The 207,890-nt window shown below is 64.1% G+C and carries 159 protein-coding genes (1 of these 159 cut by a window edge); 88 read left to right on the top strand and 71 right to left on the bottom strand.

The window, feature by feature from the left end; all coding sequences use genetic code 11:
• Positions 1 to 288: 288 nt before the first annotated feature.
• The 4 genes from ACT6Q8_RS17085 to ACT6Q8_RS17070 all read left to right on the top strand — a co-directional run bounded on the left by ACT6Q8_RS17085 (position 289) and on the right by ACT6Q8_RS17070 (position 3,347).
• Positions 289 to 2,262 carry a bluetail domain-containing putative surface protein gene (locus ACT6Q8_RS17085; protein ID WP_444739408.1) on the top strand — a complete coding sequence of 658 codons (1,974 nt, stop codon included), beginning with the start codon at positions 289 to 291 and terminating at the stop codon, positions 2,260 to 2,262.
• 78 nt (positions 2,263 to 2,340) lie between these two features.
• Entirely contained in the window at positions 2,341 to 2,580 is a 240-nt protein-coding gene (locus tag ACT6Q8_RS17080; protein WP_444733121.1) for a hypothetical protein, read from the top strand.
• A gap of 39 nt (positions 2,581 to 2,619) precedes the next feature.
• Positions 2,620 to 2,793, top strand: a complete 174-nt coding sequence (locus ACT6Q8_RS17075; protein ID WP_156344821.1) for a hypothetical protein — start codon at positions 2,620 to 2,622, stop codon at positions 2,791 to 2,793.
• A gap of 149 nt (positions 2,794 to 2,942) precedes the next feature.
• A complete protein-coding gene (locus ACT6Q8_RS17070) occupies positions 2,943 to 3,347 on the top strand; it encodes a MarR family winged helix-turn-helix transcriptional regulator (protein WP_245924303.1) in 405 nt (134 codons plus the stop codon).
• Positions 3,348 to 3,422: 75 nt separating this feature from the next.
• Here the strand turns inward: ACT6Q8_RS17070 and ACT6Q8_RS17065 are convergent, their stop codons facing one another.
• Genes ACT6Q8_RS17065 through ACT6Q8_RS17055 form a run of 3 tightly spaced genes read right to left on the bottom strand, consistent with a single transcriptional unit; the run spans position 3,423 to position 6,775 of the window.
• Complete coding sequence (locus tag ACT6Q8_RS17065) at positions 3,423 to 4,070, bottom strand: TetR/AcrR family transcriptional regulator (RefSeq protein WP_444733120.1); 648 nt, start codon at positions 4,068 to 4,070, stop codon at positions 3,423 to 3,425.
• Between the two features lie 15 nt (positions 4,071 to 4,085).
• Positions 4,086 to 5,687 (bottom strand): DHA2 family efflux MFS transporter permease subunit, encoded by a 1,602-nt coding sequence (locus ACT6Q8_RS17060; protein ID WP_444733119.1) that lies wholly within the window; start codon positions 5,685 to 5,687, stop codon positions 4,086 to 4,088.
• The gene (locus ACT6Q8_RS17055; RefSeq protein ID WP_444733118.1) at positions 5,684 to 6,775 is read right to left on the bottom strand and encodes an HlyD family secretion protein; all 1,092 of its coding nucleotides are present in this window, start codon (positions 6,773 to 6,775) and stop codon (positions 5,684 to 5,686) included. Before ACT6Q8_RS17055 ends, ACT6Q8_RS17060 begins: the two co-directional genes overlap by 4 nt.
• 246 nt (positions 6,776 to 7,021) lie before the next feature.
• Here ACT6Q8_RS17055 and ACT6Q8_RS17050 point away from each other — a divergent pair, with 246 nt between their 5' ends.
• A complete protein-coding gene (locus ACT6Q8_RS17050) occupies positions 7,022 to 7,435 on the top strand; it encodes a hypothetical protein (RefSeq protein ID WP_444733117.1) in 414 nt (137 codons plus the stop codon).
• On the opposite strand, the gene mutS is transcribed toward ACT6Q8_RS17050, so the two are convergent.
• The 3 genes from mutS to ACT6Q8_RS17035 all read right to left on the bottom strand — a co-directional run bounded on the left by mutS (position 7,436) and on the right by ACT6Q8_RS17035 (position 12,025).
• Positions 7,436 to 10,156: a DNA mismatch repair protein MutS gene (gene mutS, locus ACT6Q8_RS17045; RefSeq protein WP_444733116.1), complete on the bottom strand. Its 2,721-nt coding sequence runs from the start codon at positions 10,154 to 10,156 to the stop codon at positions 7,436 to 7,438.
• Positions 10,157 to 10,203: 47 nt separating this feature from the next.
• Positions 10,204 to 10,767, bottom strand: coding sequence for a PAS domain-containing protein (locus tag ACT6Q8_RS17040; protein WP_444733115.1), 564 nt, complete (start codon positions 10,765 to 10,767; stop codon positions 10,204 to 10,206).
• A gap of 73 nt (positions 10,768 to 10,840) precedes the next feature.
• A complete protein-coding gene (locus tag ACT6Q8_RS17035) occupies positions 10,841 to 12,025 on the bottom strand; it encodes an acyltransferase family protein (RefSeq protein WP_444733114.1) in 1,185 nt (394 codons plus the stop codon).
• On the opposite strand from ACT6Q8_RS17035, the gene ACT6Q8_RS17030 reads away from it, so the two are divergent.
• Positions 12,013 to 13,014, top strand: a complete 1,002-nt coding sequence (locus tag ACT6Q8_RS17030; protein ID WP_444733113.1) for a LytTR family DNA-binding domain-containing protein — start codon at positions 12,013 to 12,015, stop codon at positions 13,012 to 13,014. The two genes, ACT6Q8_RS17035 and ACT6Q8_RS17030, sit on opposite strands and share 13 nt — an antisense overlap.
• Here ACT6Q8_RS17030 and ACT6Q8_RS17025 read toward each other — a convergent pair.
• On the bottom strand, positions 13,004 to 13,465 hold the full coding sequence (locus ACT6Q8_RS17025) for a low molecular weight protein-tyrosine-phosphatase (protein WP_444733112.1): 462 nt from the start codon (positions 13,463 to 13,465) through the stop codon (positions 13,004 to 13,006). The two genes, ACT6Q8_RS17030 and ACT6Q8_RS17025, sit on opposite strands and share 11 nt — an antisense overlap.
• A 119-nt stretch (positions 13,466 to 13,584) precedes the next feature.
• On the opposite strand from ACT6Q8_RS17025, the gene ACT6Q8_RS17020 reads away from it, so the two are divergent.
• From ACT6Q8_RS17020 to ACT6Q8_RS17010, 3 genes are all read left to right on the top strand, one after another.
• Positions 13,585 to 14,331: a Sir2 family NAD-dependent protein deacetylase gene (locus tag ACT6Q8_RS17020; protein WP_444733111.1), complete on the top strand. Its 747-nt coding sequence runs from the start codon at positions 13,585 to 13,587 to the stop codon at positions 14,329 to 14,331.
• Positions 14,328 to 14,789 (top strand): GNAT family N-acetyltransferase, encoded by a 462-nt coding sequence (locus tag ACT6Q8_RS17015; protein WP_444733110.1) that lies wholly within the window; start codon positions 14,328 to 14,330, stop codon positions 14,787 to 14,789. The genes ACT6Q8_RS17020 and ACT6Q8_RS17015 overlap by 4 nt, the downstream gene beginning before the upstream one ends.
• An 80-nt stretch (positions 14,790 to 14,869) precedes the next feature.
• On the top strand, positions 14,870 to 15,808 hold the full coding sequence (locus tag ACT6Q8_RS17010; RefSeq protein WP_444733109.1) for a 3-keto-disaccharide hydrolase: 939 nt from the start codon (positions 14,870 to 14,872) through the stop codon (positions 15,806 to 15,808).
• Positions 15,809 to 15,849: 41 nt separating this feature from the next.
• On the opposite strand, the gene ACT6Q8_RS17005 is transcribed toward ACT6Q8_RS17010, so the two are convergent.
• Both ACT6Q8_RS17005 and ACT6Q8_RS17000 read right to left on the bottom strand, forming a co-directional pair.
• On the bottom strand, positions 15,850 to 16,284 hold the full coding sequence (locus ACT6Q8_RS17005) for a hypothetical protein (protein WP_444733108.1): 435 nt from the start codon (positions 16,282 to 16,284) through the stop codon (positions 15,850 to 15,852).
• An 18-nt stretch (positions 16,285 to 16,302) separates the two neighbouring features.
• Positions 16,303 to 17,505 carry an HlyD family type I secretion periplasmic adaptor subunit gene (locus tag ACT6Q8_RS17000; protein WP_444739407.1) on the bottom strand — a complete coding sequence of 401 codons (1,203 nt, stop codon included), beginning with the start codon at positions 17,503 to 17,505 and terminating at the stop codon, positions 16,303 to 16,305.
• Between ACT6Q8_RS17000 and ACT6Q8_RS16995 the strand changes: the two genes are divergently transcribed.
• Entirely contained in the window at positions 17,504 to 17,725 is a 222-nt protein-coding gene (locus ACT6Q8_RS16995; RefSeq protein ID WP_444739406.1) for a hypothetical protein, read from the top strand. The genes ACT6Q8_RS17000 and ACT6Q8_RS16995 overlap by 2 nt on opposite strands.
• Here the strand turns inward: ACT6Q8_RS16995 and ACT6Q8_RS16990 are convergent.
• The 5 genes from ACT6Q8_RS16990 to ACT6Q8_RS16970 all read right to left on the bottom strand — a co-directional run bounded on the left by ACT6Q8_RS16990 (position 17,692) and on the right by ACT6Q8_RS16970 (position 26,855).
• Positions 17,692 to 19,449: a type I secretion system permease/ATPase gene (locus tag ACT6Q8_RS16990; protein ID WP_444733106.1), complete on the bottom strand. Its 1,758-nt coding sequence runs from the start codon at positions 19,447 to 19,449 to the stop codon at positions 17,692 to 17,694. The genes ACT6Q8_RS16995 and ACT6Q8_RS16990 overlap by 34 nt on opposite strands.
• A 172-nt stretch (positions 19,450 to 19,621) precedes the next feature.
• Positions 19,622 to 20,185, bottom strand: a complete 564-nt coding sequence (locus ACT6Q8_RS16985; RefSeq protein ID WP_444733105.1) for a hypothetical protein — start codon at positions 20,183 to 20,185, stop codon at positions 19,622 to 19,624.
• Positions 20,185 to 21,708: a class I SAM-dependent methyltransferase gene (locus ACT6Q8_RS16980; RefSeq protein WP_444733104.1), complete on the bottom strand. Its 1,524-nt coding sequence runs from the start codon at positions 21,706 to 21,708 to the stop codon at positions 20,185 to 20,187. The genes ACT6Q8_RS16985 and ACT6Q8_RS16980 overlap by 1 nt, the downstream gene beginning before the upstream one ends.
• A gap of 79 nt (positions 21,709 to 21,787) precedes the next feature.
• Complete coding sequence (locus ACT6Q8_RS16975) at positions 21,788 to 23,008, bottom strand: glycosyltransferase family 4 protein (protein WP_444733103.1); 1,221 nt, start codon at positions 23,006 to 23,008, stop codon at positions 21,788 to 21,790.
• Between the two features lie 286 nt (positions 23,009 to 23,294).
• Positions 23,295 to 26,855, bottom strand: a complete 3,561-nt coding sequence (locus ACT6Q8_RS16970; RefSeq protein WP_444733102.1) for a beta strand repeat-containing protein — start codon at positions 26,853 to 26,855, stop codon at positions 23,295 to 23,297.
• A 615-nt stretch (positions 26,856 to 27,470) separates the two neighbouring features.
• Between ACT6Q8_RS16970 and ACT6Q8_RS16965 the strand changes: the two genes are divergently transcribed.
• The 3 genes from ACT6Q8_RS16965 to ACT6Q8_RS16955 all read left to right on the top strand — a co-directional run bounded on the left by ACT6Q8_RS16965 (position 27,471) and on the right by ACT6Q8_RS16955 (position 31,035).
• The gene (locus tag ACT6Q8_RS16965; protein ID WP_444733101.1) at positions 27,471 to 28,445 is read left to right on the top strand and encodes a glycosyltransferase family 2 protein; all 975 of its coding nucleotides are present in this window, start codon (positions 27,471 to 27,473) and stop codon (positions 28,443 to 28,445) included.
• Between the two features lie 162 nt (positions 28,446 to 28,607).
• Positions 28,608 to 30,059: a flippase gene (locus ACT6Q8_RS16960; RefSeq protein ID WP_444733100.1), complete on the top strand. Its 1,452-nt coding sequence runs from the start codon at positions 28,608 to 28,610 to the stop codon at positions 30,057 to 30,059.
• Between the two features lie 25 nt (positions 30,060 to 30,084).
• Entirely contained in the window at positions 30,085 to 31,035 is a 951-nt protein-coding gene (locus ACT6Q8_RS16955; RefSeq protein ID WP_444733099.1) for a glycosyltransferase family 2 protein, read from the top strand.
• Positions 31,036 to 31,039: 4 nt separating this feature from the next.
• On the opposite strand, the gene ACT6Q8_RS16950 is transcribed toward ACT6Q8_RS16955, so the two are convergent.
• From ACT6Q8_RS16950 to ACT6Q8_RS16930, 5 genes are read right to left on the bottom strand one after another with little or no spacing between them, the layout of a single operon-like run.
• Positions 31,040 to 32,377, bottom strand: a complete 1,338-nt coding sequence (locus ACT6Q8_RS16950) for a hypothetical protein (protein WP_444733098.1) — start codon at positions 32,375 to 32,377, stop codon at positions 31,040 to 31,042.
• Positions 32,374 to 33,288 carry a hypothetical protein gene (locus ACT6Q8_RS16945; protein ID WP_444733097.1) on the bottom strand — a complete coding sequence of 305 codons (915 nt, stop codon included), beginning with the start codon at positions 33,286 to 33,288 and terminating at the stop codon, positions 32,374 to 32,376. Before ACT6Q8_RS16945 ends, ACT6Q8_RS16950 begins: the two co-directional genes overlap by 4 nt.
• On the bottom strand, positions 33,285 to 34,184 hold the full coding sequence (locus ACT6Q8_RS16940) for a hypothetical protein (RefSeq protein WP_444733096.1): 900 nt from the start codon (positions 34,182 to 34,184) through the stop codon (positions 33,285 to 33,287). Before ACT6Q8_RS16940 ends, ACT6Q8_RS16945 begins: the two co-directional genes overlap by 4 nt.
• Positions 34,185 to 34,222: 38 nt before the next feature.
• Positions 34,223 to 36,742 (bottom strand): YjbH domain-containing protein, encoded by a 2,520-nt coding sequence (locus ACT6Q8_RS16935; RefSeq protein WP_444733123.1) that lies wholly within the window; start codon positions 36,740 to 36,742, stop codon positions 34,223 to 34,225.
• An 18-nt stretch (positions 36,743 to 36,760) separates the two neighbouring features.
• Positions 36,761 to 39,709 carry an SLBB domain-containing protein gene (locus tag ACT6Q8_RS16930; protein ID WP_444733095.1) on the bottom strand — a complete coding sequence of 983 codons (2,949 nt, stop codon included), beginning with the start codon at positions 39,707 to 39,709 and terminating at the stop codon, positions 36,761 to 36,763.
• Here ACT6Q8_RS16930 and ACT6Q8_RS16925 point away from each other — a divergent pair.
• Positions 39,693 to 40,427 carry a YjbF family lipoprotein gene (locus tag ACT6Q8_RS16925; protein ID WP_444733094.1) on the top strand — a complete coding sequence of 245 codons (735 nt, stop codon included), beginning with the start codon at positions 39,693 to 39,695 and terminating at the stop codon, positions 40,425 to 40,427. The two genes, ACT6Q8_RS16930 and ACT6Q8_RS16925, sit on opposite strands and share 17 nt — an antisense overlap.
• A gap of 142 nt (positions 40,428 to 40,569) precedes the next feature.
• On the opposite strand, the gene ACT6Q8_RS16920 is transcribed toward ACT6Q8_RS16925, so the two are convergent.
• Positions 40,570 to 40,899 (bottom strand): hypothetical protein, encoded by a 330-nt coding sequence (locus ACT6Q8_RS16920; protein WP_444733093.1) that lies wholly within the window; start codon positions 40,897 to 40,899, stop codon positions 40,570 to 40,572.
• Positions 40,900 to 41,268: 369 nt separating this feature from the next.
• Between ACT6Q8_RS16920 and ACT6Q8_RS16915 the strand changes: the two genes are divergently transcribed.
• From ACT6Q8_RS16915 to ACT6Q8_RS16875, 9 genes are all read left to right on the top strand, one after another.
• Positions 41,269 to 41,829 carry a hypothetical protein gene (locus ACT6Q8_RS16915; protein ID WP_444733092.1) on the top strand — a complete coding sequence of 187 codons (561 nt, stop codon included), beginning with the start codon at positions 41,269 to 41,271 and terminating at the stop codon, positions 41,827 to 41,829.
• A 97-nt stretch (positions 41,830 to 41,926) separates the two neighbouring features.
• Positions 41,927 to 42,118: a hypothetical protein gene (locus tag ACT6Q8_RS16910; protein ID WP_054169837.1), complete on the top strand. Its 192-nt coding sequence runs from the start codon at positions 41,927 to 41,929 to the stop codon at positions 42,116 to 42,118.
• A 168-nt stretch (positions 42,119 to 42,286) separates the two neighbouring features.
• Positions 42,287 to 45,826, top strand: a complete 3,540-nt coding sequence (locus tag ACT6Q8_RS16905) for a PAS domain S-box protein (protein WP_444733091.1) — start codon at positions 42,287 to 42,289, stop codon at positions 45,824 to 45,826.
• The gene (locus ACT6Q8_RS16900; RefSeq protein WP_054169835.1) at positions 45,810 to 46,205 is read left to right on the top strand and encodes a response regulator; all 396 of its coding nucleotides are present in this window, start codon (positions 45,810 to 45,812) and stop codon (positions 46,203 to 46,205) included. The genes ACT6Q8_RS16905 and ACT6Q8_RS16900 overlap by 17 nt, the downstream gene beginning before the upstream one ends.
• Before the next feature lie 108 nt (positions 46,206 to 46,313).
• On the top strand, positions 46,314 to 46,811 hold the full coding sequence (locus ACT6Q8_RS16895) for an arsenate reductase/protein-tyrosine-phosphatase family protein (protein ID WP_054169834.1): 498 nt from the start codon (positions 46,314 to 46,316) through the stop codon (positions 46,809 to 46,811).
• Positions 46,812 to 46,882: 71 nt separating this feature from the next.
• Positions 46,883 to 47,461, top strand: a complete 579-nt coding sequence (greB, locus tag ACT6Q8_RS16890) for a transcription elongation factor GreB (RefSeq protein WP_054169833.1) — start codon at positions 46,883 to 46,885, stop codon at positions 47,459 to 47,461.
• Positions 47,462 to 47,556: 95 nt separating this feature from the next.
• Positions 47,557 to 50,478: an ATP-binding protein gene (locus ACT6Q8_RS16885; protein WP_054169832.1), complete on the top strand. Its 2,922-nt coding sequence runs from the start codon at positions 47,557 to 47,559 to the stop codon at positions 50,476 to 50,478.
• A gap of 81 nt (positions 50,479 to 50,559) precedes the next feature.
• On the top strand, positions 50,560 to 51,012 hold the full coding sequence (locus tag ACT6Q8_RS16880) for an RrF2 family transcriptional regulator (protein ID WP_054169831.1): 453 nt from the start codon (positions 50,560 to 50,562) through the stop codon (positions 51,010 to 51,012).
• 116 nt (positions 51,013 to 51,128) lie between these two features.
• Positions 51,129 to 52,514 carry an FAD/NAD(P)-binding protein gene (locus tag ACT6Q8_RS16875; RefSeq protein ID WP_444733089.1) on the top strand — a complete coding sequence of 462 codons (1,386 nt, stop codon included), beginning with the start codon at positions 51,129 to 51,131 and terminating at the stop codon, positions 52,512 to 52,514.
• Positions 52,515 to 52,522: 8 nt separating this feature from the next.
• Here the strand turns inward: ACT6Q8_RS16875 and ACT6Q8_RS16870 are convergent, their stop codons facing one another.
• Positions 52,523 to 53,443: a class I SAM-dependent methyltransferase gene (locus tag ACT6Q8_RS16870; RefSeq protein WP_444733088.1), complete on the bottom strand. Its 921-nt coding sequence runs from the start codon at positions 53,441 to 53,443 to the stop codon at positions 52,523 to 52,525.
• Positions 53,444 to 53,568: 125 nt separating this feature from the next.
• On the bottom strand, positions 53,569 to 55,821 hold the full coding sequence (locus ACT6Q8_RS16865) for a helicase-related protein (RefSeq protein WP_444733087.1): 2,253 nt from the start codon (positions 55,819 to 55,821) through the stop codon (positions 53,569 to 53,571).
• Between the two features lie 203 nt (positions 55,822 to 56,024).
• On the opposite strand from ACT6Q8_RS16865, the gene ACT6Q8_RS16860 reads away from it, so the two are divergent.
• The 4 genes from ACT6Q8_RS16860 to ACT6Q8_RS16845 all read left to right on the top strand — a co-directional run bounded on the left by ACT6Q8_RS16860 (position 56,025) and on the right by ACT6Q8_RS16845 (position 58,494).
• The gene (locus ACT6Q8_RS16860) at positions 56,025 to 56,267 is read left to right on the top strand and encodes a DUF4160 domain-containing protein (RefSeq protein WP_082372596.1); all 243 of its coding nucleotides are present in this window, start codon (positions 56,025 to 56,027) and stop codon (positions 56,265 to 56,267) included.
• Positions 56,251 to 56,505: a DUF2442 domain-containing protein gene (locus ACT6Q8_RS16855; RefSeq protein WP_298332644.1), complete on the top strand. Its 255-nt coding sequence runs from the start codon at positions 56,251 to 56,253 to the stop codon at positions 56,503 to 56,505. The genes ACT6Q8_RS16860 and ACT6Q8_RS16855 overlap by 17 nt, the downstream gene beginning before the upstream one ends.
• A gap of 107 nt (positions 56,506 to 56,612) precedes the next feature.
• On the top strand, positions 56,613 to 57,854 hold the full coding sequence (locus ACT6Q8_RS16850) for a hypothetical protein (protein WP_444733086.1): 1,242 nt from the start codon (positions 56,613 to 56,615) through the stop codon (positions 57,852 to 57,854).
• A gap of 4 nt (positions 57,855 to 57,858) precedes the next feature.
• On the top strand, positions 57,859 to 58,494 hold the full coding sequence (locus ACT6Q8_RS16845; RefSeq protein WP_444733085.1) for a hydrolase: 636 nt from the start codon (positions 57,859 to 57,861) through the stop codon (positions 58,492 to 58,494).
• 88 nt (positions 58,495 to 58,582) lie between these two features.
• Here ACT6Q8_RS16845 and ACT6Q8_RS16840 read toward each other — a convergent pair whose 3' ends face one another.
• A complete protein-coding gene (locus tag ACT6Q8_RS16840; protein ID WP_102114575.1) occupies positions 58,583 to 58,816 on the bottom strand; it encodes a hypothetical protein in 234 nt (77 codons plus the stop codon).
• A 318-nt stretch (positions 58,817 to 59,134) separates the two neighbouring features.
• Here ACT6Q8_RS16840 and ACT6Q8_RS16835 point away from each other — a divergent pair, with 318 nt between their 5' ends.
• A complete protein-coding gene (locus tag ACT6Q8_RS16835; RefSeq protein ID WP_444733084.1) occupies positions 59,135 to 59,743 on the top strand; it encodes a DedA family protein in 609 nt (202 codons plus the stop codon).
• Between the two features lie 39 nt (positions 59,744 to 59,782).
• On the opposite strand, the gene ACT6Q8_RS16830 is transcribed toward ACT6Q8_RS16835, so the two are convergent.
• Positions 59,783 to 59,992, bottom strand: a complete 210-nt coding sequence (locus ACT6Q8_RS16830) for a hypothetical protein (RefSeq protein ID WP_156344811.1) — start codon at positions 59,990 to 59,992, stop codon at positions 59,783 to 59,785.
• A gap of 145 nt (positions 59,993 to 60,137) precedes the next feature.
• Positions 60,138 to 60,611 carry a MaoC family dehydratase gene (locus ACT6Q8_RS16825; protein ID WP_054169821.1) on the bottom strand — a complete coding sequence of 158 codons (474 nt, stop codon included), beginning with the start codon at positions 60,609 to 60,611 and terminating at the stop codon, positions 60,138 to 60,140.
• Positions 60,612 to 60,776: 165 nt separating this feature from the next.
• On the opposite strand from ACT6Q8_RS16825, the gene bfr reads away from it, so the two are divergent.
• Both bfr and ACT6Q8_RS16815 read left to right on the top strand, forming a co-directional pair.
• Entirely contained in the window at positions 60,777 to 61,253 is a 477-nt protein-coding gene (gene bfr / locus ACT6Q8_RS16820) for a bacterioferritin (RefSeq protein ID WP_054169820.1), read from the top strand.
• A 137-nt stretch (positions 61,254 to 61,390) separates the two neighbouring features.
• Positions 61,391 to 61,849 (top strand): hypothetical protein, encoded by a 459-nt coding sequence (locus tag ACT6Q8_RS16815; RefSeq protein ID WP_444733083.1) that lies wholly within the window; start codon positions 61,391 to 61,393, stop codon positions 61,847 to 61,849.
• Between the two features lie 12 nt (positions 61,850 to 61,861).
• Here ACT6Q8_RS16815 and ACT6Q8_RS16810 read toward each other — a convergent pair whose 3' ends face one another.
• From ACT6Q8_RS16810 to ACT6Q8_RS16800, 3 genes are all read right to left on the bottom strand, one after another.
• Positions 61,862 to 62,659, bottom strand: a complete 798-nt coding sequence (locus tag ACT6Q8_RS16810; RefSeq protein ID WP_444733082.1) for a siderophore-interacting protein — start codon at positions 62,657 to 62,659, stop codon at positions 61,862 to 61,864.
• A gap of 2 nt (positions 62,660 to 62,661) precedes the next feature.
• Positions 62,662 to 63,243, bottom strand: coding sequence for a PadR family transcriptional regulator (locus ACT6Q8_RS16805; protein ID WP_054169817.1), 582 nt, complete (start codon positions 63,241 to 63,243; stop codon positions 62,662 to 62,664).
• A 198-nt stretch (positions 63,244 to 63,441) separates the two neighbouring features.
• On the bottom strand, positions 63,442 to 64,740 hold the full coding sequence (locus ACT6Q8_RS16800; RefSeq protein WP_054169880.1) for a cation:proton antiporter: 1,299 nt from the start codon (positions 64,738 to 64,740) through the stop codon (positions 63,442 to 63,444).
• A gap of 491 nt (positions 64,741 to 65,231) precedes the next feature.
• Between ACT6Q8_RS16800 and ACT6Q8_RS16795 the strand changes: the two genes are divergently transcribed.
• Positions 65,232 to 67,466, top strand: coding sequence for a TonB-dependent receptor (locus tag ACT6Q8_RS16795; protein ID WP_444733081.1), 2,235 nt, complete (start codon positions 65,232 to 65,234; stop codon positions 67,464 to 67,466).
• A 58-nt stretch (positions 67,467 to 67,524) separates the two neighbouring features.
• On the opposite strand, the gene ACT6Q8_RS16790 is transcribed toward ACT6Q8_RS16795, so the two are convergent.
• Positions 67,525 to 69,120: an ABC transporter substrate-binding protein gene (locus ACT6Q8_RS16790; protein ID WP_444733080.1), complete on the bottom strand. Its 1,596-nt coding sequence runs from the start codon at positions 69,118 to 69,120 to the stop codon at positions 67,525 to 67,527.
• Between the two features lie 206 nt (positions 69,121 to 69,326).
• Between ACT6Q8_RS16790 and rfbC the strand changes: the two genes are divergently transcribed.
• The 6 genes from rfbC to ACT6Q8_RS16760 all read left to right on the top strand — a co-directional run bounded on the left by rfbC (position 69,327) and on the right by ACT6Q8_RS16760 (position 74,711).
• Positions 69,327 to 69,881, top strand: coding sequence for a dTDP-4-dehydrorhamnose 3,5-epimerase (gene rfbC, locus ACT6Q8_RS16785; protein WP_054169814.1), 555 nt, complete (start codon positions 69,327 to 69,329; stop codon positions 69,879 to 69,881).
• Between the two features lie 29 nt (positions 69,882 to 69,910).
• Positions 69,911 to 70,969, top strand: coding sequence for a dTDP-glucose 4,6-dehydratase (gene rfbB / locus ACT6Q8_RS16780; RefSeq protein ID WP_054169879.1), 1,059 nt, complete (start codon positions 69,911 to 69,913; stop codon positions 70,967 to 70,969).
• Positions 70,969 to 71,853 carry a glucose-1-phosphate thymidylyltransferase RfbA gene (rfbA, locus tag ACT6Q8_RS16775; protein ID WP_054169813.1) on the top strand — a complete coding sequence of 295 codons (885 nt, stop codon included), beginning with the start codon at positions 70,969 to 70,971 and terminating at the stop codon, positions 71,851 to 71,853. Before rfbB ends, rfbA begins: the two co-directional genes overlap by 1 nt.
• A gap of 5 nt (positions 71,854 to 71,858) precedes the next feature.
• Positions 71,859 to 72,737 carry a dTDP-4-dehydrorhamnose reductase gene (gene rfbD, locus ACT6Q8_RS16770; RefSeq protein WP_444733079.1) on the top strand — a complete coding sequence of 293 codons (879 nt, stop codon included), beginning with the start codon at positions 71,859 to 71,861 and terminating at the stop codon, positions 72,735 to 72,737.
• Between the two features lie 199 nt (positions 72,738 to 72,936).
• A complete protein-coding gene (locus ACT6Q8_RS16765; protein ID WP_054169812.1) occupies positions 72,937 to 73,335 on the top strand; it encodes a DUF983 domain-containing protein in 399 nt (132 codons plus the stop codon).
• Positions 73,335 to 74,711, top strand: coding sequence for an aminotransferase-like domain-containing protein (locus tag ACT6Q8_RS16760; RefSeq protein WP_444733078.1), 1,377 nt, complete (start codon positions 73,335 to 73,337; stop codon positions 74,709 to 74,711). Before ACT6Q8_RS16765 ends, ACT6Q8_RS16760 begins: the two co-directional genes overlap by 1 nt.
• A gap of 3 nt (positions 74,712 to 74,714) precedes the next feature.
• On the opposite strand, the gene ACT6Q8_RS16755 is transcribed toward ACT6Q8_RS16760, so the two are convergent.
• From ACT6Q8_RS16755 to ACT6Q8_RS16730, 6 genes are all read right to left on the bottom strand, one after another.
• Positions 74,715 to 75,035 (bottom strand): BrnA antitoxin family protein, encoded by a 321-nt coding sequence (locus ACT6Q8_RS16755; protein ID WP_444733077.1) that lies wholly within the window; start codon positions 75,033 to 75,035, stop codon positions 74,715 to 74,717.
• Positions 74,980 to 75,273: a BrnT family toxin gene (locus tag ACT6Q8_RS16750; protein ID WP_444733076.1), complete on the bottom strand. Its 294-nt coding sequence runs from the start codon at positions 75,271 to 75,273 to the stop codon at positions 74,980 to 74,982. Before ACT6Q8_RS16750 ends, ACT6Q8_RS16755 begins: the two co-directional genes overlap by 56 nt.
• A 110-nt stretch (positions 75,274 to 75,383) precedes the next feature.
• Positions 75,384 to 77,195: an alpha-amylase family glycosyl hydrolase gene (locus ACT6Q8_RS16745; protein ID WP_444733075.1), complete on the bottom strand. Its 1,812-nt coding sequence runs from the start codon at positions 77,193 to 77,195 to the stop codon at positions 75,384 to 75,386.
• 311 nt (positions 77,196 to 77,506) lie between these two features.
• Positions 77,507 to 79,012 carry a tryptophan halogenase family protein gene (locus ACT6Q8_RS16740; protein WP_444733074.1) on the bottom strand — a complete coding sequence of 502 codons (1,506 nt, stop codon included), beginning with the start codon at positions 79,010 to 79,012 and terminating at the stop codon, positions 77,507 to 77,509.
• Positions 79,013 to 79,090: 78 nt separating this feature from the next.
• Positions 79,091 to 80,134 carry an EAL domain-containing protein gene (locus ACT6Q8_RS16735; protein WP_054169806.1) on the bottom strand — a complete coding sequence of 348 codons (1,044 nt, stop codon included), beginning with the start codon at positions 80,132 to 80,134 and terminating at the stop codon, positions 79,091 to 79,093.
• A 138-nt stretch (positions 80,135 to 80,272) separates the two neighbouring features.
• Positions 80,273 to 83,122 (bottom strand): TonB-dependent receptor, encoded by a 2,850-nt coding sequence (locus ACT6Q8_RS16730; protein WP_444739405.1) that lies wholly within the window; start codon positions 83,120 to 83,122, stop codon positions 80,273 to 80,275.
• Between the two features lie 681 nt (positions 83,123 to 83,803).
• Here ACT6Q8_RS16730 and ACT6Q8_RS16725 point away from each other — a divergent pair.
• Positions 83,804 to 85,201, top strand: a complete 1,398-nt coding sequence (locus ACT6Q8_RS16725) for an META domain-containing protein (protein ID WP_444733072.1) — start codon at positions 83,804 to 83,806, stop codon at positions 85,199 to 85,201.
• Positions 85,202 to 85,208: 7 nt separating this feature from the next.
• On the opposite strand, the gene ACT6Q8_RS16720 is transcribed toward ACT6Q8_RS16725, so the two are convergent.
• The 6 genes from ACT6Q8_RS16720 to rocD form a co-directional block, all read right to left on the bottom strand.
• Complete coding sequence (locus tag ACT6Q8_RS16720) at positions 85,209 to 87,032, bottom strand: hypothetical protein (protein WP_444733071.1); 1,824 nt, start codon at positions 87,030 to 87,032, stop codon at positions 85,209 to 85,211.
• A 10-nt stretch (positions 87,033 to 87,042) separates the two neighbouring features.
• On the bottom strand, positions 87,043 to 88,755 hold the full coding sequence (locus tag ACT6Q8_RS16715; RefSeq protein ID WP_444733070.1) for a hypothetical protein: 1,713 nt from the start codon (positions 88,753 to 88,755) through the stop codon (positions 87,043 to 87,045).
• 99 nt (positions 88,756 to 88,854) lie between these two features.
• Positions 88,855 to 89,538: a TorF family putative porin gene (locus ACT6Q8_RS16710; RefSeq protein ID WP_444733069.1), complete on the bottom strand. Its 684-nt coding sequence runs from the start codon at positions 89,536 to 89,538 to the stop codon at positions 88,855 to 88,857.
• Between the two features lie 156 nt (positions 89,539 to 89,694).
• On the bottom strand, positions 89,695 to 90,183 hold the full coding sequence (locus tag ACT6Q8_RS16705; RefSeq protein ID WP_054169800.1) for an Lrp/AsnC family transcriptional regulator: 489 nt from the start codon (positions 90,181 to 90,183) through the stop codon (positions 89,695 to 89,697).
• 165 nt (positions 90,184 to 90,348) lie between these two features.
• Positions 90,349 to 91,263: an arginase gene (locus ACT6Q8_RS16700; protein ID WP_444733068.1), complete on the bottom strand. Its 915-nt coding sequence runs from the start codon at positions 91,261 to 91,263 to the stop codon at positions 90,349 to 90,351.
• A gap of 39 nt (positions 91,264 to 91,302) precedes the next feature.
• Positions 91,303 to 92,526, bottom strand: a complete 1,224-nt coding sequence (gene rocD / locus ACT6Q8_RS16695; RefSeq protein WP_444733067.1) for an ornithine--oxo-acid transaminase — start codon at positions 92,524 to 92,526, stop codon at positions 91,303 to 91,305.
• A gap of 331 nt (positions 92,527 to 92,857) precedes the next feature.
• On the opposite strand from rocD, the gene ACT6Q8_RS16690 reads away from it, so the two are divergent.
• Positions 92,858 to 93,808, top strand: coding sequence for an AAA family ATPase (locus ACT6Q8_RS16690; RefSeq protein WP_444733066.1), 951 nt, complete (start codon positions 92,858 to 92,860; stop codon positions 93,806 to 93,808).
• Positions 93,801 to 94,739, top strand: a complete 939-nt coding sequence (locus ACT6Q8_RS16685) for a ParB/RepB/Spo0J family partition protein (protein ID WP_444733065.1) — start codon at positions 93,801 to 93,803, stop codon at positions 94,737 to 94,739. Before ACT6Q8_RS16690 ends, ACT6Q8_RS16685 begins: the two co-directional genes overlap by 8 nt.
• A gap of 116 nt (positions 94,740 to 94,855) precedes the next feature.
• On the opposite strand, the gene ACT6Q8_RS16680 is transcribed toward ACT6Q8_RS16685, so the two are convergent.
• The gene (locus ACT6Q8_RS16680; RefSeq protein ID WP_444733064.1) at positions 94,856 to 96,196 is read right to left on the bottom strand and encodes a replication initiation protein; all 1,341 of its coding nucleotides are present in this window, start codon (positions 96,194 to 96,196) and stop codon (positions 94,856 to 94,858) included.
• Between the two features lie 897 nt (positions 96,197 to 97,093).
• Entirely contained in the window at positions 97,094 to 99,319 is a 2,226-nt protein-coding gene (locus ACT6Q8_RS16675) for a DPP IV N-terminal domain-containing protein (protein ID WP_444733063.1), read from the bottom strand.
• A 168-nt stretch (positions 99,320 to 99,487) separates the two neighbouring features.
• Here ACT6Q8_RS16675 and ACT6Q8_RS16670 point away from each other — a divergent pair, with 168 nt between their 5' ends.
• The 6 genes from ACT6Q8_RS16670 to cheB are packed head-to-tail and all read left to right on the top strand — an operon-like array spanning position 99,488 to position 107,000.
• Positions 99,488 to 99,988, top strand: coding sequence for a chemotaxis protein CheW (locus ACT6Q8_RS16670; RefSeq protein WP_444733062.1), 501 nt, complete (start codon positions 99,488 to 99,490; stop codon positions 99,986 to 99,988).
• Positions 99,985 to 101,451, top strand: coding sequence for a CheR family methyltransferase (locus tag ACT6Q8_RS16665; protein ID WP_444733061.1), 1,467 nt, complete (start codon positions 99,985 to 99,987; stop codon positions 101,449 to 101,451). Before ACT6Q8_RS16670 ends, ACT6Q8_RS16665 begins: the two co-directional genes overlap by 4 nt.
• Positions 101,448 to 102,080, top strand: coding sequence for a chemotaxis protein CheW (locus tag ACT6Q8_RS16660; RefSeq protein WP_054169793.1), 633 nt, complete (start codon positions 101,448 to 101,450; stop codon positions 102,078 to 102,080). The genes ACT6Q8_RS16665 and ACT6Q8_RS16660 overlap by 4 nt, the downstream gene beginning before the upstream one ends.
• A complete protein-coding gene (locus ACT6Q8_RS16655; protein WP_054169792.1) occupies positions 102,081 to 103,691 on the top strand; it encodes a methyl-accepting chemotaxis protein in 1,611 nt (536 codons plus the stop codon).
• 19 nt (positions 103,692 to 103,710) lie between these two features.
• Complete coding sequence (locus ACT6Q8_RS16650; protein ID WP_444733060.1) at positions 103,711 to 105,945, top strand: hybrid sensor histidine kinase/response regulator; 2,235 nt, start codon at positions 103,711 to 103,713, stop codon at positions 105,943 to 105,945.
• A gap of 11 nt (positions 105,946 to 105,956) precedes the next feature.
• Positions 105,957 to 107,000, top strand: coding sequence for a chemotaxis-specific protein-glutamate methyltransferase CheB (gene cheB / locus ACT6Q8_RS16645; RefSeq protein ID WP_444733059.1), 1,044 nt, complete (start codon positions 105,957 to 105,959; stop codon positions 106,998 to 107,000).
• Here cheB and ACT6Q8_RS16640 read toward each other — a convergent pair.
• Positions 106,997 to 107,707, bottom strand: a complete 711-nt coding sequence (locus ACT6Q8_RS16640; RefSeq protein ID WP_444733058.1) for a hypothetical protein — start codon at positions 107,705 to 107,707, stop codon at positions 106,997 to 106,999. The genes cheB and ACT6Q8_RS16640 overlap by 4 nt on opposite strands.
• Positions 107,708 to 108,081: 374 nt before the next feature.
• On the opposite strand from ACT6Q8_RS16640, the gene ACT6Q8_RS16635 reads away from it, so the two are divergent.
• Positions 108,082 to 108,378, top strand: a complete 297-nt coding sequence (locus tag ACT6Q8_RS16635) for a GIY-YIG nuclease family protein (RefSeq protein ID WP_444733057.1) — start codon at positions 108,082 to 108,084, stop codon at positions 108,376 to 108,378.
• A gap of 184 nt (positions 108,379 to 108,562) precedes the next feature.
• Here ACT6Q8_RS16635 and ACT6Q8_RS16630 read toward each other — a convergent pair whose 3' ends face one another.
• On the bottom strand, positions 108,563 to 109,606 hold the full coding sequence (locus ACT6Q8_RS16630; protein ID WP_444733056.1) for a LacI family DNA-binding transcriptional regulator: 1,044 nt from the start codon (positions 109,604 to 109,606) through the stop codon (positions 108,563 to 108,565).
• A 199-nt stretch (positions 109,607 to 109,805) separates the two neighbouring features.
• On the opposite strand from ACT6Q8_RS16630, the gene ACT6Q8_RS16625 reads away from it, so the two are divergent.
• From ACT6Q8_RS16625 to ACT6Q8_RS16610, 4 genes are all read left to right on the top strand, one after another.
• Entirely contained in the window at positions 109,806 to 110,549 is a 744-nt protein-coding gene (locus ACT6Q8_RS16625; protein ID WP_444733055.1) for a polysaccharide deacetylase family protein, read from the top strand.
• A 212-nt stretch (positions 110,550 to 110,761) separates the two neighbouring features.
• Complete coding sequence (locus tag ACT6Q8_RS16620) at positions 110,762 to 111,943, top strand: hypothetical protein (protein ID WP_054169787.1); 1,182 nt, start codon at positions 110,762 to 110,764, stop codon at positions 111,941 to 111,943.
• Positions 111,944 to 111,966: 23 nt separating this feature from the next.
• On the top strand, positions 111,967 to 113,019 hold the full coding sequence (locus ACT6Q8_RS16615) for a hypothetical protein (protein WP_054169786.1): 1,053 nt from the start codon (positions 111,967 to 111,969) through the stop codon (positions 113,017 to 113,019).
• Between the two features lie 26 nt (positions 113,020 to 113,045).
• A complete protein-coding gene (locus tag ACT6Q8_RS16610) occupies positions 113,046 to 114,518 on the top strand; it encodes a hypothetical protein (RefSeq protein ID WP_444733054.1) in 1,473 nt (490 codons plus the stop codon).
• Positions 114,519 to 114,534: 16 nt separating this feature from the next.
• Here the strand turns inward: ACT6Q8_RS16610 and ACT6Q8_RS16605 are convergent, their stop codons facing one another.
• Positions 114,535 to 115,335 (bottom strand): DUF2189 domain-containing protein, encoded by an 801-nt coding sequence (locus ACT6Q8_RS16605; RefSeq protein WP_054169874.1) that lies wholly within the window; start codon positions 115,333 to 115,335, stop codon positions 114,535 to 114,537.
• Positions 115,336 to 115,676: 341 nt separating this feature from the next.
• On the opposite strand from ACT6Q8_RS16605, the gene ccoN reads away from it, so the two are divergent.
• The 4 genes from ccoN to ccoP are packed head-to-tail and all read left to right on the top strand — an operon-like array spanning position 115,677 to position 118,955.
• Positions 115,677 to 117,161, top strand: a complete 1,485-nt coding sequence (ccoN, locus tag ACT6Q8_RS16600; RefSeq protein ID WP_444733053.1) for a cytochrome-c oxidase, cbb3-type subunit I — start codon at positions 115,677 to 115,679, stop codon at positions 117,159 to 117,161.
• A gap of 13 nt (positions 117,162 to 117,174) precedes the next feature.
• Positions 117,175 to 117,903 (top strand): cytochrome-c oxidase, cbb3-type subunit II, encoded by a 729-nt coding sequence (ccoO, locus tag ACT6Q8_RS16595; RefSeq protein WP_054169783.1) that lies wholly within the window; start codon positions 117,175 to 117,177, stop codon positions 117,901 to 117,903.
• A gap of 10 nt (positions 117,904 to 117,913) precedes the next feature.
• Positions 117,914 to 118,081, top strand: a complete 168-nt coding sequence (locus ACT6Q8_RS16590) for a cbb3-type cytochrome oxidase subunit 3 (RefSeq protein WP_082372590.1) — start codon at positions 117,914 to 117,916, stop codon at positions 118,079 to 118,081.
• A gap of 4 nt (positions 118,082 to 118,085) precedes the next feature.
• Complete coding sequence (gene ccoP, locus ACT6Q8_RS16585) at positions 118,086 to 118,955, top strand: cytochrome-c oxidase, cbb3-type subunit III (RefSeq protein ID WP_444733052.1); 870 nt, start codon at positions 118,086 to 118,088, stop codon at positions 118,953 to 118,955.
• A gap of 70 nt (positions 118,956 to 119,025) precedes the next feature.
• Here the strand turns inward: ccoP and ACT6Q8_RS16580 are convergent, their stop codons facing one another.
• On the bottom strand, positions 119,026 to 119,229 hold the full coding sequence (locus tag ACT6Q8_RS16580; RefSeq protein ID WP_444733051.1) for a hypothetical protein: 204 nt from the start codon (positions 119,227 to 119,229) through the stop codon (positions 119,026 to 119,028).
• Positions 119,229 to 119,498 carry a hypothetical protein gene (locus tag ACT6Q8_RS16575; protein WP_444733050.1) on the bottom strand — a complete coding sequence of 90 codons (270 nt, stop codon included), beginning with the start codon at positions 119,496 to 119,498 and terminating at the stop codon, positions 119,229 to 119,231. Before ACT6Q8_RS16575 ends, ACT6Q8_RS16580 begins: the two co-directional genes overlap by 1 nt.
• 225 nt (positions 119,499 to 119,723) lie before the next feature.
• Between ACT6Q8_RS16575 and ccoG the strand changes: the two genes are divergently transcribed.
• From ccoG to ACT6Q8_RS16525, 10 genes are all read left to right on the top strand, one after another.
• The gene (gene ccoG, locus ACT6Q8_RS16570; RefSeq protein WP_444733049.1) at positions 119,724 to 121,274 is read left to right on the top strand and encodes a cytochrome c oxidase accessory protein CcoG; all 1,551 of its coding nucleotides are present in this window, start codon (positions 119,724 to 119,726) and stop codon (positions 121,272 to 121,274) included.
• Between the two features lie 3 nt (positions 121,275 to 121,277).
• Positions 121,278 to 121,757 carry a FixH family protein gene (locus ACT6Q8_RS16565; RefSeq protein WP_054169779.1) on the top strand — a complete coding sequence of 160 codons (480 nt, stop codon included), beginning with the start codon at positions 121,278 to 121,280 and terminating at the stop codon, positions 121,755 to 121,757.
• The gene (locus ACT6Q8_RS16560) at positions 121,754 to 124,255 is read left to right on the top strand and encodes a heavy metal translocating P-type ATPase (RefSeq protein WP_444733048.1); all 2,502 of its coding nucleotides are present in this window, start codon (positions 121,754 to 121,756) and stop codon (positions 124,253 to 124,255) included. Before ACT6Q8_RS16565 ends, ACT6Q8_RS16560 begins: the two co-directional genes overlap by 4 nt.
• Positions 124,252 to 124,434, top strand: a complete 183-nt coding sequence (ccoS, locus tag ACT6Q8_RS16555; protein WP_054169778.1) for a cbb3-type cytochrome oxidase assembly protein CcoS — start codon at positions 124,252 to 124,254, stop codon at positions 124,432 to 124,434. Before ACT6Q8_RS16560 ends, ccoS begins: the two co-directional genes overlap by 4 nt.
• Before the next feature lie 73 nt (positions 124,435 to 124,507).
• Positions 124,508 to 124,690: a hypothetical protein gene (locus ACT6Q8_RS16550; RefSeq protein WP_054169777.1), complete on the top strand. Its 183-nt coding sequence runs from the start codon at positions 124,508 to 124,510 to the stop codon at positions 124,688 to 124,690.
• A 160-nt stretch (positions 124,691 to 124,850) separates the two neighbouring features.
• Positions 124,851 to 125,489 carry a helix-turn-helix domain-containing protein gene (locus ACT6Q8_RS16545; RefSeq protein WP_156344807.1) on the top strand — a complete coding sequence of 213 codons (639 nt, stop codon included), beginning with the start codon at positions 124,851 to 124,853 and terminating at the stop codon, positions 125,487 to 125,489.
• Between the two features lie 51 nt (positions 125,490 to 125,540).
• Entirely contained in the window at positions 125,541 to 126,347 is an 807-nt protein-coding gene (locus ACT6Q8_RS16540) for a ParB/RepB/Spo0J family partition protein (protein WP_444733047.1), read from the top strand.
• Between the two features lie 76 nt (positions 126,348 to 126,423).
• Positions 126,424 to 126,933, top strand: coding sequence for a GAF domain-containing protein (locus ACT6Q8_RS16535; RefSeq protein WP_054169774.1), 510 nt, complete (start codon positions 126,424 to 126,426; stop codon positions 126,931 to 126,933).
• Between the two features lie 343 nt (positions 126,934 to 127,276).
• Positions 127,277 to 128,989: an MFS transporter gene (locus tag ACT6Q8_RS16530; RefSeq protein ID WP_054169773.1), complete on the top strand. Its 1,713-nt coding sequence runs from the start codon at positions 127,277 to 127,279 to the stop codon at positions 128,987 to 128,989.
• Positions 128,990 to 129,164: 175 nt separating this feature from the next.
• A complete protein-coding gene (locus ACT6Q8_RS16525; protein ID WP_444733046.1) occupies positions 129,165 to 129,833 on the top strand; it encodes a response regulator in 669 nt (222 codons plus the stop codon).
• Between the two features lie 552 nt (positions 129,834 to 130,385).
• On the opposite strand, the gene ACT6Q8_RS16520 is transcribed toward ACT6Q8_RS16525, so the two are convergent.
• From ACT6Q8_RS16520 to ACT6Q8_RS16505, 4 genes are read right to left on the bottom strand one after another with little or no spacing between them, the layout of a single operon-like run.
• A complete protein-coding gene (locus ACT6Q8_RS16520; RefSeq protein ID WP_444733045.1) occupies positions 130,386 to 131,357 on the bottom strand; it encodes an ABC transporter permease in 972 nt (323 codons plus the stop codon).
• Positions 131,358 to 131,361: 4 nt separating this feature from the next.
• Complete coding sequence (locus tag ACT6Q8_RS16515; protein WP_444733044.1) at positions 131,362 to 132,492, bottom strand: ABC transporter permease; 1,131 nt, start codon at positions 132,490 to 132,492, stop codon at positions 131,362 to 131,364.
• Positions 132,489 to 134,060, bottom strand: coding sequence for an ABC transporter ATP-binding protein (locus tag ACT6Q8_RS16510; RefSeq protein ID WP_444733043.1), 1,572 nt, complete (start codon positions 134,058 to 134,060; stop codon positions 132,489 to 132,491). Before ACT6Q8_RS16510 ends, ACT6Q8_RS16515 begins: the two co-directional genes overlap by 4 nt.
• A 36-nt stretch (positions 134,061 to 134,096) precedes the next feature.
• Entirely contained in the window at positions 134,097 to 135,104 is a 1,008-nt protein-coding gene (locus tag ACT6Q8_RS16505) for a BMP family lipoprotein (protein WP_054169769.1), read from the bottom strand.
• A 274-nt stretch (positions 135,105 to 135,378) separates the two neighbouring features.
• Here ACT6Q8_RS16505 and ACT6Q8_RS16500 point away from each other — a divergent pair, with 274 nt between their 5' ends.
• Entirely contained in the window at positions 135,379 to 137,412 is a 2,034-nt protein-coding gene (locus ACT6Q8_RS16500) for a PhoX family protein (RefSeq protein WP_444733042.1), read from the top strand.
• A 198-nt stretch (positions 137,413 to 137,610) separates the two neighbouring features.
• Positions 137,611 to 139,212: an alkaline phosphatase D family protein gene (locus ACT6Q8_RS16495; RefSeq protein WP_444733041.1), complete on the top strand. Its 1,602-nt coding sequence runs from the start codon at positions 137,611 to 137,613 to the stop codon at positions 139,210 to 139,212.
• 26 nt (positions 139,213 to 139,238) lie between these two features.
• Here ACT6Q8_RS16495 and ACT6Q8_RS16490 read toward each other — a convergent pair whose 3' ends face one another.
• Positions 139,239 to 139,859 carry a hypothetical protein gene (locus ACT6Q8_RS16490; RefSeq protein ID WP_054169766.1) on the bottom strand — a complete coding sequence of 207 codons (621 nt, stop codon included), beginning with the start codon at positions 139,857 to 139,859 and terminating at the stop codon, positions 139,239 to 139,241.
• A 145-nt stretch (positions 139,860 to 140,004) separates the two neighbouring features.
• On the opposite strand from ACT6Q8_RS16490, the gene ACT6Q8_RS16485 reads away from it, so the two are divergent.
• Positions 140,005 to 143,505, top strand: a complete 3,501-nt coding sequence (locus ACT6Q8_RS16485) for a hybrid sensor histidine kinase/response regulator (RefSeq protein WP_054169765.1) — start codon at positions 140,005 to 140,007, stop codon at positions 143,503 to 143,505.
• Positions 143,506 to 143,540: 35 nt separating this feature from the next.
• Here the strand turns inward: ACT6Q8_RS16485 and ACT6Q8_RS16480 are convergent, their stop codons facing one another.
• Together ACT6Q8_RS16480 and ACT6Q8_RS16475 are read right to left on the bottom strand one after the other, a co-directional pair.
• Positions 143,541 to 144,062 (bottom strand): nucleoside 2-deoxyribosyltransferase, encoded by a 522-nt coding sequence (locus ACT6Q8_RS16480; protein ID WP_444733040.1) that lies wholly within the window; start codon positions 144,060 to 144,062, stop codon positions 143,541 to 143,543.
• A complete protein-coding gene (locus ACT6Q8_RS16475; protein ID WP_444733039.1) occupies positions 144,059 to 146,029 on the bottom strand; it encodes a bifunctional 2',3'-cyclic-nucleotide 2'-phosphodiesterase/3'-nucleotidase in 1,971 nt (656 codons plus the stop codon). The genes ACT6Q8_RS16480 and ACT6Q8_RS16475 overlap by 4 nt, the downstream gene beginning before the upstream one ends.
• Positions 146,030 to 146,310: 281 nt before the next feature.
• On the opposite strand from ACT6Q8_RS16475, the gene ACT6Q8_RS16470 reads away from it, so the two are divergent.
• The 3 genes from ACT6Q8_RS16470 (at position 146,311) to ACT6Q8_RS16460 (ending at position 151,438) form a co-directional block, all read left to right on the top strand.
• Positions 146,311 to 149,562 (top strand): TonB-dependent receptor, encoded by a 3,252-nt coding sequence (locus ACT6Q8_RS16470; protein ID WP_054169762.1) that lies wholly within the window; start codon positions 146,311 to 146,313, stop codon positions 149,560 to 149,562.
• A 163-nt stretch (positions 149,563 to 149,725) separates the two neighbouring features.
• Entirely contained in the window at positions 149,726 to 150,055 is a 330-nt protein-coding gene (locus ACT6Q8_RS16465; protein WP_158660122.1) for a PilZ domain-containing protein, read from the top strand.
• Between the two features lie 126 nt (positions 150,056 to 150,181).
• The gene (locus ACT6Q8_RS16460) at positions 150,182 to 151,438 is read left to right on the top strand and encodes an MgtC/SapB family protein (protein ID WP_444733038.1); all 1,257 of its coding nucleotides are present in this window, start codon (positions 150,182 to 150,184) and stop codon (positions 151,436 to 151,438) included.
• A 7-nt stretch (positions 151,439 to 151,445) separates the two neighbouring features.
• Here ACT6Q8_RS16460 and ACT6Q8_RS16455 read toward each other — a convergent pair whose 3' ends face one another.
• The 6 genes from ACT6Q8_RS16455 to ACT6Q8_RS16430 all read right to left on the bottom strand — a co-directional run bounded on the left by ACT6Q8_RS16455 (position 151,446) and on the right by ACT6Q8_RS16430 (position 158,195).
• A complete protein-coding gene (locus ACT6Q8_RS16455) occupies positions 151,446 to 152,477 on the bottom strand; it encodes an adenylate/guanylate cyclase domain-containing protein (protein WP_054169760.1) in 1,032 nt (343 codons plus the stop codon).
• A gap of 99 nt (positions 152,478 to 152,576) precedes the next feature.
• Positions 152,577 to 154,247 (bottom strand): urocanate hydratase, encoded by a 1,671-nt coding sequence (gene hutU / locus ACT6Q8_RS16450; protein WP_444733037.1) that lies wholly within the window; start codon positions 154,245 to 154,247, stop codon positions 152,577 to 152,579.
• 8 nt (positions 154,248 to 154,255) lie between these two features.
• Positions 154,256 to 155,080, bottom strand: coding sequence for an N-formylglutamate deformylase (hutG, locus tag ACT6Q8_RS16445; RefSeq protein ID WP_444733036.1), 825 nt, complete (start codon positions 155,078 to 155,080; stop codon positions 154,256 to 154,258).
• Positions 155,081 to 155,282: 202 nt separating this feature from the next.
• On the bottom strand, positions 155,283 to 156,827 hold the full coding sequence (gene hutH / locus ACT6Q8_RS16440; protein WP_444733035.1) for a histidine ammonia-lyase: 1,545 nt from the start codon (positions 156,825 to 156,827) through the stop codon (positions 155,283 to 155,285).
• A complete protein-coding gene (gene hutI, locus ACT6Q8_RS16435) occupies positions 156,827 to 158,032 on the bottom strand; it encodes an imidazolonepropionase (RefSeq protein ID WP_054169901.1) in 1,206 nt (401 codons plus the stop codon). The genes hutH and hutI overlap by 1 nt, the downstream gene beginning before the upstream one ends.
• Positions 158,022 to 158,195 carry a hypothetical protein gene (locus ACT6Q8_RS16430; protein WP_156344828.1) on the bottom strand — a complete coding sequence of 58 codons (174 nt, stop codon included), beginning with the start codon at positions 158,193 to 158,195 and terminating at the stop codon, positions 158,022 to 158,024. The genes hutI and ACT6Q8_RS16430 overlap by 11 nt, the downstream gene beginning before the upstream one ends.
• Before the next feature lie 162 nt (positions 158,196 to 158,357).
• On the opposite strand from ACT6Q8_RS16430, the gene ACT6Q8_RS16425 reads away from it, so the two are divergent.
• From ACT6Q8_RS16425 to ACT6Q8_RS16415, 3 genes are read left to right on the top strand one after another with little or no spacing between them, the layout of a single operon-like run.
• Positions 158,358 to 159,713 (top strand): formimidoylglutamate deiminase, encoded by a 1,356-nt coding sequence (locus tag ACT6Q8_RS16425; protein WP_444733034.1) that lies wholly within the window; start codon positions 158,358 to 158,360, stop codon positions 159,711 to 159,713.
• Complete coding sequence (gene hutC, locus ACT6Q8_RS16420; protein WP_054169898.1) at positions 159,710 to 160,441, top strand: histidine utilization repressor; 732 nt, start codon at positions 159,710 to 159,712, stop codon at positions 160,439 to 160,441. The genes ACT6Q8_RS16425 and hutC overlap by 4 nt, the downstream gene beginning before the upstream one ends.
• Positions 160,438 to 160,968: a HutD/Ves family protein gene (locus tag ACT6Q8_RS16415; protein ID WP_444733033.1), complete on the top strand. Its 531-nt coding sequence runs from the start codon at positions 160,438 to 160,440 to the stop codon at positions 160,966 to 160,968. The genes hutC and ACT6Q8_RS16415 overlap by 4 nt, the downstream gene beginning before the upstream one ends.
• Positions 160,969 to 161,108: 140 nt before the next feature.
• On the opposite strand, the gene ACT6Q8_RS16410 is transcribed toward ACT6Q8_RS16415, so the two are convergent.
• From ACT6Q8_RS16410 to pgmB, 4 genes are all read right to left on the bottom strand, one after another.
• Positions 161,109 to 162,329: an MFS transporter gene (locus ACT6Q8_RS16410; RefSeq protein ID WP_444733032.1), complete on the bottom strand. Its 1,221-nt coding sequence runs from the start codon at positions 162,327 to 162,329 to the stop codon at positions 161,109 to 161,111.
• A gap of 47 nt (positions 162,330 to 162,376) precedes the next feature.
• Positions 162,377 to 164,359: a hypothetical protein gene (locus tag ACT6Q8_RS16405; RefSeq protein ID WP_444733031.1), complete on the bottom strand. Its 1,983-nt coding sequence runs from the start codon at positions 164,357 to 164,359 to the stop codon at positions 162,377 to 162,379.
• Between the two features lie 197 nt (positions 164,360 to 164,556).
• Positions 164,557 to 167,001 carry a TonB-dependent receptor gene (locus ACT6Q8_RS16400; protein WP_444733030.1) on the bottom strand — a complete coding sequence of 815 codons (2,445 nt, stop codon included), beginning with the start codon at positions 166,999 to 167,001 and terminating at the stop codon, positions 164,557 to 164,559.
• A 105-nt stretch (positions 167,002 to 167,106) separates the two neighbouring features.
• A complete protein-coding gene (gene pgmB, locus ACT6Q8_RS16395) occupies positions 167,107 to 170,064 on the bottom strand; it encodes a beta-phosphoglucomutase (protein ID WP_444733029.1) in 2,958 nt (985 codons plus the stop codon).
• Between the two features lie 169 nt (positions 170,065 to 170,233).
• Here pgmB and ACT6Q8_RS16390 point away from each other — a divergent pair, with 169 nt between their 5' ends.
• Both ACT6Q8_RS16390 and ACT6Q8_RS16385 read left to right on the top strand, forming a co-directional pair.
• Positions 170,234 to 171,352, top strand: a complete 1,119-nt coding sequence (locus ACT6Q8_RS16390) for a substrate-binding domain-containing protein (protein WP_444733028.1) — start codon at positions 170,234 to 170,236, stop codon at positions 171,350 to 171,352.
• A gap of 191 nt (positions 171,353 to 171,543) precedes the next feature.
• A complete protein-coding gene (locus ACT6Q8_RS16385) occupies positions 171,544 to 174,453 on the top strand; it encodes a hypothetical protein (protein WP_444733027.1) in 2,910 nt (969 codons plus the stop codon).
• Positions 174,454 to 174,458: 5 nt separating this feature from the next.
• Here the strand turns inward: ACT6Q8_RS16385 and ACT6Q8_RS16380 are convergent, their stop codons facing one another.
• Together ACT6Q8_RS16380 and ACT6Q8_RS16375 are read right to left on the bottom strand one after the other, a co-directional pair.
• Complete coding sequence (locus tag ACT6Q8_RS16380) at positions 174,459 to 175,658, bottom strand: GGDEF domain-containing protein (protein WP_156344826.1); 1,200 nt, start codon at positions 175,656 to 175,658, stop codon at positions 174,459 to 174,461.
• 120 nt (positions 175,659 to 175,778) lie between these two features.
• Positions 175,779 to 176,510, bottom strand: coding sequence for a cyclic nucleotide-binding domain-containing protein (locus ACT6Q8_RS16375; protein WP_054169890.1), 732 nt, complete (start codon positions 176,508 to 176,510; stop codon positions 175,779 to 175,781).
• A 196-nt stretch (positions 176,511 to 176,706) separates the two neighbouring features.
• Here ACT6Q8_RS16375 and ACT6Q8_RS16370 point away from each other — a divergent pair, with 196 nt between their 5' ends.
• The 7 genes from ACT6Q8_RS16370 to ACT6Q8_RS16340 all read left to right on the top strand — a co-directional run bounded on the left by ACT6Q8_RS16370 (position 176,707) and on the right by ACT6Q8_RS16340 (position 194,614).
• Complete coding sequence (locus ACT6Q8_RS16370) at positions 176,707 to 177,558, top strand: MBL fold metallo-hydrolase (RefSeq protein ID WP_054169966.1); 852 nt, start codon at positions 176,707 to 176,709, stop codon at positions 177,556 to 177,558.
• Positions 177,559 to 177,789: 231 nt separating this feature from the next.
• Complete coding sequence (locus ACT6Q8_RS16365; RefSeq protein WP_444733026.1) at positions 177,790 to 179,433, top strand: ShlB/FhaC/HecB family hemolysin secretion/activation protein; 1,644 nt, start codon at positions 177,790 to 177,792, stop codon at positions 179,431 to 179,433.
• Between the two features lie 10 nt (positions 179,434 to 179,443).
• On the top strand, positions 179,444 to 188,335 hold the full coding sequence (locus ACT6Q8_RS16360) for an MBG domain-containing protein (RefSeq protein WP_444739404.1): 8,892 nt from the start codon (positions 179,444 to 179,446) through the stop codon (positions 188,333 to 188,335).
• Positions 188,335 to 191,313 carry a CHAT domain-containing protein gene (locus ACT6Q8_RS16355; protein ID WP_444733024.1) on the top strand — a complete coding sequence of 993 codons (2,979 nt, stop codon included), beginning with the start codon at positions 188,335 to 188,337 and terminating at the stop codon, positions 191,311 to 191,313. The genes ACT6Q8_RS16360 and ACT6Q8_RS16355 overlap by 1 nt, the downstream gene beginning before the upstream one ends.
• A gap of 3 nt (positions 191,314 to 191,316) precedes the next feature.
• A complete protein-coding gene (locus ACT6Q8_RS16350) occupies positions 191,317 to 191,997 on the top strand; it encodes a hypothetical protein (protein ID WP_054169886.1) in 681 nt (226 codons plus the stop codon).
• Positions 191,998 to 192,160: 163 nt separating this feature from the next.
• Complete coding sequence (locus tag ACT6Q8_RS16345) at positions 192,161 to 194,104, top strand: CHASE2 domain-containing protein (RefSeq protein WP_444733023.1); 1,944 nt, start codon at positions 192,161 to 192,163, stop codon at positions 194,102 to 194,104.
• Positions 194,105 to 194,167: 63 nt separating this feature from the next.
• Positions 194,168 to 194,614 carry a Crp/Fnr family transcriptional regulator gene (locus ACT6Q8_RS16340; RefSeq protein ID WP_054169963.1) on the top strand — a complete coding sequence of 149 codons (447 nt, stop codon included), beginning with the start codon at positions 194,168 to 194,170 and terminating at the stop codon, positions 194,612 to 194,614.
• 109 nt (positions 194,615 to 194,723) lie between these two features.
• On the opposite strand, the gene ACT6Q8_RS16335 is transcribed toward ACT6Q8_RS16340, so the two are convergent.
• Entirely contained in the window at positions 194,724 to 195,755 is a 1,032-nt protein-coding gene (locus ACT6Q8_RS16335) for a LacI family DNA-binding transcriptional regulator (RefSeq protein ID WP_444733022.1), read from the bottom strand.
• A gap of 164 nt (positions 195,756 to 195,919) precedes the next feature.
• Entirely contained in the window at positions 195,920 to 199,822 is a 3,903-nt protein-coding gene (locus ACT6Q8_RS16330; RefSeq protein WP_444733021.1) for a S8 family serine peptidase, read from the bottom strand.
• A 162-nt stretch (positions 199,823 to 199,984) separates the two neighbouring features.
• Between ACT6Q8_RS16330 and ACT6Q8_RS16325 the strand changes: the two genes are divergently transcribed.
• Positions 199,985 to 200,854 carry an alpha/beta hydrolase family protein gene (locus ACT6Q8_RS16325; protein ID WP_444733020.1) on the top strand — a complete coding sequence of 290 codons (870 nt, stop codon included), beginning with the start codon at positions 199,985 to 199,987 and terminating at the stop codon, positions 200,852 to 200,854.
• Here the strand turns inward: ACT6Q8_RS16325 and ACT6Q8_RS16320 are convergent, their stop codons facing one another.
• On the bottom strand, positions 200,855 to 201,622 hold the full coding sequence (locus tag ACT6Q8_RS16320; RefSeq protein ID WP_444733019.1) for a 4'-phosphopantetheinyl transferase family protein: 768 nt from the start codon (positions 201,620 to 201,622) through the stop codon (positions 200,855 to 200,857).
• A gap of 294 nt (positions 201,623 to 201,916) precedes the next feature.
• On the opposite strand from ACT6Q8_RS16320, the gene ACT6Q8_RS16315 reads away from it, so the two are divergent.
• The 3 genes from ACT6Q8_RS16315 to ACT6Q8_RS16305 all read left to right on the top strand — a co-directional run bounded on the left by ACT6Q8_RS16315 (position 201,917) and on the right by ACT6Q8_RS16305 (position 206,737).
• Positions 201,917 to 204,403 carry a M1 family metallopeptidase gene (locus ACT6Q8_RS16315; protein ID WP_444733018.1) on the top strand — a complete coding sequence of 829 codons (2,487 nt, stop codon included), beginning with the start codon at positions 201,917 to 201,919 and terminating at the stop codon, positions 204,401 to 204,403.
• On the top strand, positions 204,400 to 204,930 hold the full coding sequence (locus tag ACT6Q8_RS16310; protein ID WP_444733017.1) for a DUF6702 family protein: 531 nt from the start codon (positions 204,400 to 204,402) through the stop codon (positions 204,928 to 204,930). The genes ACT6Q8_RS16315 and ACT6Q8_RS16310 overlap by 4 nt, the downstream gene beginning before the upstream one ends.
• Positions 204,931 to 205,138: 208 nt before the next feature.
• On the top strand, positions 205,139 to 206,737 hold the full coding sequence (locus ACT6Q8_RS16305; RefSeq protein WP_444739403.1) for a carboxylesterase/lipase family protein: 1,599 nt from the start codon (positions 205,139 to 205,141) through the stop codon (positions 206,735 to 206,737).
• Positions 206,738 to 206,770: 33 nt separating this feature from the next.
• Here the strand turns inward: ACT6Q8_RS16305 and ACT6Q8_RS16300 are convergent, their stop codons facing one another.
• Positions 206,771 to 207,160 carry a response regulator gene (locus tag ACT6Q8_RS16300; protein WP_054169955.1) on the bottom strand — a complete coding sequence of 130 codons (390 nt, stop codon included), beginning with the start codon at positions 207,158 to 207,160 and terminating at the stop codon, positions 206,771 to 206,773.
• Positions 207,161 to 207,263: 103 nt separating this feature from the next.
• Here ACT6Q8_RS16300 and ACT6Q8_RS16295 point away from each other — a divergent pair, with 103 nt between their 5' ends.
• On the top strand, positions 207,264 to 207,890 hold the 5' end (the start) of the coding sequence (locus tag ACT6Q8_RS16295) for a diguanylate cyclase (RefSeq protein WP_444733015.1). The gene runs 996 nt beyond the window's last position; the window shows 627 of its 1,623 coding nt (coding positions 1–627); the start codon lies at positions 207,264 to 207,266; the stop codon falls past the right edge of the window.

Genomic DNA, 207,890 nt, shown 5'->3' with positions numbered 1-207,890 from the left:
CGCGCCACCGCCCAGTTCGGCAAGAAGTCCGACCTGAAGGTCACCATCGCCGCCTCCGACCAGTACATCGCCGGCGACTATGCCGACACCGTCACCGTGACCATCGCCGCCAAGTAAGCGGTTTTCAGTTCCCCCACAGCTTCATCGGGCAGTTCCAGCCTGCTCCCCCGTCCGGGAAACCGGGCGGGGGTTTTTTAATTGCAGGGGTGATTGTTCGCATTTTATCTAGTTCTGCTATAGTCCAAGACCTGTGCCCCCGGCGGACTTGGGGGCAGCTTTGAGGATGTGATGGCCGACTGGCAGACAAAAATGGTCAAGACCAGCGCGCAGGCCGGCAAGCTGAGCGCCGCCGAGATTGTGGCCATTGCCCGGTCAAATCTGGGGCTGGCCGTGGGTGCCGCCGCCGATATGGATTTTGTGCGCGAGGTTGCGACCATCGCCGAAGGGGCCAACAATTCCTTCTTCGTGGCCGATGGCGAAACACGGGGCAGCGTGCTGGCTGCTGTGCGCTATGAATTGATCAATGCCCGTGCCCAGAACGACCATTGGCTGCTGGCCGGTGCCTTTGTGGGCACCCCGCCGGACGATTGGACCAGCAGCCTGCGCGCCGGCGACATTGTGCGCCTAAACTGGACGCCCAGCGCCAGCGCGGGCGAAACCGATCATACCTTCATTGTGACGGGCACGGTGGATGGTGGCCTGACGCTGATCGATAATCGCGGACGCGGCAACATCACGGCAGAGACCACCCTTACCGCCACTGCCCTGGCCGCCATGGCTCCCAACGAGGTGGTGATCTATCGTCTGCGGGCGGAGTTCGAGGCCGGCAAGGGCACGGCAACCGCCGACCGGCTGACCATCGGCGCCAACGGCTCCGCCTCCGTCGATGGCGGCAATGGCAATGATGCCATCACCGGCGGTGCCTTCGCCGATCTGCTGATCGGTGGGTCCGGCAATGATGTGCTGGTGGGGGCCGGCGGTTCCGACCTGTTGCGCGGCGGGCTGGGCGTCGATGAGATGCTGGGCGGCATCGGCAACGACCATTATGAGGTGGATGCCACCACCGACAAAGTCGCGGAAAATGCCGGGGAAGGCACCGACACGGTCTATACCCTGGTCAGCTATACCCTGCCTGACAATGTCGAGAATCTGATGATCACCGGCGTGGCCAGCCAGATCGCCACGGGCAACGCGCTGGACAACGTCATCTGGGGCTATAACGGCAATGACACGCTGCTGGGCGGAGCTGGCAACGACACGCTGTCGGGCGGCACGGGCAACGATTTGCTGAACGGTGGCACCGGTGTCGATGTGATGGCCGGCGGCACCGGCAACGATATCTATGTGGTCGATGATGAAGGCGATCAGGTCACCGAACTGAACCTGGGCGGCACGGACGAGGTGCAGACCACGCTTGCCAGCTATCGCCTGGGCATCTATGTCGAGAACCTGGCCTATAAGGGCAGTGCTGCCTTTACCGGGCTTGGCAACACGCTGGCCAACAAGATCACGGGCGGGGCCGGGGCGGACACGCTGGATGGCGGCACCGGCAATGACACGCTGATCGGCGGGGCCGGCAACGATGTCTATATCATCGACGCCACCGGCGATGTGGTGACGGAAGCGACGGGCGGCGGCACCGATACCGTGATGAGCGGGATTGTGCGCTATGCCCTGGGCGCCGAGGTTGAGAACCTGACCTATACCGGCAGCGCGGGTTTCACCGGTACCGGCAATGCGCTGAACAATGTGATCACCGGCGGTGATGGCGCCGACCGGCTGAATGGCGGCAACGGCAATGACACGCTGGTCGGCGGCGCGGGCGTCGATACGCTGGTGGGCAGCAGTGGTGTCGATGTGCTGACGGGCGGGGCGGACAAGGATCTGTTCCAATATGCCTCCGTCATTGAAAGCCGTGGCAGCGGCACCCTGACCGCCGCCATCATGGACCGGATCACCGATCTTGACCTGGGCAGTACGGGCGGCGACTGGCAGGACAGGTTCGACCTGCCCTTCACCGTGAAAACCGTGCTGGACGGCACCACGGCGCTGACCGGCACCAGCCTGGCCGCCGCCATCTTCACCCTGTTCTCCACCGGCCCCCTGGCCAAGACCACCTTGACGGCGGGCCTGTTCAGCTATGGCGAGCAGACCTACCTGATCGTCACCGGCGCCACAGCCGGCTCGGTCTTCAGCACCGACGATTTCATCGTCAACATCACGGGCTTTACCGGCACGCTGGATATGGGTGATCTGATCTGAGGGTTATGCATGTTGACGGATCATATCCGATATCGGATGGTTTAAGCCCACCCGAACCGGAGATGACCCGTGATGTTCATGTTGACCCTGCCGGCGCGGCTTGCCCGGCTTCTGACCCCGATCCCCCGCCCCTATCCCGACCTGCCGGATGTGATTCTGCGCGATCTGGATGCCGATACCCGCCACGCGCTGGAGCGGGGTGCGCGACAGGCCCGACGGCCTTTTTCGTTTCGCATTCATCCGATCTCGGAACTGACGGAATACAGGGACAGATTGTTCCTTGCAACCTTCCCGTCCTTCGGCGATAAATCCCTCTGAACCCATCCCGCCACCCCCCAGCCAAGAGGAGAATTTTCTATGGATAATCTGTTTAATCGTACCGGTACCCAGCGTGGGCACGGCCTGCGCGGTACCGGCTGCATGACCTCTGCACGACAAATCCCCCTCAACCAACAAACGATCTTCCGAACAATCGAGGGCAGTGATGAGCTTCTTCATGTCGTTGGGCAACGGCCCGAAATTATTCTTTGAACTGACCGCGCGGCCCCATCGGGACGCCCCACGCACGCGCGGCTATGAAGTTCGGCGCGAGAATGGCGAAACCCTGATCTGGCTTGGCCGCCTCCATGTGATTTATACGCCGGGCCGTTGGCGCCCGGTGGCCAGGGGACCCACAAACGATGGCCGTCACCACGATGCCTACCAATCCAGGGACCGCCGCATGGCATCCTGAAACGCTGGACCCGCTGGTCCGCGTTCTGGAAGCGCTCCGCACGCTGGATCCCGACCTGCCCATTCAATATGCGCTGTCATTCCTGACCATCGCGCAGAATGAGGGGCTGTCGATCCGTGACCTGTCGGAGCGTCTGGGCATCGCGCAATCCTCTGCCTCCCGCAACGTGGCCGCCTTGTCGAAGTGGCACAGCTTCGGCAAGGCCGGTCACGATCTGGTGCAGGCAGAGGAAGACCCGCGTGAGCGCCGGCGCAAGATCATCACCCTGACCGACCGGGGCCGGGAACTGGCGGCACAGCTGTCCGACCTGATCCAGCCCCATAAAAGCCCGACCCTGCGCCGCACGGCCTGAACCGGGAACGGGTGGCGATAAAGAACAAGGGGCGGTCCCGACGGGGCCGCCCCTTGCTGTTTTCAGCCGCTTTTTTCAGCGCCCATAGGCGGCCATGAAGACCCGAACCGCCGCATCCACCCGTGCCTGCCGCTCCGCATCACCCATCGCGGGCAGGACACCCAGCAGGCCGCGCAGCTGCACATGGCCATTCATCAGACCGAAAAACTGTTCCGCGGCCAGCATCGGATCAGGGATGGATAACCGCCCCTCATCATGCTGGCGCTTCAGATAGGAACCCAGACGGGAGAGGGAGACGGCGGGACCGGTCTGATAGAAATGACCGGACATATCGCTCTGCGCCCCCGCCGACAGCATGGTGCGCAGCAGACAGTTCAACTGCCCTTCCACCATCAGTTCCAGAAAGCGCAGACCCAGATTGGTCAGCACCTCGGCGGGCGGGGCGGCGGGATCGCCCATGGTGACGGGTTCGGTCATGCGTTCCGACCGGCGCACCACCATGGCATCGAACAGCCGGTCCTTGGCGGAGAAATGCTTGTAGATGGTCTGCTTGGATACGCCCGCCACCTCGGCCACGCGGTCCATGCTGGCGCCATAACCTTCGCGGGCAAAGACATCCTCGGCGGCGTCCAGGATGGCGTCGCGCTTGGTCATGTCCAGGGGCCGTCCGGCCCCCCGGCGCCCTTCGCGTACGTCGTCGGCCACCACCATGCTCACCGTCATGACACACTCCATCCCTCAATGCCCGCCCAGATCGGCAGCGCCCCGCATCACGGGCCGCTTCACGAAGGGCAGGGTCAGCAGCGCCAGGGTGAAGACCACGCCCATGGCCAGGAACAGATCGGAGAAGGTCATCACCGTCACCTGTTTCTGGATGGTCGCGGCCAGCACCGGCAGACCGGCGGTGACCGGATCTGCCCCCGTGGCATCCGCCACCCGCACCCCGACACCGGACAGGAAGTTTTGCACCTCAGGCCGGGTCGGGTCGATCCAGTCATAAAGCACGCGGCCATGTTGGGCCATACGCTCCGTGATCAGGGTATTAATCCCGGCTAGGCCAAAGGCGCCGCCCAGATTGCGCATCAGGTTGAACAGGCCGGAGGCATTGGGCACCTGATGCGCCGGCAGGGTGCCCATGGCCAGCGAAGTGATGGGGATGATGCAGAACATCAGGCCCACACCCCGGATCATCTGCGGCAGCAGCAGCTGGTCGAACTGCCAGTCGGCGGTGACAGGGACGGAGATGTAAAAGCTGGTGGCCAGCAGGGTGAAGCCGATGGCCAGCACCTTGCGCACATCCATCTTGGAAGACAGCATACCGGCGATGGGGGACGACAGGAACTGACAGATGCCCGTCACCACCATGGTCGACCCGATCTGCTGTGCATTCAGGCCGCGCACCTGCCCTAGATAGAGCGGCAGCATATAGACCGAGCCATAAAGCCCGATGCCGATGACGAAGCCATAGATGGAACCCATGGCGAAATTCACATTGCGCAGGGCGCTCAGGTCGACAATGGCCTTTTCATAGGTCAGGACCCGCCAGAAGAAGCCGATCCCGGCAATCAGGGCCAGCAGGGCGAAGTCGCGGATCGTTTCATCCTGAAACCACTGCTCCCGCGCACCTTCCTCGATCACATAATCCAGGCTGGCCAGGAACAGGGCCATCAGGGCGATGCCGGGCAGGTCGATGCCTTTCAGCAGGGAAAAGTTCGGCTTGTCGATATCGATGCAGGTCCAGACGATGGCCGCCACGGCCAGGCCCGGCAGCAGATTGATTATGAACAGCCAGTGCCAGGAAAACTGCTCCGTCAGGAACCCGCCCAGCGTCGGCCCGACCGTCGGGCCCAGCGTGGCCACCAGACCGATGACGACGGTCACGGGCGCGCGGCGGGCCGGGGGAAAGGCGGTGAAGCTGGTGGCGAACACGGTGGGGATCATCCCGCCACCGATAAAGCCCTGCAAGGTACGCCACAGCACCAGTTCCTCCAGCGAGGAGGATTGAGCACACAGCATGCTGGTGATGGTGAAGCCAAGCGCCGCCGCCGTGAACAGCACACGGGTGGACAGAAGCCGCGTCAGGTAACCCGACAGCGGAATCATCACGACTTCGGCGATCAGATAGCTGGTCTGGACCCAGACAATCTCATCGGCGCTGGCCGCCACGCCGGCCTGGATCTGGCGCAGGCTGCTGGCCACGATCTGGATATCCAGGATGGCCATGAACATGCCGAACACCATGGCGACGAAACCGACCAGGGTCCGCTTCGATATGCCCGCCGTGATGGGCGGCGGCTCTACAGCCGGGATACTGTCCAGCGTGGCGGCGGTACTGCTCATGGCCGCACCGCGACCTGCTGGGGAATGGCCGTGTCGGCCTTGGCGATGCCGATCAGGTCACGCCCGTCATGACGGGTATCCACGCTGACCTCCACCGACAGGCCGGGACGCAGACGGCCGGCCAGCGGCCCATCCTTGGGCAGGGCCACGCGCACGGGCACGCGCTGCACGATCTTGGTGAAGTTGCCGGTGGCGTTTTCCGGGGGCAGCAGACTGAACTGCGCGCCCGATGCAGGCGACAGGCTGTCGATCCGGCCCTCAACCTTCATGCCGGGATAGGCATCGATGGACAGTTCCACAGGCTGGCCCACGCGCAGGCGACCGATCTGGGTCTCCTTGAAATTGGCGGTGATATAGGCGTCCTGGACGGGGACCAGGGCCATCAACTGTGTCCCGGCCTTTACGAACTGCCCCACCCGCGCCCCGGAACTGCCGATCACACCGGCGATGGGGGCGCGGATCACGCTTTTCTCCAGGTCATTTTCCGCCAGCACCAGGGCGGCGTTCGCCTCCTCCAGCGCTGCTTCAGCCTTGGCCCGTTCGGTGGACAGGACCGACAGCTGATCGCGTTCGGCGGTCAGGGCCGCCTGCGCCTTGGTCAGGGCGGCGCCGGCCTTCTGCGCGTCGGCCTGGGTGGTGGCCAGTTTCTGCTGGCTGGCAAACTCACGGGTGGCAAGGGCGGTATAGCGCTGGGCATCGGCGCCGGCCCGGCGCTGTTCGGCCTGGGCGGCGGCGACACCGGCATCTGCCTGACGGATCAGGGCGCCGGACAGGGTCAGGCGGCTGTCGATATTGGCGATGGATGCCGCGGCGGCATCGCGGCGGGCGCGGGCCTGATCGGCCTTGGCCGCCAGGTCGCGGTCATCCAGGCGCAGCAACACGTCGCCCGCCTGCACCATCTGGTTTTCCACCACCTCCACCGCGCCGACATAGCCTTCGACGCGCGGGCTGATCATGGTGATGTCAGCCTCGACATAGGCGTTGTCCGTCGCCTCCTGAAACCGCGCCACGGACCACCAATGCCAGCCGCCATAGGTACCGGCAAGCAGCAGCGGCACGGCCAACGCCAAGGCGATCTTCCTGTTCATGGGTCTATTCCTGGTCTGGATATTTTCGGAACTGGACAGTCCAGTATTGAAACGCAAAATGCGCCTTGTCCGACAGATGGTCAATCCAGATTAATAGACTGGATGGTTTGATAATCGCCGCGACAGGCATGCGATGGCTGCATGCTCACCGGAAGGACATAAGGGTGGGCTTGCGGGACGGGGCCGTTTACCGCTTACTGCTTTCTGTGACGGGGCATCACAAGGGGCGTTCTTATGAAGGTGCGGATGGCGAACAGGCGCCAGATCCTGAGGCTTGGCATGGCGGTACTGACCGGCATGGCCTTGCCGGGACATGCCTTGGCGGAAGGCAGCCCAGCCGATGATCCCAAACTGCGCTTCATCAATGTCCCGCCCCTGCTGCTGCCGGGCAAGGAGCGCTATGCCTTCATCCGGCTGGTCATGCAGCTGGTGGTGCGCAGGACGGAACAATTGCCGGGGGAATCGGCATTGGTCACCGCCTATATGCCGCGCATCGTTGGCAAGCTGACCGAAGAACTGCCGGTGGATGGCAGTCTGTCGCGCAATTCCGGCCCCAACGAACTGGCCGATGTGAAGCGCCATGTCCGCAATCTGGCCAATGACATCATCGGCCAGCCCGTGGTCGAGGATGTGCTGATCACCAGCCTGCTGACCGGTTGATCAGCCCAGCAGACCCCGCAGCCGGTACAGCGCGTCCAGCGCCTGACGGGGCGTCAGCTCATCCGGATTGATGGTGCGCAGTTCCATCTCCACCACAGATGGTTCCGGTTCCGAAACGACCTGACGCGGGGCGGGTTTCGCGGCCATGGCGGCGAACAGGGGAAGATCATCGGCCAGCCGGCTTGCCGCACTGGCCTGATCACCTTTCTCCAGGATCTGCAACACCTGTTCCGCACGCGAAATGACCTGCGGCGGCAGCCCGGCCAGACGCGCGACATGGATGCCATAGGAGCGGTCGGCGGCACCGGCGGCCACCTCATGCAGGAAGATAACGTCGCCCCGCCATTCCTTGATCCGCATCGTGTGACAGGACAGGTCGGGCAGTTTGGCCGACAGGGCCGTCAGTTCGTGATAATGCGTGGCGAACAGGCCGCGACAGCGCGCCGCCTCATGCAGATGTTCAACGCAGGCCCAGGCGATGGACAGACCGTCGAAGGTGGCGGTGCCGCGCCCGATCTCATCCAGGATGACCAACGAATGGCGGGTGGCCTGGTTCAGGATGGTGGCGGTTTCCACCATCTCCACCATGAAGGTGGAGCGCCCGCGCGCCAGATCATCGGCGGCCCCCACACGGCTGAACAGCTTGTCCACGGTGCCGATACGGGCGGTGCGGGCCGGCACATAGGACCCCATCTGCGCCAGCACTGCGATCAGGGCATTCTGGCGCAGGAAGGTGGATTTACCGGCCATGTTGGGACCGGTCAGCAGCCACAGGCGCTGTCCCGGCGACAGGTCACAATCATTGGCCACGAACGGCCCGCCGCTATTTTCGGCCAGCGCCTGTTCGACCACGGGATGCCGCCCGCCGCGCACGTCAAAGGACAGGTCATTGGCCATTTCGGGCCGGCACCAGCCGCCATCCACGGCCAGATCGGCCAGCGAGGCGGTGACATCCAGGGTCGCCAGTGCACGGGCCGTGGTGGCGATGGGGTCGGCCAGATCGATGACCGCCTTCACCAGCTGCCCGAAAATCTCCAGCTCCAGCGCCAGAGAGCGATCGCCGGCCTCTGCCACCTTGCGTTCCAGTTCCGACAGGGCGACGGTGGTGAAACGCACGGCCCCTGCCATGGTCTGGCGATGGATGAAATCGGCCCGGTGCTTTTCCGACATCAGCTTGTCGGCATGAACCGCCGTCACCTCGATATAATAGCCCAGCACGTTATTATGCCGGATCTTCAGGGATGCGATGCCGGTGGCATCCACATATTGCGCCTGAAGGTTGGCGATGTGCCGGCGGCTGTCGTCGCGCAGCGCCCGCAATTCATCCAGCGGACCGGAATATCCCGCCGCCACGAAGCCGCCATCGCGGGCCAGCATAGGCAGATCGGGGCCCAGGGCGCGCGACAGAAGCGCAATCAGCGCCTCATGATCGGCGCCCTGCCCACCCGCCAGACCATCGACGATGCGGGCCATGCCCGGCGGCAGGGGCGTGCCGATGCCGCCATTGCCATAAGCCAAGCGTCCGCGCAGAGATACGGCCCGTTCCAGCGCATCGCGCACGGCGGCCAGATCGCGCGGGCTGCCTCGGTCCAGCGTCAGGCGCGTCAGGGCGCGTTCGACATCCGGCGTACGGCGCAATTCCTCACGAATATCAACGCGCAAGGGCGTTTCACCGGCCAGATAGGCGACCATGTCCAGCCGCCGCTCAATGCGCGCCGGATCGGTCAGGGGGGCCGACAGCCGTCCGGCCAGCAGCCGGGCACCAGCCCCCGTAACGGTGCGGTCGATGGCGGCCAGCAGGCTGCCGCGCCGTTCACCGGTCAGGGTGCGGGTCAGTTCCAGGTTGCGGCGGGTGGCGGGGTCGATCTCCATCACCTGACCCGCGGCCAGACGGCGCGGCACGTCAAAGCGCGGCAGACGACCCTTCTGCGTCAGTTCCACGTAATCGACCAGCGCGCCCGCTGCCGCCACCTCCGCCCGGCCAAAGGCGCCGAACGCATCCAGGGTGCCGACATTATAGAGCGCCAGCAGGCGCTTGCGGCCATTCTCGCTGTCGAATCGCGCATTGGGCTGAATGGTCAGGCGGGCGCGCCATTCATCCCAAAGCGGCGACAACTCCTCCACCTGGCTCAACCGTTCGGGCAGCAGCAATTCGCCGGGCGACAGACGGGCCAGCAGCGAGGGCAGGCTGGCACGTTCCACCGGCGACAGGGTCAACTCACCGGTGGACAGGTCCAGCCAGGCCAGCGCCCCCTCGCCCCCTGCCTCTGCCAGTGCCGCCAGGTAATTGTTGGATCGCGCGTCCAGCAAGCCATCCTCGGTGATGGTGCCGGGGGTGACCACGCGCACCACGTCACGGCGAACCACCGATTTGGCTCCGCGCTTCTTGGCCTCCGCCGGGTCTTCGGTCTGTTCACAGATGGCGACACGGAAGCCGGCGCGGATCAGGCGGGAGAGGTATTGTTCATGGGAATGCACGGGCACGCCGCACATGGGGATGTCTTCCCCCTGATGCTGGCCGCGCTTGGTCAGGGTGATGTCGAGGGCGCCCGCCGCCTGCACCGCGTCGTCAAAGAACAGCTCATAGAAATCGCCCATGCGGTAGAACAGCAGCGTGCCTGGGTGCTGCCGCTTGATCTCCAGATACTGCGCCATCATGGGGGAGACGGGGGCGCTGGCGGTGCTTTCGGGGCGGGTGCTGCTGTCGGTCACTTGGGTCATAGGTCTGCCGGGAGGGGCCGCCACCCTAGCACCCTGCCGCTGCCGCCTCAAACCGTCAGTGGGGCCGCCTCGAACGAGACCAGCTTATCCTCCACCACCTCATCAGCGGGACGCAGCAGGGAGGAGGCGCGGTAGCGGACAGAGGCCCCCATCAGGCCGCAGAGCAGCATGTCGATGCGGCCCGGCTGGTGATTGGACAGCGGTAGGATGACGGCATCCAGCCGCAGCCGCCCGCGCCGCGTATTGACCAGGGCGGAACTGGCCACAGGACAGGCATCCTGGCTGGCCCGGTCCATCCAGTGCCGCCAATGGTCACCCAGATGGGCGGGCCAGGATTGGCGCAGGGTGCTGCCCGTCAGGGCACGCCCGAACAGGCCATCCAGGCCGGTACCCACCAGACGGTAACGGTAATCCCCGGTCATGACATCCAGCAGCATGACCCAGGGCAGCAAAGGCTGCATGTCGGCGGGGTTCAGGTCATTGCGGGCGGGTGCCGCCCGTCCGGCCCCGCGCACACGGGCCCAGTATTCGACAAGGGCGCGCAACCGGCCATCGACAATGGCATCCGCGGCAATCCCCGTCATGTCCTGGACATTGGCAACGCCACTCACATCACACTCCGCACCCCAAGGCCGGCTGTTCGCCGGCGGGGGACAGAATGCACCCACAGGGGTAAAGAAAGCCTTATCTAACCCCCAACAAAGGCCCCAGCAGCTTTACCCGCCGCGCCAACTCGTACGTGGCGAAGCATCCGGCCACCGTGGCCGCGATCAGTAGCAGGGACTCGACCGCCACGGGCAGGTTCAAGGGCGTCAGATGATGGCCGACCACCACGATCAGGGTCTGGTGGATGATGTAGAAGGGGAACACCCCGACGCTGAGATAGCGCAGCAGTGGCGTGGAGCGGTTGAAATGCCGGCGGGCAAAGCCCAGGACCGCCAGGATCATGGCCCATTGTTCCACGCCATAGGATGTGCGGGCGATCAGGCGCAGGACATCGCCGCTGAACGGCATGTCATTCTCATGAAAGGTCCAGAGCGACCAGCAATAGACATAAGCACCCCAGGCCAGCAGCGCCACGCCCAGCGCCCCCCAGCGCATCCGCGCCAGCCGGTCGAACAGGTCGCCATTGCGGGCGATGGCATAGCCCAGCAGGAACATGCCGAAACTGACGGCATGATTGTACCAGTCCCAGGTCAGGTTGTGAGTGACGGGGAACCGGTCATAAAGGCTGAGGCGCAACCCGACCAGGATCAGTATGGGCAGCAGCAACACCATCCAGGGCCGCCGCGTCCACGCCCCCTGCCCCAATCGGATCAGGAAGCGCCCGCCGCCCGCCACCAGGATCAGCGACAGCAGGCCCGTATAAAGCAGCAGATAGGCCACGAACCACATATGGTTCCAGGTAGGCAGGGTCAGGCAGTCATCGCCCCGGCAGAAGCCCTGATAGAAGGACAGGTAGCGGCCATAGAAGGCCAGGAACCCGCCATCATACTGGATCTTCTCCACCACCTCATAATAAGGCTGCGGCACCACCAGCACCGCCATCACGAACAGCAGCGGAATGCCCAGGCGCGGCAGGCGGGACCGGGCCAGTTCGCCCGGCCCCATGCGGTCGGCCATGAAGCGGGTGGCAACGCCGGAGATCAGGAAAAGCAGCGATAGGCGCCAGGGATTGGACAGCAGCATCAGCGGCTCCAGCGCCGGCCCCACATGCTGGCTCTTCACATGCCAATCCCAGGTCACATAGAACATGCCGACATGGTAAAGGATCAACAGAGCAAAGGCGCCGACCCGGACCCAGTCCAGGAAAGGCAGGCGCTGGCCAGGGGCAGGCGGGACGGATGGGGCAGGGTTTGTCATCGTCATCTTCATCATCCGAAAAGCGGGAAACGGGTGCCGGCCCCCGCTTCTGGCCCTGGCGCGCCCAGGCCGGCAAGGCGGCGGGGATGGGCGGAACCGGCCCTGACACGGGTGTGACGGACGGCATGATGGCTGTGACGAGCGGCGGGACGAACGGCGAAAGCCCCGGTTTGGGCGGCTTCCGGCCCTATTTGGTGCTGGTGCCGCTGACCCTGCTGTTTGCCCTGGTCAATACCATGTCAGCCTGGGACGACCGCGATGGCTGGCCCTTCTGGCTGCCCATTCTGACGGAATTCAGCAGTGCCGTTTCCATCCTGTGCCTGTGCTGGGTCCCCGCCTGGGCCCTGGGCCGGGCGCCGCTAACCCCACCTTGGGGACGGGTTTTGCTGCTACATCTGCCGGCGGCCCTGCTGTTCAGCCTGCTGCACAGTGCGGGCATGGCGCTGCTGCGCAATGGGGCGGGCGTCCTGTTCGATCTGGATTACCGGTTCAATCTGACGGCTGGCGTCCTGGTCTATGAAGGCCGCAAGGATGTGATGACCTATGTGGTGGTCTGCGGCATTTTCCTGCTGTTCGGACATGGGCGCGGCCATAAGGCGCAATCACCCATCCAGGCACCCGAAACGCCGATGCCGATCAGCGCGCCGCCATCAGCAGCACAGTTCGATATCCGCGACGGCGCCCGGCTGCTGCGCGTTGCCGTGGCCGATATCCAGGCCGTGCGGTCGGCGGGGAATTATGTGGAATTCCTGCTGGCCGATGGGCGCCAGCCCCTGATGCGGGCCACCCTGACGCAGCTGACCGAGGAACTGTCCACCCATGGCTTGCTGCGGACGCATCGGTCCTGGCTGGTCAACCGAGCGCATGTAAGGGGGCTGGAACCGGAAGGATCAGGCGATTACGCGATCACCCTGTCGGATGGCAGCAAGGCACCCCTTTCGCGGCGCTTCCCCGACGCGCTGGAAAACTTGCGGAAGGGAAAGTTCAGCGGCTGACGCGGGCCAGCAGGGCCTTGGCGCCTGCCTCCACCATGTCCAGCACCTCCACAAACCCCGCCGCACCGCCGTAATAGGGATCGGGCACGTCGCGCCCGGTCCAGGGGGCCGGCGCGTGATCGGCGAACAGTGACAGTTCGGCGGTGGCGCCGGCAGGCGCCATGCGGCGCATGATGTCCAGATGGCCGCGATCCATGGCCAGGATCAGATCGAATCGCGTGAAATCCGCCGCCACCAGCTTTCGCGCCCGCAAGGGAGATAAGTCATAGCCGCGTGTGCGGGCGGCCCGGATGCTGCGCGGATCGGGCGGGTCGCCAATGTGATAGCCATGGGTTCCCGCGCCATCGACCAGCACATCCAGCCCCGCATCGGCCACCAGCTTTCGGAACACCCCGTCCGCCGTGGGGGAGCGACAGATATTGCCGGTACAGACGAAAAGCACGGAACGCATCTGGATTACCCGGATGGAGACAGGGGTTCCTGTCTTAACATCTGTCCAGGGGCTTGTCCCGCGCGCATGTCCGTGCCAACCTGACAGCGCTATCTTTTCAGCTTGTCCAGATTCCTCCCATGATTGACCCCCATCTGAAACGCCTGTTGCAGGGGCTGCGGCCCGATGCCGGCCTGTTCATCCTGACCGGTGCCGGCATCAGCCGGGAATCGGGCCTGCTGACCTTTCGCGACGGCGACGGGCTGTGGGAGAAGGAACGGCTGGAGGATGTGGCAACGCCGCAGGCCTTCGCGCGGGACCCGGCGCGCGTCCAGGGTTTCTACAATGCCCGCCGCCGCGCCGTTCTGCACCCGGATGTGCAGCCGAACGAAGCGCATCAGGCGCTGGTGCGGCTGGAACGGGAATGGCGGGGGCCGTTCCTGCTGGTCACCCAGAATGTCGATGATCTGCATGACCGGGCGGGGTCCGCGCGGATGCTGCATATGCATGGGGAATTGCTGAAAATCCGCTGCGCCGCCTGTGACCGGATGGCGGCCTTCAGCGGCGATCTGGCCTTGGATAATGTCTGCCCGGATTGCGGGGGCCGCGGCACCCTGCGCCCCCATATCGTCTGGTTCGGGGAGATGCCGCTTTACATGGATGAGATCGGGCAGGCGCTGGACGAGGCGGCCCTGTTTATCGCTATCGGCACGTCGGGTACCGTCTATCCCGCCGCCGGATTCGTGGCCGCCGCGCGGGCCAATGGCGCCGTGACGGTGGAGGTCAATATGGAGGAAACGGGCGGCAGGTTTGATGGCGGCCTGTATGGGCCGGCAACACAGACCGTGCCGGCCCTGGTGAATGGTTTGCTGGAGATTGTTCGATGACCCATTTCACGGTGGAACTGGCCGATCCGACCCTGCCGGAGGCCCGCGCCCTGATCGCCGACCTGGATCACTATCTGGGGGAACTGTATAAGCCGGAAGAAAACCATCTTCTGGACCCGCAGCAGTTGAAATCCCCGGATATCCGCTTCCTTCTGGCCCGCCGCGATGGCCGTGCCGTCGGCTGCGGCGCCATCCGCATCGACGCCGACGGCTATGCGGAGGTGAAGCGCATGTATGTCGATCCCGTGCATCGCGGGCGCGGCATCGCCGGCCTGGTCATGGCCCGGCTGGAGGAACTGGCCCGGGCAGACGGGATCAGACTTTTGAAGCTGGAAACCGGGGAGTTGCAGCGCGAGGCAGTGGGGCTGTACCGCCGGCTGGGCTTCACCCCTTGCGGGTCGTTCGGGGATTATCCCTGCGGCGGCGGGGCAAGTATCTTCATGGAAAAAAAGCTGTGATTATTCCCTTCCCTGCCCGCCCTTGCTGATCCATAGTGCGGTCAAAATTGACAGCGCTATCAATTAAAGGGGAGGCAGGGATGCGGATTGTTGCAGGACGGGGATTTGCCGTTCTTTTCCTGATGCTGGCCGGGATGCCGGCAGTGGCGGAAACGGACCCGAAGCTTGAGACCATCCTGGCCAGTGATCCGGTGTTCAAGCCACAGCGTCTGACCCTGACCGAGATCCCGTCGCCCACCGGACCCGCCGTTGCCCTGCTGAATGGCAAGGATCTGTCGGACTGGGATATCTGGCTGGGCTATCGCGACCCGTCCATCACCTATGTGAACAAGAGTGAGAAGCCGATCGGGGCGCGGCCCGGTGGCGACCCGATGTTCACGGCCCTGATGCTGGATGGTGAGCCGGCCCTGCGTGTCGATGGCGCCACCTGGGGCTCCATCGTGCATAAGGGCGTGTTCGGGAACTATCATCTGCGGCTGGAGTACAAATGGACGGGCAAGCGACACGCCCCGCGCCTGAACCTGCCGGAGAATAATGGCCTGCTCTACCATTCCTTCGGGGCCGATGGATCGGTCTATGGCACCTGGATGCCGGCGGTGGAGTTCGAGATCATGTTCGGTTCCACCGGCATGGTCGTGCCCGTCGGCACCATGGTAAAGCCGGTGACCGACGCCGGACGTGACCGGTCCCTGATCAACCCGCAGCGCCGCTTTATGGTGGGCGGGCGCGCCGTCACCGTGGAACAGCCGGCCTGGAACGTGGAGGCGGCGACCGACGCCGAACGCCCGGTCGGCCAGTGGAACGTGCTGGACCTTTATGTCCTGGGTGACAAGGCCATCCATGTGGTCAATGGTGTGCCGGTCATGGAACTGCGCGACCTGTCGGTACTAAACGAGGATGGCAGCCGCACAGCCCTGACCAAGGGCCGTATCCAGTTTCAGTCGGAAGGGGCGGAAACCCTGTTCCGGCGCGCCACCCTGACGCCCATCGACCGGCTGCCGCGCATTATCGTGAGGTAAAGAAAAGGGCGCTCCCCAGCGGGGAGCGCCCTTTTCACTTTCTACAGCAGGCCGGTTTCCGGCGGTCCGGGCAAAGCGATCCGTCCCAAAAACGCCTCCAGCCGTAGCCAAAGCTGATTGATCTGCTGCGCCGACCGCGGATCGAAATGGCGCAGCATGTCCATCGTCGCGTCATCCAGCCGCGGATAGGCCATCAGCAACCCTTGCGCCTCCCCCTGCGGGGCCCTGGCATAAAGCCGGAAGCGCAGGGAGTTCACAACAAAACAGGCCAGCAGCGCCACGAAGCCAGCCTTGTCCTCCAGAAAATATGTCGGGCATTCAACATAGGCCGCATCCGGAACCATGCCCTGCCAGGTTGCGTCTGGAATAACCAGACAATTGGCAGGCAGTTCGCATTCGGCGATGCCCCGCGCAAGATCGCGCGGGGCAGCCTGGATGCGCCATATAAGACCGGAGCCACCCTGCGTCGGGATCATGCTCCGCCCTCCCCTTCATCAGGTTTCCTTGAAGGCCTTGAAGAAGCTGTCAGTCAGCGGACGCATCAGATACTCAATGATGGTACGTTCGCCAGCCTTGATCAGCACTTCCGCCGGCATACCGGGGATCAGCTTCTGACCGTTCAGATGCACCAGTTGATCCTTGCCGACGCGGACCCGCGCCATAAAGAAGCGATTACCATGCTGGTCAGTCGTCGCGTCAGCCGCAACCGTCTCAACGGTCCCGATCAGGATGGGGATATGGCGGGTGGACAGAGAGGAGAACTTGATCTCCGCCTCCATACCCGGCGCCGCAACATCCACGTCCATCGGCGAAACCATGGCCTCAATGATCAGGTCGTCATTGGTCGGCACCAGTTCCATCAACGGATCGCCTGAGCGAACCACCCCGCCAACGGTGTGAACGCGCGAGTTGACGATGATGCCATCCGCCGGCGCTTTGACCTCGCGGCGCTGCAACACGTCGATGGCGCTGGTCAACCGATCCTGCAAGTCAAAGACCTTGGCCTGTGCATCGGCCAATCCCTTGGCCACATCCTCTTCAAACTGCTTGCGGACCTGAATGGCCTGAAGGCGGGCCTCGCCACTGGCGACCTTGTTGCGGGCGATCTCGGCTTCGTAATTGCCGCGATCACCGTCCAGTTCGGCCCGGCGGCGCTGTAACTCCAGCAGACGGGTCTTGGATGCATACCCCTTCTCAAACAGCTGCTGAAGACCTTCAAGCTCGCTGTCGATCAGGCTAATCTGTCGGGTGTTCGCAGTCACCTGTGCTGCCAAACCCTTGCTCTGCTCCTCCAACTGCTTGACGCGCTGGTCAAGGATGGAAAGCTGGCCGCTGATGGCGTCCCGCCGGGACTTGAAGACCTCTTCCTCAGACTGGCGGATGGCCGCGTTGCGGCCATTGTCACCAGCCCCCTGCAACTCCTTGGGAAAGCTGATCCCCTTCTGCCCATCACGCTCGGCGATGAAGCGGGCTTCCTGCGCCTTGACGGTCAGGAACTGACCATAAAGCACGTCACGCTGGGCCTGGGACGTCACTTCGTCCAGACGCAACAGGACGTCCCCAGCCTTAACGACGGCACCGTCGCGGACAAGTATCTCTGAAACGATACCGCCCTCCAGGTGCTGAATGGTCTTGCGGCTGCTGTCAACACCGACAATGCCGGAGGCTACCACGCCCTTAGCGATGGGGGCCAACATGGACCAGATCATAAGGCTGCCGAAGGCAGCGGCGATCAGGATCAGGCCCGAACGCACCACGGGCATTTCGTCGGTCGGAACAGCGGTCAATTCCATCCCTGGCGACAGGGCCGGAACGCTGCTTTTTGAAGTTAGAAACTTCATCATGGTCGACACTTTCGATGAGAGCCGGCCAGCGGCGCGCAATCAGGCGCTCGTGCTGGCGGAAGGGGCGATCTGACCGGGGGCCGGCTGCTGCTGCACCTGCTGGGGCTGCGCAACGGGGCGGGTCAGGCGGGCAAGAACGTCCTGCTTGGGTCCGAACATCTCCACAAGGCCATCGCGCAGAACCAATATCTTGTCGACATGGTTCATGACGCTGGGGCGATGTGAAATCAGGATGACCGTTACCTGGCGCTCCCTCAGCCGCATGAGCCCCTGCACCAGGGCTGCCTCACCATCGCTGTCCAGGTTGGAATTGGGCTCATCCAGGACGACGAAGCGCGGATTGCCATAAACAGCCCGGGCAAGACCCAGCCGCTGCCGCTGCCCGCCCGACAAGGCGATACCACCAGGACCGATCACCGTGTCATAGCCGTTCGGCAGGCGCAGGATCATATCATGCACGCCGGCAAGCTGGGCCGCCTCAACCACCTTGACCGGGTCAACATCACCAAACCGGGCGATATTCTCCTTAATGGAGCCATCGAAAATTTCTACATCCTGTGGCAGGTACCCGATATGGGGCCCGAGACTCTCGTGCTTCCAGGCGAACACATCAGCACCGTCCAGACGAACAGAACCGCTATGAGGCGGCCATACGCCCACCAGAAGGCGGGCCAAAGTGGACTTGCCGGCAGCACTGGGGCCCACAAGAGCCAGCGACTCACCCGCGACCAAGCCAAAACTGACACCCTTGATCGTGGGGGTGCTTCCGCCCGGCGGGACCGCCACCACACGCTCCACCGACAGGTTGCCCTGCGGGGGAGGTAATTCCATCGTTTCCGTTTCGCTGGAGAATGCGAGCAGCAGTTCATTGAGACGGGCGTAGGCACCGCGCGCACTGATGAACATCTTCCAGGAACCGATGGCCTGCTCCACCGGGGCGAGGCCGCGCCCCATGATGATGGAGGCTGCGATCATGATACCGGGCGTGATTTCGTTCTCAAGCGCCAGATAGGCGCCCATGCCCAGGATCGCAGACTGCACGAACATGCGGGTAAACTTCGTCATGGCGCTGATAAAGCCGGCATTGTCGCTGGCAACGGCCTGCAACAGCATCGCCTTGTCCTGACTGGAGCGCCAGCGGCGACGGATGGCCGGCAACATGCCCATGGCCGCCAGAACCTCACTGTTCCTGAGGCTGGCCTCGGCAAATGCCGTGGCCCGCAGGGCATGGGTATTCGCCTCCGACAGCGGCTTCTTGGTTGCAACCTCGGTCGCCCAGGCCAGCGCGAAGAGAATGACAGCACCACCCAACGCCACCAGCCCCAGCAACGGATGCATCAGGCAGACGATACCGATGAAGATCGGCGCCCACGGAGCATCGAAGAAGGCGAAAGGACCCTGGGAGGTGATGAACTGGCGCACCGTATCCAGATCGCGCAGCGACTGGCTTCGGTTGGCAGCCGGTGCCCGGAGGTTCAATGAGAAAATGGCATCGAAGACCTTCGATCCCAGAGTGTGCTCCATCTTGCCGCTAACGCGGACCAGAACACGCGACCGGATGACCTCCAGCAATGCCATGACGAACATCATGGCCGCGATAATCAGACTGATATAGAGCAGCGTCGCTTCGCTTCGCGCTGTCAGTACACGGTCATAAACCTGCAGCATGTAAATGGGCGCGGCCAGCATCAACAGATTGATGAAGAAGCTGAACACCCCGACAAACGCGAACGCGCGGGCCGACTTCTGTAGCGCCTGCCGCAGCGGAGATTGAGCGCCTGCGGGGCGTCTATTCATAATTTGCATAATGAGCGCCTGTTCATTCTCTAGGCTGCGCCGCCGTCCTCCAATAGGCCCGGCTTCCGCAACGGGAGCATCTTACCCACGCACCTATGCACAGGCAATATCAGTGAGTCACTGAAGTCACAAGCTGAACCGTGATGTGACCGACACTTTGTCTCACGCTTGCTCAGGACAGAAGGCGGTCACGAGGGATATCCATGGTTGACCGGCGATTGAGCCATGCCAGTTCACCAATGTCCCACTCCGCCTCGCAAATCTTGTCGTAAAGCAAGCCAACCAATTGAAAGCCATGTTCGCGCGAGCAGCGCAGTCTGGCTTTCTCCTTTTCCTGGTTGAACAACATCATAATCAGATGTTGACTGTCGGCATGCAAATCAAGACGGTCAAGAAGATAAGGTCCTGACTTCCGGGGCAAGGACGGCAACGGAATGTTGTCCGCTGCTGTGGCGTTTCGCCGCGACAGTGCCTCAGCCTGTTCAAACAACAGAACTTCCTGACGATTGCGCGCCGCGGCATCGGAGGCCGAATGCGAGGTCTGCCCCAACAGTTCCATGAGGCCCGCCAGAAGCCGGCGTGCCAGACGGCGTGTCAGCCAGAAGTCGACCCGTTGCGCGTCGTCCCGGACTGACAGGAAGATACGGTCTTCACTTTCGACAAAGCCGAGATCCACGAAACGCCCGACCATAAGGTCGGGCGTGCCTGTCAGTGCCGCTTCGGGTGCCTCGGCCATCAGGCGATCTGAAGATTGCGCAGCATCGGCAACGTCTTTTCAACAAAGCTATCTGCACGCACCTTCATCTCGGCCAGATTCTCTTCCTCAGCCTCCAAAGTCCGTCCGTCCTTGACGAAACGCTGGTTCACCGATTTCAGCTGCTTCCAGGTGCTGCCAACAATGTCCTGTCCAGACTTGTAAGCGGCCAACATCAACATGCTGATGCGATCGATCTGCAGCCCACCGCCCGTGACCGGGCATGCCAAGAAGTTCAGATCGCTGGAGAAGCGGGCGCGGTCCATCACAGCATTATTGAACCGCTGTGTTCCTGGCAACGCCGCCTGCACATTCCTTTCCGAAGAGCAGGGGTAACAGGCGTTAGATGCCGTCAGCACGGCAAGCGCCTGACAAAGCTGAGACAGATTGAGCGACGGCAATGCCTTGATCAAGTCGATGCCACGGATCGGGCCCTTGGAAATCAGGTCGGCGATCGGGCCATAGACATCGGGACTGAGCGCGAGTTCACCGAGGGTTGTGGTGATTTTCAACGGTGAATCCGCACGCGGAACAGTAGCGACGAAACGCGTATTGCTCCAATACTCCTCCTGACGACGGTTGCCTAACGGCTGGGCCCCCTTCACAAAGATGTCGCGGCGGAACTGCTGATTGACAATGAAATCCTTCAGTTCTTCCCGCCGCGTACCAACCGCTGCATCAGAAAGCAGTTTGAGCTGCTCCTGAGTAAAACAGAACCCCTCAATCGACTCGACAATATTCGCCGACGAGAGCCAGTTGAGCTTGGCGCTCGATAGCTCGTCAACGACTTCGCCATGGTAGAACGGAGTCCAGTCGCGATTGAAATACTCGTGCGCCAGATAGGAGCGCGGCTGACCCTGGATGAGTTTCAGCCTCTCCTTGGCTGCAGGCACGGTCAAGAAGTAACGGGCATTGGCATCAACCAGCGCTTCAGCGGCCTTCAGCGCCCCTTCAATCCGCGCAAGGATCGGCCCGTTACCAGTCGCAGCGTGATCCACAAACAGACGGCGCAGGGGCATGAGGGGGGCCCAGCCAGGCATCGTATTATAGGAGATATAGACGAGCCCCCCAACCTTCAGTTTCGACGCGATAAAGTCGACGATGGCTTTACGGTTCTCGCGGCTGATCCAGCTATAGATGCCATGCAGAGCGATGATGTCGAAATCCGGAAGATCGGTCCTTGCGAGCATCTGCGCGAAGCTGCTGTCCAGAAAATGGACATTTGTCGTGCCAGCTTCTGCCGCCAGTGCTTGCGCGCCGGCGATCTGCGACGGGTTGAAGTCATTTGCATAGAACTGGATATGGGGGTTCGCCGCCGCCAGGATATTGGTCGACAGACCCTGCCCACATCCCAACTCGCAATAGGTGGCCGGAGCCGACATATCGGGCGACAATTGTCCCTTTACGACGGCAGCCAGTTGCAACAGGTTGGGAGTCAGTTCGTGGTAGAAGCCATAAGTATAATTTAATTCAGACACATAGCCTGAAGACCATTCGTTGGACATCGAGCCCCACCTTTTATCTACAATCCAGCGTGCGTTGCAGCCATTGTGATTACCTTACCAGACCGCGCGCGGCAACGACCTAACGGCCCGCCACCTTGGCAATGAGCTGCCCCTGACGGGGGAGACAGATGCGGCGCAGATCATAACGCTCCACGATCGTTTGGCGTGCTTGATGACGCAGACCCATGAACCGTTCGGGCCGTTCCAGGGCTTCCACCACCCGATCAGCAATATTGTCATAGTCAAAGAAATCGACCAACAGTCCATTCTGTCCATGGTCAATCACTTCTTGTACCGGTTCGGTTGAGCTGCCAATCACCAGCGCCCCACAGCTCATAGCCTCCAACATGGACCAGCTGAGTACGAAAGGATAAGTCAGATAGACATGGGCCGCAGAGAGGCGCATCAGCGCCACAAAGGTTTGATACGGAACTGAACCGACAAACCGAATCCGGCTGACATCCACGCGGTCAGCGACTTCATCCAGGAACAGTTGCTTCCAGGTTTGCCCCTCTGGCGGCTTAGCGCCATAGGACACACCATCGGCACCGACCATGATGATAATGGCATCCGGGCACTTGGCCTGTATACGCGGGATGGAACGCATAAAGCTATGATAGCCGCGATAAGGCTCAAAATTGCGGTTGATGAAGGTAACAATCTTCATGCCGGGCCGCAGCACCATCTGATCGGCACCCAAGACCAGCTCAACGTCCCGGGAAGGCGTCAGCAGGTCAGTATCGACCCCGTCATGGATCACACTGATGCGATCCTGGACAAGGCTGGGATAGGAGGACCGTTGCCAGAAGGTCGGGCTGTACGCCGCGTCCATCACTTCCAAATTCAGCTGCCCATTGGCGTTTTTGGCCCGAAGTCGAGCCTGGGCTTGCCAGCCGTTGGTAGCAAACTCCGGGTCAAATGATACGTCAGCGCCATGAGTCTTATAGTAAAATTCGAGAAAGTGGAGTTGGGGGACATGCGGCCAGATATCCCGCAGGAAAAGCATTTCACCCCAACCTGGATGGCCGACAATGACGTCTGGGCGGTAGCCGTGAGCCTTGAGACGCTCCGCTGTCGCTGCACAGGCTTCACCGCGAATGAGCTTTGTTTCCAGATCCGAGGCCCAAGGGTGAATATTTGGGGTTGACCCCCGCGCCGGTCGATAGCGTATCAACTCGACCCCGCCTAGCTCCATGCCGTCGATGGCCAACGCCTTTACATTATGGCCCAACTGAGCAATCGCTGGAGCCAAACTCTTGAATTGGCCAGGGAAGTTTTGATGTACGAAAAGGACGTTCATTCTGAAGATTCCCGCCGGGAAATGGGAGTCAATATCCCAACGCAACCCGTTAGCATAAGCCGTCGCCCGATATCGACCGATAATTCCCGGCACTATTGCGACTGGTAGCGAGCCTTGCGGCTTAAATCAATGTCCGTAAACGATCTCAATAAATCTCTACCATCCGCGACCGCATAAACACGACCAAACGGCAGCAAAAAGCCCTGCACCCAAGAACAAGGGCAGGGCTTCTTACTATGCTTGAGTCCGCACTCAAGCGGACTCAAGTCCTCCTGCGGATACTGACTTACCCGAGGGTAAGCGAGCTGGAGGTCGTAGCAGTAGCAGCGAAGGTCGCAGTGCTCAGATCGACCAAACCAACCAGCTTGACAACCGAGTCACCGGCATTCTGGTAGGTGGACGCCGCCGAATTGTCTTCGACGATGTAGGTGTTACCACCGAACTGGAACCAGGCCAGCTTGGAGTTGGTGGAACCATCACCAACAACAGATGCATCCAGGTAATCCTGGAAAACGGCCGTGTCAGCCAGGGCCACCTTGGTGGAGGTCCAGGTGGACGTACCCGACACCTGGCCAGCGTCCGTGAACACCACCTTCAGACCCGCATGCGGATCAGTGATCGTGCTGTAGGCGTTACCATTCGCCGTCACTGCGGTGAAGGTCACAACGTCCGAACCAGTACCCGTCGTAATGGTATTGACACCACCGCCAACGGTCACCGTATCGACACCGGTACCACCAACATAGACGTTGTTACCGCTGGTTGCCTCGAAGCTGTTAGCCCCATTGCCCAGCGAAACATTGTTGTTGCCCGTCGTCACAGTAACGGTGTCGGCGCCAGCACCACCAGTGATGGTGTTGTTGCCGGTCGTACCGTCGAACGAGTTCGTGCCCGCACCCAGGTCAACAACGTTGTTCTTGCCGTTGCTACCCGTGATGTTGTCGGCACCCGAACCGCCGGTGTATGTGACAGCGCCACCGGTCGCGGCGGAGAACACCACCGTGTTGGTACCGGTTGCACTGCCCTTGACGGTGGCAGCGCCAGCCAGCGCACCAGCCGTCCAGTTGAAGCCCGGGGTAGCGCCGGTCAGGGCGATACCGCTGGCGTCAACAGACGTCAGCGCGGTGCTGGCTGCCGTCAGCGTCAGACCGGCATTGCCGCTCACAACGATGTTCTGCACCGAGTTACCCAACAGAGTAACGGTATCATTGAACGTACCGGTCGGCGTCGCCTGCGTGTCCGCCGTGGTGATGACGAACCTCTCCACACCGCTGGCGGTGATGCCAGTGGAAGCGAAAGCAACGCCAGCACCCGAGCCGTCGGTCAGCTTGAGGTTGATAACGTCGGCCGTGCCTGCGGAGAAGGCAGTGTTACCGATGGTGTACGCAGTACCCGCACCGGTCAGCGTCAAAGTGCCGCCAGAGCCCAGATTGCTCAGGGTCAGGCCGTTACCAGCGCTCGTGCTGACGCTCTGGTAGTTACCCAGAACCGCCAGATCGATGGTCTGATTGGTCGCGGCCGTCAGGATCAGGTTTTCGAAGCCCGACACCAGCCCAGCGAACGTGCTGCTGCCGGACGCCGTCGCGGCGGCCGCAGCCGACATCGACAGGGTATCGTCGCCAGTACCACCGGACACAGACGCGGTAACCGTACCGCTGCCCAGCACGAACGTGTCATTCCCGCCACCCAGCGAGACTGCCTTGCTGACATTTCCACCCACGGTGACCTTATCGACACCAGCACCACCGGTGAAGGTAGCCTTGGTACCGTCGATCGTCACGGTGGAAGCACCGGTCGTGGCAGACGTGTCAACGCCGGTCACAGTTGCACCCGACAGATCGGCGGTCAGGCCCGCAGAACCATTCAGGGTAACCGTCTTCAGCGCCGTCAGGCCAGCCGTGCTGGTCAGGGACAGCACCTTGTCGCCACCAACCGTCAGGGCGGTCAAAGCACCGAACGTGATATTGGCCAGCTTGGAATTCGAGCCGGTCGCCGTCACATTCAGCGTGGTGTAGATATCGGCATCGTCCAGAGTGCCGCCGGTCAAGCCATTGGCGGTCAGCGCCAAGGTCTTGTTCGTCGGGGTGGTCAGGCCGCTATTGTCGATGATGATGTTGCCGCTACCGTTGGTAACGCTCAGCGACGTCAGGGCGTTGTTCGAGATACCAAGCGTCGTATAACCGCTCACCGAAACATTGGCGATCGTGCCGGCCTTGGTATCAGAACCACTGTTCACATCCGTGATGGAGACCGAGTTGTTGACAACACCCGTCACGGAGGCGCTAGCCGTCGCAGCCTTGGCATTCGTCACCGTCACGCTGGTCGTGCTGGCCGTGCCATTGACAACCACTGTACCCATCGTGGCCGTCTTGTTGACAACAACCGACGTGGCCTGGGTGACGTTGACGGTCGTGCCGCCCGTAACGTTGATATCGCCCATCGACACGTTGTTGGTGTCATAGGACGTATTGGAAATGGTGACTGCACCGGTCGTTGCCTTCGATGCACCAACGGTGATATCACCCGTCGTAGACTTCGACGCCGTGATCGTCACCGCCGAACCGCCATTAACAACGATGTTGCCAGCAGCAAGCTTGGAATCAACCAGCGTCAACGCGGTGGTGGTCGCTGCCGTCACGTCCGCACCGCCAACACCGACCGTCGTCAGCGTCGTCAGACCGGTCCAGCCCGACGTGTCTACCGACACCGTGCTGTCGGACGACAGATTGGCCGTCTCAATATTCTTTACGCTGACCGAGGTGGGGAGGTTGATAGCCGACGTCTGAGACACATTCAGAACGTCGTTGCCGGCGCCGCCATCGATCGAGTCCAGAGCGGTAAGGGTAGCAGCACCCGTCGCACCCTTCGTCGCATCGAACACGTCATCGGTGGCCGCACCGGTGAAGGCCGTCCCGGAATCGATCCCGGTCGTCAGAACGAAGGTCTTCGAAACCGGACCCGGAGCGACATCGACGATGCCGACGGTGGCAGAGGTCGCGACGCTGGTCAGAGCGCTGTTGAACAGCGTGACCTTGAAACCTTCCAGGCTCTCAACCACGCCATCATTGGTCGGCGTAACGGTAAAGTGACCGGTGGTCTGACCGGCCAGGATCGTCACGGTACCCGTCAGCGTGGAGAAGTCCGAAGCCGAAGCGGCATCCAGCGTACCACCCTTGGTATCGCCAGTGATGTTGTAGGTGAAGACCGTATCAACAGCGACCGGCAGAGCAGCCGTAACGGTGAAGGTCAGCTCGTTGCCTTCGGTGACGGTCACGCCGGCAGCGGCGACCGCGAAGCTCTGGGCCAGCTGCGGGAAGGCACGGCCTTCGCCGGCGCCCCACAGGTACCAGTGAGCGCGAGCAACGCTGTCGGTCAGGCCGGACAGATCGGCATTGGCAGCCTTGTAGTTAGCAACGCTGAAGTTCGGCGTAGCCAGACGGCCTTCAGTGGCGCCGTACTCATAGAAATGGCGGACGATCTGAGCATCGCTCAGGCCGGCATCGACCAAATCCTGATTATTGGCCTTGTAGTAGTCCAGATTGAAGACCTGGGACGACATGGCGTTACGGCCCTCGGCGGCGCCGTAGGTGTAGAAATGGGCGCGCAGCGCGGCGTCGGAGGTGACACCGGCGTCAGCCAGATCCGGGTTGTTCGCCTTGTAAGCGTCAACATTGAACAGCGGAGTGGCCACGCGGCCTTCAGCGGCGCCGTAACGGGTGAAGTGATCCAGACCTGAAGTGAAGAGCGTCACACCATCGGGCTGCAGCTTGCCGATGACGGCCGCCACGTCCGTGTTCTGAGCCAGATAATAAGCCTCGTTGAAGACGAGACGCGAATTGAGAGCCATCGTAGGATTCTCCGTGAGTTGGCTATTAGGCAGCGCCTTACTGGTACGAACTTACTCAGGTATGAACAGCATCAAGCCCAAAGGGCAAATCGCAGCCGCACTCGGCCGCATATGGCAGTTGGTAAGACCGTGCGGTCTCGGTTGTCGACCGCACACTGCGGAAACAACGACCATTCTGAAAGTTAATTTGCTCGATTGCTGTACCACCAAGATCGTCTGCACCAGAGTTGCGCATTAGGTTCTTTATGCGAGGGAACCACGCCACGCAAGAGGCAATTTGGCGAAACGGGTACGGCGGATTCACAAAAGTTAAGCAACTCACTAACATGAGGTCGCTGTTGATTTGGCGCACTTCAAGAACGGGCCGTAATATATTGATTTTATTGGGATATTTTTGAACCGTTAAAATAGTGATAATTTCGCAACACGGGGGCAGCAAAATTTGCCGAGCAGATGTCGTGTGAACGTCCGCCTTCTCCCCCTCCCCGCACACCTGCGAGCAGCTCCAACAAGCCCTTTGATTCGTGGAATTTGCTGCGACGCGGGACCCGACCCACGTTGACGGGGCGGCGTGGTCGGGGCTATGCCGGACCGACGCTACATAGAGGATGTATCATGGGCACCGCAGACCGTCCGGTATGGGTAGTGCTGTTGAACTGGAAGGGGGCGGATGACACCATCGCCTGTATCCGCAGTCTGCTGGCCATGGATGATCAAGGTTGGCGGCTGGCCGTCTGTGACAATGCATCCCCCGACGATTCTATGCCCCGCCTGCGGGCCGCCATGGACACCGGCTTCGGCGAAGACTGGACCGAACTGACCGAGGCAGAGGTCGATACGACGATACCCGCAACGCGTGCTTTCCTTATCCGCAATGCGGGCAATCATGGCTATGCCGGCGGCAACAATGTCGGCTTGCGACTGGCCCTGAAGGATTCGGGGATGAGCCATTGCTGGGTTCTGAACAACGATACGGAAGTTGCTTCCGACGCGCTGTCGCAAGTGCTGCGTCACGCTGCCGCCCACCCGGACCAGGGCATCATCGGCTCCACCCTCGCCTATTATGACAGGCCGCAGATCATGCAGGCGGCGGGCGGGGCACAGTATAACCGGTGGACCGGCATGGTGCGGCTGATCGGCCACGCCCAACCGGTCGCCGATGCGGTGGCATATGCGGGAACCAGGCTGGATTTCGTGGTGGGGGCAGCCATGCTGATCCACCGTTCCTGGCTGGAGCAGGTCGGGCTGATGGATGCCAGCTACTTCCTTTATCTGGAGGAGATCGACTATTGCCGCAAAGGTGCTGGCCGCTTCTCCCTGGGCTTCGCGCCGGCCAGCATCGTGCTGCACAAGGAAGGCGGGTCCACCGGCGGCAAGCGCACGGATATCAGCGAACTGGCGGATTTCTACAATATCCGCAACCGGCTGCGGGTGACGTGGCGGCACTTCCCCTATGCGATGCCCACCGTGATGGCCGGTCTGTTCATCACCATCGTCAACCGCATACGCCGCAAACAATGGGACCGGGTCGGCATGGTCGTCCGCATCATGTTCAACTTCAAGCGCATCGACTACAAGGATATCCGCTGAAGCCGCTGCTTTGCTGGCGTCTTGACTGGCGCCGATGGGCGTGAGAGAAGCCGTCGCCCACCCCCCGGACTTAACTTTCCAGACAAGACAGGGTCGGGATATGCCCGGTCTGCGACCGGCCCGGTGGAATTAAAGCGGGGATTGTGCGTGGAACATCGAAGCATGAAGAAGAATTTCTTCTTCAACCTTATTGGCATGGCCCTGCCGATCGTTTCCTCTTTGGTGACGGTACCGATCTATATCCACCATATGGGGGTGGAGCGGTACGGCGTACTTTCTGTTGTCTGGATCCTTCTTGGATATCTGGGCTTTCTGGATTTCGGCCTGTCGCGCGCATCTGCCCATGCCCTGGCCCGTCTGGCCCAGGCATCCGCCGAGGAACGGGGCCGTGTCCTGATGTCCGCCCTGTACCTGAACACAGGCCTGGGCCTTGTCGGCGGGGTCGTCATCTATCTGGGCGCCGGCGTCCTGTTCAAGACGGTTTTCGGCCTGCCACCCGCCATCTGGGCGGAGGTGCAGACCAGCCTGCCCTGGATCGCGTCCATGCTGCCCCTGGCCCTGCTGACGGGGGTGGGGGTCGGCGCCCTGGAATCGCGTGAGCGGTTCCTGGCGGCCAACCTTCTGCAAACCTCCGCCCTGGTCAGCGGGCAGGTGTTGCCGGCGCTTGCGGCCATGTTCATATCCCCCGCCCTGGATACGGTGCTGCCCACCGCGTTCGGCGTCCGCCTTGTCGCATTGCTGCTGCTGCTGACCGTGCTGGCACGGTGGGAGAAGCTGCGTTTCTACCGCTATGACCGGCGGGCCGGCACCTCGCTTTTCCAATATGGGGCCTGGGCCACCGTCACCAATGTGGTCAGCCCCATCCTGGCCTCCGTCGACCAGTTCTTTCTGGGGGCGAAGGCGGGAGCGGGTGCCGTCTCCTACTATGCAGTGCCGATGAATCTGGCCACCCGCATGCAGATTGTGGCCGCCGCCCTGTCGCGGGCCGTGTTCCCCCGCTTCGCGCGGTATGAGGAACAGGAGGCCCGCGATCTGGCTGCACGCGCCACCACCGCGCTGGCCTATCTGTTCGGCGCCTGCTGTGCAGCCGGCCTGTTCTTGATCGGCCCCTTCCTGGCCCTTTGGATCAGCCCGGATTTCGCGCAGACGGCCGCACCGGTCGGCCGGGTTCTGATTCTAGGCGCCTGGATCAACGGCTTGGCCTTCATCGCCCTATCGCTGCTGCAGGGCCGGGGGCGCCCGGATCTGGCCGCCCGCATCCATCTCCTGGAGCTGCTGCCCTTTGTTCTGATTCTCTGGTTCCTGGTCGACCGTTTCGGCACCATTGGGGCCGCCTGGGCCTGGACGATCCGGGTCACGGTCGATGCCTTGCTGCTGATGTGGTTCGGGGGGATTCGCGAGCGGGCGATGGCGGCCTTGCTGCCCGCCCTTGCCATGCTGGTCGGCAGTTTTTTGCTGATCGAGTATGATATCGCATTGGGTGGCTGGCAGGCCCTGCTGGAAGCCAGCCTTGCCTTTGCCCTTGTCGGGTCCCTGGGCCTGATGGTGGACCGGCATCTGCGGCGTCTCGTTCAACAGCTTCTGTCGGGTCTCCGGCAGCGATATCTGTCATGATTGGCAGCCTGCGCGGGGTCACGACATGAACGGATCGGTCGATATTCTGCTGGCCACCTACAATGGTGCCCGGTACCTGCCTGCCCTGCTGGCCTCATTGGAGGGACAGACCGAGACGGGGTTCCGGGTGCTGGTTGCCGATGACGGATCTTCGGATGGCACGACCGCGATTCTCGATGATTGGGCCGCCAGAAGGGGCCCGCAGCGCGCGCAAGTTCTGACATTCCCTGACCGGGCCGGTGGTGCGCGGGGCAATTTCGCACGCCTGCTGGCCGTCAGCGATGCCGACTATGTGCTGTTTGCCGACCAGGATGATGTCTGGCACCCGACAAAGCTTGCCCGCACGCTGGCGGCGCTGAGGGTGCTGGAAGCCGCACATGGGACAGACGCGCCGTGCCTGGCCTTCTGCGACCTGCGCGTCGTGGAGGCGGACCTGACGGTGCGCCATCCCAGTCTCTGGGCGTTCCAGGGGCTGGATACGGAGGCCGGGCTGCATCCCCGCCACCTGCTGATGGAGAATGTCGTCACGGGCTGTGCCATGGGGATCAACGCGGCGGCCCGCCGCATCTCTCTGCCCATCCCCGTCGCCGCCATCATGCATGATTGGTGGCTGGCCCTGTGCTGCGTCTTCGCAGGGCATGTCACGGCGATTCCCGAAGCCCTGATCGATTATCGCCAGCATGGCGGCAACGATGTAGGTGCCAGCCGGTGGAGCCTGTATCAGCGGCTTATGGCCCGGCTGCGCCCCCGCCAGGACAAGGATGCCTACCGGCAGTTCCTGAACCAGCGGCTGGATCAGGCGGGCGCTGTCCTGCAACAGGTTGGCCCCGGCCTTGATGAGGGCCACCGTTCATTGCTGGGAAGCTTCGCGGGCTTGCGCAGCCGACCCTGGCTGGTCCGCCCCGTGACGGCCCTGAAATATGGATTCGGCCCCAGGGACCTGCGCAAACGGGCGGGCTTCCTGCTGCGCCTGTAGGCGATCAGTCCTGCCGTTCCTTCAGCAGAATGGAGCGCGGCAGGATCAGCAGGGCAAAGAACAGCCAGAAGATCAGAGCCTGGGTCGGCTGATAGGTCAGGCCGTTGGCGAAGGGCAGGTTGGCTACATAGCTGGCCATCACCACCACCATGCAGGTGAAGAACAGCCGCTGCTGGTGAAGCCCCATCCGGTGGCAATACCCGACCAGGGTCAGCAGGCGCACGGCGACCATGGCCAGGAAGGCAAGGAATACCAGCAGGTAAAACACCCCGCCCAGCGCCCAGAACTCCACCAGCTGGTTATGCGCCATGATGGACAGTTCATCGGGCTGCGGCACCAGGGCGGTGGAGGACATGCCGAATCCGCCACCCGTCAGATGGCCCGTCGGCCCCTCCACCCGGTCCAGGTTGAAGAACACCTTGGCCGGATGCTGGAACAGACGCTCATGGAAGGAGGTGCCAACATCCACGTCGTCCACCAGCACCGCTTCCTGGCTGCTGACACCGAAGCTGGCAAGACTGACCAGCACACGACCGCGCACGGACGGGACCAGGATGGCGATGCAGATCACCCCGATGACCATCAAGGTGAAGCCGGCCATGGCCCGGAACGGGAACTTCTGAAACACGCGGAAGCGCGGGAGGAAGTTCAGGCCGACCAGGGTAACCACGGGAATGGCCAGATTGAAGATCGCCGCCTTGGACAGGCTGGCGATGGCGGCCACGACAATGGCCAGCCCCACCAGCATCTTCCACAGGCCGGGCCGCATCAGGATCAGGATGATGGCAAAGTAGAAGCCGGCGGAAATGCCGATGGCCGTCACATTGCCCAGGACGCTGGCATAGCGGTCAAAGCCACCCCGCTTATAGTCCGACCCCAGCCATTTCATTTCCCCGAACATCATCTGCCAGGGCACCGACAGATTGCCGATGGCCATGAAGATGGCGACGCCGACCACCGCCGCCACCAGTGTCTGGAAATCCCGGACATAGAGCAGGAAGGCCACCAGGATAGGGAAGGCGAACAGGAACCGCCCCAGACCAACCATCGCCCCCACCGGCGAAATATTGGTCAGCGACATGGTGAAGGACAGCAGCGCAAAGAACAGATAGGCCAGCAGCAGGGCAGCGCCGGCAATCCCGTCCGCCTCCAACCGCAGGGGACGGCGGAACAGGTCCACAGCCATGATCAGCAGCGCACCCCCCAGCAAGGGCGCGTACAGCACCGGCGACAGCTTTGCCAGGCTGTTCAGGGCGACCGCCGCGCAGACGAAAATAATCTTCAGCGCATCCCAGTCGAAACGGGACAGCACGCCACGGGATGGAGACAGCACCATCGTCATCGCCCCCCCCCCACAGGACCAGGGCGCAGGACGGGAGCCGTGCGATCGCGACCCCCAAGCCCCGACAGGAAGGCACCGATGCGGCGGCAACCCAGGGCACGGCCATCGCGGCCCCGCAGCAGCATCAGGACGCTGCGTCCCAGGAACAGCACGGCCCGGAACAGGAAATAGGAGCGGTCATCCGACGTCGGATACCGTAGATACTGGCCCACCAGATAGCCCTGACCCAGGGCATAGCGCCATTCCTTGGCCGCCAGATCGGGCCGGGGCAGGCGCCGCACGGGGCGGCCCGGCAAATAGGGGATGCGGGTCAGGCCGAGGCGGGTGACGATCCGGTGCAGCAGACGCGCATCCTCCCCCGACTGATGCGCGGATGTGGTGCCAGGACCGATCGTTTCATCGAAACGAAGACCGGTCAGGGCGTCGGCCCGGAACAGGCTGGACCAGATGAAGCCGCGGAAAACCACGAATCCGGCCCGCACAGGGTGCAGTTGGTCGCTACCGCCGGCAATCGGTTCGCGTGCGAAACAAACAGGCGCGCTGACCATCGGCGAGTCGTGCAAGGCCGCAACGGCCGCCGCGAGGAAAGCAGCGTCAGGCCGCACGGAGACATCGGTGAACATGACGGCATCCACAAGACCCAGCGCGACATCCAGGCCCCGGTTGCGGGCCGCCGATGCCCCGATGCGGTCCAGCATCAGAAGCCGAAGACGCGGATCGTCGGGCAGAACCGGCGCCCCGCCATCGGCGGACTGCCAGCAGATGACGATTAATGCGGAGAGATGCGGCAACAGGGACAATTCCGTTAGCAGATTGCCGACGCAGTCCACCAGAAGGTCCCCTTCCCCCTCCACCGCCGGCACGATGAAGCCGACGCGGGTCAAGGCCGACATCTGCGGCCCGCTGCTCATGGCGCCGCCGATGCCCGCGCCAGAAGCCGGGCAAAGCCGATGATTGCCAGGATGAACAGGCTGCCCAGCAGGGCGGCAATGAAGCTGATCACCACCGACAGTAGCGGCTGCGGGCTCACCGGCTCCACTGTCACGCTGATCGGGTCCAGCACCTGGAAGGAGAAGTACTCAGCGCTCTCCGCCTTCACGATCTTGCTTTCATTCTCCGATATCCAGCGGATCATATATTCCTGAACGCCCCGGCTTTGCTCGCCATTGAAACGTTCGCGCAGGGCAGCATTTTCCTTCTCATAGACCGAGAGCTTCTGCTTGCGCAGAATCTCGTCCTGCTCGCGGATCACCTGTGACAGGAACAGCCGCGCAAAGGCCGGGTCGTAATGACGGAAGGACAGGCGGGTCGAACGGCTGTCGGAATTCTTGGAGACATCCAGGCTGGACAGGACAAAGGCCCGCATCTCGAACGGGGTCGGCGCCTCCGCCGCCTTCATCCCGAAGACGAAGCGCAACACCCGCCCCACCAGTGCCACCGGTGAGGAAGACGGCTTCCACCGCTTTTGTTCGGTATCCCAGCGGTCGATGAAGACGGTCTGCGCGATCTTCGGTTCGGTCAGCAACCGTTCGGCCAGTTGGATCGACCCCATCGAGGCCAGGAAATTGGCAAAGTCCGGATTGGTGCTGCCGCCCCCCATCAGGGCTTGGGCCAGGGACCCACCCGCGGCGGCGCTCAACCCGTCCATCCGCGTGTCGGGCGGCAGCATTTCCAGGGAGGCCTGATACTGCTTGGTGGACAGCAGAAAAATGGAAACAGTCACCAGGAAAATGCCGACGAACAAGGTCAGCAGCAGCCTGGAACGGCGCCGGTAGAACCGGATAATGTCATAGATGGTGAAATCCATTTATCAAATCCTTGCCAGGTTGCTGTCAGGCGGCGCCATCAATCCATCAACAGGTTCCAGTTGCGCCGCAGAGCGGCGCCATCGGCCGTATTCACCTGGCCGATCAGGGGCCGGCGGCTGCTCAGCGTCTGACCACCGTCACGCGTCAAGGGACGCCACAGCCAACCCAGGCTGCCACGGGTGGACTTCACATAGAGATTGTCCAGCGGGATGACGAAGTAAATGCCCTTGTCGAACCGTCCCTCGCCGAACTGCTTGGCGGAAACATTGGTGAAAGTGGCAAAGGCACCGACCGTGATGCCGCTGTCGAAGGTGCGAGAAAGCTCCAGCGTGCCACCCTCGTCCCCCGCCAGATAGCGGCCCACCTTGACGCTAGCATCAACGCCCAGCGGTTCATAATGATAGTAGGCGGTCAGGTGACCGGTCACAACATCATAGGGGCGGAACTTGAACCACTGGTCATAATCGCGCTGCTTGGCCCAGGCCACGTCCAGCCCGATGGCCCATTCCTTGCCGAACGGCTTGTACAGGACCTCGCTGCCCACGCCGCCGAACATTTCCTCCAGATAGCCGCCATAGACGCGGGCATAGGTGTCGGTCCCGATCTCCCGCGTGTAGTCGGCCTGGAGATAGGTCATCGCGGTCGTACCCTGTTGCAGGTACTCCTTGATGTCGGACCGGACACGCGGCAGCAGGCTGTCAGACGGGATGCGCATCTTGTCGAAATTGTTCGACACATCGATGCCCAGCCCGCCGGCGACGTTCAGACCCGGTGCCAGGACCAGCGTGCCGTTCAGACGCACCCAGGCCTGATACAGGATGAAGCTTTCGGGGCGACCCAGGGTCTGACGCAGGGCCGGCCGGATGTTCCAGCCGACGCCGGGATATTCCACATCTTCGGGATGGCTGGCCTCCTCGGCCTTGGCGGTGGGCCGTTCGATGCGGGTGCGCATCCAGGCTTCCTCAATGGAGCCGCCATGGGGAGACAGGGCGCGTTCCAGATCGACCCGGAACATCGTGGCCGACAGCATCTCGATGCCATTGTCCACGAAGATGATCTCGATCTCCTGATATTCCGGCGGCAGGACGGCAGCCGCCGTGCGCGCTGCACGCCCGATGGCCTTCGGCACCTGCCGATAGCGACCATTGCCCAGGAACAGGGTGACCTTCGGGGCCTTATAATCGACCGCTGACAGGAAGAAGCCCTGCTTCTGCAACTGGGCCGCCAGTTCCTTGCGCACCGTCTCATCCGGTGCCTTGCCCGTGGCAGTCGGGGCGGCATAGAGGGCGGGGACCGGGGCGGGACTGGTAACGCGCAAGCCCGCGTCCCGGCGCAGGCTGTCGGCCTCAAAACTGGTCACCATCCAGGGCAGGTTATATTCAACCCGCGTCACCTGGATGCGGCCCGTGAAATCGGGCGCCAGTTCCGCCGCGCGGCGGGCCAGATCATAGGATACGGCCACGCTGTCGCGCGCAGGCGTACCCGCCACGGTGATATGGATCTCACCGGCCATGCGGGCAAAATGCTGAAGCGCCAGACCATCCAGTGCGGCCTGCCGGCCCAGGCCCGTCCGCACATCATCCGCTGGCGCGGAGGCAGAGCGCGGCGCATCCGGCACGGCAGCGGGCGCCGCCGAGGGGGTGGCAGCAGGGGCCGTAGGCATCAGCGGGGGCGGGGGCGCGTCGATCTTGCCTGGCCCCTTCGCCTTATGGAAATTCGTTGTCGTTGCGAAACGAAGCATGGCGCGGTTGCCACGCTCCAATGCGGCACCGACCTGTAGCCAATCCCACGGCTTATAATCAAAGCCGATATTGATGGGGATGGACTGTTTCAGGTCATTGTCCAGCGGCTCGCTCTGATAGTCGTTCGGGTCATATTCCAGCTTCAGGCGCAGGCCTTCCAGCGGGGTTTGCCAGGCAACACCGCCGAAAAGCGAGACGGGGCCCCGGAAAAAGTCCGTCGAGAGGGCACCACCGCCCTCTGTGAAGCCGGTGGGGCGTGTCTTGAACTTCTTGGAGATCAGGCCCAGCGGATTGCTGAACTTGTTCTGGGTGCCCATATTGCCCCAGCCCATACCCAGGGACAGGTCAAAGTCACCGAAGCTTTGATCCGCAACGATATATTCGGAACCGAAAAGACCGGTGCCGGCAATATCGCGCATGCCGACGGCGACGTTCGGCCAAGTAGCATCGCCTTCGACCAGCCGCACCTTCACGTCGATGCCGCGGTCCTTGTAGGACTGCAACCCGGAGAAATCCTCCGGCCCGTAATAGCGGTTGGCGACGCTGGTATAGCGCAGGGTGGCTTCCAACCAGGGCAGCCCCTGCACCGTGATGAAATAGCGCGAATAGGGCCAGACATAGGTGAAGCCTGCATAGGCCTGACCATCGGGTGCTGCCCGTGCAACGGGCGTCTGGATCAGGCCCGTGCCGCCGAAATCGTTCACCGTCTCCGGTGGCCGCCAGGGCAGGAAGGGATTGTTCTCCTGGGCGGCGACCGGGGCCGCCATCGCCAGAAGCGCGATGGCGGCGGTTGCCGTCCTGCCGAAGCGGAACATGGTCACGATCTATCCGCCTCAGTTCCGGGAAATCACGGCCAGAGAGGCCGCCGACAGGGCCAGGTCGCTCAACAGGCCCACGACCGTGCGGGTCATTGTCAGGAAGTTGAACGGCTGCGGGTCACGCGGGATCACGATGGTGGAACCCGGCGGGATCGGCACGCTGCCATCGCTGAAGCGACCCAGGCTCAGCGGCTCGGACTCGCCGTTGGGGTAGATCACGAACGCATCGGACTCTTCCGCCGCCGAGGTGATACCACCGGCTATCTTGATATAGTCACGGGCCGATTTACCGCTTCTGAACATCACAGAACCGGCATTCAGCACCTCACCCGACACGGTCACGTGCGAAGGGCGCTTGGGGATCGTCAGAACGTCACCCGGCTCCAGCACGAAATCCAGTTCCGGACGTGCGGCCAACACCGTCGGGTCAACCTCAACCACGACACGGCCCACGGCGCGCGCGCTCTTCAAGCTGTTGACCAGGCTTTGCAGAAAGGGCAGGGCCTGACGGGCCTGTTCGGCTTCCTGACCGGACGCACCGGCCATGACGCTGGGGATGGACTGCTCCAGTTCCAGCGCCGCCCGGCGGAAGCCCGCCTCCTCTGCGTCACGGACACGTTCACGCGTGAAGACGGCGCCATAGGGGAAGGCCTCCGGCGTCAGACCGTCCACACGGCGCAGCAGGTCGGAAAGACGCTCACCGCGCTTGATGTCGTAACGGCCAGGACGCAGTACCTCGCCCGCAACCTTGACCACGCCCACCTCGCGCTTGGCCACGCGGGCCGCGACGCGGATCACGTCACCGGGGTTCAGCGTGGCCTGGTTCAACTGGCGCAGGCTCATGTCGCTCGTACGCTCGCCCTGGACATTGGTCATTTCCACGGCGTCGGAATCGGCATCCAGGGTCACGCCACCCACGGCTTTCAGCACCGTATCCGCCTTGGCCCCTGGCACAACGGGATAGACGCCGGGGAAACGCACCTCACCCTCGATGGAGATGGCGTATTCCAGCAGGAAGGGCAGCAGGTCGGGATGGCGGTGGAAAATGCGCGGGCAGGCGCGGATGTCAATCACCGACGTGTCCGACAGTTGCCGGGAACCGGTACGCATCGCCACCGAGTAGCGCTGTTGCAAGCCTTCTGAGGCCAGCGAGGCCAGGGTCTGAAGGCCGCCGCACTCCACATCGGATTCGACCAGGCGGACACCAGCGGAATTGGTCGGATCCTGATAGGTCCCGATCAGACGGCGTGGACGGCTCGTGCCGTCGCTTTCGCGACCGTCCTGGAAGTCATCCCGCGGGGGGACCTGCTGGCGGTCGCGATCCTGCTGATAAGCCTCATAGGCATCAAAGCCCGTACCCGAAGCCGCCTCATTGGCGCGGCGGGACTGGCTACGCTGACCGGTCGCGCGGCTGGTGATTTCGTTCGACGGCAGGGGGGCAGCACCAGCCATGGCCAGCTTCTCGCCCGTGATGGTGCGGTCCACGGCCAGCTTCACGCTGGGCGGCTGTTCCCCGCGCAGGACGGCCTGCACGTCAGCTGAGCCCAGATAGCGGACATCCGCCTGGCTCAGCACGATGACGCGGTCCCGTTCGCGCAGCGAGACATTCATGGAACCATCCATGACGCGCTGCAGGTCAACCGGCACATAGCGGCGCTGCCGCGTGGCCGGATCCTCGGTATCGATGACCGCCAGGGGCAGATAGGGATTGGCCGACAGAACATACGGCTCATTCAGGACATCGCGCAGCGTCTTGGCCTGGGCCAATCCACGGCTGCCCGGCATTTCCGCCGCCCCTTCCAGGGCGAAGGCATCGCGCGGCAGCTCCACCAACACGATATCGCCGGCCAGCACCTTGGCCCCGCCGGCGGCGTTGCGGATCACCTGATTGCGACCCGACTTGTCCAGCCGCAGAACATCGATACGGTTGCCGCGCGCACGCTGCGGCCCACCGGCCAGCGCCAGCACGGCCGACAGACCGGCCTCATTGGATTTCAGCTCGTAAATGCCAGGGCGCACCACATCGCCCTGCACCGCCACGGTTTCCCCGATGGCAGGCACCACGATCTGGTCCCCATCCTGAAGCCGCAGATCATTCAGCGTACGGCTGCCCAGCAGCACATCATACAGGTCCACGGCGATGGTGGTGTTGCCGCGAAGGATCTTCAGCGCACGCAACGATCCCGACTTCTGAATGCCGTCGGCCTGCGACAGGGCCTCGACAAGGCTGGAGAAGCTGGTCAGCGTGTAACGGCCCGGCGCGCGCACCTCACCCGTCACCAGAACGCCGATCGAGCGCACGGAGCCGACAGAGATGAAGACGTTGGTCTGGATGAAGGCGGACTGGGCCTGGGCCGTCAGATCCTCACGGAATTCACCGAAACGGCGACCGGCGGCAGCCACGGGGACCATGTTGGGCAGCACGATGCGCCCCTCACGGTCCACCCGCACGCTCGTCGTGCTGTTGACCTGACCGCGCAATGTCACAACGAGCTCGTCGCCGATACCCAGGACATAATCATCTGGCACCGCCCCATTCAGCAGGGCTGTGGAGGTCAGGCGGCGCTCGTTGCGCAGATCATAGCCAAACTGTTCCAGGCGCTTGCCCGCGCGCTGGCTATATTGCCGTTCCAGCGGCGAGGGGCGCCCCATTTCCGCGTTTTCCGCGAAGGCGGGGTCCATCGGGTCGCGCGCATCGAACTGCGTCTGGCCGGACGGCATATTGAGATAATTGTCGACACCTCCGGCACCCGCACGGGACCGGTCCAGCTGGCTGCTGGCATTTTGCGGCGTGTTGCCACGCTGGCCGAACTGACTCGGCAGGTTTCGAAGGTCGATGGCCCCATCCGGCAACTCGATGGTCTGGGCAGCGGCGGGCATCACAGCACTGACAAGCAGGGCGGCACATGCTAGACCGACCTGCAAGTGCCGCCCACTGACGGCGCCCTTGAACACACGACGCATCGAGTTCTCCATGACACTTCCCAAAAGCGATTCCAAAGGCCACGCGACACTGCTGAACCGTCGCCAATGCCTGGGCGCGATCGCCACCACGCTGCTGCCAGCCACTGTCCTGACGGCATGCGGAGACCTGGGTAACACTGAATCTCCATACTGGGCAACTGTGGCGGCGGTGGGTGGCATTGGCGGCAAGGCACCTGTGACGCGGGCGCAGGCGGATGCCCTGCCCTATGCCTCAATCCTGGCTTGGTTGGAGGACAGCAGTGAAGCCTTCATGGTGCTGGGCGAAATCGGCGGAAATGGGGCGCTCTATTATTATAGCCAGACGCGGCAGGTATTGGTGACGCGCGGCCCCTTCCTGATACAGACCGTGGGGCTACCCGGCGATCTGTCGCGTACGTCATTTCCCCAGGACACCATCCCCGATCTGCGCACGCTGATCGGGAAGGAGTACATCCGCCATGTCGACATCCAGGCAGCCGGCCTGTTCGATATTGCGGTCAAAGGCCGGTTCAGCGACCTGGGCACGGAAAAGATCACCATCCTGGAACGCGACTTCACCCTGACCCACCTGCGTGAGGACGTGGTGATGACGGGGATGAAGCCCTTCAGCAATGATTACTGGATCGAGCCGGCGACCGGCTTCTGCTGGAAATCCCGGCAGCACATTCACGATCGCACCGAGCCCGTGAATATCGAGATCATCAAGCCCGCGGCGTGACCCGGAGCCTGGCGGCACCGCAGGACATGGGTTGTTCTGTGGCGCCGCCCGGTCAGCCACAGAACACACAAACAAGAAAAGGACCTCCGGAGTGATCCAGAGGTCCAGTTCTATAGCCCACAGCCTGCTGGTACGGACCCGATCAGCGGGTCGACGTCGCCGTGCGCGTGCTGGTGCTCGTGCTGGTCGGCGTGGTCTGGGTGCCAGGACCCGGACCGGGACCGGGACCGGGCTGCTCTTCGTCACCACCACCGGAAGCGGCAGCCACGACGCCAGCAACGGCGACGGCGCCGACAACAGCAACGGTGCCCAGGGAACCCAGGGCGACGCCAGAGGCGCCCGCACCAGCGGCAGAACCGGTGGCGGTCGGAGCAGCCGCCGGCGCGGCGCCGGAAGTGCCCTGTGCGTTAGCGATGCTCGGGGCTGCGCCCAGCGCGATGGCGAACGTCAGAGCCAAGAGTTCCTTTTTCATTGGTAAATTCCCCAGAGGTTGGACCGATGTGCCTTATACCACTTCTTTTTCGCGTTGCGAGAGGCTTCTTGCGTGTGGCTGGGTCCAAAATACCATCATGACCAGCCGCATCAAGACTTTCCTATCACAGCATCAGGCAGCGCCAATCACCCGGACCACCACTGCGCAATCAAATATAGTCCTTCAATACCAATAATTTATGACAGAATGACGATCCCTTTGTTGGCCAACCGCCTTCCCCATCCATACCGTCAGCACAGGTGGCTTACCGCGAAATGGCGAGTGTTGCGGCACCGCAACGGCGAATGGTCATAGAAGGTTTGTTCGAGTGCTGTGGAAATACTCGCGACACCCGACAAGCAGGGGCGAATGCATTTCCCGCTTTGCAGACTGGCGATTCGGTTTATACCTTTTGGTGGAGGTATCTTTCGGATGCAAAGCAAATCAGCCGACCGGACCATTCGATTGCAGCTGGCATTGCTGCAGGAAGATCTGGCCCGTCTGCAGAATCGGTGCGCCGGTCTGCCGATTCCACCGGACGTTACCATCGCGCTGCGGCAGTTCAAAGAGCTGGGCCCTGCCTTCGAAGCGGTGGCCGCCTTCACCTCGGTCATGCGGTCCAACACCGCCTCATTGGACGAGGAGCGGCGCGCCCAGGTGGAACGCCAGCTGCGTCAGCTGACCGTGGCCCTGTGGCAACTGCATCTGGGCGCCGTTGCCCCGCGTCTGGAGAAGATGGCTGCCAATATAAGCCATATGCCAATTGGGACGCGATTCGTGTTGGAGCGCTGGACTAAACAACTTTCAGAAATGAAGAACGAGGCGGAGATCGTAGAGGGCCTGGAGCCTGCTCTTCTGGCCCGTGTCGAGGCCATGGCCGAAACATTAGTCAACAACGCTCCCGACCTGATGGATTTCGGTCGCGGCTGAGCCCCTGACCGCTAGCCAACAGCGGGGCTGGGCGTGTAATCTCGCCCGCATCAGCCGCCCCCACCGGGGCAGGCTCCAGCGGGAAACAGCAACGCGCATGAGCAGCATTCTTGATATTCTGAAGCCCTATGGCCGCCCCAACCCCAAGGAGGAGTCGATTCTCGACGCCATTCTGGAAAAGCTGGGCCGTGGGTCGCTGTCACCGGAAGACGCGATTGATGAGATCATCGAGCGTCTGAACTGGCCGCTGGAACGGGCGGCAGCCGAGGTCGACGGCTATCTGGAGTAGGCGGTGGGGCGGTGCTGTCTCTCCCTAAGGACGTTATAAGCTTTAGGATAGGGAGACGTTCTGACGCTGGTCTGCACCGCATGATTGCGTCATCGTCGTTCCGCGGGAAGGAACGGCGGATAGTTCGTTCCGGTCCGCATCCCGAATTGCGGAGCGGAACGACCGCGCATGCGCCTTCGCTTGCTGATCCCCCTGTTAATGCTGGTCATGGCCGCTGCCCTGGTGGCCCTGGCGGTCCTGGGGCTTTTGCGCGACTGGAATGACAAGCGCGCGGCCGACCGGTATCTGGCCGCCGATCAGGCGCGCGGCATGCTGGTGGAGCTGGCGCTGGGTTGGGCGCTGGAACGCGGTACGACCTATGTCCTGCTGTCCCAGGAAACCGTGCCGGGGGAGGCGCAACTGGCCCCATTGCGGTCGGTCCGCACCCATACCGACACGCAGCTGGACACGCTGCTGACCCATCTTTCCCATCCCGATCAGGCCCCCAACGGCGCCACGGAACTTCTGGCCACGCTGCGTCAGGCGCGCAAGACCCTGGGGTCCATGCGCGAGCAGCTGGACGAGGCCCTTCACCGGACACAGGCGGAGCGACCGGACGATATGGCAGAGCGCTGGTTCGGCACCATGACGGGCCTGATTGATCAGGCCCGGCTATCGCATCAGATGCTGGCCGACCGTTCCCCCATCATCGACCCGCTGATCGCCGCGCATGCCCCGCTGCGCCAGTCGGCCTGGATCGCGGCGGAGCAGGCGGGGCGGCTGCGTGCCTTGCTGTCGGCGGCCCTGATACGCGGCGCCACCCCGAACACCATCGAAATGCTGGCGGAGTCGGAAACGCGCTTCGCCCTGGCCTGGGAGAATGTCCGGCAATTGGCCGCCCAGAGCGATGTCGGCATGGAGACGGTGCGCATCGCCACATCGGCCACCGACAGCCTGATCTCAAACCGGATCGAACCTTTCCGCCGAAGGGCCATGGATCTGGCCCGCGCCGGACAGATCGACCCGGTCTCCGCCGCCGACTGGTTCAGCATGGCAACGACGGGGATCGAGGCCGTGGAGGCGGTGCTGACCGCATCGAAATCGGTCACGGAGGTCCGGGCCCGCCGCCTGTCACAGGACGCGCTGGTCAGTCTGGCCCAGGGTGTGCTGCTGTGCCTGGCCACGCTGATCATTGGCGGTGTGGCCCTGCTGCTGGTGCATTGGCGGGTGCTGCGCCCGCTGGCCAAGCTGACCGAGGTGTTTGAGCAAATCGCCCGCGGGCAGACCGACGTGACGATGCCCGACATTTCCCGCCCCGACGAGGTCGGCGACCTGTCGCGCGCCGCCGGTGCCTTTCGGGCAGTGCATCTGGCTGGCCAGTCCCTGGCCGATGCCCTTCGCAGGCGTGAGCATCTGCTGGACCTGTTCATCCGGCATGCGCCGGCGGCCATCGCCATGCTGGACACAAGATTGCGCTATGTCGCCGTCAGCCGACGCTGGCTGTCAGACTATGATCTGAATGACCGCGACCTGATCGGCCGCTCGCATTACGAGATTTTTCCGGAGATCGAGGGGCGGTGGCGGGGCATCCATGAACGCTGCCTGGCCGGCGAACATGCCAGTGCCGCCGAGGATCAGTTCCAGCGCGCAGACGGTTCCGTCGTCTGGCTGCGCTGGGAAATACATCCCTGGTACGATATCGATGGTGATGTCGGCGGTATCGTGATGTTCACCGAGGTGATCACGGCCCGCAAGCAGGCCGAGGATGAGATGCGCCGCCTGACCAGCGAGCTGCAGGCCATTGTCGACAGTGCCGACAACGCCATCATCGTCACCGACCCTAACGGCACCATCCGCGCCTTCAACCGTGGGGCGGAACGCATGCTGGGCTATACCGCCGCCGAGATGGTGGGCAAGGAAACGCCCAAATGCTTCCATGACATGGGCGAGGTGGCGCGCGCCGTCGCCAAGCTGACCACCGATCTGGGACAGCCGCCCGCCGATCCGTTCGAAGCCTTTGTGCACCGCGCGCGTTTGGGCAAGCGTGATCAGCGGGAATGGACCTATATCGCCCGTGATGGCCGCCGGTTCCCCGTACTGCTGTCCGTCACCGCCATCCGCGACGGCCAGGGAGAAGTGACGGGCTTCCTGGGCGTGGCCAACGATATCTCGCACCTGAAGGAAATGGACCGGCTGAAGTCTGAATTCATTTCCACGGTCAGCCACGAACTGCGCACACCGCTGACCGCCATCCGCGCCTCGCTGGGTATGATCAATTCCGACATGTTCGGCACCCTGCCCGCCGATGCGCGGCAATTGACGGATATCGCCCAGGAAAGCACCGAACGCCTGATCCGCCTGATCAACGATCTGCTGGATATGGAGAAGATCGCATCGGGTAAGATGCGCTTCGATCTGGCACCGCGGTCGCTGCCGGCCCTTCTGGACGAGGCGGTGCGTGACCATCTGGCCCTGGCGGAGCGGTCGCAGGTGAAGCTGGCCGCCGGTCCGGGTCTGGCGCCACAGACACGGCTGGAAGCCAAGGTCATGGCCGATCCGGACCGGCTGGCCCAAGCCTTTGCCAATCTGATCTCCAATGCCGTGAAATTCTCCCCACCGGGCAGCACGGTGACCCTGTCAATGGAACTGCGTCCCGACGGTCTGGTGCGGGCGACGGTGGCGGACCAGGGGATCGGCATTGATGAGAGTTTCCGCGACCGCATTTTCCAGCGTTTCGCACAGGCGGACGGTTCCGACAGCCGGGCCAAGGGCGGAACGGGCCTGGGCCTGGCCATCACCAAGGAGATCGTGGAGCGCCAGGGCGGGCAGATCGGTTTCGATAGCGTGCCTGGTCACGGCACCCGGTTTCATATCGATCTTCCGCTATTGCAGGATGCCAATGTCCTGCCGCCGCCTGCGATGCCGGCCCCGATTCCCGCCGATATCCTGATCTGTGAGGATGATCCCCATATCGCCCGGCTTCTGTCGCTGATGCTGTCGCAGGCGGGCTTTACCCCGACCATCGCCGCAACGGCGGGGGAGGCCCTGTCCCTGCTGGCCCGCCATCCGTTCCAGGCCATGACCCTGGACCTGATGCTGCCCGACCTGCCGGGGGTCAGCCTGTTCCGCGCCATCCGTGCCCAGCCGGAAACCAGGGACCTGCCGGTTATCGTTGTCACAGCCAGCGGTGATGGCGAGCGCGATGCCATCGAGGGGGAGGCCGTGGGCGTCATCGACTGGCTGTCCAAACCCATTGACGAGGAACGGCTGATCGCCGGTCTTCGCCGGGCCGTCCGCGATGATGCATCCCACCGGCCCCGTCTGCTGCATGTGGAGGATGACGCCGATATCCAGGCCGTCATCCGCCATCTCCTATCCGGGCAGGCGGAAATACACCCGGCCTCCACCCTGGCCGCAGCCATGGAAGCCGCCGCAGCGGGGCCGTTCGATATCGGGATCATCGATATCGACATGCCCGACGGCTGCGGCCTGGATGTCATCCCGCATCTGCGCGACCGGCAGGGACTGCCCGTGCCCATCGTGGTCTTTACCGGCGCCGATGCGGGGCCTGTGAAGATGCGGCAGGTGGCGGCTACCCTGGTCAAGTCCAGGGCCCGCAACGAGGAACTGGTGGACACCATCCGCAGCCTGATACATAGGATGGCCCCCGAATTGGAAACCGGCGCAATGTCAGCACCCGTGGAGCCCCCCCATGATCCCCGCGCTTGAGCGTATCCTCTATGTCGAGGATGAGGAAATGCTGCGCACCGTCACCAATCTGGCGCTGACCCGGATCGGGAAGTTCACCGTGGAACTGTGCGACAGCGGAACCAAGGCCGTGGAAATGGCCAAGCGTTTCAAGCCGCAGCTGATCATGCTGGACGTGATGATGCCGGTGATGGACGGGCCTGCCACGCTGCGCGCGCTGCAGGATGATCCGGAGACCACCGATATCCCCGTTATCTTCATCACCGCCAAGGTGCAGCCCCGCGAGGTGGAGGCTTTCCTTGCGCTGGGCGTGGTGGATGTCATCGCCAAACCGTTCGAACCGATGGGCCTTGCCGGGCAGGTCCGCGGCGTTTGGAACCGCCTTAATGGTGGCGAATAAGGGCCTCCGCCCGTTCCTGTCACGCAACCACCATGGAATGGTGACATTTCTGTCGCCGATGATGCGGTAAGTCCCCAGGCGCTATCCACGCGCAACGGGGCCTGACCCATGTCGCCTGACCGTCCCTTTTCCGTTCTGTTCATCTGCCGCCGCAATGCCTCGCGCAGCCTGATGGCGGAGGGGCTGCTGCGCAAATGGGGGGCGGGCCGCTTCGATACCTTCTCCGCCGGCCCTGAACCCCGTGACGAAGCCGATCCGATCACGCTCGACCTGCTGCGAAAGGTCGGGATCGATACGCAAACCCTGCGGCCCAAGCGCTGGGACCTGTTCACAGGCCCTGATGCGCCGGATTTGGATTTCGTCTTTCATGTGTGCGAACAGTCCACGGCCCTGCCGCAGCCGGCTTTCACCGGCAATCCGATGCGCGTGACCTGGCGGTTCCCCGATCCGCTGGCGCTTGAAGGGTCGGAGACGGAACGCCGTGCCCTGCTGAACCTTGTGTTCGGCATGGTGGAGCGGCGGGTGAAGCTGCTCTGTGCCCTGCCCGACCACCGTCTGGCCCGTCTTACAGCGTCGGATGTCAGCGACATCGCCCTGGCGGGGTGAAGCTTCGCTTTCCTGACGGCCTGCATCCGCGTTAAACCCTGTGCTGGTTTCGCAAATGGTGCGGTGCAGGGATGAGCAAGGCCTGGGTCAACGAGAATGCGCGCGACGCTGCCGCTGACGATGATGACGGCGCCGATGATCCGCGCCCGCTGCCGCCCGGCACCAAGAACCACATAACGCCGCAAGGGTATGACCGAATGCAGCGGGAGTTGCAGAACCTGCTGCGCGTGGAACGGCCCAAGATCGTGGAGATCGTGCATTGGGCGGCCGGCAATGGCGACCGGTCGGAAAATGGCGACTATCTCTACGGCAAGAAGCGCCTGCGCGAGATCGACCGCCGCATGCGGTTCCTGTCCAAGCGGCTGGAGATTGCCAATGTCGTGGACGCAAGCCAGCAAAGGCATCGCGATCAGGTGTTTTTCGGCGCCACCGTCACCTATGCCCGTGAGGATGGGACGGAGAACACGGTGACCATTGTCGGCGTGGATGAAACCGACATGGGGCCGGGCCGGATTTCCTGGGTTTCGCCCGTAGCACGGGCACTGCTGAAGGCGCGCGAAGGCGATCTGGTCAGCCTGCGGACACCGGCGGGGCTGGAGGAACTGGAAGTCGTCTCCATCTCCTACCCTGCATCGGGCGGCATAACCTAACCTTCTGCACCTGCCCCGAGACGGGGACGGTTTGTTACTTAATTCAGGTATCGAATGATCGCGCGGCAGGGGAATTGCCGCCGCCCGGAGAATCGATGGTGGTCGCGTCCAAAAAGCTGACCCTGATCCTTACATTCACCTTGGTCCTGATCTGGGGTGGGACGGGCGTGCTGCTGTGGCTGGAACGCGAGCGGGCGCTGGACCAGGCGCGGCGTGATGTCTCCAATCTGGCGCTGGCATTCGAGGAACAGTCCTTTTGGATCCTGTCCACGGTCGAACAGACGTTGCGCACCGCCAAGACCGAATATGAAACGGACCCGACCGGATTCGACCTGCGCCGGTTCATGCGCAAACATACGATGCCCGAAGGTTTCATGGTGCAGATGTCAATCATCGGTGCCGATGGCTATCTGATCGACAGTTCGCTGGGCATGGGGCCGGAGGCGCGGATCACCAACTATCTGGACCGCGCCCATGTCGCCGTGCATGTCGGACAGGATACGGGCAGCGTCTTTGTCGGTCCACCCATCGTGGGCAGGTTATCGGGCAGATGGTCGCTGCCGGTCAGCCTGCGGCTGAACCATCTCGACGGTACCCTGGCCGGCATCATCACCCTGGCCATGGATCCCTTCTATCTCTCCGCCTACTATCACAAACTGGATCTGGGCGAGAACGGGGTGGTCAATCTGATGGGGGCGGACGGGATCATCCGGGCCCGTTCCAGCCGCGCCGACAATGGCGACGGCAATAGCGGCCTGGGACAGGTGCTGGACGATGGCGCCCTGATGTCAACGGCGCGCCAGACCCCGCATGGGGTGGTGGAGAATATCAGCAGCGTGGATGGCATTCACCGGTTGCTGGCTTTCCGTCAAGTCCGCTCCTACCCGCTCTATGCCCTGGTCGGCCGGGCCTTGAGCGATGTTCTGACGCCTTGGTGGACGCTGGCCCTGCGCGCCCTGGCCGCCGCGACAATCGCCAGCCTGGGAATGATCGCGCTGTTCCGGGCGCTGGCGGTGGAGGCACGCCGTCGCCGGGCGCAATCACGCGACCTGTCAGAGGCCAACCGCCTGCTGCGGCTGGGCGAACAGCTTGCCATGGTCGGCCATTGGCGGTTCGAGCTGTCGACCCGCCGCCTCACCTGGTCGGACGAGGTCTATCGCATCTATGGCCTGCGCAAGGATAAGTTCCAGCCGACCATGGAGGCCACATTGGCCGCTCATCACCCGGAAGACCGTGACCGGTTACGTGAACTTGTGACCACGGCCATGCAATCGGGCGCCAGCTATGAAATGGGTCTGCGCATCATCCGGCCCACAGGCGAGACGCGCCATGTGGTGACGCGCGGGGTGGTGGAGTTCGGGCCCGATGGCAAGCCCTTCGCCCTGTTCGGCGCTGTCAGCGACGTGACCGACCGGACCGCACAGGAGGAAGCCCTGCTGATGGCACGGCGGGAGGCAGAGGCGGCCGCCCGCGCCAAGACCGACTTCCTGGCCACGGTCAGCCACGAGCTGCGCACGCCTCTGAATGCCGTGATCGGCTTTGCCGACCTGCTGCTGACCGCCGACCTGCCGGAGACGGAGCGGCGGCGTTACATCGGCTTGCAGGCGGAAGCCGGTCGCACGCTGCTGGCCGTCATCAATGACGTGCTGGATTTCGCCAAGGTCGATGCCGGGCACCTGCAGCTGGAGGAGATGCCCACTGATACCGTGGGCATGTTGCAGACCTGTGCCGAGCTGGTCCGCCCCATGGCACAGGAAAAGGGCCTGTCCCTGCGTATCGATCTTGCCGCCGACCTGCCCCCCTGGCTGATGCTGGACCCGACACGGGTACGGCAGGTCGTGCTGAACCTGCTGAACAATGCCGTCAAGTTCACACAGGCTGGCCATGTCACCCTGTCGGCCACCACCATCGCGGACGAGGGCAACGGTGCGCTGCGCATCGCGGTCGCCGATACGGGCATCGGCATAGCACCGGAGCGTCAGCCGCAGCTGTTTGAACCGTTCCATCAGGCCGACGCCTCCACGGCCCGTCGCTATGGCGGAACGGGCCTGGGTCTGGCGATCTGCAAGCGGCTTGTCACCTTGATGGGTGGGCGGCTGGGCTTGTCCAGCGAGGCAGGCCGTGGCAGCCTGTTCTGGATCGAAATCCCGCTCCGCCTCACCGATCCGCCCAGCAATGCCCCTGCGCTGCCGACACCCGGTGCTGGTGAGGATGGAGCGAATGCCAGGCCGCTGCATATCCTGGTGGCGGAAGATCTGCCGGTGAACCAGCTGCTGGTCCGCGCCATTCTGGAAAAGGCCGGCCACCGCGTCGATATCGCCATAGACGGTGCCGCCGCCCTGGCCGCTGTCCAGCGCACGGCCTATGATCTGGTGCTGATGGATGTGCAGATGCCGGGCATGGATGGGCTGGAGGCGACGCGCGCCATTCGCGCCCTGCCCTCCGTCGCGGGCCGCATCCCCATCATCGCCCTGACCGCCAACGCCCTGCCGTCGGAGGTGGAGCGCTGCCGCAAGGCGGGAATGAACGACCATATCGCCAAACCCATCGAGGCGAGCCATCTGGTCGCCGCCCTGACCCGCTGGTCACAGCGCATCGGCCCCGCGCAGGCACCGGCACCCGCCGGCGGCCCGGTAGGTGGCAATCTGCCGGTGCTGTCCATGGACATGCAGGCGCAGCTGGAAGCGCTGATGGGGGCGGGTGCGCTGCTGCCCATGATGGAGGAGGTGGCAACCACGCTGCGGCAGCGCACCGCCCTGGTCGGCGATAGCACGATCAGCTTGGATGTTGTGCGGGCCCAGGCCCATTCCATGGTTTCCCTGGCCGGAAATTTCGGCCTGATGGAACTGTCGCAGGCGGCGCGCGACCTGGAACAGGCAATTGATGCGGGCACCGACCGGGCGGCATTGGCGGAACCGCTGGCACAGCTCACCGCTGCGGGAGAGCGGGCGCAACGCGCCTTGGCCGACCGTATCCCCGCACTGTCGCGCGCCATGGCGGCGGAAGCGGAAGGCTGATCAGCGAAACGGGCCCCTTGCTATCGGCGCGCGGAAACGCCATGAAAGGGAGACCTGTTTGTGCCGGAAAGTTTGACCGCGATGCTTACCCAGCGGGCAAAATACGCCCTTCGCGCCTGTATCCATCTGGCTGATCGCTTTGAAGATGCCACAACGGTCCAGATCGGGGAAATCGCCGCGTCGGAGAATATTCCGGCCAAATTCCTGGAGGCCATCCTGCTGGACATGCGCAAGGCCGGGCTGCTGCAAAGCCAGCGGGGCCGGCATGGCGGATATCGTCTGGCCCGCCCGCCGGAGAATCTGTCGGTTGGCGACATCATCCGCGTCATCGACGGCACGCTTGCACCCATCCGCTGCGCCAGCCGGCTGAAGTTCGAACCGTGCGAGGATTGCGAGGACGCGGCCACCTGCGTCATCCGCTGGGCCATGCTGAAGGCGCGCGACGCCATGGCCACCGTGCTGGACCGTTGCACCCTGGCGGAGGCGTCCCGACGCCGGCGATCGCTCAGCCATCCGCTGGATTTCGTGATCTGACTTTTGTCAGCCCGCACCGTCACATGATCGTCACGCCGAACCGGCTTGACTCTGCGGCAGCCATAATTCCTACTGGTGGCATAGGATAATACCGCCAGCCAGGAAGCCCTGCCCGCATGACGGATCGCACCCGACGCCCCACCATTGCCGTGATCGGCGCCGGTTTCAGCGGTTCACTGGTGGCCTTGCATCTTCTGGCCGCCGGTCCCGCGGCGCCCCGCATCCTTCTGGTGGAACGCGCACGCGGCTTTGGCAAGGGTGTCGCCTACAGCACGCGGCACGGCGCGCATCTTCTCAATGTCCGGGCCGGCAACATGTCGGCCTTCCCGGACCAGCCGGGGCATTTCCTGGACTGGCTGCGTGGTCGGAATGAAACGGCCGATCCGGCAGGCTTCGTGGCGCGTGCCACCTATGGCCAGTATCTGCAGGACATGCTGTCCCAGGCGGCTACCGGGTCGGATGCTGTCGGGCGTCTGGTCCTGGTCGCCGACGACGCGGTCGGCCTGATGCCGGCTGCCGGCGGTGGCTTTCTGCTGACCACCGATGTCGGTCGGACCTATGAGGTTGATGGGGCGGTGCTGGCCGTGGGGAACTTCCCCCCCGACCCGCCGCCGGGCGTGGACAAGGCGCTTCTGGACACATTCCGATTCCAGAGCGATCCCTGGGCCCCCGGCGCGCTTTCCCGCATCGGGGAGAAGGATGGGGTGCTTCTACTGGGCACCAGCCTGACCATGGTGGATGTGGCCCTGTCTCTGGCCGATCAGGGGCATGTCGGGCCGATTCTGGCCCTGTCGCGGCGCGGGCTTCTGCCGCGACGCCATGGCCCGGCGGGCCACCCCGCCACGCCACAGGCGGCCCCGGCCATCAGCCCGTCCCTGGCCGGGTCCCTTCACGCCGTGCGCGCGGCGGTGCGGGCGGCCATGGCGGAGGGACGGTCATGGCATGGGGTGATCGACAGTCTTCGTGCCGCCACCGGCCCCTATTGGCATGCCCTGCCGGTTGAAGCACGCGCCCGCTTCCTGCGGCATCTGCGGCCCTGGTGGGATGTGCATCGCCACCGGCTGGCGCCTCCCGTCGATGAAAGGCTGCGCGCCATGATGGCGCAGGGCCGTCTGCGGGTGATTGCCGGCAAGCTGGAATGGCTGCGCGCCGGGGAAATCGGTGAACTCTCCCTGCGGCTGCGCCGGCGCGGACAGACGGCGGCGGAGGAATTGACAGTGCAGCATGCGGTGAACTGTGTCGGTCCCGGTGGCGACATTGCCGGAACCCGCGACCCGCTGCTGCGCGGCCTGCTGGATGCGGGACTGGTGCGGCCCGACCCGCTGCGGCTGGGTCTGGATACCGACCGGGATGCCCGGTTGAAGAATGCGGAGGGACAGGTCGTGTCCGGTCTGTACGCCATGGGGCCGATCATGCGCGGCACCCTGTGGGAGATTACCGCCGTGCCCGATATCAGGGTGCAGGCGCAGAAGCTGGCCCATTCGATCCTGGCCGCGAGATAGAACCGGCGTCAGAAAAGGTGCCGCAGACGGCGCAGCCGCGCCTTGTAATAGTACCGACCGACCGCGGTGACCGTGACACGCTTGGCAGCCGACAAGGTGCGCCACAGGAACGGCATGTTGCGCAGGAAGGCCAGACGGCGCGACAGCGCGTTTGACCGTTCCTCCACCGTGCCGATCAGGCTGTCCTTGTTCCGGAAATCCTCGTGCTGACGGTTGGGGGCGCCATTGGAAACAGGGTGGCTGGGCACGCAGATGTCACGGCGGATCTTGAAGCCCACGATCGATTCATAGAAATGTAGCGAGAAGACACTGTCCTTGTAAGGCAGCGTGGAAAAGGGCTGATTGATGCCGGGGAACCGGGAATTGATGTTATCGACGATCACCTTCGTCCATTCGATGAAGGAATAGGGGGTGGGATAGCCGAAATCCTTGAAATAGCTGGTGTGGGTATCCTCCACCGCGATCAGGCCCCCATCCCGGACATGGGGCAGCGCCTCGCAGACGGTCACGATCTGCTGTTCGAATGTGTGGCCGCCATCATCCAGCAGGATGTCCACTTTTCCGATCTTGGCAAAAAGCTCCTGCCAGAATTCCGGATTGGCCTGATCACCGATATGGATTTCAAACCCGTCCTGTTCCCACCTTTTGGCAGCGGGATTGAAGTCCAGGCCAATGATACGTGCCTTGGGACCGAAAAATTCCCGCCACATGAACAGTGACCCGCCGTTCAGAATGCCAACCTCGACAAAGGTAATCTCACGGCCCCGGTACGAACTGAATAAATCTTCATATGCATGAAAATAAGATGAGTGTTTTATAGATGAGTAAGGCGAACGTTTATAGCATTTATAGATATCAGTATCTTTATAAGATTGTCCAGCACCTGAAGATTGATCGGTATTTCCTTCAACCTTGGCGGACAACGACATATCCTTCACCTTTTAAAAGGGGGACCTTTCAGTTTTCTAATATAGCACCCTTTACCCTGTGGTAACAGGTCATAGGGAATCCCCAAATAGCGGTAGGCAATTGGGGATTCCCGGCGGTTTCGATCTCACCCTTTGCGTGGCCCATACCGCTTTTTGGGCGCCCCCCGAAAGCCCTGGGGCGGCTTTAGCTTACCTCCGCCACCGGGCCGACCGCCCGGCCCTTTGCCCATGCGTTGGCGGCGCGCCGTGCTGGCCAGCAGTTCAGACAAGCGGCCCGCCACCTCGGCCCGGCGTTCCTCCACGGCCTTTCGGTCGGGAAACAGACGGGGAAACTTGCGGCTGGCCCAATAATAGAGGTCGCAGGACCGTGACAGTTCCTCCAGCCCATAATCATCCAGCCGTTCCATGCGGGCCGGCACGACCAGGCCCAGCGGTACCGGCTCATCCTTTTCAACCGCGCGCAGGATCTGATTGAAGAAGCGGGCATCCACTTCCTTCTCGGGATCGCACGGCATGAACAGCAGGGACAGCTTCTGTTCAAATCCGATATCACGCTCGTCCAGGGCCTGGGCCAGACGGCGCAGGGCCGACAGGTCGGCCACGCGATAAGGGCTGCCCGTGGTCCGCGCCGCTGCGAAACAGTCGATCAGCAGCATCATGCTGTCCCGACCGATCCGCCCGGCCAGCCGGTCGACCATGGCGCGGGTGGGCCGCACCGTCAGGGCGCGGCGGGAACCGAAAGACGGGTCATGGCGGGTCCAGATGGTGCGCAGCTGCTGCACCGTACCCTTGGCCACCACGCCGAATTCGCCAACCTCATGATGACCATACCGTCCGGCCCGGCCCGCGATCTGTTTCAACTCGGCAGGCGCCAGTTCCCGCTGCTCCACCCCGTCGAACTTTTCCAGGGTGGTGAACAGCACGCGGCGGATGGGCAGGTTCAGGCCCATGCCGATGGCATCGGTAGCCACCACCACATCGGCCTCGCCATTGGTAAACCGCTCCGCCTCGCGCCGCCGCACCTCCGGCGCCAGCGCGCCGTAGATCACCGCCGCCGTCAGGCCCTTGGCCTGCACAATGTCGCGGACCAGATGCACGTTGCGGCGAGAGAAGGCGATCAGGGCATCGCCCTTCCGCACATCTTCAAATTCCAACCGCTCTTCAACCATGTGCAGCGGCTGCTTGCGTTCCAGCCGCACAATCTCCAGCGGTTCCCCCAGATACCCCGCCACCCGCTCGATCAGCGGCAGCGCCTCCGGCGCGCCCAGCAGATAGACGGTGCGCGCCGCCACCCCCATCAGCGCCGCCGTCCAGGCCCAACCGCGATCCTTGTCGGCCAGCATCTGGATCTCGTCGATGACGGCGACATCCACCACCTGTTCGGGGTCCAGCATCTCAATGGTGGAGGCCAGATGCCGGGCGCCGGGAACGCGGATTTCCTCCTCGCCTGTCAGCAAGGTGGTGGGCGTCCCCTCCCGGTTCAGCCGGTCCATGACCTCCAGTGCCAGAAGGCGCAGGGGAGCCAGATAGACACCCTGTTCGGCCTCATGCAGGGCCGCCATGGCGCGGTGGGTCTTGCCGGAATTGGTGGGGCCGACCACGGCCACCAGCTTGCGCCCCATGGAACGCGCCGTGGGGAACAGCTTTTCAAACTTCGCGAAGTCGAATTCGGTATTCACAAAGGTGCGGCCACGCGCCACGGCGCGTTCACGCAGCCAGGTGTCCGCCACCTCTTCCCAACGCCGAAGGATATCGTTGGGCTGATGGTTGGTGCGCGCAACGCGGTAGAGACGCTGAGCCAGATTCTCGAAGGTCCAGCTGTCATCCGCCTCGCCCACAAGGTCATGCAGCTGCCAAAGGCGGGCCGCCACATCCTCCAGCGCCGCTTCCAGCAGCTGACGCAGCTGCGGGTCTTCCACCAGATGCTGACGCAGGGTGGCATCGTCCAGCCCGGCCAGTTCATCAATGTCGAAGCTGCGGCTGACTTCCAGACGGATGGGTCCCGGCATCTCGGCAAAGGACAGCTCGTCATAGGCCCGCGCCCGCACCCGGCTTTTCGCTTCTGCCGCCAGCAGGGCGACATGCGTACCGTCCAGCACGCGACGCCCCTGTTCCAGCAACTCGGCCCGGCGCACCAGCCGCGCCACCAGCCCCTCGATCTCCAACGCCACGGCATCCCGCCGCTCTGCCATCACCACCAGATCACGTCGCCCCTGCGGCAGCGGCAGGCCCAGCGGCACCATGCCATAGGCAGCCGCCTGCTCTATCCGGTCCAGGCCCAGACGGCCGACGGTGGTAATTTCCGGGTGATGCCGGGCAACAGAGAAGACCATATCCGGGTCCATCGCCACTGACGGCTCCGGGGGCAACATATCCATGGGGAACGATACTCGAAATAAGGGATTTCGCAGGCGCACACTATGCCCGCGATCCGGCATTTTGCCCAGGGGGGCGGGCGGCATGGCTTCCTTGTGGACAGGGGGTGGGGGGATAGGGTGCATTTATGGATTTACATAAACACGCATATACAGAACTCTCATGGAGAGGTGACTTCATCCGACACCTCGTGTCAGGAGACGACATGCCTGTCATCTTCCGATGGGAAGAAATCCGGTTTCATTTCTTCTCAAACGAGGGCAATCCGCGTGAGCCCATTCACGTTCACGCACAGAGAGCTGATGCAGAAGCGAAAATCTGGCTCTATCCTGAGGCTGCTATCGCTGACAGTGAAGGCTTTACCCGTCGCGAACTCTCCCAGTTGCTGCGGGTCGTGGAGCAGAACAAGGCACTGATCGAAGAGGCATGGCATGGGCATTTCCGCTGAAACAGTTCGGTTTGATGACCATACGATGTGGGTCGATCTGCGTGATGGCCGCACCATCGGTGTACCCCTCGCCTGGTTTCCCCGATTGCTGCACGCCACGCCTGAACAACGGGCCGCTGTCATGATCAGCCCCAGCGGACGTGGCCTGCATTGGGATGCCCTGGATGAGGATATCTCGGTTCCCGGCCTGCTGGAGGGTCGGGGCGACCTGACCAGCGCCCGCTCCACCGCAGCCTAACATCTGCCCCACCAGCAAACCGAACCTCAAAGGCCAAGCGGGACTTGAACCAAGGCGCGATCCGACGCAAAACCTGCGGACGGCCCGCCTGCCTTTCTGCCGGAGTGATGATGCGCCCCGCCCGCCTTGCCCGACCGACCTGTTCGCTGCTGTCCGCTGCCGCGCTCTGCCTGCTTCTGTCGCTACCCGTGGCGGCGGCGCCAACCCTTACCGTCAGCAGGGAGGTCGGCCTGCCGCTGCAGGCGGCGAAGGAGGCGCTGGCCGCCAACCGTTTTGACGCGGCCCTGGCCGCCATCGACAAGGCCGCCGCCGTGCCCACCATCACGGCGGAAGAAAAATGGGCGGTAGAGCAGACGCGCGCCGCCATTTTCAAGGCGCAGGGGCGCTTCGACAAAGCGGCCATCGCGTTCGAGGCGGCGACTAGTCTGGTGCCGCTGTCCGCCGCCGATCAGGCAGGTGCGCTCGAAACCCTGTCCCAACTCTGGTACCGGGCCGGCAACTATGCCAAGTCGGCGGAGTTCGGGGAAAAGGCCATGGCCGCCGGCAGGCTCAGCGATGCCTTCCGCCAGATGGTTGCAGAGGCCTATTTCCGGGCCAAGGAACCCGCCAAGGCCGGCAAGCTGGCCCAGGCCCTGATTGAGGATCAGCGCAAGGCCGGTCGCGCGCCCTCGGCGGAAGTGCTGCAACTTCAGGCCGCGTCGGAATTCGGGTCCGGCAATATCGAGGGCTATATCAAGACCCTGAAGCAGCAGTTGCGCACCGACCGCAGCAAGGAGAACTGGCTGCGCCTGTTCAACGCCATGCAACAGGCCAAGCCCGTCCCCGAAAAGCTGGACCTGGATTGGGCGCGTCTGCGGCTGGCGGCCAATGCCTATGAGAACCCGGACTCCTTCACCGAAATGGCCCAGCGCGCCATGGTGGAGGAACTGCCCGCAGAGGCCGCCGCCGTTCTGGAACGCGGCTGGTCACTGGGCATACTGGGCAAGGGTCCCAAGCAGGACCGGCATGAACGCCTGCGCGACTATGCTGCCAGGCAACTGACGGCGCAGAAGCAGGATCTGGCCGCCCGGCAGCAGGAGGTGGCGGCGGGCAAGGATGCCAATGCCATGGCCAAGCTGGGCATGATCCTGGTCTCCCTGGGGCAGACGGATCAGGGTATCGCGATGTTGCAGCAGGCACTAAAAGGCAAGCTGCTGTCCCCCAATGTCGTCCGGCTGCGGCTGGGCATGGTGCAGTACCGGGTGGGTCAGACGAAGGCCGCCGCCCAGACCATGGCGGCCCTGCCACCGGGCAGCGATGAGGCGCGGCTGGCCGAGGTCGGGGCCTTGCTGTACCCAGCTGCGAACTGACGCCATGAGCAAGCCTCCCCCCGTCCCCACCCATCTGGACGCGCCGCGCACCAACCTGCTGATGCGGTCGGGCCGCTGGGTGAACCTGTACGATCCGTCGCCCGCCGACATCATGCTGGAGGATTGGGTGACGGGTGCGTCGCGCGTGGCGCGCTGGGGCGGCCAGACGCGCGGCGACACCGCCTATAATGTCCTGCAGCATTCGGTACTGCTGGAACAGGTTCTGGTCACCCTGCTGGCACCCGATGCCAGCCCCGCCCTGCGACTGGCGGCCCTGATGCATGATCTGCATGAAGGGGGTGGGTTGGGTGACGTCGTCACCCCCTATGGCAAGCTGTTTGCGACGGCGGGCCTGAAAGAGGTCAAGGCCCGGCTGGACCGCGCGCTGTTCCTGTCCGTCGGCCTTCCCTGGCCCCTGCCGACCACGCAGACCGACCTGATCAAGAAGGCCGACAAGGTCACGGCCATCTCGGAGGCAATCCAGCTGATGGGCTGGCCGGAAAAACTGGCCCGCCGAGACATTGGCGGCAATTACCGGGGCAAACTCTGGACCCAACCGATCATGGTGGTGGGAGAGGCAGAGGCGCGGGCGCTGTGGTGGGACCGGTATAGGGCCGTTACGGGCGCAACGTCACCCTGACACACGCAGGAACTCACCCCGGAGAATCAAAACGCCACCGGGCGCGCTGCCGCGGCGGCGTTCATCCATTGCAAATGTGAAGGGCAGATCAGGCCGCGTGCTGGCTGGGTCCCAAACGGCGGAAGCGGGTGGTGTCCAGCACCACTTCCAGTGCCAGCGACAGCCGGTCGCTGTTGCGGCCTTCCACCAGGAATTCGACATGCGTCGGACGGGTGGCATGCTGGTGCACGGCATGCACCAACAGGCGCCGCCGGGGCATCTTCAGTTCCTCCAGCCATTCCCCCACCTTCGGGGGTTCCGCCGTCCGCCTGGACAATACCATCGCCACTCTCCTGAAACTGCGGGCCAATGCTTCCCGATGGAAACAGGCCGAAACCGGTTACCCGATGCCGTCCACCGCCCGAGCCAGAGGCGAGGCCGGCTGAACCGGGTTCATGGGTGGATAACCTTATCCACGTCCCTATGATAGCGGATTTTTCTCCCAAAGGAATAGACCATCCGGCTTAGGTCTTGGGGCAGAGCATGTTGAAAAATGAGTCCAATGGACAGAACACGCCCCCGTTTTGCCATTGGCGGCGGTTAGAGGGATAGGGTACAGGGTCCGTGCCTCGTGGCGGCGGGCCCGTGAACGGAAAGAAACATGTTCGACAATCTTCTCAATCTGGTCGATCAGATGGGCTATTGGGGCCTGCTGATCCTGATGTTCCTGGAAAATGTCTTCCCGCCCATTCCGTCGGAACTGATCATGCCGCTGGGCGGGTTTCTGGCGGCGCAGGGGAAGATGGACCCGGTGCTGGTCGTTCTGGTCGGCACGGCGGGATCGGTGCTGGGTGGGCTGCCCTGGTACTATATCGGCCGCATGCTGGGCCATGACCGGGTGATCGCCCTGTCGGAGCGGTTTGGATTTATCATGACCATGGACCCGCCCGACGTCGAAATGGCCTTTGGTTGGTTCGCACGGCACGGGCGCAAGGCTGTGCTGCTGGGCCGCCTGATCCCGGCCATCCGCACCTTGATCTCCGTTCCTGCCGGTATGGCGCGGATGGGGATGCCGACCTTCCTGCTGCTCACCACCATCGGCTCCCTGGTCTGGACATCGGTCCTGACGGCGGCGGGATATCTGCTGGAAAGCCAGTATGATAAGGTGGAGACCTGGGTCGATCCTGTGTCCAAGATCGTGGTCTATGGCTGCATCGCCATCTATCTGGGCCGCATGGGCTGGCGCCTGGTGCGCGGGACCCGCAAGTAAACAGGGCAGGGGCAGAGGGGCACAACGCCCCTCCAACCATCAGCGGACGCGGCGGAACCGATGCATGTCGGCCAGCGCAAAGATCGACAGGCTGAGCCGATGGACGGGATTGCCATCCACGGCCAGTTCCACGTTGGGTGCCGGGGTGCCCGGCTTGGAATGAACGGCCATGATCTGAAAGCGACGCTTCGGCGGCGTCAGTTCCTCTACCCACTCACCCGGAGAGAAATCAATCACTTCCCGCGCCATGATGGCTCCCATTGCACCGACAGGGGGACATCATAAGCGATTATCCAACCTTTTGGGAAGTGCGACGGAGACATGGGTTAGTCCATTTGGAATAACCCTGCCTCCATGCGCATGTTGTAGAAGGTAAGGAAGCCAGTTTAACAAGTTAACCGGCAGAATCTTCCGGTATCGCGCGGGCCCGCACCATGCCGATGGAAAACATCGACATGACGACTTCATCCTTGTGGTTCAGCACTTCCGTGGACTGACGGATGGTGCCCATTTCCGGGCGGGAACGGGAGCGCTTGACCTCCAGAACGCGGATACGCACCCGTAACCGGTCACCGGGACGCACAGGCTTCAGCCAGCGCAGCTCATCCAGGCCGGGCGATCCCAGTGAGGTTTGCGGCGACAGCATATTGTCCACCAGCATTCGCATCATGAAGCCCGCCGTCTGCCAGCCGCTGGCGACCAATCCGCCGAAATGCGTGGCCTTGCCCGCCTCTTCATCCAGATGGAAGGGCTGGGGGTCATACTCCTGCGCGAACTGTACCACCTCTTCGGCGGTGACCAGACGGTCTCCGAATTCGAACTCCATACCGGGGGCGAAATCTTCAAGGTAACGAACGGGGGCTGGCATCTTTGCGGGTTACTCCCTAGGGGTGGAGTGCGACTGCCTATCAGTCGCTTTTTCCTTTAATTGCAATACGTTATCAGAAGACAAAGCGGGTTGGCTGTGCCAGTATCGGTCCCGTGGGCGCTATGCCTTCCAACCCTTTTTACCGACAAGATTGCGAAGGTTCCCATGAAAGGCGACGCCACCGTCATCCAGCATCTCAACACCATCCTGACCAACGAGCTGACGGCGATCAATCAGTATTTCCTGCACGCCCGCATGCTCAAGAACTGGGGTTTCCTGCGTCTGGGCAAGAAGGTGTACGAAGAAAGCATCGGCGAGATGAAGCACGCCGATTACCTGATCGAGCGCGTGCTGTTTCTAGAAGGGCTGCCGAACCTGCAGAACCTTCACAAGCTGCATATCGGCGAGGATGTGCCGGAGTGCCTGGAGGGCGATCTGGCTATTGAAAGCCGGAACCGCAGCGAGCTGATCGAGGCCATGCAGTATTGCGAGGGCGTGCGCGATTACCAGTCGAAGGAGATTTTCCGCCGCATCCTAGAAGATACCGAGGAGCATATCGACTGGCTGGAAACGCAGCTGGGCCTGATCAAGAGCGTGGGCCTGCAGAACTACCTGCAAGAACAGATGGGCCGCGACGAATAAGCCACTCCGCGTGACCGGAAACGGCCAGGGCCGCGCAGGGGAACCTGCGCGGGCCTTTTCATTCTGCCCGAATTGGGTCCATGGCCAAAACCGACCGGAATCTAGAATTGCCCCAAAATCCGGATGGGGAATGGGACATGCGGGATCGGGCGGGGCTGCCGGGAACCATTGTGATGGCCGGGCTGGCGGGGGCCAGCATCGACGGTATCTATGCATCCATCATGGGCATGGTGCGCGGCATCGGCGTGATGCGCGTCTGGCAAGGCGTGGCAGGCGGCTGGATCGGTGGGGCGGCCCGCGATGGCGGGCTGACCACAGCGGCGCTGGGCTTTGCCACCCATATCGGCATCGCCCTGGTCATGGCCACCGTCTATCTGCTGGCCCTGCGCCGTGTCGCATTGCTGCGTAGCTGGCGCTGGCCGGCGGCAGTGGCCTATGGGCTTGGGCTTTATGGGGCCATGTATCTGGTGGTCCTGCCCCTACGCTGGCCCGGCATCTTCCCGCGCTGGGACGGGCTGTTCTCCGCCACGGATATCGCCGCCCATGTCGGCGTGGCGCTGGCCATCGCAGCCGTGGCCCGCCGGCGCGGGGAATGAGGGCGGCTGCCCTCACTCGATCCGCATATGGGCGCCCGCCTCTCCCTGCTGCCAATAGCCTGACGCCTTGACCCATTGCGGGTCTAGGCCATGGCGGTTCAGCAGCGCGTCACGGATCAGCCGCGTCTGCCGTGCCTCCCCCGCCGCCCAGGCGAAAACATCCTGATGCGGCAGGCGCAGGCCGGCCACCGCCGACAGAAGATCCCGTGCGCCATGGGACAGGTCGCGGAACAGCCAATGGATGGTGAATTCGGCCCTGCTGGTCAGGGGCAGGCAATCCTCGGGGCTATCCACCTCCACCAAGACCAGGGCGCGAACGCCGTCGGGCAGTTCCTCCAGACGCCGCCCGATGGCGGGCAGAGCCGTATCATCGCCGATCAGCAGGTGCAGGTCGAAATCGACAGGCCACACGCTGGAACCGCGCGGCCCACCGATCGCCAGCCGGTCACCGATCTGCGCCCTGTGTGCCCACAGGGTGGCCGGCCCCGCCTGCCCCTCCGCCACGCCATGCAGGGCGAAATCAAGCACCAGCGTACCTGCCGCCACATCGAAGCGGCGGGGGGTATAATCACGGGCCAGCGGCTTGGCCCCTTCCGCCACCTCATAGGAACCTGTGACGGGATCGGGGAAAAACAGCTTCACATGATCGTCAAAGCCCAGCGACTGAAACCCCGACAGATCGCCCGTCACGGTCAGGCGCAACATGTGGGGGGTCAGTTGCTCGCGCCCGGTCACGGTCAGGTCGCGGCGGCGCGTCTCAAACCGATGGCGCTGCACACTGCGGGCGGGGCTGTGGATATCGGGCGCCATGGTCACAGCCTTTCAATCTTGCGGGCCAGTTCGTCGATCCAGTCGACGATGGTTTCGATCTCAGTCTTGGACAAGGGCCGCAGGGCGCGGGTGCGCAGGGCGGCCTTCAGGTTATGCATGGCGCGGAACAGGGGCGCATATTCCGGCCCGCCGCCGCGTTCTTCGGCACCCGCCTGCATCAGGGCGAACAGCCGCTGCACTTCATCCGCCTGCTCGCGCAGGTAGGTTTCACCCGCCGGTGTGATGCGGGCCTGCTTGCGCGCATCCTCCCCCGCCTCAATGGTGATGAAGCCGCCATCCTCCAGCCAGGACAGGGCAGGATAGATGACGCCGGGCGAGGGCGTGTAATGGCCCTGCGACCGCTCCTCAATCTCCTTGATCAGTTCGTAACCGTGGCTGGGCTTGTCCGCGATCAGGCGCAGCAGCACCAGGCGCAGGCCGCCATGCCCGAAACCCCGGCCACCCGGCCCGCCACGCCCACCATGACGCCCGCCACCGCGACCGAAGCCGCGGAAATCATCATCATCCCCATCGCGGCCAAAGCCGCCACCATGGCCGCCACGGCCAAAAAAGAACCCCCTCATGGGCCCCTCCTCTATCGGACTGTGTTTCGATATATCTGATTTGATCTTCTGATAGAGATTTGTCCAGATGGGATCGATGCATATCAGATATATCGAGTTATGATCGAATAGCGGGGAGCGGCGTTTGGCCGTTCAGAAAACAAAAAAGCCCGGCGTCCTTCCAGACGCCGGGCTTCATGAGGCAGCAATATCTGTTGATCAGCGGGCCTCGCGAACCTCCGCGAAATCACTGTCCTGCTCGTTCAACGCCCCCAACTCGCCCCGCGCCCGGGCCTTGCGACCATAGACCAGTTCAAACAGGGGTGAGGCCATGAGGGTAGTGACGATCGCCATCACGACCAGCATGGAGAACAGGGCCGGGCCAATAATGCCCTTCTGCAATCCGATATTGATGATGATCAGTTCCATCAGCCCACGGGCATTCATCAGGGCGCCAATGCCCATAGCGGTGGCATTGTCCTGTCCCGTCAGGCGGGCGGCGGCCCAGCAGGCCCCACCCTTGGCCAGGATAGAGGCCACCAGAATGCCCAGCGTCACCAGCGCCAGTTCGACATTATCAACCAGTGTCAGTTGGGTGTGCAGGCCCGAATAGGTAAAGAACATTGGCAGCAACACGACGACGGCAAACGGCTCCAACTGCTTGCGCAGTTCAGTGGCCAGAACGCCGCGCGGGATCACACATCCCAGCAGGAAGCCACCAAACACCGCATGAATACCGGCAGCATCCATGGCCCATGCCGACAGCAGGAACAGGATCAGCACGATGCCCAGGGTCGTGTGGCTGACCTTGCCTTCACGCTCGGCCTTGCGGCCCAGGGGGGCCAGCAGACGGGGACCGAGGGTCAGCATGAAGACCGCAAAGGCAAGCCCGCCGCCAATGGCCTTCACCGCCACCATGGGTCCGTCACCGAAGGTGGCCAGCACGATGGCCAGCACCGTCCAGGCGCCGGCATCATCAATGGCACCCGCCGACAGCGACAGGGTACCCAGCGGCGTATGCGACAGGCCACGTTCATGGATGATCCGGGCCAGCATGGGGAAGGCCGTGATGGCGATGCAGGCGCCCATGAACAGGGTCGTCTGCGGCAGGGTCAGTGCCTCGTTGAACAGACCATGGCTCATCAACCAGGGCGTGATCAGAATGGCCAGCAGGAAAGGTGCCGCCATGCCCGACAACGAAACGGCAGCGGCGCTGACCGCGTTGGACTTGAAATGATCACCCCGGAAGCCAAGCCCCACCAGGAACATGTAGAGGCCGACACCGAACTGCGCGCCCACGAACAGCACGCTTTTCGATTCCTTGGGGAACAGCAGCCCCTGGATATCCGGCGCCAGCAATCCCAGCAGCGACGGCCCCAGGATCACACCGGCAATCATCTCCCCCACCACCTGCGGCTGGCCCAGATAGCGTTTGGCAAGCCAACCCACCCCCCGGCAGGCAACGATAATCACCGCGAGCTGCAGAAAGAAGACCACACTGAGCTGGGCTGGTGTCATGCCCCGTCCCCCCATCGGACAACGTTGTCGGAGGCGCGTTGATCCGCGTCTTGGAACATTCAGCCTATATCAGCGCTGTCATTCGAAAGAAACTGATTTGAGGCGGGGTTTCCATAAAGGCACGGATGCTGGATTCCGACCCGCCCCGCACCTATTGCCGCGGGAAGTTTGCTGCGCCGCGATATGCGGAAATAACATGTCATGGAACTGTCATATTTCATTCGTTACTTACCAGCCTGTGCCATAACTGCATCACCGTCATGGTAACGTCACAGTTACGCAGCGCACGATCTTGATCAGCGCCCACCAGCACTTCATGTTGTAACGCAGCAAACGATTGATAAACCCGGCCGGGGTGACCCGGGCGGGTATTTCTGTGCGCAAATACGATGATCGCCCCTCTTGCATGAACGAAGGGGCGGCGTTTCGGACCAGGAATCGACGCCGGCGCCATGACCGCCGCAATCAGGCTCTGAAGGGGGCATTCCATAATGCGTAAAGGCAATCCGTCTCATCTTCGTCTGCTGGCCGGTGCCGCCAGCCTGCTGGCCCTGTCCGCCGCGGCGCCCGTGGCCAGCGCCCAGGCCGTGCTGGACGAGATCATCGTCACCGCCACCAAGCGCGCCGAGAACCAGCAGCAGGTTCCCGTGTCGGTCGGCACGATCAGCGATGACAAGCTGAATTCCGTCATGTCCGGCGGTGTCGACCTGCTGGCCCTGTCGGCCCAGGTTCCCAGCCTGTATGCCGAATCGACCTTTGCCCGCACCTTCCCGCGCTTTTACATCCGCGGCCTGGGCAACAGCGATTTCGACCTGAACTCGACCCAGCCCGTCGGTCTGGTGATCGACGAGGTGGTGCAGGAAAACCCGCTGCTGCGCGGCTTCCCCATCTTCGATACCGAGCGGGTGGAAGTGCTGCGCGGGCCGCAGGGCACGCTGTTCGGCCGTAACACGCCGGCGGGTACCATCAGCTTCGTCTCCAAGAAGCCGACCCAGGAGACCGAGGGCTATCTGTCCGCCTCCTATGGCCGTAAGAACACCATTGGTGCTGAAGGCGCCATCGGTGGCGCGCTGATCGATGGCGTTCTGTCGGCCCGCCTGTCCATGAAATATGACCGCAAGGACAATTTCATCGACAACACCTTCACGGGTGAGAAGGACGCCATCGGCGGCTTCTCCGAGACGGCAGCCCGCCTGCAGCTGATGTATGAAAAGGGCCCGCTGACGGCTTTGTTCAACGCCCATGCGCGTGACCTGGACGGCTCGGCCCGCGTGTTTGTGGCCAATGCCATCACCAAGGGCAACAACAACCTGTCCTCCACCTTCTCGCGCAACAGCGTCTACCAGAACGGCCAGAACGATCTGGACGTGTCCAGCCAGGGCGGCAGCCTGAAGCTGGAATATGATCTCGATGGCCTGCTGCTGACCTCCATCACCGGCTATGAGACGGCGGACGTCTATACGCGCGGCGATATCGATGGCGGTGTCGCGGGTCGCGGCCCCGGCTTTATCCCGTTCGACAGCGAAACGGCGGACGCCCTGCCCGACCATGCACAGTGGACGCAGGAACTGCGCCTGTCGAACGCCGATGGCGAGCGCCTCCGCTGGCAGACCGGCCTGTTCTATTTTAACGAGGACGTGACGGCCTATGGCTATGCCTATGGCAACGCGTCCGACCCGCGCAACATCTTCGTCTTCACCGACAGCCGGCAGGAAACCAAGACCTGGGCGGTGTTCGGCCAGGCCTCCTACGACCTGACGGAACAGGTCGTTCTGACGGGTGGCGTGCGCTATAACGACGAAGAGAAGGACTTCTCCGTCGTCCGCACCATGCCGGGCGTACCGGGTTCCACCCGTGGCAATGCCAGCCTGTCCGATGGTCAGGTGACCTGGGACGTCGCCCTGACCTATAAGGCGACGGACGACATCAATCTGTTCACCCGCGTGGCCAACGGCTATCGCGCCCCGTCGATCCAGAGCCGTCCGCTGTTCTATTTCGGCCCGGACATCAACCGCGACGCCCTGTCCATCGCCAAGGCCGAGACGCTGATGTCCTATGAGGCTGGCATCAAGTCGAACCTGTGGGAACGCAAGGCTCGTCTGAACGTCACTGCCTTCTATACCGACATCAACAATCAGCAGTTCACGGCTGTTGGCGGTACGTCGAACAACAACACGCTGATCAATGCCGATGGCGGCGAAGGCTATGGTTTCGAAGCGGAGCTGGAACTGCTGCCGACCGAGAACCTGCTGCTGACGGGCGGCCTCTCCTATAACCACACGGAAATCCAGGACAAGACCCTGCGTATTCCCGTCTGCGGCGGCGGCTGCACAGTCACCGACCCCACTGTGGTGAACCCTGTACTGGGCACATTGGCAGTGTTGGATGGCAATTCCTTCCCCAACGCGCCTAAGTGGATCCTGTCCGCCACGGCCCGTTACGGCATCCCGGTGTCGACCGGCGAGGTCTATGTCTTCACCGACTGGAACTACCGCTCCAAGGTCAATTTCTTCCTGTACACGTCGAAGGAATTTTATTCCGACAGCAAACTGGAAGGCGGCCTGAAGGTCGGTTATGTGTCGGATGATGAGAAGTTCGGGGTGGCCGTGTTCGGTCGCAACATCACGAACGAGAAGTCGCTGGAAGGCGCCATCGACTTCAACAATCTGACCGGCATCGTGAACGAGGCGCCCTTCTACGGCGTTGAAATCACGTCCAAGTTCTGATCCCGGAAGGGTTGGGACGAAAAGGCCGCGCCGGGCAACCGGCGCGGCCTTTTCTCATTCAGGGCTGTTTCAGCCCTACCCCATAGAAATCCAGCCGGGTGGATGGTGAGGCGCGGAAATCCACGACTTCCGGGCGTATGGCGACATAGACATGCGGGTTGGCCATGGGCAGCCAGGGCATCACCTTGCGGAAGACGGCCTGCGCCTGGATATAGTAGCCGCGCCGCACCGCCTGATCGCTGGTGCGGCGGGCCGCGTTGATTAGCCGATCCATTTCCGGATCGCACCAGCGGGCTAAGTTGCCATTGCCTGGCTTTGCCGCCTCGCAGGACAGAAGGTCGGACATGAACCGGTCCACCTCGTCATTAGACCATCCATATTGAGCCATCGGTGCCTCACCGAAACGAACCCGGCGGACATACTCGCCCCATTCATAGGTGACGATCTTCGCCTTGATCCCCACCTTGGCCAAATCGGCCTGGATCATCTCCGCAATGCGGCGGGGTGCGGGGTTGTAGGGGCGGACCACGGGCATGGTCCACAGCTCCGTCTCAAACCCGTCCTTTAAGCCGGCCTCGGCCAGCAACGTCTTAGCCTTGGCCGGGTCATGGGGCAGGTCCTGAACGCTGTCATCATGGGCCCAATGGCCAATGGGGATGGGCGTGGTGGCGGCCCTGGCCGTGCCCATATAGGCCTGATCCAGGATGGCCTTCTTATCGATGGCCAGATTGATGGCCATGCGCACACGCAGATCGTCGAACGGCTTCTTCGCCATGTTCATGGCGACATAGCCGACCGACATGGCATCCACCCCTACAATCCGTACATCCTTGTCCTGGCGCATGCGGTCCAGGTCGGCGGGGTTGGGATAGGTCATGGTATGGCACTCGCCAGCCTTCAGCTTGGCATAGCGGACGGTGGCGTCAGGCGCGATGACGAAGACCAGTTGGGCGAGCGGCGGGGAGCCGCGCCAATAGTCCTTGTTGGCGCGCATCCGCACCTCAGTATCCAGCAGGTGCCGGACCAATTGGAACGGTCCCGTACCGATCGGCTCCAGATCGACCTTCTCTGGCATTCCGGCTTTCAGCATGGCATCGGCATATTCGGCCGACTGGATCGACATGGCCTGACTGGTCAGGGCGCGAAGCAGGCCGGCATCCGGCTCCTTCAGGCGGAAACGCACCTTGTAGGGTTCCAGCTTCTCCACCGCCACAAGGTTGGTGGACAGGCCCAGATTATGGAAAGGCGCGTAGACCTTACCGCCCGAAACAGCATTATAGGGATGGTTCTTGTCCATCTGCCGGGCAAAGGTGAAGATGACATCGTCGGCGTTGAAATCACGGGTCGGGGTGAACAGCTTGGATCGGTGCCATTTCACGCCCTGACGCAGGGTGAAGATCACCGTCCGCCCCTCATCCGCCAGTTCCCAGCCCGTGGCCAGCTGCGGCTCCAGGTCCAGGGAGCCGCGCTGCACATTCACCAGCTTTTCATAGAGTTGCTGCGCGATGTCGTAGGAATTGCCCGAGGTGGAATATTGCGGGTTCAGGCTGTCAGGGGCGGCTTCGGCGCAATGAACCAGGGTCTGGGCCTGTCCGGGCACCCCCGCCAGCGTCAGTACCCCACCCAAAAGCAGCCAAGACAGAACCCGCATCATTGCCCCCGTCAAAAACTGGCCCTCAGGGGATCATGGAGGGGGCTTGGGCGCAAGCCGCTTGGCGGCCCCGCCCCCGTTACCATTGCCTGATAACGGTGAAACGTGCATAAGGAACCCGTCCCGAACCGTGCCCTGGGGCGAAGGGGCGGTCGTGATGGCTCTGTTATTCTGAACCCCTTGTCTTTCCCTTCGCCGGATCCGATCCCATGCAAGTCACCCGCTTCGATATTGACGGCCTCGCATTGCTGAAGCCGGCGCGCTTCGGCGACCATCGCGGCTATTTCGCCGAAACCTACAGCCGCCGCCGCTTCAAGGAGCTGGTGGGTGCGGATGTGGAGTTTGTGCAGGACAATCATTCCCTGTCGCGCGATGTCGGTACCCTGCGTGGCCTGCATTTTCAGCGCCCGCCGACGGCGCAGGGCAAGCTGGTACGGGTGGTTGCGGGTGCGGTTCTGGATGTGGCCGTCGATATGCGCCATGGTTCCGCCACCTTCGGACGGCATGTGGCTGTGGAGCTGACCGCCGAGGGTGGGGAGCAGTTCTGGATACCCGCCGGCTTCGCGCATGCCTTCTGCACGCTGCGGCCGGATACGGAGTTCGTGTACAAGGTGACCGACTATTACAGCCCGACCGATGATGGCGGCATCATCTGGAACGATCCCGATCTGGGCATCGAATGGCCGTTTCCGGCGGAAAAGCTGATCTTGTCCGATAAGGACATGAAGCTGCCGCGTCTGGCCGATCTGCCGCCGATTTTCTGAACCGACGATCCGAGAGCCCTGGAATGACCATGCTTTCCCCCAAACTGATCCTCGTTACCGGGGGCGCCGGCTTCATCGGTTCCGCCTTCATCCGCTATGTGGTGGGCGAGAAGGGTTGCGCCGTCGTCAATATCGACAAGCTGACCTATGCCGCGAACCTTGAGAATGTGAAGTCGGCCAAGGACAGCCCGCTTTACCATTTCGAAAAGGCGGATATCTGCGATCGTTCCGCGATCGATGCGATTTTCGCGAAGTATCAGCCCGACGCCATCGTGCATCTGGCCGCCGAAAGCCATGTCGACCGTTCCATCGACGGTCCCGACGCCTTCATCCAGACCAATGTCGTGGGTACGGGCGTGCTGCTGTCGGCAGCGCGCGATTACTGGCAGTGTCTGAACGGGCAGAAGAAGGCGGATTTCCGCTTCCACCATGTCTCCACGGACGAGGTGTTCGGGTCGCTGGGCGATGAAGGTTTCTTCACCGAGACCACGCCCTATGCCCCCCGCTCGCCCTATTCGGCGTCCAAGGCATCCAGCGACCATCTGGTCGATGCCTGGCACCATACTTATGGGCTGCCCGTCGTTCTGACCAATTGTTCCAACAATTACGGGCCCTTCCACTTCCCGGAAAAGCTGATCCCGCTGGTCATCCTGAACGCGCTGGAGCGCCGTCCCCTGCCCGTCTATGGCAAGGGCGACAATGTCCGCGACTGGCTGTTCGTGGAAGACCATGCCAGCGCCCTGTGGGAGGTGCTGACGCGCGGTCCTGTGGGTGAGCGGTTCAATATCGGCGGCAATAACGAGAAGACCAACCTGGAGGTCGTGGAGCGTATCTGCGACATCCTGGACAGTCTGCGCCCCGATGGGACCCCGCGCCGTGACCTGATCACGTTCGTGAAGGACCGTCCCGGCCACGACCACCGCTATGCCATCGATGCCACCAAGATCCGCACGGACCTTGGCTGGGAGCCGAAGGAAAGCTTCGAGACGGGTCTGGAAAAGACGGTGCGCTGGTATCTGGATAATGAATGGTGGTGGGGCCCGTTGCGGGAAGAGGCCCACAAGCGCCGGGGCGAGGGGAAAAAATAATGGCCAAGCGTAAAGGCATCATTCTGGCAGGCGGGTCCGGGACAAGACTGTACCCCATCACAATGGGCGTGTCGAAGCAGCTGCTTCCCGTCTATGACAAGCCCATGATTTATTACCCCCTGTCGGCCCTGATGCTGGCAGGCATTACCGACATTCTGGTGATCAGCACCCCACATGACCTGCCGCAGTTCAGCCATCTGCTGGGCGATGGCAGCCAGTGGGGCCTGAACCTGTCCTATGCGGTGCAGCCCAGCCCCGATGGGCTGGCCCAGGCTTTCATCATCGGGCGGGGCTTTGTCGGCAATGATCCGGCAGCACTAGTGCTGGGCGATAACATTTTCTACGGCGACGGGTTTGAGGCCTTGCTGGCCAATGCCGATAGCCGGGATAGCGGCGCCACAGTATTCGCCTATCACGTTAACGACCCGGAACGATATGGCGTGGTAAGCTTCGATGCCACGGGCAATGCCCTGACCATCGAGGAAAAACCCAAGGCGCCCAAGTCGAACTATGCCGTTACAGGCTTGTATTTCTACGATAATTCGGTCGTGGACATCGCTGCGACCATCAAGCCGTCGCCGCGCGGTGAGCTGGAAATCACCGACGTCAACAATGTCTACCTGCAGCAGGGCAAGCTGATGGTGGAACGGATGGGCCGGGGCTATGCCTGGCTGGATACCGGGACCCATGACAGCCTGGTCGAGGCCACGCACTTTGTGCAGACGGTGGAAAAGCGCCAGGGCCTGAAAATCTGCTGTCCGGAAGAGATCGCATATCGGCGCGGATGGATCGGGGCGGAGCAGGTGGAAAAGCTGGCCAAGCCCATGATGAAGAATGAGTACGGGCAGTATCTGATAAAGATCCTGCGCGAGGCAGGGGCTTGATTTTCATGCATATTCTGGTGTTTGGCCGGGGTGGGCAGCTGGCGCTTGCCATGCAGGATCAGGGCACGAAGGCGGGTCATCGGGTGACCTGCCTGGGCCGTGAAAGCCTGTCCATTGCCGATGAGGTAGCGGTGGCCGGTGCCATTGCGGCGCACAAGCCGGACCTGATCGTCAATGCCGCGGCCTATACCGCCGTAGACAAGGCAGAAAGTGAGCCGGATCAAGCCTTTGCAGTCAATCGCGACGGCACCCGTCATATCGCGGCGGCAGCCAAACAGGCCGACATCCCCTTCATCCATGTCTCCACCGACTATGTGTTCGAAGGCGGCGGCGACCGGCCCTGGCGCGAGGATGACGCCACCGGACCGTTGGGAGTGTATGGAGCCTCCAAGCTGGCGGGCGAACTTGCAATTGCAGAACTGGGCATGGCGCGCAATGCCACATTGCGGACCAGCTGGGTTTTCAGCCCCTATGGTGCCAATTTCGTGCGGACCATGCTGCGTCTGGGTGCCGACCGTCCGGAATTGCGGGTGGTGGCGGACCAGCGGGGGCGGCCCACGGCAGCCCATGATATCGCCGATGCCATCCTGTTGATGGCACCATTCGTGGCCGATGGCAGCGCCCATGGCATCTATCATTTCGGGGGTACGGAGCCCACGAGCTGGCACGCATTTGCCGAAGCGGTGTTCGCCAGTGCGGCCCGCCATGGCCGACCCGTGCCGGTGGTGAAACCCATTTCGACAAAGGAATATCCCACACCAGCCAAGCGTCCGGCCAATTCCGTGCTGGATTGCAGCCGCTATCTGGCGCTGCCGGGTGCGGTCCTACCGGACTGGCATATCGGCCTGGATAAGGCGGTGGATGCGTTGGTGGCCGCTGGCTGAGGTTGCGTGTCAGGGCTTGGGGCTTTGCCCCCCAACCTGACCTACGGTGCGTGTTTGGACCCCGGTTCCGCGAGGAGCCGGGGTTTTTCTTTGGCCTGCGACAAGCTGACATGGGACTCATGGGCATCGCAGGCGTATGGATAGTGAAGACACCATACAATTCACATTGTATGGCCATACAATGTGGAGGTGCCGGATCATGGCCACCCATAAGAAAATCGACTTTTCCACCACACCATTCGGGCTGGGCATCAGGGGGTTGTGCCCGCATTGCCGGCAGGGAAGAATCTTCGCGGGCTATCTGGCGCTGGCCAAGAATTGTTCGCAATGCGGGTTGGACCTGTCCTTTGCCGATCCGGCGGACGGGCCGGCGTTCTTCACCATGTCGATTGTCAGTTTCCCGCTGACGGGATTTGCGGTGTGGCAGGAACTGGCATTCCAGGCGCCCTATTGGGTGCATCTGTTCACCACCCTCCCCGTATCGATGCTGTCGGTGATGGCCTTGCTGCGGCCATTGAAGGGCTGGCTGGTCTGTGCCCAGTATATGAACAAGGCGGAACAGGGGCGGCTGGATGAAGATGGGGATGGGCAGGGCTGATGGCTGACTGGGTTCCGCCGACGCTGCCGCCGGGCGGGGCGCTGTACCGCGCCATTGCCGATGCCATCGCCATGGATATCGCGTCTGGCGCCCTGACACCGGGCATGCGCCTGCCGCCGCACCGCAAGCTGGCCGATGCCCTGGGCGTGGACCTGACCACCGTGACGCGCGCCTATGCCGACGCGCGGGCGCGGGGGCTGGTGGAAGCGGTGGTGGGGCGCGGGACATATGTTGCCGATGCCGTGAACCCGCAGCGCACCAAGGTGGAGTTGGACCTGTCCATGAACCTGCCGCCGCAGCCGACCAGCGCCAATCTGGCGCTGCGGCTGGGCCGGGCCATGGCGGGGCTGACGCGGCGGCCCGACCTGTCCAGCCTGCTGAATTACCAGCCCAGCGGCGGCGGCGATGGCGACCGGCGGGCGGGGGCGAAATGGCTGTCGGCCCGCATCCCCGATCTGGATGCCGGCAGGGTGCTGGTGACGGGCGGTGCGCAGGCCTGTCTGTCGGCCCTGCTGACCCTGCTGGGCGGGTGGAGCGCCGATGTGATGACGGACCCGTTCACCTATACCGGGTTCCGCATGGCGACGCAACTGCGCGGCCTGTATGTGACGCCGATCCAGACCGATAGCATGGGTATCGTGCCCGAAGCGTTGAGCACGGTGGCGCGCAATGCCGAGGCGAAGATCGTCTATCTGATCCCCACCATCCATAACCCGACCTGCACCACCATGCCGCTGGAGCGGCGCCAGGCCATCGTGAAGGTGGCACGCGATCTGAACCTGACCCTGATCGAGGATGACGCCTATGGCATGCTGGCCGATCCCGGCCCGCCGCCGCTGGCGGCCTTGGCGCCCGAACGGGTCTGGCATATTTCCAGCCTGTCAAAATGCCTGACACCGGGCCTGCGCGTTGCCTATCTGGTGGCCCCATTGGGGGCCGATATCCCGGCGGTGCGGGCCCATCTGCGCGCCACGGCCCAGATGGCCCCACCCTTATCGGTGGCGGTCGCGACGGGGTGGATCGAGGATGGGACCGCGCAGGAGATCCTGGCCGCGATCCGGCAGGAGGCGGAAGAGCGGCAGGCGATTGCCCGGCGCGAACTGCCCGTCGGGTCGATGGTGGCGCACGCCCAAGGCCACCATGCCTGGGTCACCCTGCCCCCCTATTGGACCGACCGCGCCTTTGCCGAGGCGGCGCGCAAGATGGGGGCGGCGGTCATCCCCGGTGCCGCCTTCGCCATGGCCCCGGAACCACCGCCCAGATATGTGCGGGTGGGGCTGGGTGCGGCACCGGACCAGCAGGCGCTGACGGTGGCGCTGCGGCGGCTGGCGGCGCTGATGCGCAATGGGCCGGTGGCGGAGGAAGAGGTGGTTTAGCGGCTAACTGCCCGTGCGGCGGTTGGCACGTTCGTGATCAACAAAGGCGCGCAGGACCTGATTGATCCGCGTCTGGTAGCCCTTCCCATGATCCTTGAAGAAGCTGACAATATCGCGGTCAAGCCGGATGGTGACGGGAACTTTGGTATCCGGGTCCACCAGTTGCGCATGAGCCAGCCAGGCATTGTCAAGCATGGGGGCGGCATCGGGATCGGCATCGATTCCCGCCTGGATATCGTCATCGGTCAGCGCATCGACGCGCGACCAGTCAACCTTCGGGCGGCGATCGCCGAGCGAGCGCCGCGTGGTACGTTCGCTGCTCATGGTCATTGGCCTTTCTTGCCGAAATGATGCGCCTTACATCGGCCCGGTCCGTGTAGACGACCACGAGGACGCGGCCATCCAGGATACCGAGCGCGATGATACGGGTCTCTCCGTAGTCCTTGCGGGTGTCTGGAAATTCCAGGGTCGGAGCCGCGAAGACATAAATGGCATCTTCGAAGTCGATCCCGTGTTTCTCCATATTTATCAGAGCCTTAGAAGGGTCCCACTCGAACTGCATCGCGTTCGCTCCTCTGGCGTTACCCTCCCAAACATCGATTTTTATCTACAGTTGATATCGAGGTTAGCAGCGTACGTACATTTTGTAAACACAAAATGTACTCTATCCCCTCACCCCTTCCGGCAGACAATGTAATCCAGCGCCGGGACGGTGACGCTGTAGGCCGTCCCCTGCCCGGTCGCGCAGGTGCCATGCAGGGCGGTCCAGGTAGTGCCCGGCCCTTCAGTGTCGAGGTTCAGGGAGCGGGGTTTGGTGTCGGTGTTGGCGACGATGAGGAATTGTTCGCCGCGCGCGTCGTCGATGCGGGAAAAGGCCAGGAGGCCGGGACCCTTGCGTTCGAAATAGCGCATGACCGTACGGCCCTGACGCAGGCCGGGATGGGCCTGGCGGATGGCGGCCATGCTGGCGAAGGCGCGGTAGAGGCTGTGGCTGGGCTGGAAGGAGTCGCCGGTGCGGGGGCCGATGGTGCCCAGGCGTTCTTCGGTGTTGAACTGCTTCGAGGCGCTGGCGAACATCGGCTGGCGCGAGGCCTTGTCATCGGCCAGACCCACAAAGCCCTGTTCATCGCCGTAATAGAGGGTCGGCACGCCGCGTGAGAGGAACATCAGGGCGTGGCCCAGCGCCACGCGGGCCTGCAGCTCCTCGGCCTTCATCTTCGGATTGGCCTTGCGGATCTTGAAGGCGAGACGCCCCTGATCATGGTTGGAGATGAAGGTGGCCAGTTGGCGGGCCGTGTCGTCGCCGGCGGGGTAGAGCCGGTCGGCGCGGAACAGGCCGTCCCAGAGGTCGAGGTCGGCGCCCATGCCCAGCGTGTCCCGCGCCGCCACGGCCAGACCGAAATCCAGGACCGAGGGCAGGCCCAGGATATCGGTATAGGCGGCGAGGTCCGCCGGCTTTTCATTGGCCACTTCGCCGAAAATGATGAAGTTGGGAATGCCCTGGGCCTTGGCGAAGGCCGTGATCTCCGGCACGAAACGATGCCAGAATTCGGGGTTCACGTGCTTGGCGGTGTCGAGGCGATAGCCGTCGATGCCGTATTCCTTGATCCAGTGCTTATAGATATCGATCATCCCGTCCACGACGGCGGGCTGTTCGGTGTAGAGATCGTCGAGGCGGGAGAAGTCGCCGAAAATGCTGTCCTCCCCGCTGAAATGGCTGTCGCCGCGATTATGGTAATGGCGCGGGTCATTCATCCAGGCGGGGTTCTTTACCGTCGCTTCGCCTGCCGGGACGTAAGGCGTGTAGGCGTAGTTGATGTCGGTCAGGGCGGCGTAGTTGGGCACCGTCTGATGGGCCGCGCCGTCGCCCAGGAAGCCCGGATTGATGGCAGCGCCATCCGACGCGCGGCGGGTGGTTGGATAGTCGCCCTTGGACCGGTAGGGGCAGGGTTTCGACATGCTGGTGGGGTCGCATTCCCGGAACTGGATCACGTCGCCCGTATGGTTCACCACGATATCCATGATGACCTTGATGTTGCGGGCATGGGCCGCGTCGACAAAGGCCTTGAAGGCGGCATTGCCGCCCAGATGCGGATCGACATTCAGGAAATCCAGGCCCCAATAGCCGTGGTAACCTGCTGACAGGCCGCCATCATATTTGTGGACCACCTTGTTCACGACGGGCGGGGTGACCCAGATGGCGGTGACGCCCAGGCCCTGGATATAGTCCAGCTTCTGCACCAGACCCTGGAAATCCCCGCCATGGAACATGCCGATATCGGTGGGATCATAACCTGTTTGTTCCGGCCCGCCGGTCAGGCCGCCCCGGTCGTTGGACGTGTCGCCATTGGCCATGCGGTCGGTGACCACGAAATAGACCACATCATCGGCAAAGGGCCGGTCGCGATAGGAGGCGAGGTCCCCCGCCGCCGCAGGGGCGGCCAGGGCCAGCAGGGTGGCGGCGGTCGTCAGCAGGCGGGACATGGCTGGGGCCTTTCGGTTTGGCGGGTGGTGGGGCGGGCGTGGGCGGCTGGGGGACGTGGTTCCCTCACCCTCCCAAGCCCTGGAGGGCTTGGGCCCCTCCCTCTCCCACTTTCGTGGGCGAGGGGAGAAAATTTGCCCCTCGCCCGTTGGCATCAGCCAAGGGGAGGGTGAGGGAGCGACGCTAACTCTATCTCCCCCCGGAAAAGTCCGGCCGGCGGGGCGCCCCGCCGGCCGCAGTTTCCCTTGAGGGAGCAAGAACCCGGTCAACGTGACCGGGACGGCCCGGCGGATGGGAACCGCCGGGTTTGGTGTCAGGAGGGGCGGGCGGCGCAATGGCGGGCGATGAAGTCGGCATGGGTCGGCAGGGCCGCCATCTCATGTCCGATCATCGCCTTGATCTCGCCGAGGAATTCCTTCAGTTCCGCCTCGCTCAACTGATCGGCCAGCGGATGCCAGCTGCGCGGGATCACGCCCTGGCCTAAGAAGACCTGAATCCAGCTGACATCCAGGAACAGTTCATCGAACACGCGGGAGACGCGGCCATGGGAGGCGAAGACGCGCATGCGGCGTTCCAGCTCCTCGGGGATGTCCATCGTGCGGCAGTCGCGCCAGAAGGGGCTGTCATCGCGTTCGGTGGCCTTGTAATGCAGGATGATGAAGTCGCGGATGCGCTCATACTCGGCGCGCGCCTTCTCGTTGAAATCATCCACCTCCACCGCGTCGATGCCGTCATTGGGCAGGGCCATCAGGATGCGGGTGATGGCCGACTGCACCAGATGGATCGACGTGCTTTCCAGCGGTTCCAGGAAGCCGCTGGAAAGGCCCACGGCCACGACATTGCGGTTCCACATCTTCTTCCGCCGGCCCGCCGTGAAGCGCAGCAGGCGCGGTTCAGCCTGCGGCGTACCATCCAGATTGGCCATCAGGATGTCGCGGGCCTGTTCCTCACCCATATAGCGGCTGGCGAAGACATGGCCGTTGCCGATACGGTGCTGCAACGGGATGCGCCATTGCCAGCCGGCCGAATGCGCCGTGGAGCGGGTATAGGGCGTGAATTCGCCGCCATTGGCGCAGGGCACGGCCCAGGCGCGGTCGCACGGCAGCCAGTGGGACCAATCCTCAAACCCGGTGCCCAGCGCCTGCTCGATCAAGAGGCCCCGGAAGCCCGAGCAATCGATGAACAGGTCGCCCTCAATCTTCGTGCCATCCTCCAGCTCCACCGCCTCCACATGGCCGTTGAAGGCGTTCAGGATGGTGCGGCGGATCTTGCCCTCTGTCCGCACCACACCGCGTTCGGTGGCGAAGCGGCGCAGGAAGGCGGCATAAAGGCCGGCATCGAAATGGAAGGCATGGGTCAGCGGTTCCAGCGGCGTGCGCCGCTGCGGCCCCGGACGGCCATAGCGCAGGGCGCGGGCGGCAACCGTGTTGTAGACATATTGTTCCCAGTCCCCATCCAGCCCCAGCGCATGGGCGCGACGCCAGACATGGTGGAAATGGGTCATGCCGAGGGGTCGGCCCAGCGCCCCGAAGGCATGCATATAGCGATGGCCCTGGCGGTACCAGTCCTTGAACTCAATGCCCAGCTTGATGGTGCCGTTGGTGGCACGCAGGAACTCATCCTCGTCGATGCCCAGCACGCGGTTGAAGGTGGCAATGGGCGGGATCGTCGCCTCCCCCACCCCGACGGTGCCGATCTCCTCACTCTCAACCAGATGCAGCCTGTGGGTCTTGCCAGCCACACGGGCCAGGGCCGCCGCCGACATCCAGCCGGCCGTACCGCCACCGACGATCACGATGCTGCGAATGGGTTTGTGCATGTTGGTCTGCCCGAATGCGATGGGAATGTCAGGTTAAGGGGAAAGGAGCGGGCGGGCCAAACCAAACGCGCGTTAGCTTTACACCGGTGCGGGACGGCCCAGCAGGTAGCCCTGCAGGAAATCCACCCCGGCCTGTGTCACCCAGGCGCGTTCCGCCTCCGTCTCAATCCCTTCGGCCACGATGCGCGCCCCGGTATCGGCAGCGATGCCGATCAGATGGCGCACGATGCTCTGCTTGTAATGGTCCTGGTCGATGCCCCGGATCAGGGCCATGTCGATCTTCACATAATCCGGGCGCAACTCCTGCAGCATGTTCAGGCCTGAAAAGCCGGCCCCGATATCATCCAGCGCCACGCGGAAGCCGGATTGCCGATAGAAAGCCAGGATGCCGCGCAGATGGGCCTGATCCTTCACCTCGGTCGTTTCCGTCACCTCGAACACGATGTCCGACGGCGTCAGGCCCATGTCACGCACGAAACTGTGGGTGGTGCGCAGGCAATAGGCCGGGTCATAGATGCTGGACGGGTTGAAATTCACGAACAGTTTGGCCCCCGGCGCACGTTTTGTCGCAAAGGCCTTGATCGCTTCACGCCGGGCCGCGAGGTCCAGCGTGAACAGCAACTGCGTCTCCATCGCCACCGACAGAAGCGAACCCGCCGAGACGATATCGCCATTCCCCTCCCGCCCCCGCAGCAGAGCCTCATACCCAAAAGCCGTGCCGTCGGGACGGCAGATGGGCTGCAGCATGGAGAACAACCGGTCCTGTTCCAGCATGCCCACCAGCCATTGCCCCTTTACCGCGGCGATGAGCCAGCGCAGCGTGCGCGTGGACATATAGTCGGACAAGGCCGGCGCCTTGTCCCCGTCCAGCAGCAGGGCACGGCAATGATCCGTCTCCTCCTGTGACAGGCTGCCATTCACGTCCGTCAGGAAGGCATCCATATCGCCGCGTGTGAGGCGGATATCCAGGCAAGCCGGGTCCTCAGTATCCACCAGCCGTAGGCGGCGGCGGGTCGCGATGTCCAGCAGCTTGGAACGGGTATGGGATGTGGGCGGGGCCAGCAGCAACCGGTTGTCGGCATGGACCAGCGCCTTGATCTTCTCGCATTCAGGACAGTGCATGGGGATTCCTCCGAAATTTGGAAGGAAACTCGTTCTGGCTGCGCGATTATCAAGGTTCGCTTATGGAAAGTGTCGATCCTGTCCCTGATAGAAAAAACCCCCGCCGGCAGGAACCGGCGGGGGCAGAGGGAGACAGGATCAGAACTTGTAGGACGCACCCAGCAGATAACGGCTGCCAAACTCCTCGTACCGCTCAACCAGACGGGTATCGTTCTGGCCATAGGCCACGAACGGCTCGTTGGTCAGGTTGTAGCCCTGGAGCATGACGGTCAGACCCTGGAGCGACGAGCCCTCCTGGAACTCGTACGACACCTGGGCATCCATCACCGTCTCGCCCTTGGCCATGCGGTTGGCGCGGCCCTGGCCGAAGCCGGTGACCTCTGCCAGGAACTTGGAGCGGTGGTTGGCCGAGACACGGGCCTGGAAACCGTCCTTGTCATAATAGAACGTGCCCTGGGCCGTGTACTTGGAATAGCCGGGGATCGGCTGCGACGGCTGCGACGGGTCGGGCGTGATGCTGGTCTTGGTGTAACCGACATTGCCGGTGATACCGAAACCATCCAACCGCTCGCTGATCAGGTCGAACGGCAGGGACAAGGCGGCTTCCAGACCGTAGATATCGCCGCCATTGCCGTTCACCGGACGCTTGGCATAGCCCGTGAACAGCTTCGGCGTCAGGCCGTTGGTGGGCAGGCCGGTGAAATCATAGATGGTGGTTTCGCGGTAGATGTAGGTCTTCAGCCACTTGTAATAGCCATTCAGGGCCAGATAGCCGGCATCGGCGAAGTAGAATTCGTAGGTGGCGTCGATGGCGTCCGCGATCCAGGGCTTCAGCTTCGGATTACCGTTCTTTTCGTCATCGGCACTCCAGGGCGACATTGCGATATTGGTGCTGTTGAGCTTCGCCTCGTTGCCGCCATCGAACCCATAGGTGAACAGGGCAGACAGCTGATCCGGCCGGGCCCGCGCCATCTGGCGTGCTGCCGCCAGACGGATCTTATGATCCTCGTTCGGCAGGGTGAAGATCAGGTTCATGTTCGGCAGGAAGTTATTATACTTGATGCCGTCCGTGATGGGCTTGAAGGTCTTGTCGGGATTGATGACGGGCGCCGTGGAGCTTTGGTCGGTGCGGATATACTGCGCACCGATATTGCCGGTCAGGCGAGTGTCACCCAACTGCGCATCCAGGTCAACCTGGGCATAGCCGGTCCAGACCTTCTCGCTGATCGAGTAGGCCAGATCATTGACGCAGTTCAGGCGCGGGCACTTGACCAGCGAGTAGATATTCTGCGCCAGCAGATCACGCGGATCGAAGGCCAGGGTATCACCCAAACCGATCCAGGACAGGTCCGTCGGCTTCAGCACGGAAGCGGCGGGCACGGGGATGGAACGCTGTGCAGTCGGGTTCTGAACATTGGCCGTGGTGACGATGTACCATTCGGGCTGTTCGTAATCCTTGCTGCGATCGGTGTAGTTGGCACCAACCGTCACAGCGCTGAAAGCGTTGCTGTCGATCTCGCGCTTCACGTCGAAGCGGGCCGTGTACAGCTCGTCCTGGATATGCGGCTTGTTCAGGTAGCCGTTCTGGTCCAGCGAACCGATGGAACCACCGGACCACCCGCCCGGATCGGTCAGCTGCATCAGGTTGGGATCGGCATAGTTCAGACGCTTGGTCAGCTGCCAGCCGAAATCATTCGGCGTGGAGGTGTAGCCGACCGTGTCGGTGGCACCGACACCGTTGCGGCCCGTGCCGTAATAAGCCTCAAAACGCGAGGATTCGCGGTCAGCCGAGCTGTAGCCCAGGTCGGCGGTCACGGTCCAGGCGTCCTTGGTGTACTTGCCGTTCCAGCCGGCGGAGTACAGGTCGGCATGGGTTTCGCGGATGTCGGAACGGCCAACGCCCTTCACACCGGAGAAGGAGCCGGCGGTGACCAGACCATTTTCAACCGTCGTGGCCGTCGGCACGGCGCCCGACCAGAACAGCGGCAGTTCCACACCGCGCTGATACTGCACATCGTCGAACTTTGAATAGAAGAAGTCGAGCGAGGTGGCGAAATTGTCGGTCGGCTCGTACTGCACGGTCGCGACAACACCCGTACGCTTCAGCGTCTGGGAATTGGCGCGGAACTCACCACCGCCGATGATATAGGTCGGGGTCGTGGGGATGTTGGTCAGAACGGTCGTCCCGCGCGTAGCCTGCGGATAGTTGCCGTCGCCCCAGAAGCGGGCCGACTTGATCTGCGTCGGCTGGTTCAGGTGGGAGACGCCGATGGACAGGCCCAGCGTGTCATTGGCGAACTGATCGACATAGGTGCCGGAGAAGCGGTAGCCGATCTCCTTGCTGTCGCTGTTCAGCTTGCCGTTGGTGACATATTCGCTGCGCGCCGAGACGGCGACCACGCGCTCCTTGTAATCCAGCGGACGGATGGTCTTCAGATCGACGGTACCGGCAAGGCCCTGGCCGACGACGCTGGCCTGGGAGGTCTTGTAGACGGCGACGCCCGACGAGATTTCGGCGGGGTACTGGTCGAACTCCACACCACGGTTATTGCCCGTGGAAACCTGCTCGCGGCCATTCAGCAGCGTGGCGGTGAAGTCGGGGCCGAGACCGCGGAGCGAGATGACCGACGCACGGCCATCGACACGCTGGGCCGCCAGACCGGGCAGGCGGGCGATCGATTCCGCGATGGAGTTGTCGGGCAGCTTGCCGATATCTTCGGCGGTGATCACTTCCACGATCTGCGTGGCGTTGCGCTTCTGCTCGATCGAGGCCTGGATCGACTGGCGGAAGCCGGAGACGATGATCTCTTCCAGCATGCCGTCGCCAGCAGCGGGAGCGGCGGCGGCCGGGGCGGCCTGGGCCACCTGGGTCTCGCTGCGCTGGGTCACGATGCTGTCATCGGCGGCGAACGCGGCGCCGGCCGTCAGCATGGCAGTGCCGGCAACCGTCGCCAGCAACGCGAAACGCATTGGATGAACCTTGGACATTCCTCTCACTCCCCATCGACTAAGCGTCACCGACGCCATTGTTCTTTGTTGACCCCGTTCGGGGCGCAGTTCCTGACCGCGAGCGACTTTCGTCCGAACCGGGCATACGGCTCCCATGACCCGCCACTTTACGCAGCGGGAATGCCGGGACCCTGTCCGAACACGCAACAACCCTGACAAGCGGACGCGACGACTAACCTCACCCGCAACAGGCCTTGATCTTTATTGGATGCCGCAGGGCCGCCCTTGATTATTCGGCTGGCAAAGAATTCGGGTGCCTTTTTCTTATGCAGGCACCTTTTCCTCCCGTCGGCACCGACAAAGGGGCCCGTAAGGTCCCAATTGTTCCGGCCATGTCGCATTTCGAATTTAGTTATAAACCCCGAAAACGGTGAGCGCGAAAATACGTATGCATAAGCTTGCTGCGTTGCGACGCATACGTATTCACCTGCTCCATTGTCATTAGCGGGTGATGGGGCGCACTGTGGGGGCTGTTTTCGGCTGACCGGAAATAGCGCCGCCGGCGACTGAGGAAAGCGAAATCGCCCGTGATGGGGGCAGCCGGGGCGGAATTCAGGGGTCCGCCCGCATTTCAAACTGGCATGCGCGCGGCCATGGCGGCATCATCGGCGCCCGGATCAGACAAGAACAGGACAGAGCATGCGGCGCAGCTGCTATGGGATGGCATTGTTGACAGCGGGGGCCTGCCTGATCCTGCCCGCCGCCCTGCCCCCTGCCCTGGCAGCGCCGGTTCCGGCCAGTTCATCCACCGCCCGACCGCTTGTCACCATCATCGGTGAGTTGTCCTATCGCGAGCGCATCGCCCTGCCGCCCGGTGCCACGCTGCTGGTCACCCTGGCCGAACCGGGCATGGCCGCCGATCCCGCTGCCCCCGTGCTGGCCCGGCAGAGCATCGATCTGGCGGGACAGCAGGTGCCGCTGCGCTTCCGCCTGACGGCGGTGGCGGCCAAGCTGAAGGCCGGCGAACGTTATGCCGTGCGGGCCATCATCCAGGACGCGGGCGGACGGCCCCTCTGGTCCATCCAGAGCGCGCATGTCATCGATCCCGGCACGGGCCTGCATGATCTGGGCACGCTCTGGCTGACCCGCGCCGCCGCACCGCCGCCCGTGCCCCCGGCACCACCCGCCCCCGCATCCGGGGCAGAAGCGGCCCCGCGCCCACCTGGCGTGCCGTTTCAGTGCGGGGAGCGCGAGGTGGTGGCGCTGTATGAGGAAGGCGGCCTGGACCTGACCGTTGACGGGCAGACCCACCGGCTGGACCGGGCGCTGTCGGCATCGGGTGCCCGCTATACCGGGGAGACGGCGGACGGGCGGGAGATCGAGTTCTGGAGCAAGGGGCGCAATGCCCGCCTGTCGCTGGGCCCCGAGACAGAGGTCGCCTGTGCCCAGGCCGATTTCACCGAAACCAGCCCGCCGGGCCAGTATGAGGCGCGCGGATACAGCCCCGGCTGGACCCTGCGCATCGGCACGGACCGCCTCGACATCGTGAGATTTGGCACAGGAACGTCGCAGATCGCGCGGATTTCCTTGCCCGAGCGACAGTTACTGGCCGATGGCTATCGCTATGAGGGAAGGCTGGGCGATGGTGATTTGAGGGTGACCATCAATCCCGGTACCTGCCTGGATGAGCGCACCGCCACCCCCCTGCCCGACCGGGTGCGGGTGGAGGTGGAGGGCCAGACCCTGGACGGGTGCGGCGGGTCGGCGGCCACGTTCCTGGCGCAGGGCGAATGGCAGGCCGTGTCCCTGAACGGCAAGGACGTGCCCACCGACAATGCGCCCGCCATGCGCTTCACGGCGGCGGGCGACGTGACGGGACAGGCAGGATGCAACCGCTTCGTGGCCCGCTTCCGCGCCGACGCCAACGGCATCACCATCGCCAGCCGTTCCGCCGCCAGCACCATGATGGCCTGCCCGCGCGACATCATGCAGCGCGAGCAGGCCTTCCTCTCGGCCTTGCGCTCCATCCAGCGCCACACGCTGGACGAGGGCGGCCTGCTGGTGCTGTCGGGCCTGGACGATGCGGAAATCAAGCTGCGGCGGGTGGGCGGGCCGTAGGGTGCCTTTATGGATTTCGCGTGTCCGGCGCGGGACAGACAAAGGGGCGGCCCGGTCCCTGCCCGCCAGCCATCAGGTCCCGGACCAGCCTTGCATCGGTCAGGTCAGGGAGGGAGGGATCAACAGAACCGAACGGGGCCCTTGGTGCGCTGCCATCCTCGCGGGCGTAGAAGCGGATCAGAGCCTGCTGCATCTGGGCGCGCTGGATGGCGTCAGCAGGGTCTGTGCTTGCCAACAGGTCGGCCAGGATGAATGGGTCGCGGGCGTCCCTGCCAGCATAAAAGATAAACATCTTCCGCGCGCCAGGATCGCTGCACCATATCCGTTCAACCAGGGGCCGCATGCGCGGCCATTCGTTCATCGCCAACAGGATGGGCGCCAATCGCTGCGCGCCCGTCATTGGTGGCGGCCAGCCCATCGGAATTGGTTCCGGTAGTTGCGATATCAAGGCAGTAGCCTGTGCCTGCGCCCAATCACGCACACCCCGGTTGCTGGTGGTCGCCAGGACGGCTGCCACTTCCTCATCATTGGGGACATATCGGCTATGGCCGCCAAATACATCTTCCAAAAGCCAATCACCGTAACCTCTGACTTCCCGTCCCAGGACCAGGGCGACTTTCGGCCAGCGGGTGGCAACGGCGGGGTCCTGTAGCCAGGCCTCACTCTCCTCATCGGGGCCGACACGGCCCTGCATGGCCCGAATGAAACCCCGTAGATCGTCACTATAGTACCATGGATTGTCCGTGAAGATCAGGCGTTCGAAATCCCGTTCCAGCAGGTCCAGTGCCTCCGCCCGGCGGCCCAGCAAGGCGAGGTGGCGTATGGCCCAGATCAGGCTTCGCACGTCATGGTTATGGTCCAGCCGTGCCCGGAAAAAAGGTACAGCATCGGGATGATCCCCGGTAATCAGTGCCAGCAGGGCATAGTCGGCGCGGCGGCTATCCTTGCCTTCCAGCGGCTCCCCGGCCCCGTCGATCACGCCGGCGAGCAGTTGCGGCCAGGGACGTTTGTCGGCTCTCGACCAGGGCAAGTAACGCCCCATGCCATCGTCAATACGCCCGCCCCAGGCCGGCGGTTCTCCCCGTTCCGCCCGGGTGATCATGTTGGTCAGATGCGCCGTCGGCATGGAGGGCCAGGCACCCGTCAGATAGTCCAGCGCATGACGGGCGCGCCATTGCGTATCTAGGTCGGCATCAGGACGGAGCCGGGACTGCAAGTCTGCTTCCAATGCGCGTAAGGCGGTCTCCGGCCCTGCCTTCTGCATCTCCACATAATCGCGGATCATGCGGACCCAGCGTGACTTGGCACCGCCATAAGGGGCAGCCACGTCCCCACCCGCCACCGCCAGGATTGTCCAGCTACCATCCGCCCGGCGCGCCAGGAACAGCACATAGCGTTGTCCCTGCCGGGGCATGAAAAATTGGCAGGGGTTGACGTGATCGGCCCCCAACGGCCCGCCGCTGAAAAAGCCCAGCGCAAGATCAACCTGTTCCGGCCCTGCCCCCTTCAGCGCCGAAAGCCGGCGAAAGGTGGCGAAGGGTGGATACTGGTAAGGCTCCGGCCCCCGCCGTGGGGCCAGAGAAGCCGCCTCCGCCACAATGATGGCGTCGGCCCGGGCCACCATATCAAATGCTGCACTGCGCGCCATATCCTTATATCCACCGCAGCCACCGGGCGGAGGGGGCGGCAGGGACAAAGCCCAAGCCGGGGATGCGGCCAGGAGGGCCAGGGTCAGCAGCAGCGGCAGCAAACGCGACAGAACGCGCCACCGGCAGGCCCGGATCAGCGCAGGATTCCTTGTCGGCAGGTTCAGGGCGAGAGCATCGGCCATGGCTGTGTCCTCAACCCTCTTTCCGTGTTGGACAGGCAAGCGGTTCTGCCTTTGGCGCGGTGCCTTTCACGAGAGCAATATACACTTCATCATTTTTAAAGCCGTTGCGGGTGGCGGCGGCGGCACCGGCCAGCAGCAGGCCCTGGCGCTCCTCTTCAGACAGGCCGGGCGTGGCCAGCATACGGAGATAGAGGCTATCCTTTAGAAACGTCAATTCTCTCCGAAAGGCCTCGATCACGCCCGCGCGGGACTTTTCATCCCGGCAAAACAGCTCCATCAGCAGGATGTCACCCTGGCTCCGCTCTGTCAGCAGCCGCAAGGGCAACTGCACCTCGTTCTCTTCCCACCCCTTATAGCGACGATCCCATTCCGCCCGGTTGACAGGATCACGCAATCGCTGTTCCGCCCAGGCGAGCAGGGGATGATCGGTGACCTCACTCACCAGCCAGAGGGCCTTACCCGGCTCGGCCACGGGGTCGGTGACCTGCAGGTAAGGAGCGATATCCGCGAAGAATGTCGGGCCTCCATAAGATCCAAGGTAAGCCTGGAAACGCCAGGCCAGATCGGGCCAGGTGTCACGCAGGACCGGGTCGCGGCGCCAGGCCGGCTCCTCGTCCACGCGGGTGCGACCGGACATGGCGCTTCCAACCATGGACATATGGTTGCTCGCCTCGGCCAGGGAGACTGTCATGATCCGTGTGGCCAGGAGACGGGCCGCATCGCCCCGCCGATCATGCCAAGCCATATGGGTTATGGCGAAGAACAGGCCCGCCGGATCATCATTTCGCGCGGCCAGGCCCGCGAAGAATTCCGCGGCATCCGCGTGGCCCGGTCGTGACAAGGCCCACAGCACGGCGATGCGATATTCCGGTGCCGTATAGACATGAGGACGACTGACCGTGCCATCATCGCTGGTGACGGTCCAATCCTCCACCCAGGGGTTCCAGCGTAGGCCGGCGGGGATGTGGCCCGCCTCCAACTCCCCATGCAGCCAGATCAGATAGCTTGTCGGCTGTGTCGTCTGTATCGTGTCAAGCTGTTCGGAGAGGCGGCGCGCCTTGAACTTCTCCGCGTCGCTGGCCTTTGGGTGCTGAACCTGCGCCAGAGCAGCGCGGATGGCCGCCATCCGCTGGTCTGGGGGCAGCGTATCCTCGATCCGCACAATTTCCGCCGCCACCTCCACCCAGGCGCGGCGCAGAGACGTCCGACCCGGTTCAAACTGCAAGGGCGAGGCGTAGGGGTGGTAGCCCCCCTTGCCGTCAGGTGACAGCAGCAACAGGTAGGTGGCACCCGCCTGATAGACGTCATTAAAACATTCGCCCAGCCAGCCGCGATAGGTCCGCAGATCGGCGAAATAGCGTCCGGAAACCCGGATGCGCCCTTCCGCCGTCCCACGCAACGCACGCTTCACGGTGAATTCGACGTAGCCATCGGCCAGTGGCCGGATCACCCGCGCCTCCACAATCAGCGGTGCCCTGGCCACATCCGCATAAGCGGTCGCCGGCGTCTCCCCCGGTTCGTAGTAGGTGGAGCAGGCACGGGCCGCCGGAGCGGCCAGCAAGGCCAGGAGCAGCACGGTCGCGACCTTGCGCCAGAGGCTGTAGCCGCGACCAGAGGTGAGATCACGTATCCCTATCCATGGCTGGAGTGGCCAGTACGCCGGCCAGGAAAATTGCCTTGCCCCACGATCGTTCTCGGGCAGGTCGTCGGGCATCTTGGGCATGGGTAGCATCCCGGTGTGGAAGATGGCTATCTTTTCACAACCGGGTGAGGTGCGGCAATGGCGTTGGCGCGTGGGGTTACGCCCCCTGCCCTCCCCCCCTTACGGGAAACTCACCGTCACAAACGCCGCCACCCGGCCACCGCATTTGCAGCCATCCTCATTCTTCAGGCTGGTGTCGGTATAGGCGATGCCGATGGTGGCGGGGGCCAGGGCGTAGGAGAGTTCCGCACCCCACTCCCAGAAGTTGGGTCCGCCCAAGTCCTTGCGATCATACCATTGGTGGCCGAGATGCGGGGAGAGGGCGAAGCGCTCGGCAAAGGGGATGGTGACGGCGATGCGGTGATAGAACGCGTCGCCGGCCCCGCCATCATCGGGGCTGTAGACCATTTCCGCTTCCCATTGATGGGTCTCAAGGTCCAGCGAGCCAGCCAGGGCGAATTCCCAGAGGTCCAGGCCCGCACCCTTGGGCGCGCCGGCATAATGGGTGCGGCTGATGCCGGCCACGACGGCCCATTGCTCCCATTCCCATTGATAGCCGCCGATCAGGTTCAGTTCGGCATCGGTGCCATCGTTGAAATCGACGGTGGAGCCGTCCACGGCCAGGAACAGGCCCGTCTCATGGGTCCAGGTCAGTCCGCCCTGGAAGGCGGCATGGCCATCGGATTGGGAGAGGCCTTTGTCGATATAATCGCTGGTCAGGCTGACCGAGCCTTCGACATCTGCCCAGGCCGGGGCCGCGCACAGACCCGCCACCAACGCCAAAGCCGCCAACCGCGCAACCATCCTGCCGACCTTTTTTCTTTATGGACACCAGATAACATAGCCATGAGTAGGCATGACCCGGACCGAAGATACGAGGTGGCGTGAGAATTTCATGCTGTTCATTGGGATATATCGGCAGAGAGGCTGCTATTGATTTTGATTTTCAATAGTAATACTTCAGCCTTCCTGATCGGCACCGAATAGCGGTGTTGGGGCCTGGTCACGCACGGGGCGCAGGACGATGTTGGAGGTCACGCGGCTGACGCCCAGCTCCGTATCGTCGATCCAGCCCTGGGTCAGTTCCTGATAGGCGTCGATATCGGGGCAGATCAGCTTGGCGATGTAATCGAACTCGCCACTGACCTCGAAACATTCCACCACTTCCGGCGTGTTGGCGAGGCGGCGTTCGAACAGCTGTCGCCCGTGGCGGCCATGATGTTCCAGCGCGATCTGGGCCAGGACCGTGATGCAGCTTTGCAGCCGGCGGACATCCAGCACGGCGCGGTAGCCGGTGATCAGCCCCTCGCGTTCCAGCCGGCGCACCCGTTCCAGGCAGGGCCGCGCCGACAGGCCCACCCGTTCAGACAGGGCCTGGTTGGTGATGCGGCCATCGGCCTGCAGCTCTGTCAGGATGCGCAGGTCGATCTGATCAAGGCGGCGGCGCATGGCGGGTCCGGGTGGTGGCGGGGTAGCCAGGGTAGCCCAATGGAAGGGCACATACCACCGGTCAAGATACTTGGCCGGCGGTGCGGCGGCGACTGCCGCCGCGCGGCCCGTGCCGCGTAAGCCAAGCCGCCGGATGGCGGCGCCCGGCGCTTAAGGGAACGTGTATCACGCCACCAGGGCCGTCTGCCCTTCCCGGCCCGCCATCAGGCCCGCCAGGAGATGTTCGACGACATGGGCCGTGCGGTTGCCCTGATCCTGGGTGGCGGCATATTCGACGATGTCCAGCGACTGCACCAGACCAGAGGCCCCCAGCAGGCGCAGGGCATCCACCGCTTCATCCAGGGTCAGGCCGTCGGGCACGGGCGTGCCGACGCCGGGCGCGACGCTGGGGTCCAGCGCGTCGATATCGAAGCTGACATGGACATGGCCGCCGCCCGCCGCCTGTATCCGGCTGATCGTGTGGGCGACCAGGGTGGCGAGGCCGCGTTCGCGCACCGCCGGCATCTCGTGAAACTCGATCCCCGACCGGCGCAGGTTCGCCCGCTCCCCTTCGTCAATGTCGCGGATGCCGAACTGCACCAGACGGTCGGGGCGCAGCAGCGGCGTGAAGGCGCCGACGCGCAGCAGGGCGGGATGGCCGATGCCACAGGCCAGCGCCGCCGGATAGCCATGGGTATTGCCGGACGGGGAGGTTTCGGGCGTGTTGAAATCGGGATGTGCATCGAACCACAGGACGAAGAAATTCTTGCCCTGACGGCGCGCATGCTCCGCCGCCGCCGCCACGGAGCCCAGCGCCATGGCATGGTCACCGCCGGTCATGACGGGCAGGCCGCCATCGGCGAAGACGCCCGACACGGCGTTGCGCACGGCGGTGCACCAGGCGGCGGTTTCGCGTACCGACCGGCTACCCGTTTCATCGCGGCTGCCATCGTAGGCGGGACCCTGGACATCGCCCCGGTCCACCATGCCCATGCGGCGCGGCAGGCCGATGGCGCGCAGGGCCGCCGGCCCCTCCGCCGCACCACAGGCCTTGTTGCCAACATCCGTGGGCACCCCGATGAAACCGTACCAGCCGCTCATGAATGGCTCCGTAAGTTTGCTATTTTAATTGAAAAGGGATCAGGCCGTCAGGCGCGACAGAACGGCGGCGAAGCGGTCGATGGCCCAGTCCAGTTCGGGACGGGTGATGACCAGCGGCGGGGCGAAGCGGATGGTGGTGTCGTGCGTCTCCTTCGACAGCACCCCCTGTTCCATCAGCAATTCGCAGACATGACGGGCGGTGGCGATGGCGGGGTCGATCTCCACCCCCACCCACAGGCCGCGACCGCGCACGGCGGTGATCGCCTTACTCTCGATGCCGCGCAGGCGGGCGATCATGTGGGCACCCAGTTCGGCGGAACGTTCCACCAGACCCTCATCGGCGATGGTGTCCAGCGCCGCCAGCCCTACGCATGCGGCCAGCGGGCTGCCGCCGAAGGTGGAGCCGTGGCTGCCGGGGCCAAACATGTCGATGACATCGCGGCGGGCGACAAAGGCCGAGACGGGCATGACGCCGCCACCCAATGCCTTGCCCAGGCACAGGCCGTCGGGGCGGATGCCTTCATGCTGATGCGCGAACCAATGGCCAGTGCGGCCCAGGCCGGACTGAATCTCGTCCAGGATCAGCAGGACATTGTGACGGTCGCAGATCTCGCGCAGGCGACGCAGATAACCATCGGGCGGCACGATGATCCCCGCCTCCCCCTGGATCGGCTCCAGCAGAATGGCGGCGGTGTTGGGGGTGATCGCCGCCTCCATGGCATCGGCATCGCCGAAGGGCACGATGCGGAAGCCGGGGGCGAAGGGGCCGAAACCGTCGCGATAGGCGGGTTCGGAGGAGAAGCCGACGATGGTGGTGGTGCGGCCATGGAAATTGCCATCGGCCACCAGAATTTCCGCCTGATCGGCGGCCACGCCCTTCACACGGTACGCCCAGCGGCGGGCGGCCTTGATCGCCGTCTCCACCGCCTCGGCCCCGGTATTCATGGGGCAGGCGCCATCCAGGCCGGTCAGACGGCACAGCCGCTCCAGAAACGGCCCCAGCTTGTCGGAGTGGAAGGCGCGGGAGATGACGGCGACCTTGCCCGCCTGTTCGGTCAGGGCCGACAGGATGCGGGGATGGCTGTGGCCGGTATTGACGGCGGAATAGGCCGCCATCATGTCCAGATAGCGCTTGCCGTCGGCATCCCACATCCACACGCCCTCGGCCCGGGCGATCACCACCGGCAGCGGCTTATAATTCTGCGCACACCAACGCTTTTCAACGGCAATGGCGTCGGCATTGATGCTGGTCCGCATGTCCATGATGCTCTCCCCGGCGGGTGCTGTTCGATGGTTTCAGCATGGCAGGCGGGGGCAGCCGAAACGGTTGAAGTTTCGGGGGCAAACGACAGGATCGGGCCGGGCAAGGGGGGTGGCACAGCCGAACCTGTGTGACGTCACACAAGGGCAGGGATTGGCATGATGTACCCGTGCAGTTTGGCACAGTAAGGGGTCTGTGTGACGTCACACATTGCCCCTCCCGCAGGCCGGCATCATGACGGAATTCCTGTCGCGGCTGCGTTCGGTGATTGACGTGGGGCGAGATTTGAGACAATTCTCAAAGCCTCAAATGCCCCCTCCCCGGACCGGTGCCATGACCCCCGATGAACTGCGCCAATTTCGTGAAAGCCGTGGTGAAAGCCAGGCCGCCTTTGCCGCCTGGGTGAATGCCAAGCTGGGCCGAAAGTATGACAATGCCACCATCAGCCGCTGGGAATCCGGCGCCGAACGCCTGCCGGTGCGGGTGGCGGAGTTCCTGGCCGCCGCCAGCCAGCGCACGGCCTGCATCATTGCCGTCGCCAACCAGAAAGGCGGCGTGGGCAAGACCACCACGACCCTGAACCTGGGCTATGCGCTGGGCGAACTGGGCAAGAAGGTGCTGATCGTCGATGCCGACCAGCAGGCCACGGCCACCGAGGGATCGGGCCTGGACCCGCTGGAGGTCCAGGACCGCAAGGGCGGGCTGGAGGATGTGCTGTTCGGGCAGACGGGCATCCATCAGGCCATCGTGAAATGCGACGGCTATGACATGCTGCCCTGTACTATTGCCCTGGCAGAGGCGCAGATCAAGATCCTGCTCGACCCCGATGACGGGCGCTATGTGCTGCGCGAGAAGCTGTCGGAGGTGCTGCGCGATTATGATTACATCGTCATCGACTGCCCGCCCGAACTGGCCCTGATCACCGTCACGGCCCTGATTGCCGCCGACTTCCTGCTGATCCCGACCAAGGCCAGCCGATATGATGTGCGCGGCATCCCCTTGATTTTTGACACAGTGTCGAAGATCCAGCGGCGACAGAATCCCAGCCTGAAGGTGCTGGGCGTGCTGCCCACCATGTTCAACCGCAATTTCGCGGTGGAGCAGCAGGTGCTGTCGGACCTGCAGGAAAGCCTGGGCGACAAGGCCCGCATCTTCCAGCCGGTGCCGCGATCGACCGAGATCGATCAGGCCACCTATGCCGGGGCCGTCCCGCTGAAAATGCTGCCCAAGAGCCACCCGATCGGGGTTTACCGCACCCTGGCGCAGGAGATCGTCAATGGTTAAGAACTGGCGCAAGCCCGCAAGCCCGCAGCCGGCAGCAGTGGCGAAATCCATCGGGGACAGTCTGGACCGGCCCGGTGCCGACCTGATTTTCGGTACGGCGGATGGTCTGCGCGATACGGTGCTGCTGCGCCTGAACGACATTGAGCCAAATCCCAACCAGCCACGCCGGCATTTTGATGAGGAGGAGCTGCAGGCACTAAGCTTCTCCCTGCGCGAGGTGGGACAATTATCCCCGATCCTGGTGCAGGCCCACCCAACGGAGCCGAAGCGCTTTATGCTGGTGGCGGGCGAGCGGCGCTGGCGGGCGGCGGGGATGGCGGGCCTGACCAAGATCATGGCCCACATCCTGCCCACCGATGCCAATACCGATCAGATCGCCCTGATCGAGAATTTGCAGCGCGTGGATCTGTCGCCCGTTGAAGAGGCAGAGGGCATCCGCCGCCTGATTGAGACGCATGAATATAATCAGGAGGCGGTGGGCGACCTGCTGGGCCGGTCGCGGACAGAGGTGAATACCACCCTGACCCTGCTGCGCCTGAATGCGACCATCCGCACCGACTGTGTGACATCACACAATGACGTGCCCAAGGCGGTTCTGCTGGAACTGGCGCGCATGGAGGAGGTTGACCAATTGAGCCTATGGCTCAAGGTCAAGAAGGGCGAGTTGACGGCACGGGAGGCGCGGGAATACCGCGCCAAGCTGCAACGGGCCGGTGATCCCGCCACGGCCAAGGCACCCGTGAGAAATGTTACAGCAAAGAAGTTCATCGCCGGCTTGCCCAAGTTGGAAGAGAGCCTGTCGGCAGGGATCGAGGCGGTGGCGGACAAGGGTTTCGCCAAGCTGCGCGCCGATGAGCGGGCCAAGCTGGAGGCGCTGAAGGCGCGGCTGGCGGGCTATGCGCAGCAGTTGGAGACGCTGCTGGCAGGGTGAGGGTGTGTAGAGGGGCGCAATCCACCCCTTATCTGCCTCTTCATCGTCATCCCGGCTTCTGCCGGGATGACATATATATATATATATAGAGAGAGAGGGGCGCGTCGGGGCCGACCTTACACCCGCAGGCCCTTCACCACCTCATCCGCCACCAGCCCCACCCAGCGGCCAATGTTTTCCGGGGCGGTGGCGGCACGCATGTCGGGAGCGCCCAGGGTCTGGGCCTTGCGGAACCATTTGGCGCGGACGCCGTAGGGTTCGCCGGTCAACCATTGCAGGGCGCGTTGGGCGGCGGGGGAGAGGGCAGGGGGTTCAGAGCCTTCCGGCGTCAGGCGGACGGGAGCGGAAACGGCAGGGTGCAGTTTCTCCAGCCAGGCGCGGAAGGCGGCGGACGGGTTGCGGCAGGGTTCCTTCTGTCGCATGGCCCATTCGGCCCAACTGAAAATGGCGGTCTGCATATCGACGTCGGGATATTGCGCCACCAGTTCCTCAATCACGGCCAGCGACACGCGCTGGATCAGGCCCAAGGTGCCGGCGGGGCCGCGTTCACGGTCAGTGCGGCCATCCTCCAGGTCGGGCGTATCCTGATCACGCGTGCCATTGGCGGGCGTGGCGCGGCCCACGGGGGCCTTAGCGAATTCAGTGATGCGGGCGGTGGCAACCAGTTCGCTGTTCGATTTCTTCTTTACATCGAACATCAGCTTTTCGACCTTGCGGCCGCGACCGTGGGAGCGCAGTTCCTGATAATCGATGACCAGACCCGACAGTTCGTTGATCTCGCTGACCGCCGGGTCCAGAACGCGGCGCTGAAAATGCGCGTAATTTGGCATCTTGTCGGCACAGCCCAGGCTTTCGCGCAGATCATCCAGCGCCACTTCCCAGCGCGGCTCTCGCAGGTTTGCCCGTAGGCTCAACAGCTCATACAGTGCCAGGGAATATTTGGAGGAGAACTGCGCGCAGATGGCCAGATGGATGCGCGCCCAAGCCCCGGGCTTGGCCAGCAGGGGGCGCAGCTTCGGCGGAAATTCCCATTCGGCGAAACCCGACCCGCGCGGCAGGGCGCGGAAGGCCAACAAGGGGGAGCCACCCTCCTTCAATTGCTGGTCAGCCTCGCTCCAGTACGGGAAGCGGACCAGGGTCTGCATCAGCCGGTCGAAGGATTGGCGCAGACGGACATTGTTGCTTTCGGTATCATCACCGATGGCACGGCGCAGGTCGGCAGTCGACGCGCGGAACGGGGGCAGGGGGGCCTCGGGATCGGACAGTTTGTCCCAGCTATAGGCCAGCAAGACATTGAAAAGCTTGCGATCTGCCAGGGTCAGGCCGTTGCCCGTCTCCATCACCTCAATCTGGGTGCGCGGCTTGGGCAGGGTGGGGTCGGTGGATAGGTCCAGCACATTACCCGTCACGCGCGGGCGGGCCATTTCCGCCTTCACCGCATTCGCCTGCGCCGCCATACGTCCCCCCACCGGGCACCCGTTTCAGTGCCAAAGAACCCGTGACCCCTGTCACTGTGACAGAGCAACATTGCCGGGGCACAGGATCAAGCGCGAATCATTGAACCCGTGCGAGATGGCACAGAGAGGACCAAAATCCCCGATTCTCGCCCGTGCGTTCCGGCACAGTAACGGGGCATGCGGAGCAGGGTGGGCGTGAGCTTTGGCACAAGATGGCGGAATCGGGAGAATCGCGGGAGAATCGGAAGCGTGAGATCTGGCACAGAAAGGATTCCGCCCCCCGTGAAATCCGGCACAGGCAGGGGGTGCGGTCCTAGGAACGAGCGTTACAGCCCAGAAAAACCGTGAGATATGTCACAGAGAACCGGCGGAAAACCGCAGAAACCCTGGACTCTCAAAAAGGCTTGAGAGGGTGGCCGTGCAATCTGGCACAGGATTGAGGGTGGGGCCGTGAGATATGGCGCAGCAATCCGGACAGAATGGCACAGGAAGCCGGGTGATCTGGCACAGGGACTCAGAAGGTATGGCACACAGAGCCGTATGCCGTGGCACAGGAAGATGGATTAAGAGGTTGGGATAATTGGGAAAATCGACCCCTGAACAATGAATCCTGAAAGGATGGAATCAACAGAACAGGGGGTTGAGGGTAATTTGAGGCAAGGGGAAGGGAAAAAGGGGGAGCTGTGTTCTGAATGAGGTCGAGGCGCCCCATTTCGTCATCCCGACGAAAGTCGGGACCCAGGAGGGCAAGCTCTCCACCTGTCGGCAGCTTCGATCAAAGCGGTGCAAAGCTCAGTGCTTGTGGCCCCTGGGTCCCGGCTTCCGCCGGGATAACGAGGGAGAGGGCGTTATCCACGGGAACCACGTCAATGGTCGCTCCGTGGATGACGGCTGCGCCTAATCCGCGCTACGGGCCTTCAGTTCCCGGTCAAAGAAGGCCTTGGCGGACAGGTAGTAGTGGGCGGCGAGGTTGGTGTCATAGAAGCCGTGGCGTTCGCCGGGATAGAACATCATGTCGAAGGGTTTGCGTGCCTGCTGCAGAGCGGCGGCCATGCGGACGGAATTGTCGAGGAAGACATTGTCGTCGGCCATGCCATGGATCAGCAGCAGCGGCTTTGACAGCTTGTCAGCCAGCTTCGTAGCGTCGCCCTTGTCATAGACCCCGCCCTTGGCGTCGGGCATGCCGATGAAGCGTTCGGTGTAGAAGGTGTCGTAAAGCTTCCAGTCGCTGACGGGCGCGGCGGCCACACCGGCGGCATAGAGATCGCCATGGCGCAGCAGGCTCATCAGCGTGTTGTAGCCGCCATAAGAATGGCCATAGATGCCGATGCGCTCCCCCTTCACGAAGGGCAGGGTCTTCAGATACTTGGCCCCCAGCGCCTGATCATCGCTCTCAATAGTGCCAAAGGCGTTGTAGATCTGGTCCAGGAAGGCTTTGCCCTGGCCCGGCGTGCCCCGGTTATCCAGCATGAAGACGACATAGCCGGACTGGGCCAGAGCCTGCAGGAACAGGGCTGTGCGGCTGCCCCAGGCCTTGGTGACAACGCGGGAGGTGGGGCCGCCATAGGTGTAGATGATGGCAGGGGCGGGATTGGCCGCATCCACGCCCGGTGGCTTCAGCATCGACCAGTGCAGGGTCTCCCCGTCGGGGGCCTTCAGCGTGCCATAGACCGGCTGGATATGGTTGGCGAGATAGGGGGCGTAAGGGTGGGACCCCTCCACCTTGTTTTCCTGCAGCCAGGTCAGCACCTTGCCGTCGCGGTCGCGCAAGGAGAGCTGTGGCGGCTGTGTGGGGCTGGAGAAACTGTCCAGCCAGGTGCCGCCGGCATCGGCCAGGACGGCCCCGTGCCAGCCCTCCCCCTGGCTGACGCGCCGCGGGCTGCCGGCGTCGCGGCCATCCAGGCGGGCGGTATAGACATGGCGTTCCAGCGGGCTGTCCTTCTGGCCCGTGAACATCACGGTCCCGGCCTTGGCATCGACCCCGGCCAGCGCCGTGACCGGCCATTTGCCGCGCGTGATGGCGTGCAGACGCTTGCCGAAACGGTCATGCAGGTAGAGATGGCGCCAGCCAGACTGTTCGGACGACCAGATGAAGCGGCCATCGGCCAGGAAATACAGGTCCTTGTGCAGATCGACCCAGGTGGATTTGGTATCGGTCAGGGCGACACGGGTGCGGCCCGTCTTTACGTCGGCGAACAGCAGGTCCAGACGCTTTTGATCGCGCGACATGCGTTGCACCGCCAGCCCGCCATCGGGCTTCCAGTTCACGCGCGCCAGATAGATATCGGCGTCGGGGCCGAGATCGATGGCGACAGGCGAGGTGGAGCCGTCAATGGGGGCCACCAGCAGCTGAATGGCGACGTTGGGGCCGCCCGCGAACGGGTAGCGCTGCGGGATCACCTTCACCCCGTCGGCACCATAGTCATAGCGGTTGACCAGCGGCACCCTGCTTTCATCCACACGGGCATAGGCGATGGATTTGCCGTCGGGCGACCACCAATAGCCGGTGTCGCGGTCCATCTCCTCCTGCGCCACAAACTCCGCCATGCCGTTCAGGATGGCGTTCTTGCCGCCATCGGTCGTGATGGCCCGTTCCACGCCCGTGGCCAGGGTCTGCACATAAAGATTGCCGTCGCGGACATAGGCGATGTGGGTGCCATCGGGGCTGAATTTCGGATCGGTTTCGGCGCCTTCGGTGCGGGTCAGGCGGCGGACGGGACCGTCCAGCGGCTTTAGCCAGATATCGCCCGATTTGGGCACCAAGACCGCATTGCCCTGGCTGTCCCAGACATACTCGGTCACGCCCGTTTCGGGGATGCGCTGCCGCTCGCGCCTTGCGCGCTCCTCCTCGCTTTCCGGCACGGCGGCGAACTCGGCACTGTCCAGCAGCAGCACGGGCTTGCGCTGCGTCAGATCATAGGCCCAGAGGTCACGGCGGCTGGCGTCGCTGGCTGCCCGCTCCAGATAGGTGACGCGGGTGCCGTCGGGGGAAAATTCCACGCCGCGCGGGGCGGCCCCCGACAAGGCGGGGCTGGCCACCACCCGGTCAATGGTCAGCTGTTCGGCGGTGGCGGGCAGGGCGGACAGGCAAGCCAGCAACAGGGAGGCGAGGCGGTGGCGCATGGATTTCTTTCTTGGCCTGAGCGTTGATGTTTTCCTTGTCGCGCCGGTCAATGCGAAAGGCAATGAGATAGGGGAAACTATGCGCATGGACAGCGAAAGGGGCTGGCACATGGCCCCGGTTTTCAGCCTATAAGGGAGGATTGAACCAACGCCGCCGGGGAGGGTGCAATGGGTGCCGTGCGGGCCGCAGAAGCGGTGGACGCGGATGCCATGGTCGATCTGCTGCTGTTCACGCTGGATGGACGGCCCTTTGCCGTGCGCCTGGGACAGGTGGAGCGGGTGACGGCCATGGCGGCCTTCCGGCCCCTGCCAGGCGCGCCGGCGGTGGTGGCGGGCATCATCAATGTCGGCGGCCGGTTCCTGCCCGTGCTGGACGTGCGCGCCCGCCTGGGCATGACGATGCGGCCCCCACGCCTGGAGGATGGCCTGGTGGTCGTGCGGCTGGCGCGGCAATCGGTGGCACTCTGGATCGACCATGTCGACGGCACCCTGCGGCAGCCGGCAGACAGCCTGATCCCCGCCGACAATGTGGTGCCGGCGGGCGGGTATTTCGAGGCGGTGACGGCGCTGCCCGGCGGGCCGGTCTTTATCCATGACCTGGACCGGTTCCTGTCCATGGAGGAACAGGGCGCCCTGGATGCGGCAATGGCGCGGGAGCGCGCATCTTGATCCAGGCCGGGTCCGGTTCTGTCCTGCTGGAGGAGTTCAGTGCCTTTCTGGCGGCACGCATGGGCCTGCATTACGCGCCCGAACGCTGGGGCGACCTGGAACGGGCTGTCGCACAGATGGCAACCGAGCTGGGCTTTGCCGATGGTGATGCCTGCATGCGGCATTTCCTGTCAGGCGCGGTGGACCGGGCCGGCATCGAGACGCTGGCCAGCTATCTGACCATTGGCGAGACCTATTTCTTCCGCGAGCCGGCCAGTTTCGACGCCCTGGCCAAACGCATCCTGCCGGGCCTGATCGAACAGCGCCGGGCCATGCACGGCAAGTATCTGCGCATCTGGAGTGCGGCCTGTTCGACGGGGGAGGAGGCCTATACGATGGCCATCCTTCTGGACCGGCTGATCCCCGATATCGCGGGATGGAACATCACCATCCTGGCTACCGATATCAACCCGCGATCCCTGCGCAAGGCTATCGAGGGGGTTTATGGCGACTGGTCGTTCCGGGGCATCGACCCGGAAATCCGCCGTGCCTATTTCACCCCGCGCGGCACGCGGTGGGAGATCATCCCCCGCATCCGGCGCATGGTCAGCTTCGCCTATCACAATCTGGCCGAGGATCTGTACCCGTCGGTGCAGAACAATACCAATGCCATGGACATCATCTTCTGCCGCAATGTGCTGATGTATTTCAGCACGGGCACGGCGCGGCGGGTGGTGTCGAACCTGCAGCATTCGCTGGTCGATGGCGGCTGGCTGGTAGCGGCGTCGGTGGAGGGATCGTCGGACCTGTTCCAGCCACTGGCCAATATCGGGCTGCTGGACGCCACCATCTATCGCAAGACGCAGTCGCCGCCGCTGGTGCCCTTCACCCTGCCGCCGCTGCCCGACATGCCCCTGGAAGCGCCGCTGGCGCTGCTAACGGTGCCGCCCTTGCCGGAACCGCCGCCGGCGGTGCTCGTGGAAGAGGCACCGGGGCCGCTGGATGAGGCGCTGGCGCTGTATCAGCGGGGCGAGAATGCGGCGGCCATCGCGCTGCTGCTGGGTGATCCCGGTCTGGCGGGGGATGGCAAGGCGCTGACCCTGCTGGCGCGGCTTTACGCGAATGAGGGACGGCTGGATCTGGCCGAGGAATGCTGCCGCCGCGCGCTGGCCGTGGACCGGCTGACGCCGGAGCGGCATTACCTGCTGGCCATGATCCGGCAGGAGGTGGGGGACCCGCGCGGGGCGGCGGAGTCGCTGAAGCGTGCCTTGTTTTTGGACCCCGATCATATCCTGGCGCATGTGGCGCTGGCCGGGCTGGCCGTGGCCGATGGCAAGAAGTCGGAGGCGCGGCGATGCTACCGCAATGCCCTGAACCTGCTTTCCGTACGGGCGCAGGAGGAAACACTTCCCGACGGTGATGGCTTGACGGTTGGCCGTCTGACAGAGATCGTGCGGGTGGCCAGTGCGGAGGTAGGGGCATGAGCGATCAGGCCGCGACAAGTGCCATTGACTGGGCCGCCATGCATCAGCGCATCCAGGCGGCCATGGAAGGGTTGGAACGCGGGTTTGAACCCGACGCGGCCGAGGTGGACCGCCGTCTGCGCGAACGCGCTGAGCGGCTGGCCCGTGCCGCCACCGCAACCCCTGCCGCATCGGACGAGATCCGCATCCTGGAATTTGAGATCGCGGGCCAGCCCATGGCGGTGGACAGCCGGCATGTGCGCGAGGTGACCGCCGACCTGGCCCCCACACCGGTGCCGCATGCGCCCGCCTGGGCGCTGGGCGTGGTGCATCTGCGGGGGGAGATGCTGACCGTTCTGGATTTTCAGGCCCTGATCGGCACCGGCAAAAGCGATGGCGATGGGCATCTGGTGGTGTTGCAGCACCGGGGCCGCAGCGTCGGCCTGATCACCGATGCCATCAGGGGCCTGCGTGCGGTGTCGCGCGGACGGCTGGACCCGGTGCCGGCGACGGTGCATGGCAATCGCCGCTTCTATCTTGGTGTATCCGAACAGGATACGCTGGTACTGGATGCCGGACAGTTTTTCGAGGATGGTGCCCTGACGGGCATGATGGCGGACGGTTCGGTTGGCACGCGGGGGAGCGTTTAGATGAAGATCACGGTGGGCAAGAAGATCTGGGGCTGCCTGGGGCTGCTGCTGCTGGTCGTGCTGGGCGTGGGCTGGGTGTCGCTGGATACCACGGCCCGTCTGACTGAGGCGGCGCGGTGGAGCGTCCATACGCAGGAGGTGAAGACCGAACTGGGCGAGATCCTGTCTGCGGTACAGGACATCGAAACCGGCCAACGCGGCTTTGTCATCACCGGCCAGGACACGTTCCTGCAGCCCTTCGAAAATGGCCGCCGGCAACTGGAGGAACTTGTCCCCCAGCTTCGCCGCATGATGGTCGACAATCCCGAACAGCTGCGCAACCTGGATCGTGTGGAGGCCGCCGCGCGCAACCGCTTGAACGAGGCGCTGCTGCGCATTGACGCCCGCCGCCGCGACGGGTTCGAAGCGGCGCAGAAGCTGATCGTCAGCGATACCGGCCGGCAGGCCATGTTGGAATTCCGCGCTGCCATCAAGGTGATGCAGGACCTGGAAAACCAGCTTCTGGAACAACGCAATGCGGCCAAGGATGAGAGCACGCGGCTGGCCAATCTGGCCGTGATCGGCGGCGCGTTGCTGGCCGCTGTTATCGTGCTGCTGTCGGGCGCATTCCTGTCGGCCAATATCGTCGCGCCATTGCGCGAGATCACGGCCACGGCGGAACGGATCGGCAAGGGCGACCTGACCAACGATATCCCGCCATCCAGCCGTGGTGACGAGGTTGGTATCCTGAACAATACCTTCCGCGACATGACCCGCGGCCTGCGCCAGTTGATCCAGGAACTGGTCGAGGGGGTGAACGTGCTGGGCACGGCGGGCAGCCAGATCGTGTCGACCACGGCCCAGGTATCAGCATCCGCCGCCGAAACGGCCACGGCCCTGGCCGAAACCAGCTCCACCATGGAAGAGGTGCGCAAGACCTCGCAATTGTCGACGGAGAAGGCGCGGCATGTGGCCGAAACGGCCCAGGCCACGGCCCAAATCTCCGCGACGGGCAAACGGTCGGTCGAACAATCGGTGGCTGGCATCACCCTGGTGCGCGAACAGATCGGCGCCATCGCCGAGGCCGTGATCAAACTGTCCGAGCAGAGCCAGGCGATCGGCACCATCGTGGCCTCGGTCAATGATCTGGCCGAACAATCCAACCTGCTGGCCGTCAATGCCGCCATCGAGGCGGCGCGGGCCGGCGAACAGGGCAAGGGCTTTGTCGTCGTGGCGGCGGAAGTGAAAAGCCTGGCCGAACAGTCCAAGCAGGCGACGGCCCAGGTGCGCGCCATCCTGGGTGATATCCAGAAGGCCACGGCCACCGCCGTTCTGGCCGCCGAACAGGGCAGCAAGGCCGTGGATGCCGGCGTGAAACAGGCGCAGGAGGCGGGCCAGTCCATCGAGCGGCTGGCCCAGAATATCGCGCTGGCCACCCAGGCCAGCACCCAGATCGTCGCGTCGAACCAGCAGCAGCAGGTGGGCATCGATCAGGTGGCCCTGGCCATGGACAGCATCCGGCAGGCCAGCAGCCAGAACACCATCGCCACCAAGCAGGCGGAAACGGCGGCCCATAACCTGAACGCCCTGGGGCACAAGCTGAAATCCCTGGTCGGCCAGTACAAGGCGTGACCGGTTCGGAGCCAGCCTGATGAACAGCCGCAACGAACAGCTTTTCCAACGCCTGCTCGCCATGTTCATGGTCGAGGCGGAGGAACATGTCGGTTCGCTGGCCGTGTCGTTGCGCGAGTTGGAGGCCGGCGTCAGCGAGCAGCGGGCGCGGGAGCTGATCGAAAAGACCTTTCGTGAGGTCCATACGCTGAAAGGGGCGGCGCGCACCGTCAACCTGTCGCATCTGGTGGCGCTGTGCCATGCCATGGAATCGCTGCTGGCCCTGCTGAAGCGTGGGGAATTGCGGCTGGGGCCGGGCGTGGTGGCCGTGCTGGCCGACGGGTTCGCGGCCCTGCGCCGCATGGTCCCGAACGAGATGAATGGCAACAGCCCGCCGCCGGTGGAGGGGTTGGACAACCTGATCGCGCGCCTGGAAGGGGCGGGGGCGGCAGCCGAGGCCCCTGCCGCCCCCGCCCCACCGCTTGCCCCCTTGGCCGCCCCTGTGGTGGAGGTCCCCAAACCCCCGCCGCCGACGGCCCCGGCCAAGCGGGTGCCGACCGAGGAACCGTTTGTGGCGGGGCCGCGCCAGACCCTGCGTGTGCCCATTGAGCGGCTGGATTTCCTGCTGCATCAGGCAGAGGAACTGATCAACGCCAAGCTGTCGGGCGGGGAGCGGGTGGCCGAGATCAAGGCGCTGGGCACCGGTCTGACCGACCGGATGCGCACGCGCCAGCGCCTGGACAGCGCGCAGCAGGCAGAGCATGACGCCCAAACCCTGGCCTGGGTCGCCACAAAGCTGAGCCGGCTGGCGCTGGAAGCCGATCATGATGTGCGGGGCCTGTCCAAGGGGGTCGACAGTTTGTTGTCGGGCACGAAGCAGGTCCTGATGCTGCCCGCCGGTACGCTTCTGGAACCTGTTGCCCAGGATTTGCGTGACCTGTCACGACGGCAGGGCAAGGATGTGCAGCTGGAGCTGGGCGGCCAGGAGTTGGAGCTGGATCGCCGCGTGCAGGAGGAACTGCGCGAGGCGCTGCTGCATCTGGCGCGCAATGCCATCGATCATGGGATCGAGCGGCCCGAGGAGCGGGTCGCGGCGGGCAAGCCGGCGCGGGCCACCATATCGCTGACCGTCAGCCAACGCGATGGCGGGCGGGCGGAGATCGCGATCAGCGATGATGGCCGTGGCATGGATCTGGGGCGCCTGAGCCAGGAGGCGGTGCAGACGGGCCTTCTGGAGGCCGAGCAGGCGGCGGGTCTGGCGCCCGATCAGATCATGGCGCTGGCCTTTCAATCGGGCCTGTCGACCAGTGAGGGGATCACGGATATTTCCGGGCGCGGCCTGGGTCTGGCCATCGTGCAGGAAAAGGTGGAGCGGCTGGGCGGCACTGTGACAGTGGAAAGCCAGCCGGGGCGGGGCACGGTGTTCCGCCTGCTGCTGCCCGTCACCATGGCGGCATTCCGGGTGGTGATGACGGCGGTCGGCGGCAATGTCTATGCCATGCCCACCAACCGCATCGAACGCGTGGGCCGCGTCGCCAGCCAAGATGTGCAGATGGTGGAAGGCCGGGAGATGCTGCGCATCGACGGGCGGCCCCTGGCGCTGGTCCGGCTGTCGGACCTGCTGCACCTGCCCGGCACGGGACCGTCGGGGGATTTCCGCGCCTATGTCGTGCTGGCCGCCGCTGGGCAGCGGCTGGCCGTGGAGGTCGAAACCGTCCTGGGCGAAGCGGAGATACTGATGAAGCCGCTGGCCTGGCCCCTGACGCGGGTGCCGGGCGTGGCGGGGGCCGTGGCCCTGCCATCGGGGCGGCTGGGTTTCGTGCTGAATGTGCATGACCTGCTGCGCGCGGCACTGCGCCCCGATTTCCAGGCGAGGGCGATGCGACCGGTCACGTCCAACACGGCGCCAGCGCGCAAATCCATCCTGATCGCCGAGGACAGCATCACGGCCCGCACCCTTTTCAAGCATGTGCTGGAAGCCGCCGGGTTCCGGGTGCGGACCTGTGTGGACGGGATGGAGGCGTGGAACGTCTTGGCCGGCGAGATGTTCGATCTTGTCGTGTCGGATGTAGAAATGCCGCGCATGAGCGGGTTCGAACTGATCGCCAATATCCGCCAGGATCCCCGCCTGTCGGAGATACCGGCCATCCTGATCACCTCGCTGGAAACGCGAGAGGATAGGGAGCGCGGGGTTGATGTCGGCGCCAGTGCCTATATCGTTAAAAAGAGTTTCGACCAGAGCGACTTGCTGGAGATCATCGGTCGCCTGATCTGAGGATATTCTGTGTGATCAAGGTTCTCGTCGCCGAGGATTCGCCCACTATCCGGGTATTCCTGACCGCCATTCTGGAAAGCGAGTCCGATATCAAGGTTGTGGCCGCCGTTTCGGATGGCGCCGCCGCCTTGGAGGCGGTGCGCCGGCTGAAGCCGGACGTGGTGACCATGGATATCCATATGCCTGGCCTGGACGGGTTTTCCGCCACGCGGGAGATCATGGAGACGGTGCCGGTTCCCATCGTCATCGTCAGCGGCGCCGTGCAGGACGAGGTGGCGGCCACCTTCAAGGCCGTGGAGGCAGGCGCCCTGGCCTTCATCCGCCGCCCGGCAGGCCTGGGCCATGATGATCATGAGCGGGAGGCCGAGGCCCTTGTCACCGCCGTCCGCCTGATGTCGGAAGTGAAGGTGGTGCGCCGCTGGAAACGCGCGCCGGCTATCGCTGAACGGGTGGCTGCCGTCACAGCGGTGGCCAGCACCAGCCCGCGGGAGAAGGCGCGGGTTGTGGCCATCGGGGCCAGCACCGGCGGGCCGGTTGCCCTACAGACCATCCTTAGCGCCCTGCCGGCGGAATTTCCCCTGCCCATCCTGGTGGTGCAACATATTGCGCGCGGCTTCGTAATGGGTTTCGCAGAGTGGCTGGACGCTGGATGTGCGATACCGGTCACGGTTGCGCGCGATGGGGAAGAGGTGATGGGCGGCCATGTCTATGTGGCGCCCGATGACCGGCATATGGGCGTGGACGCCTATGGCCGCATCCAACTGATCGACAGCCCACCTGAAGCCGGCCTGCGCCCCGCCGTGGGGCACCTGTTCCGGTCGGTGACGGCCCAATATGGTGGGCGGTCCATCGGCGTGCTGCTGACCGGCATGGGCGCCGACGGGGCCGACGATCTGTGCGTTCTGCGCACGCTGGGCGCCGTCACCATCGCCCAGGACGCGGCCAGTTCGGTGGTGCATGGCATGCCGGGCGTGGCCATTGAGCGCGGCGGGGCCATGCATGTGCTGGCCCCGGCGGCGATTGCGGCGAAGTTGGTGGAGGTGGGGGGTAGTTAGTTTCTGATAGGTTTAAAAAAGAATGGAAGCTTTTGTTTATCTAGCCAGTCGTAGTCGATAAGCGTGTGTGTTAATCCAAAAAAATGATTTATTGTTAAGTATAAAATTGGTGATTCTGGAAATATACCCTTCAGTTGATAGCAATGGTAGTCGAGCATTTCGATTTTTTCGCAGTTTTCCAGGAGATTTATGTAGAACCCGTCTTTCTTGAGATTTGGGTCATTTTTTCCAATAAAAGCTCCATTTATTTGTCTGTCTTTTCCATCTAAATCATGAACGATTGAGAAGGCGAAATTCTTGGGGAATCTATCAATTAAGAATTGTATAGCTTCTGTGTGATCCTTCTTTTTCGCCTCACGTTCAAAATGCTTCGCCTGCATCTTTTGAGCTTCGCTCGACGCCGCAAGCTCCGTCCTCGTCGCCTCCAATTCCTGCCGCGTCAGCCGCAATTCCTTCAGCTGCAGCCTTAACGAACTCAGCAGAATCATAAAGCTGAAGAAGGCAAAAACCGAGTTCAGGGTGCCGCCGACGAAGTCGCCGAACTGGCCCCAGGTGGCGGTGTCGTTGGACAGTCCGCCCCGGAACTGGAAGAAATAGAGCGACCAGGCGGCGATGATCACCGCCACCGATACCGCCAGAATCCAGCCGGCATAATCGGCGATCTTTTCGATGAAGTCGGGTTTCTCACGCGCCGCCGGCTCGCTCATCTTCGCCCTTCCGTGCTTTGGATGGTGGGGTGTTGCCACCATAGCGGGAAGGGGTGGGGGGAGGAAGGGGGTGTCGTACCTTGCTTATCCCCATTTTCGTCATCCCGGCGTAAGCCGGGACCCAGGGGCCAAGCGCCCGACGGTTCGGCGGGGTTGGCCGGGGTGGCGTTGAGGTTTGGGCCTGTGGCTCTGGGTCCCGGCTTTCGCCGGGATGACGAGGGAGCGGGTGACGAGGGAGGGCGAGCGAAGAGGTGGATGACGAGGGAGAGGGGGCGACGGCGTGGGGGGAAGTGCGACGGCGGTCAGAGTCTTCTTGACTGCAATGCAAATGGAGAAAACCATACAAGAATAACAATCTCTATCCAGGGCGTTCCATGGGGTATGAGCGTGGGGGATATGTTTACATCCTGGCCAGCCGGCGAAATGGCACCCTCTATATCGGTGTAACGGCTGATCTTGCCCGGCGGGTCTGGGAGCATCGGGAAGGGTTGGTCCCGGGTTTCACGCGGCAATATAGCGTGAGGATGCTGGTTTATTACGAACAGCATGGGGAGATTGGTGGGGCCATTCGCCGTGAGAAGCAGCTGAAGGAATGGCGGCGAGCATGGAAGATCGACCTGATCGAGACGCATAATCCGCTGTGGACGGATTTGTACGCGACGCTGGCGTGAGGTCTGGGGCTGGGCGCAGGTGCCCGACCTATTTGGCGGCTTTGATCAAATGGCGTTGACGTCTGATCCCCGTGGCCCCTGGGTCCCGGCTTTCGCCGGGATGACGAAAGGGGGCCAGGACGACAAAGGGGGGCGGGATGACGGTTGGAGGTACGGCGATGGGGAGGGTTTAAGAGGTGCCGCCCTACCCCCCCACCGGCCCCGTCGATTGCCGGACCATCAGTTCGAAGCCCAGTTGGCGCACGGGTTCGGGGTCGGTGTCGCCGATCAGGAGGTCGACGGCGGCGGCGGCCATGGCCATGGTGGGCTGGCGGATGGTGGTGAGCGGGGGCCAGATGACCTGGGCGATGGGGCTGTCATCGAAGCCGATGACGGAGAGGTCGCGGGGGACCTGCAGGCCGTGCTTGTTGGCGGCGGCGACCGTGGCGGCGGCCATGTCGTCATTGCCGGCGAAGATGGCGGTGGGGCGGTTGGGCAGGGCCAGCAACTGCTCGGCAGCGGCGAAACCGCGTGCAAAGCTGAAATCGCCGGGCAGGACATGGTCAGGCGACAGGGTCAGGCCGCGTTCGGCGGCGGCATTCATGAAGCCGCGCCGGCGCAGTTCCGCCGCGCCATGGTCGGGATGGCCCAGGATCATGCCCAGCCGCGTATGGCCCAGATCGGCCAGATGATATGCCGCCAGCCTTGCCGCCGCCTCATCATCCATATGGACATGCGGTGTGCGGGCGGGATCGGTGCGGGGCGCGATGCGGACAAGGGGGACATTGGCCTGGGCGATGGCGTCCAGCACATCGGGGCGGTCCACGATGGGCGGGGTGAGGATCAGGCCATCCAGGCGGAAGCGCGCGGCCACCGACACCATCATGCGCGGCAGGTTGGGATCGTCCGCCTCGCACGGTTCGGTCAGCAGGTGGTAGCCCTTCTCCTGACACCGCCTGATGGCACCACCCATGATGTCGGCCATGTAGTTGCGCGACGGGTTGTCATAGAACAGGCCGATCAGATAGGAGCGGCGGCCCGCCAGCGAGCGGGCATTGGGATTGGGCCGGTAATCCAGATCGGCCACGGCGGCGCGCACGCGGGCCAGCGTGTCGTCGGCCACCCGCGCCTCATTATTCAGCACGCGCGATACGGTCTTGGTCGAGACGCCGGCCACGCGGGCCACATCAAAGATCGTCGCCACACGCGGAAGGGGGCGGGCCGCGCCATTCTGCTGAATATCGGTCAAAGAACATTTCCTCCGCGCCGCAGGGGTACGTTGCCCCCTTGTGCCGTCGATAGTGTGGATAGCATGTTCGGGGGCATCTGACAACGTTGTCTAATAAAGTGAAAGGGCAGTGAGCATCGCGGGTGCTGGCAGGCTGGATCGGTTGTTCGGATTGGTTTAGGTTAACGCTAACAATTTCTAATGAGCCAGGGAGGATGGGATGCGGGTGATCAGGGGGCTGGTGCTGGCCTTGGTGCTGGCGGGGATGGGCGCCGGGACGGCAGTGGCGGCGGCCTGTGGGTCGGACGCGCTGGGCACCAGCCGGACCATCACCTTGAAGCGGGGGGCAGGCGGGGCGTTCGGTACGGTGCAGCATGCGGCACTGCCGGGGCTGGAAAAGGGCGAGGTGGTACTGACCTTTGATGATGGGCCAGTGCCGGTGCTGACGCCGCAGGTTCTGGACGCGTTGAAGGCGGAATGCGCCAAGGCCACGTTCTTCATGACGGGTGGCAATCTGGACGCCCATGGCGACCTTGCCAAACGCGTCGTGGCGGAGGGGCATTCGGCGGGCATCCATAGCTATAGCCACCCGCATCTGGGTACGCTGGGCGAGGTGGCGCAGCTGGATGATCTGGCGCGCACCCAGGCCGCCTATCAGCGGCTGTTCGGGGTAACCGCCGCGGCGTACCGGTTTCCGTTCCTGGAGGAGACACCGGTGCTGATGTCGGCGCTGGCCCGCGACGGGGTGGCGGTCTTCTCCATCGATCTGGCCATCACCGACTGGCAGCCGGCGGATACCACGCCCATGCTGGCCGAGCGCCTGTCCAAGGCGCTGGACGAGAAGGGCGGTGGCATCATCCTGATGCATGATGCCAACAAACCCACGGCGGACGCCATTGCCACCCTGCTGCGCGTGATCAAGCAGAAGGGCTACAGGCTGGTGCATGTAGTGTGGGAGGGGTGAGACGAAGGGGGGCGATTCGGCTTGAGGTTGATGAAGTTGAATATACTTGTAAATATCTTTCCTTTTGGATTTCACTTGTATTGCCGTAACGCCTATTATTGGCTTCTGGACTGGAAATATTATTACTAACCGCGTAAAAATTCAAATTTTCTTTACGCCTCGTTGTCGTTGAACTACCACTTTCAGGCTATTAATGTAGCTGGAGGTGGTGGATGTTGAACGTGATCCCGTGGAAAGCGTTTTACGCGCTTTTCATTCTCCTGTTGGGTTTGTTTCTCTATACGCTTTTCTTTGGCTATCAAGCCTCTGTGCTGACATCCTTCCCGGACTATCATCCAGCACTGGCGATTACCGCAGGCTTGGCCGCCGCCCTTCTTGTGGGGGCATTTCTGCGTAGCTATGGTCGGTTACGGCTCGCGGCGGACCATGCCGGCAGCAAGCAGCTGTCGGCAAAGTTCAAGCGTCTTTCCTGGGTTTTTGTCGCCCTGATACTGACCTTGAGCGCCGTTGGCGTGTTGACGGCGGCGACCCTGGTCTTTGAAGGCCCCGTCATTCTGCGCGAGGACCTTGATCGGGCGCGCGACCGTCTGACCCAATTGCGGGAAGCGTCCAGGGATTCCCTGCGGCTACCGGAATATGAGGGTATTCGCGCGCAGGTAGAGAGCAAGCTCACGGCCTTGCGTAATGAGATCACGGCTCCCGGCAATTGCGGTATGGGCTCGCAGGCCCGCCAGCGCTTCCAGGAAATCCGCGAACTTCTGCCAGACCTGAAGCCGCTGTCGTCCGACAATATCACCATAAGCTGTACTGCCCGGCAGACCTTGAATGACCTTATTCAGGCCTATACGGAAAAGATATTGTCCAGCCTGAATAACCACCCTATGGCAATCCAGGGTCGTTATGCGGAGCGTAATGCGCTGGCCCAGCAGGTGGAGAAGGCCGTCGCCCATCATGACAATGCGCTGTCGAAGCGGCAGGCCGATCTGGCGGGCCTGTCCAGCCTGATCGCCCGCATTGGTCTTTACATCGACACGGTGCGGGACCTGACGGCGAGCAACGCCGAGTATAAAAGGCTCCGACAGGAGGTTGGCGCCTTCGCCCCCGCCATACTGGCCCTGCCGCCGGATATCGGCAGCCAGGCATCGGAGAATGTATCGCGCCCCCTGTCGGTGTTCAGCATCCTGCTGTCACGGCTGAATTACGCCAGCACCTATCTCTACTCCGTCCTGCCTCTGCTAATGGATATCCTGATGCTGACCCTGGTCTATCAGGCCGCCACACTGAGCCACCGGCGGCGTGTGGAGAACACGCGGCGCAACCAGGCGGCCGACCTTGATGGCACCAAAGTGGTCCTGCTGTGGGGACCGTTTAGCAGCAACCCGAATCAAGCCTAATCTTCAAACGATGGTGGTTGACCATGCCTGATTTCGATGACACGTCCGACCGCCCGTTGGTCAGGAAGAAGTCTAACTTCAACTTTGACGATAAGGCTGGCGGTGATTTCATTCGGTTCATGGATGAAAATCATGTGCATCCCGTACTGGTCTTCGGGACCCGCTTATCGGGCAAGAGCACGATGCTGCTGTCGGCCCTTGGCTATGCCATGGGATCAGCGGATGCCGGCATCAACGTACGCATCGGGGAAGACCCGTTCCCGGCAACGGTCGAGGATGCCCAGTCGCGCTATCTCGCCGCCAAGGAGTTCCTGAACGTGAAGGTCCCGGCCTTCAATCATGGAGACATGCCGCCCGCGACATCAATCGAACACCCATTCTTCATCCCGCTGGATATCGAGATACGCGGGCCTGGAAATACCGGCAGAACCTGCAAGCTGGCCTTTCTGGAAGGGCAGGGCGAATGGTTCGAGATGGATACCAGCACCGGTGTCGATTTCAGGGAGATGAAGCCGGAGGTCACCGCGATCCTGAAACGGTTTCCCAATCCCATTTCCGTGATCTTCGTTTCTCCCTGCAGAAGCCCGGATGGCCGGGTCGGTCTTGAATATAGCCATCGCTGTCTGGCCAATTGCGTCGATCAGTATCGTCGCCATCGCAACGATCCGGCCCGTGATCACCTGCTTTTGATGATGAGCAAGTGGGACGCCCGGCATCCGCCAGGGACGGATGGGTTCAATGACCCGGCAGCGGACCTGCTTCTGAAGGAGGTGCAGGATTGGCGGTTCATCTGGAATGCCTTCAGCACTTTAAACGGCATCGGCAGCAAGTCGCTGCTGCCCTATTCAGCGGGCATGATCTCCGGCAATTTCGTAAACCCGCCGGGTGTACATAAGCGCGTCTTTGATCGCTATAACCGCCTCCTCCTGAACTGGATCATCGGAAACGCCACCCAGCCCGCCACGGGGAATGCGGCGGACAGGCCGTCCCCCCTCTATCCGGATGCAGCACCACCCACCAAGGGCAAGCCATCGGCCCTGGACCGTTTCATCGATTTCATTCTGGGTACGAAATGACAGGGTCCTGAGGGAGGACGACCGGTATGCTGACCCTGACATGGTTCGGATTTTTACCAGGAAACACTTCCCGGAACATTTATGAGAACCGGGAAGCAAGCAATGGCGAGCGGAAGATATTCTGCCGTCCGGATTTGGAGATGGTGCAACGCTCATCCCGATTGGAGGGGGTAAGTTTCAAGGATCTGTATTTCGTCCGCCGGGTTGGCTACCAGGGGCTTGACCAGGATTTTACCTGGATAGCGAAATGCGAGTCCATTCGCGATAGCATGCAGGACCGTGTTGGCCCCTATCGTGGCGCGGGCCTGCTGCTGTCTGGAACGACAATCAGCGGCCAGGTCGCCTATACGGTGGTCAAGGCCGTCTTCGATTGCATGACCCATCACGTACCCGAAGTGCTGCCCCGCGGCTTCAAGCTGGCGGACGTGGTTCAGCGGGCGACCGCAAAAGCCGATGTGGGTCAGATTATCAAAGCGGTGGGCGACAAGGTGAGGGCCGAAGCCATTCCGCACCAGGAAGGCGCCGGACTTTCCCTTGCCACAGGCGCGTACGCGGTGGGGATCATTGATATCAGCAGCCTTTCGCTAGAAAGCCGCCCCGGCATTATCGCTAAGTTCCTGGATAATGCGCAGACCAGACCGCAATATAACCAGTTCGGCGAAATCTACATCAGTGCGGAGCCGCATGTCATCGCCGCCGCCATGCGGATACCGAACGCGCAGATCATTTCACTCGACTGGGACCCGCAGCCCAGAAAGATGGCGGCAATCGCCCCTCCCCAGCAGACGGCCCCGAGTGACATTGAAGAGGATGAGGAAATGTCGGATCAGAAGCTGCAGCAACTCAGGGATTACCTGATGGAGCAGATGCGGGGCGAGGCCGCCGAGCAGGCCAACCTGCAAATTCGCTCCTTAGAGCGGCGACTGATGCACGATAACCAAGAGGGCGGCGCACAATCATCCGGCGTCGTACAGGAGCCGCAATGGCCGAGGCTGCTGGGGTGGCTTGCCGCAGCAGCGGTGGTGGTTGCGATATCCGTCAGCGCATCGGTCTACCTCGCCCCCCATAACGGGGGCGGGCAGACTGCGGATGTGGGGAAGGTTGTAGCAGCGTCTGTGGCACCGGTCGAAGAGAAGATCGCTACAGCAGAGGAACAGGTGGCAGCGCTGGTTAAAAGACTGGATGCATTGGAGACCAAGAGGCTGGAGGCGCCGGAGCAACGCCCGCCCGTTGCTACCGGAACATCGACTCTGGCACCCTCTAATATACCAGCGGGTGGAATTTCAAATGAAAGTAGAGGGTATGTTAAGCAGTCAACGGATTCAATTAGGGAGACGATTTCGGCGCTGGACAATAATTCCAAGAACGCACAAATTCATGTCAAGAAAGAACTGAATAGAATCGCGACTATACTGCGTGATTCCATTCCAATAATTTGTGAGCGAACGGGCATTGACCAAAACTCAGAAGAGTGCAAGGTGCCACCCGCCGCCAAATAGCGTCTGACCCCCTCCCTCACCCTTCCGTCACCAGATCCTTGTAGGCATGCCAGCTGGCATGGCCGATCAGGGGCAGGGTGACGATCAGGCCCACAAACAGGGTGGCGATGCCCACGGCGGTCAGGAAGACAATGATGAAGGCCCAGAGCGCCATGGCGGGCAGGTTGACGCGCACCGCCGTGATGCTGGTGGCCATGGCGGTGAAGGCGTTGGTGCGGCGGTCCAGCAGCATGGGGATCGACACAACGGAAACCGCGAAAGCCACAGCGGCGAAGGCGGCGCCGATGATGGTGCCGACGATCAGGAAGGGCAGGCTGGCCCCGCTTTGAAACAGGGTGGTGGTCAGGCTGTCCAGGGTCGGCGACAAGTCGGCGAAGAACAACGCATACATCAAGGTCGCCACCCGCACCCAGAACAGGTGCAGCAGTAGGAGCAGCACGCCCAGGAACCCTACCTGCAGGGGGTTCACCTTCCATGCCTGCAGCGCCCGGCCCAGATCGGGCACGCGACCGGCGCCGATATCGCGCGACGTGGCGTAAAGCCCGACCGCGATCAGCGGGGCCACCAGCGTGAAGCCCGAGGTCAAGGGCAGCATCAGCATGACATGCCCGGACCCCACCACCAGCAGGGTCAGCGCCAGGCTGAACGCCGCGATGATCGCGCCATAGGTCAGGCTGACCCGCCAAGCGGACCCCAGATCGGCCATGCCCAATTGCAGCCAATGCCAGGGCCGGTCCACGGGAACGTGACGGATATGGGGCACGGGTCCGCTGAATACAGGGACGTGGCCGGCATCATCTTCATGGTCGACAGTCATTTCCACCCCCAATAGTTTGCTGAGCTTCGCTTTTCGCGGCTTTTCTTGAGTATGGCAGGTTTTCAGGCGCTGGGAAGGGGGGCTATGCTTTTGATGAATATTAGGGGTGTGAAAATCTCTTCGTCATCCCGGCTCTCACCGGGATGACGAAGAGGGGGCAGGAAGACGCACTCCCCCCCACCCCCTTGATCCCGCTTCACCTTGATGTTCCGCGCCCGAACCATCGGCGGGTTGATGCATGTCAATGCGCATCCCCCCGGCATGGCCCATGAAGGCAGGGTCGGGGATCGGGCATGGGTCCGGTCCTTATCCAAAAATTCCGCCGACACCGGGGGTTTGTCATGGGTGTAGCAATCGCCGACGGGGCGTATGGGGGCGCGGGCCAAACGGCCGCTCCCGTCGAGGCGTATCACGAGGACGTTGTCCGCGCCTTCGTCGTGGCCGCCATGTTCTGGGGCATCGCGGCGTTCGCCGCCGGTGTCTATATCGCTTTCCAGCTGGCCTTTCCCGACCTGAACTTAGGGTTGGAATGGACCACTTTCGGGCGGCTGCGCCCGCTGCACACCTCTGCCGCGATCTTCGCCTTTGGCGGGTCCGCCTTGATCGGGTCGTCGCTTTACGTGGTGCAGCGCACCTGCCGCGCGCCGCTGTTTGGCGGGCGCGAATGGGGCTGGTTCATCTTCTTCGGATACCAGCTGTTCATTGTGATGGCCGCCACCGGCTATCTGCTGGGCATCACCCAGGGCAAGGAATATGCCGAGCCGGAATGGTATGTCGATCTGTGGCTGACCCTGGTCTGGGTCGTCTATCTGGTCGTGTTTGTCGGCACCATCATCAAGCGCCGGGAGCCGCATATCTATGTGGCCAACTGGTTCTATCTGGCCTTCATCCTGACCATTGCGATGCTGCATATCGTGAATAACGCAGCCCTGCCGGTCAGCCTGACGGGCACCAAGTCCTATGTGGCCTGGGCCGGCGTGCAGGATGCCATGATCCAGTGGTGGTACGGCCATAACGCGGTGGGCTTCTTCCTGACCGCCGGCTTCCTGGGCATGATGTACTATTTCATCCCCAAGGCGGCACAGCGGCCCATCTATAGCTACCGTCTGTCGATCATCCATTTCTGGGCGCTGATTTTCCTCTATATCTGGGCGGGTCCGCACCATCTGCACTATACGGCGCTGCCCGACTGGACGCAGACGCTGGGCATGGTGTTCTCGGTCGTGCTGTGGATGCCCAGCTGGGGCGGCATGATCAACGGGATCATGACCCTGTCGGGCGCCTGGGACAAGCTGCGCACCGATCCGTCGCTCCGCTTCTCCGTCACTGCCGTCGGCTTCTATGGCATGAGCACGTTCGAAGGTCCGGTCATGTCGGTGAAGGCGGTCAACGGCCTGTCGCACTATACCGACTGGACCATCGGCCATGTGCATTCCGGCGCGCTGGGCTGGGTCGCCTTCATCTGCTTCGGCATGATCTATTATCTGGTGCCGGTGTTGTGGAAGAAGCAGCGGCTCTATTCCGCCCGTCTGGTGGAATGGCACTTCTGGACCGCTACCATCGGCATCGTCTTCTACATCACCGCCATGTGGGTCAGCGGCATCATGCAGGGCCTGATGTGGCGCGCCTATGATGAGTACGGGTTCCTCCAGTATTCGTTCGTGGAGACGGTGCAGGCCATGCATCCCTACTACGTCATCCGTGGCATCGGCGGTCTGTTGTTCCTGACCGGCGCCATCCTGATGGTCATCAACCTGATCCGCACGGTCACCAGCAGCCCGGCCCTGGAGCCGGTGACGCAAGGTGCCGCTGTGGCCGCCGAATAAGGGGGACGGAACCATGAAGTTCTCCCACGCGATCATCGAAAAGAACGTCATCCTGATGGCCGTCCTGACCCTGATCACCGTTTCCATCGGTGGTCTGGTGCAGATCGTGCCGCTGTTTACGGTGGAAACCACCATCGAGCGGGTGGAAGGGGTGCGCCCCTACAGCCCGCTGGAACTGGCGGGCCGCAACATCTATGTCCGCGAAGGCTGCTATCTCTGCCACAGCCAGCAGATCCGTACCTTCAAGGACGAGGTCGAGCGCTATGGCCATTACAGCCTGGCGGCAGAGAGCATGTATGACCACCCGTTCCAATGGGGGTCGAAGCGTACCGGCCCCGATCTGGCGCGCGTTGGTGGCAAATATTCCAACGACTGGCATGTGGCGCATCTGAACAATCCGCGCGCCCTGGTGCCGGAATCGATCATGCCCACCTACCAGTTCCTGAACCGGCCGCTGAATTTCGACGATGCGGCAGAACATCTGAAGACGCTGCGCACGTTGGGCGTGCCCTATTCGGAGGATGATATCGCCAATGCCCAGAAGGACCTGAAGGTCCAGGCGGGTGCTTTGCCGGACGAGGATACAACGGCGCTTATGGCCCGTTATCCCAAGGCCGCGCTGGGCGATTTCGACGGCAAGCCGGAACAGGTGACGGAGATGGACGCCCTGGTCGCGTATCTCCAGATGCTGGGCACGCTGGTCGATTTCACCAAGATCAATCCCGAAGACCTGAAGCAGTGAGGGGGACGCCATGCACGAACTTCTCCCCCTTCTGAAACAGCTCTGGCTGGTCTGGTTCCTGGTTCTGTTCCTTGGGATCGTGTTCTGGGCCTTTCGGCCCGGCGCCAAGCGCCGGTTTGAGGCCAACGCCATGATCCCCCTGAACGACGATCCCAGCCCCGCCCGAAACAACAGGTGATCCCATGCCGACCAAGATCGAAAAGGACGCCACCACGGGCACGGAAACGACGGGCCATGAGTGGGACGGCATCAAGGAACTGAATACGCCGCTGCCGAAATGGTGGCTGTACACCTTCTATGCCTGCATCGTCTGGGGCGTGATCTATACGGTCCTGTTCCCCTCCTGGCCCACCCTGTCCAGCCATTTCGGTGGCACCGCCGGCTATTCAAGGCGTGGCGAGGTGGCGGCGGATCTGGCAGCGCAGAAGGCCGGCCAGGCCGAACTGCGCGAAAAGATCGTGGCCATGGACATTGACAGCATCCGCAAGGACCCGGCCCTGATGGGCTATGTCCAGGCGGCGGGCCGCGTGGCCTTTGCCGATAATTGCGCGGGCTGTCATGGGGCGGGCGGGGCCGGTGCCGTGGGCTTCCCCACGCTGGCCGATGATGACTGGATCTGGGGCGGCAAGCCGGACCAGATTTTGCAGACCATCACCTATGGCATCCGCAACGCCAATGAGAACAGCCGCGTCTCCGACATGCCGCGCTTTGGCGCCGACAGCCTGCTGACCAAGGAACAGATCGGTGACGTCGCCGATTATGTCCTGTCGCTGTCGGGCACTACGGGCAAGGCCGACGCCGTGGAACGCGGGGCCTTGGTCTTTGCCGAGAATTGCGCGGCCTGTCATGGCGAGAAGGGCGAGGGCATCCAGGATATGGGCGGCCCGCGCCTGTCGGACGGCATCTGGCTGTATGGCGGCGACCGGAAAACGGTGGTGGAGACCATCACCTATGCGCGGCGCGGCAACATGCCGGCCTGGATCGAACGCCTGGACCCGGCCACGGTGAAGGTGCTGGCCACGTACGTTCACGCCCTTGGTGGCGGGCAGTAACCCCCCAACCCCTTTGCCCCCACCCAACTTGCACCCCGCCGGAGAGAGACCGGCGGGGTGTTTTGTTTTGTCAGGTCCGGGGTGTGGCCTTGGGCGGTGGCCGCAGCGCCTTAATGGCGGTCAGTACTTGGCGAAGCAGGCTGGCCGGGATTTCGCCATAGATGATCAGGCAGGGGCGCACTTTTCGTCCCGTCTCCTCACCCTGCTCAAACTGGTTGCACCAGAGGTACGAGAAATGGACAACCAGCCCCGGTGCCGGGGGTGGCAGGACCATTATTCAGCCCCGTCCATCAGATGATCCAGCTTGTGGGCATCGGCACTGGGCTCTGCGCGGTCAATATCGTCCCACGTATCCTCCGTCAACTCACCCGGATGATAGGCTTGCCGCGCGGCCTTGGCCTGTTGGAGGATTTCAAAATCCTCGGCGGAGACGTAGTAGCCCACGACTTTCCCGTAAGAGGTGACGGCAACCTCTTCCCGCTGAACCTTGCGCTGGTAGGTGCCGAACTGCCGGACGAACTCGGCTGATGTGACCACAACCATGTTAGCTTCTCCGGTTACGCATCTTCTGTATTTTACGTAAGACTTGGTGCTGGGCAAGCGTGGTATGGTCCAAACGGTTCCCCCCCCTGCGACCAAACATCCCCATCCCAATCATTCCCCCATCATTTGATTTATCGCAACGCGCGCCGCACAGCAGAGGCCTAGGGTACGGTCAGGGTGGGTTGCCCACCGAACTGTTCATGACCGTTTCCAAGGGGTGCCCCGATGGCCGGACCGGAGACATTGCTGGAGAAGGCGGCGGCTGCCGATGCGGCGCAGGCGGCGTTTGAGACGGGGGTGGGGCGCAAGCCGGCGGCCGCACCCAAGGGGGCCGACGTGCCGCCGCCGTCGCTCTATGCCGCGCGGATCAAGGTGCAGCCCAAGTCGGTGACGGGCAAGTACCGCACCATCAAATGGGCCGTCCTGATCTTCTGTCTGACGCTGTACTACCTTGCCCCGTGGGTGCGGTGGGACCGGGGGCCGGATGCGCCGTCACAGGCCCTGCTGATCGATATCGGTGCACCGCGCGCCTATCTGTTCGGGATCGAGATCTGGCCGCAGGAGGTCTATTTCATCACGGGCCTGCTGGTGATCGGGTCGCTGGGCCTGTTCCTGGTCACTTCCCTGTTCGGGCGGCTGTGGTGTGGCTATGCCTGTCCGCAGACGGTATGGACCGACCTGTTCATGCTGGTCGAACGCTGGATCGAGGGCGACCGGGGGGCGCGCATGCGCCTGGATAAGGCGCCGATGAGTGTCGAGAAATTCACCAAGCGCACGGCCAAGCATGCGGCCTGGCTGCTGATCGCGCTGGCGACGGGCGGTGCCTGGGCGCTGTATTTCAACGATGCGCCGACCTTTGTGGTGGAGTTCTTCACGGGTCAGGCGACGCTGGTCCAGTATTTCTTCGTGGGTCTGTTCACGGCCACCACCTATGTCCTGGCCGGATGGGCGCGCGAACAGGTCTGTACCTATATGTGCCCCTGGCCGCGTTTCCAGGCCGCCATGCTGGACGATCAGTCGATGGTGGTCACCTATGAGCGCTGGCGCGGGGAGAAGCGGGGGCCACATAAGGCGGGCACCAGTTGGGACGGGCGCGGCGACTGTATCGATTGCGGGCAGTGCGTGGCCGTCTGCCCCACGGGCATCGATATCCGCGACGGGTTGCAGCTGGAATGTATCGGCTGTGGCCTGTGCATCGACAGCTGCAACCAGATCATGGACAAGGTGGGCCGCCCGCGTGAGCTGATCACCTTTGATACCGAGGCGCGGCAGCAGGCGCGCGCCAAGGGCGGGCGTGCTAAGTGGAAGATCGTGCGGCCCCGCACCACGCTTTATGCAGGCCTGCTGGTCCTGGTCTGCGCCGTGATGCTGGCGGCATTGCTGCTACGGACGACCGTGGAAGTGAATGTGCTGCGTGACCGGGCACCCCTTTTCGTGACATTGTCGGACGGTGGGGTGCGCAATGGCTATACGCTGAAGGTTCTGAACAAGCGGCGGGAGCCAGTGGATTTCCTGTTGAGCCTGAAAGGCATGAAGGACGGGCATCTGCTGGTTCAGGATGTGGGCGAGGCGGGCGAAGGCCAGTCGGTGATCCTGCCTGTGAAGCCCGACAAGGTGGCCACCTTCCGCGTGTTCGTGACCGCCCCGCCCGACAAGGAACGGGATGAGCGGGTGGAGATTGAATTCGTGCTGACCAACCCGGTGCGCGGGGAAGGCGACGCCTATGACGCGGTGTTCGTCGGCCCGCATGTCCGCCACCATCACGACAGGGATTGAGCCATGGCCATGACCATCGATCAACCGCGCAAGAGCAGCTGGATCCCCTGGGTCTTTGTGGGCGCCATGCTGGTCGTCATCCTCGTCAATGCCGTGATGGTGACCTATGCCATCAATTCCTATTCCGGGCTGGCGGTGGACAAGCCCTATGAGCGGGGCGTGCGCTATAATGACGTGCTGGCGGCCCAAAAGGGGCAGGACGCGCTGGGCTGGCGCGTGTCGGTGAATGTGGAGGGGGGCCAACTGGTCCTGCGCATCCAGGACCGGGACGGGCAGCCGTTGGATCGCGTGGGCATTACCGGCCGGCTGGAACGCCCCGTCAGCAATGAGGCGCCGCTTTCCCTGGTCTTCACCGCCACGGGGGCGGGGCGGTTCGTGGCGCCGCTGAACACACCGCATCCCGGCCAGTGGGATGTTAAGGCGGCCCTGCGCCATGGCGATGAGCAATATCTGCTGGTCCAGCGGATCGTGGTGACAAAATGACCCGCGCCACATCCCCCGTAATCGTGACCGATCACGCACATGACATAGGCTGCATCCATTGCGGGCAGCCGGTGGCGGCGGGGGAGCGTTTCTGCTGTACCGGTTGCGCGGGTGCCTATGCCCTGATCCATGATCTGGGGCTGGATGCCTATTACGCGCGCCGCGACGCCAATGCGCCGGCCCCGGCAGGAGAAGAGGCGGCGGCGCTGGACCTGTCGGGCGCGGTGGAGACGCTGCCGGACGGGGCGCAGTGTCTGCGGCTGGTCGTGGATGGGGTGACCTGTGGGGCCTGTGTCTGGCTGATTGAAAGTGCGTTGCGCCGGGAAGCGGGCGTGACGGCGGCGCGCGTGAACCTGACGACGCGGCGCTTGTCCGTGACGTGGCGGGAGGGTGCGCCGGACATGGCGGGGCATCTGGCCGGCATCGTGCGGCGGTTGGGCTATCGCCCCGCCGTGGCGGGCACAGAAGGGGCGGATGATCCGCAGAAGAAATCCGAACGTGAACTGGTGCGGGCCATGGCGGTGGCCGGGTTCGGCATGATGAATATCATGCTGCTGTCGGTGTCGGTCTGGTCCGGCCATGCCGGCAGCATGGGCGATGCCACGCGCACCCTGATGCATTGGCTGTCGGCCCTGATCGCCGTGCCGGTCGTGGCCTATGCGGCGCGGCCCTTCTTCCGGTCGGCCATCACTGCGCTGAAGGCCGGGCGAACCAATATGGATGTGCCCATCTCTCTGGGCGTGACGCTGGCGACCACGGTCAGCCTGTGGGAGACGGCGCGGCATGGGGAACATGCCTATTTCGATGGCGCCGTCATGCTGCTGTTCTTCCTGCTGGTGGGGCGGTTTCTGGATGCGCGTGCGCGGGGCCGGGCGCGGAGTGCAGCAGAACATCTGCTGGCACTGGGCCGGGCACCCGTGATGATGCTGAACGAGGCGGGCATGGCCGTGCCCACGGCCCCGGCGCAGGTGCCGGTGGGGGCCACGGTCCTGGTCGCGGCGGGAGAGCGGATCGGCGTGGATGGGGCCGTGGCGGACGGGGTGTCGGATATCGACACCTCGCTGGTCACCGGGGAAAGCCATCCACAGCCGGTGCGGCCCGGCGACACGCTGTTTGCCGGCATGGTCAACCTGTCGGCCCCGCTGCGCGTGACGGTGACGGCGCGCGGCGAGGGGACCCTGCTGGCCGAGATCGTGCGGTTGATGGAGGCCGCCGAACAGGGCCGCGCGCGCTATGTGGCGCTGGCCGACCGGGTGGCACGGGCCTACACGCCCGTGGTCCATACCGCCGCCCTGGCGACCTTCCTGGCCTGGGTGCTGGGCGTGGGGATTGCCTGGCAGCAGGGGCTGTTCATCGCGGTGGCGGTGCTGATCATCACCTGCCCCTGCGCCCTGGCGCTGGCGGTACCGGCGGTGCAGGTGGTGGCGACGGGGCGGCTGCTGCGCGGCGGCATCTTGCTGAAATCGGCCACGGCGCTGGAGCGGCTGGCCAAGGTGGATACCATTGTCTTTGACAAGACAGGCACGCTGACCCTGGGCCGGCCCGACCTTCTGCCCGATGGGGACCGCGATGCGGCGGACCTGGAACTGGCGGCCACACTGGCGCGGGCCAGCCGGCATCCGCTGTCGCGTGCCATCGCGCGGGCCGCAGGGCCGGGACCGGTGGCCGACGGCGTGCGGGAGGTGCCGGGGGCCGGCCTGGAGTGGCAGGGGCCGGACGGTATGGTGCGCCTGGGCCGGCGCGGCTTTGTCGGGCCTGTCAGCGTGCCGGGGAGCATCATCGAGGGGCCGGAACTGTGGCTGGCGCGTCCTGGCCGGCAGCCACAGCGCTTCACCTTTGCCGATGCGCCGCGTGCCGATGCCGTGACCGTGGTGGCGACCTTGCGCCGCAAGGGATACCGCCTGGCCCTGATTTCCGGGGACCGGGAACCGGTGGTAGCCGCCATGGCGGCGCGCCTGGGCATTACAGACTGGCGGGCCGGCGTGGACCCGGCGGGCAAGGCAGCGGCGCTGGCCGCGATGAAGGATGAGGGCCGCCATGTCCTGATGGTCGGCGATGGGCTGAACGATGCGGCGGCCCTGTCGGCGGCGGATGTCTCTGCCTCCCCCGGCAGTGCCGTGGATGTGGCGCAGACCGCCGCCGATGCCGTGTTCCAGGGTGACCTTCTGGCCCCGCTGGCAGAGCTTTTGACGGTGGCGCGCAAGGCCGACCGGCTGGTGCTGCAGAACCTGGGTTTCTCGCTGCTCTATAACCTGTGCGCGGTGCCCATCGCCATGCTGGGCCATGCCACACCGCTGATCGCGGCACTGGCCATGTCCTCCTCCTCGCTGGTGGTGCTGGGCAATGCGCTGAGGTTGTCGGGGGCACCTTTGCGTTTTCCTCAAGCGCCGGCGCTGCATCCGCAGCTTGGGCGACGCGGCACGGGCCGCGCGGCGGCGGTCGCCGCCGGTACTGTTTCCGGTCAGCCTAAAACAGCACTAAGGGAGATGCGTGGATGACCAGCCTGCTGTTCCTGATCCCCATCGCGCTGGGCATGGGCCTGATCGGTCTTCTGGCCTTTCTGTGGTCCGTGCGCAGCGGACAGTTCGAAGACCTGGACGGGGCCGGTGCCCGCGTCCTGTTCGATGATGAGCGGCCCCTGCCGCCCAGCCCACCGCACCCGAAAACGGGTGGTTAGAGTTTGTTCCGTCGTGTGATTCACGGTTTAAATGAATCTATTTAAACCGATCACACTCTAATAGGAGAGTATCATGATCGGTAACGTTTCGTTGCGCCTGTTGGGCGTTGTGCTCGGCTTTGTGGGTCTGTTCCTGGCGGCTGGCGCCAAGGATCTGGGCATGTTCCTGGGCGGGATGCTGTTCTGCCTGTTCGGAGTCGCGCTGAATTTCTGGTTGATCGCCCAGGATTATCCGCACGGTACGCAAAGGGTATAAGAAGGAAAAGGGGATGCCTTGCCTTGGCGTCCCCTTGTTTTCGGCGCGCCTGCTTCATTTTTTGTTTACCACGCCTATTTCCCGCTTCGTCCCCTGTTTGGAATCAGTGTAATAATCACTGCTGATGTGACAGGGCGCGCCGGGGACCATGCAAGGGCAATTGGTTGCAAGCGATAAGGTCTGTTGGCCGGAGATGCTGCGTCTGGTGCGCGGCACCCGGTTCTGGACCTTTGCCCAGATGGCGGCCCAGCTGAAGGTCCCGCCCAGCACCCTTCACCGCTGGGAAAGTGGCGCTGATATGCCCGATCTGTCGGCACAGCGTCTGGTTCGCGATCTTCTGGAACAGCCGGTGGGCACGGCGGACCTGTGTTCGCAAATCCGGCATGGCAAGGCCCCGCGCCATGTGTTCCGCACCGACCGCGATCCCCTGGCCGGCAAGCCCAGCCGTATTCTGGAAGTCAGCGATACGCTGGTCGCCGATCAGCCGTTCGGTCGTGATGTGTTTTTTGCCAATCGTACCCAGCAGCAGGCCGACCTGACGGCGGAGATCGACGCTATGCTGAACGCCCAGGGGCGGTTCTTTGGCGGGGAGATGGCGGTGGCCACCGTCCGCATGATCTGGCTGCAATATGTGCAGGGGGGCATGACGGTGCGCCATGCCCTGACCCGCTGGGTGCCCATGAAGCTGGCCGATGGCACGCCGGTCTGCATCTATGAACGCCGCACGGTGACGCCGTCGGCCTATATGTCGCTGCCCGCCCTGCCGGTTTTCACGCCGCTGGATTGCCTTGTGTCGTGAGGCATGCGCCCGCATTGACCCGCGGGTGCGATTGATCTAATGCCAGAAGCCATGTCTACCTATCCCGATGAAGCCGTGCCCGGCCCGCCGTTGATCCTGTCACTGGCCATCGACCGCTTGCGGCCCCGGCCCGACCAGCCGCGCAAATATTTCGATCTGGACGCGCTGGACGAACTGGCCGGCAGCATGGCGCGCGTCGGCATCCTGCACCCGCTGCTGGTGCGGGTGGCGGAAGGGGAGCTGGGGCTTTACGACATCGTGGCCGGCGAACGGCGCTGGCGCGCGGCGCGCAAGCTGGGCTGGGACTGGCTGCCCGTTCTGGTCACGGCGGGCGATGTCGATGAGATCAGCTTGATCGAGAATTTGCAGCGCCAGGAACTTAACGCCCTGGAAGAGGCGGGCGCGTTGCAGCGCCTGATGGACAAGCATCATTACACGCAGGACGCGCTGGGCCGGGCCATCGGTCGCACCCAGGGGCAGATCAGTTCCACGCTGCGCCTGCTGACCCTGCATCCGGACATCCTGAAAACCTACCCGCAGCATGAGCGGCAGATTTCGCGCTCCATGCTGGTCGAACTGGCCACCATCGATGAGCCCGAACGCCAGATGGCGCTGTGGGACCGCGCCTGTCAGGGATCGCTGACAGTGCGCGCGATTCGCGCCGAGAAGGCGGGCAACGCCCCCGCCAACCCGGCCACGGCAGGCCTGTCCAGCGACAAGGTGACGGTGGCCCTGCGCCACGTGGACCGCACCGTCACGGCGCTGGAACAGCTGAAAGTGGGGCCATCGGGCCTGACCGACGGGCAGCGCGCGCATCTGGCCGCCCTGTCGCGGCGTATCAGCGCTCTGATGGGCTGATCCCGTTCAATAATTGCATTGCCGCAACGTCGCGGCCCCAGCATTCTTGTGTACGGGATGGGCGGCGGAGGCGTGCATGCGGCATTTGCGGTCGGCCCTGGCGGCGTTTCGCGGGCGGGCCGAGGATTTGCCCCCCGTGTTCGAGGCGGCCTGCCGGGACATTGTCGAGGATCTGGGCGTCAGCAGCGGCAGCGTCTGGTTTTTTGATGAGGGCGATGGCCAGGCCATCGAATGTGCCGCCCTTTATGATGCCCGCGACGCCCGCGTCCTGCGCGGCACCAAACTGCGCGAGGCCGACAGCGCCCCCTATTTCGAGGCGCTGCGCCGCGAAAAGCGCGTGGTGGCCGATGATGCCATGACCCATCCCGCGACCGCGTGCCTGAAGAATTATCTGCTGCAACGCGATGTGCGCTCGCTTCTGGACCATGTCGTCTCCACGGGCGGGCGGGCCGTGGCTGTGCTGTGCTGTGAACAGGGGGGCCGCAAGCGCCTGTGGTCGGACCCGGATGCCGCCTATCTGGAACAGATGGCCATCATGCTGGGGGTGGCCTTCGACCTGCATATCGAGAGCCGGAGGCGGGGTTAGCTTTTTCTGTTCCTCAGGCGCCGGCGCCAATATCCGTTGGCTTGGCTTCACGCGGCACGTGCCGCGCGGCGGCGGTCGCCGCCGTGCCAAGGGTCATGATTGATGACCTTTGGCCTTATCCGTTAACGCCCCGCTTGTTGCGCTGCACAAATTAGCTAATGGTTTCAAGCTTCTGGACCAAGGTCGAAGCGACCAAGGTCGGGGCTGCGTTAACCTTCCGCCTGTCCCATCGTGGAAACCTCAAGGATCGACCCGGACGCCCATAACAGGCTGCCCGGCGGGCGGCGCATAATATCGCCGGGGCCGGTCCGTTTGTCGCCGATATGCGCAAAAGGGAGGGCACATGGCTAATGTGGCAGTGGGCGGGGCGGCACCAGCCCCGATGACCAAGGAAGAGAAGAAGGTGATCTTCGCCTCTTCGCTTGGCACCGTGTTCGAATGGTATGATTTCTACCTGTACGGCTCGCTCGCAGCCGTCATCGCCAAGCAGTTCTTCTCCGGCGTGAACCCCACCGCCGGCCTGATCTTCGCGCTGCTGGCCTTTGCCGCCGGTTTCTTCGTGCGTCCGTTCGGTGCGCTGGTGTTCGGTCGCCTGGGCGACATGATCGGCCGCAAATATACCTTCCTTGTTACCATCCTGATCATGGGCGCCTCGACCTTCATCGTCGGTATCCTGCCCAATTATGCCAGCATCGGCATTGCCGCCCCGGTCATCCTGATCGTCCTGCGCCTGTTGCAGGGTCTGGCGCTGGGCGGTGAATATGGCGGTGCGGCGACATATGTGGCCGAGCATGCACCCCATGGACGGCGCGGCAATTACACCGCCTGGATCCAGACCACGGCGACGCTGGGCCTGTTCTTGTCGCTGCTGATCATCCTGGCCTGCCGCACGTCGATGTCGGTGGAAGACTTCGAGAACTGGGGCTGGCGTATCCCGTTCCTGATCTCCATCGTCCTGCTGGGCATTTCCGTCTGGATCCGCCTGATGCTGAATGAAAGCCCGGCCTTCGTGAAGATGAAGGAAGAGGGTAAGCATTCCAAGGCGCCGCTGACCGAAGCGTTCGGCAACTGGAAGAATCTGAAGGTCGTCATCCTGGCGCTGTTCGGCCTGGTCGCCGGTCAGGCGGTGGTCTGGTACACGGGTCAGTTCTATGCCCTGTTCTTCCTGACCTCCATCCTGAAGGTTGATGCGTTTACGGCCAACATCCTGATCGCGGTCGCGCTGGCCATCGGCACGCCCTTCTTCATCTTCTTCGGCAGCCTGTCGGACAAGATCGGTCGCAAGCCCATCATCATGGCGGGTCTGGTGCTGGCCATCATCACCTACTTCCCGCTGTTCAAGGCCATCACCCATTTCGCCAACCCTGCGCTGGAAACGGCGGTCGCCACCTCCCCCGTGGTCGTGGTTGCCGACCCCAACGAATGCTCGTTCCAGTTCAACCCGACCGCGACGGCCAAGTTCACCAGCAGCTGCGATATCGCCAAGTCGGCCCTGGTGGCCAAGGGCATTCCGTACAGCAACGAGGCCGCCCCCGCCGGCACCATCGCCCAGATCCGGGTGGGTGGCGTCAGCATCGAGAGCTATGATGGCAGCGGTGTTGTCACCAAGACGGAAGTAAACCTGGGCCATGGCCCGTCCGCCGCCCCGGCTGACCCGAAGGCCGCCGGTGCCGCCTTCACCAAGGCTGTCGGTGACGCGCTGGTCGCCGCCGGCTACCCGGCCAAGGCTGACAATGCGGCCATCAACAAGCCCATGTTGGTGCTGCTGCTGACCATCCTGGTCATCTATGTCACCATGGTGTACGGCCCCATCGCCGCCATGCTGGTGGAAATGTTCCCCACCCGCATCCGCTACACCTCCATGTCGCTGCCCTATCACATCGGCAATGGCTGGTTCGGCGGGTTCTTGCCGACCACCAGCCTGGCCATCGTGGCGGCCACTGGCGACATCTATTCCGGTCTCTGGTACCCGATCATCATCGCGGCAGGCACGCTGGTCATCGGCATGCTGTTCGTGAAGGAAACCAAGGATATCGACATCTACGCCGATGATTGATCATCGGTCGGTGGTTGCGATTTCCCCCTGAAAGCCTTGGCGGGTGGTGAAAACCACCCGCCATATTCTTTTTTGTCAAAAGCGTGCTTGCGTCGCGGGCGTGAAGGGCATTGAATCGGTGGTTAACAACAGTGGCGGAACAGCCACGGGGACAATTGCGGGAGGGGCGGAACAGATGTCGATCCGGGTGCTTGTGGCCGACGACCATCCATTGATGCGTGCAGCCCTGTGCCAGTCGGTGGCGGGCACCATGCCCGACCTGACGACCGTGGAGGCGGCGAGTTTCGGCGATGTGGAGGCCGTGCTGAAGCGCGAGCCGGCCATCGACACCATCCTGCTGGACCTGCATATGCCGGGCATCAACGGGCTGATCGGTCTGGCGCTTCTGCGCAACGAACATCCGACCATTCCGATCATCGTGGTGTCGGCATCCGAGGATGCGGCCACCATTCACCGCGCCATGGAATATGGTGCTGCGGGTTTCGTGCCGAAATCAGCGCCCATCACCCATATCGGCGACGCCATCCGCGCCGTTCTGGACGGGGCCGTCTGGCTGCCCAGTGCCGGCACGCCGGCCCATGCCCAGGCCCCCGTGGCCGATGCCGACATGGCCGCCCGCGTGGCGGGCCTGACGCCGCAGCAGCTGCGCGTGCTGGCCGGTATCGCGGAGGGCAAGCTGAACAAACAGATCGCGTATGAGATGGGCGTGGTGGAAACCACTGTGAAGGCGCATGTCACGGTGATCCTGCGCCGGTTGGGCGTGGTCAGCCGTACCCAGGCCGCCATCGTGGCGAGCAAGCTGGCCCTGGCGCCGGTCGTGGAGACGCAGGCGGAGGCATCGTAGGGGGCCGCCCGCTCAAAAAATACGGCAATACATGCGCGTTCCTGCCCGAGCAGGGAAAGATCAGATACCTTTGTTTTGCAACAATGCGTTAGCTCTTGAAAAAGCGGATCACTAAACTCCCGAGCGCAGCGCAGGCAGAGAACGCCAGGAAAACCCCAACAGCACCCCACCCAAATGCATACAATAGTCCAATAATAACAGCGCCAACAATAGCAAGACCTATAAGACTAATCAGTTTTGACATTTGTTCCCCCGAAGCCACGACGCAGAGTCAAGTTATTGTGGATGGAGGCTAATGTCGTCAAAAGAGTGAGTCAATTATTAAAGGATGTAAATATATAAGTTTATACTACTAATCATTCCCATTGTGTTGCGCGCTTCAGTTGGCCTGTGCCTGTTAAAATTTGAATGGCTCTCGGTTGACCGGAAACCACTCCGGCAGCGACCGCGACGCGCAGCGCCTGCGGGGGAAGCCAAGTGCACCCAGGCCGCCATCGCGGGGTCGAAATTGGCGCCCGTCGCGGAGACGCAGGCGACCTACGGAACTGCCTCTTATCGATCCTTCACATAGGGCCGCCCGCTGGCCTTGGGCGGGATGGCCTTGCCCACGAAGCCGGCAAGCAGCAGGACGGTCAGCAGATAGGGCAGGGCCTCGATCAGCTGCACCGGCACCTCGCCGATGCCGGGCAGGGCCACGCCCTGCAACCTTGTCTGCAACGCGTCGGCGAAGGCGAACAGGAGGCAGGCGAACAGGGTCGGCACCGGCTTCCACTTGCCCAGGATCAAGGCGGCCAGGGCCAGGAACCCCTTGCCCGCCGTCATGTTGGCCTGGAACCCGGCCCCTTGCGCCGTGGAGAGATAGGCGCCGGCAATGCCGCAGAGCAATCCCGCGATCAGCACAGCCTGATAACGCAGTCTGGTGACGGAGATGCCGGCGGTGTCGACGGCGGCGGGGTTTTCGCCCACGGCGCGCAGGCGCAGGCCGAAACGGGTGCGATAGGCGATCCACCAGGTCAGCGGCACGATGGCGAGTGCCAGATAGACCAGGATGTTATGGCCGCTGATCAGCTCAAAATAGAGGGGACCCAGCAGGGGGACGCCGCGCAGCGCTTCTGCCAGAGGCAGGATGATCTCGCCGAAGCGGGCATCGGCAGGCAGGTTGGGGGTGCGGCCCCCCATCTCAAACCAGGCATTGCCCAGCACCGCCGTCAGGCCCAGGGCGACGATGTTCAGCGCCACGCCGGACACGACCTGATTGCCCTTATGCGTGATGCAGGCAAAACCATGCAGCAGGGCCAGGATGACCGAGGCCAGGATGCCGGCACCCAGGCCCAGCCAGGCCGAGCCATGGATGGCGGCGGTGGCGGCGGCGGCAAAGGCCGCCACCAGCATCTTGCCCTCCAGCCCGATATCGACCACGCCGGCCCGTTCCGAATAGAAACCGGCCAAGGCGGCCAGCAGCAAGGGCGTGGCGAGGCGGACCGTGCTATCCAGCAGCGACAGAAGCGTCAGGAAGATGTCCATGGGATCAGGCCCCCGCCGGCTTGGAAGTCACCGCGCTGGGGCGGCGGGAGAACAGGCGCACCAGGGCCGGACGGAACATATGTTCCAAGGCGCCCGCGAACAGGATGACCACGCCCTGGATCACCACCACCAACTCCCGGCTGATGGTCGGGTAGTCGAAGACCAACTCCGTCCCGCCCTGATACAGCGCGCCGAACAGCAGGGCGGCAGGGATGATGCCAGCGGGATGGTTGCGACCCATCAGGGCGACCGCGATACCGGTAAAGCCCAGACCCGCCGGGAAATTCAGCATCAGGCGATGCTGCACCCCGTGCAATTCGTTCACGCCCAGCAGGCCCGCCAAGGCGCCCGACAGGGCCATGGTGATGACGATGACCCGCTTGGGATCAATGCCGGCATAAAGGGCGGCGTTTTCATTGGCACCGGTGGCGCGCAGTGCGAAACCCCAGCGCGTGTGCCATATGAAGGCCCAGACGCCGACACAGGCCAAAAGCGCCAGGAACAGCGAGAAATTCAGCGGCGAGGACGCCATCTCAATCCCGATGCCGGCCATCATGTCGGCCATCATGGGCAGGAACATCGACGCGCTGAACGTCTCGCTTTCTGGCGACATCTGCCCCGGTTTGATCAGCACATTGACCATCAGATAGACCATCAGCGAGGACGCGATGAAATTGAACATGATGGTCGTGATGACGATATGGCTGCCGCGATAGGCCTGCAGCCAGCCGGGGATCGCAGCCCAGAGCGCACCAAAGGCCGCACCGCCCAGCACCGACAAGGGCAGAGCCGCCCACCAGGGCCATCCGGGCAGGGATAGACAGACCAGACCGACGCCCAGGCCGCCAATATAGGCCTGCCCCTCACCGCCGATATTGAACAGCCCGCCATGAAAGGCGATGGCCACGGCCAGCGCAGTAAAGATCAGGCTGGTCGCGTAATAGAGCGTATAGCCAATGCCCTCGCCCGTGCCGACAGCACCGCGCAGCATGGTGCCGAGCGCGCCCACCGGGTCCTCCCCGATGGCGAAGATGACCAGGGCCGAGACCAGCAGCGCCAGGGTGACATTCACCACGGGCAGCAGCAGGCCGGTCGCCCACCAGGGAAGATTGTCGGAACCCGCACCCGCACTCATGCCGAAACCCCTTCAACAGCGGGTGTGTCCTTGATGCCCGCCATCATCGTGCCGATCCGGCCCTCCGTGGCCTCTGCCGCCGACAGTTCGCCCACGATCTCCCCGTCGCACATCACCAGGATGCGGTCGGACAGCGCCAGGATCTCGTCGAGTTCTGCCGAGACCAGCAGGATGGCCTTGCCCCGATCCCTCAGCGACACGAGCTGGCGGTGGATGAAGGCGATGGCGCCGATATCGACACCGCGCGTCGGCTGTCCCACCAGCAGGATGTCCGGTTCCCGGTCCATTTCGCGGGCCATCACCAGCTTCTGCTGATTGCCGCCGGAGAACAGCGAAGTGCGCAGATTGGGGTTGCCGGGGCGCACGTCGAACTGTTCCATTAACGAAACGGTCTTGGCGACCACCCGCTTCCAGTCTAGCCGCCAGCCCTTGGACAGGCCCTTATCCTGGTGATAGCCCAGGATGGCACTTTCATGGGCGGGGAATTCCTTGATCACGGCCAGTTTCAGCCGGTCTTCGGGCACATGGGCCAGGCCCCGGCGCCGCGCATCGGCGGCATCATATTTCGTGGCCGGGCCGATTTCATCGCCCTTCAGCGTGACCGTTCCGCTATCGAAACGGCACATGCCAGACAAGACCTCCAGCAATTCCGACTGGCCATTGCCGGCGACACCGGCGATGCCGACAATCTCACCGGCCCGCACGCTCAGGCAGGCATCCTTCAGGGTTGTAACGCCGCGCGCATCAATGACGTTCACATTCTGCGCCGACAGCAGGACAGGGCCGGGAGTGGCCGGGGCCTTGTCCACGGCAAGCGAGGTCTTGCGCCCCACCATGGCGTCGGCCAGGGCCTGTCGGTCGGTTTCCTTGGTGATGAATTCCGCCACCACCTGACCCCGGCGCAGCACCGACACGCGGTCGGTGATGGCCATGATTTCCTTCAGCTTATGCGTGATCAGCAGGACGGTGCGCCCCTGCTGGCGCAGCCGTTCCAGGATACGGAACAGCTGCTCCACCTCCGGCGGGGACAGAACCGCGGTGGGTTCGTCCAGGATCAGCACCTCTGCCCCGCGATAGAGCGCCTTCAGGATCTCCACGCGCTGCTGCACGCCGACGGGCAGGTCGGAGACCAGCGCGTCCAGCGGCACCTCCAGCCCGAATTGCTGTTCCAGGGCCTGCACCTCGGCCCGTGCCCGCGCCATGGCGGGGCCCAGTACCGGCCCGCCCTCATGCCCCAGCAGCAGGTTTTCCAAGACGGTGAAGGTCTCCACCAGCATGAAATGCTGATGCACCATGCCGATGCCCAGGCGGATCGCGTCCTGCGGCGTGCGGATATTCACCTGTTTGCCGCGCACCAGGATCTCACCCCCGTCAGCCTCATAGAAGCCGTAGAGGATGCTCATCAAGGTCGACTTGCCGGCGCCATTTTCCCCCACCAGCCCATGGATGCTGGCAGGGGCGAAACGCAGCGTTACGTCGCGGTTGGCATGGACGGGGCCGAATCGCTTGTCGATGCCGACAAGTTCGACCGCCCAGGCGGAGGAAACGGAAGGGGGGGCGGCCGACATGGGTCCTGCTCAGGCGCTAAGTCAGTCAGGGGACGATCAGTACTTGCAGCCCTTTGCGTCGTCATAATTGGCGACGATGCGGGCGCCGGACTTGATGTCGGCGGTGGCCTTGTCCACAGCCGCCTTCATGGCGGGCGTGATCAGCGCCTTGTTATTGTCGTCGAAGGCCCAGCCCACTCCATCCTCCTTCAGGCCCAGACGGCGGTGACCCGCCTTCCAGGTGCCGTCCTGTGCGGTCTTGAACGCCTCATAGGCGGCCACGTCCACACGCTTGACCATGGAGGTCAGCACCTTGCCGGGGAACAGGTGGTTCTGGTTGCTGTCGACACCGATGGACAGCTTGCCGGCATCAGACGCTGCCTGCAGGACGCCCATGCCCGTCTGGCCGGCGGCGGCGAAGATCACGTCCGCACCCCGGTCAAACTGGCTCTTGGCCAGTTCGGAACCGCGCGTGGGATCGGCCCAGGCGGCGGGTGTGGAGCCGGCCATGTTGGCCAGCACATTGGCCTTGGGGTTGGTGGCCTTCACGCCCTGTTCATAGCCGCAGGCAAAGCGGCGGATCAGCGGGATATCCATGCCGCCGACAAAGCCCACCGTCCCCGTCTTGGACGCCATGGCGGCCAGAACGCCGACCAGATAGGAGCCTTCATGTTCGGCGAATTCAATGGACTGCACATTGGGCAGGTTCACATTGCCGTCGATCAGGGTGAAGCGGACATTCGGAAACTCCTTCGCCACCTTTTCCACCGACGGGGCCATGGAGAAACCGACCGAGACGATGATGTCAGCGTTACGGCTGGCCAGACGGCGCAGGAACTGCTCGCGCTGTGCCTCGTTCGTGACCTCGAACCAGCGGAAATTGGTGCCCGTATCCTTCTTGAACCGTTCGGCGCCGTTATTGGCCCCTTCATTGAACGACTTGTCGAACCGCCCGCCCATGTCGAAGACGATGGCCGGTTCGAACCCGAAGGCGGGCGCAACCGTGGCGGCGGTGGACATGAAAAGGGCAAGGGCCGCACAGGCGGCACGACGGGTAAACTTCATCGGCTCCGTTCCGAACAGGGGAACCCCTGGCGGCCTTCCCGATGCGGGCGCCACCGGGAAAGGGTCCCAGCAATCTTACCAGCCTGTGAAGCTAGCCAGTTCGCAGGCGCACGGCAAGGTGACAAAGCCGGCCTTTCCGTTTGGCGATGCGGAATCTGTCGCCTGTGTCACATCGCCGCCCTGCCTGTGAGGCACAGGCCTGTCAAATAACTGTAGCCTCATAGGCGTATGTAGGCTGACAAAGCCCCTTTTCCCGCTGGAGCCTGTGCGTCCCATGTCCGAGAACCGTTTCCTGACCCATGAAGAGTTTGAAGCCATCCAGGACAAGGGTGCGTCGCCGGACAGTGAGCCGACCTTTGGCGAGGTGGTGCAGGCCCGGCTGGGGCGGCGCGACATCCTGCGCGGGATGCTGGGCACCAGCGCCATCGCGGCCTTTGCGCCTGCCGTGCCCGTGGCCCTGATGGCCGGTGAGGCAAAGGCCCAGGCCGGATTCGGGTTCAATTTTGAGGAACTGACGCGCGGCATCGACGGTAATCATCATGTGGCGCCGGGATATGATGCGGATGTCCTGATCCGCTGGGGCGATCCGCTGTTCGCCGACAGCCCGGATTTCGACCCGTACAAGCAGACCGCCGACAGTCAGTTGAAGCAGTTCGGCTATAATTGTGACTTCACCGCCTTCTATCCCCTGCCGCAGGGCAGCAACAGCGCCGATCATGGGCTGTTATGGGTGAACCATGAATATACCCAGGCCGAGATGATGTTCCCCGGCCTGGCGCCGGAGGGGCAGGACAAATACCCGCCCGAGTCCGTGACCAAGGAGATGGTGGATATCGAGATGGCGGCCCATTCGGGCAGCATCGTCGAGGTCCGCCGAGGCAAGGATGGCAAATGGGCCTATGTGAAGGGCGGCAAGTTCAACCGCCGCCTCAATGCGCTCAACACCAAGATGGCGTTCACGGGCCCGGCCGCCGGCCATGCCCGCATGAAGACCAAGGATGATCCCGAGGGCCGGACCGTCATCGGCATGCTGAATAATTGCGCGGGCGGCGTCACCCCCTGGGGCACGGTGCTGTCGGGGGAGGAGAATATCGATGGCTATTTCATGGGCACCATCGACCAGACCCATCCCGAACAGCGCAATTACGACCGCATGACGGTGCCGTCCCCCTGGTATCAGTGGGGCCGGTTCCATGACCGGTTCCATATCAACAAGGAACCGTTTGCCGCGAATCGCTATGGCTGGATCGTGGAGATCGACCCCTATGACCCGACCAGCACGCCGCGCAAGCTGACGGCGCTGGGAAGGTTCAAGCATGAAGGCGCGGGCGTCACCCTGAACAAGGATGGCCGGGCCGTTGTCTATATGGGCGACGATCAGCGGTTTGAGCACGTGTACCGGTTCGTGTCCAAGGGCAAGTATGACCCGGCGGACCGCAAGGCCAATATGAAGCTGCTGGACGAGGGCACCCTGTCGGTGGCGCGGTTCGATGCCGATGGCACCGTCACCTGGCTGCCGCTGGTGCAGGGGCAGGGGCCGCTGACCCCGGCCAATGGCTTCAAGGATCAGGGTGATGTAGTCATCGCGGCCCGCATCGCCGCCACCCTGGTGGGAGCCACCCGCATGGACCGGCCGGAAGATGTGGAGGTCAATCCCAAGACCGGCTTGGTCTATGTCATGCTGACCAATAATGACGACCGGTTGCCCGACGATCCCGTCCACCCGGCCCAGATCCGCCCCAATGCCGCCAACCCGCGCCCGGCCAATAGCTGGGGCCATATTGTGGAAATGGTGCCGCCCGGCGGCGACCATGCGGCACAGAAGTTCAAGTGGGAAATCCTGGTCAAGGCCGGCAATCCCGCCGACCCGAAGACGGGGGCCAGTTTCAACAAGGCCACCACGGAAAATGGCTGGTTCTCCTGTCCCGATAATTGTGCCTTCGACAGCATGGGACGGCTGTGGGTGGGTACCGACCAGGGAGCCAAGTGGCAATGGACCTCCGGATCGTCGGATGGCATCTGGGCCATGGAGACGCAAGGTCCCCTGCGCGGTACCGCCCGCCTGTTCTTCCGCGTGCCGGTGGGGGCCGAACTGACGGGTCCCAGCTTCACGCCCGATGACCAGACGCTGTTCGTATCGATCCAGCATCCGGGATCGGACGCGGTGGACAAGGTGACCAAATCCGGCAACCGCCAGGGCACCTTCGCCGATCCGGGCACCCGCTGGCCGGACTTCAAGGACAATATGCCGGCGCGGCCATCGGTGGTGGTGATCACCAAGAAGGGTGGCGGGGTGATCGGGGTGTGAGGTTTCGCTGGGCGTAGCGCCCTCACGGTCCCGTCATCTCGTTGCAACGTATCGGACACTTGCCAATCCGCCCTGACCTCTGTCACAAGCAAAGGTGACTAAACCGGCATGCCGGTTCGTTCTTCTTCGCATTCACGTCTTGCGAACGGCCCGCCAGGGAGGCGGCCTGGGCGGGGCGTTATTGGTGGGTTGTCCTTGATGAAATCCGTGCTGCCGTCCACGCTCGCCCTGTCCCGCCGCCAACTGCTGCGCGGGGCCGGTTCGCTGGCGGTGGCGGCGCTGGCCATTCCGGTGGCGCCGCGTCTGGCCTTTGGTGCGGTCAATTTCATCGATTACCCGTTCCAGCTGGGTGTGGCGTCGGGTGAGCCCTGGCCCGATGGGTTCGTGATCTGGACGCGGCTGGCACCCCGGCCGCTTGAACCCGGTTACGGCATGTCCAGCGACATCATCCCTGTGGATTGGGAGGTGGCGGAGGACCGGCTGTTCCGCAAGGTGGTGACCAAGGGCACGGGCCTCGCCCATCCCGAACTGGGCCATGCGGTACATGTGGAGGTTTCCGGGCTGCTGCCGGGTCGTCCCTACTGGTACCGGTTCCGCTGTGGCGACCATCGGTCGATGCAGGGCCGGGCCGTGACGGCACCCGCTGCCGGCGCGCCGCTGTCCAAGCTGCGCTTCGCCGTCGCAGGCTGTCAGAATTACGATCAGGGCCTGTTCACGGCCTTTGACCATCTGGCCCGCGAAGAGGTGGATTTCGTCTATCATTATGGCGACTACATCTATGAGGGGCAGTCGCGGCCCTTCTATTTCAGCCGGCATCTGGAAGATACGGTGCCCAGCCCGCGCCGCGCCGACCTGCCCGACCCGGTGTCGCTGGACGAATATCGCCGGCGCTATGCCAAGTACAAGCTGGATACCGACCTGCAGAATGCCCATGCCGCCGCCCCCTGGATCGCCGTCTGGGACGATCATGAGATCGTGGATAACTGGGCGTCGGACTTCAACTGGGACAATACCCCGCCCGATATCTTCCGCCTGCGCCGCGCGGCGGCCGCCCAGGCCTATTATGAGCATCTGCCGTTCCGGCGCTCCTCCCTGCCCGACGGCGCGCGCATGCAGCTGTTCCGCAAGTTCGCGTTCGGCGATCTGGTCGACATGCATGTGCTGGACACCCGCCAGTATCGCAGCGACCAACCGTGTCGCGATGGGTTCCGCCCGGCCTGCCCGGATGTGGACAATCCCAACCTGACGGTACTGGGCGAGGCGCAGGAAAAGTGGCTGTTCGACGGGCTGGCCCAAGGCAAGGCGCGGTTCAACCTGCTGGCACAGCAGGTGATGCTGATGCCGTGCGACCGGGAGCCGGGCGAGGCCAATATCCGCAACCTGGACACCTGGGACCCGTACCGCGTGGCCCGCGCCCGCCTGTTGAAGCATATCCAGGGCAACAATATCCGCAACACCGTCGTCCTGACCGGTGACGAGCATCAGAACATCGTCGGCAACGTGATCTTCGACGACAAGGACCCGAACAGCGCCGTCGTGGCCAGCGAGTTTGTGGTCACCTCCATCTCGTCTGGTGGCGATGGCGGCGACCAGCGGCCCGCCGCCAAGGGCATGTTGGCCGAGAACCCGCATATCAAGCTGATCAACGACCAGCGCGGCTATGGCATCTGCGAGGTCACGCCCAAGCACCTGACCATGGACCTGAAGGTTCTGGATCAGGTCACCACGCACGGCGGCAAGCTGTCCAGCCGCGCCAAATTCGCGGTCGATCCGGGTAAGCCGGGGGTGCAGAAGGGGTGAGGTTCAGGCCACCCCTGCCGATGGCATCAGTTACGCGGTGGGGTGGAGAGGGAGCGCAGATAGTCCATGATATGGCGCGCCTCCAGCTTTTCCCCGGCGCTGGCGTCGGGGCGCAGACGTTGCACCGCCAGGGCTTCCAGCATCTGACGTTGCTGTTCCTGCGTGTTCTGTCGCTGCACCTGCACGAACAGCCGGATCAAGGACAGGGGTGTGTCGTTCCCGACGGATAGCTGAAATGGCCGCGTGCCATCGCCGCGGCTGTCCAGGATGGTCGTGAACTGGTCGCCCTGTCGGCGCAGGAACAGCAGGTAAGGGGCATTACGTGTATAGACCGGTAGGGGGCAGACCGGGCTCAGTGTCAGCAGCGCATCGTCCAGGCGCCCCACCACGGGCACAGTGACGCCGGTCGTACCCTTTACCACTTCAATCGGCTTGAACCCGACCTCGGGTGGCCCTGTGAAGGTCTTCGTCAGATCGGGCCGTAGCGGCCAGGACCCGGTGGCACGGGCCAGCAGTATCAGGTCCGCGCGGGCCACCAGTTCGTAGACGGATGCTTGGCTTTCATCCTCCACCATCTCGCAGGACCATGACGGATGCGGCAGCAGAAGCAGCAGGGCGGTTAGAACGCGGCGGACTACGGTGCGCATGGCGGCTCCGGTTGGGCGAATTCATGACCAGACTGGCGCAGGCGGGCATGATTGCGCAACCCATCCCCCGACCATCGCCCCCATGACGCCGGCCCCGCAACGGGCGTAGGATAGGCCCCAATCAAAAAGCACCATAGGGGCATCCATGTCGAGCTGGCCGGTTCTGGGGTTGGCGCTGGGGTATCTGGCGGCGTTGTTTGCCATTGCCTGGTGGGGGGACCGGTATGCGGCGCGGCAGCCCGAGGTGCAGGAGCGGCGTGCGCCCTTGCTCTATGCCATGTCGCTGGCGGTCTACTGCACGTCTTGGACCTTCTATGGCGCCATCGGGCGGGCGGCGGCCAGCGGGTGGGATTTTCTGTCCATCTATGTGGGGCCGATCCTGGTCTTCTCGCTGGGCTGGCCCATCCTGGCCAAGATGGTCAGGGTGGCCAAGGCGGAAAACACCGTCTCCATCTCTGACTTCATCTCCGCCCGCTATGGCAAGAGCCGGGTGCTGGCCGCACTGATCACGGTCATGGCGGTTACCGTGGTGCTGCCCTATTTCGCGCTACAGCTGAAGGCCATCACCATCAGCCTGGAGGCGCTGGCCGGGGACCCGTTTGCCAACCGGGTGATGGATATTCCGGGCGAGACGACCTTCATCATCACCTGTGCCATGGCCCTGTTCGCCATCCTGTTCGGGGTGCGCAATATCCATGCGAATGAGCATCATCGCGGCCTGATGATGGCGATTTCCACCGAAAGCATGGTCAAGCTGGGGGCGGCCATCCTGGTGGGCGGGGGCATCGTCTTTGCGGTTGCCGGCGGACCGTCGGGGATATTCGAGCGGGCGGCGGGCGATCCGCGCCTGGTCCATCTGCTGACCCCGCATTTCGGGGCCGGGTGGTGGTCCATCACCCTGCTGGCGGCCCTTGCCATCCTGTGCCTGCCGCGGCAGTTCCATGTGACGGTGGTGGAAAACACCCATGTCGGGGATATCCGCACCGCCAGTTGGCTGTTCCCGCTGTATCTTGTGGCCATCAATATTTTCGTGCTGCCGGTAGCGCTGGCCGGGTTGATGATGTTCCCGGATGGCAGCGTGAATGCCGACACCTTCCTGGTGACCATTCCGCAGCGCCTGGGCCATGACTGGATGGCGGTTCTGGCCTTTCTGGGCGGGCTGTCGGCGGCGACCAGCATGATCATTGTCGGTGCTGTGGCCCTGTCCACCATGGTCTGCAACGACCTGATCGTGCCGATCCTGATGGCGATCCCGTCGGCTATGCGGCGGTGGCAGCATGATCCCAAGCCCATGCTACTGACGGTGCGGCGGGTGGCCGTGGTGGCGCTGCTGGGCATGGCGTATCTCTATTACCTGATGATCGGCACTACCTTCCCGTTGGCCACCATCGGGACGGTCAGTTTTGCGGGCGTGGCGCAGTTCGCACCGGCCCTGCTGATGGGGCTGTTCTTCCGGCGGGTGACCAAGGCGGGGGCCATCACGGGGCTGGTGGCCGGGTTTGTCGCCTGGGTCTATTCGGTACTGATCCCGTCCTTTGCGGTGGCGGGGCTGGTGCCGGGGCATCTGATGGATCAGGGCTTGTTCGGGCTGGGCTGGCTGACCCCCACGGGTCTGGGCGGCATCCATGATCTGGACACGCTGGCCCATGGCGCGCTGACCAGCCTGGCACTGAACCTGTTCATGATGGTGCTGGTGTCCGGCATCACGGGCCAGTCCGACCTGGAAAAGCAGCAGGCCCGCCGCTTCGTCTCCATGCGCCACGACGCGCGGGACGGGGTGGCACCGGCGCGCGGGGTGACGCTGGGCGACCTGTACGAACTGGCGCTGCGCTATGTCGGGCGCAGCCGCGCGGAACCGGTGTTCCGTGAGCTGGTGGGCCTGGGCGCCGATGAGGGCAAGGACCTGTTCGAGGAGGGGTTGAAGCGGCGCATCGATGAGGAGGCCGTGCAGGCGACCGAATGGCTGCTGGCCGGGGCCATCGGGTCGGCGTCGGCGCGCGTGGTGGTGGCAAGTTTGCTGTCGGACCGGCGCCTGTCGCGGTCCGACGCGCGGTCGATCATCGATGAGGCGTCGCGCGCCATCCTGGACAGCCATGTGCTGATGCGATCCACGCTGGAAAATGTCGGCAAGGGCATCTGTGCGGTCGATAAGGATTTCCGCCTGCGTCTGTGGAACCGCCGGTTCCTGGAGATGCTGGAAGTGCCGGAAGGCCTGATCAAGGTGGGCACGCCCATGGGCGAGCTGGTCGCCTATCTGCAAAGCCAGGGGGAGTTCGGGGAAGAAGGCGAGATGGAAACCCTGTTCGCCCGCCGTCTGGACCCCAAGCGCCGTGACATGCCCGACAGTTTCCACCGCACAAGGCCCGATGGCGTGGTGCTGGAGATTATGTCCAACCCGTTGCCTGATGGCGGCTTCGTGGCCGTCTATACCGATGTCACCGACCGGCACCGGGCGGCAGAGGCGCTGCGCGCCGCCAATGAGGGGCTGGAACGGGGGATTGCCGAGCGCACCATCGATCTGGCCATCGCCAAGTCGGAGGCCGACCGTGCCAATCAGGCCAAGACGCGGCTGTTGGCCGCCGTCAGCCACGACCTTTTGCAGCCGCTGCATGCGGCGCGCCTGTTCATTTCCGCTGCATTGGACCGGGGGCCGGACGCGCTGGTGACGCAGGCAGACGCGGCGCTACGGTCGGTGGAACAGTTGCTGGGCGATCTGCTGGACATCACCAAGCTGGATACAGGCGTGGTGAAGCCCAACCGGACGGCGGTGGCCATTGATGACGTGCTGCATCCGTTGACGGACGAGCTGGCCGTGGTGGCGCAGCGGCACGGGTTGCAGCTGCGCTTTGTACCAAGCCGGGCCACGGTGGATACCGATGCCGTCCTCCTGCGCCGGATCGTGCAGAATCTGCTGGCCAATGCCCTGCGCTATACCCCGCGCGGGCGCATCCTGGTGGGGTGCCGGCGGCTGGCGGGGGCCGTGCGGGTGGAGGTATGGGATACGGGACCGGGCATTCCCGACGATAAGCGCGAAGAGATTTTCAAGGAGTTCCGGCAGCTGGGCAACGGGCAGAGCGACCGCGACAAGGGGCTGGGCCTGGGCCTGTCCATCGTGGAACGGTTCGCGGCCATCCTGGGCCACCGCGTCAGCCTGCGGTCGGTGGAGGGCAAGGGATCTTGCTTTGCCGTCGAGGTGCCGCTGTCGGCCCGCGCCGCCGACCCGGCACGGCCCGCCGTGGGGGCCAGCGTTACGGGCCTGGAAGGCACGCTGGTCCTGTGCGTGGAGAATGAGCCGGCCATCGCGGAGGCGACCATTGCGCTCCTGTCGGGATGGTCATGCGAGGTGGTATGGGGGGCAACGGGGGCGGATGCGCTGGCCGCCCTGGGCGACCGGGTGCCGGATGTCGTGCTGACCGATTACCATCTGGACCATGGGATGAGCGGGCTGGACGCCCTGTCCCTGATCCGGGCGCGGTTCGGGGCCGACCTGCCCGCCGCCGTGATCACCGCTGACCGCACGGAAGCCGTGAAGGACAGCGTGGCGCAGGCCGGGTGCCGGGTGCTTTACAAGCCGGTGAGGCCGGGTGCCCTGCGCGCGCTGTTGAGCCATATGCTGGCCGAGAAGCGGCGGGGGCGGGCGGCGTAAGGTAGGTCCGTGACGACGAAAAGCAGAGCTGAAACCTACGCCCCGAACCAAACCGCCGCCGCCCTGGCTGCCTGGATGAAGCTGCCCTGCACGGGACCTGTAGCCGGGTCGACCAGCATCAGGTTCACGGGCAGGCCAAATTCCTCCACCTCCATCTGGTCGGCATCGCGCCAGACGCGGCCATCATGGGCCAGATACTGGCGCGACTGGGTGCGTTGCAGCAGGGGGCGGATATCGCCCGACCAGGAGAAGACGGGTTTGCCCAGGGCCGCGGCAAACCCCATCTCATAGGCCGTACCATCATCGACGGACGGTCCCCGGAAGGGCATGCAATTGGCGATCACGCCGTCGGCCCCCCGTATCAGGTCCAGGTTGGCCTGCCGGATGCGGGCGGCGAATGCCGCCCCGCCTTCGCCGTCCGCAGGCGACAGGGCGTTATCCATAGGGAACACGCCCTCCAGCCACAGCTCCTCACAGATGGCCTTCATCGACGCCGCTGCCGCCAGCGGGTCGGGCAGGAATACATCCGGCCCGGCCAGATAAAGGCGCGGCCTCACCGCGTGCCGCCGATCTTCAGCGGATCGACGCGGAAGCGGGCGAACCCGTCCGGCGCCGGCCCTTCATAGGACAGGGCCGGCTGTTCGGACAACAGTTCCTGGGCCAGCGGCGAGCTGTCAAAATAGACATTCACCCCAGCCGGCATGGGCGCGATGCGGAAGGAATTGTCGGTCGACGGCTCCACCACGCCCTTGGCGCGGATATATTCGATGATGGCCGACTGCACCGTGTCGGGCGACTGATAGACGACAGTGCTACCATCCAGGCCCGGCACCGCACCGCCGCCATTGGCGCGGTAATTATTGGTGACGACCAGGAATTCCTGTTTGTCGTCGATGGGCTTGCCCTGGAACATCAGGTCCTTGATGCGGTGCGCCTTGTCATTGGCCGGCTTGCCGTCGCGGTCGAACCGTTCGGGCTGCGTCAGGTCGATTGTATAGGTCACGCCATCGATAATATCGAAGGAATAGGCCGGCACCCGCACATTCACCAGCGACTGCGGCTCCTTCTTGTTGGGATCAATGACCGACAGGGCGCGGGTCGACATTTCCAGCCAGTCACGCACCTGCGCCCCCGTCAGTTTCACGACGGCCAGCTGGTTGGGATAGACATAAAGGTCGGCGACATTGCGGATGGCCACGCTGCCGGCGGCAATGTCGGTATAGAAGGCGGGACCCGGCCGCCCGCCCGACTTGAACGGTGCCGCCGCCGACAGGATGGGCAGGGAGGCCAGCTCCGTCCCGGCCAGGGCACGCGCCACATAGGCTCGCTGCGCCTCGGCCACCAGCTCCACGCCGGCGCTGTCGCCCAGGAAGGAGAAATAGGAATGGATGCGCGCCGTCACCTTGCCTACAGGGCGGCGGACATAATCCAGCGTGCCTTGATGGCTGGGGGCCAGCAGGGTGCCGACCTCGGCGTCGGGTTCGGCCACCACCATGCGGCCGTCCTGGCGTTCCTGGATGGGCTTGGCCATGGCCGTACCCTCCACCACCTGCCAGCCCTTGCCCTTCTTTTCCAGCTTCAACTGGATCATGCCCAGATGGCTGCCATAGGAACCGGACATCACCAGCGGCTTGCCATTGACGGTGCCCTTGGCAAGGTCGGCCTTGGGCAGGCCCTCATAATCCTTGCCAGGGAAGACGCGGTGGCTGTGGCCCGTGATGACGGCATCGACGCCCGGCACCTCGGTCAGGGCGTTGGAGATATTCTCCTCGCCCCCTTCACGCGGGAAGAAGGACAGTCCCGAATGGGACAGAACGATGATGACATCGGCCCCTTCCTTCTTCATGCGCGGGACATAGACATTGGCCATGTCGATAATGTCGCGGGTGGTGACGCGGCCTTCCAGCTTGTCCTTGTCCCACGTCATGATCTGGGGGGTCAGCAGGCCCAGGATGCCAACCTTCACCTTCTGCTTGGCGCCCTTGTCATCGACCAGGGTGCGTTCCTGGATGACATAGGCGGGGTAGAGGGTGGGATCGTTGGCCGGGTCCTTGTCGCCATCGACCTTGAAGACATTGCCGGCCAGCACGGGGAACTTCGCCCCCGCATAAACATTGTGCAGCACGTCCAGGCCGAAATTGAATTCATGATTGCCCAGGACGGCGGCGTCATAGCCCAGCAGGTTCATGGTGGCCATGGCGGGATGGGTGGGCTTGTCCTTGCCCACCCCGCGCTCGCGCACGACCCAGTCGCCCATGGGCGTGCCCTGGATCAGATCGCCATTGTCCAGCAGCAGCGTGTTGGGATTGGCGGCGCGTGCGGCGCGGATCAGCGGCGTGACCCGGATCAGGCCGACACCGGCATCCGGCTTGTCGGCATAATAATCGTAATCCTCCAAATACATATGCAGGTCGGTGGTGGCCAGTACCTGCAAGTCGATCTTCTCCTGTGCTGTGGCGGCACCCGCCATCGACAGGAACAGGGCGCCCGCCATCAGGGCACGGGAGGGGAGATTACGAATCACGGAAGGCGCTCCATCGGGTTCTGTTGCCGCCCGGCAGCAGGTGCGTCGCAGCAATCACGGTTAAGAAATGCAGGAGACGCGGGTCTCGCCCCTCCGAACCGGCATGCTGCGCCGCAAAACTGTGGCGGTAATGATACGCTGGTTGAGATATAGCCGTTCAAGCCCCTGCAGGCATAGCTGCAGAGGTGCTTGTCATGGAACTGTAATTTATTCGTTACCTAAGCGTCACGGGCATCTGGTGTTGTCCGCGCGATCCGGTCCGGCTTATTGGGGGCTTTCGTATGACCATCGAGAATAAGAAGGCGGCGTCGATCCTGCGCCGTCACCTGTCCGCTTTGAATATCGGCACTGGCGCCCTGGCGCTGGCCATCGCTTCTTCCTGGGCCGTCCCGGCCATCGCGCAGCAGACGACCTCGTCCATGACGGGTCAGATCGTGACCGCCGCCGGCGCCCCGGCTGCTGGCGCAGAAGTCACCATCGTCCATACGCCGTCCGGTACGCGTTCGGTCACCAACGTCAATGACCAGGGCCGTTTCCAGGCCGGCGGTCTGCGCGTCGGCGGCCCCTACACCGTGACCATCACCGCCGCCGGCGCTGAGCCGCAGGTGCTGGAAGGCATCTTCATCTCGCTCGGCGAGCCGTTCGCCCTGGATCTGGCGCTGGGCGCCAAGATGGAAGAGATCGTGGTGACCGGTGAGCGCGCTGCCCCGACCACGGTCGGCATCGGCACCAATTTCGGCCAGCAGCAGATCACCAATGCACCGTCGATCAGCCGCGACCTGAAGGACATTGTCCGCAACGATCCGAAGGTCTTCATCGACGTCACGAACTCCAGCGCCATTCAGATCGCTGGCTCGTCCAACCGCTTCAACAGCCTGACCATCGACGGTGTGAAGCAGAACGACGATTTCGGTCTGAACGCCGGTGGCTACCCGACCCAGCGCTCGCCGCTGTCGATCGACGCCATCGAAGGCCTGTCCGTGCTGACGGCTCCCTATGACGTCGAATATTCCGGCTTCCAGGGCGGCACGATCAACATCGTGACCAAGTCGGGCGGCAACACCCCGCATGGCTCCTTCTATTATTATTATGGCGATGAGAGCCTGTCGGGTGACCGTTCGGGTGGCCGCACCAACCTGATCAGCCCCTACAAGGAAAAGACCTGGGGCGGTTCGCTGGGTGGCGCGCTGGTCGAGGACAAGCTGTTCTTCTACGTGAACTACGAGAAGTTCAAGAGCCAGGCTCCGGTGGTGTTCGGCACCTCCGATAGCGGCCTCGGCAATCCCGTCGCCGGCATCACCACGGCCCAGGTTGAGCGTATCCGTCAGATCGCGCAGAGCGTCTATGGTTATGACACGCTGGGTCTGGCCGACGGCTCCCTGCCGGAAGAAGACGAGAAGATCCTCACCAAGCTGGACTGGAACATCAACGACAGCCACCGCGCGTCGTTCGCCTACCAGCGCAACGAGGGCAATAACATCCGCGACGCTTCGTCCAGCACCAGCGCGACCCCGCGCACGCTGTCGTTGCAGTCGAACATGTACAACTACACCCAGATCATGGACAGCTACTCGCTCCAGCTGTTCTCTGACTGGACGTCTGACTTCTCCACCGAAGTCAAGCTGGCCCGCAAGGAAGTGGACAGCCTGCGTCTGCCGCTGAACGGCTTCGGCTTCGGCGAAATGCGCGTCAGCACCAATCCGACCGGTCTGGCCGTCAACAATAACGGCTTCGGTCAGGTCGTGTTCGGCCCGGATATCTCGTCGCACAGCAATGTGCTGCGTACGAAGACCGACAGCGGTAAGTTCAAGGGCACGTACCTGCTGGGCGATCACAAGATCACCGGCGGCTACGAATACGACAAGATCGACTACTACAACCTGTTCCTGCAGCGCAGCCTTGGCTACTGGGAATTCGCCTCGATCGAGGCCTTCCAGAACCGTCAGGCGCAGCGCTTCCGGTATGCCAATGCCGTTTCGGGCAACCCCGAAGACGCGGCGGCCAAGTGGGCCTACACGCAGCACTCCTTCTACCTGCAAGATACGTGGGACGTGAGCCCCGGCTTCCAGCTGCAGGGCGGTCTGCGTTACGAGCTGTACAAGACCAACGACGCCCCGCTGGCCAATGCCAACTTCCTGTCGCGCTACGGCATCACCAATGCCGCTACGATCGACGGCAAGGACCTGTGGCTGCCGCGCGTTGGCTTCACCTATGAAGCCACGGAAAGCACGGTTGTCCGCGGTGGCGCCGGCCTGTTCTCCGGTGTCGGTGCCGCCGTGTGGCTGTCCAACGGCTACAGCAATGACGGCGTGACCCAGCGTTCGCTGGATATTACCCGTCCGGCCACCGGTACCGTGCCGGCCAACAACGCCCTGCTGCTGAACGGCGTGACGGGCCAGGTGCCCACCGCCGCCAACGGCCGTCTGACCTCGGTCGGCGAAGGCTTCGTGAATGCGCTGGACCCGAACTACAAGATGCCCTCCTCCTGGAAGCTCAGCATGGCTGTTGACCAGAAGCTGGACATCCCGGTTCTGGGTGACGACTGGCTGTTCACTGCCGAGGCGATCTATACCCGCGTGAAGGACGCCAACTTCTACAAGGACCTGCGTCTGACCAAGACCGGTACGGCCCCCGATGGTCGCCCGATCTACACGCAGAACATCCAGGCCGGCGACACGCGTGGCAATGGTTCCGACCTGCTGCTGACCAACACCGACAAGGGTGAAAGCCTGATCCTGACGATCTACGGTTCGAAGAACTGGACGACGGATTATGGCGATATCGACTTCGGTGCCGGTTACGCCTTCCAGGACAGCAAGGATGCCAGCCAGGGCACCAGCTCTGTTGCCAGCTCCAACTATGAGCAGTTCGTGACCACCGATCCCAACACGGATCTGCTGGGCACGTCTTCTTATGAGACGAAGCACCGCATCACGGCGAACACCAGCTACAGCATCGAATATTTCGATGGGTACAAGTCGTCGCTGTCGCTGTTCGGTCAGGCCTCGTCGGGCAAGCCGTACACCTTCAGCTTCACCTGCTCCAGCACGGCCAATCCGTTCGGTGACCCGGCCTGCCGCGCCAACCGTTCGCGTGAAGCCATGTATGTCCCGACCGGCGCCAGCGACCCGCTGGTCAACTGGACGGCCAGCACGGTCAAGGCTGATGCGATGGATGCCTATATCTCCCGCAATGGCCTGGACAAGTACCGTGGCAGCATCCTGCCGCGTGGCGCGTTCGAAAGCTCCTGGACCTACTCCGTCGATGCCAAGCTGGCTCAGGAAATCCCGGCGCCGATCGAAGGCCACAAGGCCATCGTGACGATGGACATCCTCAACCTGACCAACCTGCTGAACAAGAACTGGGGTCGTCAGCAGAGCGTGCCCTTCTTCCAGTCCGTTGCCGGCCCGACCGCGACGATCGGGACCGATGGCAAGTATGTGTTTACCGCTGCTGGCCGCGACGTTACCGAACAGGTCAGCAACCGCGCCTCGGTCTGGAAGATCCAGCTGGGTGTGAAGTACGAGTTCTGATCCTTCTTCAAGCAGGATCAATGAGTTGGGGAAAGGCGGCCTTCGGGCCGCCTTTTTTCGTTATGGCAGCCTTGCAGCCGCCGGGGCCGGTAATGATCTTTCTATTTCCTCTGGGCAGTATCGGATTGACAGGTATTTTGGTAAAATTGTGTTCATGATTGCCATGTCCGACACCCCGGCCGAACGCCGGATACATCCGCGTAACCCGACAGAACCCATCTTCCTGATGGTTGCCGGCCGCCCGTCCCGTCTGCTTGACTGGTCGTTCGGGGGCCTGCGCGTCCGTCCGGAACAGGCCGGTGGTTTCATCGTGGGACAGCGTGTGGATGTCACGATCCTGCGCCCCGACGGGCATAGCTGGGCCCGTCTGCCCGTCACCATCCGCCATGTCGATCATGAGGATGGGGGGGCACTGGGCGTCATGCTGGTGGACCGGCTGTCGGCCTTCCCGCTGCTGCTGGAACTGTTCAACCACTCGCTGGCGCGGGCGTAGAGTGTGATCGCTTCAAATGGGTACATTTGAAGCGTGAATCACACGACAAACTCTAACCCCTCCGCCTGCTTGCCCTTTCCCTGCCGCCCGTCGCATGCTGTGCCCCGGAAATGGGGAGCTTGAGCCTTGCACGATCTTGAAATCCTGATGCGTCTGGGCACGGCGCTGGCCATCGGCCTGCTGGTCGGGCTGGAACGGGGCTGGCGGTCGCGCGATCTGGCCGATGGGCAGCGCGCGGCGGGCCTGCGCACTTTTGCGCTGTCGGGCCTGCTGGGCGGTGTGGCCGGCGCGCTGGCCCATGGGCTGGACAATCTCCTGTTCTTGGGCCTCTCCTTTCTGGGCTTTGCGGGCGCTTTCACGGCCTTCCACTGGCTGGAATCGCGGGAAGAGGGCAAGAATTCAGTTACCGGTGTCGTCTCCGGCCTGCTGGTCTTCCTGCTGGGTGCCTATGCCATGCTGGGGGAAATCCGCGTCGCTGTGGCGGCAGGTGTGGCCGCGACCCTGCTGCTGGCCCTGCGTGATCCGCTGCATGAATGGCTGCGGCGACTGCAATGGGTGGAAATCCGTGCCGTCCTGATCCTGGCAGTGATGAGTTTTCTGGCCCTGCCCGTCCTGCCCAATGGTCCCGTCGATCCCTGGGGCGTGCTGAACCCCGCGGAGATCTGGCTCCTGGCTATCCTGATCGCCGCCATTTCCTTCGGTGGCTATGTGGCGGTGAAGCTGTTCGGGGAAAAGCGTGGCGTGCTGGTAGCAGCATTGGCCGGCGGCCTTGCCTCCTCCACCGCCACCACGCTGACCCTGTCGCGCGTGGCCAAGGCGCAGCCGGCGGCGTCGCCCCTGCTGGCTGCCGGCATTCTGCTGTCCGGCATGGTCAGCGTGCTGCGTGTGCTGCTGGTTGCCCTGATCCTGAACCGGGCGCTGATGCTGCCGCTGGTGGCGCCCGCCGGGGCGGCGCTGGCCGTGATGGGCCTTTCCGCCCTGATCCTGCTGCGCCGCGACGGCACGGGGCCGGAGGATACGACCCCGGCTTTGTCCAACCCGCTGGAACTGGGTACCGCCTTGAAACTGGCGGGCTTCATCGCCCTGGTTCTGGTGGCGGCCGAACTGATCCAGCGTTTCGTGGGCGATGCGGGCCTGCTAGTCGCCGCTGCTGCTGCCGGCATCGCCGATGTCGATGCCATCACCGTCGCCATGGCGCGCCTGGGCACCAAGCCGGAAAGCCTGTCCCTGGCCGCCGCCTGCATCCTTCTGGCCGTGGGCGTCAATACCATCACCAAATCGGTCATGGCCGGCAGTGTGGGTGGCCGCAGCCTGGGCCTGTCCGTTGGCATCCCCAGCCTGGCCGCCGTCACGGCGGGGGCGGTTTCATTCTGGATGGTGTGAGGGATGGTTACCCTTCCACCCCCAAAATCTCCAGCGGTGCTTCCCGTCCGCGCAGGATGACGGGACCGAGGGGGAGGGGGGTTACGCCCAGGACGGGGCGGCAGCGCTGCCAGCCATCGGCGGTCAGGATCAGGTCGCGGCCCGCCTCCTTGGCGATGGCGTCCAGGCGGGACAGAGAATTGATCGTGTCGCCGAAATAGGTGATCTCGCGGCGTTGATCCCCCACCTGTGCCACGATCACCGGGCCGGCATGGAGGGTGATGCGGAAGCCAAGCTCCACCCCCATATCCCGCCGCAGCGCCGTCAGGGTGCGGCGGATGGCGAGCGCACAGGCCAGGGCCGGCGCGTCGGGGCGTTGCGGGGTCAATCGCCAGCTGATGATGGCCTGATCGCCCACATATTTGTCGATGGAGCCGCCATGGGCGCGAACCGGCTCACCCAGGGCGTGCAGGAAACGGCCCACGATGCGCATAGCCTCCCGATCGCCCAGCCGGGCCGCCAGCGCCGTGGAATTGGCCATGTCGATGGCCAGGAACAGGCGCTGTTCCTCCAGAGGGCGGGCATAGCGGCCTGTGATCAGGGCGAAGAACACCTGATTGCCAATCAGGCTGCGGCTCTGGTCCAGCAGCAGCAACAGGATGACGGAGGCGGCGGCATAGGTGAAGACCTGGAAGAAATCGATATTGGGGCTGTCATCCCCATCCATGCCGACCAGCGCCTCCGTCGACAGGGCCAGCGCGATTCCCAGCAGGATCAGCATTATATAGGTGGCGTAGAGCGCCAGCAGGGCGCGCCCGCGCGGCAGATCGGCAATACGGTCACGCGAGGTGCGCAGCAGCAACCCATGTTTGAAGGCCAGACACAGGCCGCCGATAAAGGCGCCATGCACCATGGAGACGGGCAGCGAGACGCCAGCCCAATGTGCTATGGGAAAGCCCAGCGTGCTGCCGATCAGCAGCACCAGGACCCAGGCGCGGACATGCCGCCAGATGGGGGTGGACGGGGTGGGAAGGGCGGGGCTTTCCGGCAGGGAGACCATGGGGCGGGCACCGGGAGGCGGGGGCGGAAGTCGCCCCACGCTATCATGCGCCCCAACGGATGCAATGAGGGCTGTCACAGGTACGTCGGGCAGGCCCCCTTACCCCAAAATCCCCGGCAGGTTCAGGCCCTTTTCCCGTGCGCAGTCCTTCGCGATGTCGTAGCCGGCGTCGGCGTGGCGCATGACGCCGGTGGCGGGGTCGTTCCACAGCACGCGTTCCAGGCGGCGGGCCGCGGCGTCGGTGCCATCGGCGACGATGACGACGCCGCTATGCTGTGAGAAGCCCATGCCGACACCGCCGCCATGGTGCAGCGATACCCAGGTGGCACCCGAGGCGGTGTTGAGCAGGGCGTTCAGCAGGGGCCAGTCGGAGACGGCGTCGGAACCGTCCAGCATGGCCTCCGTCTCCCGGTTGGGGGAGGCGACGGAGCCGCTGTCCAGATGGTCGCGACCGATGACCACGGGGGCCTTCAGCTCGCCCTTGGCCACCATCTCGTTGAAGGCCAGCGCCAGACGGTGGCGGTCGCCCAGACCGACCCAGCAGATGCGGGCGGGCAGGCCCTGGAACTTGATCTTTTCCCGCGCCATGTCCAGCCAGTTATGCAGGTGGGCGTTGTCGGGCAGCAGTTCCTTCACCTTGGCGTCGGTCTTGTAGATATCTTCCGGGTCGCCGGACAGGGCCGCCCAGCGGAAGGGACCGATGCCGCGACAGAACAGTGGGCGGATATAGGCGGGCACGAAGCCGGGGAAGGCAAAGGCGTCGGCCACGCCTTCTTCCAGTGCCATCTGCCGGATATTGTTGCCGTAATCCAGGGTGGGCACGCCGGCCTTCCAGAAATCCAGCATGGCGCTGACCTGCACGGCCATGGAGGCGCGCGATGCCTTCTCCACGCTCTTGGGGTCGTCTTCGCGCGCCTTCAGCCATTGATCGAGCGTCCAGCCGGCGGGCAGGTAGCCGTTGATCGGATCATGGGCGGAGGTCTGGTCGGTGACGGCATCGGGGCGCACGCCACGGCGGACCAGTTCGGGGAACACCTCCGCCGCATTGCCCAGCAGGCCGACAGAGACCGGCTTTTTGGCCTTGCAGCTTTCATCGATGATGGACAGCGCCTCATCCAGGCTGTCGGTGGCGCGGTCCAGGTAACCGGTGCGCAGGCGCATGTCGATGCGCGAGGGCTGACATTCGACGGCCAGACAGGAGGCACCGGCCATGACGGCGGCCAGCGGCTGTGCCCCGCCCATGCCGCCCAGACCGCCGGTCAGGATCCAGCGGCCCGCCAGGTTGCCGCCATAATGGCGGCGGCCAACCTCCACGAACGTCTCATAGGTGCCCTGGACAATGCCCTGGGTGCCGATATAGATCCAGCTGCCCGCCGTCATCTGGCCGTACATCATCAGGCCCTTGGCATCCAGCTCATGGAACTTGTCCCAAGTGGCCCAATGGGGGACGAGGTTGGAATTGGCGATCAGGACGCGCGGGGCGTCGGTATGGGTGCGGAACACGCCGACCGGCTTGCCCGACTGCACCAGCAGGGTCTGGTCATCCTCCAGATCACGGAGCGCCGCGACGATGCGGTCGAAACTGGCCCAGTCGCGCGCGGCCCGGCCGATGCCGCCATAGACCACCAGTTCTTCGGGCCTCTCTGCCACGTCGGGGTCCAGATTGTTCATCAGCATGCGCAAGGCCGCTTCGGTCAACCAGGACTTGGCGGTGCGGTCGGTGCCGTGGGGGGCGCGGATCACGCGGGTATTGTCGATGCGGCTCATCATGTCCTCGGTTATTTGGGGTCCGTCGCCCAGCCGATGCAGGCGGTCAGGATGTTACGCAGGGCCTTTTCCATGGGTGCCGCGTAGGCGGCGTCATAGGCGGGGGGCCAATTATCAGGCGCGGGGTCGTCGTCGGGTTCCAGCAGATAGCCGCGTGTCGCCAGCTCCATCTGCACCGCATGCACGCCCTTGGCGGGCTGTCCGTAATGGCGGGTGATATAGCCGCCCTTGAACCGGCCATTGGTGACGCGGGTGAACTGTGTGGCGTCACACGCCGCCTCAATCACGCGGGTCAGGCCGGGATCGCAGCTTTTGCCCTCAAACGTGCCGATGTTGAAATGCGGCAGCAAACCGTCGAACAGGCGCGGCACCCAGGAGCGGATGGAGTGGCAGTCGTACAGCACCACGCGCGGATATGTGCGGCGCAGGCGCAGGATTTCGGCCATCAAGGCGGCGTGATAGGGGGCGTGGAACAGCTCCCGCCGGCGCAGCACCTCCATCGCGTCGGGTTCCTGGCCGGGATTGTAGAGCGGTTCGCCGTCAAACGTGGTCAGCGGACAGAGGTCGGTCGTGGCCTGTCCGGGATAGAGCGAGGCGCCGTCGGGCGGGCGATTCACGTCGATCATGGTGCGCGACAGGCTGGTCTGCACGATGGTGGCGCCCAGGTCGCGGGCGAAGAAATAGAGCTGCCCCACCCACCAGTCGGCATCCTTGCGCGCCCGCCAGGGATCGGCCAGCGTATCCTCCAACGCCCACTCAATCTCCGTTCCTGCGTGCGGGATGGAGAGGATCAGGGGGGCGGTGCCCTGATGGATGATCAGCCAGTCCTGGTCCATGGTTGGGTTCTCCTGTTCCGGGGCGGGGTTATCTTTGCCTTGGGATCGGTTGTTCCCTCACCCTCCCAAGCCTTAACAGGCTTGGGCCCCTCCCTCTCCCACGTTCGTGGGCGAGGGGAGAATTTACGCCCCTCGCCCGCTTGGCGGGAGAAGGAGGGGCCCGAACGCGTCAGCGTTTGGGAGGGTGAGGGGGCACCCGTCCTCACACGCCCGGCAGCTCCATACCGCCCGCCGTCACTGTCCTGATCAGGGCACCGCTGCGGACCAGGGTCAAGGCGGTGTCGATGTCGGCGTGGAAATAGCGGTCGTCGGTGAGGGTGGGAACGACATCGCGCAGGGTGGCGCGCAGGGTTTCCAGAACGGTCGAACTGGTCAACGGCGCGTGGAAGTCGCAGCCCTGCACGGCGGCCAGATACTCAATCGCCAGCACGCTGTCGGCGTTCTGCACCATGGAGAGCAGGCGGCGGGCACCATGGGCGGCCATGGAGACATGGTCTTCCTGGTTGGCCGAGGTGGGGATGCTGTCGACGCTGGCGGGATAGGCGCGCTGCTTGTTTTCGGAGACGAGGGCGGCGGCGGTGACCTGTGGGATCATGAAGCCGGAATTCAGGCCCGGCTTCGGCGTCAGGAAGGCGGGCAGGCCGGACAGGGCCGGGTCAACCAGCATGGCGATGCGGCGTTCGGACAAGCTACCGATCTCGCACACGGCCATGGCGATCATGTCGGCGGCAAAGGCGACGGGTTCGGCGTGGAAATTGCCGCCGGACAGCACGCTGTCATCCTCGGCAAAGACCAGGGGATTGTCGGAGACGGCGTTGGCCTCCGTCAAAAGCGTGTGGCCCGCCTGACGCAGCAGGTCCAGGGCCGCCCCCATCACCTGCGGCTGGCAGCGCAGGCAGTAGGGGTCCTGGACACGGATATCATCCTCGCGGTGCGAGGCGCGGATGGCGGAGCCGTCCATCAGGCGGCGAAGCGTGTCGGCGACCGCAATCTGGCCCTTGTGACCGCGCAGCAGATGGATGCGCGGATCAAACGGCGTGTCGGAGCCTTTGGCGGCCTCGGTGGACAAAGCACCGGTGGCCAGTGCGGAGCCGTGCAGGCGTTCGGCCTCAAACAGGCCGGCCAAGGCATAGGCCGTCGAGAACTGCGTGCCGTTCAGCAGCGCCAAGCCTTCCTTCGGCCCCAGGGTCAGGGGCGACAGGCCGGCGGCCTTCAGCGCTTCGGATGCTGGCATGCGGGTGCCGTTGGCGAAGACCTCCCCATGGCCGATCATGGCCGCCGCCATATGGGACAAGGGGGCGAGATCGCCCGATGCCCCCACCGAACCCTGAGCCGGGACCACGGGCAGGATGTCGTGGGTCAGCAGCGCTTCCAGCAGGTCGAGGGTTGCCGGCTTCACGCCGGATGCGCCGACGCCCAGGCTGGACAGCTTCAGCGCCATCATCAGGCGCAGGACGTTGCGCGGCATCGGCTCGCCCACGCCAGCGGCATGGGAGAGTACGATGTTGCGTTGCAGCAATTCGAGATCGTCCGCAGCAATACGGACGGATGCCAGCTTGCCGAAGCCGGTATTCACGCCATAGACGGGGTCGCCCTTGGCGATGATGCGGGCGATGGTGGCCGCACTGCGTTCCACCGCCGGACGGCAGGCGGGGTCCAGCGTCACTGCGGCGCCATTATAGATGCGGCGCCATTCGCCCAGGCTGACAGTGCCGGGGCGCAGCGTGACGGACATGGAATGCGGCATCAGATCCCCCTGTGGATACGGGCATGCAGGGGGTTGAACCCCATGCGGTAAACAAGTTCGGCGGGACGCTCAATGTCCCAGATGGCGAGGTCGCAGGATTTCCCCGCCTCCAGCGTGCCGATATCGGCCTGGCGGCCCAAGGCCTTTGCCGCAACGCGGGTGGCGCCTAGCAGACATTCCTCCACACTCATCCGGAACAAGGTGGCGGCCATGTTGAGCGACAGCAGCAGCGAGGTCAGCGGGGCCGTGCCGGGATTGCAGTCGGTCGCGACCGCCATGGGCACGCCGTGGGTGCGGAACAGGTCGATGGGCGGCAGCTTGGTATCGCGCGTGAAGTAGAAGGCGCCGGGCAGCATGACAGCGACGGTGCCGGATTGCGCCATGGCGCGCACGGCGGGTTCGTCCACATGTTCCAGATGGTCGGCGGACAGCGCCCCGCACTGTGCCGCGAGGGCGGCACCATTCAGGTTGGACAGCTGTTCGGCGTGGAGTTTCAGGGCCAGACCATTGGCCTTGGCGGCGTGGAACACCCGGCGGACCTGGGCCAGGGAAAAGCCGATACCTTCGCAGAAGCCATCCACGGCGTCGGCCAGCTTATGCTGCGCCACATGCGGGATCATGGTTCGGCAGACCAGATCGATATAGGCGTCGTGATCTTCCGCATATTCCGGCGGAACGGCATGGGCGCCCAGGAAGGTGGTGGCGACATCGACGGGGCGGTGGTCGGATAGCGCACGGGCGGCGCGCAGCATCTTCACTTCATCCGCCAGGGTCAGGCCGTAACCGGACTTCACCTCCACCGTCGTCACCCCTTCGGCCAGCAGGGCATCGAGGCGGGGCAGCGCCTCGCAGATCAGCGTATCCAGGGTGGCGGCACGGGTGGCGCGCATGGTGGAGACGATGCCGCCGCCGGCCCGCGCAATCTCCTCATACGTCGCACCCCGCAGGCGCAGTTCGAATTCATGTGCGCGATCGCCGGCATGGACCAGATGCGTGTGGCAATCGATCAGGCCGGGGGTGACCCAGCGGCCCTGGAGGTCGGTGGTTTGTGTGGCGGTGAGGGCGGGGGCGTCGGCCTTGGGGCCGGCAAAGATGATGCGGCCATTGTGCGCAGCAATCACCCCATCCTCCACGATCCCCAGACCGGGCAGGTCGGGGCGCATGGTGGCCAGCCGCGCGTGGGTCCAGAGGTGGTCAGCGTGCATGGGCCTGGCTTTCCGTCCATTCAACGCCTTCCCGGCGAAGGCCGGGACCCAGGGGCCAGACGCCCGACCGGACGGGCTTGTTATAGAACGGTTCCATCCAGGGCGTGGCAGCAGCGGCCCCTGGGTCCCGGCCTTCGCCGGGAAGGCGGATGGGGGATGTCATCACGGGATGACCACTGAATCCATGCCGCATGTCCGAACCTTTTCCCCGCTGAACCGTTCATCATGGCGTCTGGCGCGCCTGTTTTCCCCTCTTTTATGTCTTTACATAATTAATGTCTATACATTAATATGGGCCTTGAGACGAAATTCGGGGGTATGGGTGATGGCCGGGTTCTGGTTCCAGCAGGCGCTGCTGCCGGGCGGATGGGCGGATGGGGTGCGGGTGGTGGAGCAGGGCGGGGTGATCGCGTCTGTCACCGCCGGCACCGCCCCTGAACCCACCGATGAGCGTCATGCCATCGCCGTGCCGGGCCTGCCCAACCTGCATTCCCACGCGTTTCAGCGCGGGATGGCCGGGCTGGCGGAGGTGCGGGGGCCGGGGGAGGATAGTTTCTGGACCTGGCGGGAGGTGATGTACCGCTTCGCCCACCGTATCGGCCCCGATGAGATGCAGGCCATCGCTGCCATGGCCTTTGTCGAGATGCTGGAGGGCGGGTTCACGCGCGTGGGGGAGTTCCACTATATCCACCAGGATGTCGATGGTGCCGCCTATGCCAACCCGGCGGAGATGGGGGTGAGGCTGGCGGCTGCGGCTGCGGAAACGGGGATTGCGCTGACCCTGCTGCCGGTGCTGTATCAGCATGGCGGGTTCGGCGGGCAGGCGCCGGGGCCTGGGCAGAAGCGGTTCATCAACAGCATTGACGGGTTCGCGCGGGTGATGGAGGCCAGCCGAACCGCCCTGTCCACGCTGCCCGATGGCGTGGTGGGTGTGGCCCCGCACAGCCTGCGCGCCGTCACGCCGGACAGCCTGTCCTTCGTTCCCGCCCTGGCGGCGGGCGGGCCCATCCATATCCATATCGCTGAGCAGATCCGGGAAGTGGCCGATTGCCATGCCTGGTGCGGGCAGCGGCCCGTCGCCTGGCTGTTCGACCATGCCGATGTCGATGGGCAATGGTGCCTGGTGCATGCCACGCATATGGATGCGGCGGAGACGGCGACGCTGTCCGCATCGGGTGCCGTGGCGGGCCTGTGCCCGATTACCGAGGCCAATCTGGGCGACGGCATCTTCAATGGCCGCGATTATCAGGCGGCGGGCGGGCTGTTCGGCATCGGGTCGGACAGCAATGTCCTGATCGATGCGGCAGAGGAACTGCGCAGCATGGAATATGCCCAGCGTCTGGCCCATCGGGCGCGCAATGTGCTGGGCCGGGCCGATACGCCCTCAACCGGGCGGGTGCTGTTCGAGGGGGCGCTGACCGGGGGGGCGCGGGCGCTGGGGCAGAAGGATGTTGGCCTATCTGTTGGGGCTGCGGCGGATTTCGTGACCCTGGATGCAACACAGCCCAGCCTGGCGGCGCGGCGCGGGGACGCCCTGCTGGACGGGTTCATCTTTGCAGGGCAGCGCATGGTGGACGGGGTTTGGCGGCGGGGCCGGCGCGTGGTAAGCGGGGGCCGCCATATCGTGCGCGACGCCGTCGCCGCGCGTTACCGTCTGGCGCTGGGAACCATCCTGTCATGAGCATGGCCGAGAATGCCGCACCGCTGCATGCCCGCATCCGGGCCGATATCGAAGGGGCCATCCTGTCGGGTGCATTAAAGGCCGGCGACCGTATCCCGTTCGAACATGAGCTGATGGCGCAGTATGGCTGTGCGCGCATGACGGTGAACAAGGCGCTGACCGGGCTGGTGGAGGCGGGGCTGCTGGAGCGGCGCAAGCGGGCCGGCACCTTTGTGTCGCGCCCGCAGATCCATATGGCGGCGCTGGCCATTCCCGATATCCAGGCGGAAGTGACGGGGCGGGGGCGGATTTACCGCCTGGAACTGCTGTCGCGCGACGTGTTACCCGCAGTGTCGGTCGATCCCGACCGGATGCGGCCACCACGTGGGGCCAAGGTGCTGGCCCTGACCTGTCGGCATCTGGCCGATGGCGTTCCCTTTGCCGTGGAGGAGCGGTTGATCAGCCTGAAGGCGGTGCCAGACGCGGCGAGCGTTGACTTTACCCAGGTGGCGCCCGGTTCCTGGCTGCTGGCGCATGTGCCCTGGACGGAGGCCGAGCATCGCATCACCGCCGCCCCCGCCGGGCGGCTGGCCGGTGCGTTGGGGGTGGATGAGGGCACGGCATGCCTGCTGCTGGACCGCCGCACCTGGCGCGGGGACCAGCCCATCACCCATGTGAGGCAGGTATTTCCGGGTGCCGGCTTCGATCTGGTGGCGCGGTTCACCGGGGCCGCCGGGGGTGCGGCATGAGCGGGCTTCTGCTGCGTGCGGCTGATCGCGCCTGGACAGCGTGGAAGAATGGCGGGGGCGAGACGGCGACCGTTGCCCTGTTCCCGGAAGGCGCGGGTCTATCGGATTTCGACTGGCGCGTCTCCATCGCGCGGGTGGATGGGGACGGGCCGTTCTCCGCCTTTCCCGGCATCGACCGGACGCTGACCGTGCTGTCGGGCGGGTCGATGGCGCTGAACGGCCATGTGCTGACGCCCGACAGCGCGCCGTTTGCCTTTGACGGCGGGGAGGCAGTGCAGGCCGTGGTCAGCGGCGGGCCGGTGCATGATCTGAACGTCATGACACGGCGCGGGCGTTTCACCCATTCGGTGGCACGCGTGCGCGGGCCGGTGGCGCTGGGCGGGGTACCGGCGGTGCGGCTGCTGCTGGCGCTGGATAGCGGCTATCGGGGCTTGGGGGCCTGGGATGCGCTGCTGGTTGGGCCTGAGGAAGTGGCGACCGTGACGGGCGATGGGGCGGGGCTGCTGGTGGTGATTTCGGGGGTGTGAGGGGCAGGCGGGGTTGCCCTCACCCTCCCAAGCCTTGGCAGGCTTGGGCCCCTCCCTCTCCCACCTTCGTGGGCGAGGGGTGAAACTTTGGTGATGGATGAAATTTTGCCCCTCGCCCGCTTGGTGAGAGGGTGAGGGGGCTAGGCCGCCGCCCGCGTCCGCCGGTTCAGCAGGAACAGGGTGACCGCGATGGCGGCCATGGGGATGAGCGCCATGTAGAAGGCGGTATGCCCGCCCAGCCGGTCGAACAGGAAGCCGGTGACGAAGGAGCCGAAGGTGCCGCCCAATGCTGAGAAGACCACGATCAGGCCGGTCATGGCCGCATGCTCATGCTTGGGCAGGGCCGACAGGATGACCGAGTTGATCACCGGGTAGATCGGCGCCATGAACAGGCCGATCAATGGCAGCATGAAGGCCGCAATGGGGGCGGAAAGCCAGTTGGCCTCTGCCATCGGTTGCACCCCTTCGGCCAGCGGCAGGGTCAGCAGGACCAGGGCCGTCATGGCGGCAAGGCAGCCGGCCAGGAACGGGAACCAGCCGATGCGGGCCAGGGCGACACCCGCCCCCAGCCGGCCCAGCGCGATGCCGGCGGCGAAGATGCTTGTGGCCTGGATCGACATGGCGGCGGGGAGATGCAGCACCTCTGCGTTGAAGGTGGGCAGCCAGGTGCCGATGGCCTGTTCGATCAGGACATAGAGGAAGGCGGATGCCAGGAACACGACCGCAATGGGGGTGACGGCGAGGCGGGCCATCTGCCGGATGCCGGGCTTGGCATCGGGGGCCTGGGCCTCGCTCTCGTCCAGCGGCGTCACGGACCAGAGTGCGGCGGCGGCGAAGGCGAAGGCCGACAGGACCCAGTAGACGTTGAGCCAGGACGGATCGGCGGGGTTGTCATGGTTCACGAACAGGCTGAACAGCCAGTAGCTGCCCAGGACACCCAGCATGAACACGCCCTCGATCGTGTTGGTCAGGCTGGCATGGCCCTGTTTGTCACGCGTCAGCAGGCCGATGGAGGAATATGCCGCCACCTTCACATGCGCAAAGCCGACGCCGATGCAGAAAAACATCAGCTTCATGGCCCAGAAGGCCGATAGGAACGGCATCGATGCCGCCGCCAGCCCCTGCAGAACCAGGGCCGCGATCATGGCGCGGCGATAGCCGATGCGGGGCAGGAAGCTGGCGACGATAAAGCTGGTGATGGCGATGGGCAGGTCCTTGTAGGCCTCCAGCCTTCCTGCCTCCAGCTTGGTCACGCCAAAACTTTGGATCGATTGCAGGATGACCGTGCCCACCGAATTTAACAGCATGGCAAAGACCACATAGGTCAATCCCACCGCCAGTACCGCCCGTCCGTTGCGCATGCCTCACATCCTTCCCTGTTCCGTTCTTGTTGGTTTGGCGCTGTTTGTCAAAGTGCCGGTGGTTTGACGGCCAGATAGACCGTGCTCCATAGCTGCGCGGCGTTGGATTCCGTCTGATCCCCACCCCCCTGGCCGAAGGGGCGGTAGGTGAAGCGGCCATCGCCATAGGCCCAGGACCAGAGTTCGGACGTCCGCTGATCCGCCGGGACGGCGCGGATCGCTTGCCACAGCGCGCGCTGTGCCGATTGCAGGCGGGTGCGCGTGGCGGTGGGCAGGTCGGCGCGGGCCAGTTGCCGTTCCAGGCCGCCGGCCATCAGCGCCTGCTGCCAGGACCAGATGACAGCGCCATGATAGTAACCGGGGCCGAATTCAGCACGGATGGAGGCCGGTGCCCAGGCGGCATTGGCAACCACCATGCCGGCATCGGTCATCAGCCCGGCGGGCAGGCGGTGCAGCAGGGGGGCGATGGCGCGGTCCAGCGTCGCGGCATCCGGTGTCAGGAACAGCAGGGCAAAGCCCGTGTCGGAATGCATCACGGGCAGGGGCGTGCCGGTATCATCCAGGGCCAGCGCGTCGAAATGCAGGGGGCCTTGGGGCAGGGGAGCGGTTTGGATGCCCAGTTCGGTGGCGAAACGGGTGGCAGCGGCCTGGGCTTGCGTTGCCGGGATGGTGACGGCGAACAGGGCGGGGGCTTTGTCGGCCCAGACCCTTTCCATAGGTTCTGCGTGTGACAGGTCACGGGTATAGGGATAGATCAGACCGGATTTGTGCAGTCGGGCGATGGCGTTGAGTGCCGCCGGGGCCAGGACGGCATTGACGCTGTAGGAATAGCGGCCACCGGCCAGCCCCTCCTGGCTGTCGCGCCAGTCCCCCACCTTGTGCCCCGCCGGCAGGGGGATCAGGTTGCTGGCTAGCGGGTTGGCGGCAAAGGCGGCGGTTCGAGACAGGACGAAGGACAGGTTGCGGGCCAGCAGCGTGCCATAGGCATCGCCAGAGGGCGTGCGCCGCGCCAGGAAAAGCTGGGCCTCGCGGGCGGGGATGCGGCCCAGATAATCGGCCAGGATGGGGGCCAGCATCAGGTCGTCATCGACCATCTTGTAATCAAAGATGGGATCGGCGCTGCTGCTGCCCTGTTCCAGGCGATGGCGCAGGACGGCGAATTCGCCCACATCCTCCTCATGCGCGACATCGCCGGTGGGGCTGAGCCGTTCCAGGACAGCACCCAGCCCGGCCTCGATGGCTGCCGGCTTTAGCACTGGCATCAGCAGGCGCAGCGACATCAGCGTGTCGCGCCCGAAATAGGTGTTGTAGGCCCAGGACCCGGCCATCAGCTTTTCCCGGTAGCTGAGAAAATCCAGCACCTGACGGGCCTTGGCGTCCGGGGCGGCCTTGTCGGTCAGCAGGTCGGAAAGGGCGATGGGGGTCAGCGGTGTTTCCCCGCTGGCCGCCGTCAGGTTCAGGCGAAGGGCGGGGTCGGAGGTCGTCAGCGTGACGGTACCGTCGGGATTGGCCGTGGCGGTGCCGTTCAGCAGGGTCAGGGCCAGCATGAGGCCGGGGGCGCCGTCCAGGCGGTCGCGCTGCCAGCGGACGGTCGTGCCATCGATGGTGGGGGCGGTTTCCACCAGGGGCTGACGCGTGGAGGAATGCTGATAATCGCGAAGGGTGCGGATGCTGGACAGGATCGTCTGACGGATGTTCAGGGTTTGGGTGGCGATTTCCAGCGTGGTTTTGATGCCGTGCAGGGGGCGGCCCCCGGCGTCCGGGATCGTCAGGGGGGACAGGGGACCGGCGGTGATCGCGGCCTTGGCATCGGTCCACAGGCCGATCCCGGCATTGCCGGCGGGAAAGGCCACCACGATCCGGCCCGCGCCTGCCACCAGATGGGCGGAGACGGGGCCGTCACGCAGGAACAGGTTCTGATGCTGCCCGACCGTCAGGTCGAACCGCAGCGCATCCTCCCCCCAGGCGGGACCGGCCAGAAGCAGGGCCAATAGCGGCAGGGCTGTGCCGAGGCGGGTCAGGCGGGGCATGGGGGGCTCCGGGGGGGTGGCGGGTTTTCCCTCACCCTCCCGTTGGCTGGCGCCAACGGGCCCCTCCCTCTCCCACGTTCGTGGGCGAGGGGCGGAAGTTGGGGGTGAGCCTTGTTTCGCCCCTCGCCCGCCTGGCGGGAGAGGGAGGGGCCCGAACGCGGTAGCGTTGGGGAGGGTGAGGGAGCGACGGTGGAGGTTTAGAACTTCGTCGCCACTGACATCTTCACATTACGCCCGAAGATCGGGCGGCCCATGAAGACGCCGCTGGTGTTGGCACCGCCGATGATGCGGGCATTGCCTTCGGTCAGGCCCAGCTCGTCCGTCAGGTTGGTGCCCGACAGCATCACCGTCACGTCATCGCCGATATCGGCGGAGATGCCGGCATCGATGGTGTTGAAGCTGGGCAGACGCTGGGCGTTTTCCACATCGGCCCACCGCGCGCCGGTGTAGTTGTAGCTGGCGAAGAAGCGCAGCTTGCCCCAGTCCATGGGCACGTCATAAGAGGGCGAGAAGGTGAACTGGATCTTCGGCTGGCGCTGCACCTGATTGCCGCTATTGGGGCCGAAATCCTTGAACTCGCCCTTCTGGTAATTGCCACGCAGGGCCAGGTTCAGGTTTTCGACCGGCATGACCATCAGTTCGAATTCCACGCCATAGGCCTTGGAACCGCCGATGCGGGTCAACTGCGTCTGGCTGCCGTCCGGGTTGATGATGAACTGCTGGAAGGGCAGGCCTTCAAACTTGTTATGGAAGAAGGTGACATAGGCGGCGTAGTCAGACGTGCGGGTCTTCAGGCCAACCTCCTGCTGATCGATCTTCTGCATCTGGTCCTGACCATCACGCAGATTGTCGAATTGCGGGAACTTGAAGCCGCTGTTGAGGCGGCCGAACACCGACAGGTCGCCCGTCAGGTAATAATTCACGCCCGCCGTCCAGGAGGTTTCCGTGTTGGCATAGTCCAGCGTGCGGAAGCTGCCATTCAGGACGGAGGTGGCGTTGTTGGCCAAGGTCAGCGGATTGCCGTCCAGGTCCATGGTCGACACATTTTCCAGCGTTGCATTGACCTTTTGCCGTTCGACGCGGCCACCGATATCGATACGCAGATCGTCGGTCAGGGCCCATTCATCGGCGATGAAGGCGGCGATGTTCTGGCCGTTATAGGAGGCGTTCACGTCGAAAAAGGAAGTGCCGACAAAGCCGTTGCGGGTGACCTTGGCGCCGTTGTTGAGCGTCAGGTTGATCAGCTTGGCATTGGGCGTGGCCGTCATCAGGACATTGTTGCCCAGGTACCAGAGATCCTTGGACGAATAATCGGCGAAATAGGCGCCGATGGTGATGGTGTTGCCGTCGAAGATCTCACGGCTGAAACGGATATCGTCGGTGAAGCTTTCGATATCCTTGTCCACCGACCACAGGCCGGCGGTGATCACCTGCATATTCAGGTCGGTGATGGCGGCCCCGCCATTGGCGAAGCTGGCCGATCCCGCCGTGGCGGTGCGGCCGGCGGCGGCAACGACGGCAGCGTTGGCGTTGGCGGCAGTGATCTGGCCGTTGATGAAGCTGCCCAGCGTCTGCGGGTTGGCGCCCGTGAACAGGCCGCGTGTATCGGCCTGGCCCTTCAGGTAGTTCATCTTATTGCTGACCGTCCATTCCCCGAAGGTCAGGTCGATCGTGTTGCCCACAACGGCGGCCTTCACGCCACGGCCATCGGCGAAATCGCGGCGGATGGTGCCGGGCGTGGCGCCGGGGGTGACCTCCAGCACGACATTGCGCAGCTCATTACCCAGGAAGGTGCCCTTGCCGGCATCAAAGCCCGGAAACTCCTTGATGGTCTTGCCATTGTTGGAGGACAGCAGCGGGATGGCCGTGTAGAAGGCGTTCTTGTCGTCGGTATAACGACCGTAGAAAGTGACCTCGCCGTTTTCCAGGACCTTGGTGATGTTACCGCTGACCTGACCGCCGCGATCGGCGGGGAACTCGGTGTCGCGGATACCATCCGACGTGCGGTAGAAGCCGCCGACCGAGAACAGCAGATCCTTATCCAGGGCGCCCTGGTAATAGGTGTCGAAACGGTAGAGCCCTTCGTCGCCCACGGTCAGCTTCAGGCTACCCTCGGGGTCCACCTTGCCCTTGCGCTGGATGAAGTTGATGGTGGCACCGGGCTGGCCGTTGGAGAAAATGGGCGAGGGGCCGCCGCGCAGCACCTCCACCCGCTCCACCGTGTCATCCAGGCGGAACAGGGTGCTGTTTTCCAGGAAGGAAAGGGTGGGCGGTGGGAACAGCGGCGAGCCGTCGAGCTGTACCGTGATGAAGGGCGCGTCGCCGCCGCCGGGGAAACCACGCACGTCGATATTCGCACCCGACGTGCCCGAAGAGCTTTCAACCCAGACGCCGGGGACGATCTTCAGGAGGTCGGCGGTGCTGGCGGGCTGCTGCTCGGCGATGGCTTCGGCATCGGCGGTGGTGATGGAGAAGCTGGCATCCAGCTTCTTGATACCGTCGGAGCGCGCCACGCCGGTGACGATGATTTCTTCCAGCAGGCCACCCTGCTGGGCATCCTGCGCCTGCGCAGCGCCGATGGCGGGCAGCAGCAGGGCCGCGAAGGCAGCACCCGTCAGCAGCTTCTTGTCAAACTTAGTCATAGGGACCTCCCGTATGAGCATCACCCGGATGCTTCTTGATTGATGGGCTGTGCTTGTTTTCCGTCCGGGCAACGCATCCCCCCTCTCGGGATGGCGCCCGGATTGTCATGCCGGGCGGACGAAACGGTCCAGCCGGAATTCGCGTATATGGCCGATGACCTCATCGGCTTCGGTCAGGATGGCGGGATCACCGATACCCAGCGCCGGCATGCCGGCGGCTTTGATGGCGGTGATCCCGGCTATGCTGTCCTCCACGCCCAGGCACGCGGGCGGGGGGACATCCAGAGCCTTGGCCACGGACAGGAAAATGTCTGGGGCAGGCTTGGGATTGGGGATGGCACCCGCATCGGCGACATGGTCGAACAGGTCGATGATGCCAAGGCGCGTCAAAAGGGTGGGGGCGTTGCGGCTGGCCGACGCCACGCCCAGCTTCAGCCCGGCTGCCTTGGCGGCCAGCAGCAGGTCGCGGACGCCGTCGAACAAATCGTCGGGGCTGAACCTTGCGATCAGGTCCTGGTAATAGCCGTTCTTCCGCGATGCGGCGTCCAGCTTCTCGGCTTCGGTCAGGGTGATGGCAGAGCCGGCCAGGATGCGTTCCAGGCTGCCCATGCGGTCGATGCCCTTCAGCGCTTCGTTCTTTTCGCGGTCGAAGGGCACGCGCAGTTCGTTCGCCAGACGCTGCCAAGCCTGATAATGGCCCTCCGCCGTGTCGGTCAGAACGCCATCCAGGTCGAAGATGATGGCCTTGACCGGGGCGGGGAAGGGGCTGTGGGCGATGGCGGTATCCTGACCCGGCGTCAAGGTAACGGGTGCGCCCTGGTGATGGATGGTCAGGGCCTCGCCCGACAGCAGGCGATAGGTGGTGCCCACCTGATCAACCGTTACCCGCAGGCGGCGGCCCTGCCAGGTGATGCCGAAGCCATAGCGGGTCCAGCCGGGGGGCAGGATGGGGGCAAAGCGCGCGATGCCCCCCTGCCAACGCAGGCCGCCAAAGCCCCAGGCGATGCCCAGCCAGCTTCCGGCCATGGCTGCCATATGCACGCCGTGGCTGGCATTGCCATGCAGGTCATCCAGATCGATGCGGGCCGTTTCGGTAAAGTAACGAATTGCCTTTTCGCTGTCGCCCAGCTCTGCGGCCAGGATGCCGTAGCTGCTGGGCGACAGAGTGCTGTCATGAACTGTTACGGCTTCGTAATAATCGAAATTGCGGCGCTTCAGGCCCGCATCGAAACGGTCGCCGGCCAGCAGCATGGCCAGCACCACGTCGGCCTGCTTGCACACCTGATGGCGATAGATGGCCAGCGGGTGATAATGCAGCAGCAGCGGATATTTGTCGGCCGGCGTGTCGGCGAAGGGCCAGACGGGCTTGGACAGGAAGTCGTCATCCTGCGGGCTGACGCCCAGGTCGGGGTCGGTGGGCAGGTACATGCTATCCGCCGCCCGCTGCCACAGGGCCACCTCTGTCTCGGTCAGGCCGATGCGGGTGGCGAGGGTGGACAGCGCGCCGGGCGCGTCGGTGCCCATGCGGCGATAGAGATCGGCGGCATGGGCCAGATGGGCGGCGGCCATGGCGTTGGTGTAGAAATTATTGTTCACGAGTGCCGTGTACTCGTCCGGCCCCGTCACCTCATGAATGGTGAAGGCCCCGCCCTTGCGGGCGTTGAAATGCCCCACCTGCGGCCAGATGCGGGCCGTTTCGAACAGCATCTCGGCGGCCTGGGCGTAAAGAAAGGCGCTGTCGCCGGTCGCTTCCTCATAAAGGCGCGCGGCAAAGGCGATGTCGGCATTGATGTGATACTGCGCCGACCCGCTGGGGTAGTGCGCCGAGCATTCATCGCCGGCGATGGTGCGCCAGGGGAACAGGGCACCGGTGCTGTGCCCCATGCCGCGCGCATGGGCGCGGGCGCGGTCCAGCCGGCCGATCCGGTATTCCAGCATGCGCCGCGCCAGTTGCGGGGCCGTGAAAGCCAGCACGGGCAGGATGAAGGTTTCCGTGTCCCAGAAATAATGGCCTTCATAGCCTTCCCCCGTCAGGCCCTTGGCCGCGATGGAGGTGGCGCCGTCACGGCCCGTGGACTGGTACAGGTGGAACAGGTTGAAGCGTATGGCCTGCTGCAGGCCCGCATCGCCATCGATCACCACATCGGCATCGGCCCAGAAGCGGGCCAGATCATCGGCCTGTTCCTGTGCGACCACGTCCCAGCCTGCAGTAAGTGCGGCGGCCAGGGTGGCGCCGGCATCGGCGAACAGGGCGGCGACATCGCCATCATGATCGGCCCAGGCATAGGCGGCGAACTTCACCAGCCCGGCCTCTGTTCCGGGCGTCAGGTCGGCATGGAAGGCCTGGCTGATGCTGTCGAGCGTCAGGAAGGGTTGGTCGGGCGACATGCCGTGACCGGACACGTGTTCCTGGCGCAGAAGGCTGGTGCGGCGCGACAGGCGGGCCGTCTGGCGCAGGGCGGCGGGGATGCCACCGTCCTCAACCGGGAAACTGTCCACCCCGCCGGCCCCCAGCGAGACACCGATGCGCGGATCATCGCCCTGCCCCTCCGCCCGGCGGCCCCAGCGCAGGTCCGACAGCAGGGTGACGGGGCCGGTATAGTCCAGGGAACGGATGGTCAGGCGCAGGGCCAGCAGGCCGGGGCGTGAAAGGCTGACCAGACGGTCGGTGGTGATCTCCACCGCTCCACCCTTTGCCGTATAGCGCATGGACGTGCGGAAACGGCCCGTGGACAGGTCCAGCTCGCGGACAAGGCCGGCATCCGGTGTCAGGGTGACGGTTTCCCCGTCCAGCACGATCCGCACATGCTTGGCATCGGCCACGGGCACGCGGGTATCGGTGGAAAGCGCAAAACCGGTGAATTTCTCATGATAGTGGATCGGTGCCTGTTCGAAGAAGGCCGCCAGAAAGGCACCATCGCTGGCGCTGTCCACCCCGTCGATGCCGCCGCGCACGCCCAGCGCGCCATTGGCCAGTGCGAACAGGCTTTCGTCACGCGCCGCGGTTTCCGGATTGAACCCGGCAACCCGGATGGTCCAGCCATCCCCGGCATCGGCACGCACATCTCCTGCGCGGACGTGAGATGCTCTCTCCGCCACGGCAAACCTCCCCAAGATACGCTTGATCCGCCGCCATGACGCGGTGGTTGGTCCTTAAGCTAACATCAATGTTATCGATGTCAAGATATCGATGTCATTTTTCTGACTACGTATGGGAAGGGGGTTCGGGCCTATGCGATTGGGTGTTGCCAAACCCTTGGAAAAAATCGCCTTCCGTGCCAATGTCGCGCTTCCCCGCCCGTCACCCGCCGAAAGCCAGATGACCAAGCCCGCAGCCGCCCGCGGACCCGAGATTGAAGCCAAGGCCGCGCCCGCGGGCCGGTTGACCATGGCCGACCTGGCGGAACTGGCGCAGGTGTCGAAGATCACGGTGTCGCGCGCCCTGCGCGACAGCCCGACGGTGAAGCCCGACACCCGCGCCAAGATCCAGGCACTGGCCAAGGAACATGGCTACAAGCTGAACCTGTCGGCGCGCAGCCTGCGCCTGCAACGGTCCAACAGCGTGGCGGTGGTGGTGGAGATGAAACCCAGCCCCGACCGGCCCCTGTCCGACCCGTTTCCCATGGCGCTGATGGGCGGCATCTGCCAGGAACTGACCAGCATCGGCTATGCCGTCGTCCTGACCACGCGGGACGGGGTGCATATGCCGGCGGTGCAGACGGCTGACGGCATCATCCTGCTGGGCCAGGGCAGCCATGACGAGGCGGCGGTGCAACTGGCCGACAGCGACGTGCCCCTGGTCGTCTGGGGTGCCGAGGCGCCGGAGCATGATTATGTGACGGTCGGGTCGGACAACCGGCAGGGCGGGGCGCTGGCCGCCGACCGTTTCCTGTCCATGGGACGCCGGCGCGGCCTTTTTCTGGGTGACACCAGCCACGCCGAGATCGCGCAGCGCCATGACGGATTTCGCGATGCCCTGGCCACCGGCGGCGGACATCTGGTGGGCGGCATTTCCTGCCCATTCAGCATCGCGGCGGGGTCGGCGGCGATTGCCCAGTGGATCGATGAGGGAGGGGCCGCGTTCGACTGTCTGCTGGCCGCCAGCGATCTTCTGGCCATCGGGGCGCTGCAGGCCTTACAGGAACGGGGTATTCCCGTGCCGGAGCGGATTTCCGTGATCGGTTACGACGATACGCCCCTGGGCGCCTGTCTGACACCGCCGCTGTCGTCGGTCCATCAGGATTGGCAGGCGGGTGGCGAACTGCTGGCGCGGCGTATTCTCTCCCTGATCAACGGAGAGGAAGTGGCGTCGGTCAGCCTTCCCGCGCGGCTGGTGGTTCGGGGGACTTGAGGTCTATGCGCGCCCTCAGGCGCCGGGCGCCGCCATCCGTCGGCTTGGCTTACGCGACCATGGGGTCGCGGGCCGGCGGTCGCCGGCCTGCAGCATAGGACGGCTGCTTGGCGTATGAATTGCTTGTACAGGGTCAGGGCGCCGGGAATCCCCTTGCGTCCTGGGAATTATTTACCGCCCGGAGTCCGCCCATGCCCAGCCTGAAGACCGTCCTTGATGCCGCGATCGCCGCTGGTGAGCCGGTGGCGGACGAAATGGAACTGTTCCGCACCGTCCTGAACGATGCGGGCATGATCTTTGGCGGCGAACGGGTGACCAACGGGTCCACCGACACGGTGGTGATGGTGGATGACCGGCTGGATAGCTGGTCCGATTACCGGACGGTGGCGGTCAAAGACCTGAAGAACATGTACCGGAATTTGCAGACGGGCGAGATCCTGCATTTCTTCTGGAACAACGGCACCATCGTGGAGCCGCACAGCGTCATCATCTATGCCGTCGACAAGACCACGGGCACCATCACCGCCTTTGACAATGAGGGGACGGGCAGTGCGCCGCGCCTGTTCAGCCTGCAGGTGGAGATGATCCAGGGGCCGGTGCAGATCCAGACCTTTGACAACAGCACTGCCGAGCGGCTGCGCGGTGATATCAAGGACCGGTTCGAGAACTATATCGATGGCGGCGACGGCAACGACACGATCGATGGCGGCCTGGGCAATGATACCCTGATCGGCGGATCGGGTGATGACAGCCTGATCGGCGGCTATGGCAATGACAGTCTGGTGGGGGGACAGGGCAATGATACTCTGATCGCCACCGCCGGCGATGATGTGCTGGTCGGCGGGCTGGGGCTGGACAGGCTGGTTGCCGGATCAGGGGCGGACCGGTTCGTTTTCTCCCGCGTGTCCGAAACGCGCAAGGAATCCACCCTGACCTTCAATAGCATGGATACGCTGGTCGGTATCGATTTCGGCGGCAATGGCGTGGCGCTGGCCGATAGTGTGGAACTGCCGTTTGCGGTCACTTCCGTGGCGTCGGGCGGAGTGCTGCGGGCCACGGGCAATTCCTTCTACGCCGCCATGAACTTCCTGTTCGCGAAGGGACAGCCGCTTTATGAAAATAACAGGGCCGGACTGTTCAGCTATCTGGGCGAGGTTTATCTGGTGGTTTCCGGGCCGGGGCGCAGCAGCAACCTGGGGGCCGATGATTTCATCTTCCGGGTGCAGGGGTTCACCGGCACCCTGGATACGTCCGACTTCGGCTATTCCTATGAAACGGTGGACAGTACGGGGCGGGTGACGGTTAACACCACGGCCTCCACCTTTACCCTGACCGGCACGCAGAACAATCTGCTGTATCTGGGCACCAGCAATTTCAATGGCATAGGCAACAGCCTGGACAATTCCATCACCGGCGGTATCGGCAATGACACCCTGGATGGCGGTGCGGGCGCTGATACGCTGACCGGTGGGGCAGGCAACGACACCTATGTCGTCGACAGCCTTGCCGATGTCATCAATGAGGCGGCGGGTGCGGGCACCGATACTGTGCGAACCAGCCTCGCCACCTATACGCTGCTGACCGATTTCGAGAATTTGCAATATACGGGGGCCGGCAACTTCACCGGCCTTGGCAATGCCGCTGATAACAGCATCCGGGGCGGGGGCGGCGATGACACGCTGACGGGGCTGGCCGGCAATGACACGCTGGATGGCGGGTCGGGGGCCGACAGCATGACGGGCGGTGTCGGCAACGACACCTATGTCGTCGATGATGCCAGTGATGTGATCGTTGAACTGGCGGGTGAGGGGACCGATACGGTCAATTCCCGCCTGGCATCCTATACGCTGGCCGCCGATCTGGAGCATCTGGCCTTTATCGGTATCGGCGATTTTACGGGCACGGGCAATGCTGTGGCCAATTCCATCACGGGCGGGGCGGGTGCCGATACGCTGGATGGTGGGGCTGGTGATGACACGCTGGATGGCGGTGCGGGAATTGACCAGTTGACCGGCGGGGCCGGCAACGATGTCTATATCGTCAATGCCGGCAGCGATAGCATCACCGAACTGGCCGGCGAAGGGACGGACACCGTCCGCACATCCCTGGCCAGCTTCACCCTGGCCGCCGAGGTGGAGAACCTGACCTATACGGGGACGGTCGCCTTCACCGGCACAGGCAATGACAGCGCCAACCTGATCTCCGGCGGGACCGGCAATGACACCCTGACGGGTGGGGCTGGCAACGACAGTCTGGATGGCGGCGGCGGCAGCGACCGCATGATCGGCGGGACCGGCGAAGATACCTATATCATCGACGCGGCCACGGATGTGGTGGTCGAGGCTGCGGGCGAGGGGACGGATACGGTCCGCACCAGTGCGGCCAGCCTGACGCTGGCGGCCAATGTCGAGGTGATGACCTATACGGGCAGCGGCAATTTCGCGGGCACCGGCAATGCGCTGGACAACACCATCACGGGTGGCGGCGGCGATGACGTGCTGGATGGTGGGGCCGGCAGCGACAGCATGACCGGCGGGCTGGGCAATGATGTCTATGTTGTCGATGCCGCCACGGATGTGGTGGTGGAACTGGCCGGTGAGGGGACGGACACGATCCGCACCGATCTGGCCAGCCTGACCTTGGTGGCCGAGGTCGAAAACCTGACCTATACGGGCACGGGCACCTTTACGGGCACCGGCAACGCGCTGGCCAATGTCATAACGGGCGGGGCCGGTGCCGATACCCTGACCGGTGGTGGCGGGGCGGATACGCTGACCGGCGGGCTGGGCGGTGACAGTTTCGTTCTGGCCACCGTGGCCGACAGCCCGGCGGCGACCCCCGTTACCATCAGCGATTTCGTGGTGGCGCAGGGCGACCAGATCGACCTGACCGCCATCGATGCCAACAGCGCCACGGCGGGCGACGATGCCTTCACCTTCGTCGGCACGGCGGCCTTCAGCAATGTCGCCGGGCAGCTGCGCATCCAGGTGGTGGGCGCTGATCTGCAGGTGCTGGGCGACGTGGATGGGGACGGCAATGCCGATTTCGCCATCAGCCTGACGGGCGTCGGAACCTTGGCGGCGGGGTCGATCGGGCTGTAACCGGGTCAGGCGCTGCGCAGGTCGGCGTCTGTCAGGGGGTTTGCCACCTCCACCCGGTTGCGGCCATTGCGCTTGGCACAGTAAAGCGCGCTGTCGGCGGCCTTCAGCAGGGTCGGCCAGTCATGGCCATGGGTGCCGTACCAGGCGACACCGAAACTGGCGGCCACAGCGACGGGGCCGCTGGTGCTGCTGATGTTCAGCCCCTCCAGCGAGCGGCGCAGCCGTTCCGCCATATCCACGGCACCGTCACCGGTCACGTCGGGCAGCAGCAGACAGAATTCCTCGCCCCCCAACCGGGCGACGGCATCGACAGGCCGCAGCAGGGTGCCGGCGGCATTCACCACGCCCACCAGGGTGGCGTCGCCCACGACATGGCCGTGCGTGTCGTTCAACAGTTTGAAATGATCCAGGTCGAAGGTGGCCAGTGCGAAGCCGCCGCCTTCGCGCATCACGCGGGCCCGTTCCTGTTCCAGGCGTGCCTGCAGTGCCCGGCGGTTCAAGGCCCCGGTCAGCGGGTCGGTCGCGGCCTGATGCACCAGATGTTCTTGCATGCGGCCCACGATCATCCAGACCAGACCCAGGGCGTGGCAGGTCAGCAGGAAGGTGCCGCCCAGCATGGAGACGGGCATCATGGAAATGGCGACCTGCGTATCGAAGCCCGTGCCGATGATGAACAGGGCGCGTATCAGGCTGAGCAGCGCCCAAAGCGCATGGAGCACTGCCAATGTCAGTGCCGCCGGACGCATCGCCCCGCTGGCATGGCGGCGCAGCAGCAGGAAGTTGAACGTGCTGATCACGCCCTGTGCCGTGACGGTCGCGGCCATGATGTAGCCCGGTTCCTCCAGCACCATCGACACGACGAGGCAGAAGCCGACCACCAGCAGGAAGAAGGCCAGACCATAGGGTTCCGGCCGGCCCGGCAGGCGCAGGAAGCGGTAAAAGCCCAGGCTGGTCAGCAGGGTGCCGCCAATGGCGAAGAAGAAGCCGGGCAGGGATGACCGTTGAAACGGGTCCATCATGGAGAAGTAAAGAAGGACGAACCCGACCGCGTAACAGGCCTGCCCCAAGGCCCAATGGCCGATACCCGCCAGATCGGGATGATAGCGCCGGATAAAACGCAGGACGAGCGCCGCCACACCCGTGACGACGGCATTCGCAATGAAGATCGAGGCCAAATCCAGGGCCGGCAGCATCACTGAACCCATGTTGTTCGCCTTAATGCTACACCTTTCCGGTTATCCGGCAATGGGTAAGCAGAAAGAATACGTGCGTATGGGGTTTAGCGTGTCCATTCCTGCAAGGGGAACGGGCAAGGAGAGGCCGGATCAGATGCCGCGTTCGATGCGCCCCACATAGGAATTGATCAGCTGACGAATCAGCGTCGGGGCGGCGCGCAGCAGTTCTTCAAACCGCTGGCGCTGGATCACCTCGCACACGGTCAGGTCCACGGCGGTCACCGTGGCAGCGCGGTTGGCATCGCGCAGCAGGGCCATTTCACCGAAGACGGAGCCGGCGCCGGCATGGCCCAGCACCATCGATTGACCGTCGGGCATTTCGCGCGTGATCTCCACCAGACCCGACTGGATCAGATAGGCGCAGTGCGCCTCATCCCCCCGGCGGAAGATGGTGCGGCCCGGCGCGAATGTGTCACGGCGCAGCAACTTGTGCGTGCGCTCCGACACAATGGGATCATCGCTGAAGATCGGGTCGCCATTATCGGTGGGAATGCCGTTCAGGGCGCGGAGCGTGCGGACCAGCGAATGCAGCACGAACCGCACCAGCGGCGGGGCCGCGCGCAGCTGCTTCACGAATACGTCACGGGAAATGACGATCAGGCGCGTCGGCTCCATCGTCGCGATGCAGGCCGAGCGTGGGGCATTGTCGATCAGCCCCATCTCCCCCGCAATCTCGCCCGGCCCCAGCGTGGCCAGCCGGTTCTTGACACCATTGACGGCGCGGAACACCTCCACCCGGCCGGCGGTGATCAGAAACGCATCGCCCGACCAGTCCCCCTCCTTGATCAGCAACTTGCCGGGGGCGACATTGATCTCATCCAATTCCGGTATCCTGCACGGTTTGCGGTCGGGCGCAGCATGCGCGTGGAATATTGAATATTCATTTACGTTTTCGGCAGGTGTGACGGCAAGCACCACCTATCCTGATTTCCTGCGTCACCGTGGCGGTGGGCTGTTGCCCTTTTCCAATCCTTGGCTGAAAGTGCGGGTCGGCGAGAGGGCGGCGGATCACCAGGACATGAGCGACGACAGCTTCTTTGTGCGGTTCTGGGGGGTGCGCGGCAGCATCGCCACCACGGGTGCGGACACGCTGCGCTATGGCGGCAATACCACCTGTCTGGAAATGCGCTGCGGCCCGCATCTTCTGATCTTTGATGCCGGAACGGGTATCCGGCTGCTGGGGGACGCGCTGGAGGATGGGGGCGATCCGGTCACCGCGGACCTGTTCTTTACCCACACCCATATCGACCATGTCGTGGGCTTTCCGTTCTTCGCCCCCTTTCATGACAAGCGCAGCCGCATCAGCCTGTGGGAAGGGCATTTGGGGCCGGGCCTGAGCCTGGGGCAGGTGTTGGGCAGTCTGATGGCGGCACCCCTGTTTCCCGTCCCGCTGCGCGGGCTGGAACGCTGTATGGATTATCGGAAGTTCACGGGCGGTCAGGTGCTGGAGCCGCGGCCCGGTCTGATCGTGCGGACCTGTCCGTTGAACCATCCCAACGGGGCCACAGGATACCGGGTCGATTATCAGGGCAGGTCCATCTGCCTGATCACCGATACCGAACATCCGGCGGATGGGCGGGACGAAACCATCGCCGATCTGGTGCGCGGGGCCGACGTCATGATCTATGACGCCAGCTACAGCGATGCCGAATATGCCGACCATGTCGGCTGGGGCCATTCCACCTGGGAAGAGGCGCTGCGTCTGGCCGATCATGCCGGGGTGCGCCACCCTGTGATCTTCCACCATTGCCCCGAACGCACCGACGCCAATCTGGACGCCATCGCCGCGCAGGCCCGCGCGCGCCATCCCGGCGCCCTGGTGGCGCGTGAAGGGCAGGTGATCACACCGGATGGCGAGTTGGTACGCTGAACCAAGCAAAGCCGGCACGCAGCAGGCGAGTAACCACCAAAGCGTGTGTATAGCCCAACGGACAGTCGTGTTTCTTCTTGGTCGTCACCATGGTTAATGCCATGCGGATTGAGATGTTAACGCATAAACGACTGGCACGCGCCGCCCCCTTCGGCTTAAAACTTAAGCGAAGCATCAAAGCGTTGGGGTCATATGCGTCGTCGGCTGGCAATTATGGGAATGGTTGCCGTGATGGCGCCTGCTGCTGCGCATGCGCAGACGGCACCATCGCGCCTGCCCGGTGCCGTGGAACCGGGGCGGCCCACGGTTCCCGCCCCCCTGGAAGAAATGCGCAAGGCGCCCAAGGCGCAGCTGCAATTCTCCATCCCGGCGCAGCGCAAGGGCGCGCCCGCCGCCGGGGCCAATGACCTGCGCTTCACCCTGACCCGCGTGGCGGTGGAAGGCGCGTCGGTCTTTGACCCGCAGACGGAGTTTGCCGAGGATATAAGGGCCACCATCGCCAAGCCCGTGACCCTGGCCGATATCTCGGCTTTGGCCGACCGCATCCAGGCCCGGTATCTGGCCCTTGGTTTCGGCCTGACCCGCGTGTTCGTGCCGGCGCAGGAGATCAAGGACCAGACCATCAGCATCCGTGTGATCGAAGGCCATCTGGAGCGGGTGCGCGTGGAAGGCGGCGGCCCGCGTGAGCGGGCGCGGGTGGAGGCACGGCTGGCCGATGCCGTCGCGGCGCGACCGGCGCGGGTCGACCTTATCGAACGCGGGCTGCTGCTGGTCGATGATCTGCCGGGGGTCACGGTCACGGGGCTGGTGCGGCCCGGCGACAGTTTCGGGGCGGCGGAACTGCTGGTCGGGTACAGCGAAACGCCCTATGCGCTGGTGGCCGGTATCGGCAACCGGGGGTCGGATTTCGCAGGCCCCTGGTCGGCCTTTATCGATATGGCGGCCAACTCGACACTGGGTTGGGGGGAGCAGTTGGGCCTGACCCTGTCGGCCACGCCGCAGATCAAGGAACAAAGATCGGTCAATGGCCGCTGGGTACAGCCCCTGGACGGTAGCGGGTTGAGCCTGACCAGCAATGCCAATTACAGCCGGGGGCGGCCCGGTGCGGCACTGAAGCCGTTTGCGGTCGCTACCGAGGGCTATGGCATGGGCCAGCGACTGTCGCTGCCCCTGATCCGGTCACGCGCGCGGAACCTGACCATTGAGGCCGGGTGGAACGCGCAGAAGGCGACGGTGGAACTGCTGGCCCTACCCTTCAGCCGGGACCAGTGGCGCAGTGTCGATGCGCGCATCAGCTACAGCCAGTTGCGGTTCGCGGGCGGTGACCTGTTTGCGCAGGCGGGCGTGACCCAGGGGCTGGACGTCGCGGGTGCCACGGGACGGGGCGACCGCGACGCGTCGCGTCTGCAGCCCAACCCCTGGTATTCGAAATTCACTGCGGAGGTGGCCTATGGACGCCGCCTGTTCGCCGATATCGGCGCCACCCTGACGGTGGCGGGGCAGTATACGCCCGACACCCTGCTGGCAGGTGAGGAATTCGCCCTGGGCGGCAGCCGGTTCGGGCGCGGCTATAATGGCGGAGACCTGTCGGGGCCGAACGGGGTGGGGGCCGGCCTGGAACTGCGCCGGTCGTTCAATCCGGGGATCGAACGGGTGGATGGGTTCACGCTGTATGGCTTTGTCGATGGGGGCCGCGTCTGGGACAGTGTGGCGGCCAATACGCATCTGCTATCGGCGGGGGGCGGCGTGCGGCTGGGTTTGTTCGCCAAGGCCAACCTGTCGGCAGAACTGGCGCGGACCCTGCGGTCGCTGCCCCTTCCGGGGGCGGAAGGACGGGATACGCGCCTGTTCATCGACCTGACGGTTCAGCTTTAAGGGGGATGGGATGCAGGGCGCGCGGCGGCAGAGGGCGGGGCAGAGGCGGTGGGGGCGCGGTTTTCGCGCCCTGACGCTGGCATCCGTCTTCACCCTGCCGGCGGCGGCGCAATCCCCACAGGGCGGGACTGTCGTGGTGGGCGGGGCGGGGATCAGCGCCCAGGGCACCCAGACCCTGATCAACCAGACCAGTCACCGCGCCCTGATCGACTGGCGCAGCTTTGATATCGGGGCGGGGCAGTCGGTTGCCGTGACGCAGCCGGGGGCGGGATCGCTGCTGATCAATCGCGTGATCGGTCACGGTACCGGCACACGGATTGACGGCAGTCTGACGGCCAATGGCCAGGTCGTGGTGATCGACAAGGCCGGGATCGTGATGGGCCGGGGGGCGCGCATCGATGCCGGCGCGTTTCTGGCCACGACGGCGGATATCGACAATGCCGATTTTGCCGCTGGGCGCCTGACCTTCGGCAAGGCGGGGCAGGCCGGGGCGGCGGTGGTCAATGAGGGCACCATCCGCGTGGCCGATGGTGGCTATGCCGTTCTGGCGGCACCCGACGTGCGCAATAGCGGACTGATCGAGGCGCGGTTTGGCCGGGTCGTTCTGGCCGGGGCGGAGCGGTTCACGCTGGATCTGGCGGGCGATGGCCTGCTGCGGTTTGAAATCCCGGCGGAACTGGCGGGACGGGTCCTGAATGATGGGACCCTCACGGGCGCGCAGGTCCTGATGACGGCACGGGCGGCGCGCGATGGGCTGGCCGGTGTGGTCAATGCCGGGGGGCTGGTGGAGGCGACGGCAGCGCGGGAGGTGGATGGCCGCATCATCATCGGCGGGGAGGGGGTGGAAACGGAGGTTTCCGGAACCGTCCGCGCCGAAGGCGGGTCCATCGATGTGCTGGGTGACAAGGTCACGCTGACCGGGGCGACGGTTGACGCGTCGGGGCCGGTCGGTGGCGGGTCGGTGCGGATCGGCGGGGACTTCCAGGGCGGGGGCGATCTGCACCGGTCGCAGACGACGCGCATCGATGCCGGCAGCCGGGTGATGGCCGATGGCCGCGGGGGCGATGGCGGGCGCATCATCATCTGGTCCGATGGGCGCACTGTGCATGAAGGGGCCGTCAGCGCGCGCGGTGCCGCCGATGGCGGCTTTGCCGAAGTGTCGGGCAAAGGCAGCCTGCGCTTTGCCGGTACCGCCGATCTGGCTGGCGGGGCGGGCGGCAAGGCCGGCGAATTGCTGCTGGACCCGACCAACATCACCATCGGTGGCACGCCCAACCTGAATGGCGACGGCACAACCGGGGACGATCTGGAAAATGCCGGCGATCTGGACAATGTGGGTGACCAGGGTGCGGTCAACAGTGTGATCACGGCGGGAGCCATTGAGACCCTGTTGAACAGCGGCACCAGCGTCACCCTGGCGGCCAGTGACGATATCAATATCAACAGTTCCATCGCCAAGACCGGCGGGACGGGCGCCGCCCTGACCCTTAATGCCGGGCAGGATATCAGCTTTGCCAGCGGCATCGGGGTCAGTTCCAGCAGCGGCACCCTGTCCATGAGCTTCAATGCCGGTCGGTCGTTCCAGGCCACGGGCGGCAGTTTCAGCAGCAATGGCGGCAGCATCACCGTGACCGCCACGGGAACCGGGGCCACGACGGGCGTCAACCTGTCGGGTGCCGGTTTCAGCACGGGGTCGGGGGCGCTGTCCCTGACCGGTACGGGCAGCGCCACGGGCGTGCTGCTGACCGGGAACAGTACGCTGTCGAGCGGTAATGGTGCCCTTTCCGTGACCGGTACGGGTTCTGTCGGCGTAGATTTTGCCCGTGCTACAGCTACGACCGGGTCCGGTGCGGTCAGTATCACCGGTACGGCCAATGGCAGCGGTACCGGATCCGTCGGTATCCGGCTGGACGGCAGCAGCGGCGGCGGGATCAGCAGCACATCGGGCACCGTCGGCCTGACCGGGACCGGCAGCAGCAGCGGGACGGGCACGGCCAATCATGGCGTGCTGGTCATGGGCGGGTTCGGCGTGACGTCGGGCAGCGGCAAGACGACCGTGACGGCGACGGAGGGGGCGGGCAGTGTCGGCCTGCTGTTCAGCGGCAGCGGCAATGTCGGCGGGGCCAGCAGCAGCCAGGCGGGCGATGTCGAGTTGCGTGCCGACAGCATGTACCTGACGGGCGCCAGCATCCGGTCGGCGGGCCGCGTCACCCTGCGTACCCGCAGCAACAGCACCAATCTGATCATCGGCGGGACCGACGATACGGCGGGTCTGGCCCTGTCCACGGCGGAGCTGGGCACCGTTACCGCCGGCACCCTGACCCTTGGTCATGGACAGCATACGGGCACCGTCACGGTTTCGGCCAACCCATCCACGACCGGCATCGGTGCGTTTGAGCTGATCAGCAGCAGCCTGACCATCGGGAGTTCCATCGCCAGCCTTTTGCAGACCTTCCTGGACGCGGGCAAGAATGCCCTGGCCGAGGCAGGGGTGGGCGACATTACCGTCGGCAATTCCATCGCCAAATCGGCGGGCGGGGATGCCACCCTGACCCTGCGTGCGGCCCAGGACCTGACCTTCAATGCCGGGATCGGGGCCGGTTCCAGCACGGGCAAGCTGAATGTCGATGCCACTGCCGGATATGGGGGCAGCAGCGGCACCCTGACGGCGGGCAATGGCAGCTTCACCAGCAATGGCGGCGATGTCAGCTTGCGTGGGCGGGACAATCTGGCCCTGACCGGCACGACTGTGTCGGCGGGGGCGGGGACCATTATCCTGGCCGGCGGCGATATCGCCCTGTCCAGCACCAGCATCACCAGCACAGGCCGCGTGCAACTGCGCCCCTTCGCCACGGGCGGGCAGATGGATGTGGGGGCCACGGGCGCGGGGTCGGGCAAGGCCCATGTTTCGCGAACGGAAATCGGCCAGATCAGTGCCGGCGTGATCCGCCTGGGCGCGTTGGATGGCGGTAATCTGGTGATCAGTGATGGCCTGTCCTATTCCAGCAATGTCATCGAACTGGCCAGCGCCGGGACGGTGACGCAGAGTGCCGATATCAATGTGACGAACCTGTCGCTGCTGGGCAGCGGCGGAAATTATACGCTGACCCGGTCAGGCAACAGTGTGACGACGCTGGCCGGTAATACCGGATCGGTGGATTTCCGCAGCACAGATGCGTTCAGCGTCGGGACTGTGGCGGGGACGATAGGCCTGACCTTTACCGGCAACGTCAGCCTTTATGCCGCAGCCAGCCTGATCACCCTGGGGCAGGCTGCGACCTATGCCGGGTCCGGGACGGGTACACTGACCCTGTCCAGCGACATTGATGTGACCGTGTCGGCCAATGTCGGCGTGTCGGGGTCGGGCAAGGTCAATATCGTGCTGGCCGCCGATGGCAATGAGAGCGGATCGGCGGGCCGTGTGGCCATAAGCGGCGCTACCCTGTCCAGCAATGGCGGCAATATCACCATCGGCAGCGGTTCGACGCCGGCCAACCGCGCGGCGGAGGGCAAGGCCGATACCGGCATCGGGGTGAACATCACCTCGAGCACGCTGAACAGCGGGTCGGGCGGCACTATCCTGATCAACGGTGACGGTGCTCCATCCGGCACCAATTCTGCGACCGGCATCGGCATCAATGTCAGCGCCAGCAGCCTGATTGCCGCCGGGGCCGGGACCATCACGCTGAACGGGGCCGGGGGCACGGGCAATACCCTGACCAGCGGCATTGCCATCGGCAATGGCAGCACCATCCGCAGCGCCAGCGGGGCCATCGCCCTGAACGGGGCGCAGGCGGCGGCGGGGACCAATCGCTATGGCATCCTGCTGCGCGATGATCCGGGCACGCGCAGTGCCATCTATAGTACGGGCGGCGGCGCGCTGGGCCTGACGGCCACGGGGACCAATGGCGTGATCGCCGCCAATGACGGGTCGGCGGACAGCAGCCGGGCCTATATCGGCTGGGACGGCACCAACGCCTATGCCGGGACCGTCACCCTGACCGCCGACCGCATGACCCTGACCAGCGGGACGGGCACGGCGGCGATCAGCATCGGCGGGACGGGCAACCTTATCCTGCGGCCCAACAGCACATCCGCCAGCATTGGCGTTGGCGATGGGGCGACGTCCAGCGATCTGGAACTGGACCAGACGGAACTGGACAGCCTCCGCGCCGGGTTCAGCAGCGTCACGGTGGGGCGGTCGGACGGGACGGGGGCGGTCAGCGTTGCCGGGGCCGCGTTCAAGGATAACACCAGCCTGATTAGCAATGATGGCGCCATTACCATCAGCGGCGCCCTGTCCACGGGCAGCGGGGCGGATGCGGGCAGCCTGTCGGCCAATACCAAGGGCTTGCTGACCGTCAGTGCGGCCATCAGCACGCAGAACCAGGATATCACCCTGACGGCCGACCGGTTGAACCTGACCGGGTCGGTGTATGCCGGGACGGCCACGGCCACCCTGACAACATCCACCGCCGCGCGGGGGATCGACCTGGGCTCCGCCACCGACAGCGGCAGCGGGCTGGAGATTTCGTCGGCGGAACTGAACCGCGTGACGGCGGGGACCATCCGCATTGGATCGGGCAGCGCCGGGGCGATCAGCGTGACGGGGGCCATCGCACCCACAGGCAGCAGCACGCTGCATCTGCGCAGCGGTGGGGCGATTGGGCAGACGGGTGCGATTACCGTCACCAGTCTGGCGGTGACGGCGGACGGGGCGGTGGCGCTGTCGGGCGTGAACAATGCCGTCACGAGTTTTGCGGCCACGACCGGCAGCAGCAATGGCGCTATCGCCCTTCGTGATGATACCGGCTTTGCCATCGGTACCGTGGACGGGGTGGCGGGGGTTAATGCCGGTACGGGCAATCTGACCCTAACCAGCATAGGCACGGTAACGCAGAGTGCCGCCATCACGGCATCGGGCCTGTCGCTGAACGGGGCGGGCGGTGCCTATACGCTGGCCCATGCGTCCAACGCCGTCAGTACGGTGGCGGCCAATACCGGTTCTGTCGATGTCGGCCTGTCCGGGGCGGTCACTATCGGCACCATCGGGTCGGTGGCGGGGGTCAATGCCACAGGCACGGTGAAGCTGACCAGTGGTGGCAATCTGACCCTGGCGTCGGGGGCCAGTGTGGCGGCCAATGGCAGCGGCGATGCCCTGATCCTGGCCGCCAACGGCACCTTTACCAATAGCGCCGGGTCCAGCGCCCTGTCGGTGACGGGTGGGGGGCGGTTCCTGGTATTCTCCAATAGTCCGCTGACCAGCAGCACGGGCGGTATTTCGGCCCTGCCGCTTTATAACCGCAGCTTCAGCTTTACCGACCATACTTATACGGCGGTGTCCAACAGCGGCAGCCGGTTCGTCTATGGCTATGCCCCCACCCTGACAGTGACGCCCGATAGCGTCAGCCGGGTCTATACCGGGTCCACCATCACAGGCTTGAACTATACGATCTCCGGACTGGTGACGGGTGACACGCTGGGCAATGCCGTCAGTGGGACCGGTGCCATTACCGGGGCGGGGCGGAATGTCGGTTCCTACACCCTGACGGCGGGGGTCGGGACGCTGGCGTCGGACCTGGGCTATGGGTTCAGTTACGGCACAGGCACCCTGACGGTGACCAAGAAGTCTCTGACCTATTCCATCACCAACAGCAGCAGCACCTATGGCGCCACCGCCACGGGCGGCACGGTGACGCTGGGTGGGCTGGTGGATGGGGATGGGGTGACGGGAACGGTCACCACCTATCGCGGTGCCGATGCGGTGACCCTGGCTCCGCGCACTGCCGTAGGCAGCCTGACGCAGAAGGTGACGGCCGTAACCGGCAGCGATGTCGGCAATTATGAGCTGGCGGCGTCGGGCCACACGGACGGTACCCTGACCATCGCGGCCAAGGAACTGGCCTACAATGTCGGTGCGGTCAACAGCATCTATGGCACCTTGGCGACGCTGGGCACCGCCACCCTGACGGGGGTGGTGAACGGGGATGATGTGACGGCCAGTGTCAGCCTGTCGGGGGTGACACTGTCAGATCGGCTGTCGGCGGGGACCTATGATCAGACGGTGACGCTGGGCGGCGGCGATGTCAGCAACTACCGGCTGGCCAATAGCGGCAGCAGTGCCGGCAACCTGACGGTTGCGCGAAAAACGGTGAATTTCAGCATCGCCAATGTTGCCAGCACTTATGGCACCCTGGCCGTGCTGGGCACGCCCAGCCTGACGGGCGTTCTGTCGGGGGATGATGTCAGCGGTGCCGTGACGCTGGTGTCCGGCACCCTGTCGGACCGGTTGAAGGTCGGGACCTATGACCTGACCATGATGGCGCTGGGTGGCGGGTCGGCATCGAACTATGTGCTGGCCGGGTCGGGCAATAGCAATGGGGTGCTGACCATTGCGGCCAAGGCCCTGACGGCCAGCGTGGCATCGGTCACCGCCACCTATGGCCAGAATGCAGCCACGGGTGCGGTCACCCTGACCGGTCTGCTGGCCGGCGATGATGTGAAGGCCGATGTCAGCGTGGAAGGGGCCGGCGGCGCCGTGACGCCGGGGCCGAAACTGGGGGCGGGGACCTATACGCAGCGCATCAACGGCCTGACCGGTGCCGATGCCGGCAATTATGTGATGGAAGGCGGGCAGGGGGCGACAGGCACCCTGACCATCAATCCCACCGCCCTGACCGTGACAGCGAACAGCCTGACGCGGGTCTATGGTGCGGATGATCCAACCTTGACCTATAGCGTGACCGGTCTGGTCAATGGCGATGGTTTGACGGGTGGGTTGACACGGGCGGAGGGGCGGAATGCCGGCACCTATGCCATCGGCCAGGGCAGCCTGTCGGCGGGGCCGAACTATACCCTGACCTTCAATGGCGGGATGCTGACCATCACGCCTGCCGCCCTGACGGTGACGGCGGCATCGGCAACCAAGGTCTATGGCAGTGATGACCCGGCCCTGACCTACAGCGTGTCCGGTCTGGTGGCAGGGGACAGTGTGTCGGGTGCCCTGGCGCGGGCGGCGGGCCGGGATGTCGGCACCTATGCGATCAGCCAGGGCAGCCTGTCGGCGGGGGCGAACTATACGCTGACCTTCAATGCCGGGACCCTGACCATCACGCCCGCCGCCCTGACGGTGACGGCGGGGTCGGGGACAAAGATCTATGGCGATGCCGATCCGGTCCTGGGTTTCACAGCCGCAGGCCTGGTGGCGGGCGACAGCCTGACCGGGGAGATCAAACGCGCGGCGGGGGAGAATGCCGGCACCTATGCGGTGGAACAGGGCAGCCTGTTGGCAGGCGCCAATTATACGCTGAGTTTCAATGCCGGGACCCTGACCATCACGCCCGCGGCCTTGTCGGTGACGGCCAATGCCGTCAGCCGGATCTATATGGATGAGGATCCGGAACTGACCTTTACCGTCAACGGCCTGAAGCGTGGCGACAGCGCGGCATCGGCCCTGTCGGGTGCGTTGAGCCGCGCGGGCGGCGAGGATGTCGGCACCTATGCCATCGCCCAAGGCAGCCTGACGGCCAATGCCAATTACAAGCTGAGCTTTACCGGCGCGGATTTTGCCATCCGGCCCGCCAACCTGACCCTGGCCGTGATGGCGGCCAACCTGTCCAAGATCTATGGCGATGCCGATCCGGCCCTGACCTATACGGCCACAGGCCTGCGCGGCAAGGACAGTTTGGACAAGGTACTGTCCGGTGCCTTGAGCCGGGCAGGCGGAGAGGATGCCGGCATCTACGCCATCAACCAGGGCAGCCTGACCAGCATCAGCCCCAACTATACCGTCAGTTTCACCCCCGGCACCCTGACCATCAGCCCGGCTAACCTGTCGGTGGCGGCGGCCATGGTGACGCGCACCTATGGCGACGGTGACCCGGCGCTGACCTATGCCGTTTCCGGCCTGAAGCGCGGGGACAGTGCGGGGGCGGTGCTATCGGGCAGCCTGGGCCGGGCGGCGGGAGAGGATGTCGGCACCTATGCCATCAACCAGGGCAGCCTCGCCCTGACCTCGCGCAATTACACCCTGTCCTTCACGGGTGCGCAGATGGTGATCAACCCGGCCCTACTGTCGGTCACGGCCAATGCCGTGTCCCGGATCTATGGTGCCGCCGATCCGGCCCTGACCTTTACGGTATCGGGATTGAAGCGGGATGACAGTGCCACGGGCGTGCTGACCGGCGGGTTGGTGCGGGCTGCTGGCAGCAATGCCGGACGCTATGCCATTACACAGGGCAGCCTGTCGGCCAATGGCAATTACCGGGTCAGCTATACGGGTGCCGATTTCGTCATTACGCCCGCGCCGCTGTCGGTGCTGGTCGATAATGCCACCCGGCAGGCGGGGGCGGCGAACCCGGTCTTTACTGCGCGCTTCCAGGGTCTGGTGAATGGCGATGGGGCGGCGGTGCTGACGGGGCTGCGGTTCCAGACGCTGGCCGATACGGCGTCGCCCGCCGGGAACTATGCCATCAATGCCGACGGCATCAGCAATGGCAATTACCAGATTACTTACGTTGACGGCCTGCTAACCGTGACCGGTGGCGGTATTCTGCCGCCTGTAGTGGCCGAGACGGCGCCCGTGACGACCATTACCAAGCCCGTGACCGCGCCCGTGGTGCCTGTGGTCGCGGCACCGGTGGCGGTGGCAAGCCCGGTTGTGACGCCGCCACCGGCCCCGGTGGCCGCCAGCCCGGCACCGGCGGGCGATGGCGGGTCCGCGGCGTTGGCGGCGGTGAACCAAAGCGTGCAGTCGGCCAGCGGGTCGGCGGCGGATGATGACAGCGCGGCGGAGGAGATGATCCCTGGCCTTCTGTCGCAGCAGCGCCGCCTGCCTGGTGAGACGCCGGACGGCACGCCGGGCCTGGAACAGCAATTCCCCAATCTGGGACGGGTGTGGTGATGGGCCGGCTGCCGCTTGCGATCCTGTCCCTGCTGTTGCTGTCCGCCTGTGCGGGCAAAGGGCCGGTGGCCGCCACCAAGGGGCCTGAGGGGCCAATCCCGCTGGGCCGCAATGCCATTGGCGAGGAATGCCGTGCCATCCCCATGGAAGCCGCCGAGGGCAAGGCTTTTGCGCTTTATTGCGGGGATTGGGAACAGGCCAGCGGGTCCATCGCCGTCACCGACCTGTATGATCCGCTGCCCGAAGGGGCCGAGGCCAAGGCCCGGCAATTGGCGGTGGAGGCGAACCGCACCGCCTGGGCCGGTGCCCTTGCGCAGAAGGCCATCTGCCAGGGCACTCAACCCCTGCCGGGTGGCGCGGGGCTGTTGGCCCAGTGCCAGCTGCGCGAGGGTGGCTGGCCCTACGTCGGGGTGACGCAGGTCGATGGGCGGCGGATGGTGCAGGCGGACGGCATTCCCGCCGTTGTCGACCTGCTGATGGCCGCACCCAGGCTTTTGGACGCACGACCGGTCACGGGCGGGGCTGATGTGGTGGCCCTATTGCGCGCCGCACTGGGGGATGAGGCGCTGCGCTTCGGGCGTGGCGACCTGAACAATTTTGAGCGATTGGCTGAGGTGGGGCGCCTGTCCAATTCCGTAGAGGATTATGCAGGGGCGGAGGCCGCCTATCGCCGGGCGCTGGATATCCAGGCCAAGGCCTTGGGCGCCGACAGTCCGGGGGCGGGTGACACGCTGATGGCGCTGGCCCTGGAAGTGTCGAACCAGGGTCGGGGACCGGAGGCGGATGCCCTGTTCCGCCGCGCCGATGCGCTGTTGCAGAAGAGTTTCGACAAGGCGGCGCGGGCGCGGCTGGGCAGTTACATGGCGTTTCATGCCGCCAATAGCGGTGATGCGCGGCGCGCCTTGTCGCTGGGCCGGGACAGCAGCGCCATCCGCCGCGCCATCGTCGATGATTTGGAGGAACAGGCGGGCGGCGGGGCCAATCGCGCCGTCCTGGGCAGTCTGGCGGCGGCGCGTGGCGACCTGATCCATTCGCTGCTGCTGGAGGCCACGGTCTCTCTGCGGCTGGAGCAATATGGCTTGGCGGAGGCGGCGACCATCGAGGCGGCCAACCTGTTCAGCCGTACGCGCGGCCTGCCGCCCTGGTGGCATGCGCGCATCCTGGGCATCCAGGGACTGGCGCGGGCCGGCAAGGGCGATGAGGCGGGTGGTGCGGCCCTGATGTCCAAGGCCGTGGGGTCGAACAAGCAGCTGTTCGGGGCGGGATGGCCGGTGGCGTCCAGCATGCTGGAACTGGGCCGCGTCTATGCCCAGGCCGGCATGGATGCCGAAGCCCTGGCCATTTACCGCGAGGCGCTGTCCATGCTGGCGGCATTGGATACCGAACGCGGGCAATTGCCGTTGGACCGTCTGGCCCCATTCCTGGATGTGCTGTACCGGCAGGGGCAGGCGGATGCAGGCCAGCGCGCGGCCCTGCATGCGGAAATGTTCGCGGCCCTGCAGATGGTGCGCGAGGGCGTGGTGGGCCAGACCATCACGCGCGCTGCCGCCCGCTTCGCCAGCAGCGACCCCGCCGTTGCCGACCTGATCCGCCGGCAGCAGGACGCTGTACGCAGCCGCGACCGGTTGCGGATCGAGGCGGCGGCGGAAACCGCGAAGCCGGATGCGCAGCGCGACAAGGCGCGCGAGGCAGAGCTGTTGAAGCAGTTGCAGGCATCGACGGCGGACGCCCAGGGACTGGAGCGGCAGTTGCAGGCCGCCTTTCCGGACTATGCAAGGCTGACCAAGCCGGCACCCGTGACCGCCGCCGCCCTGTCGGCCCGGTTGGGGGAGGGGCAGGCGCTGGTGCAGTTTGCGTTTGCGGCCAGCGGGTCCTATGGGTTCATTCTGACAAAATCCGGCATCCTGGCGTATCCAGTTACGGTCAACCGTAACGATTTGCAGGAGAAGGTGGGGGAACTGCGCCGGTCCATCACGCCGCGCGCGGGCGTGCTGCCGCCGTTTGACCTGGATCTGTCGCATGATCTCTATGTCCGGCTGTTCGGCGGGGCGGGAGAGGTGCTGTCGGGGGTGAAGCATCTGGTGCTGGTGCCCTCTGCCGCCCTGTCCAGCCTGCCACCGGCGCTGCTGGTGCGGGACAAGCCCGTGGGCCGGGATTATGCGAAGGCCGCGTGGATGGTGCGAGATATAGCCCTGTCGGTGGTGCCGTCGGTGCCGTCCTTCCTGGCGCTGAACGCCGGACAGGTGCGGCCGGCGGCGACCAAGCCCTTCATCGGCTTTGCCGCGCCGCCGTTTCAGGGCGGGCAAGCGGGCGGGTTGAAGGCGCTGGGCGAGGAATGCCGCACCGATGCGCCGCTGGACCCCGCGCTACTGCGCGCCCTGGCTCCGTTGCCGGAAACGGCGGACGAGATAAGGGCCATTGGCGGGCGGCTGGGGGCGGCGCCGGGCGACCTGATCACGGGGCCGGCGGTGACCAAGGCGGCGGTGCGCGGGGCGGGGCTGGACCAGTACCGCATCGTCTATTTCGCCACGCACGGCTTGCTGCCAGGTGAGTTGCGCTGTCAGGCGCAGCCGGGGTTGGCGCTGGCCCCGCCCGACGCGATGCCGGCCAGCGCCGCCGATGACGGCTTGCTGACCGCGTCCGATATCGCGCTCTTGCGCCTGAATGCCGAGCTGGTGGTTCTGTCGGCCTGCAACACGGCGGGCGGGGATGCGCGGCTGGGTGGTGAGGCGCTGTCGGGTCTGGCGGAGAGCTTCTTCTTTGCGGGTGCGCGGTCACTGCTGGTCAGCCATTGGCAGGTGCCATCGGCGCCGACAGTGCGGCTGATGACGGGGCTGTTTGCCGGCGGGGGCGACACCGCCCAGGCGCTGGCGCGGGCGCAAAGGCTTCTGGCGTCCGATCCCGCGACGGCGCATCCTTTCAATTGGGCGGCCTTCACCCTGGTCGGTGCCGCCCCACAATCCGAAAAGGGAGTTTGATCCATGGTTCGTTCTGCCCCGCTTCTGGCGCTTGCCCTGCTGCTGGCCGGTCCTGTCCAGGCGGCACCCCTGGTGGTGGTGGAGGCCAAGGGCAGCGATCTGGCGCCCGGCGCCACCATCGACGATAAGGCGCCCCTGACCCTGGCCGATGGCGCGCGCGTGGTCCTGATCGGGGAAGATGGGGCGCAGGTGACATTGCGCGGGCCGTTCAAGGGCACGCCGGCCAGTGCCGGACAGGGAGCGACGCAGCAACTGGCGGGCCTGCTGTCGGCACGCGGGGCTGATACGACCAGCCTGGGTGCCGTGCGTGATGCGGGTGCGCCGGGACCTTTGCCCGAGGCCTGGGTGGTGGACCCGGCGGTATCGGGTGCGGCATGCGTGAAGCCGGGACAGGAGGTGGTGTTGTGGCGGGCTGATGTGGCCAAACCTGCCAGCCTGACCCTGATGCCCGCCGACCGCGCCTGGACCGCCAATGCCGAATGGCCGGCGGGGGAGGGGCGGCTGGCCCTGCCGGAACTGCCCATCGCCGATGGCGGGACCTTGCTGTTTGAGCTGAACGGGGCGGCGTCGGCGGTGACGTTCCATATGCTGCCGGCCAGCGTGACGGCGCCGAAGATGGCGGCGGGGTGGATGGCGGCCAAACAATGCGACCGGCAGGCGCGAGCCTTGCTGGCGGGGGGATGAGGGTGGCAGAGCGATTTGCCCTCACCCTCCCAAGCCTTGACAGGCTTGGGCCCCTCCCTCTCCCACGTTCGTGGGCGAGGGGCTTGAATTTCGCCCCTCGCCCGCTTGCGGGAGAGGGAGGGGCCCGCCCGCGTCAGCGGGTGGGAGGGTGAGGGAGCGCCCCATGCCGATCCGTCGCCTTCTGACCTTTGCTGCGATCCTGCTGTTGGCGGGGCTGGCGCCGGTGCTGCTGGTGCGGGCCGCACCGTTTTTGCAGGGGATCGAGAATTGGGTGGCGGATTACCGGGTGGCGACCATGACGCCGGCCCAGTCGCAGCAGCCCGACATCGTTATCGTCGCCATCAATGAAGATACGCTGGCGCGGTTCCCCTATCGCTCCCCCGTTGACCGGGCGTTCCTTGCCACGCTGCTGCGCACGCTGGAGGCCAAGGGGGCGAGGGCGGTGCTGCTGGATGTGCTGCTGGATCAGCCGACGGAGCCGGAGAAGGATCAGGCGCTGGCCGATGCCATCCGCGCCCTGAAAATCCCCCTGGTGGTCAGCCATGGCGGAGCGGAAGAGGGGCTGACCGAGGGGCAGGTGGTGTATCTCAACGAGTTCGTGCCGGCGGAACGGCGCGGCTGGGCCAATTTGGTGAAGGATAATCTGGACGGCACGGTGCGATGGATATTCCCCGGCAAGAACGGGGCGGATGGGCAATGGCAGGCGGGCGTGGTGCCGGCCCTGGGCGCACATCTGGGCCTGAACCCGCCGCGCGATTTGACGCCCATCGCCTGGCGCGGGCGACCGGATGCGCAGACGGCGGCCTTCCGGCAGTTCCCGGCCCATGCCGTGGCAGTGCTGCCGCCCGCCTGGTTCAAGGACAAGATCATGCTGGTGGGGGCCGACCTGTCGGATCGCGACCGGCATATCACGCCGTTCCGCACGGCCTTTGCCGGCAATGCCGGGGTGCTGCCGGGGATCACCATCCATGCCCATGCCCTGTCGCAATTACTGGAGGGTAGGGTGGCACCGGCGCAGGGATTGGGACTGGCGGTTGCTGTAGGGCTGATTGCGGCGGGGCTGGGTCTGGTGCTGGGATTGGTGGAGATATCGCTGTGGCTGCGGGCGCTCTTGGGCCTGGGTTTGGTGGTGGCCATCTGGATGGCGGCGGGGCCGGCCTTTGCCAGGGGCAATATCCTGCTGCCGCAGATCGGGCCGTCGCTGTCGGTGATGCTGGGCCTGTGGTTGACCGATATCTGGCGCGGGCGGCGGGACCGGGACCAAAAGCGGTTCGTGCAAGCGGCCTTTGCCAAATATCTGTCACCGGCGCTGCTGGACGATATCCTGAAGGACCCGTCCAAGCTGTCCATCGATCCCAAGCGGCGCGACATGTCCTATGTCTTCACCGATGTGGCGGGGTTCACCACCATATCGGAGGGGATGGACGCCACCACGCTGGCCGATGTCATGAACCGCTATCTGGACGGGATGGTTAAGGTGGTGTTCGCCCATGGCGGCACCGTGGACAAGTTCATCGGCGATGCCGTCTTCGCCCTGTTCGGGGCGCCGCGCGACATGGCGGATCATGCGGCGCGGGCAGCGGCCTGCGCCCTGGAACTGGACCGGTTCGCGCAAGGTTTTCTGGCCGCGGAGACGGCGGCTGGCCGTCCGTTCGGCATGACGCGCATCGGCGTGCATTCCGGTCCGGCCAGCGTGGGCAATTTCGGGTCGGATGCGCGGTTTGAGTATACGGCCCTGGGCGATGCCGTGAATACGGCGGCGCGGCTGGAAGGGCTGAACAAATATTTCGGCACGCGGGTGGCGATGAGCGGGGCGACCGCGGAACGCTGCCCCGACATTCCGCGCCGTGCCATCGGGCGCGTCGTCCTGAAAGGCAAGACCGAACCCATCGCGGTATTCCAGCCCCTGACGGGGGAAGAGGCGACGGGCGGGTTCATGCAGCGTTACGCCCAGGCCTATGCCGCCATGGCGGCGGGGCAGACCGAGGCGATGGCCCTGTTCCAGGCGCTGGCGGCGGAACGGCCCGAGGATGGGCCCGTGGCCCTGCATCTGGAGCGGCTGGGCAAGGGCGGTAGCGACGATCTGGTCGTCATGTCGGATAAGTAATCCGCTTGCCAAGGGGGCGCTGCGGGACCGATAACACGCCATCGCATTCAGGAGGGGCTGGTCATGGCCGAGGGCATTCTTAACCGCAAGTTCGTGCCGGCCGGCAAGCAGCTGTTCCTGACGGGCGAGCGCGGCGAGCATATGTATCTGGTGCAGTCGGGCCGCATCCGTATCTGGCGCGGGGAGCCGGAGCATCCGGTCGTGCTGGCCGAGGTGGGGCCGAACTGCCTGTTCGGGGAAATGGCCCTGATCGATGAGGGCACGCGGTCGGCCTGTGCCCATGCGGTTGAGGATACGACCCTGATCGTGATTTCCGGCGAAAAGGTGCGCCAGCGCCTGACCGAGGCCGATCCGTTCGTGGCCAGCATCGTGCGCATCCTGGCCCGCAACCTGCGCGCCGCCAATGACCAGCTGGAAGGGCTGATGGGCCAGGTTTTGGCCGTCAGCGCCATCAAGGCCCGTGAGATTGCCCCCAACAGCGATACGCAGACGCTGGCGGATGAGGGGTGACGGTGGCGTTGTTCCCTCACCCTCCCACCCGCTGACGCGGGAGGGCGCCAAGCCTGTCAAGGCTTGGGAGGGTGAGGGTGCAAGGTGAGAAGAATCAACAGCGTTTGGATCAGCCCCGCCGCCGCGTCGAGCCGCGCACGACCAGTTTCGCCGGGATGATGGTGCGATCCAGCAATTGGTCGTTCATCAGGCGCAGCAGGTTTTCCACCAGCAATTCGCCCGCCGCCACCGTGTCCTGACGCACCGTCGTCAAGGGCGGGTTGGTGTAGCTGGCGGCCTGGATATCGTCAAAGCCGATCACCGAGACATCGCCCGGCACCGACAGGCCCCGGTCGCGCAGGGCGTGCAGGGCGCCGATGGCCACCAGATCGCAGGCGGCGACGACGGCATCGAAGGGCTGGCCGCTGTCCAGCAGGCGCATGGCGGCGGCGTGGCCCGCCTCTTCGGAGGTCTGGCTGTCCAGACGCAGGGCGGGGTCGGCGGACAGGCCGGCAGCGGCCAATGCCTTCAGATAGCCCTGGTGCCGGTCACGGTATTCGGGGCAGTTTTCCGAGATATCGCCCAGGAACGCGATGCGGCGATGGCCCATGGCGATCAGGTGGCTGACGGCGTCGGCCATGCCCTGCACATTGTCCGACCCGATGAAATGGCCCGGCTGTCCGGGCAGGACAGGCCCCCAGGTGATGTACTGAATGCCCGCTTCATCCAGGGACGATATCTTGTCCAGGTAGGAGGTGTAGTCGCCATATCCCAGAAAGATGATGCCGTCCGCCCGCTTGGACGCCGCGTAATCAGCGTGCCAGTCGTTGGAGGATTGCTGAAACGAGATCAGCAGATCATAGCCGCGCTTGGCACAGGCGCGGGTCACACTGCCCAGGATGGACAGGAAGAAGGGGTTGATCAGCGATTCAGAGGTTCCCGGATCCTCATACAGCAGCAGGGCCAGCGTGTTGGTACGCTGGGACCGCAGGTTGCGGGCATTCACATCGACCTTGTAGTTCAGCGCGCGGGCGGCCTGTTCGACCTTGAGGCGCGTATCCTCACTGACCATACTGTCCCGGCGCAGGGCGCGCGAGACCGTGGATTGTGATACGCCCGCCAGTTCGGCGATATCAAATGACGTCGGCCTTTTCGCCCGCATCGTTATCCCGGCTTCTGCCTGGTTGCTCCCTGGTTGCACCATATAGAGGGGGTATGCCGTCTGGCAATCGGGCGAATGGGTAGGATGGGTGCTTCCCGGCACCAGTGTTGCCCTTTCGCCGTTATCTGTTCCCTCAAAAGCCGGGCGGGCACGTCCGCGCCCTGTCAGCCCAGATAGTCCCAGTCGATGCCGGCCAGCCGCCCTTCGGCCTGACCATAGGCCAGGAAATGCTTCACGGCATTCACGCCCGCCGCCGCGACATCGGGATTGAGGCGCAGATATTCCTGGGTGTTGAAATAGGCGCTGGCCTGCCGCCCCTCATTCAGACCATAGGTCAGGTAATGGTCCAGCGCCTGGATGGCGCCCGCCCGCACCGCCCCGGCCACGTCCGGATTCTTTTTCAGATAATAGGCGGTGTCGAAATAGAGCGAGGCGGCGCGGCCTTCCGCCTGACCATATTTCAGGAAATGGGCATAGCCGCTTTCCAATGCGCCATTGCGCACGGCGGCGGCAATGTCGGGATAGCGGTCCAGATAGAAGCCTTCGTTGAACAGGGTAAAGCCGGTGGCGCCGGAGCGCCCCTCAATCCGGCCATAGGCGTCGTAATGCGACTGGCCCGACACGAAAAGCCCCGCCCGCACGGCCGCGGCCACATCGGGGTTGGCAGCCAGATATCCCGCCTCATTGAACAGCGACCCGCCGGCGCCACCCAGGAACAGGGCACCACGGTTGAAGACGGCGATTTCCACACCGGTCAGGAAGTCCTGGCCATCCGGCCCCGACAGCAGAAAGCCGTCGCCATCCCGCGTCAGGGTGAAGGCTGACCGGTCGCCCGCGAACCGGGCGATATCGATGCCGCCGCCGCCGTTCAGCCGGTCATCACCAGCCCCGCCGACCAGAATGTCAAAGCCCGACCCGCCGGTCAGTGTGTCGGCCCCGCGCCCGCCATGGAGATAGCTATCCAGACTGCTGGCCTTTAGGCTGTCGTTCGCGTCACCGCCATAGGCGCGTTCGATCTCGCCCGCCCGGAACAGCGCCTTGCTGGTGGCATCCAGGCTGGCCTGCCCTGCCCCCAGATCGATCTGCACGGCGCGCGTCAGGGCGGCTCCGTTCAGCGTGTCCGCACCACCTTGCCGGTCATTCAGACGGATCTCGCCGCTTAATCGGTCATTGATCAGGAACAGATCGTCATTGCCCCGATCCTCCCCAAACACGCGCAGGGTCCAGGATTTCACCTCACCGACATTGCCATTTTGGCCGCCCGTGACCTTCAGGGTCCAGTCCCCCTGCGCCTGTTGCCCCATCAGGGCGGCGCTGGAGAAGGTGAAGCGGATATCCTGCTGCGAGGAACCATGAGTAGATATCAGCCCCGATCCGGGACGTTCCAGAAGTCGCGCGGTCGCGCCGGTCGGGCTGATCAACTGGATCGTCAGATCGCCGATCCAGGTATGGTTGATGGCCACCTCCACTTCGACATGTTCGATGGCCAGATTGGCGGCGAGCGTCACCGACGAGGTGGTGAAGCGGTCGGTCAGGATCGGCAGGCCGATATCGGGCCGATAGCTGGCGGTCAGGTTTTGTTCGTTGCCCAGTGTGCGCTGACCTTGCCAAGTTTCCGCAAGACGCACGGCGGTACGGGCGTCAACGATGCCAAAGCCCTTCTGAGTGTCGTGCCATAGCTCCGTGCCGTTCCAGCCGAGGGCGCCCGGTTTCGCGGGTTCGGACGATCGGTTGCCGCCGCTGGCGGCCAGGATCATCTGAACGTCGCGGTAGCCAAGCTTTGGATTGGCCTCCAGCATCAGTGCAACGACGCCGGAAATACCAGGGGCGGCGAAGCTGGTGCCGGACTTGGTCGTGCTGTCGCCCGTCTCATACCCCACGCTGCCGGCTCGGTCGCTGGTCAGGATATCGACGCCGGGGGCCGCCACCAGCACCGACGTGCCCGGTGTGGAGAAGTCGGCGACATTTCCCTGATTGTTCGTAGCGGCGACGGCGATGGTAAAGCGGCTGTTCTGGAAGTTATGCAGATTGCCGTTATCGCCGAATTCCCCACTATTACCGGCGGACTGCACCACCACGGTGCCCAGCCCGTCGCGGCCTTCGGCCACCAGCCGGCGCAGGGCTGCAGCACTGGCCGTCATGGTCGTGCCGAAATCATCCATGAAGGCGCTGTTGGGTGAGTGTTGGAAGGCGTTGCCCAGGCCCCAGCTGTTATTCAGCACATCCACCTTGCCCAGGGCATGGGCGAAGGCACGGGCTACGGTCTGGTCCAAGGTGGCGGGTGTGCCACCCAGCCGGCTGTAGATTGAAACAAGGTCGGCGTTATAGGCGACGCCGATGCCGCCAATATCGTTGCGTTCCGCAGCGATGACGCCGGCCACGGCAGTGCCATGATTATCCTGCGCCCGCACCGGAACCCCGCCGGGCAGGCCGGTGTCGGCATTGATCGACAGGTCGATGCGTTGATTATCGTCCAGATCGGGATGGGTGCGGTCGACCCCCTGATCCAGGACGCCCACCCGGACGCCCCGGCCCGTATAATCGGCCCAGACCGGGGTGACATTCAGGCCCTTATCCCCCAAATGCCATTGCTGTGTGAATAGCGGGTCGGTGGGAAGGCTGGTGCTGGCCGTCGCCTTGCTGCCGGAAGCGGTGGGGGACAAGCCCAGGGTGGACAGGGTGTAGCCGCCCGTGGCGGCCGTATCGGCACCCGCCGCCGACAGGTAGAAGCGCCCGCTGGTGGTGGGGGTGAAGGCGATGTGGGATTGGCCGGGGCCGGCGCTGCCCGTCAGCACCGCGGCGCCATTGCCATCCAGCAGGGACAGGGCCGGATTATCCAGCCGCTGGCTGCCATCCCGGCGTGTCAGCAGGTCGAAGGCATAGGAACGCCCGGCCAGCAGATCGATGGCGAACCAATCCTGATCGCCCGCCTGATCAATGATGCCCCGCACCGATCCATTGACCGACAGCGCGCCTGCGCCCGATATCGAGGCCGCAAAATCATCGGCCAGGGCCAGATCGGCGGTGACCTGATAGAAGCCGATATCCATGATCCAGGTGGATTGGGCCACCAGATAATAGGTGCCGGTGCTTTGCGGTGTGAAGATCAGGTGGGCATTGCCGTCATCGCCACCGTCATCATCATAGGCAATCTCCCGCCCGCCGGTATCGACCAGCCGCAGCAGCGGATCGGAGACGGGGATTTTGGGTTGTGTGTTCTCATCCGCGTTCATGCGGAAGCTGTAGCGGGTGCCGCCTGTCAGTTGTACCGCGAACCAGTCCTCATCCCCGCGCCGTTCCAGGATGGAGCTGAAATTCTGGCCGATGGTAAGGCTGCGGGCGCTGGCCGCGCTGTCACCGACACTGTCGGCGGGGGCCTGCACGTCCATGACGCTGACCCGGTACTGGCCCGTGAATGTACCGCCGCCCTGGATCTTCAGATAAAGGGGCTGACTGGTGACGGCGCGGTAGACAAGGACATTGTCGCCATCCTGCGCCACTGTCCGCGCCACGACGGCGCCATCAAAACTGATCAGTTCGGCGACAGGGGCGGTTCCCGCAATGCCGCCCGACAGGGCGATGCGGTAATGCGTGCCGTTCAGTCCCGGCAGCTGCATCACGTCGATATCATCGGCCCGGTCGATGATGCCGAAGACACCCTTGCCGATGGAAGGGGCGGTGGCGAAAGTATCTCCATAGTCATCAGCGGTTGGACGCAGCAGCCGCCTTCCGTCCACATCGCGCAGGTCCAGCCACTGTTCCCGTGTCACCCCAGCAAGGGTGAAACGCAGTTGATCGGGTGTGAAGGGATAGAGGGTGACCACACTGTTGCCGGCGCTGTCGGTCGACAGTCCGACATTCTGGCTGTCATAGGTGATGCCCAGATCCAGCCTGTCCTGGGCCGGATTGAAATCAAGGATCAGATCCTGGCCTTCACCGGCGCGCAGCCTGAAAATATCGGCCCCGGCACCACCGCGCAGCGTATCATTGCCGAGACCGCCATTGATCGTATCGTCGCCGTCACCGCCGGTGAGAATGTCGTCCGCCGGTGTCCCATTGATTTGCATATCCGCGCCCCATATCGCCCCTGACGATATTTATGGCGGTAGGATTGTCGCACGGTCAAGTGAGGCCGTAATGAAATTACACCTTATAGGTAATAACCTGTCGGGATTGATATAAGCACGATCGTTCGTTATAATTCGCCCTTCAAACCCCGGATGGTGGAAATGAGCAATCCCGTGAGCGCCCCGCAGACCGAGCAGCCCGTCACCCTTTCCACCGCCGATGGCTGGACATTGGCGGGCCGCCTGTTCCTGCCGGACGGGGAGCCACTTCTGGCCATCGTGCTGCATGGGGCGACGGGGGTGCCGCGCGATTATTATGCGAAGTTCGCGGCCTGGCTGGCCGGCGCGCGGCAGGCGGCGGTGCTGATCTATGATTACCGGGATTGCGGGCAGTCGGCGCGGGGGCCGGTGTGGGCGGCACGGTCGGACATGGGCGACTGGGCCGTCAGCGATCAGGCGGCGGCCCTGGACTGGCTGGCGGCGCGATATGAGGGGCTGCCGCTGGAAGTGGTGGGGCATTCGCTGGGCGGTATGGGGCTGCCCTTTCATGAAAAGGCCGACCGGGTCCGGCGTCTGACGACGGTGGCCACCGGCCCCTCACACTGGACCCGGCATCCCCTGAATTACATCGGCAAGGCGGCAGCCTTCTGGTTCGTGCTGGGGCCGGTGGCGACGCTGCTGCTGGGCTATCTGCCGGGCCGCATCCTGGGGCAGGGGGAGGATTTGCCGGCGCGCGCCTTCTGGCAATGGCGGCGCTGGTGCACCACGCGGGGCTTCTATCGCCGCGATTGGGGCCGCGCCCTGCCGCAGCCGGACCTGACCCGCATGAGGGGGGAGGTGCGCCTGATCGCCGTGGCCGACGACCCCATGATCCCGCCGCCGGTCGTGCGCGACCATGCCGCCTTCTTCCCGGCGGCAACAGTCAGCCATCATGTGGTGAAGCCGCAGGAGCTTGGCGTCAAGGCCATCGGCCATCTACGCCTGTTCTCCGAACGCTGCAAAGCGGCGTGGCCGTTGGTGGCGGGGGTGTGATTACACCAGAATCGGTGCGCCATCGGCCAAGGCGGCCAGACCGTCGGCGGTGACGCGCAGGTGGCGGAGCGTGCCGGGTGGGCCGTTCAGGCTGGCAGCAGCCAGAACATGGCCGTCCACATCCCATTGCGCGAGGCGCCAGTCGCCGGCGCGCAGCCATTCCTCTTCCGTCGTCAGGACAGGGGCGGTGTCGGCCTTGGGCGGGGTGACGGTGAAGGCGGTCAGTTCCTGCGACAGGCCCCGGCCCGTGGCCTTGATCACCGCTTCCTTCAGGTTCCAGATGCGCATGAAGCGGGTGCGCTTGGCATCCTCATCCCCCTCGGCGGCGATCTGTGCCACTTCATGGGGCGAGAACCAGCGGTCGGCGATATCCAGTTCGACGGTGCGGTTGGGCACCAGCGGTTCGATATCCACGCCCACCTCCCCCTGTGCCGCGACGGCCACGGCCACCATGGAGCGGGTGTGCGACAGGTTGAAGGAGGCGCCACCGCGCACCAGCACCGGCTTGCCATAGGGGCCAGCATTGAAGGCCAGTGAACCGGCGGCGCGGCCCGTCCAGGCACCCAGGAACAGGCGGGTCAGGCCGTGCGCCGCGATATAGGCGTTGCGGTCGGCATCGAACTGGAAACGGGCCGCGCGGTCGCGTTCGGCCCGGTCCAGCGTGTGCGACAAAGGCGCCAGATCCCGCGTGCCCAGGCCATCGATGGCCAAGGTCACAACGATCACGTCATGTCGCCAGTCGCCACGCATGGCAAACCCGTCCCGCATACGATGCCCCCGTTTCCAGAAAGCGCGGATGATAGGCGGTTCATGCCGCTTTGGTAAGGACAGAAGCCCCGACGCAACGGGAAGGCCGCCCCGCGATTCCCGAAGGGCGGGGAGACTTGCCGTCGCTGAGAATAATGATCTTTCCCCATTCCCTGTTACCGAAGCGTTACAATATTCCCGCACTTTGAACCCTGTTTGTGCTTTGCGGGATTTCGGCGCCCGAGCATTATCAGAGCCTTGTCGGCAGCGGGTCCTTCCGGACAAGGGACCCGGCCGTGACGTTGGGGGTTAAGGATGGGGTACTGGCGGGGACGGGTGGCGCGCCTGGTGGCGGCCACGGCTTTGATGTTGTCGGCCACGATCGCAACGACGGACAGGGCAGCAGCCGATGCCATCGTGCAGACCAAGGGCGACTGGCAGGACAAGTTCCGCCAGTTGGAGGTCGACCTTCCCACCCCCAATACCTACCGCACCGCATCGGGCGCGCCGGGCCATCAATATTGGCAGCAGCGCGCCGATTATCGGATTGAGGTGAAGCTGAACGCCGCCGCCAAGCGCCTGACGGGCAAGCAGAGCGTGCAGTACCACAATAATTCCCCCGATACGCTGCGGTACCTGTGGCTGCAGCTGGACCAGAATATCTACAAGGACAAGTCCATCGCCGAACTGACCCGCACGGCCAGCCCGGCCAAGGATGGCGGCGACCAGATCAGCTATGGCACGCTGGCGCGCGTCCAGGCCCTAAAGGACATCAAGTACGGGATGGAGATCGCCAGCGTCACCGATGATGGGGGGCGCAAGCTGTCTTTCACGGTGGTCGATACCATGATGCGCATCGACCTGCCCCGCCCCCTGGCCCCTGGTGCCTCGGTCGGGTTCAAGGTGGAATGGGCGTACAATATCATCAACCAGGATATTGTCGGCGGGCGCAGCGGGTATGAGCATTTCCGTGACAACAACACGGACCTGTTCTTCATTGCGCAATGGTTCCCGCGCATGGTGGCCTATACCGACTATGCCGGCTGGCAGCACAAGGCCTTTCTGGGCCGCGGCGAATTCACCCTGGAATTCGGCGATTATGATGTCGCCATCACCGTGCCCGCCGACCATCTGGTCAGCGCGTCGGGCGAATTGCAAAATCCGGGCGATGTCCTGACAGCCACGCAGCGCGACCGTCTGGCCAAAGCGGCCAAGGCCGACAAGCCCATGTTCATCGTGACGCCGGAAGAAGCCCTGGCCAACGAGAAGGACACCGACAAGGCGACCAAGACCTGGCGCTTCACGGCCAAGAACGTCCGCGATTTCGCCTTTGCCAGTTCCAACAAGTTCATCTGGGACGCGATGGGGGTGACCCAGGACAATCCGGCGGGCAACCCCGTGCTGGCCATGTCTTTCTATCCGAACGAGGCCGAACCACTCTGGTCGAAATATTCGACCTGGGCCGTGGCACACACGATCAAGACCTACAGCAAATATTCCTTTGCCTATCCGTACCCGACGGCCCAGTCGGTCAATACCTGGGACGGTGGCGGCATGGAATATCCGATGATCACCTTTAACGGATACCGGCCCAATGTCGATAAGAAGACCGGCAAGCGCACCTATACGGCTAATGCCAAATATGGGCTGATCGGCGTCGTCATCCACGAGGTCGGGCATTTCTATTACCCGATGATCGTGAATTCGGACGAACGGCAGTGGAGCTGGATGGATGAGGGCCTGAACACCTTTGTCCAGAATATCGCGCATCTGGAATGGGAGGAGAATTTCGGCGAGCATCGCCGCAATCCCAACCTGCCCGCCGAGATTACCAGCTACATGACCAGCCAGGGTCAGGTGCCGATCATGACCCAGTCGGACTCGGTGCTGCAATTCGGTCCCAACGCCTATACCAAGCCGGCAACAGCGCTGACCATCCTGCGCGAGACGGTGATGGGCCGGGAGTTGTTCGATCATGCCTTCCGCGAGTACTCGCAGCGCTGGAAATTCAAGCGCCCGACCCCGTCCGACTTCTTCCGCAGCATGGAGGATGCGTCGGGCATCGACCTGGACTGGTTCTGGCGTGGCTGGTTCTATACGACCGACCATGTCGATATCGATCTGGCCGGGGTGCGCGAATACCGCATCGCCACCGGCAATCCCGATATCGAGAAGCCGTTGCAGCGCGAGGAATATCGCCGCGACAATGCCGAGCCGCTGGCCCAGGTGCATAACCGCGAGCAGGGTCTGAAAACCCTGCTGGAGCGGGAGCCGGACCTGAAGGATTTCTATAACGAGAATGACAAGTTCACGCCCACCAACAAGGACCGCAACAAGTTCGCGGACATGGTGGAAGGGCTGGACCCGTGGGAGCGTGAGGCGCTGACCCGGGCCGAGAAGGATGGCGACTGGGTCTATTTCGTCGATTTCGCCAATAAGGGCGGTCTGGTCATGCCGCTGCCGCTGCGCCTGACCTATGCCGACGGGACCACGGAGTTCGTGATGATCCCGGCGGAGATCTGGCGCTACAACAGCAAGGCTGTGACCAAGATGCTGATCCGGCCCCGCCAAGTTGTGGGGATCGAGCTGGACCCGCGCCAGGAGATTGCCGACGCCAATGTCGCCAACAACGCCTATCCACGCAAGATCGCCTCGTCCCGTCTGGAGCTTTACAAGATGAAGGATGAGGACAAGGACCTGATGGCCGACATGCTGGTTGAGTTGAAGGCCAAGAAGGACGCGGATGGCAAGGCGGAGCCAGGCAAGGAAGTGCCCCTGACGCCCGCCGGGGGGACGCCGTGACGGCTACGGTGATCGGTCGGCGCCGGGTTCTGGCGCTGGCCGGGTTGGGAATGGTGATGGGCGTGGCGCCGATGGCCCGCGCCCACCGGGCCAAGGCGGCGCTGACCCTGGTCCGGTTTAACCGGACCAGCGGTGTTCTGGAGGTGGAGCACACGCTGCACGCCCATGATGCCGAAATGGCCCTAAACCAGATCGTGAAGATGCCCACGCCCGACCTGTCGCAGTTGGAGGACCGGGCGCGGTTGGCGCTTTATGTCGAAGCACGGTTCGGCCTGACCGTGCCGGGCGGGCCTTCGCTGGCGCTGAAACTGCTGGGGGCGGAGCTGGACGGGGAGGAGGTCCGCGTCTATCAGGAAATGCCCATGACGGCGCCGCCGGACCGGCTGTCGGTGCGCAACATGATCCTGCGCGATGTGTTTCCCGTGCAGATCAATCAGGTGAATTTCGACCTGTATAGCGATCCGGGCCGCATCCGCACCCTGACCTTTCTGGGCGGGGACGGGGAGAAGGATGTGGTGTTGGGGTAAGGCGGTGTTTTGAGCAGCCGTAGGTCAGGTCGAGCCGGTGGCGAGCCCTGACAGAACAGACCTTCGATCCTTTGCAGTCAGGGCTCGGGTCGTAAACGCCCCTCGACCTGACCTACTCCTTGACCCGGCATCCACCAAAGGGCTTCGCATTGACACCGGTATCAATTATTCTCAGCGCGCCAAGAATAAGGGGGATGGGATGCGCGGGATGGAGTTGACGCGGCGGTCGCTGCTGCTGGCCGGGGCGGCGGGGTTGGTGGCGGCGGGGCCGGCGGGTGCGGCCACGGGCAAGGGGCCGGTGGTGAAGACGGTTGCCGGCAAGGTGCGCGGTCGTACCGTCGAGGGTATCCATGTTTTCAAGGGTGTGCGCTATGGCGCCGATACCGCGACGCGCCGGTTTCAGGCCCCGCTGCCGCCGCAGCCCTGGAAGGGGGTGGTGGAGGCGGTGGAGTATGGCAATGCCAGCCCGCAGGGATCGAAGGAGGAGCGGCAGTCGGAGGATTGCCTGTTCCTGAATGTCTGGACGCCGGGCCTGGGCGACGGGGCAAAGCGGCCCATCATGGTCTATATCCATGGCGGCGCCTATGCCAACGGGTCGGGGTCGGACGCGCTTTATGACGGCACGCGGCTGTCCCGGCGCGGCGATGTGGTGGTGGTCACCCTCAATCACCGCCTGAACCTGTTTGGCTATCTCTATCTGGCGCGACTGGGCGGGCTGGATGATCCGCGCTTTGCCGACAGTGGCAATGTGGGCCAACTGGACCTGATCCTGGCCCTGCAATGGGTGCGGGACAATATCGCGGCCTTCGGCGGTGATCCCGGCAATGTCATGCTGTTCGGGCAGTCGGGCGGCGGGGCCAAGATCGCCACCCTGATGGCCATGCCGGCGGCGCGCGGCCTGTTTCACAAGGTTGCCACCATGAGCGGGCAGCAGGTGACGGCGGGCGGCCCGCGCAACGCCACGTCCCGCGCTGTGGCGGTCCTGAAACAACTGGGGCTGAGTGCCGACAGGGCGGGGGCGGAAGCGCTGCTGACGATGCTGGTGGAACAGCTGAAGGCCGGGCTGAAGGCGGTGGACCCGGTGGCGGGCTCGGGCGGTGTCTATGCCGGCCCTGTCCTGGATGGGCGCAACCTGCCGCGCCATCCCTTCTTCCCCGACGCGCCGGCGATGTCCACCGATATCCCCATGATCATCGGCAATACCCATGACGAGACGCGCAACCTGATCGGCGGAGGCGATGCGTCGACCTTCACTCTGACCTGGGAAGCATTGCCGGAGAAGCTGTTCCCCGCCATGCGGGTGGATATCGCGCCGGAGATTGTGATTGCCGAGTACCGTCGGCTTTACCCGCATTACAGCCCGTCGGACGTATTCTTTGCCGCCACCACGGCGGGCCGGTCCTGGCGCGGGGCGGTGGAGGAACTGGAGGCGCGGGCCAAGCAGGCGCCGGGGGCGGCACCTACCTGGGCCTATCAACTAGATTTCCCCTCCCCGCGCGATGGCGGCAAATGGCGCGCGCACCATATGCTGGATATCCCGCTGGCCTTCGACAATGCCAGCTTGCCCGGCAGCCCTACGGGCGACGGTGTGGAAGCGCAGACAATGGCAGGCCGGCTAGCCGATGCCTTCATCGCGCTGGCCCGCAAGGGCGACCCCAACCATCCGGGCCTGCCGGCCTGGGCACCCTATGACCTGTCGCGGCGGCAGACCATGGTGCTGAATACGCAATGCCGGCTGGTGGATGATCCGCGCGGGGCGGAACGCCGGCTGTTCAGCGCGGTGCCGTTTGTGCAGTTCGGCACGTAATGCGGGCAAGCCGGGATGACGAGAGAGATGGCTTCATTCACCCGGTAGCCCCGCCCAGATGGCCTTCACCTGTGCCGCCATGCCCATCAGGTCCAGCGGTTTGGTGATGACACCGACAGCACCCAGTGCCAGCAATTCGGCGCGCTCGGCGTCGGTATCCTTGGCGGTAACGAACAGCACGGGCAGGGAAGCCGTGAAGTCGTCGGCGCGCAGGGCCGCAAGGGTGCCGGGGCCGTCAAGTCCTGGCATCACCACATCCAGCAGCACCATCTGTGCCTGACTGACCCTGGCCAGCATCGGGGCCTGCGCCCCATCGGCGCACAGCGTCACCGCCAGCCCGCCGACGGTGCCCAAGGCCAGTTCGGCCATGGATCGCAGGTCGGGGTCATCATCAACATAAAGGACCCGGCAGAGTTCCGTCATTCCGTCTCCAACCCAACCTTTAAGGCAGGTTCTGCACCTCGACAGGCTTATTCGTACCAGCATAGAATGCAATTACAAACCACCGCCTGTTGCTGGACCGTCGATGAGCGATCCGTATCCCTCTGTTTCCGTTGTGACCCGGCAAAGGGAAATTCGTGAACAATATTTGTTGATGCTTCCCGAGCGTCTGGCCGCGCTGGCGCAGGCGGCGGGCGACGCGCGCCGGCTTTCAAGTCTGGCGCATGGCCTGATCGGATCGGCCAGCACCTTTGGCTTCACGGAGCTGGCGGACGCGGCCCGCCAGCTGGATCAGGCCACCCGTGCCCTGGTGGCGGGGGAGGAGGAAGCGGCCACCCGTATCGATGCGGCCCTGGCGCTTGCCCTGCGTCTGGGCGAACAGGTCGCGACCAGCCCGGTTCCCGACATATCGGAGGAGGAAACCAGCGTACGCGCCGAGGAAATCACCGTTTATCTTCTGGAAGATGATCCGGTGCAGGCGCACGAAATGGTGGCGCAGCTCCGCCCCTATGGCTATCACGCCATCGCCTTTGCCGATCCCGACAGTTTCGCCGATGCCGTCCGGACCTGTGCGCCTGAGGCGATGCTGGTCGATATCATCTGCGGCCCCGATACCGATGCCGGCAGCGACATCGTTTCTACCCTGGCGGCGGAAGGGCCGGTGCCGCCCGCTATCTTCCTGTCGGGCCGGGATGATTTCGAGGCGCGGCTG

Origin of the sequence: Niveispirillum sp. (assembly GCF_052437035.1) — a bacterium.
Lineage (GTDB): Bacteria > Pseudomonadota > Alphaproteobacteria > Azospirillales > Azospirillaceae > Niveispirillum.
This window is presented reverse-complemented; position numbering and strand designations above follow the sequence as displayed.

What these genes read in the sequence shown, in the direction of transcription:
- ACT6Q8_RS17085 (WP_444739408.1), top strand. Translation starts at nt 289, where the DNA reads ATGGCCGACTGGCAGACAAAAATGGTCAAGACCAGCGCGCAGGCCGGC.
- ACT6Q8_RS17080 (WP_444733121.1), top strand. Translation starts at nt 2,341, where the DNA reads ATGTTGACCCTGCCGGCGCGGCTTGCCCGGCTTCTGACCCCGATCCCC.
- ACT6Q8_RS17075 (WP_156344821.1), top strand. Translation starts at nt 2,620, where the DNA reads ATGGATAATCTGTTTAATCGTACCGGTACCCAGCGTGGGCACGGCCTG.
- ACT6Q8_RS17070 (WP_245924303.1), top strand. Translation starts at nt 2,943, where the DNA reads ATGGCCGTCACCACGATGCCTACCAATCCAGGGACCGCCGCATGGCAT.
- ACT6Q8_RS17065 (WP_444733120.1), bottom strand. Translation starts at nt 4,070, where the DNA reads ATGACGGTGAGCATGGTGGTGGCCGACGACGTACGCGAAGGGCGCCGG.
- ACT6Q8_RS17060 (WP_444733119.1), bottom strand. Translation starts at nt 5,687, where the DNA reads ATGAGCAGTACCGCCGCCACGCTGGACAGTATCCCGGCTGTAGAGCCG.
- ACT6Q8_RS17055 (WP_444733118.1), bottom strand. Translation starts at nt 6,775, where the DNA reads ATGAACAGGAAGATCGCCTTGGCGTTGGCCGTGCCGCTGCTGCTTGCC.
- ACT6Q8_RS17050 (WP_444733117.1), top strand. Translation starts at nt 7,022, where the DNA reads ATGGCGAACAGGCGCCAGATCCTGAGGCTTGGCATGGCGGTACTGACC.
- mutS (WP_444733116.1), bottom strand. Translation starts at nt 10,156, where the DNA reads ATGACCCAAGTGACCGACAGCAGCACCCGCCCCGAAAGCACCGCCAGC.
- ACT6Q8_RS17035 (WP_444733114.1), bottom strand. Translation starts at nt 12,025, where the DNA reads ATGACGATGACAAACCCTGCCCCATCCGTCCCGCCTGCCCCTGGCCAG.
- ACT6Q8_RS17025 (WP_444733112.1), bottom strand. Translation starts at nt 13,465, where the DNA reads ATGCGTTCCGTGCTTTTCGTCTGTACCGGCAATATCTGTCGCTCCCCC.
- ACT6Q8_RS17020 (WP_444733111.1), top strand. Translation starts at nt 13,585, where the DNA reads ATGATTGACCCCCATCTGAAACGCCTGTTGCAGGGGCTGCGGCCCGAT.
- ACT6Q8_RS17015 (WP_444733110.1), top strand. Translation starts at nt 14,328, where the DNA reads ATGACCCATTTCACGGTGGAACTGGCCGATCCGACCCTGCCGGAGGCC.
- ACT6Q8_RS17010 (WP_444733109.1), top strand. Translation starts at nt 14,870, where the DNA reads ATGCGGATTGTTGCAGGACGGGGATTTGCCGTTCTTTTCCTGATGCTG.
- ACT6Q8_RS17005 (WP_444733108.1), bottom strand. Translation starts at nt 16,284, where the DNA reads ATGATCCCGACGCAGGGTGGCTCCGGTCTTATATGGCGCATCCAGGCT.
- ACT6Q8_RS16995 (WP_444739406.1), top strand. Translation starts at nt 17,504, where the DNA reads ATGGACCAGATCATAAGGCTGCCGAAGGCAGCGGCGATCAGGATCAGG.
- ACT6Q8_RS17000 (WP_444739407.1), bottom strand. Translation starts at nt 17,505, where the DNA reads ATGTTGGCCCCCATCGCTAAGGGCGTGGTAGCCTCCGGCATTGTCGGT.
- ACT6Q8_RS16990 (WP_444733106.1), bottom strand. Translation starts at nt 19,449, where the DNA reads ATGAATAGACGCCCCGCAGGCGCTCAATCTCCGCTGCGGCAGGCGCTA.
- ACT6Q8_RS16985 (WP_444733105.1), bottom strand. Translation starts at nt 20,185, where the DNA reads ATGGCCGAGGCACCCGAAGCGGCACTGACAGGCACGCCCGACCTTATG.
- ACT6Q8_RS16980 (WP_444733104.1), bottom strand. Translation starts at nt 21,708, where the DNA reads ATGTCCAACGAATGGTCTTCAGGCTATGTGTCTGAATTAAATTATACT.
- ACT6Q8_RS16975 (WP_444733103.1), bottom strand. Translation starts at nt 23,008, where the DNA reads ATGAACGTCCTTTTCGTACATCAAAACTTCCCTGGCCAATTCAAGAGT.
- ACT6Q8_RS16970 (WP_444733102.1), bottom strand. Translation starts at nt 26,855, where the DNA reads ATGGCTCTCAATTCGCGTCTCGTCTTCAACGAGGCTTATTATCTGGCT.
- ACT6Q8_RS16965 (WP_444733101.1), top strand. Translation starts at nt 27,471, where the DNA reads ATGGGCACCGCAGACCGTCCGGTATGGGTAGTGCTGTTGAACTGGAAG.
- ACT6Q8_RS16960 (WP_444733100.1), top strand. Translation starts at nt 28,608, where the DNA reads ATGAAGAAGAATTTCTTCTTCAACCTTATTGGCATGGCCCTGCCGATC.
- ACT6Q8_RS16955 (WP_444733099.1), top strand. Translation starts at nt 30,085, where the DNA reads ATGAACGGATCGGTCGATATTCTGCTGGCCACCTACAATGGTGCCCGG.
- ACT6Q8_RS16950 (WP_444733098.1), bottom strand. Translation starts at nt 32,377, where the DNA reads ATGACGATGGTGCTGTCTCCATCCCGTGGCGTGCTGTCCCGTTTCGAC.
- ACT6Q8_RS16945 (WP_444733097.1), bottom strand. Translation starts at nt 33,288, where the DNA reads ATGAGCAGCGGGCCGCAGATGTCGGCCTTGACCCGCGTCGGCTTCATC.
- ACT6Q8_RS16940 (WP_444733096.1), bottom strand. Translation starts at nt 34,184, where the DNA reads ATGGATTTCACCATCTATGACATTATCCGGTTCTACCGGCGCCGTTCC.
- ACT6Q8_RS16935 (WP_444733123.1), bottom strand. Translation starts at nt 36,742, where the DNA reads ATGTTCCGCTTCGGCAGGACGGCAACCGCCGCCATCGCGCTTCTGGCG.
- ACT6Q8_RS16930 (WP_444733095.1), bottom strand. Translation starts at nt 39,709, where the DNA reads ATGCGTCGTGTGTTCAAGGGCGCCGTCAGTGGGCGGCACTTGCAGGTC.
- ACT6Q8_RS16920 (WP_444733093.1), bottom strand. Translation starts at nt 40,899, where the DNA reads ATGAAAAAGGAACTCTTGGCTCTGACGTTCGCCATCGCGCTGGGCGCA.
- ACT6Q8_RS16915 (WP_444733092.1), top strand. Translation starts at nt 41,269, where the DNA reads ATGCATTTCCCGCTTTGCAGACTGGCGATTCGGTTTATACCTTTTGGT.
- ACT6Q8_RS16910 (WP_054169837.1), top strand. Translation starts at nt 41,927, where the DNA reads ATGAGCAGCATTCTTGATATTCTGAAGCCCTATGGCCGCCCCAACCCC.
- ACT6Q8_RS16905 (WP_444733091.1), top strand. Translation starts at nt 42,287, where the DNA reads ATGCGCCTTCGCTTGCTGATCCCCCTGTTAATGCTGGTCATGGCCGCT.
- ACT6Q8_RS16900 (WP_054169835.1), top strand. Translation starts at nt 45,810, where the DNA reads ATGATCCCCGCGCTTGAGCGTATCCTCTATGTCGAGGATGAGGAAATG.
- ACT6Q8_RS16895 (WP_054169834.1), top strand. Translation starts at nt 46,314, where the DNA reads ATGTCGCCTGACCGTCCCTTTTCCGTTCTGTTCATCTGCCGCCGCAAT.
- greB (WP_054169833.1), top strand. Translation starts at nt 46,883, where the DNA reads ATGAGCAAGGCCTGGGTCAACGAGAATGCGCGCGACGCTGCCGCTGAC.
- ACT6Q8_RS16885 (WP_054169832.1), top strand. Translation starts at nt 47,557, where the DNA reads ATGGTGGTCGCGTCCAAAAAGCTGACCCTGATCCTTACATTCACCTTG.
- ACT6Q8_RS16880 (WP_054169831.1), top strand. Translation starts at nt 50,560, where the DNA reads ATGCTTACCCAGCGGGCAAAATACGCCCTTCGCGCCTGTATCCATCTG.
- ACT6Q8_RS16875 (WP_444733089.1), top strand. Translation starts at nt 51,129, where the DNA reads ATGACGGATCGCACCCGACGCCCCACCATTGCCGTGATCGGCGCCGGT.
- ACT6Q8_RS16870 (WP_444733088.1), bottom strand. Translation starts at nt 53,443, where the DNA reads ATGTCGTTGTCCGCCAAGGTTGAAGGAAATACCGATCAATCTTCAGGT.
- ACT6Q8_RS16865 (WP_444733087.1), bottom strand. Translation starts at nt 55,821, where the DNA reads ATGGATATGTTGCCCCCGGAGCCGTCAGTGGCGATGGACCCGGATATG.
- ACT6Q8_RS16860 (WP_082372596.1), top strand. Translation starts at nt 56,025, where the DNA reads ATGCCTGTCATCTTCCGATGGGAAGAAATCCGGTTTCATTTCTTCTCA.
- ACT6Q8_RS16855 (WP_298332644.1), top strand. Translation starts at nt 56,251, where the DNA reads ATGGGCATTTCCGCTGAAACAGTTCGGTTTGATGACCATACGATGTGG.
- ACT6Q8_RS16850 (WP_444733086.1), top strand. Translation starts at nt 56,613, where the DNA reads ATGATGCGCCCCGCCCGCCTTGCCCGACCGACCTGTTCGCTGCTGTCC.
- ACT6Q8_RS16845 (WP_444733085.1), top strand. Translation starts at nt 57,859, where the DNA reads ATGAGCAAGCCTCCCCCCGTCCCCACCCATCTGGACGCGCCGCGCACC.
- ACT6Q8_RS16840 (WP_102114575.1), bottom strand. Translation starts at nt 58,816, where the DNA reads ATGGTATTGTCCAGGCGGACGGCGGAACCCCCGAAGGTGGGGGAATGG.
- ACT6Q8_RS16835 (WP_444733084.1), top strand. Translation starts at nt 59,135, where the DNA reads ATGTTCGACAATCTTCTCAATCTGGTCGATCAGATGGGCTATTGGGGC.
- ACT6Q8_RS16830 (WP_156344811.1), bottom strand. Translation starts at nt 59,992, where the DNA reads ATGGCGCGGGAAGTGATTGATTTCTCTCCGGGTGAGTGGGTAGAGGAA.
- ACT6Q8_RS16825 (WP_054169821.1), bottom strand. Translation starts at nt 60,611, where the DNA reads ATGCCAGCCCCCGTTCGTTACCTTGAAGATTTCGCCCCCGGTATGGAG.
- bfr (WP_054169820.1), top strand. Translation starts at nt 60,777, where the DNA reads ATGAAAGGCGACGCCACCGTCATCCAGCATCTCAACACCATCCTGACC.
- ACT6Q8_RS16815 (WP_444733083.1), top strand. Translation starts at nt 61,391, where the DNA reads ATGCGGGATCGGGCGGGGCTGCCGGGAACCATTGTGATGGCCGGGCTG.
- ACT6Q8_RS16810 (WP_444733082.1), bottom strand. Translation starts at nt 62,659, where the DNA reads ATGGCGCCCGATATCCACAGCCCCGCCCGCAGTGTGCAGCGCCATCGG.
- ACT6Q8_RS16805 (WP_054169817.1), bottom strand. Translation starts at nt 63,243, where the DNA reads ATGAGGGGGTTCTTTTTTGGCCGTGGCGGCCATGGTGGCGGCTTTGGC.
- ACT6Q8_RS16800 (WP_054169880.1), bottom strand. Translation starts at nt 64,740, where the DNA reads ATGACACCAGCCCAGCTCAGTGTGGTCTTCTTTCTGCAGCTCGCGGTG.
- ACT6Q8_RS16795 (WP_444733081.1), top strand. Translation starts at nt 65,232, where the DNA reads ATGCGTAAAGGCAATCCGTCTCATCTTCGTCTGCTGGCCGGTGCCGCC.
- ACT6Q8_RS16790 (WP_444733080.1), bottom strand. Translation starts at nt 69,120, where the DNA reads ATGATGCGGGTTCTGTCTTGGCTGCTTTTGGGTGGGGTACTGACGCTG.
- rfbC (WP_054169814.1), top strand. Translation starts at nt 69,327, where the DNA reads ATGCAAGTCACCCGCTTCGATATTGACGGCCTCGCATTGCTGAAGCCG.
- rfbB (WP_054169879.1), top strand. Translation starts at nt 69,911, where the DNA reads ATGCTTTCCCCCAAACTGATCCTCGTTACCGGGGGCGCCGGCTTCATC.
- rfbA (WP_054169813.1), top strand. Translation starts at nt 70,969, where the DNA reads ATGGCCAAGCGTAAAGGCATCATTCTGGCAGGCGGGTCCGGGACAAGA.
- rfbD (WP_444733079.1), top strand. Translation starts at nt 71,859, where the DNA reads ATGCATATTCTGGTGTTTGGCCGGGGTGGGCAGCTGGCGCTTGCCATG.
- ACT6Q8_RS16765 (WP_054169812.1), top strand. Translation starts at nt 72,937, where the DNA reads ATGGCCACCCATAAGAAAATCGACTTTTCCACCACACCATTCGGGCTG.
- ACT6Q8_RS16760 (WP_444733078.1), top strand. Translation starts at nt 73,335, where the DNA reads ATGGCTGACTGGGTTCCGCCGACGCTGCCGCCGGGCGGGGCGCTGTAC.
- ACT6Q8_RS16755 (WP_444733077.1), bottom strand. Translation starts at nt 75,035, where the DNA reads ATGAGCAGCGAACGTACCACGCGGCGCTCGCTCGGCGATCGCCGCCCG.
- ACT6Q8_RS16750 (WP_444733076.1), bottom strand. Translation starts at nt 75,273, where the DNA reads ATGCAGTTCGAGTGGGACCCTTCTAAGGCTCTGATAAATATGGAGAAA.
- ACT6Q8_RS16745 (WP_444733075.1), bottom strand. Translation starts at nt 77,195, where the DNA reads ATGTCCCGCCTGCTGACGACCGCCGCCACCCTGCTGGCCCTGGCCGCC.
- ACT6Q8_RS16740 (WP_444733074.1), bottom strand. Translation starts at nt 79,012, where the DNA reads ATGCACAAACCCATTCGCAGCATCGTGATCGTCGGTGGCGGTACGGCC.
- ACT6Q8_RS16735 (WP_054169806.1), bottom strand. Translation starts at nt 80,134, where the DNA reads ATGCACTGTCCTGAATGCGAGAAGATCAAGGCGCTGGTCCATGCCGAC.
- ACT6Q8_RS16730 (WP_444739405.1), bottom strand. Translation starts at nt 83,122, where the DNA reads ATGTCCAAGGTTCATCCAATGCGTTTCGCGTTGCTGGCGACGGTTGCC.
- ACT6Q8_RS16725 (WP_444733072.1), top strand. Translation starts at nt 83,804, where the DNA reads ATGGCATTGTTGACAGCGGGGGCCTGCCTGATCCTGCCCGCCGCCCTG.
- ACT6Q8_RS16720 (WP_444733071.1), bottom strand. Translation starts at nt 87,032, where the DNA reads ATGGCCGATGCTCTCGCCCTGAACCTGCCGACAAGGAATCCTGCGCTG.
- ACT6Q8_RS16715 (WP_444733070.1), bottom strand. Translation starts at nt 88,755, where the DNA reads ATGCCCAAGATGCCCGACGACCTGCCCGAGAACGATCGTGGGGCAAGG.
- ACT6Q8_RS16710 (WP_444733069.1), bottom strand. Translation starts at nt 89,538, where the DNA reads ATGGTTGCGCGGTTGGCGGCTTTGGCGTTGGTGGCGGGTCTGTGCGCG.
- ACT6Q8_RS16705 (WP_054169800.1), bottom strand. Translation starts at nt 90,183, where the DNA reads ATGCGCCGCCGCCTTGATCAGATCGACCTGCGCATCCTGACAGAGCTG.
- ACT6Q8_RS16700 (WP_444733068.1), bottom strand. Translation starts at nt 91,263, where the DNA reads ATGAGCGGCTGGTACGGTTTCATCGGGGTGCCCACGGATGTTGGCAAC.
- rocD (WP_444733067.1), bottom strand. Translation starts at nt 92,526, where the DNA reads ATGGACATGCGGACCAGCATCAATGCCGACGCCATTGCCGTTGAAAAG.
- ACT6Q8_RS16690 (WP_444733066.1), top strand. Translation starts at nt 92,858, where the DNA reads ATGACCCCCGATGAACTGCGCCAATTTCGTGAAAGCCGTGGTGAAAGC.
- ACT6Q8_RS16685 (WP_444733065.1), top strand. Translation starts at nt 93,801, where the DNA reads ATGGTTAAGAACTGGCGCAAGCCCGCAAGCCCGCAGCCGGCAGCAGTG.
- ACT6Q8_RS16680 (WP_444733064.1), bottom strand. Translation starts at nt 96,196, where the DNA reads ATGGCGGCGCAGGCGAATGCGGTGAAGGCGGAAATGGCCCGCCCGCGC.
- ACT6Q8_RS16675 (WP_444733063.1), bottom strand. Translation starts at nt 99,319, where the DNA reads ATGCGCCACCGCCTCGCCTCCCTGTTGCTGGCTTGCCTGTCCGCCCTG.
- ACT6Q8_RS16670 (WP_444733062.1), top strand. Translation starts at nt 99,488, where the DNA reads ATGGGTGCCGTGCGGGCCGCAGAAGCGGTGGACGCGGATGCCATGGTC.
- ACT6Q8_RS16660 (WP_054169793.1), top strand. Translation starts at nt 101,448, where the DNA reads ATGAGCGATCAGGCCGCGACAAGTGCCATTGACTGGGCCGCCATGCAT.
- ACT6Q8_RS16655 (WP_054169792.1), top strand. Translation starts at nt 102,081, where the DNA reads ATGAAGATCACGGTGGGCAAGAAGATCTGGGGCTGCCTGGGGCTGCTG.
- ACT6Q8_RS16650 (WP_444733060.1), top strand. Translation starts at nt 103,711, where the DNA reads ATGAACAGCCGCAACGAACAGCTTTTCCAACGCCTGCTCGCCATGTTC.
- ACT6Q8_RS16640 (WP_444733058.1), bottom strand. Translation starts at nt 107,707, where the DNA reads ATGAGCGAGCCGGCGGCGCGTGAGAAACCCGACTTCATCGAAAAGATC.
- ACT6Q8_RS16635 (WP_444733057.1), top strand. Translation starts at nt 108,082, where the DNA reads ATGGGGTATGAGCGTGGGGGATATGTTTACATCCTGGCCAGCCGGCGA.
- ACT6Q8_RS16625 (WP_444733055.1), top strand. Translation starts at nt 109,806, where the DNA reads ATGCGGGTGATCAGGGGGCTGGTGCTGGCCTTGGTGCTGGCGGGGATG.
- ACT6Q8_RS16620 (WP_054169787.1), top strand. Translation starts at nt 110,762, where the DNA reads ATGTTGAACGTGATCCCGTGGAAAGCGTTTTACGCGCTTTTCATTCTC.
- ACT6Q8_RS16615 (WP_054169786.1), top strand. Translation starts at nt 111,967, where the DNA reads ATGCCTGATTTCGATGACACGTCCGACCGCCCGTTGGTCAGGAAGAAG.
- ACT6Q8_RS16610 (WP_444733054.1), top strand. Translation starts at nt 113,046, where the DNA reads ATGCTGACCCTGACATGGTTCGGATTTTTACCAGGAAACACTTCCCGG.
- ACT6Q8_RS16605 (WP_054169874.1), bottom strand. Translation starts at nt 115,335, where the DNA reads ATGACTGTCGACCATGAAGATGATGCCGGCCACGTCCCTGTATTCAGC.
- ccoN (WP_444733053.1), top strand. Translation starts at nt 115,677, where the DNA reads ATGGGTGTAGCAATCGCCGACGGGGCGTATGGGGGCGCGGGCCAAACG.
- ccoO (WP_054169783.1), top strand. Translation starts at nt 117,175, where the DNA reads ATGAAGTTCTCCCACGCGATCATCGAAAAGAACGTCATCCTGATGGCC.
- ACT6Q8_RS16590 (WP_082372590.1), top strand. Translation starts at nt 117,914, where the DNA reads ATGCACGAACTTCTCCCCCTTCTGAAACAGCTCTGGCTGGTCTGGTTC.
- ccoP (WP_444733052.1), top strand. Translation starts at nt 118,086, where the DNA reads ATGCCGACCAAGATCGAAAAGGACGCCACCACGGGCACGGAAACGACG.
- ACT6Q8_RS16580 (WP_444733051.1), bottom strand. Translation starts at nt 119,229, where the DNA reads ATGGTCCTGCCACCCCCGGCACCGGGGCTGGTTGTCCATTTCTCGTAC.
- ACT6Q8_RS16575 (WP_444733050.1), bottom strand. Translation starts at nt 119,498, where the DNA reads ATGGTTGTGGTCACATCAGCCGAGTTCGTCCGGCAGTTCGGCACCTAC.
- ccoG (WP_444733049.1), top strand. Translation starts at nt 119,724, where the DNA reads ATGGCCGGACCGGAGACATTGCTGGAGAAGGCGGCGGCTGCCGATGCG.
- ACT6Q8_RS16565 (WP_054169779.1), top strand. Translation starts at nt 121,278, where the DNA reads ATGGCCATGACCATCGATCAACCGCGCAAGAGCAGCTGGATCCCCTGG.
- ACT6Q8_RS16560 (WP_444733048.1), top strand. Translation starts at nt 121,754, where the DNA reads ATGACCCGCGCCACATCCCCCGTAATCGTGACCGATCACGCACATGAC.
- ccoS (WP_054169778.1), top strand. Translation starts at nt 124,252, where the DNA reads ATGACCAGCCTGCTGTTCCTGATCCCCATCGCGCTGGGCATGGGCCTG.
- ACT6Q8_RS16550 (WP_054169777.1), top strand. Translation starts at nt 124,508, where the DNA reads ATGATCGGTAACGTTTCGTTGCGCCTGTTGGGCGTTGTGCTCGGCTTT.
- ACT6Q8_RS16540 (WP_444733047.1), top strand. Translation starts at nt 125,541, where the DNA reads ATGTCTACCTATCCCGATGAAGCCGTGCCCGGCCCGCCGTTGATCCTG.
- ACT6Q8_RS16535 (WP_054169774.1), top strand. Translation starts at nt 126,424, where the DNA reads ATGCGGCATTTGCGGTCGGCCCTGGCGGCGTTTCGCGGGCGGGCCGAG.
- ACT6Q8_RS16530 (WP_054169773.1), top strand. Translation starts at nt 127,277, where the DNA reads ATGGCTAATGTGGCAGTGGGCGGGGCGGCACCAGCCCCGATGACCAAG.
- ACT6Q8_RS16525 (WP_444733046.1), top strand. Translation starts at nt 129,165, where the DNA reads ATGTCGATCCGGGTGCTTGTGGCCGACGACCATCCATTGATGCGTGCA.
- ACT6Q8_RS16520 (WP_444733045.1), bottom strand. Translation starts at nt 131,357, where the DNA reads ATGGACATCTTCCTGACGCTTCTGTCGCTGCTGGATAGCACGGTCCGC.
- ACT6Q8_RS16515 (WP_444733044.1), bottom strand. Translation starts at nt 132,492, where the DNA reads ATGAGTGCGGGTGCGGGTTCCGACAATCTTCCCTGGTGGGCGACCGGC.
- ACT6Q8_RS16510 (WP_444733043.1), bottom strand. Translation starts at nt 134,060, where the DNA reads ATGTCGGCCGCCCCCCCTTCCGTTTCCTCCGCCTGGGCGGTCGAACTT.
- ACT6Q8_RS16505 (WP_054169769.1), bottom strand. Translation starts at nt 135,104, where the DNA reads ATGAAGTTTACCCGTCGTGCCGCCTGTGCGGCCCTTGCCCTTTTCATG.
- ACT6Q8_RS16500 (WP_444733042.1), top strand. Translation starts at nt 135,379, where the DNA reads ATGTCCGAGAACCGTTTCCTGACCCATGAAGAGTTTGAAGCCATCCAG.
- ACT6Q8_RS16495 (WP_444733041.1), top strand. Translation starts at nt 137,611, where the DNA reads ATGAAATCCGTGCTGCCGTCCACGCTCGCCCTGTCCCGCCGCCAACTG.
- ACT6Q8_RS16490 (WP_054169766.1), bottom strand. Translation starts at nt 139,859, where the DNA reads ATGCGCACCGTAGTCCGCCGCGTTCTAACCGCCCTGCTGCTTCTGCTG.
- ACT6Q8_RS16485 (WP_054169765.1), top strand. Translation starts at nt 140,005, where the DNA reads ATGTCGAGCTGGCCGGTTCTGGGGTTGGCGCTGGGGTATCTGGCGGCG.
- ACT6Q8_RS16470 (WP_054169762.1), top strand. Translation starts at nt 146,311, where the DNA reads ATGACCATCGAGAATAAGAAGGCGGCGTCGATCCTGCGCCGTCACCTG.
- ACT6Q8_RS16465 (WP_158660122.1), top strand. Translation starts at nt 149,726, where the DNA reads ATGTCCGACACCCCGGCCGAACGCCGGATACATCCGCGTAACCCGACA.
- ACT6Q8_RS16455 (WP_054169760.1), bottom strand. Translation starts at nt 152,477, where the DNA reads ATGGTCTCCCTGCCGGAAAGCCCCGCCCTTCCCACCCCGTCCACCCCC.
- hutU (WP_444733037.1), bottom strand. Translation starts at nt 154,247, where the DNA reads ATGATGAGCCGCATCGACAATACCCGCGTGATCCGCGCCCCCCACGGC.
- hutG (WP_444733036.1), bottom strand. Translation starts at nt 155,080, where the DNA reads ATGGACCAGGACTGGCTGATCATCCATCAGGGCACCGCCCCCCTGATC.
- hutH (WP_444733035.1), bottom strand. Translation starts at nt 156,827, where the DNA reads ATGCCGCATTCCATGTCCGTCACGCTGCGCCCCGGCACTGTCAGCCTG.
- hutI (WP_054169901.1), bottom strand. Translation starts at nt 158,032, where the DNA reads ATGCACGCTGACCACCTCTGGACCCACGCGCGGCTGGCCACCATGCGC.
- ACT6Q8_RS16430 (WP_156344828.1), bottom strand. Translation starts at nt 158,195, where the DNA reads ATGACATCCCCCATCCGCCTTCCCGGCGAAGGCCGGGACCCAGGGGCC.
- ACT6Q8_RS16425 (WP_444733034.1), top strand. Translation starts at nt 158,358, where the DNA reads ATGGCCGGGTTCTGGTTCCAGCAGGCGCTGCTGCCGGGCGGATGGGCG.
- hutC (WP_054169898.1), top strand. Translation starts at nt 159,710, where the DNA reads ATGAGCATGGCCGAGAATGCCGCACCGCTGCATGCCCGCATCCGGGCC.
- ACT6Q8_RS16415 (WP_444733033.1), top strand. Translation starts at nt 160,438, where the DNA reads ATGAGCGGGCTTCTGCTGCGTGCGGCTGATCGCGCCTGGACAGCGTGG.
- ACT6Q8_RS16410 (WP_444733032.1), bottom strand. Translation starts at nt 162,329, where the DNA reads ATGCGCAACGGACGGGCGGTACTGGCGGTGGGATTGACCTATGTGGTC.
- ACT6Q8_RS16405 (WP_444733031.1), bottom strand. Translation starts at nt 164,359, where the DNA reads ATGCCCCGCCTGACCCGCCTCGGCACAGCCCTGCCGCTATTGGCCCTG.
- ACT6Q8_RS16400 (WP_444733030.1), bottom strand. Translation starts at nt 167,001, where the DNA reads ATGACTAAGTTTGACAAGAAGCTGCTGACGGGTGCTGCCTTCGCGGCC.
- ACT6Q8_RS16390 (WP_444733028.1), top strand. Translation starts at nt 170,234, where the DNA reads ATGCGATTGGGTGTTGCCAAACCCTTGGAAAAAATCGCCTTCCGTGCC.
- ACT6Q8_RS16385 (WP_444733027.1), top strand. Translation starts at nt 171,544, where the DNA reads ATGCCCAGCCTGAAGACCGTCCTTGATGCCGCGATCGCCGCTGGTGAG.
- ACT6Q8_RS16380 (WP_156344826.1), bottom strand. Translation starts at nt 175,658, where the DNA reads ATGGGTTCAGTGATGCTGCCGGCCCTGGATTTGGCCTCGATCTTCATT.
- ACT6Q8_RS16370 (WP_054169966.1), top strand. Translation starts at nt 176,707, where the DNA reads ATGAGCGACGACAGCTTCTTTGTGCGGTTCTGGGGGGTGCGCGGCAGC.
- ACT6Q8_RS16365 (WP_444733026.1), top strand. Translation starts at nt 177,790, where the DNA reads ATGGCGCCTGCTGCTGCGCATGCGCAGACGGCACCATCGCGCCTGCCC.
- ACT6Q8_RS16360 (WP_444739404.1), top strand. Translation starts at nt 179,444, where the DNA reads ATGCAGGGCGCGCGGCGGCAGAGGGCGGGGCAGAGGCGGTGGGGGCGC.
- ACT6Q8_RS16355 (WP_444733024.1), top strand. Translation starts at nt 188,335, where the DNA reads ATGGGCCGGCTGCCGCTTGCGATCCTGTCCCTGCTGTTGCTGTCCGCC.
- ACT6Q8_RS16350 (WP_054169886.1), top strand. Translation starts at nt 191,317, where the DNA reads ATGGTTCGTTCTGCCCCGCTTCTGGCGCTTGCCCTGCTGCTGGCCGGT.
- ACT6Q8_RS16345 (WP_444733023.1), top strand. Translation starts at nt 192,161, where the DNA reads ATGCCGATCCGTCGCCTTCTGACCTTTGCTGCGATCCTGCTGTTGGCG.
- ACT6Q8_RS16340 (WP_054169963.1), top strand. Translation starts at nt 194,168, where the DNA reads ATGGCCGAGGGCATTCTTAACCGCAAGTTCGTGCCGGCCGGCAAGCAG.
- ACT6Q8_RS16335 (WP_444733022.1), bottom strand. Translation starts at nt 195,755, where the DNA reads ATGCGGGCGAAAAGGCCGACGTCATTTGATATCGCCGAACTGGCGGGC.
- ACT6Q8_RS16330 (WP_444733021.1), bottom strand. Translation starts at nt 199,822, where the DNA reads ATGCAAATCAATGGGACACCGGCGGACGACATTCTCACCGGCGGTGAC.
- ACT6Q8_RS16325 (WP_444733020.1), top strand. Translation starts at nt 199,985, where the DNA reads ATGAGCAATCCCGTGAGCGCCCCGCAGACCGAGCAGCCCGTCACCCTT.
- ACT6Q8_RS16320 (WP_444733019.1), bottom strand. Translation starts at nt 201,622, where the DNA reads ATGCGGGACGGGTTTGCCATGCGTGGCGACTGGCGACATGACGTGATC.
- ACT6Q8_RS16315 (WP_444733018.1), top strand. Translation starts at nt 201,917, where the DNA reads ATGGGGTACTGGCGGGGACGGGTGGCGCGCCTGGTGGCGGCCACGGCT.
- ACT6Q8_RS16305 (WP_444739403.1), top strand. Translation starts at nt 205,139, where the DNA reads ATGGAGTTGACGCGGCGGTCGCTGCTGCTGGCCGGGGCGGCGGGGTTG.
- ACT6Q8_RS16300 (WP_054169955.1), bottom strand. Translation starts at nt 207,160, where the DNA reads ATGACGGAACTCTGCCGGGTCCTTTATGTTGATGATGACCCCGACCTG.